A 207285-nucleotide genomic window follows, 5' to 3' on the forward strand; every position below is an offset into this window, starting at 1 on the left:
AGCTTACCTTTACCAACTACCGAAGCAGCTTCGATGGTTAGCAGATCACCGCCCACTTCGGTCCACGCCAGACCTGTTACCTGACCAACCCGGTTACTGTCCTCAGCTTTACCATAATCGTGCCGCTGCACACCAAGGTAATCCTCCAGATTGTCGGCGTTGATTACTACTTTCTTAATATCAGCGTTTAATAAGATTTCTTTAACCGCTTTACGGCAAAGTTTAGAAATTTCCCGCTCTAAGCTTCGCACCCCGGCTTCCCGGGTGTAGTAACGGATAATCCCAATAATTGCGCTGTCTTCAATACTTAACTCATGAGGCTTTAGCCCATTTCGACTGATTTGCTTGGCAATTAGATGTTGCTTGGCGATATTCAGTTTTTCGTCTTCGGTATAACCTGACAGGCGAATAACCTCCATCCGATCCAGCAAAGCTGCGGGAATGTTCAGGCTGTTCGATGTGGCAAAAAACATCACATCCGACAAATCGTAATCAACTTCCAGATAATGATCACTAAAAGCAGCATTTTGCTCAGGATCCAGTACTTCCAACAAGGCCGCTGCGGGATCACCGCGGAAGTCCGACGCCATTTTGTCTATTTCATCCAGTAAAAATAACGGATTACGTACGCCAACCTTGGCCATTTTCTGGATGATCTTACCAGGCATAGACCCAATGTAAGTGCGGCGATGGCCGCGGATTTCCGCTTCATCACGCACGCCGCCCAGTGCCATTCGCACATACTTGCGGCCGGTAGCCTTGGCAACCGACTGGCCAAGTGACGTTTTACCAACACCCGGCGGACCTACCAGACACAAGATAGGCCCTTTTAACTTATTAACCCGTTGCTGCACCGCCAAATATTCAATAATCCGCTCTTTGACTTTCTCCAGACCATAGTGATCGGCGTTCAGGACTTGCTCGGCAGCCGCCAGGTTCTTCTTCACCTTGCTGCGGGCTTTCCATGGCACTGTCGACAACCAATCAATATAGCTGCGCACCACTGTGGCTTCCGCTGACATTGGCGACATCATCTTCAGCTTCTGCAACTCAGCTTTGGCTTTGTTTGCCACTTCCACCGGCATTTTGGCATTTTCAATTTTAGCGGCCAGCGCTTCAAATTCATCGGGGGCATCTTCCAGATCGCCAAGCTCACGCTGAATAGCTTTCATTTGCTCATTCAGGTAATACTCGCGCTGGCTTTTCTCCATTTGCTTCTTAACCCGGCTGCGAATTCGACGTTCAACCTGCAATATGTCGATCTCACTTTCCATCATCGCCATCAGGTATTCCAGGCGCTCGGTTACATCAACCAGCTCCAGCACTTTTTGCTTATCTTCCACTTTAAGTGGCATATGCGCTGCCATGGTATCGGCCAAACGGGCCGCATCATCAATACCACTTAGTGCTGTAAGTACTTCTGGCGGGATCTTTTTATTAAGCTTGATGTAGCCTTCAAACTGGTTGATAGCTGAGCGTAAGAATACCTCCTGTTCACTGCTCTCGATCTCAATAGAAGGGATCAGCTCAACATGAGCAGCAAAGGCATCTTCAGTTTCAGTAAACTCGGCCAACCTGGCGCGTTTCGAGCCTTCAACCAGCACTTTTACCGTACCGTCGGGTAGTTTCAGTAATTGTAAAATGGTGGCAACAGTACCAATCTGGTACAAATCGTCAGCACTGGGATCGTCCAGTGTGGCATCCTTCTGCGCTACCAGAAAAATCTGTTTGTCGTTGTCCATCGCCGCATCTAAACATTTAATAGATTTAGCCCGACCGACAAATAGTGGGATCACCATGTGGGGGTAAACGACAACGTCACGCAACGCCAATACCGGCATATGCAAACGTTCAGTTTGTTCTACTGTCATTGATTATCTCTCGAATTAATACTGCGGGCGATACCTGATAACCAGTATATGGGGTTAATTTGGCAAACTTCAATTGTGAAAACAAAAAAGGAGCTGAACCAGCTCCTTTTTGTTAGTGGGATTGCGCCACTTCCGGCTCACTGTTCTCATATATCAATATGGGCTGAGTCTCACCGCGGATCACTGTTTCATCAATTACAACTTTACTGACATCATCCATAGAAGGTAATTCATACATGGTGTCGAGCAAAACCCCCTCAACAATTGACCGTAAGCCCCGGGCACCGGTTTTACGCTCCATTGCTTTCTGACCGATTGCTTTTAAAGCATCGTCCCGGAATTCCAGCTCAACATTTTCCATTTTAAACAAAGCTGCAAATTGTTTTACCAGCGCATTTTTTGGCTGACTCAGAATTTGCACTAAAGCATCCAAATCCAGCTCAGTCAGGGTAGCGACTACCGGCAGCCGGCCAATAAACTCCGGAATCAAACCGTATTTAACCAGGTCTTCCGGCTCAACATCTCGAAATGACTCGCTCAGGCTACGGCTGCTTTCTTTACTCTTAACTGTCGCACCGAAACCAATGCCCGCACCTTTAGCGCTGCGCTGTTCAATCACTTTATCCAGTCCGGCAAAGGCGCCGCCACAAATAAACAGAATTTTAGAGGTGTCTACCTGTAAAAATTCTTGTTGCGGATGCTTACGACCCCCTTGCGGTGGTACTGAGGCAATAGTACCTTCAATCAGTTTCAGCAATGCCTGTTGCACCCCTTCGCCCGATACATCACGGGTAATAGAAGGGTTATCAGATTTACGGGAAATTTTGTCAATTTCGTCGATATAAACAATACCGCGCTGAGCTTTTTCAACATCGTAATCGCATTTTTGCAGTAGTTTCTGAATGATGTTTTCGACATCTTCTCCGACATAACCAGCTTCAGTTAAGGTTGTGGCATCGGCCATCGTGAAGGGTACATCTAACAACCTGGCCAATGTTTCTGCCAGCAGAGTTTTACCGCTACCAGTAGGACCAATTAACAAAATATTACTTTTGCTAAGCTCTACTTCCTGCTTATTCTGAGCACTACGCAACCGTTTATAGTGGTTGTACACCGCTACTGCTAATACTTTTTTAGCATGGTCCTGGCCAATAACGTAGTCGTCCAGGTGAGCACGAATTTCCCGTGGTGTAGGTAAAGTATCAGACTCGCGTTTAGGCGAGATATCTTTAATCTCTTCCCGGATAATGTCGTTGCATAAATCAACGCATTCATCACAAATATAGACTTGTGGGCCTGCGATCAACTTACGCACTTCATGCTGTGATTTTCCACAAAACGAGCAATACAATAACTTGCCGCTTTTATCGCCGTCAGTGCGGTGATCAGACATGTAACTACCTCTTATAAACTCGCTGGTGACCGCAATAATTGTCACCCTGCTTTAATTACTTCGTTTCTCTTTTACTTAATATGGTATCAATCAGCCCATAATCCAAGGCTTGTTGTGCACTTAAGAAACGATCACGCTCCGTATCATTAGCGATTTCTTCGTACGTTTTACCAGTATGCTCAGCCATTAGCCGGTTTAATTTCTCTTTGATGCCCAGGATTTCACGGGCATGTATTTCAAAATCAGTTGCCTGGCCCTGAAACCCTCCTAATGGCTGGTGAATCATTACCCGGGCGTTTGGCAAACAATAGCGCTTACCTTTGGTGCCGCCTGATAACAAAAATGCCCCCATACTGGCAGCCTGGCCAACACAAACCGTGGCAATATCAGGTTTAATATAGCGCATAGTGTCGTAAATTGATAAGCCAGCAGTAACTGAGCCGCCCGGCGAGTTGATATATATGTAGATATCTTTTTCCGGATTTTCCGATTCAAGAAACAAAAGCTGAGCCACAATTAAGTTAGCCATATGATCCTCAACCTGACCGGTTAAGAATATTACCCGCTCTTTTAACAGCCGGGAGAATATGTCATAAGAGCGTTCACCTTTAGCGGTTTGTTCAACAACCATAGGTACTAAAGCGTTAATGATGTCAGTCATATCGCGTGACATTGGCATAAATGGGATCCCTTAAAATAAACTCGGTATAGTTTTGCCGGAAAATAAAAGCGGCCGGAAAATAAAATGGCCCGAACTACTGTTCGAGCCATTAAAACCGTCATACCACGATAAGTCAATCTTAGTTAGTGGCTTGTGGATTCATTATCTCGTCAAAGGCAGCAGCCTGTTCAGTAACCTTGGCTTTTGCCAGGATTAATTCGATGGCCTGCTCTTCCAGCGCTACATTGCGCATGCTTTGCATTAATTCTTTGTTGCTATGGTAGTACTGCACGACTTCAGCTGGATCTTCGTAAGCTGAGGCTACGTTGGCAATTAACTCTTCCACTTTAGCATTATCAACTTTCAGCTCGTTGGTTTTAATTACTTCACCCAGTAACAAACCTACTTTAACCCGGTCTTTTGCCTGTTCTTCAAACAGTGAAGCCGGTAATTCAGGTAATTGCTTAGGATCAACATTGTTACCAAAACGCTGCAACGCTTGCTTACGCAGTACTTCAACTTCACCACCAATTAATGCTTGTGGAACTTCCACTTCATTGTTGGTCAGTAAGCCTTTGATTACCTGCTCTTTCACCTTACCTTTGATGGTCTGCTTCAGCTCACGTTCCATGTTTTTACGCACTTCTGTTTTCAGGGCGTCAACGCTGGCTTCGGCCAGGCCAAACAAGGTTGCAAACTCATCATTTAATTCTGGCAGAACCTGCTCTTCAACAGTCTTTACTGTTACAGCAAAGCTGGCAGCTTTACCTTTCAGATTCTCAGCGTGGTATTCTTCCGGGAATGTGACATCTACCGTTGCTTTCTGACCAGCTTTTTTACCAATTACGCCATCTTCAAAACCTGGGATCATCCGACCTGCGCCTAATTCCAGTTGGAAATCGCTGGCTTTGCCGCCTTCAAACTCTTCACCATCAATTGAGCCAACAAAATCCATCGTTACCCGATCGCCAGCAGCTGCAGCACCTTTCTTCGCCTGCCATTTAGCGTGTTGCTTACGCAAAGTTTCCAGCATTTTGGCCAGATCATCTTCGCTGATTTCAACTGTTGGCTTGTTTACTTCGATTTTATCCAGATTCGCTACCGTTACTTCCGGATAAATCTCGAAGGTTGCTGCGAACTCTAAATCTTTACCTGCCGCTAACGCGCCTGGGGCAAAAGTTGGTGCACCAGCAGGTGTTAATTTGTTTTCAATTACCGCTTCATAAAATGAGCGTTGCATTTGCTCTGATGCCACTTCCTGCAACACAGCCTGGCCGAAACGTTTCTGAATGATTGATACCGGCGCTTTACCCGGACGGAAACCATCGATACGCTGACGCTTAGCCAGATCACGTAAACGGTTTTTAACTTCTGAATCAATTTTGTCAGCCGGTACAGTAATAGTTAAACGGCGCTCTAAACCCTGGGTGGTTTCCACAGAAACTTGCATCTTGCTACCTCGAAATCAAAATCAGGCGTCTGAAATACGCCGTGCTTGTATGGTCGGGACTCGAAAAACTTAAGCTGAACCTGACCTGTTATAAAATTGGACGCGGCATTATAGCGGGCTAAATCCCCATAGTCGAGCCTTTAGCCGTGCTTGTTTACACTGTTTATCTTGACAAAAAATAAAAAACAGACTCAACCCGGTAAAGCTAAGTCTGTTCAATAAGTTAGCCAGCTATTCGCCTTCTGTTAACAGCAGGATTCAGCCGCTGTTGACAAAAAAACATCAGTTGCGGATCTGACCGCTACCGGTAACTACATATTTCTCGGTAGTCAGAGCTTCCAACCCCATTGGGCCATATGCATGCAGCTTACTGGTTGATATACCAATTTCTGCGCCCAACCCCAGTTCGCCACCGTCTGAAAAACGCGATGAGGTGTTATGCATTACAACGGCCGTATCTACGGTGCGGATAAAGCGCTCAGCATTGGCCTGATCGGCAGTACATATAACTTCAGTATGCTGGCTGCCAAACCGATCAATATGTTCAATGGCTCCATCCATATCCGCCACTAGCTTGATAGCAATTTCTGGCGCCAGATACTCCTGGCCAAATTCATCATCAGCAATTAGCGACGCGCCACTGAAGTAGCCAATGCTTTGACTACAGGCATGCACTTTTACCTGATGCTCAGCCAGGGCTTTAGCTACCATCGGCAGAAAATCTGCAGCCTGGTGCTTATTGACCAACAAACCTTCCAGCGCATTACAGACTCCGGGTCGCTGCACCTTACCGTTTATCAGTAAATTAAGTGCCATGGTTAAATCGGCTGTCTGGTCAACATACAGATGGCAAACCCCTTTAAAATGCTGAATAACCGGAATACGGCTATGTTCTGTAACAAAACGGATAAGCCCCTCACCACCACGCGGAATAACCAAATCAATAAACTGATCTTGCTTTAAAAGGGCAAGTAATAAATCCCGATCCGGGTCCGGTACTATAGTAATGACCTCTTCTGGCAAATTATGGTCACGCAAAGCCTGACGCATGGCAGCCGCTATTGCCAGACTGGTGTTAATAGCTTCCCGGCCACAGCGCAAAATTACTGCATTACCAGACTTAAAGCACAGCGCACCCGCGTCAGCAGTCACATTAGGCCGTGCTTCATAAATCATGCAGATAACCCCTAGTGGGATCCGGGTTTTCGCAATATTAATGCCATTTGGGCGTTGTTCAATCTGTCGGGTTAAACCAACCGGATCCGGCAACTGAATAATTTGTTCAATGGCCTGTGCCATCGCTTCAATCCGCTCAGAATTCAGGGTAAGCCTGTCTATCATCGCCGGGCTGGTACCATTGCTACCGGCCTGGGCAACTTCATCTTTATTTGCCGCAATAATAGCCCCAGTGGCTTCACGAATGCGGTTAGCAAAACTTTGCAGTACAAAGTTTTTTTGCTCTGTTGATAATACGGCAACAGCTTTGGCAGCTTTTGCTGCCTGGGCAGCCAGGGTGGCTGCAACATCAGAAATCATAATTTCTCCAATAACATCATTTCACTACGGTGAATAACGGCGTCGCTGCCAGCAGGGCAATAACCCAGGCATTTGGGAATGTCCCGGCTTTGCTGCCCTTTAATCGAAAATAGCTCCGTAGCACTAAAACGGCTTACGCCTTTAGCAATGCGCCGCGTGCCTTTGGCACAGCGGATAATTACCGCATCGCCTGAATCAAACTCGCCTTTTATCTGCACAATGCCACTGCTTAGCAATGAAGCACCATGTTGGCTTAGTGCCTCGATACAGCCGTCATCAACCCAAATTTCACCTTTAGCACGCAAAGTATGACGTACCCAATGTTTTTTAGCCGGTAACGGTTTGTGCTGGCCAAAAAATACTGTGCCAGGATTCTCACCCGCTAAAAGACACTCAAAAGTTTCAAGTTGATGGCCATCGACAATAAGGGTATCAATACCCTGTGCTGTCGCCTTTTCAGCGGCTTCAACTTTAGTCCGCATACCACCGGTACCTACCGCTGACGCAGCGCCGCCGGCCAAGCTATAAATAGCCGCGTCAATCTTATTAACTTCCGGGATCAAAGTTGCCATCGGGTCTTTGCTTGGATCTGCGGTATACAGGCCTTTGACATCTGAACAAATAATCAGCGCATCTGCATTGACCACAGTAGCGACCATAGCCGCCAGATTATCGTTGTCGCCAACTTTAAGCTCATCCGTCGCAATAGTATCGTTTTCGTTAACGATTGGCAGCACCTGATGGTCCAGCAGCCGTCTTAACGTGTTTTGAATATTGACGTGACGTACTCTGTCACTCAAATCGCCGTGTGTCAGTAATACCTGAGCACAGGGAAAGTCGAAACAATTAGTCCAGAAATTCATCATCTGGTTTTGCCCCACCGCTGCCATCGCTCGTTTTAAGGCAATTGGCACCCGCTGGTGCGAAAAATTAAAGTGATGACGGCCTGCCGCTACACTACCAGAAGACACTAAGATAACTTCACGACCTTGTTGTCTGCATTGGTGGATAAATTCAGCGATTGGACGTAAGTACTGTTCGCTACATCCTTCGTTATCTGGCGCAATCAGGGCACTGCCCACCTTCAATACGACCCGACGCCAGCTTGGGTTTATCATAACTCCTCCGTTATTTTGACCGCCGGCAGTATAGCAAAAAGGCTACCCTGGCACCACCGCCGATCTGGACTCAGAGGCAGGCAAGCAAAGAAAATAAGCATTAATATTCATTAATTTAGCATGAAACATATTAAGAGTAGCGGCAGAAACGGTTACTTTTCAACCAGTAAAACTGTAATTAAATTACAGTTTTAGCCTATATAGTTAAGGTTAAAACTCTGAAGGTTATGGATGCATAAAGCGCACTATTATAGATTTGATGAATACCTGGTATAACAGAGATAATATTATGAAATGAATAAATTCAGGCAGAACAATACCCAAATAAGGTGCGTTTATTAAAGCTTTGGGGAGAATGGTCGGTGATGCAGGATTTGAACCTGCGACCCGTGGGATTAAGAATACCCAAACCAAGTGCGCTAATTTTAACTTCAGGGAGAATGGTCGGTGATGCAGGATTTGAACCTGCGACCCGTGGCATTAAGAATACCCAAACCAAGTGCGCTAATTTTAACTTCAGGGAGAATGGTCGGTGATGCAGGATTTGAACCTGCGACCCCTTGGACCCAAACCAAGTGCGCTACCAAGCTGCGCCAATCACCGACTATAAGAACTCAGGGAAAGATGGGGTGGATGATGGGGTTCGAACCCACGACAACCGGAATCACAATCCGGGGCTCTACCAACTGAGCTACAACCACCACTGAAACTGTCTTGCGCTTGTTATGGCGCGCCCGATAGGATTCGAACCTATGACCCACGCCTTAGAAGGGCGTTGCTCTATCCAGCTGAGCTACGGGCGCACAATCGAACCCTTACCAAGCTATAAAACTAATTGGTCGGTGATGCAGGATTTGAACCTGCGACCCATGGATTAAGAGTACCCAAACCACGTGTTTACCTGACCTTTTTAAAATTGGTCGGTGATGCAGGATTTGAACCTGCGACCCCTTGGACCCAAACCAAGTGCGCTACCAAGCTGCGCCAATCACCGACTTCGCTGCACTGCTGCAACGGGGCGGAATATTAACGCTCGCCACCTAAGGCGTCAAACCTTTTTTTGCAAAATTCAACCGATTGCTGCTTATTTGAACCTTTATTTGCTTTAGCAGCTCAGGATGGAGTTCTGGCGGCTGCTGTGCGAAAATAGCATCATCAAAACGTGACAGAGAATTTCCGGTATGACAGCACAAATTATTGACGGCAAAGCAGTAGCCCAGGCAACCAAAGATAAAGTCGCTGCCCAGGTAAGAGCCCGGGTCGCAGCAGGCAAAAGAGCGCCAGGTTTAGCCGTAGTGCTGGTAGGTGTTGATCCTGCCTCACAAGTGTATGTTGGCAGCAAACGTAAGGCTTGCGAAGAAGTAGGCTTTCACTCGGTATCCTATGACCTGCCCTCAGATACCACAGAGCAACAACTGGCTGATTTAATCGACAAGCTAAACAATGATAATACTGTAGACGGCATTCTGGTGCAGCTACCGTTGCCCGCCGGCTTAGATTCATCAGCCATTTTAGAGCGGATAGCGCCGCATAAAGACGTCGATGGTTTTCACCCATACAATATCGGTCGTTTAGCTCAGCGCATGCCAGCACTGCGTTCCTGCACCCCAAAAGGCATTATGACCCTACTGCAAAGCACCGGCGTGAATGTCAAAGGTATGGATGCTGTGGTAGTCGGTGCCTCTAACATTGTTGGCCGGCCCATGGCGCTTGAGCTGTTACTGGCCGGTTGCACCACCACCGTCTGTCATAAATTTACTAAAAACCTGGAAGCCCAGGTTCGCCGCGCTGATTTACTGGTAGTCGCCGTTGGCCGGCCGGAATTTATTCCCGGGGACTGGATAAAACCCGGCGCCCTTGTTATTGATGTTGGTATTAACCGGCTCGACAGTGGCAAGCTGGTGGGCGATGTCGAATACGGTACAGCAGTTAAGCATGCCCGCTATATTACACCGGTACCAGGCGGCGTTGGCCCGATGACCGTTGCAAGCTTAATCGAAAACACCCTGGAAGCCTGCGAGCTTTATCACGACAAGCACTAAGCATTAAAAGGCAGCGACTACTTTCGCTGCCTTTTTGAGCAAACCACATGATTTAATTATATTGACTACATCGCGCGATTAGCCATATTCGTCGTTTACAACCTATCCTGATCGTCGCCGTATTAGGGCAAACACAACTGCCAAAAGATCACCTGAAATAGTATTTCCAACAGTGCTGCTATACTAACTTTCTAACAACCAATAATAATGCCATACTAAAATCGTTTATGGCAGAAAGGCATTGCTTTATGTTGGCATCCGCCAAATTGACCGTATGGCTATTCTTTTGTATTACCCTGAACTCATGGGCTACCGCTCCAGAGCCACCTGTTACCTTATTGGTGGCATTAGGTGCAGATAAACCGCCTTTTGTTATTTCAGACGCTCAGCATATATCCGGGCTTGAAGTTGATATTATTCAAGAAGCGATGTCCGCTTCAGGCTACCAACTTGAGTTTGTTGTCTTGCCGTTTCATCAATTGAACCGTGCTTTAATTAACTTTCCCGATTTGGATGTAGCGGCAGGCATTGGCAGTGAATTTTTAGCTGATCTGCATTATGTAGATGAGTTCAGCTACTATGAGAATATCGCTGTCAGCAAGGCATCCAGAAAAGTGCAACTGGGATCTGTCAGTGATTTACGCCAGTATTCAGTTGTTTCATGGCAAGGAGCCAGTCAGCCAGAAACACCGCTCGGCCCGGTTTATCATCACTTATACGGCAAAGGGCAATATCCAAATCAAGGTTATCAGGAACTGAGTCAATACAACCAGAATGCCATGTTCTGGCTTAATCGTACCGATGTTATCGTGATAGACCGGGCTATTTTCAGCTGGTACCGTCGCTTGCTGTCCAATACGTTTGATACCACCGCAGAGGTGCAGATCCATCCTTTATTCCCACAGCGTCAATACACCAAAGTTGCTTTTCGTGACCCTGAGTTAGCCAAAATCTTTGCGCAAGGTCTGCAGCAGCTCAAGTCCGGTGATCGCTACCAGCAACTATACCAGCAGTATTTAGACTAGTGCGCAATCAGCAGGGTAGCAAGGTGTAGCTTCGGCATCGATCAACTGGCGGCTGGCGCTGGTCATGGGGCGCGCCGAGTCATCAACAAACCGCCCTCCAAGGCTTAATAAAGGATTGGCTAAACTTCAAAAAGATTTGGCTGTCCCAGGGTTTTGCTATCGAACGCGCGGTAATGCACTAATAAAAAAACCGCCAACAGGCGGTTTTTTTCTCACGGTCATATATTCAGCTTTTCCGCCAGCTGGTTACGCCGTTTTTATCTTCTACGATAATACCTTTGGCCGTTAACGCATCGCGGGCGGCGTCTGCTGCTGCCCAGTCTTTGTTAGCGCGGGCGGTGTTGCGCTGGGCAATTAATGTTTCTATTTCAGCCACATCATCCATTGACGCGCCTGATTGTAAGAACTGCTCAGCATCCCCCTGCAATAAGCCCAGCACACCTGCTAATAAGCTTAATATCCCGGCAAGCTCGGCAGCCTTAGCAGGTTCGGTTTCTTTAAAGCGGTTAACTTCGCGGGCCAGTTCAAACAATACCGGTAAGGCTTCCGGAGTATTGAAATCATCGTCCATCGCCGCTTTAAACCGGGCGATATAGGGGCTTTTTAAGTCAATGCTGTGGCTTGGGGTCACATTACGCAGCGCAGTATACAAACGCCCCAGGGCCGCATGGGCCTGAGTTAAGTTCTCAGCCGAATAATTTAACTGGCTGCGATAATGGCTGGATAATAAAAAGTAGCGCACCGCTTCGGCGTTATATTCAGCCAGCACATCTTTAACGGTAAAAAAATTGCCTAAGGATTTAGACATTTTTTCTTTATCTACCTGTACCATACCGGTGTGGATCCAGGTATTAACGTACTTATGGCCATGGGCACAAGTCGACTGGGCAATTTCGTTTTCATGATGCGGAAACTGTAAGTCAGAGCCGCCACCGTGAATATCAAAATGCTGGCCTAAGTGTTTTTCGCTCATGGCCGAACATTCAATATGCCAGCCCGGCCGGCCGTTACCCCAGGGCGATTGCCAGTATGGCTCACCCGGCTTAGCGCCTTTCCATAATACGAAATCCAGCGGATCGTCTTTATTGTCGGCCACTTCTACCCGCGAGCCGGATTGCAGCATCTCAAGGTTTTGCTGGCTTAGCTCACCGTACGCATCGTATTTGCTGACGTCAAACAACACATCGCCGTCTGCCGCCACATAGGCATAGCCTTTGGCAATCAGAGTTTCAATTAACGCAATAATTTCGGCCATATGGGTGGTAACCCGCGGCTCTATATCAGCGGGTAGTAGACCAAGGGCATTAAAGTCGGCATGCATCGCCTCGGTAAAGCGGGCCGTTAAGGCATCGCAACTTTCGTTATTTTCGGCAGCACGCTTAATAATTTTATCGTCAACATCAGTAATATTGCGCACATAGGTTACATCCAGACCGCAAAACCGCAGATAACGGTTAATCACATCAAAAGCGACATAAGTACGGGCATGGCCGACGTGGCAATAATCGTAAATGGTGATACCACAAACATACAAACCCACTTTGCCAGGCTCAATCGGAGTAAACACTTCTTTTTTACGGCTTAAGGTATTGTAGATTTGTAACATGAGTATCCTCAGAGACGACGTTATAACGGCATAATATTCAGCCCGATAGTGTACCACCGGCAAACAGTAGCCGCTATCCTTGCTTTATGAAATGCCGTAGCTGAGTTACAATGACGCCATTCAAACAGAGGACACTATTCAATGATTAATTTACATACCAATTATGGCGTTATTACCCTTAACCTGTTTGCCGATAAAGCCCCGGTTACCGTGGAAAACTTTATCAGCTATGTCAAAGACGGTTTTTTTGATGGCACCATCTTTCACCGGGTAATTGATGGCTTTATGATCCAGGGCGGTGGTTTTACCCCGGATATGGATCAGAAAGAAACCAAAGCCGCCATTAAAAATGAAGCCAATAATGAAGTAGCCAACAGCAAAGGCACTATCGCGATGGCCCGTACCAATGACCCGCACTCTGCTACTTGCCAATTCTTTATTAATATTGCTGACAACAGCTTTTTAAACCACAGCGCTGAGTCAAGCCAGGGTTGGGGTTACTGTGTATTTGGTGAAGTGACGGGCGGTATGGACGTGGTAGATAAGATTCGCCAGGTGAAAACCGGTCGTTTTGCCGGCCACAGCGATGTGCCAGTTGAGCCGGTAGTGATTGAAAAAGCCGAGCTGCTTGCTTAAGCGTTGTTGATGCAACACCAGCACACGCTGTTTATTGCCGATCTGCATTTAGCTGCAGATCGGCCAGACATCACCACTGCTTTCCTGCGTTTTTTACAACAGCAAGCCGTTAAAGCAGATGCACTATATATTCTGGGTGATTTGTTTGAAGTATGGATTGGCGATGACAACCCGGAGCCACTGCTTGATACTGTTGCAACAGCATTAACAACTCTGAGCCAGCAGGTACCAATATACTTTATTCACGGCAATCGTGATTTTATCTTACGCCAGGGCTATGCCAGCCGCGCTGGTATGCAGTTGTTACCGCAACAGCAGGTTATTGATTTATACGGTACCCCAACCCTGATTATGCATGGCGACAGCCTCTGCACTCTGGATATTGCTTATCAGAAGTTTCGAAAATGGTGGAACCAACCCTGGTGGCAATGGTTACTGCTAAAAACACCTTTAGCCTTTCGTCAACGATTGGCAGCTAAAGCCCGACGCAAAAGTGCTGAGCATAAAGAACATTACGCCCAACAACAACAACCGCAAATTATGGATGTTACACCAAGCGAAGTGCCCAGAGTGATGGCAGAATACGGTGTAACCCGACTTATTCATGGCCATACCCACCGCCCGGCAGTGCATCAGGTAGATATTAATGGCTTGCCTGGCGAGCGTTATGTTGTTGGCGATTGGTACAGCCAAAGTAGTTATTTAATGGTATCGGCGGAAAAGTGGGATCTGGTATTTACGCCGCTGTCTGATCACTAATCACGGTTAGCGGGCAGCCGCTATGGAATTTGAAGTCCGGGTCGGGTGTTGTTATCAGCCCGGCTTCTACCTTACCAAAAAAAGCTACCCTGTCGCTGATATCACTATCAGCAATTTGCTGCGCCAGGGTTAAATAATCCTGATAATGGCGTGCTTCAGAGCGTAATAGCGAGATATAAAAATCAGCGATTTTCAGCGGTAATAACGGTGCCAGTTTAGCAAACCGCTCACACGAACGTGCTTCTATGTATGCACCACAGATCAGTTTATCCACCATGGCTGCCGGTTCATAGGTACGTACATGGCGTAGCAAGCCTTTGGCATAGCGACTGGATGTGGTTTTCTCGTAAGCGATACCATTGTCAGCCATCACTTCCAGCACCTGGTAAAAATGATGCAACTCTTCTTTAATCAGCAATACCATTTTATCGATTAAATCCTGGGCATAGCGGCTGCTGGCCTGTGGGATCATCGACTTTTTTAAGCTAAGGCCAGCCAGGCTCCGCCAATCGCCCTGCTGGCGATAGGTAAAATCTTCAAAGGGCTTTAGCCATTGCAACAAGGCATCGGCGCTGCTGGCATCTACCGCATAGCGACGGATCAGGTACATCGCACTTTGCGCAGCTTTTAATTCGCAAATCAGATGATCCCGCAGTAAGGTTGGCAGACTCTCTGGTCGTGCTGCCTGCTCAAGCCAGCCAGTTGGCGTGGCGCAGTCTAAAAAGGCGCTGATGGGTTGTAACAGTTGTTGCAATTCACTGCGTTGCATAGTAGTTGCTATACCAGAAAAAGTTGGCACATTATACCTAAAGGGCTGCGCACGACCAAGTTTGATCTGAATGCCTGCTTTAGTTGAAAAATAGTGCAAGTAGCTTGACGAATGACTAAGTTTTAGTCATAACTGAGTTAAGGGTGGCTATATAAATGGTTGCCCGATATGAGGGGCGTAGTAAAAAGGATAATAATTATGATACTAAACCATTTATGGGGCATATATGCCCACCCGAAAGAAGAATGGCATACCATTGATGCCAGACACGAAAGTTTTCGTTATAGCATGGCCCACATTATGATTGTGGCGCTGATCCCGGCAATTTGTGCCTATTATTCTGCGGTTCACCTGGGCTGGAGCATCGGTGTTGGCGACCCGATAAAACTGACTTCGCAAAGCGCACTGATTATGTCTGTAGCAATGTACTGTGGTCTGATAATCGGCGTATTCACCCTGGCCTGGCTGGCTCACTGGATGGCGCATACTTTTGGTGCTGAGCCAACCTATACTCAAACTGTCGAATTGTGCTCTTATACTTCTACCCCGTTATTCATGGCAGGGTTTGCAGCACTTTACCCAGAGCTATGGTTCGTGGTCAGTGTCGGCCTGGTTGGCCTGGCATACTCGGTATATTTACTGTACGTAGGTGTGCCAATTTTAATGCATATTCCGGAAGAGCGTGGTTTTATTTATGCCAGCTCAGTTGTTACCGGCGGCTTAACGTTATTGGCGGTGCTGATGGCAACTACCGTAATATTATGGATGTCGGGCTTTGGACCAACCTATACTCACTGACATTCAGAAAATGTTAGTGATGTTCAAATAAAACAGGCGCTGAAAGGCGCCTGTTTTCATTTCGATAAACTTATTGATTGAGCTAAGCTCAGCCTTCGTTATAAGTTTCTAAGTTGGTCGCCATTGACATCGCAGTATGTGCTTTAGCGTCATCACTTCTTGTCTGATCCAGCCGGTTTAAGTAATCCTGATCGATATCATTAGTCACATAATGGCCGTCAAACACCGATGTTTCAAAGCGTTTAATCTCCGGGTTTTCAGAACGAACTGCAGCAATTAAATCTGGCAACGACTGGAAGATAAGACCATCTGCACCGATGGTTTCACAAATACTTTCAACATCATGGCCATGGGCAATTAATTCATTTGCTGATGGCATATCTATACCGTAAACATTCGGAAAGCGAATTTCAGGAGCAGCTGAGGCAAAGTAAACCTTTTTAGCACCGGCTTCCCGCGCCATTTCGATAATCTGGCCAGACGTAGTACCGCGTACTATCGAATCATCAACCAGCAAGACATTTTTACCTTTAAACTCCTGCCAGATAGCATTCAGTTTACGCTTAACAGATTTCTTGCGCTGAACCTGGCCAGGCATAATAAAAGTACGGCCGATATAACGATTTTTAACAAATCCCTGACGGAAAGGTAGTTGCAATTCATTAGCAATTTCCAACGCCGCATCGTTACTTGTTTCAGGAATTGGGATAACCACGTCAATATCCAAATGGGCCCATTCACGCTTAATTTTCTGGCCCAGAACCTTACCCATCGCCACTCTTGAAGCATACACCGAAATATTATCGATAGTGGAATCAGGACGGGCAAAATAAACGTATTCGAAGATACAGGGTGTATAATTAGGGTTTTCTGCACACTGCTGACTGTATAACTCACCCTGCTCAGTAATGTATACAGCTTCGCCGGGTGACACATCCCGTAACACGGTAAAGCCATCCGCATCCAGCGCCACACTTTCTGATGCCACCATATATTCGGTACCGGCAGCCGTTTCGCGCTTGCCCATCACCAGTGGCCTGATCCCGTTGGGATCACGAAACGCCACCAGACCATGACCAATAATTAAGGCTACAGCAGCATAACCACCACGAATTTTCCGGTGCACACTGGCAACTGCATTAAAAATCTGTTCTGGCTCTAACTGCATCGTCGACTTCGCCTGCAGCTCATGCGCCAGAATGTTTAACAGAATTTCAGAATCTGACGTGGTGTTAATATGGCGGCGAGCCAGCCGAAACATATCTTCTTTTAATTCGTGCGAATTAGTTAAGTTACCGTTATGCGCCAGAGCAATTCCGAAAGGACTGTTCACGTAGAACGGCTGAGCTTCGGCAGTACTCGATGAACCTGCAGTGGGGTAGCGAACATGGCCAATCCCAATATTGCCTGACAACCGTTGCATATGCCGGGTTTCGAACACATCTTTGACCAAGCCATTGGCCTTACGTAATCTGAGGGTATTGTTATCAACGGTAACAATGCCTGCGGCGTCCTGGCCCCGATGTTGTAACACTGTCAGACCATCATACAGCGCCTGATTGACCGGATACTTACCTACGATTCCAACGATACCACACATTGATTATTTCCTCGCCAGCCCTAAGGCTTTTGCATAAAACTTGAATGGTTTTCCAAATACTCAAAAAACCATTCGATAATAAAACCAAATTCGGGGATCAATACCGATTTCTGCCACCAGAGGGCTTGCGCCGCCGGGGTAAAAGCATCCATAAAAAATAAAACTGCGCTTACCACCAGCACGCCCCGCAGGGCGCCAAATACCAGACCTAGTACCCGATCAGTACCCGACAATCCCGTGCTTTGTACTAACTTAGCGATTACAAAATTAATCAGAGCGCCAAGGATCAGCGTGCAGACAAACAAAATAGCAATGGCAGAAGCATTGCGAATTGTGGGGTCAGTAATATTGGTAAAAAGTGATGCTAGTTTTGGATAATATTGGCTGGCAATAAAAAAGGCCAGAAACCATACTACCAGCGAGATAGCTTCTTTGACGAAACCGCGGATCAGACTGATGACAGCCGATAAGGCAATAATTGCCAGTATAACAAAATCAACCCAAACCATTTGCTACCAAAGGATGCCTGATGACGGCGCGCATTCTACCAAACAGGCTGCTGCTTGGCTAATTATTTTCAGTCACCTGATAACGACTAACGACCAAACGAGCTATCCCCGTCAATTCCTGTAGCTGCTCAACCTGTTGTTCCAGCTGGGCTTTCCGAAGTTCAGGCCCCACCAACACACTGGTTAACTTTTGGCCATTACTGTTAGTAATGTCACGGGTAAATGTAACATAACCCTGCTGCCGGAGTTTCGCCACCAAAGCATTAGCATTTTGCGGATTGCTGAAGCTGCCTACCCGCACAACCCAGGCGTTTTCGGCAACAGCTGTGGCGTTTGCAGGTTCGTTGCCAACTGCAGGCTCCTTGCTGGTAACTGCAACGTTTTCACCGTTGAGGGTAACCTGGGCATAGGTTTGCGACGGCAAACTGTCAGCGCTCTGCTCACTGGCTGCTGAGCTATTACCAGACTCCTCATCCAACGCGTTTTCATTCACTTGCGAGGCTGCCGCGATGCTGCTGGCGCTGTCAAATGCGGCCTGATCGAAAGGTTCTGGTTGTTGCACTCCCTGAAATTCAGGTCGGTCGGGGATAACTTTAAAATCGTCTTTCACCACTTGTTTTTCGCCATCCAGTAAATCAGGCAAAAAGATGATACCAGCTAATATCAAAATAGTGGCTCCGAGTAATCTGTGCTTAAATCCCGCGGTCATGTTGCCTCCTGATAATAGCTTGCCAGCACTGCTGAAACTGTGACAAACGATCCAAAAATAACTAATAAATCATCCTGTTGCAACTTAGAACATAACTGGCTAAATGCAGATTTCACGTCTGGATACTGTTGACAATCAGCCTGAGCAAGCGCCGCTGCAAGCTGAGCAGCTGGAGCCCCGCGCGCACCTGGCAAGCTGCTAAGATGCCACTGATCAATTACAGAGGTCAAGGGCGCCAACGCCTCGGCGATGTCTTTGTCTTTTAACATGCCCACTAACCCATGCACTTTGCGATAGTCTGGCTTTAGCGCTGCCAGTTTAGTCGCCAGATAGCGCGCCGACTGCGGATTATGCGCCACATCAATAATTATCGCCGGCCGGTGTTGCAAGTATTGCATCCGGCCAGGCAAGCTTAACTCCAACAGTACTTTTTTTAACAACATATGCTCAGGCAATAATGACAACTGACTAAGTACCGCCAGGCTGGTTGCAACATTTTGCACTGGCAAGCCGGGAATCGGTAAATTCTGGTATCTGACTGCGCCGCAGTGCCAGCTCCAGCTATCTGCGCTCTGCTGATAAAAGTAGTCCTGATTAACTGTCAGTTTCGGACAATTAAGTTCAACCGCTCTGGCTATTACACTCACCGGTGGTATAAGGTCGCCGATAACCACAGGTTTAGCGTGACGAAACACCCCCGCCTTTTCAAAGCCGATAGTCTCCCGATCATTACCAAGCCAGTCCTGATGATCTAAATCTATGGTGGTAATCACACTGATATCGGGGTTAACAATATTAGTCGCATCCAACCGGCCACCCAGTCCCACTTCAATCAGACAAAAGTCGACTGGCTGACGTTTCAGAATTGCGAATGCAGCCAGAGTGGTAAATTCAAAGTAGGTTAACGCAGTGTCGCCGCGTAACTCCTCAACCCGGGCCATGGCGTCCACCCACAGTGCATCGTCCACATCATGGTTGTTAAGCCGCAGCCGTTCGTTAAAGCGCAACAAATGCGGAGAACTGTAGACACCCACCCTGAATCCCTGTGCCAGCAATAATTGCTCAAGGGTACGGGCGACAGACCCTTTACCGTTTGTGCCGGCAATCAGCACCACTTTACCAGGTAACTGTGCTAATGCCGCACGATCGGCAACCCTGCTTACCCTTTCCAGGCCAAGTTCAATTTTATCTATGGGGTGGCTTTGCTCAATATAATAAAGCCAATCGGCCAGAGTGTGGCGCGATTGGCTTGACGTTAGCATGTCTGACATATATTCCTAAGCAGCGTCGTGCTCGGAAACCGGCGCCGGCAGCTGCATAAACTTGGCAACAAGGCGGGCAATTGTATCGCGCATTTTCCGGCGGTCAACAATCATATCAATCGCGCCATGTTCCAGTAAAAACTCACTGCGCTGGAACCCTTCCGGCAGTTTTTCCCGTACTGTTTGCTCAATAACCCTGGGGCCGGCAAAACCAATCAGCGCTTTGGGTTCACCAATATTAATATCCCCTAACATTGCTAAACTGGCCGAAACGCCACCCATGGTTGGGTCGGTTAGTACAGAAATATAAGGCAGGCCCTGCTCACTCAGTTTGGCCAGAGCCGCCGAGGTTTTTGCCATCTGCATTAATGAAAACAGCGCCTCTTGCATCCGCGCGCCACCACTGGCAGAAAAGCAGACAAAAGGTACCTTATGAGTAAGCGCATACTCTACCCCGGCCACAAACTTGGCACCAACTACAGATGCCATAGAGCCGCCCATAAATTCGAACTCAAATGACGCTGCAACCATCGGCATACCATGCAAGGTGCCATGCATTACAATCATGGCATCTTTCTCATTAGTTTGCTTCTGAGCGGCGGTAATCCGGTCTTTATAGCGCTTGCTGTCTTTAAACTTCAGTAAATCCTGGGGTTCAAGTTCAGCCGCCAGTTCGGTGGTGGAATGGCTGTCAAAGAAGTGATTCAGGCGGGTTCTGGCGTTTACCCGCATATGATGATCACACTTAGGGCAAACGCCTAAATTACGATCCAGATCAGCTTTGTATAATACAGCGTCACAGGCGCTGCATTTGGTCCAGACGCCCTCGGGAATATTACGACGCGCCGAGGTGGAGGTTCTGGGCAGGATTTTTTCTAGCCAACTCATAATGCATTCCTATCAACTGGGATCAGACGTTAGACCTAACATAAGACAAAATACGTCAAAAAACGCCGAAATAAAACTAAACGGGCGCTATTAAAGCATAAACACCCGCTAACAGAATATAAAAAACTGGTCTTAGCAGCCGTTATAAAAATAACGGTCCTGGCGCTACTTTGGGTATCGCATAGTGCTCAGGGTAATCAACTTCGACCAAATACAGGCCGCCCGGCTTCGCTGTGGCCGCCGCCAGATTGCGATTTCGGCTTTGCAGCAGCTCATTTAACCAGTCGACAGGTTTACGTCCCATACCAATTTCCAGCAAACTGCCGGTAATGTTACGCACCATGTGATGTAAAAAAGCATTGGCTTTAATATCCAATACCAGATAGTCACCCACCCGGCTTAACTCTATATGATGAATATTACGAAAAGGTGTTTTTGACTGACATTGCATAGCCCTGAATGCACTAAAATCATGCTCGCCAATCAGCACTGGCGCCGCTTGCTGCATCAAACTGATATCCAACTGCTGATGATAATGACTGAGCCCGGAACGCAAAATAGCTGGTCTGAATTTTTGGTTATAAATTACGTAGCGGTAGCGACGGGCAGTGGCACTAAAACGGGCATGGAAGTCGTCAGCTACCGGCTTGGCCCAGCGCACTGCTATTTGATCAGGTAACTGGCTGTTAGTACCCATTATCCATGCTTTATCATCGCGTAGGGCATCAGTCTCAAAGTGGACTACCTGGCCGGTAGCATGCACTCCGGCATCTGTGCGGCCGGCACAAAACACTTCAACCGGACCATTGGCAACTTTAGTAAGTGCTGTTTCCAGTTCTTGTTGCACACTGTTCACTTCACGCTGGCGTTGCCAGCCAAAAAAACCAGTGCCGTCATACTCAATACCTAAAGCTATTCGCATGGGGTTCCCTCTGATAAACCGCACCGATTATACCGCAGAGTATCGCGGATAACAGCCCGACAATCGGTCAGGACAGAACACCAGTCTATTTAGCTTTTTTTTGCAGCGCTTTTGCTTCAGCTTTTACATGCTCCGGCGCGTCAGACTCCAGCACCTCTGAAATAATCTGGCCGGCACTTTCCAGGTCATCTATTTCAAAATAAGCCCGCACCAGATCAAGTTTTGCTGCAAAACCATTGTCTTCTGTATCAACATCCTGCGGGTTATCATTACCAATAACATCCGCGAATTCATCCAGACCAACATCAACATTTAATTGCTCGAAACGGCCATCATCCTCCTGCACTTGCTCACTGCTGGCCAGTAAATTATCTATTTCAACAAAGTCATTGTCAGACAACGCTGTTATTTCATCTTCGTCCAGTGACGGGCTGAACACATCGTCCACATCCAGATTCAACTCCTCACTGTCACTGGCGGTGGTTTGTGCCATCGCTTCGAGCTCAGTCAACAAGTTATCAAACTGACTGTCATCCAGTTTTGCCAGGTTTTGATCAGCTTCCTCATCTGCCGGGGAAATCTCAACACTAACAGCGTCGTCGTCCAGTACCTGTTCATCGTTAAAATCTTCGTCGCTCAGCTCAAGCTCAGGATAACTGTCCAGCATTTTGCTGGGGTTCTCAACGGATAATGCGGCCTCCGAAGGTTTGGTAACCGAGTCATCTTCATTATTCTGTAAATCAGGACCATCGCTATCAACGCTAATATCGGTATCGTCAGCTAACTCATCAGCACTGTCGTCTGTAGTCGTCGTAGCAGGCTCTGTTTGCGCACCAGCATCAGTTTCAATGTCAGCTTTCTCAGCTGCATCGGTTTCGACTTCCGTTTTAGCTTCCTCATCAGATCCGGTCTCAGCCAGCTCTGGATCTACCGCCTCAACCTGCTGCAACAACTCATCCAGCTCAGCACTCAGTAACTCAGATGCCTGCTCATCTTGGGCTGATTCAGTTTCGTTAGCTTGCTCACCCGTCTCCAGTGCCAGAGCCTCTGCAAATGCATCAAGTTCGGTCCGATCAAAACTTTCATCTTCAACCAGACTGGCTATCTGACTATCTGTTAACTCATCATTACTTACGTCACTGCCAAAATGCTCACTAACTAAGGGCTCGCTGGTGTTGTCGGTTTCCACCAGAATCTGTTCATCCTCGCTTAATAGCAGTTCTTCATCGTCTGTCTGTCCGGCTCCAGGCTGTTCAAACTGCTCTGGCTCAGGCAACGCCGCTGTGTCTTCAGCTTCATCCGGGACATCCAGCTCAATTTCTTCCAGTAAATCATCGTCAACATCTGGCTCGTCGGCAATTTCAGGTGCAGTTGACGGAGTTTGCTCCTCTGATGACAGCTCCCCATCATCCAAATCAATTATCTCTTCGTCGGCTTCAGAGACAGTGAAATCCTGCTCTGCCTCATCAACCAGGTCCTCTTCTGACAGTCCAGTTGTTAACTGTTCGGTATCAGCTAAATCGGTATCAAGCTCATCATCAAGCTCTATAATGGCGTCGTCGTCATCCTCAGCAGACAGTAATGCATTTAAGTCACTGTCAGACAGAATATTATTGGCATCAAATTCAGCTTTGCCCGAGTCACTCTCTAAGTCTGGTGTATCGAGTAAATCGTCCAGCAGCTCATCTTCTGCCGATGCTGAACTCTGGCTTTCATTGGCCAACAAGCTATCATCATCCAGCAAAATATCGTCGTCCAGCAGAGCATCATCGTCCAGTAGCGCGTCATCGTTAAAATCAGGTAAGCTATCGTCCAGCACTTCAGTGCCAGCGAAATCACCATTGTCAGCAAAGGCATCGTCCAGCAGATTTTCATCAATATCAAATAAGCCACTGTCGTCTAAATCATTATTTTCATCGAGTGGTGGCAAAGGAGATTTATAATCAGCTGGCGGAACTGCAGCACTGTTGGCGGCAACCACCGCCGCCTCAGTTTGCTGACCCCTGCGTTTCAACCAAAACACCACGCCAAATAAAATCATTAATGCCGGAATTGACGCGGCCAGTACCCATACTATCGGGTTATTAAAGAAATCTGTGCCCTGCTCTTTTTCCGCGGCTAATGCTTTTGCTGCCTCGGCTGCCTGCTGCTCCTGCGCTTGCTGAGTAGCTAAAATGTCGGCTTGTTGCTGGAGCAAGGTATTTAACTGTTGCTGTAAACTGCTGTCTTCACCTAATTGCTGCTGCAGTGCCAGCAGCTCTGTTTGTACCTGCGATAACGTAGCTTTAAGCTGATTATTCTCTCTGGCTATCGCTTCTATCATCAGCACTGAATTGCCAAACTGATCTTTTAATTCGGTAAGCTGTTGTAGTTGCTCACTGGATACAGAAGAGCTTGCACTCGGCTGGCTACTGGCTTGACCGGTTGCTCTGGCCCGTGCAGCCCAGGCTTTATCGTCTGAATCTGACTTGGCACGAGCTACATTAATATCAATTGCCCGTATTTCGCGCAAATTAGGTAATTGCAACGTGGCCCCCGGACGCAGATGGTTCAGGTTACCGTCAATAAATGCATTGGGGTTTTTCAGATATATGGCGTACATCACCTGATAGGTACTTACATCGGCTGCGTCGGGTTTCACCCGTTCTGCAATTCGCCACAAAGTATCCGTTGCGCTAAGCGGCCCCAGCTGGCGTTGCATCAGGGCGGTATCGGTATTTTTTGGACCGCGCAACTGAGTTGACGCAGGCTCATCAGCAAAGGCGACGCCCGCTAGCAGCGTCGAGAAATTGACAACCAACAATAAAAACAAAAGACGAAGTGCCATTAACTTTCCTTACCCGGGCAACCTAAGCTGATTGATGCTTTCTTTACAGCAGATTTGTACATCAAATCTGTTTTATTACAAAATTCAATGCAAACACTGTTCCAAGATTAATAGAATATCATCCGCTAAACAGTAGCCCGCAAAATATAAAACAGCAACGGCATTGTTACCAGCATAAACCTAATCCAGAAAAAAGGCTCCCTCAGGAGCCTTTTAATACAGTTGGTTACAGATAGTCGCGAATGAGGTGTTCAGCAATCTGAATACTGTTTGTGGCAGCCCCTTTCCGGATATTGTCTGCCACCACCCACAGGTTCAAACCATTTTCATGAGAAATATCCTGGCGGACCCGGCCGACAAATACCTCATCTTTGCCGGTAGCACTGCAAACCTGAGTTGGGAAATCGGCGTTATCTTCCAGTAATACCACACCTGGCGCTTCTGCCAATAGTGCTTTAGCCTGTTCAACCGTAATCGGCATCCGGGTTTCAATATGTACAGCTTCAGCATGACCGTAAAATACCGGTACCCGCACCGCAGTAGCATTTACCGCGATGCTGCTGTCAGCAAAAATTTTCTGGGTTTCCCAGTGCATTTTCATTTCTTCTTTGGTGTAGCCATTATCCAGAAACACATCTATCTGCGGGATAACATTAAATGCGATTTGGCGGGCAAACTGCCCTTCCCCTTCCAGCGGCCGGCCATTCATCAACTGTACTGTTTCCTGCGCCAGTGCATCTACTGCAGATTGCCCGGCCCCACTAACAGATTGATAGGTAGCAACATTAATCCGGCTGATCCCAACTGCATCATAAATCGGCTTTAGTGCTACCAGCATCTGAATAGTAGAGCAGTTCGGGTTAGCTATAATATTGCGGTTTCGAAAATCAGCAATGGCTGACGCGTTTACTTCGGGAACTACTAACGGGATATCAGCGTCGTAACGATAGTGTGAGGTATTATCAATAACCACGCAGCCAGCATCAGCCGCTTTTGGTGCATAGATAGCGGAAACACTGCCACCGGCGGAGAACAAACCGATTTGCGCCTGACTCCAGTCGAAGTTATCCGCATCAAGCACCGTTATTTTTTTACCCTTAAAGGTAATGGTGCCCCCGGCCGAGCGGCTACTCGCCAGTGGAAATAATTGCGCCACCGGAAAATCACGCTGTTCCAGTATTTCTATCAAATGTTGCCCAACCAAACCGGTTGCGCCTAAAATCGCCACATTGTATTGCGATGCCATGCTTAAACCCCTTTATGCTGACTTGTAAAGCCTAACTGCGCCATCCAGCAGGGTAACTTACTGCCAGTAAGTTGCACCGAACTGAACTCACGTCGCGGCGGATAAGACTTTCGCAGCCAGTCGAACCCCTCACGTTGGATATGAAAACGGAATAATGCATCATCCCGCCGCACATCATATAACATTCGCGCAAGATTTTGGACATCCGGAAGCCCAAAATTATCAGATATCTGCACTTTTTCCACTGCTGGCACTGCCAGTAAGGTTGCAAGCTGCCGCAGGGGTGCCTGCTCAAGGTGCTGACAAAGCCGCTGGTACAGCATTGCCGTGCCCCGGGCTTTGCCTTCAATGCTATGGCCGGCGATATGCGCCGTGGCAATATCCAGATAAGGCAGCAATGTTTGCAGGATATCTGGTTCCTGCTCCCAGACATCGAGCACGACAGGTCGGGGTTGCTGCTTAAGTGCCTGCAACAGGGCCTGGTTATCAATTACCGCACCACGAGAGGCATTAATCAGCGCACAATCTGGTTTTAACAGTGCCAGCGTTTGCGCATTTAATAAATGCCAGCTTGGCGCCGGCCCGGTTTTAACCATAGGCGTATGAAAACTGATGATGTCAGCCTGCCGGCATACCTCAGCAAAAGGGGTATGCCGAAAATCAAGCTCTGCAGCAGCCCGCGGTGGATCGCAAAGCAACAGCTTTATATTCAAAGCCGCCGCAGCTTCTGCCAGGCGCTGACCGATGTGACCAACCCCAACAATACCCAGGGTTTTGCTGTTAAGCTGCCATTGATATTTTTCTGCCAGATACCAGATTGCACTTAGTACATATTCGACAACAGACTGGGCGTTGCAGCCCGGAGCGGAGCTGAAACTGATATTACGATCTGCTAAGTAAGCCTGGTCAATGTGCTCCATGCCGATGGTGGCAGTACCGACAAAACGCAGCACCTTATTTTCAGCCAGCAACGCCTGATTAACCGGTGTCACCGAACGTACCAGCAGCACTTCAGCGTCAGCAAGCTCACTGGCAGTAACCGCACGACCATTAAATAAGCTTACCGGCCCCAAATGACTAAAAAACTCTGCAACCAGTGGCATATTTTCGTCAGCGTATATTTTCATCAGCATATATCTTCATCAATAGTGGGAGACATCTGGAAATTCCGAGTAATGACGGCTATCACAACCCTGACGCAGTCTAGCAAAAAAAACAAAAAGCCAGACGGTTTTTCGTCTGGCTTGTTCGACAAAGGTCGCTACAAAACTTATGGCTGATAGCGCTGCATAACTAAGGTGGCATTGGTACCACCAAAGCCAAAACTATTCGACATAATGGTATTTAAGGTTGCATCCTGCGCCTGGCGGACGATATTCAAGCCAGCCGCCGCCTCGTCAAGCTCACTGATGTTGATCGACGACGCAATAAAGTTATGTTTCATCATCAGCAACGAGTAAATAGCCTCATGCACCCCAGCTGCGCCAAGCGCATGGCCTGTCATGGCCTTAGTGGCACTGATAGCAGGAGACTTTCCGGCAAATACCTGCTGAATAGCCGCCAGCTCTTTGACATCGCCAACCGGGGTACTGGTACCATGGGTATTCACATAGTCAACCGGTGCTGACACGCCCTGCATGGCCATTTCCATACAGCGCACTGCGCCCTCTCCACTTGGTGCCACCATATCGAAACCATCTGAAGTGGCACCATAGCCCACTATTTCAGCATAAATAGTGGCGCCGCGGGCTAAAGCATGTTCCAGCTCTTCTACCACCACGATGCCGCCACCACCGCTAATCACAAAACCATCACGCCCGGCATCATAGGTGCGCGAGGCCAGTTCCGGTGTCTCGTTATACCGGCTGGATAAAGCCCCCATCGCATCAAATTCCATTGCCAGGGTCCAGTGCACTTCTTCACCGCCACCGGCGAATACCACATCCTGCTTACCCAGCTGAATAAGTTCAACAGCATGACCAATACAATGCGCACTGGTCGCACAAGCTGAGCTGATAGAGTAGTTAACGCCTTTAATTTTAAAAGGGGTGGCAAGACACGCCGAACAGGTACTGGACATGGTTTTTGGCACAGCGTACGGGCCAACCCGCTTTACCCCTTTCTCCCGCAGCGTATCAGCTGCTTCAATCTGGGTTTTTGAAGATGCACCACCTGAGCCCACAACCAGCCCAATCCGCGGATCTGAAATTTGTTCAGCCGTTAAACCGGCATCAGTCATCGCTTCCTGCATTGCAATATAGGCATAGGCGGCAGCGTCACCCATAAAGCGCATTGCTTTACGGTCAATGTGCTCAGCCGGGTTCATTTTAATATTGCCCCAAACCTGAGAGCGTAAACCATATTCAACAAACTCCGGTGAAGCAGTAATGCCAGACCGGCCTGCTTTTAACGAATCCAGCACTTCTGCCTGATTATTGCCAATACTTGAAACAATACCCATGCCAGTGATAACGGCTCTTTTCATGCTTTCTCCCATGTCTGCCTGGCGGCAGATAAAAATAATGATGTTGCTAACTGATATTGCAAAGTATTGTACGGACTTTGCAACAAAAACTGGTCAGCTTTCAGCGTACAGCTGTACTCTTTTTAATTTTGCGTCAGCTTCAGGTAAACTACAAGCCGATTTTCCTGCCGGATACCAAGATGCAAGCGCTGAAAAACGCCAATATTCACTTTAACCAACAGGGTACCCCAGTTGCCACTGATTTTGATGACATTTATTTTTCAAATGAAGGCGGCCTGGCAGAAACAGAATATGTTTTTTTACAGCAAAATGGTTTACCTGAGCGCTGGCAACAAAGCCCCGCCGGATTTTTCCACATTATAGAAACTGGCTTTGGTACTGGCGCTAATTTTTTATTATGCTGGCAACGGTTTAAACAATTCCGCCAACAACAGCCAGAGGCTGCCTGCCGTCAGTTATATTTTTCCAGTTTTGAAAAATATCCACTAAGCCACAGCGATCTGACCGCAGCGCTGCAGGCACATACCGGGCTAAACGAGCAGTGTCACCAGTTACTGGCTCAATATCCGCCTGCTATACCAGGATGCCACCGGCTGACTTTTGAGAACGGTAATGTTGTGCTGGATTTATGGTTGGGTGATGTCAACGAGCTACTACCGCAATTACCCGGCAACAACCTGGCAGATGCCTTTTTTCTGGACGGCTTTGCCCCGGGCAAGAACCCCGACATGTGGCAGCAATCCTTATTTGATCAGATGGCCAGGCTTAGTCGTCCACAAGCAACAGTCGCAACCTTTACCAGTGCCGGCCTGGTAAAACGTGGCCTGCAACAAAGCGGCTTTACTATAAAAAAAATAAAAGGCTTTGGCCGCAAGCGGGAAATGTTAACCGCTACTTTTGATCCGAGCCAAACTGCTGCACCGTCTGACCGGGTAACACCAAATAGTAGCGACGCAACAACGGTATGCATTATTGGAGGCGGTATAGCGTCAGTTTGTCTGGCGCTGCAATTGGTCGAAAAAGGATTGGCGGTTGAGCTAATATGCGCTGACAACGAGATAGCGCAAGGTGCGTCTCACAATCTGCAAGGTGCAGTCTACCCAAACCTGCACCCGACCCCGACCCTTGCCAGCCTGTTACATTGCCAGGCGTTTTATTTTGCCCGCCATTTTTATCAGCAGATAGCAGCTCAGGGTTTGCCTTTCGCCATGCAATGGTGTGGCGTGCTGCATCTGGCAACCAATCCGGCATTAGCACAACGTCAGCAAAAAATTGTTGCCGGGGAAAATTGGCCGCCAGAGCTGGTATATCCGGTAACAGCAGAGCAGGCAACCCAAGTTGCCGGCGTTGCGTTAACGCATAGCGGCATTTTTTTGCCGCAAGCCGGCTGGCTCAGCCCGCAACAATTTTGCCAGGCAGCTTTGGCTTTGTTATTGCAGTCCAAGCGCTTTCAGGTAAGGTTTAACAGCAAGGTAAGCGCGATAATTCCTGGCAAAGTCGATACTTCAGGCCAGGCAAAACAGCCTGCAGCACTGTGGCAAATCCAGTATGACGACCATACCCCGGCAGCAAGTTACTCTTGCGTAGTGCTGGCTAATGGCGCTGATATAACAGGTTTTACTGTTAGCGAGCACTTACCAGCCAACCGGGTTCGCGGTCAGGTTAGTCATGTTAGCAGCAAGGATATGGCCCCTCTTAACACTGTGCTTTGCCACAAAGGCTATATCACGCCGGCATTGGATGGATGTCATGCGGTTGGCGCCACCTTTGATCGTAAGGCTAACACTGCTTATTGTTCAGAAGCTGACGACCAGGAAAACCTTGAGTTGGTAAACAACCAGCTGCAACAGCCAGACTGGTTTGCTGCTACCGTGGTCACAGGATCGCGAGCGGCATTTCGGGCGACCGTGCCCGATCATCTGCCATTACTGGGAAGCATCCCTAACTGTCAGGGCATCTATACTTTCGGGGGGCTTGGTGCCCGTGGAATTTTACTGGCACCGTTACTGGCCGAAACGCTGGCCTGTCAAATTGCAGGCCGGCCGCTGGCATTCAGCTCAGACTATTTGGCAGCTTTAGCGCCAAAGCGTTTTGCTCAGGCAGCAGCAAAGGTCTGAAAACTATCTTATATTAGCGTCTGAGCTAAGCAGAGTTTGTTGGCGTTTAGCGCTGGTTTTTGCTGGTCAAAGTCTGCTGAAATTTGCTATGGTTGTACTGTACTTACTCACGGCACAACCGCGCTGAACAAAAGGAAATAAAATGCGATCTTTAGCTTTGTTAATAGCTTGCACCCTGTTTACTTCAGTATCACTTGATGTAAAAGCAGACAGTTTCTATCAGGTTCCCCTCACTGCCGACGCCCGTGAGTTTGCCCGGCTTGAAAATAAGTTACCCGCAGTGCTGAGTTATTTCAGTCGTCAGACCATTGGCGAGTTACAAGACTTCTACCGCCAGCAATTGGGCGAGCCCGACAACAGCGCTATTATTCATGGCCGCTTAAACCTGTATTACCGGGTAAACCAGCAACGGGTCAGAATACTTATTTCTGAACAAAATGACTGGCGTCAGGTAGATATTATGGTGCAGTAACCTCTGAATGCCTGCCGGGATGTCGTGGTGTTATTAAGGCCTGGCCATTTGCAATACCACCCGGCGGTTAGTCGCCCGCCCCAGACTGGTTTGATTTGAGGCCACGTGACGTCGCTCACCAAAACCATCTACCCGCACTTTATCGTTTGCAACTCCCGCCTCTGCTAAAAACTGCTTAATTTTTTCTGCCCGCTTCACTGATAACTGCTCGTTCATCCAGCGCCCACCATAACTATCGGTATAACCCTGTAATTCAATAGTTTCAATCTGCGGGTCATGCTGCAAATACTCAGCAATCTGTCGCAACCGCCGTTGTGACTCACGTGTCAGCTTGTCACTACCAGATTCATAACTTAATACTGTAAAAGCAATATCTTCAAAGCTGTAAGACAGTAAACCGGCAACGCATTCATTGAAGGCATAATAGCCGGGCGGAAACTGCACCGGGTTAAGCCTGGCAGCAACCTGATCATAGGGGCTGTGCCAATCTTCGTAATAAAATGTAGGGCTAAACCCCTGCTCCAGCTCCGTCAGCAACGTCCAGGCGGTCTTTTTCGGCAATTCACCATTAAATTGTTTTAATAATGTCATGCTAGCCAGGTTCTTACCGGGTTCACCCGGGCGCCAGGCCGGGGGCAAAGATAAGACTTCCGCCAAACTGTAGGCATCAGGTAGCCTGAGCATTTTCAGTTCAAAATTTAAATTAAGCGCCTTGCTGGCCTTGCTTTGAAATACCGCATTGCCAAAATTTGGAATAGTGTGTTCCAGCTGACAGAGCAGTGGCGTTTTTGCCGTTAACTGCCACTCTGACTGTTCAATACTGGCAGAATATTGACGCAACTGCTTAGTAACAGCATAACTGTTGCCACTCACTAGTGCATGCGCTAATGATATGAATATCAAAGCATATTTATTCATTTACTCTACCCTGTCACAAAATCACAAATTATTTAGTCCGCTTAGCCTACAGTGAACCAGCTTAAGTAACCAAACCACTAATGATTAATAAGCAAACACTGTGCCGAATACAAGACGCTGGCTTTTTTTTTTGGCATAATGCGCTCTGCTTTTTTTAATGGTTGGCTTATGACAGAAAAAACCTCTCTGCTCGCTCAACGGTTTCGTGGCTACTATCCGGTAGTTATCGACGTTGAAACCGCTGGCTTTAATGCTCAGACTGATGCGTTGCTGGAAATTGCGGTAAACCTGTTGCAAATGGATGACGACGGTAAGCTAATCCCGGGGGAAACTCTGCATTTCCATGTAGAGCCATTTGCCGGCGCAAACCTGGATGCCAGTTCGCTGGCCTTTAATGGTATTGACCCCTTTAACCCGCTACGTGGCGCAGTGCCAGAGCGGGAAGCATTAACTGAAATTTGTAAAGCGGTTCGCAAAGCGCAAAAAGCTGCCGGCTGTCAGCGTACAGTCATTGTTGCCCACAATTCAGCGTTCGACCAGGGCTTTGTCAATGCGGCTATTGCCCGCACCAATTATAAACGCTCACCTTTCCACGCTTTCGTTTCTTTTGATACTACCAGTCTGGCGGCATTAGCGTTAGGCCAGACAGTGCTTGCTAAAGCCTGTCAGCAGGCCGGCATTGCCTTTGACAATAAAGAAGCGCACAGCGCGCTGTATGATACTGAACGCACGGCAGAGTTGTTTTGCTATATCGTTAACAAGTGGCAGCAATTAGGCGGTTGGCCGCTGCCCGAAGCTGACGACGCTGACAACGTCGAATAAGCCGCAATAAAAACAGGGAGCTTAGCTCCCTGTTTTTATATTAACTGTCTGCAATCTGCAGATTACTCAGCGTCAGTCGTTGCGTCAGTACTTGTGGTTTTTGCCGCAGCTTCTTTAATTAATGGTTGTAACTCGCCGCGCTGGAACATTTCCAGAATAATATCGCAGCCACCAATTAATTCGCCATCAACCCATAATTGCGGAAAGGTAGGCCAATTAGCATACTTAGGTAACTCAGCGCGAATATCAGGATTCTGTAAAATATCAACGAAAGCAAATTGCTCTCCACAGGCAATCAGAGCTTGTGAGGCCTGAGCAGAAAAACCACAACTGGGGAATTTAGGCGAGCCTTTCATAAATAACAGAATAGGATTTTCAGCAATTTGCTGCTTAATTTTATCTAACGTCTCCATTTTCACCTCGACAGAAACTTAATGATTAACGCCATTTTACCTTTATCTTTGTCCGCTGACACTTGAGTTCAGAAAAAAAAACCCAATATCCGATAGAACAATCGAATAATCGCTGGTTGTGTTAACAAACCAGTACAGCTTACAAAACGTAAAAAAATGACACCGCTTAAAACTTGAGTAATTTAGTCAGGTTTTGTAGTCTACGCGATGCAGACATCTTTAACAACGATAACGGAGCACAACAATGGCCTTTGAATTACCAGCATTACCCTATCCAAAAGACGCTTTAGCCCCGCATATTTCAGCAGAAACATTGGAATACCATTATGGCAAGCATCACAATACCTACGTGGTAAAACTTAACGGTTTAATTGAAGGTACGCCGTTTGCCAGCAAGTCACTGGAAGATATTATCCGTAGTTCTGAGGGTGGCGTATTCAATAACGCAGCTCAGGTATGGAACCACACTTTTTACTGGCATTGTTTATCACCTAATGGTGGCGGTGAACCAACTGGCGCACTGGCCGATGCCATTAATGCCAAGTGGGGTTCGTTTGCTGAGTTCAAGAAAGCGTTTAACGATAAAGCAGTCAACAACTTTGGTTCAAGCTGGACCTGGTTAGTTAAAACAGCTGATGGCAGCCTGGATATTGTTAACACCAGCAACGCAGCAACACCGGTGCAGGATGCAGCAGTAACCCCAGTTCTGACCGTAGATTTATGGGAACATGCTTACTACATCGATTATCGCAATGCTCGCCCAACCTACCTGGATGCATTCTGGGCACTGGTTAACTGGCAGTTTGCTGCTGATAATTTCGCTAAGTAATATCGTTAGCTGACACTCTGATACCCGGCACTTGCCGGGTATTTTTTTGGGTTTGTTGCGGCTAATTTCGTTTTTAGATTCTTTCTCTTTTCTGCACTAAACCCGGCACGTCTGCGTTACGTATTAAAGAAACTGTAAATAAAAAATATGATTATTTTCGGTGAATTAGACAGGCAAAGATGATTTTTACTGTCTAACCTTAACAGTAACAGCAGCAAGATCAGGTTTCCCACGAGCAATGGCTGGAGGTGCGTATGAGCATTTTTGAGCACTACAAATCACGATATGAGGCCACCCGAGAAGAAGAATTTAGCATTCAGGAGTATCTGGCACTTTGTAAACAAGACAAGAGTTGTTATGCCACCGCGGCTGAGCGATTATTATTGGCTATTGGTGAACCGGAACTGATTGATACCGCCCAGGATCCGCAGTTAAGCAGGTTGTTTTCCAACAGGGTTATCGCCCGTTATCCCGCTTTTTCCGAGTTCTACGGTATGGAAGACGCCATTGAACAAATAGTTTCCTATTTAAAACATTCGGCGCAGGGGTTGGAAGAGCGCAAGCAAATTTTATACTTATTAGGTCCGGTTGGGGGTGGCAAGTCATCACTGGCCGAAAAACTTAAGCATCTGATGCAGCAAGTACCTATCTATTATTTAAAGGGTTCTCCGGTATATGATCATCCCCTGTCGTTGTTTGATGCCAGTGAAGACGGCCGCTTAATTCAGCAGGAATATGGCATTCCACCACGTTATTTACGTAATATTCTGTCGCCCTGGGCGACCAAGCGACTACATGAATATAACGGTGACATCAGCCAGTTCCGGGTTGTTAAAAAATATCCGTCAATTCTCGATCAGATTGCCATTGCTAAAACCGAGCCGGGTGATGAAAATAATCAGGATATTGCCGCATTAGTTGGCAAAGTTGATATTCGCAAGTTAGAGCATTTTGCCCAGAACGACCCCGATGCTTACAGTTATTCCGGCGCACTATGCCGGGCTAATCAGGGGCTGATGGAATTTGTCGAAATGTTCAAGGCTCCAATCAAGGTGCTGCACCCGCTACTGACTGCCACACAGGAAGGCAACTACAATGGTACCGAAGGCCTGGCCGCTCTGCCATTTGATGGCATTATTTTAGCGCACAGCAACGAGTCAGAATGGCAGACTTTTCGGAACAACAAAAACAACGAAGCCTTTCTCGACCGGGTGTATATTGTTAAAGTGCCTTATTGCCTGCGGGTCAGCGAAGAGAAAAAAATCTATCAGAAATTACTGGAACACAGTGAGTTAAACGCTGCGCCCTGTGCACCGGGCACCTTAAGTTCACTGGCCCAATTTGCCGTATTATCACGATTGAAACAGCCTGAAAACTCCAGCATCTATTCAAAAATGCGGGTGTACGATGGTGAAAGCTTAAAAGATACCGACCCTAAGGCAAAATCCTACCAGGAATATCGCGATTATGCCGGAGTGGACGAAGGCATGACCGGTTTGTCTACCCGCTTTGCCTTTAAAATACTGTCGCGGGTATTTAATTTCGACAGCACTGAGGTGGCAGCTAATCCGGTCCATTTGTTTTATGTGCTGGAGCAACAAATAGAGCGCGAGCAATTTGCTGCTGATGTTGCTGAGCGCTATCTGGAACACCTGAAAGGTTACCTGACCCCCAAATATATCGAGTTTATTGGTAAGGAAATTCAAACCGCCTACCTGGAGTCGTACTCTGAGTATGGCCAGAATATCTTCGACCGCTATGTCATTTATGCCGACTTCTGGATCCAGGATCAGGAATACCGGGACCCGGAAACCGGTCAGTTGTTTGACCGGGCAGCGCTGAATGCCGAACTTGAGAAAATTGAGAAGCCGGCCGGGATCAGCAACCCGAAGGATTTTCGCAACGAAATCGTTAATTTTGTACTGCGGGCTAAAGCGAAAAACAATGGTAAAAACCCGTTATGGACCAGTTATGAAAAGCTGCGTACCGTAATTGAAAAGAAAATGTTCTCCAGCACAGAAGAGCTGCTACCGGTTATTTCTTTTAATGCTAAGACTTCGACCGAGGATCAGAAAAAACACGATGATTTCGTCAACCGGATGATGGAAAAAGGCTACACCCGTAAGCAAGTCAGGCTGCTGTCGGAATGGTATTTGCGGGTTCGCAAGTCACAATAACGCCGGAGGTAGTATGGCGCACTTTATTGACCGTCGACTCAATGGCAAAAACAAAAGCGCTGTTAACCGGCAGCGCTTTATCCGGCGTTACAAACAGCAAATTAAAAAGGCAGTGGCCGACGCTATCAGTGAACGCAGTGTTACTGATATTAGCAGCGGCGAAAATGTGACTATTCCTAATAAAGATATTTCCGAACCTTTTTTTCATCAGGGTAAGGGGGGGCGGCGGCAAATTATTCATCCTGGCAACGACCAGTTCAGTGAAGGAGACCGTATTCCAAGGCCACAAGGGGGAGCTGGTGGCAGTGGTCAGGGCGATGCCAGCGCAGATGGCGAAGGTAGCGATGATTTTGTGTTCTCTATTTCTAAAGATGAATATCTCGACTTACTGTTTGAAGATTTGGCCCTGCCAAACTTACAAAAAAACCAACTGGATAAATTAGTACAATATAAGAATGTCAGGGCCGGTTACCGTGCCGAAGGCGTACCCAGTAATATTGACATAGTGCGTTCGCTGCGCGGCTCGCTGGCCAGACGCGTCGCCATGACAGCAGGTAAAAAACGAACTCTGGCTGAGCTTGAACAGCAGTTGCAAACACTGGAGCTTGAGCCGGTGCCCGATCAGCAACAACGGCTGCAGCTGCTTGAACAAATCGCAGCCCTTAAAGCCAGCATTGCCGCGGTACCTTTTATTGACAGTTTTGATTTGCGCTTTCGCAACTATCAGAAAAAACCCGAGCCTACCAGCAAAGCCGTGATGTTTTGTCTGATGGATGTCTCAGGCTCAATGGATCAACCCACCAAAGATATGGCAAAACGCTTTTATATCTTGCTGTATTTATTTTTAAGCCGCAGCTATAAGAACGTCGAAGTCGTCTACATCCGCCATCATACGCAGGCCAAAGAGGTTGACGAGCAGGAATTTTTTTACTCCCAGGAAACAGGTGGCACTATTGTCTCATCAGCGTTAAAACTGATGCATGAGATTATCCTTGACCGCTACGACCCGGCCCAGTGGAATATCTATGCCGCCCAGGCGTCTGATGGTGATAACTGGACTGACGACAGTGCCCCCTGCGCCGCCTTGCTGGCGAATAAACTGCTACCGCTGGTTCGCTACTACGCCTATATAGAGATTACTCCGAGGGCACATCAAAGCCTGTGGCACGAGTATGAAAAACTGTTGGCACAGCACGACAATATGGCAATTGAACATATTAGAGAGCTGGCTGACATATATCCGGTATTCCGCCAGCTTTTTAAAAAGCAGGCAGCCTGAGGAGATCATATGGTAAAAGCAAAAGCACAGCCGCAATGCCTGGCCGATGGTCCCGACTGGACTTTCGATTTGCTGGAGGAGTATCACCAGGAAATTGCCCGGGTAGCGGCTTTTTATCAGCTGGACACCTACCCGAATCAAATTGAAGTGATTACCGCAGAGCAAATGATGGATGCCTACTCGAGCGTCGGCATGCCGCTGGGTTATCATCATTGGTCGTATGGTAAAAAATTCATTCAGACTGAACAAAATTATAAACGCGGCTACATGGGGCTGGCTTATGAAATTGTTATCAACTCCAACCCTTGCATTGCTTACCTGATGGAAGAAAATACCATTACTATGCAGGCACTGGTTATGGCCCATGCCAGTTATGGTCATAATTCATTTTTTAAAAACAATTATTTATTCAAAACGTGGACTGATGCCGGCTCAATAATTGATTATCTGGTTTTCGCCAAAAACTATATTAACCAGTGCGAGGAAAAATACGGCATCACAGAAGTTGAAGATATGCTCGACTCTTGCCATGCCCTGATGAACTATGGAGTGGACCGTTATAAACGACCACAAAAAATATCGCTGGAAATCGAGCAGAAACGCCAGGAAGAACGGGAGGCCTACCTGCAAAGCCAGGTAAATGATTTGTGGCGGACTATTCCTTTAAAAGCAACCACTGAAGAGCAAGGCTTAGTTCGTTTCCCAGCCGAACCTCAGGAAAACCTGCTGTATTTTATCGAAAAAAACGCTCCCTTGCTTAAGTCATGGCAACGTGAAATAGTCCGGATTGTCAGGAAGATCTCCCAGTATTTTTACCCACAGAAACAAACTCAGGTAATGAATGAGGGCTGGGCAACGTTCTGGCATTACACTATTTTGCAACACCTGTACGATGAGGGTAAAGTCAGCGACCGCTTTATGCTGGAAGTACTGCATAGTCACACCAACGTCGTAGCACAGCCGGAATACAACAGTAAGTACTATTCAGGCATTAACCCCTATGCGCTGGGCTTTGCCATGTTTACTGATCTGCGGCGCATTTGCGAACAGCCCACCGCCGAGGATAAAGAGTGGTTTCCTGATATTGCCGGCAGCGACTGGCTGCAAACTCTGCACTTTGCCATGCAAAACTTTAAAGATGAAAGTTTTATCAGCCAGTATTTGTCACCAAAGGTCATCCGCGATTTTCATCTGTTTGCCATTGTTGATGACGATGAAGCAAACAGTCTGGAAGTCAGTGCCATTCACAATGCTGAAGGCTATCAGCGCATCCGGCAAATGTTGTCGGCTCAGTATAATTTAAGTCAGATTGAGCCAAATATTCAGGTGTACAGTGTCAATATCAATACCGACCGGGCGCTGACATTACGCTATATCCCGCAACAACGGGTGCCGTTAGCTAAAAATGCACCTGAAGTACTGAAACATTTACATCGCTTATGGGGGTTTGAAGTGATTTTAGAGCAACTCAATCAGGATGGTAGCAGTGAATTACTGGCTCGCTGTCCACTGCCTGCGAAACAGGATTAACCATAAGCCAGAGTTATTCTAACTCAGGTTTATGGCAGGTTACTTTGTTTCTGCCATCCACTTTCGACTGATATAAGGCTTTATCTGCGGCTTCAATCCAGTGCCGGTGTTCCTGCATACTGACATCACGCTCGGCCAGGCCCAGGCTGATCGTGACATTAAGAATGGTTTTATTATAATTTACTGTTAATGCCGCCACTTGTTGCCGAATACGTTCCGCCAGACACAGCGCCTGCTCCAGTGACGTATCAACCATCAATATAGCAAACTCTTCACCACCGTAACGACCAGCGAGATCGGTCGTTCGGATATTGGCTTTTATGACATCCGCAACTTTACGAATAACCACATCGCCGGCGGTATGGCCGTGAGTATCATTAACCCGCTTAAAGTGGTCAATATCACACATAAGTAAGGTGCTATGATGCCGATTATAACGTTGTAGCCGGTTAAACTCCTGAATAAGCGCATCTTCCCAATGACCCCGGGTGCTTAACTGAGTCAGGAAGTCGGTTTTCGATAACTGCTGCAAACGGCCATTCATCGACTCAAGCTCTGTGCGGCTTACCGCCGCATCTGTTACATCGTAAATAATGATGCACAGGTGGGTAACCTGACCACGGGTATCTGTTAGTGGAAAAATAGTACTGTTCTGGTACATGTATTCAGCACTTCCGGTAATGGGCCGGTAGTTTTTAAACTTAAAAATATAAGGTCGTTGCTCCCAGATAGTAAAAGCACGGTTTTTAAGTAAAATTACCGGGTCGCATTTGCGCCGCAACCATTCCTCATCAATTTCCGGAAATAAATCGAAGAGATAGCGTTCCCTGACATGTCTTGGTGTTAAGCCGCTATGGCTTTCCATAAAACCATTCCAGACCTGGATCCGGTAATCGCTGTTTAATACCACCAGTCCGACATCCACCGTCTGAAACATGTCCATCAACCAATGAACTTCAGAAACATCGAACTCGGCATTGGTTAAACTCATGGCTATTCTTCCAGTAAAAAAGCAACTTTGTGCTTCATGGTTTTAACACTGTCTTCGGTAAACAACAGCAGTAAATCACAATTAATATTATAGTTTTCGATACCGTAACTAAGCTCTATCGCCAGAGTTTTGCGCCAGCGCCTGGCATTGGTTTTAATTAATTCGCTTACCGGTGCATGCTGGCCAAGCACAACAGGATGGCCCTGACTAAAGCTCATATCCAATTGCTCTGCGATACCTTTCAATACCGCGCCAATAAGGATGTTCGCTACATCCATCAGCAATTCAAGCTCAGTTGACGGGGTTAATTCGCCCTGAAAATTAAGCAGGCTGGCAATGTCTTTAAAACTTGAATCAGTCAGGATCAACAGCGCTTCGCCGGCAACCCCGCCACCAATAAAACCCTGACAAACTGCTGAGGTCGACGAATGCTGCTCTACTGACGCTAGCGCCATATGCAACTCACTGACTTCAATAACGTTAACGTTGGGGATCGGCAGCTTTACGAACACATTCAGTAATCTTGCCAGTAAATCACCGGCCTGCCCCATCGCGACATTAGTGATTTCCTGAAACACATCCCGCATTTCGGCATTAAGCTCAGTGTCAGAACTGCGTCTACTCTGTGGCTGAGGCGCTACCGGCTGCCGTAAGCTAACATTTTGCAAAATAACCTGCAGCTTAGCGGCATCTACAGGCTTACGAATAAAGTCAAGCGCACCCAGCTCCATAACCCTCTGATATGCTTCAGGTTGCACATCACCTGACACCACCACAACGTTGACATTAAGCTGACGTTTCTTCAGCTCAGCCAGCACCTGATAGCCATCCATAATAGGCATATTTAAATCGAGAAACAGCCAGTCAATCGACTCTTTTTCCAGAGTTGCCAGTGCATCAGCACCATGGCCGGCAAAATGAACGCTGCCCTGCCAGTCTTGTGGTAAGATTCGGGCAAGTTGCTTGCGTGCCAGATTAGAGTCATCACATATCAGTACTGCGGTGGTCATTGGGCACTCACTTTAATACGTCGTTTGTTTATAATAGACGCAAAATTGCTTTTGATAACAGCAGTAGCAACAAATAAATTGCGTTATCGGTTTAAATACCATTAAATTCCAGATAATTAGGACATTCACTATGTTAAATCAGTTGCGAAAACCATTATCTATAAGCGCGCTGTTGTGCGCCACAATCTTCAGTCTATCAGCAACAGCTATTGATCTCACTGCTGAATTACCGAGCAGGGTAAGTAACGTCAAGGCTGGCAATCAGCAAGTTGTGTTATTAGGGCAGGAGTTGCAAGCAGGCCAGCAGGCGCCGGACTTTAAAGTGGTTGATAATAACTTCAAAACAGTTCAGCTGGCAGACTTTAAGGGTAAAACTGTCCTCATCAGCGTAGTACCTAGCATTGATACGGGCGTTTGTTCGTTACAAACCAAACGCTTTAACAATGAAGTGGCAAATTTACCGCAAGACGTGGTGTTGCTGACTATCAGTACTGATCTGCCGTTTGCCCAGAAACGCTACTGCCAGCAAGAACAGGTTAGCGATATGGCGGTGTTATCAGACGCAGTATGGCGTGATTTCGGCAGCAATTATGGCTTACTGATCAGAGATATGGGCTTGCTGACCCGGGCAATCCTGCTAATTGATAACACTGGTAAGGTGCACTATCAGCAATTAGTACCAGAACTGGCCCAGGAGCCGGACTATGATGCTGCGTTGACTGCCTTAGCGGATTTACTGAAGAAATCTTAATAGTCGTGGTGCAAAAAATTTTAATTTCCTCTCTTGAAAAATAGTTAAGTAACCTTATTTCTATAGCAGGTGGCCTGATAAGGCACCTGCTACAGTAAGCCGGCAGAGTAATTGCCGACGAGCTGATTACCCGTTCATCTGAAGGGTATTACCTAACCATTTTGCTATCTACAGAGGATTTGGCTATGAATAATTTAGATTTTACTCCGTTTTACCGTTCTTTTATTGGTTTTGACCATTTGGCAAACCTGATGAATGCCGCTGCCCGCAACGAAAAGCAACCCGCATACCCACCATATAACATTGAAGTTACCGGTGAAGACCAGTATTGCATAACTATGGCTGTTGCAGGCTTCAACGAGCAGGAATTGTCGATAGAAACTGAAAACAATACCTTAGTGGTGCAAGGTCAGAAAGACAGCAAAGATGAGGGGCGCCATTTTGTCCATCAGGGTATTGCTGAACGCAACTTTGAGCGAAAATTTCAGCTGTCTGATTACGTAAAAGTCACTGGCGCTTCGCTCGAAAATGGCTTACTGCATATTGCGCTGGTGCGGGAAGTGCCTGAGGCGTTAAAACCGAGAAAAATTGCAATTGGCAATATTAAACAACCGCAACTGGTTAGCGATGACAGTGCAGCTAAAAATGAAGGTAACAAAGTAAAAACCGCAGTAAACGGCTAAGCTGGTAACGGCTGATAAGCTGTTGGTTTACCGATTAAAAAAGCCCTCATTCGAGGGCTTTTTTAATTATATGGCTTAAAGACTTAGCCCAGTAACTTAACCAGGCTGGCACTGATTTCATCCACCGGCTTAGTACCATCTACATAATGATACTGCGTTTCACCTGCCTCGGCAGCTTTCCGGTAATAGCCAACCAGCAGCTCAGTTTGCTCATGATAGATTGCCAGGCGCTTGCGTACAGTTGCCTCAATATCATCGGCACGAATCACCAGTTCTTCACCGGTTTCGTCATCCTTACCCGTCACCTTAGGAGGGTTATATTTTATATGATAAACCCGACCTGAAGCCGGGTGTACCCGACGCCCACTCATCCGCTCAACAATAACGTCATCTGGTACGTCGAACTCTATAACATGATCAACCACAACACCGTTGTCTTTCATGGCATTGGCTTGCGGAATGGTCCGGGGAAAACCGTCCAGTAAAAAGCCTTTACTGCAATCGTCTTTAGCAATCCGCTCTTTTACCAGACCGATAATAATATCATCTGATACCAGCTGACCAGCATCCATCACCTGCTTTGCTGCCAACCCCAGTTCAGAGCCTTCTTTAATTGCTGAGCGCAACATATCGCCGGTTGAAATTTGGGGGATCCCATATTTATTCATTAAAAACTGAGCCTGAGTTCCTTTTCCGGCACCCGGAGCCCCCAACAAAATGATACGCATAGCAACACCCTCGTGATCTGGGATTATTCAAATATTAATAAAACCGAATCTTTACACAATGCGCTTGCTGAGACAAGAATTTTGTCTACTGGTGCTACCTGAAGTGGCGTATTTACTAGCCTTTAGTCGATAGCCTTGCTAACAGCAGGCTCTGAGCTTGTTTACTGGCTAAAGCAGCAGAAAGTAGCGCTTTTCTGCCGGAAATATTTACTGATACCGACTAAAGTCTGAAACGACGCACCAGTTCCTGCAGTTGTTCTGCCAGTTCAGACAGCGCATCACTTGCCCGCGCGGACTGCACTACATTTTCACTATTTTGCACAGCAACATCGCTTATCCGGTGAATATTCTGGTTAATGTCGCGCGACACAGTTGTTTGCTGCTCGGTTGCACTAGCTATCTGATGGGCGGTGCTACTAATCAGTTCAACCGCTTCACTTATTGCGAACAAGGCCTGGCCAGCACTCCCGGCACTCTCTGCAGTGGCTTTGGCTGAGTGCTCACTCCGCTGGTTAGCCTGCACAGCTCTCTCGGTCCCCGTCTGTAACTTCTCTATCATCTGTTTAATTTCAGTGGTTGAATCTTTGGTCCGGCTGGCCAGAGTCCGCACTTCATCAGCAACCACTGCAAACCCGCGGCCGCTCTCACCTGCCCGAGCTGCTTCAATTGCCGCATTTAGTGCTAACAAATTAGTTTGCTCTGCAATGCTTTCAATAACTTGCAAAATACTACCAATGTGATCGCTGTCCTGTTTTAGTAAACTAATGATTTCTGAGGCTTTGCTTACTTCTGCTGATAATTTAGTCAAATCAGTTAACGTAGTACTGACTATCTGCTGGCCATGAGCAGTTTCGTGTTCAGCTGCTGTCGCTGCCTGCGCTGCCTGCTGAGTATTGCGTGATACCTCCTCCAGCGAACTGGTCATCTGATTCATCGCGACTGCAGAGTTATTTATCTCGCTGTTTTGCTGCTCAATCCCGCCGCGGGTATGCTCATTAATTTTAGTCAGCTCTGTTGCCGCGGACGCAACCTGATCAGAGTAATCGCCAACCTGACCTATCATCTTGCGCAGATTTTGCTGCATGCTGGAAATCGATGCCAACAAACTACTGTTATCACCTGGTCTGAGCGTAATCACGGCAGTAAGGTCGCCCTCTGCTACCTGGTGCACTGCTGCCGCAGCATATTCCGGTTCACCACCAAGTAACTTGGTGACACTGCGCACTAGCATAATGCATATCAACCCCGCGATAATAAGTACTGCCAGCGAAATAACGAACAATGTCCAAAACATGGTTTTTACATCGGTCAGGGCGTCTGCTTGCCGGCTTTCCAGTACCAGTGACCAGCCGAGCATCGGAATAAAGTTATAACTACCGAATACCTCAGTGTCGGCGGCGTTCTGGTATTGTCCCACCCCGCTTTGCTTCGCCCTGACTGCATCCGCGGCAACGGTATTCAGCTGGCCACTTGCCCCTTTTAACGACGCGGCTTCGGTAATGGCTGCGCCTTCACTGTCTAGCAGGTAAATTTCTGTATAGCTGTCATGACTAAGCTCATTGACCATATCAAAGATTGTACTTAGCTGAACCGCGCCCCGCATTACCCCGACGACCTGGCCATTCTGGCGAATAGGAATAGCCACCGTACTGACTCTGGCTCCGGTTGCGCGGGACACTATGGGCTGCGAAAACGTGTCTTGCCCGGCAATTGCCTGCTTAAACCAGGCCCTGTCAGCAACATTGAAATCCTGTGCTTCAGCTGAAGACAGCACCCGGGCCTGACTATTGGCATAGCTTACTCCTGCCCGCCCTTTGCCATCAGGACCTACTACAAAAATAGTGTCATAATAGCCCTGACTTTGCGCCATAGCCTGCATTAAGCTGCTACTCAACGTCAGATCTCCTTGTTGTACCTGAGCCAGCGCAGCCAGATAGCGCATTTCTTCCTGGCGAACCAACAACCAGTTGGTAAAGGCCTCCGCATTGGCGCTACCGTTATTTTGTAAGTTGCTAAGCACAGCTTCTGTACGGGCGTTTTTATATTCAATAAAAACCAGGCTGGTCAGCACCACAATCGACAATAAAATCAGCCCTACCATACTGACAGTCAGCCTGACCCCCAGGCTAAGGCTTTTCCAACTCGACCCCATTATGCTCTCCTGATCCAAAACCGGATATTGGACTGAGTATAGTTTGCAATCAGTAAGATGCGAGGTGGGTTTTACAAATAGAAAAGCCCGCCGATGCAACTGCACCGGCGGGCTTTCAGTTAATAGCGATAAACTACTTTGCCAAAGACAACAACAAGTTATTCAAACGTGTTACATAACTGGCAGGGTTTTTCAAACTGCCCCGCTCAGCCAGCAGCGCTTGCTCGAACAACACCTGAGCCCATTCCTTGAAGCGGGCATCATCGGTTTCGTCGGCTATGTGTTTTACCAGCTTATGCTCCGGGTTCAGCTCAAAAATAGGCTTCACATCCGGTACTTTCTGGCCAACAGATTCCATCAGCTTCATCATCTGAGTGCTCATATCATGCTCATCAGTCACCACACAGGCCGGACTGTCAGTTAAACGATGGCTAATCTTCACTTCTTTTACTTCATCACCCAGCGCGGTTTTAAAACGCTCCAGCACACTGGCAAAGGCTTCTGCGGTTTCCTGCTGGGCCTTTTTAGTTTCCTCATCATCCAATTTTGATAAGTCTAAGCCACCTTTGGCTACCGAACGCAGTTTCTTCTCGCTGAACTCTGGTAAATGCTGGATCAGCCACTCGTCAATTCTGTCTGATAATAGCAGCACTTCCAGGCCTTTTTTACGGAACACTTCCAGATGCGGGCTGTGTTTCGCGGCCTGATAGCTGTCGGCTACCACGTAGTAAATTTCGTCCTGGCCTTCTTTCATCCGGCTAATATAATCTGCCAGTGCCACATTCTGGGTAGCATCATCATTATGGGTTGAAGCAAACCGCAGTAAACCGGCGATCTGCTCTTTGTTCGCCATATCTTCTGCCGGGCCTTCTTTTAACACCTGGCCAAACTCGTCCCAGAACAGCTGGTACTGCTCAGGATCTTTCGCCAGTTTATCCAGCATTTTCAAGGTGCGGCTGGTACAGCCCTTGCGCAGGCTCTGGGTAACTTTGGTGTCCTGCAGAATTTCACGCGATACATTTAGTGGTAAATCGCTCGAATCCAGCACGCCTTTAATAAAGCGCAGGTAGCTCGGCATAAACTGCTCAGCATCATCCATAATAAATACACGTTGCACATACAGTTTTAAGCCGTGCTTCGCTTCGCGGTTCCACATATCAAATGGGGCTTTTTTCGGCACATATAATAAGCTGGTGTAGTTACTGCTACCTTCAACTTTATTATGGCTCCAGCTCAGCGGCTCACTCCAGTCGTGTGAAATGTGCTTATAAAATTCCTGATACTCCGGCTCAGTTATTTCAGACTTATCGCGGGTCCAAAGTGCCGTTGCCTTATTCACCGCCTGCCAGCTGCCGTCGGTAGCCGGAATTTTCTCACCGTCTTCTTCCCTCTCCGGGGTGCCTTCCTGCCACATTTCTACCGGAATACTGATATGGTCTGAGTATTTGGTGATAATACTCTCAACTTTCCAACGGCTTAAGAACTCTTCTTCACCTTCACGTAAGTGCAGAATAATGTCGGTACCACGGCTTTCTTTATCAATCGGCGCCAGAGTATATTCGCCTTCGCCTGACGACTCCCACTCTACCGCTTCAGCCGCACCTGCTTTGCGGGTACGAACCGTTACCTTGTCGGCAACGATAAAGGCCGAATAGAAACCGACACCAAACTGGCCGATTAATTTTGAATCTTTACTCTGATCACCGGATAACTGCGAGAAAAACTCTTTGGTACCTGATTTAGCGATAGTACCTAAATGCGATATAACTTCCTGCTCGGTCATACCGATACCGTTGTCACTGACCGTCAGCGTCCGGTTCGTTTCATCCAGGCTGATCCGGACCTTTAACTCTCCGTCATCGCCATACAGGCTGGAATCAGACAGGGCCAGAAAACGCAGTTTATCGGCCGCATCAGAGGCATTGGATACCAATTCACGCAGGAATATTTCTTTATTGGAATACAGTGAATGGATCATCAGGTTAAGCAGTTGTTTTACTTCTGCCTGAAAGCCATGAGTCTGCTTCTGTCCAGGGTTAGTGGCAGTATTATCACTCATTATCGGGTCCTCGAACGTAGTTTTTACAGGAATAATAAGACGCGGCTGCGCCCATCAGTTGCCTGTTATATGGGGGAGTGGCTCGCGGAATTCAAGTTAAAAAATAGCGAAGGAATAACGATTCAGAAGGTTTTACGGCCACTAAAGGCATGAGATAAGGTAGTACCGTCAATATATTCCAGCTCGCCACCAACCGGCACTCCCTGCGCTAAACGGGTAACGGCGATCTGATACTTATGGCACAGCTCTGCCAGGTAAAAAGCCGTAGCATCACCTTCTACCGTTGGATTAGTGGCTAAAATCACTTCGCTGATATGGCCTTGCGCCAGTTGCTTATCCAGCTGGTCGAGACCGAGCTCAGCGGGGCCGATACCATCCAGTGGTGAAATATAGCCCATCAGGACAAAGTACAAACCACTGAACTGACCGGTATGCTCTATCGCCAGCTGATCGGATGCCGAACCTACCACACATAAAGTGCCGGCCTGCTGACGCAGCGGGTCGGCACAAAGCGCACAGATATCAGTTTCACAAAACGTACGGCAGCACTGGCAATGCCCCACCTGTTCCATCGCTTTGGTTAAAGCAGCTCCCAGCCGTGCACCACCTTCACGATTGCGCTCCAGCAACTGAAATGCCATGCGCTGAGCCGACTTAGGGCCAACGCCGGGTAACACCCGCAACGCCTCTATCAATTGCTGCACCAAAGGGGCAAGTTTGCTCATACTGCTATTACTACCTGTTTTAAAACGGTAACTTCATGCCGGGTGGCAGTTGCATACCGCCGGTGACTTTCGCCATTTGCTCTTTGTTATTGTCTTCAACCCGGCGTACCGCGTCATTCAGCGCAGCGGCCACTAAGTCTTCCAGCATTTCTTTGTCATCAGCCAGTAAGCTGTCATCAATTTCTACCCGGCGCACATTATGGCTGCCAGTCATGGTTATTTTTACCAGGCCTGCACCCGACTCACCAGTGACTTCCATATTAGCAATTTCAGCTTGCACCTTTTGCATTTTTTCCTGCATGGCTTGCGCCTGCTTCATGATATTGCCCATACCGCCTTTAAACATAATTTCATCTCTCTTTTAGAATTGCTGGCGTCAACATAATCAGTTGCGCCTTAAATTACAAGTTAACCAGCACAGTGAACCCCAAGCTAGTTTACCTGCAGGGTGTCTAATAACAAACTGGCGTCAAATTGCTGCTGTAACTGCTGTACGTTCGGGTCTTCCTGCATCAGCCGGCTGACATAACTTTTGCGTTCCTGCTCAATTCGCTGCTGAATAGCCAATGGGCATTGCGCTACCTCGCTACTGTAGTTTATCTCCAGCTGCAACGACTGGCCAATTGCTTCAGATAACAGGTTAACTAACTGATCACGGAACTCTCTGTTATCCAGATGCTGCTGGCTTTGATGAACGCACAGCGTCAACCGTTGCAGCTGCAGCTGCATAGCACTGTTAAGCAGGAATAACCTCATCAGGCCACCAACCGGCATTTTCTCAATCAACGCCGCCCAACTGTCTACTTCAGCAGCAAACCGGATAGAAAAGTTCTGTTCATTAATTTCGCCAGCAAACACTTTGCCAGGCTCAGTCTGTTGATGGCTTTGCTGCCATAAAGAATCCAGCATTGCCTGATTCGCCGGGTCTTCCGGGTACAGCTGTTCAGCTTCCGGCTCAGTCTCATCCGGGTAAGCTGAGATTGACTGATTATTGATTTGCGGCCGGCTGTCAGGTTGGGCAGCAGAGAGCACCGGCTCTGGCCGGTGCTCAGGCTTTTTTGGCGGAACGGCCCCGGCTTCTGCTGCCAGACCGCGGCGTTTAATGATACTGGCAGTCAGCGGATCAATACTTTCTGCCGGCGCTGATGCTGCCACTGACGTAGTGGCTGGTGCGGCAACTGGGTGCTGCGAGGCACGGTCAACTTGAACTGGCTGTGGCTCAGGTGCAGCAGCCCCCGCTTGCCCGTCAGTTATCTCAGCTGCAGGTGCTGCTACTGGCGTTGCTACGGCGGCTGACTCTGGCGCTGCCACCGGTGCTTTTACAGCTGCAGGCCGGCCCGACGCTGCCTGAGACACCGCAGGTTGTGCTCCTGCCACAGCAGGGACAAAAGCCAGCGCCCGTAATAACGCCATTTCCAGGCCGGTTCGCTCATCCGGCGCATAACTTAATTCACGCTTACCACTAATCAGTAACTGATAATATAATTGCAGTGCTTCCGGGCTCTGACTGGCAGCTATTTTTTCAACAAACTCTGGCCGCTCTGATAACTGCGCAGCAGCGGGTTCTAACTGGGTTAACGCCCCCTGATGCAACAGAGTTAACATATCATCCAGCACTCTGCTGTAATCACTATGCTGGCTGATTAACGCTTGCAGCTCGGCCTGCATTGCCTGGAAATCCTGGTTCAGAATAGCGTCGAGGATGGCACTGGCGAACTGCTGATCTAAAAATCCCAGCATATCGCGCACCGCATCCAGCGTAAGCTGGCTATTGCTCTGCGCTATGGCCTGGTCGGTTAAACTTAGTGAATCACGCAGACTGCCATTGGCGGCCCTTGCTAGTAATGCCAGTGCAGCCGGCTCAAAATGAATTTGCTCTGCGGCCAGGACATGCGCCAGATGCCCTGCGATCTGATCCCGGCTCAGCGCTTTCAGACTAAACTGCAGACAACGTGACAGCACCGTAACCGGTAATTTTTGCGGGTCGGTGGTGGCCAGCAAAAACTTGACGTGTGGCGGCGGCTCTTCCAGGGTTTTCAGCAAAGCGTTAAAACTGTGACGGGACAGCATATGCACTTCATCTATCAGGTACACTTTAAAGCGACCACGACTGGGAGCATATTGCACGTTATCGAGCAAATCGCGGGTATCTTCTACTTTGGTGCGCGAGGCCGCATCAATTTCCAGCAGATCAACAAAATTGCCGGCATCAATTTCCTGGCAGGCACTGCAAACGCCGCAAGGCGAAGCAGTAATGCCGGTTTCACAGTTTAAACTTTTAGCGAAAATGCGGGCAATGGTAGTTTTACCGACACCACGGGTACCGGTAAACAAATAAGCATGATGTAGACGGCTGCTGGTCAGGGCATTACTAAGCGCTGTTTTCACATGGCCCTGGCCAACCAGTTCAGTAAACTGTTTTGGCCGCCATTTTCTTGCTAAAACCTGATAACTCATGCCACAGCCTGATGCTTAAAGAGATGTTCTGGTATCAGCCTAAACTTATTCGCCGCTATACTCAACCAGACTTAAGATATTTAAACCCAACCCCTGTAGACGGGTTACCCCACCAAGCTCAGGTAGCGCAATGACAAAGGCCGCATGGTCTACCGTACCACCCAAGCGCCGCACCAGTTGCACGGTAGCATCAATAGTGCCGCCGGTTGCCAGCAAGTCATCAACCAGTAATACTTTGTCGCCTGCCTCTATGGCATCGGCATGCAGCTCAAGCGCATCTTCACCATACTCCAGGGTATATTTCTGCGAGATACGCTCACGCGGTAATTTGCCCGGTTTACGAACTGGTACAAACGGAATACCCAGCGCATACGACAACGGTGCGCCAAAGATAAAGCCCCGCGATTCGGTACCGATAATTTTTTCTATCCCTTTGTCGGCATAATAAGCCGCGAAGGCATCAATAACTTTTTTAAAAGCCGGCCCATCCTGCATCAGGCTGGTCACATCGCGAAAAGTAATACCCGGCTTTGGATAGTCTGGTACTGTTTTGATCACTAGTTTTAATTCAGATGAAAGTTGCTGCAAATTCATAGTTGTACCTTGTAATAGCTCAAGTATTGACTCAGGCTTAAATCAGAAAAGTATTTGTACCCAGCGCACTATTGGTACCAGACAAAGCAAAGCAACAAAAATGGCTACAAACGCCATAAACTGCCAAAAATTAAATGACTCTTTAAAGTTTTCGTCGGCCATGCTACCCACTCTTCGCTATTAGTGAACATTTTTAAGGGCGCTAATGGTAATGAATTTTGCCCTGCTTGAAAAGGCACCAACACACCTTTTGCCGCAAAGTCATGCAATATTGCCGTAACCCATGCTGCACCGGGTTGATAAACGCCGCCCAATGAGTATCAACCAGTAAATTGTCGGCTTCCTGATAATCGCCAGCGATATCATAATAAGCAATACGCTCTGCTGGCATCAGACCAAATTTGTACTGTCGCCAAGACATTCTGCCAGGCAACTCTTTTAAAGCATCCGCTTCTGCGATAAATTGTTTACTATGTCTAGCAATACAAAATGAATAAAACACGATGTCAGACGCAAAATACAGCACAGAAATAGATGGCAAACATATTTGGGTGTTCGATAACCTCTGTCAGAGCAATGAAACAAATGAGCTCTTTCTCAGCCTAACTAACAGCCCATTTAAGCGGGATGAAATAGCCCGGCCAGATACTCAAGATTACCGACACTGGGCAGTAAACCTAAATAGCATGTTATATAAATCATTACCGGTTTATCAACGTTGCCTGGACGCCATTGAAAAACTTACCGGCAAACAGTATCAAGCCTACCGCGGCTATGTAAATCACGCTAGCTTTGGTGACATGTTATTCAGCCATACCGACTGCCTACCCGAAAGCGATGAACTTACGATACTTGTTTTTATTTGTGATGAATGGGATTTGGAATGGGGTGGCGAAACACTGTTTTATAACAGTGAAAACGACTGTGTATTTGCCTGCACACCAAAGCCAGGCCGGGTAGTGATTTTTAACGGTGCCATTAAACATGTAGGCCGTCCGCCAAACCGTATCTGCTACAAACCTCGCTATACGCTGGCGTTTAAAATGGAGCGAGACAACACCTAACCGAAAGCGGTGCAATCACCGCTTACCGTCACCATAGCCCAACGCCTTACACCACTTAATCAACCTGGGATGTTGGAAATCAAACATCTTCTGGTAATGCTGGTACGAGTTAACAGCCTTAGTGTACAGTGGCTGGCTAACCTGATGATAACTCGGTGTATTAAACATTGTTGGCGTATCACTTTGCTGCTGTTTAGCCGTAGATACACCACAATGTTGTAATACCGAATTAAACACGGTGAAGTAGTCGGTAACTAATTGCTCGTACTTAATAACCAAAGTGTTTTCGTTGAATTTATGCAAAAAAATATCGAGCAGGCTGAAATAGGTGTCATAACTTTGCGCAAACGCATCTACCGTAAACAGGTTGAGCATGCGCTGCTTTAAACTACTGATACAGACATCCATAGGATGGCGCTGCATTAACACCACTTTTGCTTGCGGAAATAACAACAGCATAGGGGTGAGGTATAACGCATTAAGCGGCATCTTATCAACGATAATGTGCTCATCACGCAGCTCGGTATACTTCGATAAACTGGTTAAATAGTCATTTGCCAGCGCTATGCGTTGCGGCTCAGTTAACCCGGATAAATATTCTACAAGTTCCCGCCCCTTACTCAACTGCAGCAGATGCAGGTAGAACTGCTTAACAGCATTGGTTTCTTCCAGTATTTTAACATTATCCAGCTGCGCCAACTTCGACTCCAGCAAAGTTGTACCCGAACGTGGAAAGCCAATAATAAACACCAGCTGCTTAGGATGAGCGTTTAATTTAACAGCAACACTGTTAATATCCTTCTCTGCTCTTGAAGCATCCTGTTGTAAGTTTTCAACTATTCGCTGCGTCGCCACTAACTTTGCCGCAGCCTTAATCTGATCGGCCGCTAAAGTATACTCGCCCATGTTTTCAAACAGCTGTACTTTTTGATAACAGATTTCCAGCAGGGTTTCGTTGTCCTGTGACTGGCTAATGCCCGACAAAACATTGAGTGCTTCAGTGGGCTGCTTTAACTGAATGAACAATCTCGATTGTAAAAGCCGTAAGGCCGTATCATTAGGGTATTGTGGCAATGCTTGCTGCAATAAACTCTTCGCCTGCTCTAACTGCCCCAACGTTGCTAATACGTTCACCACAAAGTAAAACGCTGTTGTACTTCCATCACTAACGCTACATTCAATAAGTTGCTGCAACAGCATTTTTTCCGGGCGCAGCAAGTACTTGCAGTACAGTAAGTTGGCGTCAACCTCGAAACATGGCTCGTTAAGTTGCTGTTGGGCTTGTTGCAACAGGTGCAGAGCGCTCACAAAACACTTTTCGTCAAGTTCCAATAAACCAGCGTACTTTAGTGCATCAGGAACGGTGATGATCTCTTTAGCGTAACGCTCAGCCAATTGACGCATCGCTACCGTACTTTTTAATTTATACAATACTGCACTGAACAAACTGAATGCTGCCGCGTGATAGCGTCTTTGTAATAAGCTTTGCAAAAGTTGGCTTGCCATCGCGAAATCATCCTGCTTAAACGCACATTGTGCCAAGCTGTAGACATAATCCATATTCTCTGGTTGCACACTTAAAGCATGCTGATAGCAGGCCCGCGCCCGGATTAAATCATGGTTCAATTCGGCCAAAGCGCCTAATGCATGATGCGCTGGGTGATACTTTACATTTAGCCTTAAACACGATTTTAGGTGCTGCTCTGCCTCCGTAAAACGTTGTTGCAGTTTAAGTACCAGGGCAAAGTTAAATAACACATCTAAGTTAATTGGATATTGTCGTAATAAATTTTCAAACAAAACTTCTGCTTCATTAAATCGAGCCAACTTGCCATAAATAGTTGCCAACAGCAGTTTAAACATCGGTTGTTCAAGATAAGGCTGGCAAGCTGCTGCAGCAGCATTTAACTCGTTATTGTTAAACAAGTTGAGGGCACGCTGAAATTCTGACTTTAACATCGACTATCCGTTTAAATGAGTTACTGCTTGCGGAATCAAATCAAACGCCACTGTGACACGGTGCGCTTTGTCTGAAAAAGGATTAGTCCCGTGCCACATAAAAGAAGGAAATAAGACCAACATACCCGGTTTTGGCTTAACGGCGTAATCGCCAGCATAGCTTACACTGGGAATATCAGGGCGACCAAACACCAACCAGCCCTGCCCTTCACGCTCAACAGCAGGCGGTACGTCAACATAATACACACCACTTAACCAACCCATTGGATGAAAGTGCGACTTGTGAAAACCTTCGTTACTTAACTTAACAGACCATGAGCCTTGAAAACTCAACTGCTGCGATAATCTGGATAAAAACGGATGTTTATCATCACTCTTTAACGATGCAATAAATGAACTGGCCTGAGCCAATATCGCGTCACGTAATTGCTGAAGTAAGACATGTTGGCTATCAAAAAGATTTTCAAATGTTTGGGAGCCTTTTTGCAGGGACAGCCCTAATGGAGGGCGAATATTGCGATGTAAACTATCTAATAGTGGCAACAGTTGCTGATTGAAATTTGCCGGCAATAAACTGTTTGGCCCGGCATGACAAATTATTGCCGGATCAACTAAGTCGTAGTTACACAACCAGCTGTAGCTTCGCTCATCCCCGACTTGCTTCAACGCACTACTAAGCGTTGTCCACCAGCCTTGGTTTAATGGGTCATCTTTAATCAACTGCCTATAATGCGCTGCAGCCTGTTCGCCCTGATGTTGTGCCAGCAAAGTATACGCCAACTCGCTTCTGGCAGGAATGTCAGAGCCACCACTCACTGCCTGCAACGCGTTACGGGCAAAAGCTACTGCTTGTGGGTATTCGCCATTGTCACGATACACCATAGCTGCCAGAGTGAGCACATTACTATCAGTTGGAAACTGCGTCAGCGTTGGTAACAAATACTGCCGGGCTTTGTCAGGCAAATTCAATTGCAGTAAAATTTTTACATAAGCAATTCGTAAAGCATGATCCGCAGGCGCAGTAACTAAGCGCTGTTCAATAATATCAAACGGCTGCTCAGCGCCCTGCTGCCATAAGAAGGCAGTGAACTCGGTATAGGCAACAACGATGTCAGGTGCCAGAGCGATAGCGCGTTTATAATATTCTGTAGCAAGCTCAAACTGGTTATTAAGTACAAAGCAAGCAGCTAAGTTGCGTATAACTGTCGGATTATTACTCGTTGCAGCACGAGACAATAAGCCAATAGCCTCTTTTAATCTACCTAAACGCCGCTGTAAATTTCCAAGATTATTTAGCACTTTTATGTTTTCAGGATGCTGCTGCAACAAGCTGCTGTACAACTGTTCTGCTTCTGCAAGTTGTTCGTTAAGTGTTAAGTCTTCCGCCAGTGCTATCGCATTATTGATGTCCTTACTACATTGATATGCCTGGCGCGACATCTGAAGTGCGCGTTGAGCTTCACCAAGCTGCCTTAACGCTCTGGCGCTGTTAAAATAACCTTCGGCCTGTCGTGGCTGTAACGTAATCACCTGCCTAAACTGTTCTAACGCCTGCTTTGTGTCGCCCATTTCTAATAGCAGATTGCCAAAAGCTGTGCGCAGCGGCACGTAATTTTTATGTAATGCAACTGCAGCAACAAATACTGCCTGGCTTTTAGCAAAGTCGCCCAGGCGTCGCAATGACACAGCATACATTAGTGAGATCTCAACCGGCATGTCTTTAACAGCTAACCGATTGGCGCACAAGGAAGCGACCTGAGAAAAGGCCTGCTGATTAAAACAATAGGAGATCTGTTGAAAACGCTTTATAAGGTCAAGGCTAATCATTTTTACAGCTACAAACGGCCATCCAATGCGGCCAATTTAGCATATTTTTCAGACCAAAGTTGATGTTGCGCCATAAAATGCCTGATGGCATGTTTTTCATCGTCGGCAAGATCAGGATGCCAAACATCAAAAATTAATACATCGCGCCGAGACGCACCGGGATTTGCAGCGCTGTGCAAGAAGCTGTCATCGAATATCATTACCTCTGAATCGACAGACCAACTAAATTGTTCACTGCCAGCACGTAACCACGATAATGTATTAACCTGAAGTGGAATGTGCACCGTAAGCTTTATATTTGAAATACCGTAATGCGGTGGAATTTCTGCACTAGGTAACAAAGAAGATACAAAAGCCTCTGCGGCATGAGGTGGGCAGTGCGCAACAACTGCATGCTCAAGTATTTTCTGGCATTGTTGCAACCGGGGTTCAGTTAAAACCCTCTTTTCATCACCGCGGATCAGATGTGTAGACAACCAGTTTTTCTTTACCTTTTGCCAGTCTTCGGTACTGGGAACCGGGCCTGATGTGTCTACATAGTGTTGAAAACTGTGCTGCGCCAAAGCGAGCAGATCTGTGTGAAAAGAACGTAATTGCTGCACCAGATCAGCAAGACCAGGTATTTCGTCAACTGCATAGAAAGGTTTTGCATTAAGGTCTGGCACATAAAAAAAAGCAGGTTGTTGTAGCGCGTGTTGAAACTTTTTTGTTTCAAGACCAAAATAATAATTTAAAGCTTTGTCAATTCTGGCGCTACAATTTACTATTCCATGAACTTTATCATACAACTTCTTGCGGGCCAGGCTGGCTGCGTTACGTGTATGGGTAACCACCGCCGCGCCTGACTTTTTTGCGTTTAGAAACAACGCCGGCTCTGCATCAAACCAACTGGCATATATATCAAGCGCTGCATCAAACCGCCGCGCCTTAACCGCGTCAATTGCTAACTGGGAATAGTTTAATACCACTGCAGAATTAGCCTTATTAATATTAATTAACCACCGCCTGTTTCTGAACCTTGTTGCTGCCGTAACCAGGCTTCCTGTGACACATCACGCATTTTATCACGGTCAGCTTTAGTCATACAACGCAATGACTTGCGGTTAGAGCCAATCTTTTTCTCGTGATGGCAAATTAGTTTGCTTTCCTCAGCTGCAGCAGTATCTGTAACTTCAGAGGTTTGCTCAGCAATCTGAGCAACAGGAGCCGCCGACGATTCCCTCGCTACGTTATTGCTGCACCCCGCTGCTGCTAGCAACAAAACTGCGACAGCGGCCATTTTCATTTTTTGATAATCCATTTCTGCTCCTTTAACATAAAATAAGGGGTATTAACATACACCATCGTGACAACATTAAATGTAATTAATTGTAGGCTAACGTACCATAATCAGTAACACCCTGTCTAACCCATTTTGACAACAACCATTTGTCGCCGGCCAGCACAGGCTCACCAGCATGATAAGAAGCCTGTAACAGTTGGCCAGCTTCATCGATATTGCGAAACATCAGCAGGTCGCCAGCCCGGGCCTGCACCTTAAGGCCTAACTTCGGAAAGGAAGTTTCGCCACCCGCTGGAACCGTATTTAAATAGGCCAGAACGGTCAGCTGTCGTTGTCCGCCATTACGCAACTGTGCTGACATGCTGGCACTGTCACCAATAATTGCATCAAAATGCGGCAGGTAGCGCTGCTGCTTATCATAATGGATCAGATTCATTACCTCACCCTGCTGACGCGCAAAACCAGCAAAGGAGGACATTTTGTATTCAATAGCTAACGTAACCCAGTCGAGATATTCCGGCCCTATTGCCACCATAGAGCCGGTGCGGTATGGGTTCTGCTTAGCAGCGCCAGTAGTGGGGTCAACAATTAACGAAGGCTGCAACAAAGCGCCGAATCGCAACATCATATAATTGCACTCAAGTGCCGTTAAAGCAGCGTTAGCACAAACCAGCCCGATTTCAGTATTAAGATTGGCACAGTTAAATACTTGCCACTTTTGCAAACCGCTGGCAAAGCTTTGCCTCAAGGTATCAAAGTCTGGCTGCGGCGGCTGCGGTATCAATTGCCCGCCAGCATTTTGTCCTGCTAACAATTGCGCAGATAACTGCGGTGCCAGTTGCTGCAGCAATATACGGTAGTACTCACTATTGCTGCTGTCACCTATCACGCTAAGCAATGCAATAACAGATTGCAGGTCGCCGTTGATGGCTTCCTGATGCAAATCGTCAAACAGCTCTGCCGGGCTATGGTTACCGTCAACATCAAAAAAGCAGCGGAGTATGGCGCGACGATGCAAAGTGCCAGTAACTCCATCTTGCCATTGTTCTGCAAGATAACGATATGCTGCCGCTTTATCCTCTTTAAACAGCAGGTCGGCATAATATAGTACTGCAGCTGCTGATCCTGCTTGCGCAGCGCGCAGCATTAATGCCTTACCCTGAGCTTGTTTATTCTGATTAAAACAGGCTAATGCCTGATGAATTAAGTCCTGTGTATTCATTAATTTACCTAAAAAAAAAGCCTCTAAACGAGGCTTTTTTTGGTTAAGGTTAACCCGAAATGATTATCAGAATTCCAGACTGATACGGCCGTAAACAAAGCGACCTGGGATTTCATACATTGATGGGTCAAAGCTGTTAGCAAAGGTGCTGTAAGATACACGTGGATCAGTATCAAACAGGTTATTTACACCTAAAGTAACACGCATATTTTCAGTTACCTGGTAAGAACCAGACACGTCATGGTATGCCATTGAACCTAAGCGGTTGAAGCTTGCGCCACCAACTTCAGCACTTGGAATGCTACACAGTAACTGTTCCTGCGCATTCTGTAATCCAGAGTTACCAAAGTTACATACTTCTTGTGTGCCCTTGATGAAGCGCACTAAGTAGCTTGCAGTCCAGTCATCTTTTGTCCAGTCTAACGAGATGTTTGAACGTACGCGAGGAATTACATCACGGTCAAATGCCTGACCAGCTTGTTTAAACTCAGTGCTTGCACCTGTTACAGGATCTACCGCAACAATAGTACGTTCATCGATGTAAGTCACATCAAAGCGTGTTAAGAAAGTACCAAAGCCAGTTTCGAAACGGTATGCCAAGTTTGCATCGAAGCCGCTGGTCTTTTCACCACCTAAGTTAACCGCACCGTTAAACAGCTCAACTACGCCACCATTAGCATTACGCTGAAGTAATGAACACAGAGTTGTACCGGTTTCAGCGCAGGCATCCAGAATATTCTGCGCACCTACTGCAGATACTGCACCATCAACTTCTACGTCAAACATGTCAAATGTCATTGACAAACCATCAGCCCAAGAAGGGTTGTATACAAAACCAACCGTTTTACTTTCGCCTTCTTCCGCTTCCAGGTTAGCGTTACCGCCTACTGTAATACGAATTTGCGGGTTAGGCTGCTGGTAAGTTGCAGGGATACCAGCACAACCTGGTTTACCAGGGTTAGCTGCTGCGCCGCCATTACATGGGTCAACTAACGATGGGAAGCTATCTGCTGCGCCACGGAACAATTCAACGATAGATGGTGCACGGAACGACTCAGAAAAGGTAGCCCGGAACATCAAATCACTGTTTACCCGCCATTTCAAACCAAATTTACTGTTAGTCGTGTCGCCGAAGTTACTGTAATCTGAATAACGGGTAGCCAGCTCTAAATCTAAATTCTGAGCAAAAGCCATATCCGCCAGTAAAGGAACTGCTAATTCCAGGTACATCTCTTCTACGTCGTAACTACCTGAAGTAGGTTGACGGGCGTTACCTGAAGATAAACCTGCAGAGATAAACGCATCTGGTTGGTCGAAACCTTTCTGCCAGCGTTTTTCATAACCGGCAGCGAAGCCCACCATACCGGCAGGTAGCTCGAAAACATCACCAGAGATGTTAGCCGTATAGTTTTTCATGTTGGTGTTAGATGCATCTTGCGCAGTAAACAGGATGAAATCCAGCATTTCCTGGGTCATTGACCCTTCGCCGATACCGGTTGCACCACCAAATAAATCCAGTGGTGTACAGCCCGTAGTCGCGGCACAGGTGTTAACATCACCCATAGCGATTTTAACATTACCCATGTTAAGCAGACCTTCGGTCATTTCATTGTTGGTAATGTCTGAATAAGTGTAACCCGCATCCCAGTAGAACGTACGGTCGCCCAGATCGAAGTTACCTTCGAAGCCACCGTTAAACTGGAACTGGTCAACGTTCTGGTTAAACTGACGGTAACCCGCTTCCATCATACGACGGCCGATAAGGTACAGGTTGTTATTATCGGTATCTGTGCTTATATCAACACCCACTGGGTTAAACGGGTTATTGGCAGCCAATACGAAACCAGTATCACCGAAGGCGCTACCGATAAACAGTGGCGTTGGCGCCAGTGCCTGAGCTGATTTCCGGTTGTTATAAAAACCGTTTACCATTACGCGCACATTATCGCTCAGCTCGTAATCCGCTTTAATGAACATGTTAGTCCGTTCTTGCGGTGTAGACAGGAAGTTAAACGGCGCAAAGTTAAACGCAGAAGCACCAGTCCAGGGGATTAACCCACCGTTACCATCGCCCTGAACATTTCGGAAAGCACCATTCTCATCAAAATAGATAAAACGGGTATTTGGCGTACCTGAAGAACCACCAAAACCTGTTGGCGTACCAAATACCGGCACTGCAGAGATGTCACGGTCGCCCGCTAAAGTTTCTTTCTCGTTTACATAGCTAACGTTAACATACACATTACCTTTGCCTGACGAAGCACCAAAACCGATGTCGTAAGACTGCTTACGTCCATCGTTGTACTTGGCGTACTGACCTAAGTAAGCATTGGCATGAACGCCTTCGTAATCTTTACGGGTAATAATGTTTACTACACCAGCAACAGCGTCAGAGCCGTATACTGCTGAAGCGCCATCTTTAAGCACTTCAATACGCTCGATAATGGCTGATGGAATGTTGTTTAAGTCAACAGAGCCGCCCAAGCCTGGTGCCCAGCGCTTACCGTCTACCAGCACCAGAGTACGGTTTGAACCTAAACCACGGATGTTCAGAGTAGTAGTACCGTCACCACCGTTGTTGCTGTTGGTGTTGATAGCAGAACCTGCAGCTGGCAAGTTTTGTAAAACATCACCAATAGAGGTTAGACCGAAACGTTCAATATCTACCCGGTCTAAAACTGTTACCGGGTTTGCGCCTTCCATATCAGCACGTTTAATCCGCGAACCGGTAACTTCAATACGTTCTACTTTAGCGGTTTCATCTTCTTCCGCTGCAGTTACAGATGCAGTGAAAGCAGTTGCAGAAGCCGCGCCGAAGGCGATAGCTAAGCGCACAGCTTTATTTAATTTATTATTTGTATACATGTATTTCTCCCTGGACCACTATCTCGCTAGTGATTCTATTTTTAAACAGTTACCAATCTTTAAAGGCAATTGGCACTCCATTCATCTCGGATCTACTCCGATTTGTCGCGTCCTGATAATAAACGGTATTTTTCGGTAGGGTCAACAGCTTTTATTGAACAATTTCACCAGGGGGTTGTCTTTGGCGAATTTTGCCTAAAATTCAGGCACTCCCTAAAACAGGGCACTTTAGCCCTAAAATGGTTCCAAACCACCATAAATACTCAGTTTGACCAGTTAATCACCCTCTGAAACGCCATTTGCAGTCATTTTGGGGTCTAATAGCGGGTAATAGCTTCGCTAAATGCGTAATTTATTATTTACACTCTTGCGTTTTTTTTGAAACAGTCATTTTAAGCCTGACCGAACTAAATCGGCCTAAAATACGTCGTGCTGATAGTTTGCGGCTAAAAAGGCGCTTTTTCTGGCTAATAATGCGCTTTGCTTAATAGTATTTAGCTGGTTAGAATTAGTAAACTGTACGTCTATACAGGCTAACTAACCAACTCATGTCAACCGAACCGATGCTTTCTGAAAAGCTAAAACAGCAAATTCGTGACGCCCAGCAACAACTAAAAATGGCGTTACCAAATTATCATAACCGGCCGGGCCAGAATAAACTGATTGCCGAAATGGCTAATATTGTTGCCGGCCATTATCACCGGCACGACCGGATAGGTCTGGTTGAGGCTGGGACCGGGACCGGTAAATCATTAGCTTACTTGCTGGCGACCTTGCCCGTTGCTCTGGCCCGGCAAAAAAAGCTGGTTATCGCTACCGCGACGGTTGCACTGCAAGAGCAACTTATTAATAAAGATCTGCCCTTTTTCCGGGAGCACAGCGCTATTGAGTTTGAGTACAATCTGGTTAAAGGCCGTTCGCGCTATGCCTGTATCGAACGGTTAAAGCAACAACTGGTGCAACCGGATTTACTGACCAGTAGTGAGCGCAATCAGTTCGCGCTGCTGGAAACACTTTATCAGGCCTGGCAGCAACGTAGTTGGCTTGGTGACAAAGATACCCTGCCAGTCGCCGTTGACGACACACTGTGGCAGAGCATCAGTGCCGACCCTTATCATTGCACTAAACATGACAAGCGCCATCACAATTGTCCGTTTCATCTGGCCCGGGCAGAAATTGCTGATGCCCAATTACTGGTGGTTAACCACAGCCTGCTGCTGGCCGACTTAGCCTCAGGCAATGCAGTTTTGCCTGCACCAGAAGACTGTATTTATGTGATTGATGAGGCGCATCATCTGCCGGCTTGTGGCCGTGATTATTTTGCGGCGTTTGCCCAGCTAAGCCAGCCACAGCTTTGGCTGGATAAATTAGGTCAGCTTGCCAGCCAGTTAATCCAGACCCTGCCTGAAACCAGCTTAAAAGATTTACTGAAACTGGACGACAGTCGCAATGAACTGCTCGGCCTGCTTCAGCCAGTGGAGCGAAGCCTCAGTGAATGGCAAAACCGCTGGTTTACTGAAACTGCGCAGACAGATTATCGCTTTGAACATGCCGCTCTGCCCAAGCTTTGGCAGCAACAAGCTGAGCCTATTGCCAGTTGCGCCCAAAAAACCCTGACCTTACTGGACAAAATCAGTACCGCAGTCGGTGAGGTTGCGTTAACAGCCAGCAAACGAAAAAGCCAGACAAAGCTGTTGCAGGAGCTAAGCCAACTGGCGCAAAAGCTGGAACAGCAGCACGCGTTGTGGCAGCTGTATGCACAACCTCAGGCTGAACCTGCATACCAGGCGCGCTGGGTAGTGCGAGACCACCAACAGCACGTTACAGCCCATGCCTGCCCACTTAGTGTGGCAAACACGCTGGAGCAACTGCTATTTTCTCAGGCTTATGCCTGCATTTTATGCTCGGCCACGCTTACCGTATTGAATTCGTTTGACCATATAAAATTTGAGCTGGGTTTAACAGCCCACACCGGCTTACAAACCGTCAGGGTCGACTCGCCTTTTGCCTATCAGCAAAACGGGGTAATTGTCCTGCCTAAAATGCAAAATGAACCGACCGCAAGCGGTTATACCGACGAGCTGATTAGCTTGCTGCCAAAGTATTTGCCCAGCCAGCAAGCAAGTCTGGTACTGTTTGCTTCATACTGGCAGATGCAGCAGGTGGCAGAAGCATTACGAAAAACAGGCTTGTCATTGCTGGTGCAGGGTGAAGCTTCGCGTCAGGCTTTGCTCAGCCTGCATCGGGAAAACTGTCAGCACAATAAAACCAGCATTTTATTTGGCACCCAAAGTTTTTCAGAGGGCTTGGATTTGCCCGGCAAGCTGCTAACTAATCTGGTGATAACTAAACTGCCTTTCGCGGTACCAACATCACCGCTGGAAGCCGCGATGAGTGAAGCCGTTACCCGCAAGGGTGGCAATCCCTTTGTGCAACTGGCCATCCCCGCAACCGCCAGGAAACTGGTGCAAGCTTGTGGTAGACTGCTGCGCCAGGAGCAGGATCAGGGCCGGATTGTTATTCTGGACCGGCGCCTGGTAAGTAAATCATATGGTAAGGCTATGCTGGACACCCTGCCGCCATTTCAACGCCAGATTGATTACTAATCTATTTACATATTGACAGGATAAAGCCCGTTGTTAACTGAACTGCTGCCCCCAACTGATTTGTTGCTAATTCTCTGTGCGGTAGCCTTTATCGCTGGTTATATCGACGCTATCGCCGGCGGCGGCGGTTTACTGACGGTGCCGGCATTACTGACGGCGGGCTTACCGCCCCACCTGGTGTTAGGTACCAATAAACTGGCCGCAACCTTTGGCTCACTTACCGCATCATTGACGTACTACCGCAAACGGCTATTTAACCCGCGATACTGGAGACGCAGCCTGGGATATACAGCGGTTGGTGCCTTGCTTGGTACCCTGGTTGTTGACCAGCTTAGTACCGCCCTGCTGGAAAAGTTATTACCCATTCTGATATTGTTGGCGGCGATTTACACTTTGTTCAACCGGATCCAGCCGGATGACCGGTTACAACTGCCCCCTGAAAACAGCAAACTGTACTGGCAGCAACGGTTGCAGGGTTTAACCCTTGGGTTTTATGACGGCGTGGCGGGGCCCGGTGCCGGCGCATTCTGGATGGTGTCCAGCATGGCGCTGTATAAAATAAACCTGTTACTGACCAGTGGCGTGGCCCGCACCATGAATTTCATCAGTAATGGCTTTTCACTCATCGCGTTTATGGCATTGGGCCATGTTAATTATGTGCTGGGCATTGCGATGGGGTTGTGCCTGATGCTGGGCGCCTTGCTTGGTGCTCACAGTGCTATCCGCTTTGGCAGCAAGTTTATCCGGCCGGTGTTTATCAGTGTGGTAATAGCGATTGCCCTGCGTTTGGCCTGGCAGGCCTGGAGTAACGCATGACTGCCCTGCAACTACTGGCCAGTCAGCTGACCGAGTTGTATCAGCGGGCCGGTGAGATTGATAGCAAACGCCAGCCCGGCAAACCACAAGACTGGTTTGAAAGTGGCCTGTTTAGTTGCCATTCCCCCAATTTGGCTGACTACGTTGCTGATGCCAGGCGCAACCTTAAGCGGCTTAGCGATAATCAGCCCCCCCTGTCAGCAGCCAGCCAACAGCGTTTAGCCGAGCATTTAGCCGCTCAGGTCGATGCGCTTACCCGCGCCTTCAGTAACCAGCAAACCCGCAGCAAGTTTCAGCGCGGGGTAAAAATAAACCGGCAGCAGGCAGAAAAACCAATCGCCAGCAAGCCCGGCACCGTCGATTTATACCAGCAATTAAGCGAATTTCAGCAATTTGAGCGCCGGTTACTGGACATGATAGAGCAAGCCGAACGTTACCGCGGTGACGGTAATGCCGACCGGATACTGGCGCTGCATGCCAGACTGGGACGTTGCCGCAAAGCCATCAGTGAAGTGGAGCAGGCTATTTTGCAGCACGAGCGTCAGGTTCCCTGATGGCTAAAGTAATACCAGGCCTGGTCTACCACCCATGTTATAGCGCGCTTAGCCTGCCTGAGCGCCATCGCTACCCTATTACCAAGTATCAGGCGTTATATCAGGCATTGTTGTCTTCAGGATTATACCCTGAGGCTTTCAGTGTGCCTGAACCCGTCGCCGCCGCTGAACTGACAAACATCCATGACAACGGCTATATCGACAGCATTTGCAATGGCACTATAACGGCGCAAGCAATGCGGCGGATTGGCTTTCCGTGGTCACAGGCGCTGGTTGATCGTTCTCTGGTATCCGTGGCCGGCACCCGGTTAGCTGCCGAGCTGGCGTTGAGCCATGGCATAGGGTTACATTTAAGTGGCGGCTATCATCATGCCAGACGCAGTGAAGGTGCTGGTTTTTGTGTATTCAACGATTTGGCGTTTACTGCTCAAAGCATGCTGGCCCGCGGGCTGACTAAAATTCTGATTTTTGATCTGGATGTACATCAGGGCGACGGCACTGCCGGTATTTTTGCCGCTGAGCCGGCCATTATTACTGCTTCCGTGCACTGCGAAAAGAACTTTCCTGCCCGCAAAATCAGCTCTGACTGGGACATTGGTCTGGCAAAACAATGCAGCGACGCAGAATATTTAGAAGCAGTAAGCCAGAGTCTGGAGAGTTTACTGAACTGGCATCAGCCAGAACTGGTGCTGTACGATGCCGGGGTGGATATTCACCAGCAGGATGAGCTGGGGTTGCTGGATATTTCAACCGATGCGCTTTATCAGCGGGATCTGCTGGTACTTAGCGCCTGCCGCAGCCGGGATATACCGGTAGCTGCGGTAATTGGCGGTGGCTATCAGCGTGATGTAGCAGCCTTAACCCAGCTGCATTTGCAATTGTTTAAGGCTGCGTTTGCGGTTGCTGGTTTAGCGCTCAGGCCCGAAATAGAAACCTAATTTACGTTTAATTTGCTCCGGCAACACTGGCAAGTCAGATTTTGGCAATAAAAAAGTCGCCATATTAAACAAATCAGTAAAAATCCGGTTTTTTTCTGTAGTGCGCTTTAAATAGTCATGGCCGGAGGAACCGCCAGTACCAATTTTGGTTCCAAGCATCCGTTGCACCATCATTGCGTGCTTGTAACGCCAAATCGTCAGGTTTTCATCAATTTCTGTTAAACAGGTCAGCAACTGAAAGGGTAAATTAAATACCGGCTCTTCCTGGTACAGACTGATAAATAATGCCGATAGCATGGCACGTTGACTTAACCGGAAACTGCCCTGGGTTTGCAGTTCCTGGTACTTTTCTTTATCAAGCAACGCCGCAAACTTAGCCCGGGTGCGCTCAATTTCTGCCAGTTGCAGTTCACGCTCCTGCTCAGCTATCTGTGCTATGCCAGAGACAGTGTTGGCGTCTTCATCCAGCATTTGCGCAGTGGCATTATGATACATCTGCCAGAAGCTAAAGTCGTCCAGTTGCAGAAATGGCATCCGTTCCAGCCATTTTTCTATCCGCTCAAATAAACTGGGTTCAGTTTCCAGTGCCTGCAAAAAATCACGATCTTTTTGGTTTAAGCGGCTATAAAATGAGTTTTTATCAAAGTCGATGCGATATTCACTTTTCAGGCCAAGGCCGATTTCCAGCATCTTAAACTGCACACTCTGAAAGCCGGATGCCGGCACCAGATAATCCCGGAACGACATAAAATCCTGCGGCGTCATGGTTTCCATAACGGCAATTTGCTGGTTCAGCAATTGCTGGATACTGATCACCCGTTTTAACTTGTGCACAATGCCGGTTAATTGCTGATCTTTAACTTCCGCTTCGGCAAATACAGCCATCACAGCTTTTAATTCATGCAGTATTTGCTTAAACCATAATTCATACACCTGATGCACCACAATAAACAGCGTTTCATCATGGGCTTCAGCAGCATACTTCGCACTTTCCGGCGCCTGGGCAGTGAGAATTTTATCCAGTTGCAGATAATCGCCGTAATAACAGGGGGTGGTGTTTTTTTGCATGAAAGATTTCCGCTTATTCTGACCACGGCATTGTAACAGCACACATAGTTAACTCAATCTTTCTATGGCCTTTTGCTGCTAAGCTGATTATGCTAAATATCAACACTCCCCAACTGACGAGGCAACAATGAAACTGGACGATGACATTCATAATTATTATGAAAAACTGTTACTGGACCATATCGTTGAATTAGAGCTCGACAACAGCAAAGACAGCGAATATCTGGCTGATTTATGCTGTATCTCCCTGAACTTACTGCCACCGCGTTATATTCGCTATGAAGTGGATATGTCTTTTTACCTGCCACAAAGCGAGCGCTTTGAAATGCAGATGAAAGTGAAAGAAGCCGTCAACCGGGCCAGACAATTTCTGGATGAAAATAAGTGACGTCAGAGACAGAACCTGAACAAAATAGCAGCGCCGGTTTGGCCAATGCGCCATTGCATGTCAAACTGGCTGTTGATTTAATTATGTTACTTGAACAACAGCAGCTTGCTGATAGCGACGTGTTAGCAGCATTGGATATTGTGATAGCGGATTATCAGAAAAAACTTAAAGTGGGTGGCAACTCCACCAGCCACATCCCGGCACCTGCATCATAAGCTGTGGCTGCTTCCTTCCGGACCTGACCAGGTTAACCTACTAGCATTGCGAGAGGACCAATGGAGTTACCATTGACTGCCAAAGGGTTGCACCTGAACGGCAGGCCCGCATTATGCGCAATGGCCTGCCAGGTTTCAAGTGATTTAGTCATATCCAGGCTTTACTGCTTAATCTTTGAGCAACGCTTTGTTCAGTTGGTACTTTCCAGTAAAGACAGATATTGTTGTGCCACCACCCTCAACCGCTGATGATTGTCTGGTCCGAGGCGAATAACTTGTTTTTCAAGGTCGCTACGTTCCTCTATAGCAGGATCAGCATAGGTATAAGCAACAGACTTGCGCACCAGAGTAGTGTCTGCTGTGTTTGGCTCGATAGCTAAAAATTGCTGCAGTGCCTGCTTTAAACGTTGGCGAAAGCTCAGTTCCGGATAGCCCAGCTCACCAAAAGCTTGATCAAACAGTGGCTGGTAACGCTGAAGTAACTGCAGTATTTGTTCGGGCTCTGCATTTTCCAGCAAGCGAACATAAGGCTCATACCGCTGATAACCGGCAGGGTCAATCTGATAGGTCTGATTATTCTGACCAGGAGTAGCAACAAAGGGTTGATCCAGTGGTACAACAACAGGGTGATTAGCAACCAGCTGTCGCTGAGCCAGATTGTCCACGGTTACCACCAGATTACGAACCATTTGTTCAGTATTGATTAAACCTGCCAGACCGGGCTGCCAGTCAAACTTCAGCACTTCCTGCTTCAATACCGGATCGGATTTTTCTAACGCAGGCAAAGGCTCCTGGATGGATGTCTCTGGTGTTAACTCTGGCTTACTTGCCATATCAGCATAGGCTGACAGCTCTGGTTCTGGTACTGGCTTTGGTTCCGGTTCTGTTACCGGAGGAGGTAAAGGCTGCTCAGTGATAATTTCTGCACGCGCTGGTAATGGGGTTGAGGAGAGCGTGTCTTGCGCTTTTTCATTGTCAGGTTTAAACAACATCCAAAGTGCCAACAAAATAACAATAACGACGGCTGCAATACCTGCATAATAAAGCTGTTGCCCGCTGCCCGATGGTTGCGCAGTCATAAGTGTCTCCTTGTTAGTGGCTAAGATATATTGCAATATAGCAACAGAGAGCGCTAAATTGCAGAAAAGTTCAATATTACTATGGCACGACAACGACCCCTAAACGGTAAAAAAAACGCCCTGTTATTAACCGGTGGTGGCGCCCGTGCCGCTTATCAGGTGGGTGTGCTGAAAGCAATTGCTCAGCATTACCCCAGAACCAGTCCGATCCCCTTTGATATTATCAGTGGTACCTCTGCCGGCGCCATTAATGCCGCAGGTATTGCCTGTTATGCTTCCTGTTTTCATTTAGGCGTTAAAAAAATTGAGTCGGTATGGCGTCATTTCCATACTAATCAGGTGTATTACTCTGACTACCCGCGGGTGTTCTGGCATTTAATCCAAAATTTATTTGGCGCCTTTCAGGCAGATTATGCCAATAAAAAACCCGTTAGTGTGTTTGATAATAAACCTTTAAAACAATTACTAAACCGGATAATTGACCTGCAAAGAATTGACCGGAATATTATGGGAGGCTATTTATCCAGCTTCTCAGTCACCTCCTCTTGTTACAATAACGGCGACTCGATCACTTTTTTCCAGTCGGATCATGCCGAAGAGTGGCGCCGGGCAAAACGCTGTGGCCAGCGAACCTTGCTTGGCGTTCATCACTTAATGGCATCTGCCGCTATTCCAATTATTTTTCCGTCAGTCAGGATCCATCAGCAATACTTTGGTGATGGTTCAGTTAACCAACTTGCACCGTTAAGCGCGCCAATTCATCTGGGTGCTGATAAAATCCTGATTATCGGGGTGGAGGACCCCCGCAAAGAAAAAGCTAATCAGCGCAACCTGCATCATCCCGACTTAGCTACCGTGGCAGGCCACCTGCTGGATACTATTTTTACTGATACCCTGAATTCTGATTTAGAACGGATGCAGCGAATTAATAAAACCGTTGAAACCCTGCGGGCCAATAATATTGCTACCGAACTTAAACCAGTACAAAGCATGCTGATTAATCCCAGTCAGAACTTTAACCTGCTGGCCAGCGAGTATTATTTATGTATGCCACTGGCGGTGCGCACACTGCTGCGCAGCCTCGGGATCCGGCAGCACTCCGACTCCAGCCTGGCCAGCTATTTGCTGTTTGAACAGAAGTATACCCGCCGTTTAATTGAATTGGGTTTTGACGACGGCTGCAAGCAAATGGACCAAATAGTGCAGTTTCTTGCCGCAGATAATGAGTAAAACCTTGTCAATAGCTTGACTACGCCAGCCAGCAGCAAAATAACCATTTGAAATTAAACATATTTAACATTTGGCCTGAATTTTGCTTTGAACAGTCATCACCATCTAAGAAGGACTGGTAATGGACTGTATAATGACCCGGGAGTTAGCACTTGATGTGGCTCCGAGCTATGCGGCGTTAAATCGTTGTCAGCAAACTGACAGCCTGCCCGATTGCAGTGAACAAACGCTGACCAGCCAACTGCAAACCAGCCTGGATATTCAGCAACAGCTGGATATCTTTTCAATGTATGTCGGACGTTTACTAAGCATTACCGGCATCCGGCTTAACACCGCTTTTGGCGAGCATAGCGCTGCCGGTTCAAGTAACAGTTGCCATGCCTACAAAAGCCTGCTGGTGCTGAATCAACAATGCCTGGCAGAAGTGCATTATCACAGCGATCAACCGTTCAGTCCCAGCCAACAACGAGATCTTGTATTACTGGAAAGTGAATGGCTATTTGCGCTGCGCAATGCATTAGTGGTTGCCCGCCTGCAGCAAATGGCCCTGAAAGATCCACTTACTGCGCTTGGCAATCGTCGATTTTTTGACGATAGCTTTGCCAAAGCCATTCAGCTTTCCCGGCGCCGCCAGCAAACCTGCGCCTTGTTGCTATTAGATCTGGATAATTTTAAACAACTGAACGACAACTTTGGCCATGCTATGGGTGACGAACTGCTGATAGTGGTCGCTGACTGTATGCGTGAAGCATTAAGGCAAACCGATAGCCTGTTTCGATTCGGTGGTGATGAGTTTGCAGTAATTCTGGCTGACGAAGATGCCGACAGCGCAGATTTAGTCGCCCGACGCTTGCTAAAAGCCATTAACCAGCACCACAAATGTGTGCAATATGGCATTACTGCCAGTGCAGGACTGGCGTACCTGCAACCACTGCAGGCAGCTCAACAATTTTTTGCTGCCGCTGATCGCGCCCTGTACGAGGCCAAAGCATCCGGTAAAGCCAATTTACGCCAAACAGGCCGGGAAGTACTTAACAGCGCGGCAGCAGTCAGTTTTTCGACCAGCCAAACCAGCAATCCGCCTGTAACGTGCTAACTGCGCTGGCATAACCGGCAACAGCAAGCAGTTTATTGTTATGTAACAACAAGGGTACCTGACCACGTTGCCATGGTGGTACCTGCCACAACTTAAACCACTGCTTTACGGGCTTGTGCTGCGCCTGGCTATCTGGCTTGAATGGCAAACTAAGCTGACCAAATACGACGGTAACCTCTGAACGAATAACAGCCAGACGATCTGGCCCCGGTTCATTATAGGCCGCCAGCTCGCCCAAACCGGCAGGTAACGTCAAATTGTGTTGCATATCCCATAATAAACGGCAAGAACTTGCCGGCAGTGCGGTTTCCTGCTCAATAAACAGTCTTTGCTGATAACGCCTTAACTGATAGTCGCCAAGTACCAGCAGTGGCTGAGCGTCGACACTGGCGGCAATCACTTGCTGCTTCAGGGTTTGCAACCATTGCCGGGATGGGTTTAACTGAAACCGGGCCAGCCAGCGGCGGATTACTAAATCCTGCTGCAATGGCATTTGCTGCTGCAATGCGGTTAAATTAAGCTGCTTACCTTCAACACAAAGCGCCAGCGCCTGCTCAGTATAATGGTCTGACAGTTGCTGGTGCTCAGCCAGATGCTGCATGCTACGAAGGGCCGTATCGGTAAAAGACGGCCAGCGCCCGGTTAATAACGGCGCGACTACATTGCGAATATAATTACGGTCAAAGCGGTTGTCAGCATTACTGCTATCTTCCACCCACTGCAACTGATGTTGGCGGGCAAATGCCAGAATATGCTGCCGGCTGCAATCTAATAAGGGCCGCAGTAAGCTGCCACCAGCAAAAGGCCGTTGCTGTGCCATACCACTAAGCCCAGCCAGCCCGGCGCCACGTTTTAACGCCAGCACCAAGGTTTCCAGCTGATCATCCGCATGGTGCCCGGTCAGCAATGCGGTACTCGCTGAATCAATAAAAGATGCAAGCGCCTGATATCGGCCCTCCCGGGCAGCCGCTTCAATATTGGCAGCGCTATCAATAGTGATATTCCGGCTGGCAAACACGATATTGCGACTGGCACATTCTTTAGCGCAATGCTCAGCCCAGCGCGTGGCCTCCGGGCTCAGGCCATGGTTAACATAAACGGCCTGCAGTTGAAATGTGCTGAGTTGCCGGGCCTGCTGTAATAGTTCTAACAGCACCATTGAATCAAGGCCGCCACTGAGCGCCAGCACCACTTTAGTGGCACCGCAGGCGTGCAGCGTTGCAGCAAGCTCAGTTGCGCTTATAATTGCCATTGTAGATTGCCATGGTTAATGATGTTTTTATTAATCAACATTGCTGATTGCCCGAACAGTTATTATCCGGATAAAAAAACCAGCGACAAGCGCTGGTTTCTGATATTGCGGTATCAACTAGCAATAACCAAATGACATTAGCCGTTTGTAACGGTTATCCAGCAGCGTTTTGGTATCAAGCTGCTGCAATTTTTCCAAATCTTTCAGCAAGGCCTTTTTCAGAGTTTGGGCCATTTGCTCCGGCGCCCGATGGGCACCGCCTAGTGGTTCAGGAATAACAGCATCAATTAAATCCAGTTCTTTTAAGCGCTCAGCGGTAATACCCATCGCATCAGCGGCCAGCGGTGCTTTTTCAGCACTTTTCCACAAAATAGAGGCACAGCCTTCCGGAGAAATAACCGAATAAGTACTGAATTGCAGCATGTTAACCCGATCGCCAACACCAATTGCCAGGGCACCGCCTGAACCGCCCTCGCCTATAACAGTACAGATCACCGGCACTTTTAAACCTGCCATTACTTTCAGATTACGGGCTATGGCTTCTGACTGACCACGTTCTTCCGCGCCTATCCCCGGATAGGCACCAGGCGTATCAATAAAGGTAATGATCGGCATGTTAAAGCGCTCTGCCATTTCCATCAAACGCAGGGCTTTGCGGTAACCTTCCGGTCGTGGCATGCCAAAGTTGCGGCGGATTTTTTCACGGGTATCACGGCCTTTCTGATGGCCAATAACCATAACGGCGTGTTCACCTATCCGGGCAGTACCCGCTACAATAGCATTGTCATTGGCATAGGTACGATCACCTGCCAGTTCATCAAAATCGGTAAAGATGTGCTTCAGGTAGTCCAGAGTATAAGGCCGGCGTGGATGGCGGGCCATTTGTGCAACCTGCCAGGCGCCCAGCTCAGAAAATATCTTCTTGGTTAAACCCAGACTTTTTTCTTTTAGTTTGTTGATCTCTTCTTCTAAACCAAGATCGTAGTCGCCATTGCGACTGACGTTACGCAATTCGTCTATTTTTGCTTCAAGTTCAGCAATCGGCTGCTCAAACTCTAAATAATTCAGCATCATCGACTATCACTACCTAATTAATTAAATTCCAGTTCTATTGTTGCTAATTGTTTTAACTGATGCAACAAAGCGTCGGCGGGCGTCACCCACCAGGCTGTCCCTAACTGCAGTGTTACCTGCCCTTCCTGTCGTTGGTACCTGATAGTAACGGGTACCGTACCGGCTTTGAATTCATCCAGTACCTGCTGCAATCTTTGCAGGTAATTGTGGTCTATCTGCGGCGATTGTACAGTGATATTCAAAGATTTCAGCGATTTTTCACGTACTGCCGTTATTTCGCTGACATCGCGGCCCGACATTGTAAGGCCACCATTAAAATCATCAAAGCTGACCTGTCCGGTTATTACCAGAATGCGGTCTTTTTGCAGCAATTCCTCAAAGGTTTCCAGCTGTTCCGGGAAAAAGCGGACATCTAAGCGGGCTGATTTATCATCCAGCGTGACAATGGCCCAGCGCCGGCCTTTTTTGTTAATCATGACCCGTACCGACACGACTAAACCTGCAACCTGCACACTTTGATCTTTTTTAGTGGGTTGCAACTCTACTAAGCGACAAGACACATAATGCCGAATTTCATCAGCGTAACGGTTAATAGGGTGGCCGGTTAAATACAGCCCCAGCGTCTCGCGTTCACCATCCAGCCAGACTTCATCCGGCCAATGTGGTACTTGTTTAAAAGCCGCTGCCGATTGCTCTGGCTCGGGGCTTAACAAACCGAATAAGTCGTCCTGGCCGACCGCCTGCGCTTTGGCATGCTGCTCGGCCTTTTTCATTGCTTCTTCGAGGCTGGCCATCAGTGCAGCACGATGTGGCCCAAGCTTATCCATAGCGCCGGATAAAATCAGTTTTTCCATTACCCGACGGTTTAAGCGTTTTAAATCGACTTTGGCACAAAAGTCAAACAAGTCACTAAAGCTGCCATATTGGCTGCGCGCCTCAATAATAGCGTCTATCGGGCTCTCACCGACCCCTTTGATCGCACCGATACCGTATACGATCTGCCCCTGCTCGTTAACGGTAAATTTGTACTGGCCACTGTTAACATCTGGCGGGTTCAGCTTTAGCTTCATCCGCTCGCACTCATCTACCAGGGTAACGATCTTATCGGTGTTATCCATATCTGCCGACATTACCGCAGCCATAAATTCGGCCGGGAAGTGCGCTTTCATCCACAGGGTTTGATACGACACCAGCGCATAGGCTGCAGAGTGCGACTTGTTAAAACCGTAGCCGGCAAACTTCTCTACCAGGTCGAATATTTTAATCGCCAGCTCAGGGTCAATGCCATTTTTTGCCGCACCTTCCTGAAAGGCATCGCGCTGCTTGGCCATTTCTTCCGGCTTTTTCTTACCCATGGCCCGGCGTAATAAGTCGGCGCCGCCGAGCGAATAACCCGACAGCACCTGAGCAATTTGCATTACCTGTTCCTGGTACAGGATAATGCCGTAGGTGGGTTCTAAAATAGGCTTTAATGAATCATGCTGCCAGGTGGCGTCCGGGTAGGAGATTTCTTCGCGGCCGCGTTTGCGGTCAATAAAGTTATCAACCATGCCCGATTGCAGCGGCCCCGGCCGGAACAGTGCCACCAGCGCTATCATATCTTCGAAACAGTCAGGTTGCAGGCGGCGGATCAAATCTTTCATACCGCGTGATTCCAGCTGGAACACTGCCGTGGTGTCAGCCCGTTGCAGCAAATCAAAACTGCGTTTATCAACCAATGGAATACTATTGATATCAACCGGCTTACGGCCTTCTTTCTGCAGCCGGCTGTTAGCCATATTAACTGCCCACTGCAAAATGGTCAGGGTGCGTAAACCGAGGAAGTCGAATTTAACTAAGCCGGCATATTCAACATCGTTCTTATCAAACTGAGTAACCGGGTTATTACCCTCGTCATCGCAATATAACGGTGAGAAGTCAGTAATTTTAGTTGGTGCGATAACAACACCACCGGCATGCTTACCGGCATTACGGGTAACGCCTTCCAGCTGCCGCGCCATATCAATCAGATCTTTTACTTCCTGATCCTGAGCATATAACTCAGGCAAACGCGGTTCTTCTTTAAAGGCTTGTTCCAGGGTCATGCCCGGGGTGGGTGGGATTAACTTGGAAATCCGGTCAACAAAACCGTACGGATGGCCTAGTACCCGACCTACATCGCGGATCACTGCTTTGGCTGCCATAGTACCGAAAGTAATAATTTGCGAAACGGCTTCGCGGCCGTACATCTCAGCGACGTGGTCTATTACTTCGTCGCGCCGGTCCATACAGAAATCGACGTCAAAATCGGGCATCGATACCCGCTCCGGGTTTAGAAACCGCTCAAACAGTAAATCAAATTCCAGTGGATCCAGGTCGGTAATTTTTAAGGCATAGGCTACCAGCGAGCCGGCGCCTGACCCGCGCCCGGGGCCTACCGGAATGTCGTTATCTTTACTCCACTGAATAAACTCCATTACTACCAGAAAGTAGCCCGGGAAACCCATCTGGTTAATAACATCCAGTTCTATTTGTAAGCGCTCATCATAGGGTGGCCGCTTCAAAGCACGCTCAGCTTCGTCAGGAAATAACTGTAACAACCGCTGCTCCAGGCCTTCCTGTGATTTAAGCACCAGAAAGTCACCGTCAGTCATACCGCCGGTCGGAAACGCCGGTAAAAAGTATTCACCGAGCCGGATAGTCACATTGCAGCGCCGGGCAATTTCCACGCTGTTCTCCAGCGCCTCCGGAATATCAGCAAATAATTCCAGCATCTCCTGCTCAGTGCGCAGGTACTGCTGTTCAGAGTAATTTTTTGGCCGGCGTTTATCATCGAGGGTAAAACCATCATGAATGGCCACCCGGATTTCGTGAGCCGGATAATCACTGGCCTGTAAAAACACTACTTCATTGGTCGCGACCACCGGCAATTGATGCTGCTCGGCTAACAGCACGGCTTTTTGAATATAGCGCTCTTCGTCCGGCCGGTTGGTGCGGATTAACTCCAGATAAAACCGATCGGGAAAATACTGTTGGTAGAAGCTGACTAACTCTGTAACCGACTGCGGATTTTCTTTTACCAGCGCTTTACCAAGCGGGCCATCCTTACCACCTGAGAGCACAATCAAGCCGCTATTGTGCTCGGCCAGCCACTGGTGATCGAGCTGCGGCTTGCCGGCAACATGGCCCCGCAGATAGGCTTTGGAAATTAACATGGTCAGGTTCTGATAACCGACATTGTCCATTGCCAACAACAGCAGGCGGGCACTTTCATTAGCCAGCAGCGGATGCTGCACCCAACAGTCAACACCAATCAGCGGTTTAATCCCGGCATCGTGGGCGGCACTGTAAAAACGCACCAAACCGCAAAAATTCATCTGATCAGTCAGCGCCAGCGCCGGCATCTGCGCAGCTGCAGCCGCTTTAACAATGGGCTTAACTTTTGCCACACCGTCAATCATCGAGAAATCGCTATGCACCCGCAGGTGAATAAAAGCAGGATTACTCATCAGCGCATTTGCTCGGCTATCAACCGTACCGGTTTAAAGCTGCGCCGATGCTCAGCTAAAATGCCGTGCTCGCTAATCGCTGCCAGATGTTGCGCTGTTGGGTAACCTTTGTGGGCGGCAAAGCCAAATTGCGGGTAACGCCCGGCTAATTCTGCCATTTCTGCATCCCTTGCCACTTTAGCCAGAATCGAAGCCGCACTGATCTCGGCCACCAGGCTATCGCCTTTTACCACCGCCGTTGCCGGCATCGGCAGCTCGGGGCAGCGGTTGCCATCAATCATTACCCATTCGGGTTGAAGTGTTAACGCTGCCACAGCCCGCTGCATCGCCAGCATAGTAGCATGCAAGATATTCAGCTGGTCTATTTCTGCCGGTTCAGCACGGCCCAATGCCCAGCACAGCGCCCGTTCTTTAATCTGCTCTGCCAGTGCTTCGCGTTTGGTTGCACTGAGCTTTTTTGAATCGGTCAGGCCGGCAATGGGCCGTGCAGGGTCAAGAATAACCGCGGCGGTTACCACAGCACCTACCAGCGGGCCACGGCCGACTTCATCAACACCACACAATAATTGTACATCAGGTCTATGCCATTGCATCAGAACGTACTACCTCCAGAATCGCATCAGCGGCGCGGGCGCTGGCATCACACTTAATTTGTTGATGAATGGCCTGATATTCGGCCAGTAAACGACTATTATCTGCTTGCAGCATCGGGGCCATCGCCGCAACCAGCGCAGCAGGTGTCACCTGATGCTGCAGCAGTTCGGGCACCATTGCCCGCCCGGCCAATAAATTGGGCAAACTAAAATGCTCAAGCTTAACCAGCCGCCGGCCAATCTGGTAGGTTAACCAGTTAGCACGGTAAGCCACCACCATCAAACACTTGGCCAGCATCGCTTCCAGAGTCGCAGTGCCCGAGGTAATAAAAGTAGCGTCCGCGGCCAGCAGCGCTTGCCGGGCCTGGCCGGTAAATACAGTTATGCTCAGATCTGCGGCAGATTGCTGAGTTATTGCCGCAAACTGCGCTGCTTTTTGTGTTGTCACCATATTGGCAATAAGTTGCAGTTCTGGCTGTTGCTGTTGCAATAACCTGGCTGCCGCCAGAAAATCTGGTGCCAGTAGTTTAATTTCATTGCTGCGACTACCTGGCATAATGGCCAGCACCGGCCGCTCAGGGTCAAGTTGAAGTGCTGCTTTATGCTGTGCTTTATCAACCACTATCGGCATGGTATCGGCCATGGTGTGGCCTACAAAGGTACATGGCACCTGATATTTATCGTAAAAAGCTTTCTCAAACGGTAACAATGACAGCACCATATCGGTGGCTTTGGCAATTTTAAATATCCGCTTGTGGCGCCAGGCCCAGACTGAAGGACTGACATAATGCACGGTTTTTACTCCGGCCTGTTTTAACTCAAGCTCTACCGGCAGATTAAAATCAGGCGCGTCGATACCAACAAAAACATCGGGTTTATCTTTTAGTAAAGCAGCAACAATTTCACGTTTTACTTTAAGCAAGCGCGGTAAGCGGCCAAGTACCTCAACAAGCCCCATCACTGCCAGCTCTTCCATATCAAACAAGGCATTAAAACCCAGTGCCTGCATCCGCGGGCCGCCAATACCATAAAAATTTGCGTCCGGATGACGCCGGCGCAGGGCTTCGATTAAATCGGCACCCAGTATATCGCCGGAATGTTCACCGGCAATAATTGCTATGTTGAGATGGGGTTGAGCTGTATTCATTGACCGGCTTAAGATAATTTCAATTGGCCAATTCTAACACACGGCGCGTAGCTAAATTCAAGCCTTTCACCCGCTCAGCATAGTGATGGTTGAACAATTGCTCAAAGCGGCCCGATTGCTGCAGGTTAGTCAGACCTTGCGCCAGCATTGCAGCAAGCTCCGGTCGCTCCGGGCTAACGTAAAAATAAAACTGATTGGGGTAACGTAGTAATAGCTTTTGTTCTATCGCTAAACCAACTGGCTGTTTTTTGTATTCAGCCTGTATTGTCATAACGGAGCGTGGGAAGTAGTCTGCCAGACCATCACGCAGCGCTTTAAACATCGCCGGGTAACTCAAACTACCGTTTATTTGCAGACCATTTTTAGTCAGTACCTGATAATCAGACCAGTTTCTGGCTTGCAAGCCGGTAAGGCCGGCAAGCTGACTTAGATCAGTAATACCGTCAAACTCGCTTTGCTGCCCATCGCGGATCAGCAGCAGCCTGTTACCATGTATATTGTTGTATACCGCTACTTCAATGGCCAATAAGCTGGGATCTTTTGCATGCTCAGCACTCAGCCAGGCAATATCAATGTGTTCGTTATCACGCAGTGACTGCGCCATGCGCGCTGAATTCATTGCAACATCATGGAATTGGAACTGTATGCCAATATCAAGGCTGGCAAAGGCTTCAGTAAGCAAGCTCTGCACATAAATATTGCCCTGTTCACCACTGGTAACTGCAGTCGGTAACTTTAAAGTCAGTTCTGAATTGGCATGGCTCTGCCCGGACAAAACCAAAACCGCTATCAGTATTATCTTATTTAATATGTTCATCATACTGTGCTGCTAATTCTGGCTGAGGGATTATCCCCGATAGTAGCGTAAAGGTGCTGACCAGCACCAGCAAATTTACCTTAAACAGCTCCAAAAAAGATAATAAAAAAGAGCCCCAAGGCTCTTTTTTATTATCACGGATGTTGAAAATCAAACCACTGAGGGAACTGCCTAGCGAACTATGCCACGACCGGCGTTGGCAATAAAGTCAGTGAAAGCTTTCAGTTCCGGGTACTCTGCTGCTTTTACTTCAAGTGCTGCCAGTGCTTCAGCAACAGTCTGGCCCTTGCGGTACACCTCTTTATAAGCCCGGCGTATTTCTAACAGCGCGTCACTGCTGAAGCCACGACGCTTTAAACCTTCAACATTAATTCCTGCAGGTACGCATGGCGCACCATGCACCATTACGTAGGGAGGTACATCTTTTAATACAATAGAGCCACCACCACAAAAACTGTGGGCACCGATATGGACAAACTGGTGCACACCTGTCATACCGCCCAGAATAGCCCAGTCACCAATATGAACGTGTCCGGCGGCCTGTGCCCCACTGGCAAAAATGGTGTGGCTGCCAATCACGCAGTCATGCGCAATATGGGTGGTATTCATAAACAGGTTATGGTTACCAATAATGGTTTTACCCTGATCCTGCACAGTGCCGCGATGCACTGAACAACCTTCGCGAAAAACGTTATGGTCGCCAATAATAAGCTCTGTCGCTTCACCTTTGTACTTTTTATCCTGACAAGCTTCGCCAATGCTCGAAAACTGGAAGAAATGATTGCCTTTGCCAATGGTTGCCGGGCCTTTAATGACCACATGAGGCTCAACCACGCAGTCATCGCCAAGTACCACGTCATGGCCAATATAGCTAAAAGGCCCTACTTTCACATTCTGACCGAGCCTGGCGCTACTCTCTATTACTGCTGATGGATGGATCACGTTATAACTCTCTTCTGGCACACATTAATTCAGCTGAGCATACTATAGCGCCTTCCACTTTGGCTTCTCCATAAAATTTCCACATGTTACTGCGTTCTTTTAAAAATTTTACTTCCAGAATCATGGTATCACCGGGTACTACTGGTTTTTTAAAACGTGCGCCATCAATCGCTGCAAATAAATACAGCTCATTCTCTGAGCGTTCGGTGACTGTTTTAAACCCAAGAATACCCGTTGCCTGGGCCAATGCTTCTAAAATAAGCACCCCCGGAAAAATCGGCATACCCGGGAAATGCCCGGTAAAAATAGGTTCGTTAATGGTTACGTTTTTCAGCGCAGTTAATGACTCGCCAGGAGTATAGTCCAGCACTCTATCAATTAATAAAAACGGATAACGGTGCGGTAATAACGCCATAATTTCCTGCACTTGCAGGCTATTAAGTTGATTGGCCAAAATTAATCCTCTGTCGATGGCTGTTGTCCATCGTTACTTAAATGCTGTAATTGTTGCTCCAGCTGCTTAACCCGTGCAAAGAGTTGTTCGATCTGACGTAGTTTTGCTGTATTTTTTCGCCATTCAAGATTACTCACTGCCGGTATACCAGACGAGTATACGCCTTTTTCGGTAATCGGTTTCATTACCATAGCCATACCAGTTACCTGGACACCGTCGCATATCTCGATATGGCCATTCACTACTGCCCCGCCACCAAAGATACAATAGCGACCTATTTTTGTACTGCCTGCCACTATAGTGGCACCGGCCAATGCACAGTGGTCACCAATCTGGACGTTATGTGCTATCTGACACTGGTTATCAATAATAACATTGTTACCAATTACCGTATCATCAATAGCCCCACGGTCTATGGTAGTATTGGCCCCAATTTCGCAGTTATTGCCAATTTTCACTGTGCCTGTTTGTGGAATTTTCAGCCAGTTACCCGCTTTATTAGCAAAGCCAAAACCATCGGAACCAATAACGGCACCACTATGAATTAAGCACCCTTCACCAATAATCACATTGTGATAAACCGTAACGTTTGCCCATAACCGGCTACCTGAACCAATTTGTGCTCCGAGGCCTATCACAGTGCCGGCTCCCAACTGCACACCGTCGCCAAGTACCACGCCGGCACTGATGACAGCATTAGGCCCGATAGCACAGTTATCACCTATTACTGCAGTGGTATCAATTATAGCAGACGGATGAATGCCACTGGCAATATCTGGCGTACTGTCTAATAGCTGGGCAATCTGAGCGAATGCAACATAAGGGTCAGCTACCACTAAGGCGTTAACACCGGGTGCCACAAACGACAGATCTTCAGCTTTCACTAAGACCGCGCTGGCCTGAGTCTGACTGAGAAACTTGCGGTATTTGCTATTTGCCAGAAAACTGATCGCACCAGCGCCAGCATGTTCAAGTGTTGCAACGACAGAAACGCCGCAAGCGGCGTCTCCGATAAGCTGAGCATCAAGCTGCTCAGCCAGTTCTGCTAATAATTTCACCAGCTTATTTCGCTTTGCTAACCTGTGCCGCTACAGCATCAGAAATATCATATTCTGGTTTCGCATAAACCGCAGCACCAGCATTTAACACTACATCAAACTTTTCACGCTCGGCCACTACATCGATAGCAGTTTTAATCATAGCTAAAATTTTGTTGCGTTCTTCGTTCTGACGGGCACGAATTTGTTCATCCAGCGGCCGGGCAGTTGCTTCATACTGCTGACGTTGCTGTTGTACTTTCTCTGCCAATTCCTGCTGCTGTTTCTCACTCATAGTAGGACCATCACGACGTAACTTTTCAATGTTAAAGTTGATATCTTTTTCTAACTGGCCCATCTCATCAATTTTTGCGGCGAACTCGGTACGGATATTTTCCTGAATCGTTGCAGACTGTGGAATTTGCGCCGCAACAGCCTGGATATCAACAAATGCAATTTTCATTTCTTTCGCCGCTGCAGTGCCAGCCATTAACAATGCGGCTACTAATACGATTGCAGTTTTAGTTACTGTATTTTTAAACATCATTTTCCCTATACCTTTGTTAGAAAGTTGTACCAATATTAAAGCTAAAGTTTTCTTGCAGATCACCTTCCTGCTTTTTGATGATCTTGGCAAGGCTGAACGTTAATGGGCCCATCGGTGAAATCCACTGTAAAGATACACCAGCTGAAGCGCGAATCAAACTGGGGTCTGCATAATCAATCAGGAAAGGCTGCACACCCCGGCCGGTTGACGCTGTTCTATCCTGCGTTAAATCAGCATAACGGTTAATATCAAATTCCGTATCCCAGACATTACCCGCATCAATAAACAGGCTGGTCCGGACAGAATTACGGTATTCATCACTTAAAAACGGCGTTGGGGTAATTAACTCTAAGGTCAGCACCCCCATGGCATTACCACCGATAGACCGGCCTGACACAATATAACTATCGCCAGTCGGATCTTCAGGAAAAGTAATACCACCGTTTACCGGATCAGGAATGCCGGGCACCTGTCCTGGATAGCGGAAGATTGCATGTGGCCCGATAATCCGGTTTTCAAAACCGCGCAGGTTTGAACCGCCGGCATAGAAGTTTTCGGTAAATGGCAGGGTGTAATCGTAGCCATCTTTATCACCATAACCATTGCCATATCCCAGCTCCAGCTTACTACGGAATGACCAGCGATGGTCATTGCTCAGCGGGATATAATTCTGGGCCTCGAACTGCACTTTGTAATACTGCAAATCGGAATTTGGAGTGGTTGCCCTTAGCACTAAATTAAACATCCGGCCTGCTGTCGGAAACAAACCCCGGTTCAACGTACTGTGAGACCAGCCGGTGCTGAATTCGTAATTAGTGAAGTTATAACCACCATCCGGGTTCTGAGCGTCAAGTAAAACCGCCCGGAAATGCCGCAACTGGTCATATTCCTGAATGGAGTTAATTTTGTTTACAACATAATTCGCACCAAAATTCAGACGGTTAAACTCATTAACCGGGTAACCCACATTGGCGCCAAAGCCATAACGCCGCTGGTTATAGGCTTCCAGGTTTGATGAGGCACTACTGTAGTCGATGTCTGAATAAAACAATTGGCCGCCCAAACTTACCCCGTCCAGAGTATAATACGGGTCGGTGTAACTCAGGTTGACACTCTTCTGATATTTATTAGTGCTTAAGCTGATACCAGCGCTATTGCCGGTGCCAAAGAAGTTAGATTGCTGCACGCCAACTTCAAAAGATAAGCCCTGGTAGCTGCCATACGAAATACCAGCGTTAAAGCTGCCTGATGGCTGTTCTTTCATCTTAAAAAGTACATCAACCTGATCATCACTACCGGTCACCGGCATGGTTTCAAAACTGATGTCTTCAATGTATGGCAGACGCTGGATCCGGTTTTTAGATAGTTCAAGATAATCATTTGATAACCAGGCACCTTCCATCTGGCGCAGTTCGCGACGGATAACCTCGTCCCGGGTATTGCTGTTGCCTTTGATATCAATCCGGCGCACGTAAACCCGCTTGCCCGGGTCGACACTTATTGTAAGGTCAACTTCTTTGCTCTCTTCATCAATTTTCGGAATGGTCCGAATTTTTGAGTTAGCGTAACCAAAACGCGCTAATAATTTAGCAATACTTTCTTCGGTATAAGTAACCAGCGCACCATTGTACAGCTGGCCCTCTTTTAGCGGCAGTATCGCTTCAATTATCGCATCCTGCCCTGCCAAATCGCCGACAAAGCTAACATCACGAATATTATATTGCTCACCTTCATTCACGTTCAGGGTAACGTAAACCGCCGTTTTATCGGGGCTTACAGACACCTGTGACGACTCGATATCAAACCGTAAATAACCGCGATCGAGATAGTAGCTGTTGATCGTTTCGAAGTCGCCCTGCAGGGTCTGTTTCTGGTAGCGGTCTGATGCTAAGAAACGCCACCAGGGCAAATCCTGCTTCGATTCAATTTGGTTTAACAACTCCTCGTTAGAGAAAATGTTATTACCAACGATATTAATCTGACGAACCGAAGCGGCATCGCCTTCATCGAACTCCAGCTTCAGGTTAACCCGGTTGCGTGGCAGATAAGTGACTTTAGCTTCAACTTTCGCCTGGTATTTACCGACACCATGGTAAAATTCGGTTAAGCCGTTTTCGATGCTTTTCAGAATCGTTTTATCTAAAGGCTCACCAACCTGGACCCGGTTACCGGCCAGACTTTCGTTCAGCTGCTCTTCTTTAATATCTTTATTGCCATCAAATTCAATATTATTGATGGTTGGCCGTTCTTTTAAGCGATATATAACAGTATTGCCATCCCGGAATACCCTGATATCGTCAAAATGACCAGCACCATATAAAGTTTTGATACTACGGGACAAGCTGTACTCAGTAACAGTGTCACCAATAGTAAACGGCAGGTTGTTCAGGGCGGCACCGAGCGCAACGCGCTGCAAGCCTTCAACCTGAATATCCTGAACGGTAAATGATTCTTCAGCTAGCACCGAGTTACTGCCAGTGGCAAGTAACATCGCAGCTACTAATCGTTTAATTGTCATTATTTGAACTACTTATGATTAGTTTATTACAAACGAGAAATATCGTTGAGCAGCGCAATTCCCATTAACATCAGCAGGACTAAAGCTCCAAAGCGAAAACCTATTTCCTGCGCCTTTTCAGAGACAGGTTTACCGCGTATTAGTTCCACCACAAGATACATTAAATGGCCACCATCCAAAATGGGCAGTGGCAATAAGTTAATAACCGCCAGATTAACGCTAATCAGCGCCAGAAACGCTAAAAACGCAATCAGCCCCATACTGGCCGTATCGCCCGCTCCCTGAGCAATAGAGATAGGCCCGCTTAAATGCTTAACTGACACATCTCCGGTAAGTAATTTGGCTACCATCGCAAAACTTAACCGGGTTAACTGCCAGGTTTGGCTGACGCCCTCACCAATAGCGCCGATTACCCCATAGCGCTGGGTATAGATAATGCCTTCCGGCCATGGCGTAACCAGGGGTTGAATACCCAACATGCCCTGACTAAAGCCATCGTCACGGGTTAGCAATTCCGGGATCGCAGTAAGCTGCAGGCTTTGCCCTGCTCTGCTTATTTCCAGCTGCAGCGGTTGCTCAGCATTTTGCTGAATAAGCCGCTCTAAGGTGGCCCAGTCGTTAATTGGCTGGTCATCAATCCGGGTGATAACATCGCCTGCCAGCAATCCGGCCCTGGCAGCTGCAGACTCAGGCACCACCACTGCCAGCTCAGTTGTCGCCTTAGGTTGCATCAGCTCAATACCTAAACTGGCAAATACCGTTTGCCGCTCAGGGTCAAATTGCCAGTCAGTCAGGTTAAGCTGAACTTGCCGCTGCCGGCCTGAATCAACCGCCTGCAGGCCCAATGTCAGCTGCGAGCGACCTAACTGTTCAACCAGTAATAAATTGGTACTGCGCAAGTCTCTGGCAGTGTGACCGTTAATACTGATAATTTGTTCATTACCCTGCACACCGGCGTCAGCAACAATTGACTGAGGTTGCACCGCAGCGATAACCGGCTTAGCTTCCTGCACACCAAGCAAATACATCAGCCATAAAATAAAAATGGCAAAGATAAAATTAGCAGCAGGCCCTGCGGCAATAATGGCCATTCGTTGCCATACTGTTTTATGGTTAAAAGCCAGGTCGGCAAATTGGGGCAATACCGGATCAATACGCTCGTCTAACATCCGCACATAACCACCCAGCGGAATGGCAGCAATAACAAATTCAGTACCCTGGCGATCCCGCCAACTGAACAGCGCTTTACCAAAACCAATAGAGAAACGCTTTACCAGCACGCCGTTTTTGCGGGCGACCCAGAAGTGGCCAAACTCATGTACGGTAACCAGTAGACCCAGTGCAACCACAAAGGTAAAGGCATTCCATAAAAATACCGCCATTAATTTAAGGTCCTTACCTGCTGCTGCGCATAAGCGCGGGCTTCAAAATCGAGCGCTACTATATCATCCAGTGAGCGGGCAGCATAGTTAAGGAAATGTGCCAGACATTTTTCATTTAAGCGAACAATGTCTGTAAAGCGGATTTGTTCAGCAATAAACGCTGCCACAGCCACTTCATTCGCTGCATTTAGCGCCGTAGTAGCCCCCTGTCCGGCCGCACAGGCAGCAATTGCCAGATATAAATTGGGGTAGCGTTCTGGTTCAGGCTTACTGAAGCTGAAATTAGCTAACTGACTGAAATCCAGCGGTTGTACCGGGCTACTTATCCGATTAGGGAAAGCAAGGGCATGGGCAATCGGTGTTCGCATATCCGGCTGGCCAAGTTGCGCCAATACTGAACCGTCAGTGTATTGCACCATCGAGTGGATAATACTTTGCGGATGAATAACCACTTCGATATCAGCCGGGGCGCAATTAAATAACCAGCGCGCTTCAATAAACTCGAGCCCTTTATTCATCATAGTAGCGCTGTCGACCGATATTTTCTGGCCCATGCTCCAGTTCGGATGAGCAACTGCTTCGGCCACGGTTACTGTGTTCAGCGTACTGATTTGCCGGGTCAGGAAGGGGCCGCCACTGCCCGTCAGCAGTAGTTTGGCAATGCCCATTGCAGTGAGCGCCGGCCGTTGTGCTGCCTGTTGAAAAGCTGCAGGCAAGCATTGAAAAATAGCATTATGCTCACTGTCTATTGGTAATAAAGTCGCGCCGTGGCGTTGCACTTTATCCATAAACAATTCACCTGACATCACCAGCGCTTCTTTATTAGCCAGCAATACCGTTTTGCCTTGTTCAACTGCCGCCAGAGTCGGCAGCAAGCCGGCTGCGCCAACTATCGCTGCCATTACGATATCCGCGTCAGGGTGGGCAGCTAGCTCTGCCAGCGCTGCCGGCCCTGCCAGCACTTCCGTAGCACTGCCTTGGCTTGCCAATGCTGCTTTGAGCTCTGCAGCTGCTTTTGGACACAACATCGCCGCAAATCGCGGCTGAAACTGCAGGCACTGGGCTAACAACTTATCAACCTGGGTGGCAGCAGTAAGTGCCAATACCTTAAATTGCTGTGGATGCATAGCCAGCACCGACAAGGTACTGCAACCTATAGAGCCGGTCGCACCAAGAATAACCACCTGTCGCATCAAGTAATACCACCAAATAACGCCAGTATTAACGCATATAACGGCGCAGTTGCGGTCAAACTGTCAATCCGGTCCAGAATACCGCCATGGCCTGGCAAAAAGACACCACTGTCTTTCTTACCTGCAGCACGTTTAAACATACTTTCAGTTAAATCACCAAACACGGACAGCACGGTTAACACTATGGCAGCCAGATACCAGTATGGCATTTGGGCAGGCCAGTTTTTCCAGTAACCTATTGCACTAACCAGCAGCAGCACCAGCAGCATGCCACCGAGCATTCCCTCCAGGGTTTTACCCGGGCTGACTTTAGGCAACAATTTATTCTTACCAAAAGGCTTACCAATTATATAACCGCCTATATCGGCAGCCCACACCAGCCCCAGCAAGCCAAATAACAGCCAGGCTCCGGTGAACTCAGACTGCGGATAATCAATACCGCGAACAAATACGATGGCGCTCCATGCGGGTAACAAGGTCAACCAGCCCATCAATGCCTTTAGCCAGTCACGGCCGGCCCAGAAAGCCTGGCTGCGGGGATAAGTTAACACCAGCACTACCGCCAAAAGCCACCAGATCACTCCGGCCAGCACCAGGGTAAGGGTAAAGGTATCGGCAAACAAATATTGCAGCGCTATAGGTTGCAAATAATACAGCCCGCATAGTATTGCAGCCGTTAACGCCGTATACACCGCCCGCATTTTGCGATTGGCCAGGCCACAAAAACCACTCCACTCCCAGGCGCCAAGCGTAAATGCCACCGACACAAACAACGCAAAGCTGCCAAGCGGTAAATAAAACACTGCCAGCAACGCCAGAGGTGCCAGCAGTAACGCTGTAAGTACTCGTTGTTTAAACAATATCGTTATCCTTTATTTTGCAGCAGCGCCTGAATTTGCTCGCCGGTACAACCGAAGCGCCGCTCCCGGTTCACAAAAGCGGCGATGGCATCAGCAAACACGCTTTTATCAAAGTCAGGCCACAGGGTTTCGGTAAACCACAGCTCTGCATAAGCAGCCTGCCACAATAGAAAGTTGCTAATCCGCAAATCGCCGCCAGTCCGGATAAGTAAGTCCAGTTCCGGCTGGTCATGCAATTGCATATGTCCGGCCAGCATCTGCTCAGTAATGGCTTCAGGTAACAGCTCATTCGCCTGCACTTTAACAGCCAGTTGACGTGCGGCGTTCAGCATATCCCAGCGTCCACCATAATTTGCTGCAATATTTAATGTCATAGCGGTGTTGTCAGCTGTCAATTCTTCGGCAGTTTTAATACTGGCCCTCAGTTTTTGATCAAAAGCAGACAAATCGCCAACTATTTGCAACTTAACGTTATGCTTGTGCAGGCTTTTAACTTCTTTTTTTAGCACCAGCATAAACAGCTGCATCAGGGTATCAACTTCAGTTTGCGGACGACGCCAGTTTTCGCTGCTAAACGCGAACAATGTTAGCGATGGAATACCTAATTGCCGGCAAAAACTGACTGCCCGGCGCACAGCCTCCGCACCCTTTTTATGTCCCCACACTCTTGGCTTCCCTTGACGTTGTGCCCAACGCCCATTGCCATCCATTATTATGGCGACATGGCGTGGTAACGTCTGCTGCCCGATCTGCGACTCTAAAGTCATAGAATAAGACCTGTCCTTTAGTATTGCTTTAACACTGCTTTATGGCTGGATGTCATTCTCAAGCCATAATAAAAAGCGCCGCACAGCTTAGCCGATACGGCGCTACTACCTGATAGTGGTTAACTAGCTTAAACCTCCATCAATTCTTTTTCTTTATCAGCCAGCACTTCGTCGATTTTCTTAACAAAAGTATCGGTAACTTTCTGTACTTCATCAGCCGCGCGGCGTTCATCATCTTCGCTGATATTCTTATCTTTTAACAAGGCTTTTAATTCAGCATTGGCATCACGACGAATGTTACGCACTGCAACCCGGCCACCTTCCGCTTCTGCCCGAACCACTTTAACCAAATCGCGACGCCGCTCTTCAGTCAGTGATGGCAATGGTACCCGGATACTGGTACCGGCAGACATCGGGTTCAAACCCAAATCCGATGCCATAATCGCTTTCTCAACAGCCTGCACCAAACTCTTGTCAAATACACTGATACTTAAGGTGCGGGAATCTTCTATCGAGACATTAGCAACCTGCCGCAGTGGTGTGTCGGCACCGTAATAAGAAACCTGAATGCCATCCAGTAAGCTGGGATGAGCGCGACCGGTGCGCACTTTATTCAATTGCGATTTCAGCGCTTCAACGCTTTTTTCCATTCTTACTTTACTATCTTTAATAATGTCGTTTATCACGATCGTTATCCTTATATATCATGTCGCCACAGCCAGAATAGCTGCTAGTTTACTGTAAATTTTCTGCATGGTCGATAACGGTGCCTTCCTGCTCGCCCATGATCACCCGTTTTAAAGCCCCTGGCTTATTCATATTAAATACCCGGATTTGCAAATTATGATCCCGGGCCAGGGTAAAGGCGGCTAAATCCATCACTTTTAATTCTTTATCCAGCACTTCGTTGTAGGTTAACTGGCTGTAAAGCGTGGCAGCCGGATCTTTTACCGGATCTGCTGAATAAACACCTTCTACTTTGGTGGCTTTTAATACGGCATCAGCTTCAATTTCAATACCACGCAGACACGCAGCAGAGTCGGTGGTAAAAAACGGGTTGCCGGTACCGGCTGAAAAAATCACCACCCGGCCTGATTTCAGATAGCTGATTGCTTCTGCCCAGCTGTAATTGTCACAGACGCCATTTAACGGAATAGCGCTCATCATCCTGGCGTTAACATAAGCCCGGTGCAGCGCATCACGCATTGCCAGGCCATTCATTACCGTAGCCAGCATGCCCATATGATCCCCGACTACCCGGTTCATCCCGGCCTTTGCCAGGCCTTCGCCCCGGAAAATATTGCCACCACCAATCACGATACCAACCTGCACCCCTAATTCAACCAGCTCTTTGATTTCCTGGGCCATCCGGTCCAGTACTTTCGGATCGATACCAAAGCCTTCATCGCCCATCAGGGCCTCACCGCTTAATTTTAACAGGATGCGTCGGTAGGTTGGTTTTGGATTGATACTCATGGGTGCCCCTAGTGCTGAAAAACGTGCTGGATAAAAGACATAAAAAAACCGCGACCTTAGGTCGCGGTTATTCTAGCGGGTTTTCGCAATTTGCTAAAGCGCAAATTACTTTTTCGCCGCGGCGATCTGTGCAGCTACTTCAGCAGCAAAATCTTCTTCTTTCTTTTCAATACCTTCACCCACTTCTAAGCGGATAAAAGAGATTGCTTTGGCGCTGTTTTGCTTCAAGAATTCACCAGTGCTCATTGACGGGTCTTTCACAAAAGGCTGACCAGTCAAGCTTACTTCACCAGTGAACTTGCTCATCCGGCCGGCTACCATTTTCTCAGCGATTTCTTTCGGCTTGCCGCTGTTAATCGCGATATCGATCTGGATCTGACGCTCACGTTCTACCACTTCAGCAGATACGTCTTCCGGGTTTACATAGCTTGGGTTGTTAGCTGCAACGTGCATGGCAACATCTTTTGCCACGTCTTCGTTACCGCCTTCCAGCACAGCCAATACACCAATGCGGCCAGAGTGCACATACTGACCAATAACGTCACCTTCAACTACTGCTGCGCGGCGTACATTGATATTTTCACCAATTTTAGCAACCAGAGTAGCGCGGGTATCTTCAACTGAAGTACCGTTTAAATCAGCAGCTAAAATAGCTTCAGCAGTGAAAAGTTTGTTGGCATGAGCTAAGTCAGCAACGCTGTTAGCAAAGGCCAGGAAGTTTGCATCGCGGGCAACGAAATCGGTTTCACAGTTAAATTCAATTGCTAAACCATAACCGTTGGCAACGCGGGTAATAATTACACCTTCAGCAGCAATACGGCCGGCTTTTTTGGCAGCTTTCGCTAAACCACTTTTACGCATCGCATCGATGGCCGCTTCGATATCGCCGCCAGTCTCTTCTAATGCTTTTTTACAATCCATCATGCCAGCGCCAGTGCGCTCGCGAAGTTCTTTTACTAAAGCCGCAGTTACAGCCATGGGAGCTTCCTCGTATTAATTCCGGTTGGACAAACAGGGGCAAAGTTGCCCCTGTTGCAAAGGTCTTCTGCATTAAGCCTGACAGGCTTAAATGACAGAAAAATTATTCTGCTTCAACGAAGCTTTCAGCTTCCGCCTGAACTTCGATGTTTTTGTCACGACCTTCCTGGATAGCCTGACCTACCGCTGCCAGATATAACTGGATGGCGCGGATAGCGTCGTCGTTACCTGGGATCACATAGTCAACACCTTTAGGATCAGAGTTAGTATCAACAACTGATACTACCGGGATACCCAGGTTGTTGGCTTCTTTGATCGCGATGTGTTCATGGTCAGCGTCGATCACGAACAGTACGTCTGGTAAACCGCCCATGTCCTTGATACCGCCCAAGCTTTTTTCCAGCTTGTCCATTTCACGGGTACGGTCTAAAGCTTCTTTTTTGGTCAGCTTGTCGAAAGTACCATCCTGGCTTTGCGATTCCAGGTCTTTTAAACGCTTGATTGACTGACGAACCGTTTTCCAGTTAGTCAGCATGCCACCTAACCAGCGGTGGTTAACATAGAATTGGTCAACTTTCGCTGCCGCTTCTTTGATGGCTTCAGACGCGGCACGCTTGGTACCAACGAATAAAATTTTACCTTTCTTGGCAGATACCTGTTGAATAAACGCTAAAGCGTCATTCATCATTGGTACGGTTTGCTCAAGGTTAATGATATGAACTTTATTACGGGCACCAAAAATGAACGGCTTCATCTTTGGGTTCCAGTAACGGGTTTGGTGACCGAAGTGCACGCCCGCCTGGAGCATGTCGCGCATAGAAACTTTTGCCATGATTATTTTTCCTGTTTAGGGGTTAGGCCTCCATGCATCCCATATCCCGACCATTGCTTTCGCGTTGGCACCCCGGACTATGTGTCGATGCATGTGTGTTATTTAAAATTTAAGTTTGGTTATCGCAAACCGGCGCATCGGCTTTTTATAACTAAGAACCAGAAGTTATCAAAAATAAGCTTCGGCGCCCGGAAAAGAAAAGTACAATGCAATTTGCTAATTTGCGGCGCGCTTTATACCATAGTAAGCTGCCAAACACAACGAAATGTGTATTTTTCCAGCAGTCATAATGTCCGTAACTGCAGTAACAAAGAGAGTGTCGATGACAGCAAATATTAAAACCGCCGCCGAAATTGAAAAAATGCGCATTGCTGGCCGCCTGGCCGCAGAAGTGCTGGAAATGATAGGTCCGCATGTTAAAGCCGGTGTGACCACTGATGAGCTTAATACCCTATGCCACGACTACATTGTCAACGAGCAACAGGCCGTTCCGGCGCCGCTGAATTATCATGGTTTTCCCAAGTCTATCTGCACTTCGGTAAATCAGGTGATCTGCCATGGCATTCCGAACGACAAAGCATTGAAAGAAGGCGATATTGTTAATATCGATATTACCGTGATCAAAGATGGTTACCACGGCGACACCTCTAAGATGTTTGTAGTGGGTAAGCCCAGTATCATGGCTGAGCGGCTGATCAGGGTAACTCAGGAATGTCTGTACCTGGCGTTAAAGCTGGTTAAAAACGGCGTACGGCTGGGCGATATTGGCCATGCAATTCAGCAACATGCTGAGAAACACAGTTACTCAGTAGTACGCGAATATTGTGGCCACGGTATTGGCGCGGTGTTCCATGAAGATCCGCAAGTGCTGCATTATGGTAAGCCAGGTACCGGCGAAGTATTAAAAACCGGTATGTGCTTAACCATAGAACCAATGATTAATGCCGGTGGCCGTCACAGCAAAATGTTGAAAGATGGCTGGACAGTGGTAACCAAAGACCGCAGTTTGTCTGCTCAGTTTGAACACACCTTGCTGGTAACCGACGACGGTTGTGAAATTCTGACGTTACGCAGTGATGAAACACTGGAACGACACTTGATAGCCGGGTAGCCGCATAATAACCGCTCAGCAGGGAGCCGCATGACGCAAACATTGCAATTTAACCGGTCACTGCCAGCCAGTTTTTCGCTGGAAAACTATAAAAAACATTTCAGCGAATTTCATGACTGGCTGGTGCGCAGTTTTGAGCATCAGCCCATTAATGGCCTGGTTAAAGCCCGCGCCCGTTTTATTGACTCAGTGTTAAGCCAGCTCTGGCAACATTTTGAACTGAGCAAAGAGCCCAACCTTAGTTTAATTGCGGTAGGTGGCTATGGCCGCGGTGAACTACACCCCTACTCCGATATAGACTTGCTGATTTTATCCGATCGACGTTTAACGACTGAACAGCAACAAGCTATCGCCGATTTTATTACCTGTTTATGGGATTTACGGTTAGAAGTCGGCCATAGCGTCCGCACCTTAAAAGAAACCATTAAACTGGGTAAAGATGACATCACTATCGCCACTAATTTATTGGAGATGCGGCTGCTAACCGGCAATAAGCCTTTGTTTGAACAACTGCAACAAGAAATCAGCGGTGACAACTTCTGGAGCAGTCAGGCCTTTTTTCAGGCCAAACGACATGAGCAGCAACAGCGTCATGCCCAGTATCATGGTACAGCTTATAATTTAGAACCTAACCTGAAAGCGAATCCCGGCGGCTTGCGCGATATTCAAACCATCGGTTGGGTAGCAAAGAAGCACTTTAACACCCGCACCATGCGTGAGTTAGTGGCATACCAGTACCTGACCGAAGATGAATATCAGGAGTTGATGGAGTGTGAAGCTTACCTGTGGCAAATGCGCTTTGCCTTGCATATTGAAGCGGGGCGCAATGAAAACCGGATTCTATTTGATTATCAGCCTGCCGCCGCGCAGCGTTTAGGCTTTGGTGCTGATGGTAAAGCTTCAGTAGAGCGGATGATGAAGCGGTTTTTCCGCACCGTACAGCGGGTCAGTGAACTTAACGAAATGCTGCTGCAACATTTTGAAGGCAGCATTTTAAACCAGGGTACTAAGGTTAAAGTACAACAACTGGATGACTACTTCGAATTAAACGGCCATTTAATTAAAGCACGCGACAACGCCATTTTTGCCCGGCGTGACAACCTGTTGCGGCTATTTTGGCACATTGCCAATAATTCCAATATTACCGGTATTCACTCCACTACCCTGCGTTTATTACGCCAGGTACGGCGCCGCTTAATGGGCGACTTACAAGACTACGAAGCCTGCCGCCAGCTATTTCTGGCGTTGCTACGCCACCCACGCGGCATGGACAAAGCCATTACCCTGATGCACCGTTACGGCGTACTGGCGGCCTATCTGCCGCAATGGCGCAATATTGTCGGCCAGATGCAGTTTGATTTATTTCATGCTTATACGGTAGACGAGCACACCCACCGCTTGCTGAAAAACCTGTACAAATACACCCAGCCTGAGCATGAAAGTGAATTTCCGCTGTGCACCGACATTGTTAAGCGGATGGAAAAGCCTGAGCTGTTGTATCTGGCTGGCATTTTTCATGATATTGCCAAAGGCCGCGGCGGCGATCACTCCGAGCTTGGCGCCATGGATGTGCGGGAATTTGCCAAACTACACAAGCTAAGTGAGTTCGACAGTAAACTGGTAGCCTGGCTGGTGGAAAGCCACCTGCTGATGTCAGTAACCGCCCAGCGCCGTGATATTCATGACCCTGCAGTCGTTACTGAATTTGCTGAGAAAGTGCGGGACGAAACGAGACTGAATTACCTGTATTGCCTGACGCTGGCCGATATTCGCGCTACTAACGATAACTTGTGGAATGACTGGAAAGGATCATTGCTGCGCGAATTATTTCTTGCTACCCAAAAAGCCTTCCGCCGTGGTCTGGAAAAGCCGATGGATTTACGCGATTTGATCCGCGAAAACCAGAGCGAAGCCATGCCAATGTTGCTAAAACACTCGTTTACTGAAAATGAAGTACTGCAGTTATGGAGCAGGATTAAAGCCGACTATTTTGCCCGCTACAGCCCAAAACAGATTGTCTGGCATAGCGAGCATATACTGCGCCACAAAGAGCAACTTGAACCACTGGTGCTAATTAGCAAAACACCAATCCGGGGTGGTACGCAGGTGTTTGTCTACACCCCGGATCAGGCCGGTTTATTCGCCCGCCTGGTAGCTGCGCTGGACAGTAAAAAGGTTAACATTTTCGACGCCCAGATCATGACTAACAAAGATGGCTATGCCATGGATACCTTTGTCATTCTGGAACAAAATGGCGAACCGGTCAGCTCTCCTTCGCGCATCAGCAGTATTAAGCGGGCGCTGGAGCTGTATATTGCCGGCAAGCCGGATTTATCACGGCAAAAACCGCGGCTATCGCGGCAGATGCGCCAGTTTAATGTGCCACCCAAAGTGGTGTTTTTACCGGGCAATACCAAACAGCGCACCATGGTAGAAATTGCGGCGCTCGATACCCCGGGGCTCTTGGCTGATATCGGTGAGGTATTTCAACGCTGTGGCGTTAATATTCATGCTGCCAAAATTACTACCATTGGCGAGCGGGCAGAAGACTTTTTTATGTTATCTAATGCGCAGGACCAGGCGTTAAGCAGTGACGAGCAAAGTCAGCTTAGACGGGTCCTGATTTCACAACTTTCACAGGAAACAGAAGGCTAACTTATTACCATGTCTGAATTAAAAAGCATTATCGAAAATGCATTCGAGCTTCGTGCCGATATTACCCCAAGCACTGTTGCACCAGACGTTAAACAAGCGGTGCAGCAGGTAATAGCGCTGCTTGACAGCGGCCAGGCGCGGGTTGCTGAAAAAATTGCCGGCGAATGGGTGGTGCATCAATGGTTAAAAAAAGCCGTGTTGCTGTCTTTCCGGATCAACGATAATGTCGTGATGGACGGCGCTGAAAACCGTTTTTTTGATAAAGTACCAATGAAGTATGCCAATTACACTGATGCACAATTCCGCGCTGATGGCGTGCGGGTGGTACCGCCAGCAGCGGCCCGCCAGGGCAGTTTCATCGGTAAAAACGTGGTACTGATGCCCAGCTACGTAAATATTGGTGCCTATGTTGGCGAGGGCACTATGGTGGATACCTGGGCCACTGTCGGCAGCTGTGCCCAGATTGGTAAAAACGTTCACCTATCAGGCGGCGTTGGCATTGGTGGCGTACTGGAGCCATTACAAGCCAACCCGACTATTATTGAAGATAACTGCTTTATCGGTGCCCGCTCTGAAGTAGTTGAAGGCGTAATTGTCGAAGAAGGCGCGGTGCTGTCGATGGGTGTGTATATCAGCCAGAGCACCAGGATTTATGACCGGGAAACCGGCGAAATAAGCTATGGCCGGGTACCTGCAGGTGCCGTGGTGGTGCCGGGCACCTTACCGTCTAAAGATGGCAGCCATAACCTGTATGCCGCTATCATCGTTAAGAAAGTGGACGCCCAAACCCGCGCCAAAGTGGGTATTAATGCCCTGCTACGTAGCGTGGAATAGCGTCAGCACATTAAAACATAAAGGCAGCCCGAGCTGCCTTTTGTGTTCTAAGCGTATTAACTATTACATTTAGCCAAATACGCTTAACCAAAGATCATAAGTATCGCAAAGCCGACCAATCCGGCGACAGCAAATATGCTGTATTCAAGCCGTTTTTCAAAACATTTTTCTGTCCCGGCATCAGTCGGCACCAGTAGCGCCGAAATCAAACAAGTTAACCCTGTCAGTAAAAACAGTGTGGTTAAACCAAATATTAGCGCAGAGCCAAACATTGCCATTTTTTCACCCTTAGTTTATTACTCAGCCAATTGTGCCGCAACGCGACAAAAAACAGCGCGCATTCTAGCATAAAACAACAACGGTTAGGCCTATGGTCTTTGGTAGCAGTTTTGGCGACAGTCTTTGGCAACAACAATAGTCTGTGTCAGCCGTTATATTCTGTTACTAAATAAATGGATCATTCAGCGCCCATCCGCTGGCAACCCTTTATACTGCCAGCAGTAATAATAGTTAGCAGCAGCTGGAGGACAAATGCATTATTTCTTTCGGGGAGTAACATTAATGGCAACCAAAGGATTAAAGCGTTTTGTGCTGATCCCGCTGCTTATTAATTTACTGCTGTTCTCTGTCGCTTTTTATCTGCTGCTACAGCAAGTCAAAGCAATGATAGTTGCGGTACAACAGTACCTGCCGGCCTGGTTACACTGGCTGGAATACCTGCTTATTCCCCTTGGTGTGATGTCATTAGTTATTGGTCTGGCCTACACTTTTACCATGGCGGCGAATTTTATCGCCGCACCTTTTAACGGTTTACTCAGTGAAAAAGTAGAAGCCCATCTAACCGGCAAACCGGCAGCCGAAGTGGCTGTTTCAGCTTTTATCAGAGACATGCCCCGCATGCTGGGCCGGGAATGGCAAAAATTACGTTATGCGCTGCCACGGGCCATTATCTTATTTGTGCTGTTTTTGTTTCTACCTGTTATAGGCCCGGTACTTTGGTTTCTGTTTACCAGCTGGCTGCTGGCTATTCAATATCTTGACTATCCCTTTGATAACCACAGAATTGACTTTGACAGTATGCGTAGTCAACTGCGCCGTCAGCCTGTCAGTAGCTATAGTTTTGGCATTATGGTAAATATCGCCTGCATGATCCCGCTGTTTAACTTATTCGTTATGCCAATTGCTGTTTGCGGGGCAACTGCTATGTGGGTTGATAAACTGGCCCTGGAAAACGACCCGCAGCAGCAACTGCCGGGGCAGGCTCAGTATCGTAAACTCGACAAATACTGTTAAGAGCAACTACCTACATGAATGCATTTGATTTTGAACTGGTCCAAAAATTTCTGATTGCTTTGCTGCTCGGAGCGCTGGTAGGCATGGAGCGCGAAAAAAGCCGGCGCAATGATCAACAAGGCAGTTTTGGTGGCTTACGTACTTTTATTCTGGTCGCTCAGGCCGGCGCCATTTCCGCCTGGCTTTCAATACATCTGCAGTCGCCTTGGCTGTTTATTATTATAGTGCTTCTTGTTGGCGTGGTGGCAAGCGTGGCATTTATTATGGAAAACCGCCGTCTCACCGGCTTCCGGGGTTTAACCAGTGAAATAACTGCCATTACTGTCTGCCTGCTGGGTGGCGCGGTAATGTATGGCTATACTGAGCTGGCGGTAATGCTGGGTATTTTAACGTCAGCTATTCTGACGTTTAAACAGCCACTGCATGGTCTGGTTGATAAAATTGGCAATGATGACTTATACGCCATTATGAAGTTGTTAATAGCCAGCTTTATCGTGCTGCCTTTGCTGCCAAATGAGCCTGTTGATCCCTGGCAGGCGCTAAATCTGTACCGACTCTGGTTATTGGTAGTATTAATATCTGCAATGTCGCTGCTGGGCTATGTTGCGGTGCGCTGGTTGGGTGCGGCGCATGGTGCAGTTGTTACCGGCATAACGGGTGGCCTGGCATCTTCTACCGCAACCACCCTCAGTTTTGCCAGAAACAGTAAAACTGAGGCAGGCAACCTGGCAGCAAACACCCAGGCGACCGGAATTTTACTCGCCTGGCTGGTTATGTTTATCAGGGTGTTAGTGACCATAACCATAGTGTTCAAGCCACTGCTACCCTTGCTGTTAATACCGTTTAGCGCAATGGCAGCAACAAGCGCGGCATTGGCTGGTATTTATTACTGGCGGGGCAGTAAATACTCTGATGATCCGAAGCAAAGTGAAGTTACCGTTAAAAATCCTTTTAGCCTGCTTGCCGCCATTAAATTTGGCCTGTTATTCGCCACAGTATTACTGCTGGTAAAATTTGTTCAGTTATACACTCCCAGTGAAACCCTTTATTTACTGGCAGCTGTTGCCGGTTTAACAGATGTAGATGCCATTACCCTGTCTATTGCAGATTATGCCCGGTCAGCCAATACTGGCCTTACTCTGGCAGCAGGTGCAATAACCGTGGCAGCATTAAGCAATACCCTGGTGAAATGTGGCATGGTGCTGCTGTTAGGTAGCAAGCTATTGGCAAAAAAACTTATCCCGGCCACAGTTCTTATTGTTGCCAGTGGCGGCATTAGTATAGGCTTGCTCAGCTATTTTTAAACTGCTGTTCTAACCAGGGTAGCGCCAGCGTTTCCGGCTCTAGTGTTTCGCAGGCGTCAATCCGCAACATCGGCGCCAGCTCAGTGCCCTGAATTTCTGCCAATAGCTCCTGCAGCTGTTCTCCGGCACCACAATACGTCTCGTAGCTGCTATCCCCCAGCGCGATCACTGCAAACTGTTTACCATTAAGCAACGGGAAACGGTTCTTAACCTCAAGATAAAATGGCAGTAAGTTATCAGGAATATCCCCCTGACCGGTAGTGGACGTGATAACCAACCAGACCTTTGCATCGAATGCCAGTACTTCATCCAGCACCGGCTCCTCGTATAACATCACCTCATACCCCAGGCCGGCTAACAGCGACTGCGCCTGCTCGGCAACATATTGTGCGCCACCGTATACAGAACCCACAATCAGAGCGATTTTTGCCATTTTTCCTCCAGAAAGAGTGCAGCGAATTGCTGCTGATAATAACGTTCATCCACCGGCCAACCAAACTGGCCAAACAACGGTTCAAGTTCGTTCAGACCGGCAGAAAATACTAAAGTTTCCTCAGTTACCGGATGTGGCAACTGCAGCTGTTTTGCTACTAACAGTAAACGCCGGCAATTAAAATGCTGTTTAAACAAGGCATTATGTTTGCCATCGCCATGGCTGGTATCGCCAACAATAGGATAACGTAAATGCGCCAGGTGCCGGCGCAACTGATGCTTACGACCGGTCAGAGGCTGTAATGCCACTAATGAATAACGGGCAGCCGGATATTTACTGACAGGTATCGGCAGTTCCACCTGCTGTAACGGCTGATACCGGGTGCTTGCTTGCTGCGGCTCTTTATCGGTACGGCTGAACTTGTCGGCAATTTTATCCAGCTGTTCTTTTAACGGATAGTCTAACTGGCCACCTGCCGGCAAGAAGCCCCTTACAACTGCCAGATAAAATTTACGCCACTGTTGCTGCTCCTGTTGCTGTCCGAGCAATCTGGCAACATCGCTCGATAGAGCAAATACCAATACGCCTGAGGTCGGACGATCCAGCCGGTGTACCGGAAAAACATGCTTCCCCAGCATATCACGCAAGGTTTGCATCACAAAAACGGTTTCATGTTTATCCAGAAACGAGCGGTGTACCAGCATGCCACTGGGCTTATCCACAGCAACCAGATATTGATCCTGATAAAGGATCTTCAGCGGCTCTGCCAGTACAAAAGGCTGAGCTGAACTCATACCTCCCCCGACAGGGTAATATCAATTCGCTTAATAAGTTGCAGTAAAGGCTGCAGACGCGCCCCGTGCGCTTTAAACGCTTCTTCAGCATAGGGCAGCACACTGATTTTCGCGGGTAATGGTTGTCTGGCCCGGAGCAATGCTGTAAGCCTTGGCAAAAGCACGAATTGTAACCACTGCTCCAGGCGCAATGTATCGCAGCAAAAGGGCATTTTGCTGGCCATAGCTAATGTATCCGGTGGCTGATAGCTCCACAACTGCTGCTGCTTTAACTCGGTTTCAAGCTGAACAAGTAAAGATATTACCGCATCTGACATAAGGACCTCGTTGCAAGAGGTCTAGTTTACCACAAGCATTAACGCCGGCCAGCCCTTGTAAAACTGCAATTTCACCAGCATTATCAACTAATAGTTTTGGGAGAAGTATATGGGTCCGGTTTTACTATTGCTGTTGATCAGCACGATTTGTTATTTGTTCTGGATGCAACGCAAGCAGGATGAGCGCGCACGGATGCTGGCGAAGCAGCTTTGCCAACAGCAACAACTACAAATGCTGGACTGTGGCCGCGACGGCCATAGCTTTCGCCGAATTAATGGCCGGCTCCGATTTATAACGGAGTATCAGGTCGATTTCAGTGCTGATGGTGAGAGCCGATACCCGGCCGAACTGCTGTTAAATGGCATGCGGCTGGCTGCATTTAATCTGCCGGCGCACCGGATCTAAGCAGGCGGCATTTTATGCTTCAGCTGACCGGTTAAAAAGTCTTTCAGCATAACCCAGTCTGCTGCCAGGCTATAAAACGGATACTTAAAAGTGGCGGGTTTGTTGTGCTCAAACATAAAATGTCCTAACCAGGCAAAACCATAGCCAATAAAAGGTAACAGCCATAACCAGCGCCATTGCTGACTGAATATTGCAAAAATAAGTACGGCAATAACCAGGCTACTGCCGATGTAATGCAATGATCGGCAAAGCGGGTTGCGATGTTCGCTCAGATAGTAAGGATAGAACTCCTGAAAGCTGTTAAAGCGTGACATACTGCGGTCCCCTCTGTACTTATACCTGTGCGGCCTGACTTTGCCGTGGCCGGAACATCAGGCTGCCACTAACAGTACCAAAAGCCAGCTCAGTCACCTTCTGATACTGATCGTCGGCAAAAAATGGCTGATACTTAGCAAGGGTAACAAAAACCCCCACCCCACTCGAACTGCTATCCTGATCAACGATGCTGTCAACGGCGTGAATTAAATAATGGCCAAGGCCTAGATGTTGATACTTTGGTGATACAGCAATAAAAGCCAGCATATGATAGCGCTCACAAGGCATTGCAGCGTGAATGCGTTGCTCTTTTTCCAGCATTTGCCGGGTAGAGACAAACCCCGCGGTTAATAACATTTTTAACCGCCAGTGCCATAGCCGGTTGCAGCCAATGCCAGAATCCGGACCAATAACGCAGGCAACCCCTAACAATTGTTCGCCATGAAACAAGCCTACCAGCGGCTGCTGAGCCTGCCAGAAAGTATTAAGCTCTTCGCGGATGGCTGAGCGTAATCGTTGTTCGTAATCAGGCGTATCTCCGCGAAAAATGGCTAAAAAAAGTGGGTCATCGTAGTATGACTGATAAAGAAGTGATGCTGCCAGTTTAAGCTCTTCGCCGTTTAATAAAGCGGCTTTAAGTTGCTCAGGATTAAAGTTATTCATTATTGCCGTCATCACTTATTCTCTTATTGTTGTTTTTTCAATCACAATAACAGCGACCACAGCAGTTGCCAAGCGCCTTTTCAACATCGGCATGGCCGATATATTAGGCTTATTCGCCAGCACTGACTATGCTTGTAGTTATCGAGCAATTACTGACGGTAAATCGTTGAGCCTGTAACGGATAAGGAGTGATGAATGGGCACGTCGACCCACAATATGAGTAATTTGTTTATGCAACTGGGGCTGGCAAGTAAGCCGGAAGATATTAGAAATTTCATCAGTCAACACAAGCTGGCTGGTCATGTCTCCCTTGCTGATGCGCCATTCTGGAATCAGGCACAAGCCAGTTTTATCCGGGAATCACTTAAACAAGATGCTGACTGGGCAGAAATCATTGATGAGCTCAACACCCAATTGCGCTGACTATCGCTAGCGCAACCGGGTTTACAACCGAAATGAATTATAATTGCTGGTAGGCTTTATCACCCCAGCTGTGCAGCTGACCATTAATAAAAACCAGAGGTGTACATTCATCTTTGGTAGTTTTACCATCACTGCGTTTATGCTGAGTGCGATAAAACAGCACCTGCACTTGTTGCTGATCTTTTACCAGAAATTCGGTAAAGTCCGGGGTACCCAGCAACGATATCACGTCATTGAAGGCAATGCCGGGTTGAAACTGATTAATCTGAGCCAGATTTTGTTGCTGTGTTGCTCGCCACTGATTGTCAGCACCATCTAACTTTTCGTAGTCTTTATCACCAATTGCCACCACACAACCAGTTAACAGACCAGTTACTGCCAGCAAGCCCAGGGTTCTGATTATCATCATATTACTCCGTTAATGTTTATTTTATATTAGCGCTGTATTTTGTTTATGTAGCACAGGCTGAGCGGCCTGATACTTCATCAGCTTTCTGTTTGTCTAGCACAGGCTGAGCCGCCTGATACTTCACTAACTTTAGCAAATTCAATACCAACTTTATTTAATATATAAATCAATTAATTAGCGTCAAAGCACTATCTATCAGTTTAGTCTGATGCTAAATTTAACCAAATAATAGTCAAAACTAAGCAAAAATTAATGAGCTCGACACTCGATTTGTTACATCAAACTGCGGCCCGATTACGTCAGGAAGGTAAAACACCCAGCCTGGCTTTATTTAAAGCTCGCTTAGGTGGCCAGCTAACCGCCCCGGCGCTATTTTCGGCCTATCAGCAGTGGCGCAACCAGTTGCCCGCAGAAGCTGGCCAGCAGATGCAGGAAAATGAAGCGGAAATTCCGGTACCAGCCACTGCTAATGAGCAATTGCAGCGGATTGAAACTAAACTGGATAAAATTCTTGCTCTGCTGGAACAGCGAAATGTATCTGGCTGAATTGAAGTTTAAAGTTATCGCTGATACCAGTTTCAGCCGCGCCGAGGCAGCTATTCGGGCCTTTAGTGAGGCGCTTATTTTTAATGGCAATATCCTCGGCCGGGAATTGCCAACAGCCTGGCAACAGGATCGTTTTAGCAGCCGGCTGGTTATCCCGGCACCTGACGCCCTGCAGCGTGCTCACTTAAGCTCACGGGCGCAGCAAGCGGAACAACAACTGATGGCTGCAGGGCTGGGCTACCCTCAGTTACAGGTGCTGGGAATGGATATTATGTCGCAGCACAGCAGTAACAGCGCGGCAGAAGCATTAGTACTGTTTACCACTTTTAATGACAACTGCTCGCCACTGCGCAACCTGGCAGATCTGGCACCGGTGCCTCTTTACCAGTTAAAACCGGCCAAAGGTGGTGATCATGAGAGCCTGATCCGCTGGCAAATACAATTTCAGGCGCTGGATGAAGTACAACAACAACAAAGCCGGGTATTAAAGAAAACGGCTGAAAACAGCCTGCAACAATATCATAGCGCACTGAACCAGCAAGGCAGGCAACTGGCTGGCAATTTAAGCCGCGGCAATGGGCTTCCTGTATATTATGCATTATACAGTGGCAGCAGCAAAAACTGTGCTGCCGAAGCAACTAAGCCCTGTCCCGGCTGCGGTGATAACTGGCGCCGGGCTCAACCATTATTGGCAATATTTGATTTTAAATGTGATAACTGCCGTTTGCTCAGTAATATTGCCTGGGAATGTCAGACGCCCTGATACGCAGCCGGGGTTAACTGGCTAAAAAAATCAGCCAGCGAGCCGGCGAGTTTTTCAGTGACATCTTTCCCGACCGTTTCCAGATAAACTTCGCCACTGCGGTTTAACACCGACAATACAATGTTGTCATCATCGGTTAGCGCAAAAAAGACTGTTTCTGGCTGCTTTAATCTTCGTTTCATTAAAATATGACCGATAATATTTTCCTGCAATCTGGCGAGATCAGTCTGATCCCAAACCATTAATAACTGCAAAGGCCCGCGGCTATGGCTGGCACCAAGGCCAGCACCATAATACAAGCTATAAAATTGCTTAATATCCGGGTGCAATTCAAGTTCCAGTGCTTGCTCAACATTACTGAAATCCGCCCCGGGCTGCTGTCTTACTGGTTGCCAGCTAACCGTATCATCAGCTAATACTGCCAATTGAGCCGGAGCAGGTGTGGTGGGATCTGCCGCCCAGGCCTGCAATATCAGATTATGCTGCTGATGCCAGCTTAAAGTCTGGGTAATAAAATTCTGGTAACTTTCTGCTAATGACAACACGGACATCCTCTCTACTCTGGCATGAAGTTATGCTAAAATCTGACGCATTCTAACCGGATCAGTAGCCAGATGACAAAAAGCCACTCAGAAATTATGGCCGGGTTAAGCCTTGGCAAAACCACAGCCTATGCCGAACAGTATGATCCCAGCCTGCTGCAACCCGTCCCGCGCACTTTGGGCCGGAATAATTTGGGCCTTGATCTCACAGCTTCTCTGCCTTTTATTGGCGAGGATATCTGGCATGGATATGAATTGTCATGGCTTAATGCCAAAGGCAAACCAATGGTGGCATTAGCCACATTTGTGGTGCCTGTTACCTCAGCAAACCTGATTGAATCCAAATCTTTTAAACTGTATTTAAATAGCTTTAATCAAAGCCGCTTTGATGACTTACGTCAGGTATACCAGGCACTACAACGTGATTTATCGGGCTGTGCCGGCAGTCCGGTTCGGGTAACGTTGCATAATGTTAATGAAATTATGGTTTTTCAACCAACCTGGATACCAGGTTACTGTATTGATGAACTGGATATCAGTATCGACAACTACCAGTATGATCCCAGCTTACTGCAACTGGCAGACAATCCTGAGGTAGTCGATGAAAAAGTTCATTCGCACTTACTTAAATCAAACTGCCTGATTACCTCGCAACCAGATTGGGCCAGCGTATACATCCATTATCGGGGGCAGGCTATAGATCACGCCGCGTTACTGCGTTATTTAATCAGTTTTCGAAGCCATAATGAATTTCATGAGCAGTGCATTGAACGGGTTTTCCTCGATATCTGGCAACGCTGTAAGCCTGAATATTTACTGGTCTATGCCCGTTATACAAGGCGGGGTGGCCTGGATATCAACCCGGTGCGGGCCAGTGCCAGCTATCAGCTACCAAACTTACGGCTTAGCCGCCAGTAAACTGTAAGCTTTCAGGCCGACTTTCAGAATTTAAGTACCAAAAGCGCTATTATCGTCTCATAACAGCAGAAAACCTCAATATAACTGAAAGGCGCTCTGTATCATTACAACCTGACTTTCAATTCTGGGGTAAATCTGCTTTAATAGCGCGGCGGGTTAGATGGACTAACCCGCAGTGGTAGCAAGAAGGACCGCCAATTATGTATTATCTTACCTCTGAAGAAGAAACATCCTGGTTACCTTATTACCTGTACAAATAAGCTAACCCGGTATAAAAGTAGTCCCCTACCCTGCAGCGAGCTTCGGCTCGCTGTTTTTTTTCCATATTCTTGCCGCCCTGATAAATTCTTTAAAACAGTGATCGCATTTCCGTTGTTTGCGGATATACTTAAATCTAAACAGCTTTTTTAACATTTAAATGTTTAAGGTGCCGCCTTTGCAAGATGATCTAAAGCAGCAACTGGCCAATGCGATTAAAGCACGCAAAACGTTGGAAGATGCCTACGAAAGTCAGTTCAAGATTTTGGCTCAGTTCGTGCTTCGGTTATCACTGGTATGTAAGGGTGTAGACCTGGAACTGGATAACCGGCTGGCAAAGCTGCGCAACGAATTAGCTAAGGGTACGGATCTCGAAAAGCTGATCCCGTTTATTGCTGATACCAACCAAAGCCTGCAACTGCTGGATGCCAAACAGCAGAACGATATCAAAGAAGTACAGCAACAGCTTAACCAGGCAGGTAAGTTATTACAGCAGCAAAAAGGCTTGCCTGATCAGCTGCGTCGGGATTTACGGCAATTACTGAGTAAGGTTGCGGAGCCACCATCAACTGTACAAGCTTTTTTACCTCATTTAACCAACCTGACGAGCCTTTATCAAAGCGCCTTACAATCCAAGCAGCAGATAGAAAGCAGCAATGAAAATGATGATGTCCGTTATGACCATATTTGTCGCCAAATTAGCGTAGAGCTGACAAACTTGTTAAGTGAGTTGGCCTTTGCTGAGAAAAGCGCACCCCAGATTGCGATAATCCGGCAGAGATTGCTGGATAAGCTGTCGATAGAAGCCCTGCTTGAAGCTTGTCTGCAAACGATCACTCTAATCGTTGCCAATATTAATGAAGAACGCCAGTCAGCTGAGCACTTCCTGCTTAAACTTAATGATGCGTTGTCGTCAGTGCAGCAAGCCGTTAGCCTGTCTTTAAGAAATGCTGACCAGCTTCACTTAAAACTGAATATTCTTAACCAACAGATTGAACAGCAAATTAACCAACTGGGTCACAGCACCAAAAGTGCTACTTCACTGGAACAATTAAAAGAGTTGGTAACCCAGCGGCTGGGTAGTATCAGCGATGCATTAAAATCAAAAGAGCAACTGGAAGTAGAAGAACGCCGGGTTATGTTACTTGCGTTAAATGGGATGGAGCAGCGTTTAAAAGAACTGGAAGCTGAAGCTCAGATGTTCACAACCAAACTTGCTGAGCAGAATTTCCGCAGTTTGCAGGACTCACTAACAGAAATTCCGAACCGGGCGGCCTTTGACGAACGACTGGCATTAGAAATAAAACGTTGGCAACGCTACAAAAAACCGCTGTGTATTGCTCTGGCGGATGTTGATAACTTTAAGAGCATTAATGATAATTACGGCCATAGCGCAGGTGATAAGACACTGAAAGTAATAGCAAAAGCATTACAGCAGGGCCTGCGTGAAACTGATTTTATTGCCCGCTACGGTGGTGAGGAATTTGTAATCCTGTTTCCGGAAACCGCGCTGGAAGAACTTACCGCACCATTAAACAAGCTAAGAGAAAAAATTAAGAGTATCGTCTTTACCTTTAAAGGTAAGAAAGTCCCTATCACCATTTCCTTTGGGGCTAGTCAATTAACTGCTGAAGATACCAGCCGTCAGGTTTTTGATCGGGCAGATGAAGCACTTTATGAAGCTAAAAAAGCCGGCCGCGATCGCGTCATTTTAAAAATCTGACTCTGGCACAGCACACAATCAGTATTGGAGTTACAGATGCAGGTGCATTTAAACCCGTTAGGCGCCATGGATTTACTGTCTCAGCTTGAAGTTGAACGTTTAAAAAATAACACCGAATCAGAAGCTTTCGCCTTATTTCGTAATTGCTGCCTGGCAGTGCTTAATGTTGGTAGCCACACTGATAGCTCTGCAGAAATTTACGATCAGTACAAAGACTTTAGCGTTAACTTACTGGCGCGGGAACGCGGCATTAAAATTGAGCTGACCAATCCGCCAGCCAGCGCATTTGTCGATGGAGTAATCATCAAGGGGATCCATGAGCACCTTTTTGCCGTGCTCAGAGATATCCTGTTTTACCATACCCGCCGCTCGGCCGAAGTAAAAGCGCTGGAGCTAAATGAGCCACGACAACTAACCCATACGGTGTTTGATATTTTACGCAACGCCCGTGCTATCGATGCTACCTGCGTGCCTAGTATGATTGTCTGCTGGGGTGGCCACTCTATTAACGAAATTGAATATGACTATACCAAAGAAGTAGGTTATCAGCTGGGTCTGCGCGGCCTGGATATATGTACCGGTTGTGGCCCGGGCGCAATGAAAGGCCCGATGAAAGGTGCTACCATCGGCCACAACAAACAACGGATCCGTAGTGGTCGTTACCTCGGTTTAACCGAACCCAGCATTATTGCCGCCGAACCACCTAACCCGATTGTCAATGAGCTGGTGATCCTGCCTGACATTGAAAAGCGGCTGGAGGCTTTTGTTCGGGTGGCGCACGGTATTATTGTATTCCCCGGTGGCGCAGGTACAGCTGAAGAGCTGCTTTATTTGCTTGGCATTATGCTGAAAAAGAGCAATGTTGAACAACAACTGCCTATTATTCTGACTGGTCCCCGGCAATCAGCAGCCTACTTCAAAGAGATAGCCAGTTTTATCCAAAACACCCTGGGTGAGGAAGCATTGCAACTGGTTGAAATAATTATTGATGATCCGGCAGGCGTGGCACGAAAATTAAAACAAGGCTGTGTCGACGTACGGCAATACCGGAAGTCGGTTGGCGATGCTTATCACTTTAACTGGACCCTGGATATCGACCCCCAGTTCCAACAGCCTTTTATCCCGAATCATCAGAATATGGCCGCACTTGACTTGCACCTGGAACAAGACAAAGCGAAACTTGCTGCTAATCTACGGCGGGCATTTTCAGGTATTGTTGCCGGCAACGTAAAAGACGAGGGGATCCGGGCTATTCGCCAGCATGGTCCATTTCAGTTATCAGGAGAACCAGTGTTAATGCAAATGATGGATACCCTGTTACAAGCCTTTGTTGACCAAGGCAGAATGAAATTACCCGGTAGCGCTTATGAGCCCTGCTACAGGATAATTCGTTAGTATGATGCACCTGGTATTGATAGATGCACTAAACCTGATCAGACGGCTTTATGCCGTGCAGGAGAGGCCCTATCTGCCATTACCGGAGCAGGTAACCGATGGCACCCGGCAGCAAATCATCAATAATACCCAAAATATGCTGTTGCAGGCACTGCAACGGCTGCGCCATGAGCTCGCTCCCAGCCATGCTTTATTGGTGTTTGATGGCCGTGACAGCCAGTGGCGTCAGCAACGCTGCCCTGAATACAAAGCAAACCGTAAGCCGATGCCCACCATATTGGCAGAAGCACTACCAGTGCTGGAGCAAGCTGCTCAGCAGCATGGTTTTCGCTGCTTTGTCGACAATACCCTGGAAGCAGACGACGTGATTGCCAGCATTGCCACTAAACTCAATCAGCATCAACAACAGGTTACTATTGTTTCTACCGATAAAGGTTTTCTGCCGTTACTAAGCCAGGGGATCGGCATTTACGACCCGTTCGCCCGCCTGAAGCTAAACGCTGCTTACGTTGAAAATAAGTTTGGGGTGGCACCGGCACAACTGGTCAGGTTATGGAGTTTAACCGGCGACAGTACTAACAATATCGCCGGTGTTAACGGCGTTGGTCCGAAAACGGCGTTAGAACTTATGGCTTTGGGCGATACGCTGACCGAAGCGCTGGCCCATCCGGATTGCCCGAAAAAACTACGTGATAAAATATTCAGCCACAAAGACGCTATCGTCAATTATATGCAGGTCCTCAGCTTGCAAACAACCTTAGAATTGGGTCTGAATTTACAAGAATTGAGGCTGCCAGAACCCGGGCGGGAACACGAATGAAATTAAAACCTGTTGCCTTATTTATTGGCGGTTTTGTCGTCTATTTACTGCTTACGCTGGCGGTATTATTGTTTTACAAAGATGATCCGGAACAAATGAGCTGGCAACACCGCGAAAATTTTAATGCCAAAGTTATCAGCCGCTTTAAACTTAGCGAAAACTTCGGGCAGGATGACATTATAGGCCGGCTTGGCGGGCCGGACATTACTGAAGCCGTAGCAGTCAATGGCGAAATATATCAGTTAATGTATTACCGCACGCATCGTAAATTACCCGATGGTATTACTACCGAAGATGAATGTACTGCCCTACTGTTTATTAACCGGCAACTGGTGGCGATAGGCGATACGGCAGTAACTCAATATCAACAACATGCTGAAAATGGCAACAGCTGATAGCCAATGGCCACTGTTTTATCAGGGCTTACAGCATTTTAAACCGCAGGCTGGTACCTCAGCCACAGCGTCAGATCCTGATACAGTATTATTGCAAAGCGACCAGTTAAGCTCGTTATTTATTGAACTGGCTAATCAGAATTTTGCCGGCGTTATTGCGCAACTTAACCTGACCCCACGCCAATTACCGGTTAATCTCGCCCGCATCGTTAAAATGATGGCATTGGCTCTAATCCTCAGTCGGGGTTATGGCTGGCAAAACCGGCGCAGCCAACAATTACTACAGGCAATTATCTTACCAGCGGCCCTGGCGCCAGATGCAGCCGACTATCAACGTGCCTGGGTGCTCACAGCAAAGATATTACAGCAGCTTAATAAACAACATCCGTTGTTGCCGCTGCTGGTTGCTGCATGCAACGCCCAGCGCCAACCCTCATGGCAACAGCATCCTGATGGTCCACTACTGTCATTGCTCAGTCAACTGGCAGAGCAACTACTACCGGTAACAGGCAGCCAAATTAGCCTGGAGCAACTATTGCTACAATATACCACCCGGCAAACCGCTGCCCCGGATAGCCAATGGTTTTACCTGTTACAGCAGCTGGTTGAACGGCAGGCGCTGCCGGGTCGCTTTGCCAGAGAAACCCGGCCCGGTAGCAACGCGCAGCACTACTGGTTTATCAGTGGTATGGCTTCAGCACCGACTCAACCTGCAGCGGTATATGTCCGCCAGTTTGACCCTGCCAGCAAGACCGTTGGTCACGAAGTGCAACAGCTGCCATTGGCCGGGCTGACCCTGCTAAACCCACAATATTTCCGCAACCCATCCTGGCTGGCATTACTGGAACCTGACGATGGCTTGTGGCCAGCTCCAGCTGACTTTACCCTGGATATCTGTCTTGAACAGTCGGTGTTTTATCAGCTCAGCAAGCTGAATATAACCAAACAAGTGAAATTGCTGGAGACTCAGCCGCTAATAGGCCAGTTTTTACAACTCGCTGCCACCAACCTCAGCCGCCAGCAACTAGCAGTTAACCGGCTTCGGCATGCTATAAGCACGCTGGGGCAGGATGCATTATGTGATTGGGTAGCACAGGCAGAACTGCATCAGTATTGCCTCAGACAGGCTCATCCACACCATGCCTGGCTGGAGCAGTTACAACATTGTCTGGTACAGTCGCTAGTACTGCTCAGCACAGCAATAAACCGGCCGCTGACCAGCAGTTGTGCCGGTGTCGTCGCCCGCTGTGCAACCTTAAGCTTGTGGCAACATCCTACTTTACCGCAAACTGCGCTGGCCCGACATGTGCAGGGACAGCTGTTACTGGGCCTGCATATTCAACAACATCTGTGGCAGGCAAAAAGCTACCCTGAACAAGTACAGCAGCTGCTGCAACACTATCAGCAATCTGATTGGTCAGCGGCGATGGACGACTGGCACAGCCGGCAAGCCGCACCATTAACGTTATTACTCAAACTTAGCTGGCAGCTTACGCTGGCGGTATTTTGTGCTGGCACAGCAAATACAGAACGGCTTGCTGCCCTGCTGCCAACGGCAACAGCGCGACTAAAGTTACCTCAGCATCCGGCGCTTTATTGGCAACAACAGTTGATAGCTGCCAGCCAATGCTATTACCCGCTGCCAAAAATGTAGTTTAATTACGTCATTCAGGGCGCTTATAGTGACTATAAGGCCAGCTTCTACCGTAAGTTTCCACCAAACTGGCGAAATCGCCCCGAAAATGCTATATTCCCGCGGTTCCAGACGGTTAGCGTCTGCCCGTATTCCCCCTTTAACACCCTGAGGTTCCAGATGAGTAAGCAAACCATTACTGTCATTAAAGGTGATGGCATAGGCCCGAGTATTGTCGAGGCTGCCATTGAAGTATTAACCAAAGCCGGTTGTGATTTTGACTACGAGTATGTTGATGCAGGCCTGACGGCACTGGAACAGACCGGAGAGCTGCTGCCACAGGCAACCCTGGATGCGATTGCCCGGAATAAAATTACCCTCAAAGGCCCGCTTACCACGCCGGTGGGTGATGGCTTTACTTCAATAAATGTAACCTTACGCAAAAAATTCAGCCTGTATGCCAATGTACGGCCGGTTATTTCGTTTAAAGGCACCAAAGCCCGTTACGAAAATATCGATATTATTACTATCCGTGAAAACACTGAAGGTATGTATTCCGGCCATCGCCAGCAAGTATCGGAAGACGGCCTGATTGCCGAAGCCAGCAGCATTATCACCCGCGAAGGTGCTGAGCGAATTGCCGTATTTGCCTTTGAAACTGCCCGACGCGAAAACCGTAAAAAAGTGACAATTGTCCATAAAGCCAATATTCTGAAATCAACCTCTGGTTTATTCCTGAAAACAGCCCGCGAAGTCGCCGCCCGTTACCCGGAAATTGAAACTCAGGAAATGATTGTCGACAACGCCTGTATGCAGCTGGTGATGAACCCGCAGCAGTTTGACGTTATTGTTACCACTAACTTGTTTGGTGACATTTTGTCGGATTTATGCGCGGGTTTAGTCGGTGGTTTAGGGATGGCACCAGGCGCCAACATTGGTAAAGACTGCGCCATCTTTGAAGCTGTACATGGCAGTGCGCCGGATATTGCAGGCAAAAACCTGGCTAACCCCAGTTCAGTGATCCTGGCGTCAATTCAAATGCTGGAATACCTGCAAATGCAGGACAAGGCAGAAAAAATCCGCGCCGCGCTGGCCGATGTAATTGCCAGTGGCGACAGAACCACCCGCGACTTAGGTGGCAGCTTTGGTACCACTGATTTTACCGCAGCGATGTTAGAGCGGTTATAATCGTTCTTGCAGAGGAAATAGCCGCCTGTTGGTGGCTATTTTTTTAACTGCCAAGGGCAGGAGTTAAAATGAGCGAACAACAAAACAACCCGTTACATGGCATTAAGCTGGAGCAAATTGTTAGCGCGCTGGTCGATCATTACGGCTGGCCAGAGCTCGCAAGGCGAATAGATATTAACTGCTTTAAAACCGACCCGTCAGTTAAAAGTAGCTTAAAATTTTTGCGCCGCACCCCCTGGGCCCGCGAAAAAACTGAAGCGCTGTTTATAGCCACTAATTTACATGTTGGGCTACAGCAGGAATAGTAAGCAAATACCTTGAGCAAAGCTGTCATCAACTTTTATCTGCCACTATTCGATTATATTAACAATTGGATCTGACCCCATTAGTTCCTTTTTTTGACTTAATTAGCTCCGACCTTTTCCCACTTTGGCTCCTAAAATATTCAGCGCCCTGCTCATTGTCGGTGCAATTACATTAACGCTTGGTAAATTGCCCTTCTGCCCCCAGTTTACTAATACGCCCAGTCAGTCCAGCAACGCAGTTCACCCAGGCGCTAAGGCCTTGCCCCTCTTTTAATGAGCTAACACCGGTTAGCGAAGTGCCATACCACCTAATTATTTACGGAGAAAAACATGTCGGACACTAACATCGAACTTATTTCCACCATTAGCGAAGACAACAAACTGGAACTTGCCCTGCGCGAGATTGAGATCCCTCAGCCCGGCGAAAACGACGTGGTTATCCGTATCGAAGCCGCCCCTATAAACCCGTCTGACCTGGGCGTGATGTTCAGCGCGGCGGATATGACCACTGCCAGCCAGTCCGGTAGCGCCGATCGCCCGCTCATCAATGCTGATGTCCCGGCCAGGTTGATGGCTGCCGTTAAAAAGCGGGTTGGTAAAGCTATACCCGTAGGCAATGAAGGGGCCGGTACCGTCATCGCTGTCGGCTCATCAGCTGCTGCGCAAAGCCTGATGGGCAAAACCGTTGCGGTAATTGGCGGTGGTAGCTACCGCAAATATCTCTGTGCCAATGTTCGAAGCTGTCTTGAACTGGAGCCGGATACCACTGCAGCTGAAGGTGCTTCGAGCTTTGTTAACCCGCTGACGGCCCTGACCATGGTAGAAACCATGCGCGCTGAAGGTCACAAGGCAATTGTTCACGCGGCCGCCGCCTCTAACCTCGGACAAATGCTTAACCGCATCTGTATCGCCGACGGTATCGACCTGGTTAATATCGTCCGCAAGCCGGAACAGGAAGCCTTGCTGCGCGACCAGGGTGCCAAATACGTGGTTAACTCCAGTAGTGACAGCTTTATGGCAGACCTTACTCAGGCACTAATCGACACCGGCGCGACTATCGCGTTCGACCCTATTGGTGGCGGTAAATTAGCGAGTGATATTCTCACCTGCATGGAAGCCGCCGTCACCCGCGATATCACTGAATACAGCGTGTATGGTTCTGACATCTATAAACAGGTTTATATTTATGGCGGGCTTGATCGCGGACCCATCACGCTAAACCGCAACTTTGGTTTTGCCTGGGGTGTGAACGGCTTTTTATTGTTTAATGCGTTGGGGAAACTAAGCAAGGAAACCACCATTTCTATGCGCAAACGCATAGCCGCCGAGATCAAAACGACCTTCGCCAGTCACTACACCCACGAAGTATCACTGGCCGGTGCTTTACAACTGGATGCGATAGCGGTTTATGGCAAACAGGCTACCGGAGAGAAGTTCTTAATCAAACCACAGAGCTAACATTTAATCTCTGGGCCGCAAGGCCATCCCAGGCTGCTGGCGTCAGTTTGACGCCAGCAGCCTGAAGCTGGTTAAAAATCAATGTCACTGACCCTTTTGATCAATTACAACCGTTTCACCATATAGTATTTACAACCGGTTTCAGGGTAGTTTTCCTGTACCCACTGCACGTGGTAACCATGTTTTTTATAAAATGGCATGGCTTGAAAATTTAAGGTATCGAGCAGACAATTTACACAGCCTCTCTTTTTAGCGGCCTGCTCTATGGTCTGCAATATTTTGCTGCCAATATCCTGTCCTCTCAAAGCTTCTGATACCCACAACGTATTAATCTGCAACCAATTGCCAAATGTCCTGCCTGCAGACCCGGCAATAACTTCACCATTGTCGTCTTTGACTTGCACCGCTATCGGCAGTCTTTCCTTCACCTCCCAATTCGCCCAGTTAAATTCAGCTATTTTCATATCCAGCAGGTCAATTAATGCTTGCTCGGGTTGATCTAACACTTCTATTCTCATCGCAATACTCATACAAATGAATTATTTCCGTCTCACTGCTTACATGTAGCTTGCCTGCAGCTCTTCAAAAAGTATTTCACTGCCACTATTGGATCCCATTAACAATTGGATCTGACCCCATAAGTTCATTGCTATTGCAGTCGATGTGAGTTACCACAAGCTGATCAATGCTTGTTAGATGAACATTGGGGTCTTTACTGTCTGAAAGCTTCTTGTTAATTACTTTAAATACCGAGTTTAACAACGCAATGTCGATGGCTACTCCTTCATTCGATTTGGCTATAACCTGATTGATAAAATTTAGCGTAAAGTCGCGCCCGTAGGTTCTTTCAACCTGAAGAAGTAAGAGAGGACCAAAAATATAACGTTGAGAATACTGATCTAAAGAAGTCATAGCGTGCTTCAAAGTATGAATATTTGACGTAGTGGGGTTTTCGGCAAGTGATTGTTGAAGCTCGCAAACTTTATTGTCTAGTGCTGCTTGTCCGAATTTTTCTCCGGTAGAAATAAGGGAAATATATTCAGCAATCGATTCATTAACAAGTAAGGATAGAGATCCGCCCTGAGACAAACCAGGCATACATAAGTGAGAATACTCATGAACTAAAAACGAAAAATCATCAACATAGTTGTCCAGATTATTACCTGACAAAAATGGTTTCAGGGTACTTTTGTTTCCTACTGATACAATGGCATTAGTTGACGCCCACATCCATGATCTTCTTCGATCAAGGCTTTCTAATTCAAGAAACATAAAGGGTACTTCACTACCTATGTCGCATGACAAGAGCGACTTTGTAGAGTCAATTACATCAGTCCAATTTGTTCCTATTGAAAAATGAGTATCTCTGTGCTGACTACTCTCGATGATATGAGTTCCTTGATATGCTGAGCTTTTATAGCTTCCAGCAACGAGCATTGGTGATGAAGGGTGTGTAGTCTTAAACTTTGCTTTCGGCCCGCTTCGTTCAATGTCTCCTGCGATATAAATAAGCGAACATGACGGACAATCAATAGTCAAATCATAGGTAACTAGATTGTGTACTTTATCATTTTTGTATGTAAAGAAAGTAGGAAATAAAGCGCTCTGTAATCCGTCTGTCCGCAATCCAGAATCATTAAAGGCGATATTCCCTTTCCAATCTTTTGCGGCTTGTTCGGAGCTTACGTAAACAGGAAATTTACCAGTATAAAGAAATGAAATTGATGAAGGAACGTAGTTACTTGATTGAGTGCCAGCAGTCGGTATCACATACGCAGACGACTCATAACGAGGACTTTCCTGCAGGCGTTTGTACGCTAATCTAACACCAGAGCCATCTCTTACCTCTTTAATATTAAGTCCATGATTTAACAGATATGCCGAATTCCCATCGAGTTCAAAATTTTCAAGTGTAATATCACCTGTGATAATTCCTTCTGAGATGTCTATTGTAAGCGTTCCTCGAATGGTAGGCACGCCTCTGGCCGGGAAACAAATTAAACATATCAGGACTACGATAAACGCTGTTTTAATCATTTTCATTTTTTTAAATTTTAGGGGCAGAACAAAATTATACAAAATAACTCCGGTGCGCAAGCATACCGGAGTTATGGTATTGATCAGGTTTGAAATGGGTATAGATAGGAGCAGACAGAGACACGCTGTTAGCTATGACCACTAGCCATTATAACTAGCCATTATAAATAGTGCCGCCGTCATTTAAGTAATCACCCAGTACCTTGGCGGCAGCTTCACGCTGCACTAACCGCACTACCTCGATGCCGGCATCGGCTAAGTATTGATAGCTACTGGCGTCGACCGGGCCTTCATCAAAGCCTATCGCTCTGGCATCGTCGGCGGTGGCTGCACACACCAAACGTTTTACCCCGCTCCATAGCGTGCCACCTAAGCACATGGCGCAGGGCTCACAGGAGGTAAACAACTCGCGCTTAACGCCATCAGCATTCAGGCTAAAGCTTTGTAACTGTTGCTCGGCCAGCATTATCGCGACCATTTCACCGTGGGCGGCTGAGTTATGCATTGGCATTACCCGGTTAACCCCGACACTTATCAGCTTGCCGCTGCTGCAATCAAAAATAGCGCTGCCAAAAGGGCCGCCAGTACCGCGCAGCACGTTTTGCTTGGATAGCTCTATTGCCAACGCCATTTTTTCGTCGTCATCAGCATAGGTTTTCTGCCAGTCGACGACCTCGTTAATCCACTCTGGCAACGCTATTGTTACCTGTTGTACTGCCGTCATAGAATTAATGCTCCGCCAGAGGTTTGCTGTAGGCTAATTCCATATCCCACGGCAGCTGGATCCAGGTATCCTGCTCAATATCAGTAACATAATGGTCTACTAACGGCTTACCCTGTGGCTTGGCATACACGGTAACAAAGCATGCCTGCGGAAAGTGTTCGCGCAGGGCGCGGGCGGTTTCCCCGGTATCAACTAAATCATCAACAATTAGCAGTTTGGCGTTATCCTGCAAACTGGCATCTTTTAAAATACGTAAACTGCCTTGTTTATCGTGCTCGTAGCTGGCAACACAAATACTATCAATCACCCGGATATTCAGCTCGCGGGCTAAAATAGCCGCCGGTACCAGGCCACCGCGGCTAACCGCGACTATGGCACTGAAATCCTGGCCCAGTAACTGTTGCGCCAGTTCTTTAGTGGCACGATGAAAGGCTTCCCAGGACACATAAAACATCTTATTGGTGGTAAGTGACATAATTTTTCCGGCCGCTTTTAAACTAAATGACTTATTAAATAGTTATATAAATAACTAGATTAATGACAAAGCAATTTCAACCATTTCATTGAAGCTGGTCTGGCGCAAATCGGCATCCAGCGCTTCACCGGTTCGGATATGATCGCTTACCGTTAAAATAGCCAGGGCATTAATGCCATACTCAGCTGCAACGCCATACAGACCCGCCGCTTCCATTTCAACCGCTAATACACCATATTTCTCCAGGGTATCGAACAGGGTTTCGCTTGGGTTGTAGAATAAATCAGAGGTAAAGACATTCCCTACCTTGACATTAATTTGTTTAGCACGGGCGGCATTTACCGCTTTTTCAAGCAAATCGTAGTTCGCTAATGCCGCAAAATCCATACCGGCCAGACGGTTGCGATTAACATTTGAATCCGTGCTGGCGCCCATGGCGATGACGACATCACGTACCTTCACTTCACGTGGTAAGGCACCACAGGAACCAATCCGGATAATATTTTTAACACCGTAGAATTTGGCTAATTCGGTCGCATACAGTGACATCGACGGCACACCCATGCCAGAGCCCAGTACGCTTACCTGCTTACCCTGATAAGTGCCGGTATAGCCAAACATATTGCGCACGGTATTAACGCAAACAGCATCGGTTAAAAAAGTTTCGGCAATATGTTTGGCCCGCAGCGGATCACCAGGCATTAATACCGTTTGGGCAAAAGCGTTGTCAGCAGCGTTAATATGAGGAGTAGCCATAATTTTCTCTTAATGTAATTTATCAATAAAGGAATCGCCATGCGCCATGGCGTCCAGCTTAAAATAATCGGCCAGGGTCTGGCCTATATCAGCAAAGCTCATGCGCTCGCCCAAATTAGTACTGGCAAGACCGGGCTGATATGCCAGTACCGGAATATATTCCCTGGTATGTTCGGTACCCGGCCAGGTAGGATCGCAGCCATGATCAGCAGTCATTAGCAGTAAAGTATCGGCAGCACAGGCATCAAGCAGCTCAGGCAAGCGGCTGTCGAAGTACTCCAATGCTTCGCCATAGCCAATTGCATCGCGGCGATGGCCGTAATTCTGGTCAAAATCAACCAGATTAGTAAACACCAGGCTGCGCTCTGGCTGCTTTTTCATTTGCAGTAGTGTGGTATCAATCAGTGCCGCCAGGCCTGTGGCTTTAATATTTTCGCTGATCCCCTGATGGGCATAGATATCAGCAATTTTACCAATACTGATTACCGTGCCACCTGCGCCGGTTAACTTATCCAGCACGGTAGGCGCCGGCGGTAATACCGAGTAATCCCGACGATTGCCGGTGCGGGCATAATTGTCCGGGCTATCGCCCAGAAACGGCCGGGCGATAACCCTGCCAATGTTGTACTCATCCAATAATTCGCGGGCAACCCGACAAAAACTCAGCAGCTTTTCCAGGCCAAAATGCTGTTCATGAGCGGCAACCTGAAATACGCTGTCAGCAGAGGTATAACATATGGGCTTACCGGTTTTAATATGTTCATCACCCAACTTACGCAGAATATCGGTACCTGACGCATGACAGTTACCTAAAATACCGCTCACCCCCGTACGCTGACACAATTCAGCAACCAGCTCTGGCGGAAAACTGTCGGTTTTCTGCTCAAAATAGCCCCAGTCAAATAATACCGGTACTCCGGCCATTTCCCAGTGGCCACTGGGTGTGTCTTTACCGCTGCTAAGCTCTCGGGCATAACCATAAGCCCCTACCGGCATGGCACTGTCGACGACTTGTGGTGCGGTGCCGGCAGCAGCGGTTGCCGCCTTTACCAGGCCCAAACGTGCCAGATTAGGTAACGCCAGCTGGCGGCCTTTTTGTTTCATAAACTCACGGGCAATGCTACCAAAAGTGTTAGCACCAACATCGCCAAAACGATCAGCATCAGGCGCGCTGCCAATACCAAAACTGTCCAGAACCAGGATTACCGCCTTTGCCATACTGTGGACTCCCACTGTAAAAATGCACCAGCCAAATCTGAGCGACTGCCTTACAGGCCAGCGTTGCCCAGATCCTGAATAAATAAAAAGGGCACGCACTTTAATATGCTACCCGGCGTTTTACAAGTTTAACTATTACTTTGGGGCTTCAGCGGGCTTTTAGCAAGCTTTAGCGCCAGCAAGCAGCCGACAAAAAACGGCGCAAAAGCGCCGTTTTTGATCCTACATAATTTACAGCTTTATTGCGGTAACTGCTGGTATCCCATGTTGTACAGAGTAAAACTGAAAATATCAGCAGCTTGGTCAATTACCATTGACACAGGCATGCCAGCGCCGTGGCCAGCATTAACGTCAATCCGGATTAATTGTGGATTAACCTTAGTTGCTTTTGCTTGCAACTCTGCTGCAAATTTAAAAGAATGCGCAGGTACTACCCGGTCATCGTGATCAGCCGTGGTTACCATAGTGGCCGGGTACGTTACCCCTTCCTTCACATTATGCACCGGCGAATAACCCTTTAAATACTGAAACATGTCAGCAGACTGCTCAGCAGTGCCATAGTCGTAAGCCCAGCCGGCACCTGCGGTAAAGGTATGATAGCGCAGCATGTCCAGTACACCTACTGCAGGCAACGCCACCTGAAACAGCTCTGGCCGTTGGGTCATAGCCGCGCCTACCAGTAAACCACCGTTAGAGCCGCCGCGAATAGCCAGCTTGCCTGCAGAAGTGTACTGTTGTTGCTGCAAATACTCTGCGGCAGCAATAAAGTCATCGAACACGTTTTGTTTTTGCAGTTGCACCCCGGCAGTATGCCAGGCCTTACCGTATTCGCCGCCACCGCGCAGGTTTGCTACCGCATAAACACCGCCCATTTCCATCCACACCGCATTTGCTACGCTGAAAGAGGGGGTCAGGCTGACATTAAAGCCACCATAACCATACAAAATAGTCGGGTTGGTGCCGTCTTTTTTCAGGCCTTTTTTATAACTGATAATCATCGGCACTTTTGTGCCATCTTTTGAGGTATAGAAAACCTGCTCTGAGGTATAGCTTTCCGGATTAAAGTCTATTTTCGGGCTGTTATATAAATCAGATTTGCCGCTATCAGGCTGCAAAGCATAAATGCTGGATGGCGTTGTATAGTTAGCAAACGAATAATACAACTGCTCAGCGTCTTTTTTGCCACTGAAACCACCGGCACTGCCAACACCCGGTAGTTCGATATCGCGGATATGTTTACCGCTGTAATCATATTGCTTTACCTTGGCTATGGCATCGACCATATAGTTGGCAAACAAGTAGCCCGCGCCTTTGCTGATCCGCAACACATTGTCAGTTTCCGGGATCAATTCCTGCCAGTTATCAGGGGTCGGCCTGGCAGCAGACGTTACCACAACTTTACGATTGGGGGCATTTAGATTAGTCACCAGATATAACTTATCGCCTTCGTTATCCAGTAAATTAGTATCAGAGTCGGTATGATCCAAAATAGTAACGAATTCACTATTTTCTTTGGTTAAATCTTTTAAAAATAATTTATTACCTGAGGTGGATACCGCAGCTGACACCAGCAGGTATTTATCGTCTTCCGTTACCGCTGCGCCAACATAACGATGCTTCTGCTCTGCAATCCCACCAAACACCACCTGGTCGTCGCTTTGCGCCGTTCCCAGCTTATGGAAGTAAAGTTTATGCTGGTCGGTCATTGCCGACAATTCACTGCCCTCTGGCTTGTCATAACTGGAATAAAAGAAGCCATCATTGCCTACCCAGGAAATACCACTGAACTTAACATCGATTAGGGTGGGCTCCAGCTGCTCTTTAGTTTTGGCATCAATAACGATTATTTTACGCCAGTCGCTGCCACCTTCCGAGATAGCATAAGCGGCCAGGCTGCCATCACGGGAAAACTCAATATCAGCAAGCGATGTAGTGCCATCTTCGCTGAAGGTATTAGGGTCTAAAAATACTTCCGCTGCACCGCCGTCTTTTTGCCGGTACAACACAAACTGGTTTTGTAAGCCGTCGTTTTTGTAAAAGTAATGATAGTCACCCTCTTTAAAAGGCGCGCCAATCCGTTCAAAATTCCAGGATTTCTCTAACTTGGCACGGACCTCGTCCCGAAAAGGGATCTGTTTCAGGTAAGAGAACGTCACCTCGTTCTGGGCTTTTACCCAGGCTTCAGTCTCGCTGCTGCGATCATCTTCCAGCCAGCGATAAGGATCAGCGACATTGTTTCCGAAATAGTTGTCTACGGTGTCACCCATTCGGGTATCGGGGTATTGCAGCTGCTGACGTTGCTCAGTACTCACGGTGATATCCTGGCTTGTTGTTACATCTTGTTTAGCGCCGCCACATGCGCTGAGCATAGCCGCCGCTAACACGGTAATAGCATATTTCATGGAAACTCCGATGTTGATGTTTTTGTAATTGTTATTAGATTTATTTTTTGAAAAACGGGCTTGAGCTTAGCAAACTTAAAGCCGGCTGCCTATTTCAACTAACTGAAATTTATGTGGACTCAAAGCGAAGTACCGGGTAATCGAAGATTACGCCGGGCAGAAAAAGCAAAACGCCAGCATTTCGCTGGCGTTTTAACTTTAGTGGTGCCCAGAGGCGGAATCGAACCACCGACACGCGGATTTTCAATCCGCTGCTCTACCGACTGAGCTATCTGGGCAAAAACGTTGTGCTGGTAAAATTATGCTGCGCTATGCCGCCTTATGGCTGCAACTACGCAGTGAACTGAACAAGACACCAAAATGATGGTGCCCAGAGGCGGAATCGAACCACCGACACGCGGATTTTCAATCCGCTGCTCTACCGACTGAGCTATCTGGGCAATGCGGGTCGTATTAAACGGATTTTGCCAAGCTAAGTCAACAGATTTTTTCTAAAAGCATTGCAACCGGACAGGGATTAACCAAAGGGTGCTGCTTTGTTCGCCACCTGTTAAAATTAACACTGCGCCAACTATCAAAAACTTGTTACACTGTATCCAGTTAACAGGCATGCCGTACAATGCATTTAAATGGACAGCTGATGGAAAAAACCTCTTACACTAAACCAATGTTTCGCCGCCTGGCTTTAATGGCCCTGCTGATCCTGTTATTGCAAGCTGCGTTGTTTACATTATTCACCTTGCCCGAACAGAACCGGGATGAAAATCAATTAGCCCGCCTGACAGCCGAAACGACTATTCTGGCCAGCGCCTTAAGTACGCCACTTCGTAATGATGATACCAAGGCTGCGGAGCAAATGCTGCTGCAAGCGCGCAATGCTGACAGTAGCCGCGCTATTTATTTGTATCGCCAAAGCAATCAACAACTGGAACTGATAGCCAATACCGTCAATCTGGCTAATTTCGTGCCGCAACCTGAACTTGCCAATCGCGAAATGAGACAAGGAAATTACTTAATCGTCAGCAGAATAGTCAATAACGATGTTAAAACCCTGCTGGTTAACGTTCTTTACATTCAACCAACCAGTCAATTGCCAATGTTACTGGCGTTCATCTGCAGTGTTGTAGCCGGCGTGTTGCTTAGTCTGAGCTTTGCTTATGCCATTTCAGTTTATTTTAACCGTAAACTTTCGCCGTTAGTAAGCAGCACCAAAACAGCACTGGACAAAAACTTGTTTGACGGCAGCGTTGAGAGCCATGCCCATGATGGTTTTGGCATGTTGGGTAGTTACATTAACCAACTGTTCCGGCGTATTGAACAAGGGCAACAGGCACTGAAAGGGTCAGAGACCGATATTGCCCAGTTAAAGCAGGAAGTTGATACCAGAATTAAAGAACGTACTGATGCGCTGGAGACCGCCAAATTAACTGCCGAACGCGCTAATGAAGCAAAATCGACCTTTTTAGCTACGATGAGCCATGAAATTCGCACCCCAATGAACGGTATTATCGGCACTATTGATTTGCTCAGAAAAACCCAGTTATCCACCTCCCAGTTCAGAATGACCGACACTATCCGTGAGTCATCCTTTTCGTTGTTACGCATTCTGGACGATATTCTGGATTTCTCGAAAATTGAGGCAGGCAAACTGGAACTCGAGAATATTCCGGTATCGTTGGTCGATATTATCGAGGCAGTTGGCCGTATTTTGGTTTCAGTGGCCTATCAGCGCCAAATTGATTTAAAGCTGTATATTGACCCGAAGATCCCAGACGGCTTATTTGGTGATCCGGTGCGGTTACGCCAGATATTATATAACCTGGCTGGCAACGCCATTAAGTTCACCGAAACCACACCGCAGAAAACCGGAGTGGTGGTGATCCGGGCTGATTTACTGGAAGAGAACATGGAGTTTAGTCAAATCCAGTTTAGTATTGTTGATAACGGCAGAGGTATGACCCAGCGCCAGATCAATTACGTGTTTCATCCGTTTAACCAGGCTGAAGGCTCTATCACCCGTAAGTTTGGGGGCACCGGCCTCGGACTATCAATTTGTCAGCGTCTGACCTCACTGATGTACGGCGATATTGACGTGCAAAGCGAAGTAGGTAAAGGCACTGAATTTAAAGTCAGGATCCCGATGCGACGCTCAGACGAAATTGAGTATGTCGGTACCGAATTGCTGCGTGATATTCATATTTGCCTGTTTACCCAGGATAGCGATAATCAGGAACATTTAAGCAGTTATTTACGCCATGGCCATGCGGATCTTGATGTTGTAAACAGCATCGAAGCGCTTTACCACCGGGCATCACAACAGAAGCCGTTGCCGCCAAAACAAGCTGCTGTTTGGGTGCTTGACGCCACCTATGAGCAAATTTCAGCCGAAGACATTAACAAATTGCAGGCAGTGCCTGAACTGGAACGGGTGCAATTTATTGTTATTACTAATCAGGTTGAATTATCAGAACACAGTAATGAGCGAACCTACTACCTGCATAGTTCACCAATATGCCGTAGCCACTTATACGACGCTATTTTAGTTGCAGCCAGGCGCAAAGATAAACCCAAGCCGCAACAAACCTCCAATCTTAATTTAAGTAAAGGCGCGCCGGATATTGAAACCGCAAGGCGTAACCGCCAGCTTATTTTACTGGCTGAAGACAATATGATGAACCAGCGGGTGATTGTTGATCAGCTTAATGCGCTGGGTTATGCGGTGGAAGTGGCTGACGATGGTGCCATTGCCCTGGAAATGTGGCGCCGTTATCACTATCCACTGGTGCTGACCGACTTACATATGCCAAACATGAGTGGTTACGATTTAGCTATCGCTATCCGCAAAGAAAGCCTGCACCGTCAGGATGACAGTAACTTCAGCCGGATTGTTGCCGTAACCGCGAACGCCTTAAAAGGTGAAGAGCAAAAATGTATCAGCATCGGTATGGATGGCTATATTACCAAGCCATTAGAACTGGTAACCCTGGAAACTATGCTTAACCGCTGGTTACCGGCTACTGAGCAAAAAACCACTACCAGTTCTGGCAAAGGTAATGGCAACACCGCTGAACCGGCTCAACAGCCCTCCCCCATTTGTTTTACTACTATTGCCAATTTTCTGGGGAATGAACCATCCAAGCATGAAGAATTCCTGAACTACTTTGTCAAACACGGCAAAGAGTTGCTTAGCGGGTTGAAAACCCAGGCAGAGGCTCATAATCGCAGCGGGGTCAGGGCGGTTGCACATCAATTTAAATCGGTGGCAAAAAGTGTCGGTGCGTTGAGCCTGTCGGCTGAAGCACTGAAACTTGAGCAAGCCGCAGAAAACAGTGACTGGTCAGTTATTAATGAATATGCGCGGGTAATGCAGGACAAATACCAGGATGTGGTAAATTATGTGCGCCATCGCTATTAATCCTGCGACAGGGTGTTCAGTACGTTGCTAAGCCTCATCAATAAAAAAACCGGTAATAACTACCGTTTTTTTGTATTGAGCCACCCTAATATATTAGCTGGCCGAGGTGTCAAGCGGCGCAAAGCTTTTAACTAACTGGTCAAGCTGCTGCATCTGGCTCAGGTAACCTTCAAGCTTAGCCAATGGTAAAGCGCAGGGGCCGTCACACTTTGCCTGATCGGGATCAGGATGGGCTTCGATAAACAAGCCTGCTAAACCCAGTGCCATACCAGAGCGCGCCAGTTGCGCAGCCTGGGCACGCCGGCCGTCAGCTGAGTCAGTGCGGCCACCTGGTTTTTGTAACGCATGAGTAGCATCAAAAATTACCGGCGCAAATTGTTTCATTTCGTCCATACCCAGCATATCCACTACCAGGTTGTTATAACCAAAACAACTGCCGCGCTCACACAAAATAACCTTGTCATTACCTGCTTCGGCAAACTTGGTGATGATGTGCCGCATTTCATGGGGTGCCAGAAACTGCGGCTTCTTAACATTAATGACTGCACCGGTTTTGGCCATCGCCACCACTAAATCAGTTTGCCGGGCTAAAAATGCCGGCAACTGAATAACATCAACCACTTCTGCCACCGGAGCAGCTTGCCAGGGTTCATGTACGTCGGTTATCAAGGGTACGTTGAAGGTACTTTTAATTTCAGCAAAGATCTTCAAGCCTTCGTCCAGACCAGGCCCCCGGTATGAATGAACAGATGACCGATTGGCCTTATCAAAAGAGGCCTTAAACACATAAGGTATCCCTAACTTAGCGCATACAGTGACGTAGTGTTCGGCAATCCGCATCGCCATATCCCGCGACTCAAGCACATTCATGCCGCCAAACAGTACAAATTGGTTCTGGTTATTTACTGCAAGGTTACCGACCCTGACGGTTTGTTGTTCCATAGTATTCCAGCAATCTCGTTAAATTAAAGCGGTAAAAAAACCGGTTGTTTACTCAAAGCAACCCGCACCATCAATCCCAGCCAGCCTAATGCTCCCAAAAAGCATAACCAGCGAATAGCAATGGTGCGCCCCCGCAGTGCCATCACTGTCAGTGCAATGTAAGCAAGCAAGGCAATGAACTTCTCGGTCAGCCAGCTATTTACAAAAGGGTATTGATTAATGGTCAGCATTAAGGCTACTGCTGATAAAATCAATAATGTATCAATCAGGTGAGGGCCTGTTTTCAGCAGTTTGCTCTGCAGTAACGGCGAGTCTTTGAGCATCATGCCAAAACGAATAAATAACAAAATAACACTTAATACAACCATCAGCAGGTGCAGATGTTTAAACGCCATATACATACAACAGAGTCCTTAGTCTTGCAGCCAACACGGCAGCCTAATCTTCATTATCAGGATATTTCTGTAAAATCGCTTCGAGCTTTTCCACCCGCTGCTGAAACAATTCAACCAATTTAGGTTCAAAATGCTTGCCCGATTCAGCAACAATTTTAGCCACCACTTCATCTAAACCCCAGGCCTGCTTGTAGCAGCGACGATGACGCAATGCATCATATACATCAGCCAGGGCAGCAATCCGGCCATAGATATGGATTTCCTCGCCCTTTTTACCCGCAGGGTAACCGGTACCATCCCACTTTTCATGATGGTCCTGAGCAATGATGGCACCGGCTTGAATAATAACACGTTTTGAATCTTTCAAAATGTCATAGCCAATGTTGGAATGGGTTTTCATCACCTCCCATTCACCGCCGTTGAGCTTGGTCGGTTTATTTAATATGCCATCAGGGATCCCCACTTTGCCAACATCGTGTAGTGGCGAGGCATACATTAATCGCTCAGCTTCTTCTTCACTCAAACCATAGGCTTTAGCGAGGTCATAACAAATAAAAGCCACCCGCCGCACATGATTGCCGGTTTCGATAGAACGATGTTCAACTGCTTCACTCAGCCGATAAACGATTTCCCGTTGGGTATCTTCAATTTCATGTTGTAACTGCACATTTTCGTAGGCTATTTGCACATTCTGAGCGAACAATTCAATCAGTTTTTTCTGATTATCACTGATTTGCCCCGGTAAGCCGGAAATATACAGCAAAGAGCCGTGGGTAAACTTGCTGCAACAGTAAGCCACCAGGTAATTATCACGATAGACAATACTACGACTACCCAGCGCACTCTCAAAGGCCGCCAGCAAATCGTTACTCAGTACATCTTGCACCGGTTTGCCCTCTTTTCTGGCAAACTGGCCCTGCCCGGCAAATACGACTAAGTCGTGTGGATCCGCATCGGCACGCACATTTCCTGCAACCAGCGATGAGCTGGCCAATAACGCATTTTCATGGCTGCCCAGAATAGATGTTAGTTGCTGCAACACACCGTCGATAAACTGTTCCATAGAATGTGAGGAGAATAAATCGATAGAAGCATTAATAATTTTTTCCAGACCCTGGCGGCTTTGCTCCAGCGACAAAATATCCCGATACGAGCGCAGGCTGAACATAATAACGGTAAATAACTTTTGCGCAGTAAGTTCGGTTTTTGATTTGTAATCATTGATATCGTAATTGACAATCACCTGACGTTCAGGAGCCTGCCCGGGTTGGCCGGTTCGCAAAATAATTCGCACATGGTCATTTTTCAGCTCTTCCCGCACATGCCTGGCAACCAGCAAACCCGCATCATCGGTTTCCATCACCACATCCAGCAAAATGATGGCGGTATCCGGATGAGCCGCAATTAACTCCCTGGCCTCGGCACCGGAATACGCACTGATAAACTCCAGGGTTTTATTATTAAAGCTGAAGTCACTGAGGGCCCGTTTGGTAACAGTGTGAACCTCTGGTTCATCATCAACGATTAAAACTTTCCAGTGGCCATGGTTGACTACCTCGGTCGGTTCAGACTCGTCAGCAAACAAAAACTCATCATTCATAAGACTGGCTCCGGAATCAGATTAGTATCAGCAAAGCACTACAATCAGAACAGCTCTATAAATAGTTATATGCGTTAATGGCTTGCTGGTCAAAACTTTGTTACAAAACCATTAGCCGCTAAGACAACCACCGCTGATCCGCCAGTTATTGCCGTAATCTTTACGTGACTGTACCTGCTTAAACCCGGCGGCTATTAATAATTGCTGAACAGCCTGTGCCTGATTGTAACCATGCTCCAGCCACAGCCATCCTTGCTCCGTCAAATAAGCCGGTGCCTGCTGACAAATCGCCGCTAAATCGGCCAGACCTTGCCCGGCCGCCACTAGCGCCGATACAGGCTCAAAGTGCAGTGCGACCAGATGCGGGTCGTCAGGTTCAATATATGGGGGGTTACTGACAATCAGCTCAAACTGCTGGCCTTGCAGCGCATCAAACCAGTCACTTTGTAATACCGTACAATTATTTGCTGCTAAACGTTTGGCGTTGCGCCGGGCAAGTTCAACTGCTGCAGCAACTTTATCGGCAGCTGTTACCTGCCAGGAAGGTTGGTTACATGCCAGCGCCAGAGCAATAGCACCAGTGCCTGTACCTAAGTCCAGTACTCTGGCCGTTGCCGGCAGCGCTAGTGACAACACCTGCTCCACCAATAACTCAGTGTCAGGCCTTGGGATCAAGGTGCAGGGTGCGACCTCAAGCTCAATATTCCAAAACGGCCAGTTACCAATAATATAAGCTATTGGCTCATCCTGCAGCGCCCGGCTAAGCAGCTGGTTTAGTGCCTGCAGATTGACATCGCTGAGCTTCTCGTCACCATGACTATACAAATAACTGCTGCTGACATTTAGCTGATGGCATGCTAACAACCTGGCGTCGTCAGCCGCCAGTAAAGATATGTCCTGAAGTTGCCGGGTTGCCTGTTGCAGCCATTGCGCCAGGGTCATATCAACGGTTTTCGTCAGCCAGTGCTGCCAGTAAGTCAGCCTGATGTTCCTGATTAAGCGGTTCCAGCACGAGTTCCAGATCGCCCTCCATCACTTCATTCAACCGATAAATGGTCAGGTTAATCCGATGGTCAGTTAAGCGGCCTTGCGGGAAGTTGTAAGTACGGATCCGTTCAGAGCGATCACCGCTACCGACCAGTGAGCGTCGGGTCGACTCTTCCGTCAGCCGGCGTTTTTCATCTTCAGCAGCCTGAATTCGGGACTGCAAAACACTCATGGCACGGGCCCGGTTTTTATGCTGCGAGCGCTCATCCTGACACTCCACTACAATACCTGTAGGTAAGTGGGTAATACGAATCGCCGAGTCGGTGCGGTTAACGTGCTGACCACCTGCACCAGAGGCCCGGAACGTATCGACTTTTAAGTCTGCCGGGTTTATTTCGATGGCTTCGCTTTCCGGAATTTCAGGCATAATAGCGACGGTACAGGCTGAGGTGTGTACCCGGCCCTGTGATTCAGTTGCCGGTACCCGTTGTACCCGGTGGCCACCGGATTCAAATTTCAGCACGCCGTAAGCTCCTTCCCCCTGAACACTGACAATCACTTCTTTAAAGCCTCCATGTTCGCCTTCACTGGCACTGATCACTTCCAGTTTCCAGCGCTGGCGCTCAGCAAAACGGCTATACATCCGGAATACATCACCGGCAAAAATAGCGGCTTCATCACCACCGGCGCCGGCACGGATCTCAATAAAACAACTATTGTTGTCATGAGGATCTTTAGGCAACAACAGCAGTTGCAGCTCTTTTTCAAGATGTTCAATAGCAGTCCGGGCACTTTTATATTCTTCCTGCGCCATTTCCCGCATATCAGGGTCGCTGTCTTTCTGCATTTCTTCCGCTGCGGCTAAATCCTGCTGCGCCTGACGAAAGCGGTTAAAGGCGTTACTCACGTCTTCCAGTTGACTGTATTCTTTAGACAGCTCACGAAAACGCTTCTGATCGCCAATTACCCCAGGGTCGCTTAATAACGCCTGTACTTCTTCATGCCGTTCCACCAAGCCTTCCAGCTTGCGGTATACCGATTCTTTCATGTTAGGTCTGTTACCTGTTTAAATATCTAATAAACTGTTGATCAGTGCCTGCGGCTCGCTGGCCTCTTGTTGCAGTAACTGACGAATGGTTTTAGTGGGGCTGTGCATCAGCCTGTTACTTAGTTTGTTGGCCAGTTCAGCCAGCACTTTCTCGGCATCCTGGCCGGCAGCCAGCTGGTTCAGCGCCCGGCCCAGCAATTCGGTTTTAATTTGCTCACAGCGTTGCCGGTAATCGCGCACCCAGTCAACACTGCCTTGTAACTGCAGCCACTGCAGAAAATCTTCTGCCCCCAACCTAATCATGGCTCCAGCCTGCTCTGCCGCTTGCTGACGGGAACTGACATTTTGCGCCACTATACTTTGCAAGTCGTCTACCGTATATAAGTACGCATCTTCCAACTCGCCGACCTGCTGCTCAATATCACGTGGCACGGCTAAATCAACCAGAAACATTGGTTTATGCCGGCGCTTCTTTAACGCCTGCTCTACCATGCCCTTGCCTACTATTGGTAAGGTACTGGCGGTAGAGCTGATGACAATATCGGCCTGCGGCAATTGCGCCGGCACCTGCGATAACGTAATCACTTTGGCATTAAACTGCTCTGCCAGCAGCACTGCCCGCTCATAGGTGCGGTTGGCTACGGTTAGCTCGCGGGCGCCTTGCTCTGCCAGATGGCGGGCGACTAATTCAATGGTTTCACCTGCGCCAATCAATAACACCTGGACTTTTTCCAGCTTACCAAATATCTGTTTGGCTAAACTGACCGCAGCAAAAGCGACTGATACCGCATTGGCACCAATGTCAGTATTGGTGCGAACATCTTTGGCTACTGCAAAGGTTTTCTGAAATAAGCGTTCAAACTGTGGATTAATGGTACCGGCCTGGCGTGACTGGTTATAAGCCTGCTTTACCTGGCCTAAAATCTGCGGCTCACCCAGCACCAGCGAATCAAGCCCCGCCGCCACCCGCATCAGGTGCTCGGCAGCCTGGCGATCATGATGCAGGTACAGGTGCGGCTGCAGTTCATTTACATTTAACTGATGAAACTGCGCCAACCAGGCAACGACCTGTTCCGCCTGCTGATTGGTACCGTTAAAATACAACTCAGTTCGATTACAGGTCGACAGAATAACCGCGTCGCTTACCGCCGTGGCAGTAGCCAGTTCACGCAAGGCTTCATGCACCTGCTCCGGGGCGAATGCCACTTTCTCCCGTAAGCCAACCGGTGCTGTTTTATGATTAATGCCTAGTGCAAAGATGGCCATCACCTGTATCATCAAGTTTGTCAGGGGCGAATTGTACGAAAAACCCCATATTAAGAAAAGCGTAACTAAGGACTTTCAGCGTGTCAGCACCAATTAAGTGGTTAACTCTGGTCGGATTATTACTAATAACCAGTGGTTGCAGCCTGTTTTCAAAACCCGCACCAGTAAAAGCATTGGACAATCAAACCCGGTTAGCACAGATAACCGCTATCACCCAGTATACCGTGCAGGCTTCTGTTGGTATTAAAACCCCGGATGAAACAATCAGTGGCAATCTGACCTGGCAACAGCATAACACCGAACACTATAAAGCGCGGCTGGCTAATTTTTTAGGCATAAGTTTATTTCAGTTAAGCAATGACTCACAAGGCAGCAGTATTTTACTGCGCGGTGAACACTATCAGGCTGTCGATACCAGCAGTTTATTGTGGCAACTTGCCGGCTGGTCAATGCCGCTGGCCGATATGCCGCTATGGCTAAAAGGTATACCGGGAGCGGCGGCAACGGCCATTGAGTATGATGAACTTGGCAGGGTGCAGGCATTTCAGTTAGTTGATAGCACGGGTATTGTCTGGCAACTTCGTTATCAGAGCTTTTATACTGATCAACTGGCGCTGCCACAGAAAATTAATTTAAGCAGCGAAGACACTAACATTAGTTTTCACATCCGGAGCTGGCAATTATGACTTTAAGCCTGCCTGCAGTAGCCAAGCTTAACCTGTTTTTACATATTACCGGCCGCCGGGACGACGGCTACCATAATTTACAAACGTTATTTCAGTTGCTGGACGTTGGCGATGAGCTGCATTTTAGCCCGCGTCCCGACAATCAGTTAAACCTGCAGTGTAATGACCTGAGCCTGCAGGGGCCGGATAATCTGATTATCAAAGCGGGTCGCTTATTGCAGCAACATACTGGGTGCATGCTTGGCTGCGATATTGTGCTGGATAAAAAATTACCAATGGGCGGCGGTCTTGGCGGCGGCTCATCAGATGCAGCCACCACCTTGCTGGCGTTAAACGCCTTATGGCAACTAAAACTAAGCACGGAGCAACTGGCGGCACTGGGGCTGCAACTCGGCGCCGATGTACCACTGTTTGTCCGGGGTTTCAGCGCTTTTGCCGAAGGCGTAGGCGAAAAATTAGTACCTGTGCAACTACCGGAAAAAACCTATTTAGTGGTAACACCACCCTGCCACATTAGTACCGCAGAGATTTTTCAGCATCCTGATTTAATTCGTAACAGCCCATCGCTTAGTCTGGATACGCTGTTTAACAGTCCCTGGCGCAATGATTGCCAACCGCTGGTCGAACAGCTGCAGCCGATTGTTGCAATAACCTTACAGTGGTTGGTAGAATATGCGCCGTGTCGAATGACGGGTACTGGCGCCAGTGTGTTCGCCGAATTTCCGGACGCGGCCAGTGCTCAGCATGCCCTAGCTCATCTGCCGGCAAGCTGTCGCGGATTTATTGCAAAGGGAGTCAACCAGTCGCCTGTAATGGCGGCGTTGGCAGATACGGAATTCAACGCCTGATGCCTGTAACACCGGCATTTAATGATTTAACCGGACTCACCACCGCCCTGAGGATCCTACTGTGCCCGACATGAAGGTTTTCGCTGGTAACGCCATACCAGAACTTGCTAACAAAATTGCCAGCCGTCTCTACATTAAACTGGGAGATGCCGACGTTGGCCGTTTCAGTGATGGCGAAGTTAGCGTACAAATCAATGAGAATGTTCGTGGTTCTGATGTTTTTATTATTCAGTCAACCTGCGCCCCAACCAATGACAACTTAATGGAATTAATTGTAATGGTAGATGCTCTACGGCGCGCTTCGGCCGGCCGGATCACTGCCGTTATTCCTTATTTTGGTTATGCCCGTCAGGACCGCCGGGTACGCTCGGCCCGGGTGCCTATCACAGCCAAAGTTGTCGCTGACTTCTTATCGAGTGTTGGTGTCGATCGGGTGTTAACCGTCGATTTGCACGCTGAACAGATCCAGGGTTTCTTCGACGTACCGGTAGACAACGTGTTTGCCAGCCCGGTATTGCTGGAAGATATGCGCAAAAAGTCACTGGTGTCTCCGGTGGTAGTATCGCCGGATATCGGTGGTGTTGTGCGGGCCCGGGCAGTGGCCAAACTACTGAACGATGCTGATTTAGCCATTATTGATAAACGCCGGCCAAAGGCAAATGTGTCGCAGGTCATGCATATTATCGGTGATGTCAAAGACCGTGACTGTATTATCGTTGACGATATGATTGATACCGGCGGCACCTTATGTAAAGCAGCAGAAGCCCTGAAAGAACAAGGCGCCAAACGGGTATTTGCTTACGCAACCCACGCGGTGTTCTCAGGCAATGCGCCGGAAATCATTTCCAATTCAGTTATTGATGAGCTGATTATCACTGATACCATTCCGCTGTCAGAAGCGATGAAAGCAGTTAGCAAAGTACGTCAGCTTACCTTAAGTGAACTGATGGCAGAGTGTATTCGCCGGATCAGCAACGAAGAATCTATTTCATCAATGTTTGACTAAAACCGTCATCCGTTTCTTTTAAGGCGCCTGTCGGCGCCTTTTTCATTTGCAGCCGTCGGGTGCTGGTGGTAATATGTCGCGCCTTTTGAAGGGGCAATCAGGTTGGGGCTGGTCGCAAGCCGCAACAAAAATCACTTTATTGGAGTACATCATGTCTGATGCAATTTTCACGTTAACTGCAGAAGTCCGTACTGACCTGGGGAAAGGTGCGAGCCGCCGCCTGCGTCACGAAGACAAAGTTCCAGCCATCATTTATGGCGGACATAAAGATGCCTTATCTATCACTTTAGAGCACTCTAAGCTGTTAAAAGCGCAAAGCTTTGAAGCATTTTATTCTCACATCCTGACTATCACTGTTGGTAAAGAGAAGATCCAGGCTATCGTTAAAGATATGCAACGTCACCCGTATAAGCCAAAAATCATGCACGTTGACTTCCAACGCGTTGAAGCTGGCCACGAGCTGACCACTATCGTTCCGGTTCACTTCTTAAACGAAGAAATGCCAGTCAAAAAAGGCGGCGTGGTAATTCATGCCCTGAACGAAATTGAAATCAGCGTATTACCAAAAGACTTACCAGAATTTATCGAAGTAGATCTGGCGGATGTTGAAGTAGGTACAACCTTGCACCTGACTGACATTAAAGCACCTAAAGGTGTTACTTTTGTTCAGTTAACCAAAGGTGAAGGCCATGACCTGCCAGTGGTATCTGTGAACAAGCCAGCTGGTAAAGCCGTTGATACAGAAGAAGAAACTGAAACTGCCGAGTAATGTCTGACGCATTACCTGCCAATGTTCAGTTAATCGTGGGCCTGGGTAATCCAGGCCCCGAATACCAGCATACCCGGCATAACGCCGGGGCCTGGTTTGTAGAAAAGCTGGCTCATGCCTTTAATGTCAGCCTGAAAAATGACAGTAAGTTCTTTGGTTATACCGGTAAATTCATCTGTGCCGGCCAGGAATTTAAACTGCTTATCCCCTCTACCTATATGAATCTCAGCGGTAAAGCCGTATTGGCCATGGCCCAGTTTTATAAGCTGGCACCGGAAAACATTCTGGTGGCCCATGATGAGCTGGCACTTGAGCCTGGCATTGCTAAATTTAAACTCGGTGGCGGTCATGCTGGCCATAACGGTTTACGCGATATTATGGCGCGCTTGAGTAACAACCCGAATTTTTACCGGTTACGCCTCGGCATTGGTCATCCCGGCCATAAAGATCAGGTTACCGGTTTTGTGCTGGGCAAGGCCCCGGCCAGTGAACAAAAGTTAATTGATGCCAGCATTGATGAAGCAGTAAGTTGCTTTGACATTCTGGCGCGTGATGGCTTGGTCAAAGCCCAACATCGCTTACATAGTTTTAAAGCCAGCTAGCCTTGCGGCCAGCAACACAGCCTGAAGGAAAATTATTATGGGTTTCAAATGTGGTATTGTCGGCCTGCCTAACGTCGGTAAGTCTACCTTGTTTAATGCGTTAACCAAGGCAGGCATTGAAGCAGCCAACTTCCCGTTTTGCACCATAGAGCCCAATACCGGTGTAGTACCGGTGCCTGATTTACGGCTGGATAAACTGGCTGAAATTGTTAAACCGCAACGGGTCATTCCCACCACCATGGAATTCGTCGATATTGCCGGGCTGGTAAAAGGCGCCTCCAGAGGTGAAGGCCTCGGTAATAAGTTTCTGGCTAATATTCGTGAAACCGACGCCATTGGCCATGTGGTGCGCTGCTTTGACGATGAAAACATTATTCACGTTGCCGGCAAAATAGACCCGGCTGATGACATTGATACCATTAATATGGAGTTGGTACTGTCTGATATGGATAGTGCCGAGCGCGCTATTTTCCGGGTAAGTAAAAAAGCCAAAGGCGGCGATAAAGACGCCAAAGCAGAAATGCTGGTGCTGGAGAAAGTAAAAGCCCATTTGGAGCAAGGCAATACCTTACGTCAGCTGGAGCTGGATAAGGAAGAAAAAGCGCTGATTGCCTATATGAACTTTTTAACCATTAAACCGACCATGTACATTGCCAACGTCACTGACGATGGTTTTGAAAATAACCCTTATTTAGATATAGTGCAGGCCATAGCTGATAAAGAAGGCGCCATCGTAGTACCGGTATGCGCGGCGATAGAATCAGAAATTGCTGAGCTGGAAGATGACGAAAAGGCCGAGTTTATGACCGATATGGGCCTGGAAGAGCCAGGTTTAAACCGGGTTATTCGCGGCGGCTACTCACTATTAAGCTTACATACTTATTTTACCGCCGGGGTGAAAGAAGTGCGGGCCTGGACTGTGGCCATTGGAGCCACCGCACCACAAGCCGCCGGCGTTATTCACACTGACTTCGAAAAAGGTTTTATCCGCGCCGAAGTGGTCGGCTACGATGATTTTGTTAACTTTAAAGGCGAAGCCGGTGCCAAAGAAGTCGGTAAATGGCGGCTGGAAGGCAAAGATTACATTGTTAAAGATGGCGATGTCATGCATTTTCGCTTTAACGTCTAATGCTGTTTTCGCTATAAAAAAGCCGCTGCCACTGCAGCGGCTTTTTTTATCTAACCGGGTTTTGCGTATAAAAACAGCAAACACACCCATCCAAAGCACTAATCGTAAAAAAACGGTTGACGCTAATATGTCAGATCAGCATAATACGCGCCACTTGCTTAGGACAAGTTAGCGTGGCTACATAGCTCAGCTGGTTAGAGCACAGCACTCATAATGCTGGGGTCGCAGGTTCGATTCCCGCTGTAGCCACCACTTAATTTTCCTATGTATGCGGGAATGGCGGAATTGGTAGACGCACTGGATTTAGGTTCCAGCGCCGCGAGGCGTGAGAGTTCGAGTCTCTCTTTCCGCACCATAATAAGTAAGTAAGCAGTTTCTGCAGGGGCGTAGCCAAGCGGTAAGGCAGCGGGTTTTGATCCCGCCATGCCCAGGTTCGAATCCTGGCGCCCCTGCCATTAACTCAGGCAGTTGATTTTATCTCTCCTTGTGTTTATCTGAACTGCCATCCACCTTTTAGGGGCGTAGCCAAGCGGTAAGGCAGCGGGTTTTGATCCCGCCACGCCCAGGTTCGAATCCTGGCGCCCCTGCCATATTTAGAAAACCCAGCCCCGGCTGGGTTTTTGCTTTTAGTCTTCATTAAAACCGGCCGTCACGGAGATGCGAGGTTGGAACCCTGTAGCGCACAGCCACAGAGTGTCTGAGTGGACGCGCAGCGTTCGCGAGTTGCTGTGGCGAGCACAACAGGCGTTGCAACCGGAGTATACTAAGCCAAAAGAGCTCTAACCTGTTTATTCAGAACCTACGGCATAACGAGCAACCAACGTTTTCAGCACGCTACTGCGCGATGCAACCGTCAGGGCCAGCTGGCGCAGGTTGCGCAGTGGGGTGATGTCATTGCCAAACAGCTGATAAAAGCCATCCATCGTGCTCATCATCAGTAAATTAGCCGGCTTACGTTTGCGCTGATAAGCGTTCAGTAAATCAACACTGCCCGGATCCTGCTGTTGCTGGTGGGCGCTGATAATCAGTTCAGTCAGCAGCTTTGCATCGGCAAAGCCAAGGTTTACTCCCTGCCCCGCTAATGGGTTAATGGTATGCGCCGCATCACCTGCCAACACTACCCTGCCAGCGTAATAGCTGTTAGCGTCCATCCGGGCTAATGGAAACCAGCTGCTACTCACGACCTCTACCTCGCCAAGCGCTGCAGGAAAAGCCTTTAACAACGCCTGGGTAAGTTGCTTTGGACTTAATGCGGCCAACTGTTTTACCCGTGGCGCATCTTCATACCAGACTACCGAGCCCTGCTGGCCTGGCAGTGGCAAAAACGCTTTGGGGCCAGTGGGGGTAAACTGCTGCCAGGTAACATCCTGTTGTGGATATGGCGTGTTAACCAGTGCCACTAAACAGGCCTGTTGATACTGCCAGCCATTGGTACCAATACCGGCTAGCTTACGCAACTGTGAGTTGCCGCCATCAGCAGCGATAACTAATTTGCTTTCAAGCTGCTCACCGCTATCTAAAGTGAGTAAGGTACTGTCTGATGTTTGACTAAGCGCCACAACCGACGCCGGACAAAACAGCGTCAGATTAGCCGGGAAATGCTGCCACAATGCCAGCTGCAATAAATTGTTTTCAACAATATGCCCCAGGTGGCTGCGCTTAATGTCTGTGGCATCGAAGGTAACGATACTTTGCGGCTGCTCAAACGCCTGCAGCCGCTGATAAGGACAAAGCCGCATCTGCTGTAATAACGGCCAGGCGCCAAGTGCAGTTAGCCAGGTCTCACTGGCCAGATTAATGGATGACACCCGTAAATCCGGCGCACTATCCGGTTCAAACTCAGCTGGCGCCACTTTCTCAATCAGCGCAACCTGCAAACCCGCCTGGCTAAGGGCCAGTGCAATAGCCGCACCCACCATACCGCCGCCAACCACCGTCACATCGACAAGCTGTTGCTCTGATGTATTTTTTGCTGCAGTTCCAATGGTCATATCTGCCCCTAATATTGCCGGTTGCGGCTATTGTACGTCAGCAGCAGAAAAAAGCGAAAATCGTTGACGACAGCACAAAAATACGGCATTTTGCGCGCCCTGTTTGGCAAGTAATCTTATGAATGCTAGCCTGTTGGTTTAAACCTTCTGCTGGAGATAACTGATGCGTAATGTAACCGTTGCTGCGACTCAAATGGTGGGCGGCTGGAATGTTGAAGAAAACATCGTCCGTGGCGAAAAGCTGGTGCGCGACGCAGCGGCCAAAGGCGCCCAGATCATTCTGCTGCAGGAGCTGTTTGAACGTAACTATTTTTGCCAGAAGCAAAAGCCGGCTTACCTGGAATTTGCCACCACGGTAGAGGAAAACCCAGCGGTTAAGCATTTTGCTAAAATCGCCAAAGAGCTAAATGTGGTGCTGCCAATCAGTATTTATGAGCGCGCCGGTAATTGCCTGTATAACAGTGTGGTTATTATTGACGCCGATGGTGAGAACCTCGGCACCTACCGCAAAAGCCATATTCCGGATGGCCCGGGTTATAGCGAGAAGTACTATTTCACCCCGGGTGATACCGGTTTTAAAGTCTGGCAAACCCGCTATGCCAAAATTGGCGTGGGTATCTGTTGGGATCAGTGGTTTCCTGAGTGCGCCCGTAGTATGGCCTTAATGGGCGCCGAGCTATTATTCTACCCTACTGCAATTGGCAGTGAGCCACATGATGCCACGATTAATTCACGCGACCACTGGCAGCGCACCCAGCAGGGCCATGCTGCTGCTAATTTAATGCCATTAATTGCTTCAAACCGGATTGGCACCGAAACCGAAGGCGACTTCCACATCACCTTTTATGGCAGCTCCTTTATTGCCGACGCCACTGGCGCCAAAGTACAGGAAGCAGGCGAAACAGATGAAGCCGTGCTGGTACACACTTTTGATTTAGATAAAGTGGCCGCTGATCGCCGCGCCTGGGGTTTGTTCCGTGACCGTCGTATCGACATTTATGACACGGTACTGACCAAAGACGGCAAAGTAAACCCGGAGAACAGCAAGTGAGCCGCTTACTGCCAACCACACCTAAGCACGATGGTTTCACCATGCCAGCCGAATGGGCAGAGCATAAGCAAACCTGGATGGTATGGCCCGAGCGCACCGACAGTTGGCGGATGGGTGCAAAACCCGCTCAGCAAGCGTTCTGTGCCGTTATTGCGGCCATAGCCCGCTTTGAGCCGGTAACGGTAGGGGTATCGGCCGCGCAGTATGCTAATGCCGAAGCCCAACTGAGCAAAGCTGGCGCATTGTACCCGGTGCGGGTAGTTGAGATTTCCAATAACGACGCCTGGTGTCGGGATACCGGGCCGACCTTTGTCACCAATGGCCAGGGTGAAGTAAGAGGTATCGACTGGACTTTTAACGCCTGGGGCGGCCTGAACGGCGGTTTGTATTTCCCCTGGCAGTTTGACGATCAGGTCGCCAGTAAAATCCTGGGCATTGAGCACCTGCCCCGCTACCGCACCGAAGGCTTTGTGCTGGAAGGCGGCGCTATCCATGTTGACGGCGAAGGTACCTTATTAACCACCGAGGAGTGTTTACTGAATAGCAACCGCAACCCGCATTTAAACCGCGAGCAGATTGAACAAATACTGGCGGAATACCTGGGGATCAGTAAAGTACTGTGGTTAAAAGACGGTATTTTTAACGACGAAACTGACGGTCACGTTGATAACATGGCCTGTTTTGTTAAGCCCGGCGAAGTGGTATTAGCCTGGACTGACGATCAGAACGATCCGCAGTACGCGCGCAGCAAAGCCGCCCTGGATTATTTAGAAGCCAGCACTGACGCCAAAGGCCGCAAAATTAAAGTGCATAAACTGCCGCTACCTAAGCCCATTATTGCCAAAGCCGATGAATACGCCACGGTAGATGCAACCTTAAGTGCAATTCCGCGTGAGGCTAATGCCCGGCTGGCAGGCTCTTACATCAATTTTTATTTGTGTAATGGCGGCCTGATTATGCCAACCTTTGATGATCCCAATGATAAAGTTGCCGCTGACATACTGCAGCAGCTGTATCCGGATCATCAGGTTGTTACTGTGCCTGGCCGGGAAATTTTACTGGGCGGTGGTAATATTCACTGTATTACCCAGCAGCAACCGGCGGGTTAACTTTACTTAGTATATAGTTCCACAAGGTAACAACACACAGGGACGCCGTTAATCCTTCCCTGGAGGGTTATAAGCTCCTTCCATGGAGCTTGCCCTAACGGGCTTCGGCTGGCTCAGTTCAAATTCGTTCCTGACGAATTTGTCTCTGCGGCTTCCCTGCCGCAGACGCCCTGTTTAGTTGTGACCTTGCTCCACTGTCGACACTTAGCGAAGATTAGAACACTCGTTTTGGTCGTCACAGAGTGTCTGAGTGAGCGCGCCAGCGCGAGCGAGTTGCTGTGACGAGCCAGGGCGGGTGTTGTAACCGTAGCTCGCGACCTAAATCAGTGAATCGGGGCTCCAATCTTCGCCTGTAAACATTGAGGAAATCATCATGTCCAAAGCTTGCGCCTTACATATTCTGGTTAAAACCCGGGAAGAAGCCGATAAACTAAAGCAACAACTAGCCAAAGGTGCTGACTTTGGCAAATTAGCTAAGCAACATTCGCTCTGCCCGTCAGGTAAAAAAGGTGGCGATTTGGGCGAATTTCGCAAAGGCCAGATGGTTAAAGCCTTTGACGATGTCGTATTTAAACTGGCGGTATTAGAAGTACATGGCCCTGTGAAAACTCAATTCGGTTTTCACCTGATTAAAACCCTGTATCGCAGCTAACTAATAGCTTAACTAGCTGCAGCTGACAATCTGGTTAATTGCGCTGATTTTGCCGCTTTGCCAGATCAACTCATAGTGTGCGCTTTGCAGCATCTGCGTAACATACTTTGGGCTGAACAAGCCCCAGCAAAGTGCCCCCTTATTACGCACCGAGTGAAATTGCACACCGGCACTGCCCTGCTGCCGTAAGCTGCTGCCCAGCGCCCGGGCTGCGCGGTAGTCCTCTGAATGGTAAATAGCATGCTGTCGGGGCAATTCAGTTAAATCGGTCAGGCTGACATCAGTAAATTCGCAGCTTAGCGCCCGAAATACAAAACGTTCATACGACAGCTCAGGCACCTTGCTCCAATACCGGTTCTGATGGTAAGCAACCTCGCTAATGGCCGTTTGCACGTTTTCTGCCAGATACAGCACACCAAAACGGCCATCAGAAAAACGGCTACCCGCCGGGTTAACATGGGTAAAAGGCGCGACGGCATAAGAGCAGCCAGCAATACCAAACGGGATCTCAGTGCGGGGCAGTAAACTTAAATTACCCGCCTCTGCCATCAACCTGGGATTGGTTAACGCCTGCAGCGAAAATAAGGCGTCAAATTCATCAGCATCGGCGACATCGTCAAACACCGATACCGGCGGAAACTTGGAATTTATCAGTCGATAACCTGGCTGGCGCTGCAGCTCAATCTGGACAAAATCATCCAGTTCTGCACTTACGTGCGCTATCGACTTTGCTACCACATGCCACCGCGCAGCGCATCAATATGCTTATAGGTTTCATATAATGCCGCAAACTGTCCACTACTGATAATTTGCAGTGGGCTTTTACCATTAAAATACGGGTTATGGTTTGGCAACGCCATAAACCCATAAAGGTTTTGCGGGTTATCAAATAGTAATCGCAGGCTACTGTGAATATTCAGCAGGTAGCTTATCCGCTCTATCTGGTCCTGGGTTAAATTGGCACAATAGGGATCGTTGCGATACTTGTAGTAGGCCGCTTTAGAGATTTGCAAAATACGCTGGATTTGCTCCGGCGGGCATTGCCATTTATCCAGAATAGTAAATACCGCTTTAAGCCCTGTCCCGGCGGCTTGCCGTTGGCTTTGCCTGTCGAGCTGAACTGCCTGCATAACAACCTCGCGCCTGACCAAATCACTATCAGTATAGACCCACAATAAAAAAGTGTCCACACAAAGACATCGCGTCGCCTAAAAAAGCAGACGCTATGGTCTGCTTCAGTTCAGGCTTTACCCAGCGCTCTGGCCCGGAGTTTCGCTTTTAGCTTGCCCTGTGCCTGTCGTTTAGCCGCGCCATCGTTGCGCCCCGGACGTTGGCCTGGTTTGCGGGCGACAGCGTCGTTGGGCGCCTGATAGCTGGGGTCGTGCTCGTAACCGGGCAGCACGTCAGCGCTCAACACTTGCTGGGTGAGCTTTTCAATGTCTTGTAAAGCGCCTAAATCTTCCGGGGTGACCAGAGTAACGGCCAGGCCGCTCATGCCGGCACGGCCGGTACGGCCAATCCGGTGCACATAATCTTCTGCAATTTGCGGCAGATCGTAGTTAACCACATAAGGCAACTCGCTGATATCCAGGCCCCGGGCCGCGATATCGGTGGCCACCAACACCCTTATTGAACCCGCTTTAAAATCGGCTAACGCCTTAGTGCGGGCCCCCTGACTTTTATCACCATGAATCGCTGCGGTTTTTAAGCCGTCTTTCTGCAGTTGCTTGGCTAAGCGGTCTGCACCATGCTTGGTGCGGACAAACACCAGCACCTGTGGCCAGTTGCGGGCACCGATTAAATGCGACAGCATCTCGCGTTTACGGTGCTTATCCACCAGATACACCTGCTGAGTAACGCGCTCTGCAGTGGCGTTTGCTGCAGCCACTTCCACCAGTACCGGGTTATCTAACAATTCGTCTGCCAGTTTTTTAATGTCACTAGAATAGGTGGCGGAAAATAATAGGGTTTGCCGCTTGGCCGGCAATTTGGCCATAATACGTTTAATATCAACCACAAAGCCCATATCCAGCATCCGGTCAGCTTCATCCAGCACCAATACTTCCAACTGGCTTAAATCCACCGTTTGCTGATGCAAATGGTCAATTAAACGCCCGGGTGTCGCTACCAGAATATCCAGCCCTTGTTCGGCCTCATCGTATTGTGGCCGGATTGACACGCCACCGTAAAACACTGCGCAGCGACAACTGACATAACGGCTGTAGGTTACCACACTATCATGAACCTGCTGCGCCAGTTCGCGGGTGGGTGTAAGCACTAAAACCCTTACCTGGCCAGCAGTTAACACCTTAGGCGCATTGAGCAAGTGCTGCAGCAGTGGTAAAGTAAAGGCTGCTGTTTTACCGGTGCCCGTTTGCGCACCGGCTAACACATCTTTACCCGACTGAATAAGCGGAATACTGCGTTGTTGTACTGGCGTGGCTTCAGTATAACCCTGCTCGGTTAACACACGTAAAATAGGCTCTGCCAGCCCTAAAGATTGAAACGACATTGATGATCCTGACTGCGCCCACGCCAGCATGGCACAGGCTTAACAAAGTGCGATTATAACAGATACGCCCAAAACAAGATATTCAGCAGCATGACAGCAACATCCTGGTTTTTGTATATGGTTCGCACCGCAGCCGGCCAGCTGTATACTGGCATTAGCACTGATCCGCAGCGCCGCTTGCGACAGCATAATGGTGAGCTGAAAGGCGGGGCCAAAGCGCTGCGCGGCAAAGGGCCACTGCAACTGGTGTTTGTGCAGGCTATGGCCAGCCGGGCAGAAGCCAGCAAAGCAGAGTATCAGCTAAAACAACTTTCAAAAGCTGCAAAAGAGCAGCGCATAAGCGAGCAGTAATGGATAATTTTTACCTGGTACTGGCCTATCTGGTTATCGGCTTTGGTTTACGGCGTTTGCCGGCAATGCCAGAAAACAGCGGTATAGTACTCAACATCTATGTACTGTATGTCGCCTTACCGGCACTTATTCTGAAAAATGTACCACTGTTACAATTTTCAATAGAACTACTGATCCCGGCATTAACCCCATGGCTACTGTTGTTGGCCGTAGTCGCGACAGTATTGCTGCTGAGCAAACTGTTAAAGTGGAGCCGCGAGGTAACCGGGGCACTGCTTATCGTCCTGCCGTTGGGTAACACTTCGTTTTTGGGCTTTCCAATGACCCAGGCGCTGTTTGGCAGTAGCGCCATGCCCTATGCCGTAGTGTACGATCAGGTTGGTTCCTTTATTGCCCTGGCGACTTACGTCACTATAATCGCTGCTATTTACAGCCCACAGGTCACTAAACCCACAGCGAAAAGTATTATTGTTAAAATAATTACCTTTCCATCTTTTATTGCGCTGGTTGGCGGGCTATTGCTTAAAGACCTCAGTTTTCCGCCACTAGCAGACGCCTTAGTTAACAACCTGGCCGCCACTTTAGTGCCAGTAGTGATGATCGCAGTGGGTTTTCAGCTAAACTTCAGGTTTAGTAAAAGTGAAATATCACCACTAGTGTCAGCCTTAACCATTAAGTTACTGCTGATGCCATTATTAGCCTGGGGCATCTGGCGTAGTTTGGGACAAAGTGGTCTGGCGGTAGATATCAGTATTTTTCAGGCAGCAATGCCACCAATGATCTCAGCCGGGGCGATAGCAATTATGGCTGGCCTGGCACCCAGACTGGTAAGTGGTATTATTGGGTTTGGTATTCTGATTGGGCTGGTGAGTTTGCCAATCGTTTTCTGGCTATTGCGTTAAAGGATAATTATGGAAAAGTTTAATGAAATCACTGTTGCTGTCTGGCTTACTATGCAACAGCTTGATTTCTGGTGGCAGATACTGGCATTGGCCACTGCCTTGTTATTAGCGTCGCTGGCAAACCGCCGATTGCAAGCCATTGTCGAAAAGCAGCATACCCTTGATACTGGACTGCGCCATGTTGCAGTGCGCAGTATTCAACGCTTGTTATGGCCACTTACTGCCCTGGCAGTCTTAGTACCGGTAAAAATTATCTTTGAGATAGTTACCTTACCAATACAAATCCTGGAAGTTGCGGTACCAGTGTTGGTGGCGTTAGCCGTGATCCGGTTAGTCGTTTATATTTTACGCAAAGCGTTTAGTGTGAGTCCACTGCTAAAATCCTCCGAGAACCTGCTGGCAGGTATTATCTGGTTTGGCGTATTGCTGCACCTGGCCGGCTGGCTGCCAGGCTTGCTTGCAGTTCTGGAAAGCCTGGGTACCACGGTTGGCGAAACGCGTATCTCCGTGCTGGCGGTGATAAAACTGGTATTAATGATTGCGCTGGCTTTTACTCTGGCTATCTGGCTGGCAGAGTTTATTAATAAGCGGATGCAAAGTTCAACTTCCATCAGCCCCAGTATGCGGGTCGGTTTTGCTAAGTTCAGCAAATTTTTACTGATCACCATTGCTTTTCTGGTCGCGTTAAATGCAGTGGGTATTAATTTAAGCTCGCTGGCAGTGTTTGGTGGCGCCTTGGGTGTTGGCCTGGGATTTGGTTTACAACGTATTGCCTCCAACTTTATTAGTGGCTTTATTCTGGTGTTCGACCGTTCTATTAAACCCGGCGATATTATTACCGTTGGTCAGAACTTTGGCTGGGTAGAGCAACTTAACGCCCGCTATGTGGTAGTGCGCAACCGGGAAGGTGTCGATACTTTAATCCCCAATGAAAATTTGATTACTTCAGAGGTGATCAACTGGAGCTATGCCGATACCAATGTGCGGATGATTATTAAAGTTCAAATAAGTTACGATAATGACCCCGAGCACGCCTTAGCATTAATGCTGGCATGCGCCAAGGTGTCACCGCGCATTCTGACAGAGCCCCCACCAACGGTGCGGCTAATGGAATTTGCTGACAGTGGTATCGAGTTACAACTAAGAGTATGGATTGCCGACATGGAAAAAGGCACCGGTGAAATCCGCTCTGCTATTAACCTGGCTATTTGGCGCACCTTTAAAGAAAACAACATTACCATTCCTTACCCGCAGCGCGATTTACATATTAAATCGGGCTGGCCACCGGCAACCGGAACTGTGGCGGCAGAAGATTAATGGCCAGCATTTTGTTGGTTGGCCTGGGCGATTTGGGCAGTCGTATTGCCAGCTGCGCGCTGGATGTCGGAATAGCTGTTAGCGCTATGCGCCGCAGTCCGGGTTGCCCGCAGAACGTAACACTTTTTCAGCATGACGCAGCACTCCCCTGGCCGGCAATAGCGGGAGCCTATACTGATCTGGTACTTTGCGTTGCTCCCGATGGCCGCAACGACCCGGCCTATCATCAGGCTTATCTGAAAGTAGGCGAACAAGCACTAGTTTGGCTGCAGCAACAAGCTCAGCCTGTACATGTGTGGCTGGTTTCCTCTACCAGTGTTTATGGTCAACAACAAGGCGAGTGGGTTACTGAGGACAGTCCGCGCCAGCCCCAAGCCAGTACCGCCCGGATACTGGTCGAAGCAGAAGAGTTCTGGTTTAAAAACAGTCCGCACTGCACCATATTGCGCCCTGCTGGTTTATACGGTCCGGGCCGCAATATGATGATTGAAACCGCCAGAAAAGCAGTACATTTTATCGAGAATGAGCCTGTTTATACCAACCGTATTGAAGTGTCAGACTGTGCCCGAGCCATAGTGCATCTGGTACAGCGGCGCCAGCTGGGCCACAACATAGCCAATGCTTATAATCTGGCTGATTTACAACCGACACCTTTTACGACCGTAATTGATTTTTTGCAGCAGCAGTTACGTATCGCTCCTGAGTCGATACAGCAACGAAACCGCGGCAGTAAAAGGGTCAGCGTCACCCGTTTACAGCAAACAGGTTTTAACTGGCACTACCCCGATTATCAGGCAGGCTATCTGGCCATGTTGTAACCGCTTACTGCGAACTGTAATTAAGCGTAACCAACTGTTTGCTTTGGTAAAGCGCCATAGCTATCAATCCGATATTTCCTTAGGCTGTGCCGGTTTACTTCACCAGCATGGAACCAGAAATGAAAACAGCGCTAAAGAAATCGACCCTACTAACTTATCCAAATATCGTCCGCAGCCTGCTAGTGGGCGCCGTACTTAGTCTTACTGCCTGTGGTGGCAGTAGTGATGATCCGGAACAAAGCAAAAGCTATGTCCAGTTCTACAATGGTGCAGCCGCCAGTGCCAACCCTAACGTAAAACTAGATGATAACAATATTGGTAACGCCCGCTTTGCTGACGCCAGTAATGTCGTTACCCTTGATACTGCCTCTTATACAATGGAGTTATCTGAAAGCGGCGCCAGCAGTCCGCTGCTGTCAGCTGACGTTAATTTGAGTCAGGATCAGAAGCATCTGTTTATTTTTACCAGCGAGGCAGATCAGTTTGACTACCTGAGTCTGAGCTTTGCCCGGGAGCCGGAGCTTGAAGATGAGTTTGACTTGTATCTGAGCAACCTGGCTGTCAGCGAGCCTGAGCTGGATATTTACCTGAGTGCGGCCACTGAAACTTTTGCCGATGCCAGCTTGCTGGATACCATTGCACTGCATGAGATAAGCAACGAAGCCAGCCGGAACGAGACCGGAAAATACAATTTATACTTGGCTAAACCAGGCGCTGATGAACCTTTGTTTGTTGGCAAAAATCTCGACTTTGCCTATGAAAATACTTATGTACTGGTGGTACGTGACCAATTCGGTCCCATTGCCGATCAATTGGCGGTAGACGTTATTTTAAACTCGAACAGTATCGGCCGCTATACACACCATGATGCTCAGGCACAGTTCCGGCTTTACAACAGCCTGGCGCAATCGTTGCAAATCACTCTCGACAACAATATTGTGGCCAATCTGCCAGCCGATACTTTAGGTAACTACAGCTCACTGACTAAGGGCGATTACAGTTTATCAGTGCGTGACAGTAATAATACCGTGCTGCTTAACAGCGCATTGCTTAGCGCTGATGCAGGTGAAAGTCAGCTGGTGTTGCTTTATCAAAATGAACACAATATTTTAGAGGCCTTGGCGGTAAAGGAAAGTGATAAACCGCAGTTACAATCAAATGATGTTATCGTCAGCAATCTTATTGGCAACTTTGACAAGTTGCACTTTTATTTCATCCGTCAGGATGAAACGATTGCCACGGCAAGGCATAGTGTTAAAAACCTGGAGTTTAAAACACAACGTACCCTGAATTTGCCAAAAGATTATTTTGCCATAGCGCTGGTGCATGTTGCAGAAAACGGCAGCACAACGCTTCTGGACAAAACAGATAGTCTGATGCTACAGGCCGGCAAACGTTATTTGCTTAGCGCTGAGCAAGACGACACTGCACCATCCGGCTACCGGCTAAACCTGACTTTTTAAATAATACTGCTAAAACCCCGGCTATAACGCCGGGGTTTTACCCCCTGCCTGCTGACAACAAGCGTAATTTAGTCAATACTAGGCCGCGTTGCTATACTCATTAGGTTGTCAGGTTAACTTTTTATTTATGGTTTTTATCACAAAGCTCACTATTAGCCTCCTGTTCAGCAGTTTATTGCTGCTTAGAGCACCGGTCAGCGCCACGGAGCAGCAGCTTTATGGTGGTGTAGTGCAATCCTTCCCCGGCATAACCGTTGTTGACGGCAAAATTCAGCCAGAAGCCATTTATGGACATGCTGAAATTATCAGCTGCATGGAAACAGAACTCCAGATGCATATTGAGTGGCAAACGTTGCCCACCGATCGGCTGTTAAAATTAACCCGGGAAAACCAACTGGATTTAATTTACCCAATGGGCTTTACCGCCGAGCGTGATAGCTACCTGCATGCCAGTATTTGGTTGACAAAGGATGATGATTACTTTGTATTCAAAGCCGGAGAACTGAAATCGGATCATTTAAAAGATGGACAGGTGAAAAACCGGACTATTGGCGTAAAACGAGGATCGCCACAACTACATTATCTACAAAGTAATGATTACCAGCATGTTCATGAGGTATACGACTATCAGCAATTGCTGCCGCTACTGAAAATGGACAGAGTCGATATGCTGGCTGTGCCGCAGCCGTTGGCGGAACAACTTCAGCGAGAGATGCAGGTCAATGCACAAGAACACAATTTACAGCTGTTCAATTACTTCACCCGGGACGCAGGTTTTTATCTGGCACCGGCTTTTGCCAACTCCCACCTGCAGCAAGTTAATAACGCAGTGATTCATTGTCGCAAGCATGTTAAAACGGTAACAGCCATAAAACAAAAAGCTGACAATCAGTCAGCTTTTTGCTTAACCTGCTCCTGCAGATTATGGTTCAGGCACTGCCAATCATCCTTCTTAACACATAGTGTAAGATACCACCGTGCTGATAGTAGGCCAGCTCATTACCGGTATCTATGCGGCAAAGCATATCAATTTTCTGTTGATCACCATCCGGGTAAGTAATAAGAACTGCTACTTTCTGCTTCGGTTTTAAACTGTCCAGGCCTTTAATACTAAAGGTTTCGGCACCCGTTAGCTGCAAGTGTTTACGATCGACCCCTGCCAGAAACTGTAACGGCAGCACGCCCATACCAATCAGGTTAGAACGGTGGATACGCTCATACGACTCTGCCAGTACGGCCCTTACTCCTAGCAATAACGTACCCTTCGCGGCCCAATCCCGGGACGAGCCGGTGCCATACTCTTTACCTGCCACGACTACCAAAGGTGTTTTTTCCTGCTTGTAACGCTCTGCTGCATCGTAAATAGCCATTTGCTCTGCAGACGGCTGGTGCAATGTTACGCCACCTTCAGTACCGGGTACCATTTCATTGCGAATTCGCACGTTGGCGAAAGTACCACGCACCATAACCTCATGATTGCCGCGACGTGAACCATAAGAGTTAAAGTCGGCAGGTACAACACCGAGCTGTTCCAGATAGCGCCCCGCAGGACTGCTCGCTTTAATACTACCTGCTGGTGAGATATGGTCGGTGGTAACCGAATCGCCTAACAACGCCAGCACTCTGGCTTCGCTGATATCCTGTACCGGCTCTGGCTGACGGCCCATACCCTGAAAAAAGCTGGGCTGGCGGATATAACTCGATTCTGGCCAGGTGTAGGTTTTATCTTTAGGTACATCTATCGCTTGCCAGGTATCATCACCGCTGAATACATCAGCATATTCGCTTTTAAACATGCTGCTTTGTACTTTAGCAACTTCAGTGGCAATGTCTTGATTACTGGGCCAGATATCTTTCAGATAAACCGATTTGCCCGCGTTATCGTTGCCAATTGGCTCGGCACTTAAATCTATATTAACCGTGCCTGCCAGCGCAAACGCCACCACCAGCGGCGGTGAAGCTAACCAGTTAGATTGCACCAGCGGATGAATACGCCCTTCAAAATTGCGATTGCCTGACAGTACAGCCGACACATTTAAGTTATTGTCGCCAATAGCCTGCTCCAGTTCTTTTGCCAGAGGACCAGAGTTACCAATGCAGGTGGTACAGCCGTAGCCAACCAGGTTAAAACCTAATTGCTCCAGCGGCTGCATTAAACCCGCCTTCTCAAGGTATCGGGTAACCACTTTGGACCCCGGAGCAAGTGAACTTTTTACCCAGGGCTTACGATTTAAGCCTTTTGCCAGCGCATTTTTAGCCAGTAATCCAGCGGCCATTAATACGCTAGGGTTAGAAGTATTAGTGCAGGAGGTGATGGCAGCAATGACTACGGCATGATGGTTCAGTTTTATTTGCTGACCGTCCAGATCAACATGGTTGTTGTCACTCTGTGGCTGTGGCTGCGCCCCTCCTTCATCGAGCATTTTAGCTTCACGTTCGGCAGCGTTTTTTAACTGCAGCGCCAACACATCATCGCAGTGCTGTTTCAACGCGGGTAAACTGACTTTATCCTGCGGCCGTTTTGGCCCGGCCAGTGATGGTACCACCTTGCTTAAGTCCAGATGCAACACATCGGTGTAAATGGCTTTGTGGCCAGGCTTGCGCCATAATCCCTGCGCCTGACAATAGGCTTTGACCCGGGCAATAATTTTATCGTCACGACCAGTTAACGCCATATAATCCAGAGTAACCTGGTCAACCGGGAAGAAGCCACAGGTCGCACCATATTCCGGCGCCATATTAGCAATAGTCGCCCGATCAGCCAGGCTGAGATGATCCAGACCGTCACCAAAGAACTCTACAAATTTGCCAACCACGCCGTGTTTACGCAACAACTCGGTTACCGTTAAAACTAAATCTGTCGCGGTAATGCCAGCCGCCAGCTTACCCGTAAACTCCAGTCCAACTACCTCTGGTATCAACATTGAAACGGGTTGACCCAGCATGGCGGCTTCAGCCTCAATACCACCGACACCCCAGCCTAGAACGCCCAAAGCGTTGATCATGGTGGTATGCGAATCGGTGCCGACCAGTGTATCAGGGTAGGCTTGCTCACCCTCGTCGGTCTGCTTTGCCCACACACTCTGCCCTAAATACTCCAGATTGACCTGGTGGCAAATACCCGTGCCGGGCGGTACCACTTTAAAATTGGCAAATGCCTGCTGGCCCCAACGTAAAAAGGTATAGCGTTCAAAGTTGCGCTCCATCTCTATTGCCACGTTTTGTTTAAACGCCTGATCAGTGGCAAAGTGATCCACCATCACCGAGTGGTCTATTACCAGGTCAACCGGCGACAACGGATTAATTTTCTGAGGGTCTTCACCCAACTCAGCTACTGCAGCCCGCATGGCTGCTAAATCAACCACTGCTGGCACACCAGTGAAATCCTGCATCAATACACGGGCTGGCCGAAAAGCAATTTCCCGATCTGCATGACCATGTTTTTGCCAGTCAACCAGTGCCTGAATATCTTGCTCAGTGACGGTATCGCCATCAAGATTACGCAATAGGTTTTCTAACAACACCTTTAGCGAAAACGGTAAACGGTCAACCGTACCATGTATGGTCGCGGCTTTGGCTAAACTGAATATCTGGTATTCATGTTCGGCTGCCTTCAGCTTGTCGGCGTAGGGATTATTTTGATTCATAACATTCCTCAGCTATTGCGTGTTATCTAAGTGTAGTGCATCGGGGCGGGGATGAGAAAATACAAGGATAAATTGCAGTTAAGTCAAAGGCCGCAGTTGCGACCTTTGATGGGTTAAATACAAATATGAAATGACAGTTTAACGCAACGTCACTTTAGCAAATTTACGTTTGCCTACCTGATAAATTGCCGTGCTACCTTTTGCTACTTCAAGTTTGCTATCGTCAACTTTACTGGCACCATCCTTTTTTACCGCACCTTGCTTAATCATTCTTATTGCTTCAGACGTACTGGCAACTAATCCAGCCTCTTTTAACAAATTAGCGATGGGCATAGCCCCGGCATCACAAGTTACGGTAATTTCGGGAATATCATCCGGCAAAGCATTTTTACTGAACCGCTGGGTGAAGTCCTGATGGGCTGCTTCAGCTGCAGCTTCGTCATGAAAGCGGGCAATAATTTCTTTAGCCAGGTTAATTTTAATATCCCGCGGGTTGGCACCCTGCGCCATCTGCTGTTTTAACTCAGCGACTTCTGCCAGGGGTCTGAAACTGAGCAAATCGTAGTAACGCCACATCAGTTCATCTGATATCGACATAATCTTACCAAACATCTCTGTTGGCTCGTCGGTAATACCAACATAATTACCCAGCGACTTAGACATTTTCTGTACACCATCTAAGCCTTCCAGCAACGGCACCATCATCACGGTTTGCGGACGCTGCCCTTCATCTTTTTGCAACTCACGGCCCATCAGCAAGTTAAAGCGCTGATCGGTACCACCCATTTCAATATCGGCCTCTAATGCTACCGAGTCCCATCCCTGAACCAATGGGTATAAAAATTCATGAATGGCGATTGACTGATTATTAGCAAACCGTTTTTTAAAATCATCCCGCTCCAACATGCGGGCAACGGTCTGACGTGACGCCAGTTTAATCATACCGGCAGCGCCCAACTCACCCATCCACTCAGAGTTAAAAGCCACCCGGGTTTTTGCCGGATCAAGTATTTTAAATACCTGTTCTTTATACGTTTCAGCATTAGCCAGCACGTCTTCCCGGCTCAAGGGTTTGCGGGTCACGTTTTTACCACTGGGATCGCCTATCATGCCGGTAAAATCGCCAATCAGAAATATCACCTCATGGCCAAGCTGTTGAAAGGTGCGCAATTTATTGATAAGCACAGTATGACCCAGGTGCAAATCAGGTGCCGTAGGATCAAAGCCAGCCTTTACTTTTAAAGGCTTGCCGGTCTTCAACTTGGCAATTAGCTCATCTTCCAGCAAGATCTCCTCGCAGCCGCGTTTTAATTCAGCTAACGCCTGTGCCCATTCGGCCATTTTCCACTCCTGACTTAGTAAATTTTTGCTTAAACAACAGCCATTCTATAGCATGTTCCAGCCAGGGGAAACGCACAAAACTCTGGTATCTTCTAAAAAAAAAGTTTATGCTCGGTTTTTGTGCATTTTCAACTGAAAGCGGATCTTATGCGGCAACTGGTAGCAAAAATTCCTTCTCAACACCGTGCGCTGATCCTTGCTGTATCGGTATGTTTAGCAATTATTTTGTTACTACCGTCAGAGCAGGCTTCAGCATCCCGAAGCAGTGACAGCAACGCGCTACAAATTGGCAAACGCTACAGTCTCGATATTCCTAATCCAGAACAAACCGGTACCGGGTACGCAGATACCGACGCAGGCGATGCACTGCCGGAGTATGAAGCTGAAGACGATTTACAATGGACTACCCTGCAGGTACAACGTGGTGATGTATTGTCCAATTTATTTCGCAAAGCGAATGTGAGTCAGCAAACTATGCTGGCGGTACTGGCATTAGGCGACAGCACTAAGACCCTTACCCGGCTTTTCCCGGGGGAAACGCTGGAATTTGGTTTAAACGAACAGGGTGAACTCAGCGAACTGCGCTATGCCATCAATAAACTGAAAACACTAAAAGTCAGCCGTAATGCGGCTGGGCAGTTTGAAGCAGAAGAACTTGAAAAACTGGTTGAGCATCGGCAGCAATTTGCCAGTGCGGAGATCAAAAACAGCTTCTGGAATGCTGGTATAGAGGCCGGTTTATCTGACGCCCAAATAATGAACCTGGCCGGCATTTTTGGCTGGGACATCGATTTTGGTCTGGACTTGCGTGCCGGTGACAGCTTTAGCGTGCTGTATCAGGCAAATTATGTCGACGGTGACTTCGTTGGCTATGGCACCATTATTGCCGCCCAATTTCAGAATCAGGGCCAGGTTATTCAGGCAGTACGGCATACCGACGGTAATTATTACAAACCGGATGGTGCCAGTATGCGTCAGGCCTTTTTACGCGCACCGGTAAGTTTTCAATATGTTAGTTCAAACTTCAATCCGCGCCGGCTGCATCCAGTGCTGGGTAAAGTGAAAGCGCACAACGGCGTAGACTACGTTGCGCCGGTTGGCACACCTATTATGGCTGCCGGTGATGGCAGAGTTACCCATTCCGGCTATAACAATCTTAATGGTAATTATGTGTTTATTAAACACGCCAATAATATCGTTACCAAATATCTGCACTTATCGCGGCGCAACGTTAAAACCGGCGATAAGGTAAAACAAGGCGAAACTATTGGCCGGCTGGGTGCTACCGGGCGGGTAACCGGTGCCCATTTACACTATGAGTTTTTATTAAATGGTGTGCATCGCAACCCAAGAACAGTAAAACTGCCGCAAGCTACCCCATTACAAGGTGCAGAACGCGATTTATTTGTTGCCAGTGCCGCGCCGGTATTAGCCGAGCTGCAAACCAAAGAACGGGTGTTATTAGCCAGAACAGCGCCCTGAGGCCGCAGCACTATGTATTACATAGGGATCATGTCCGGCACCAGTCTTGATGGCATAGATTTGGTGCTTGCCAGCTTTACCCCGCAACCTAAGCTAATAAGCAGCTTGCTTCATCCTTTCCCTCCGGCGTTGAAACAACAGCTGCAGCAGCTAAGCCAGCCCGGCAACAATGAAATAGAACTACTTGGCCTGACCGAACAACAGCTGGCCAGGTGCTATGCAGCTGGGGTAAAAGTGCTGCTGGCACAAGCTGATCTCGCTGCGAGCGACATTGCTGCTATCGGTTGCCATGGTCAGACGATCCGCCACCGGCCAGATGCCATTTTCCCTTTCAGCTATCAGATTGGCGATATGCACAAGCTGGCGATGCTTTGTCAAATTCCGGTAATTGCTGATTTCAGACGTAAAGATATCGCCTATGGCGGTCAGGGTGCACCTTTAGTACCTGCGTTTCACCGGGCGATATTTCAACAGGCGGCGATTCGCCGGGCTATTGTTAATATCGGCGGCATTGCCAATATTACCCTGTTACTGGCCGACAGCCCGGTAACAGGCTTTGACACCGGGCCTGGTAACGCACTGCTGGATAACTGGATTATGCATTGCCAGGCAAAACCTTATGACGACAACGGTGAATTTTGCAGTCAGGGGCAGCTGTTACCAGAATTGCTGGCGAAGATGCTGACAGATCGCTATTTTGCCAGGCCAGCGCCGAAAAGCACTGGCCGTGAATACTTTAACCTGAAATGGCTGCAACAATTCCAGCCTGAACAATTTAACCCGGCAGATATCCAGCGCACCCTATGCCGTTTAACGGCGCAGACTATTAGCGACAGCCTGCAACACAGTCAACTGCAGCAGGTTTTCGTTTGTGGTGGTGGTGTCCATAACTCTGTATTGATGGCCGATTTAGCCCTGTTGTTACCTGGCTGCGCCGTTAGCAGTACCAATGAGCTGGGGGTAGATGCAGATTGGCTGGAAGCTATGGCTTTTGCCTGGCTGGCCTGGGCGTTTCAGCATCAGATTAACGGCAACCTGCCAGAGGTTACCGGTGCCAGTAAAGCCTGTGTATTGGGCGTCGCCTATTTACCTTAAGCGCAGCCCCTCCCCGCGCATTCATCAACGCCGTGCGTTAACGGCAAATAAGCGACAACAATGTCATTACTAGCCTACCAGCGCTAACAAAATACCTGCTGCTACTGCTGAGCCAATAACCCCGGCTACATTTGGGCCCATGGCATGCATTAGCAGGAAGTTGTGCGGGTTAGCCTGTAACCCTACTTTATTTACCACCCTTGCCGCCATAGGCACTGCAGATACCCCGGCAGCACCAATTAACGGGTTTATCGGCTGTTTCGACAACTTAGACATCAGTTTGGCCATCAACACCCCAGCAGCAGTACCAATAGCAAAAGCAACCATCCCCAGGATCAGAATCCCCAGGGTCTGGGTGGTTAAAAACTTATCAGCACTTAACCTTGAGCCCACAGCCAGACCAAGGAAAATGGTGACAATATTAATCAGTTCATTCTGAGCCGTTTTACTTAACCGCTCTACTACCCCGGATTCGCGCATCAGGTTACCCAGACAAAACATGCCAATTAACGGTGCAGCGGTTGGCAGCAACAAAATGGTAAGTAGCACCAGCATAAGCGGGAAGATCACTTTCTCCCGCTTGCCAACGGAGCGCAGCTGAGTCATCTGAATTTCGCGCTCGGCCTTAGTCGTCAGGGCCTTCATAATAGGCGGCTGAATAATTGGCACCAGCGCCATATAGGAGTATGCCGCTACCGCAATAGCACCTAATAAATCTGGTGCCAGCTTAGATGCCAGGAAAATCGCGGTCGGGCCATCTGCACCACCAATAATGGCAATTGCAGACGCTTCTTTCAGGGTAAAGCTTAAACCCGGCACCCAGTTCAGGGCAATGGCACCAAATAAGGTGGCAAAAATACCAAACTGCGCTGCAGCCCCCAGAAACAACATCCTGGGGTTGGCTATTAATGCGCTGAAATCGGTCATTGCCCCCACACCCATAAAAATAAGCAGTGGGAAAAAGCCTGTACCAATCCCAACTTCATAAATCATATAAAGCAGGCCACCCGGATCACCCATACCTGCCAACGGGATATTGGTTAGAATGGCACCAAAGCCAATCGGCAGTAGCAACAAAGGCTCAAAACCGCGGGCAATTGCCAGATACAACAGCAAAAAGCCCACCAGCATCATCACTACCTGCCCCACAGTAAAGTGCACTATGCCGGTCGAAGCAATCAGGGTATTAAGCGCGTCCATGTAAATTCCTTAAGCCGGTCGTACTACTCAAAACTAATCAGTACGTCACCGGTACTGACCGCATCACCTGCCGCAATATGAATCCTGGCAATGGTGCCATCAGCCACAGCCCGCACCTCGGTTTCCATTTTCATCGCTTCCATAATAATGACCACGTCACCCCGTTTGACTGTGTCGCCAACTTTGGTAGTGATTTTCCAGATATTGCCTGCCAGCGGCGCATTTAAGGTAGCGCCACCTGTTACCGAAGCGCTGCCGGGAATATTTTCCGAAACCACGGGCCGGACACTTTTCAGTTCACCGGTTGGTGCCACTTCCACCTCGTACACCTTGCCGTCTACCCGCACACTGTAAGCAGCTGGTCCGGAAGTTGCTGCCTTAGGTGTGCTGGCACCGCTGCCACTCTGCTCTTCTTCAGCTTCAGGTGCCGGCTCAAAGGCAGCAGGGTTATTGCGGTTTTTCAGAAACTTCAGGCCGACCTGTGGAAATAACGCATAAGTCAGCACATCGTCGATAGTGTCTTTTGCTAAATCGATTGACTCAGCCTTCGCTATATCAAGCAACTCGCTGTTTAATTTATCCAGTTCAGGTTCCAGTAAATCGGCCGGCCGGCAAGTTATCGGTTCGGCACCATTCAGCACTTTCTGTTGTAGCTCACTATTTACCGGGGCAGGTGTTGCGCCATATTCACCTTTTAATACCCCTGCTGTTTCTTTAGTAATAGTTTTATAGCGCTCACCGGTTAAAATATTCAGCACCGCCTGAGTACCCACGATTTGCGAGGTTGGGGTAACCAGTGGTAAAAAACCTAAATCTTCCCTGACCCGCGGTATTTCTTTCAACACGTCGTCCAGCTTGTCCAGCGCGCCCTGCTCTTTCAGCTGGCTTTCCATATTGGTTAGCATGCCGCCCGGCACCTGGGCCAGTAATATCCTGGCATCAACCCCTTTAAGTGAACCTTCAAAACGGGCGTACTTCTTCCGAACATCCCTGAAATATGCCGCTATTTCTGCCAGCAGCTCCAGGTTAAGCCCGGTATCACGCTCAGTGCCTTCAGTTATCGCGACTATCGTCTCGGTAGCACTGTGGCCGTAAGTCATACTCATTGATGAAATAGCGGTGTCCAGCATATCAATGCCGGCATCAATCGATTTCTGATAGGTTGCGGTACTCAGGCCAGTGGTGGCATGGCATTGCATTGCCAGCGGAATGTTAGTCGCTTCTTTAATCCGGGTCACCAGCTCTTCGGCTACATAAGGTTTGAGCAAACCCGCCATATCTTTAATAAAAATAGAATCGCAACCCATGTCTTCCAGCTGACGAGCCATGTCGACCCACATATCAATAGTGTGAACCGGGCTGACGGTATACGAAATGGTGCCCTGGGCATGAGCGCCGACACTGATAGCAGCCTGCACTGCAGTTTGCAGGTTACGGATATCATTCATTGCATCAAAAATACGGAATACATCTACACCGTTGGCATGTGCCCGCTCGACAAAGGCTTTAACCACGTCATCGGCATAGTGGCGATAACCCAACAGGTTCTGTCCACGCAACAGCATTTGCTGTTTAGTGTTTGGCATAGCCTTTTTCAGTTCGCGAATGCGATGCCAGGGATCTTCTCCGAGGTAGCGGATACAAGAATCGAAGGTTGCACCACCCCAGGATTCCATCGACCAATAGCCAACCTGATCAAGTTTACTGGCAATGGGTAACATATCTTCCAGACGCAGGCGGGTAGCCAGTAATGACTGGTGCGCATCGCGCAGAACTAACTCAGTTAATAACAAAGGCTTCGTCATGCCAGCTTCCTCTTATTTATGTTGTTGGCGATACTGGTGCACTGCAGCACTGATAGCAGCAACCACAGCCGGTGAGACACCATGAGTGGCAGCATCAATTTTGTTGGTTTTATCGGCAACTTTCACTGGCGCGTAACGCAGTAACAAACGGCTCATCACTGTCATTAACAACACCAGCAGCAATAAAAATGTAAACACAGTTGCCATGCCAATCAGCATTAATGTCGCCGACTCGAGCAATAGATCAGTAACCATCTGCGTGTTCTCCTTTACTCGCCTGTGTTTTCAGACAACCAGTGTTTCATGACAATATAACCATGCAAACAGCATAGTTTAGCATTCGTAGTGTCGCCGCCCTAAATAAAGGCATTATGGGGGGTAGCGAGCCAGCTGAATAATAAAACCGGGTGATGCCAGCCATTTCGGCTGCGAATCACTAAGGACTTTTTAACGTCCAGCCGTCCAGAAAGATAACGTGAAGCGAAGTTGATTACAAGTCCTGCTGCTCAATATCAGCAATCAACTCAGTTACTAATTGCTGCCAGCCGGTGCTAAGCGCACTGACCAGCGCCGGATAGCCATCAGCCTGTAATGGTTGTTGATAATTAAAAGCGTGGTTTGCTCGATGGTTGCCGGAGCTTAAGCTGTAATGGCCACTGATAATAGCTACGCCATTTGCCTGGGCATGAAAACGGTCAATCGTCAGTTGCAACCGCAGGTCGTCAGCGCCACTGGCCGGCGCCAGCTGAAAAGCAGGCAACCTCGCTTGCAATTGTTCGGCCAGCAGCCGGTATAATTGCTGATCGAGCGCATCGGCCCACAAGTGCCGGTTGGCGATAACCAGCTCAACATCAGAGCGCGCCATTACCAGGCCAGCACCATTTAAAAAGTTAGCAACCTTAACAGGTTGTAACTGTAAATGAGTTTTGGCCTCAGATGGCTCAGGCGGATTGGCCTGCTGTGGCATTGCCATCGTTAACTGATAATAACTGACTGGCGTCGGGCTGCTACAAGCAGATATGCCAATGAAAATGACAATCAACACTAAAAATTTCATAATCTGGCTTTCCTTGGTTCAGGTTCCGGCTGGTCACTAGCATTAAATATTAACGAATTACTTTGCTGGTTCAGGGTTTTAATTACCGGTTGTAACTCTCTTAATACCTGTTCCAAAGCCTGCAAGTTAGCGCTGACACTGCCATAGGCTTCCGCTTCCGGACTAAAGCCCTGCAAGGTGCTGCGCAGCTGCTGCAAACTCAGCTGAATGTCTGCGGGTAATTGTTGTAATTGCGGCTGATCTATTAACGTTTGCATGCTTAACATCAGTTGCTGAGCGTTTTGCATCACTTCATTGGTGGCAGCGAGGGTTTGCTCACCTTGCGCCAGCATAGATTCAACCGGCAAGTTATTAATTTTATCCAATGCCATCAGCAGCTTTTGCTCCATATTGCTAAAGCCACTGCGGGCCGACGGCAGCGCCGGATACCCCGCCGAAGTACTTAATTGTTGCTGCTCACTAAACAACTGTTGCAACGCCTTATCCTCACGCCAGCTACTGCTGATATCAAGGTCAATATATAACGCTCCGGTAATTAAATTGCCGGTTTTCAGTACCGCATGTAAACCGTCAGCAATTGCCTGCTGCAGCTCTGAATCCAGCTGCGACAAGTTTAACTTTTCATATAACCTGGCCGATTCAATCCTGATTAATACCGGAACCCCCTGCTGCAACGACACTTCAAAAGGTTTATCTATGGCAAAGAAAAATGGCACTGTAGCAACAGTACCTACCCGTACCCCACGATACTCAACAGGAGCCCCGGCCTTCAGACCACGAACTGACTCATCAAAAAAAACCAGGTATTCAATATATTGGCTGTACAGTCCTTCCTGAATACTTTGTTTATCCGGAAACAACTGAAACTCAGTGCCGTCCTCAGCCCGCTCACCAGCTGGCCAGCCATCCATTAAATCAAAGCTGACGCCACCGCTTAGCAAGGTGGTTGCTGAACCGATATCAACACTTAATCCCTCGGCAGATAAATCAAAAGCCACGCCGCTACTTAACCAAAACCGGATATTGTCCGTTACCAGTTCGTCATAGGGTTCACGAATATACAGCTGAAATTGGGTACGTCGTTCTGAAACGTTAAAATTACTTAACTCTACTGTCCCGACTTCATAACCACGATACAATACCGGATCGCCAACAGCCAGGCCGGTAGTATCTGCTGAGTTTAAATTAACCCGAACGCCGGGGGCATCCGCCGGGGCGACTGGCGGAGAATTTAACAACGGATGGCTTAGCAGGGTCTCACCATTGTCACCCGGCTGCAGTTCAATATACACCCCTGACAACAGGGTATTGAGCCCGGTTACCCCGCCACGCCCGATCTGAGGCTTTACCACCCAGAACTGCGAACCGGCATTTAGCAACGGCGTCATATTAGGCTTCATCCGGGCCTGAATCAGCACCTGGGTTAAGTCTGCGCTTAGCTCAACCGACACCACCTGGCCGACATCAACACTACGATTTTTAATCTGGGTTTTGCCTGCTACAATGCCTTCTGCATCTTCTGCAACCAACAACAACATAACACCCTGGTTTTGAAAGTGACTGAACAGCATCCACAAGCCAATTAATACCGCCGCTATCGGCACCACCCAAATAGGTGACAACTGCTTAATAACCCTGACGTTCGCCTTAACCTGTGCCGACTCTGTCACCTTGATATTCCTTCTGCTGCCTGGTATTGAAACAGTTTATCTGAAACTGGCTGTTGTTTATCCCACAATAACCGTGGGTCAAAACTGACCGCAGCCAGCATAGTAGTAATAACCACCGCTGCAAATAATACAGCACCTATACCCGGATAAACGCTGGCCAGTAAGCCAAAACGTACCAGTGCCGCCATAAAGGCGACTACCAGCACGTCTACCATAGACCAGCGGCCAACCCAGTCAACCAAACGGTAAATATTACCACTGTGCTTGCCACCAACCCGTTTGGACGTACCAGCCAGATAACATAGCCAGAACATGACTATGATTTTGACAATCGGGATAACCACGCTGGCCAGGAAGATAATTATCGCTACCGGATACTCGCCATCCTGCCACATTAAAACAAAGCCACTAATGATAGTTGAGTCGGTGACTTCACCAAACGATACGGTGCGCATAATCGGCAATAAATTGGCCGGCACATAAAGCACACAAGCAGTAACCAGCAAGGCCAGGGTTTTTTGTAAACTCGCAGGCAGCCGGGCTGCTACCCGGGTATAACAGCGGCTGCAGTGACGTTGTTGCAGCGGTAACACTGCGGTACAACAATGGCATAACTTCAAATGCTGCTCCAGGCCAGTACTGCCGGCCATGACTTCTGTTGCCGGCGGCGGGTTTGGCGCAATGCTGGCCCACAATGCATGGCGGTCAAGTACCTGAAAGGTACGTAAGTGCAATAAACAAAACAGGCAAAACGCCCAGAAACTCATGCCCAGTGAAATTTCTGCTGTTGCCACCAGTTTTACAAAGCTGATCAACAAGCCCATCAGAAAAATATCGACCATACTCCAGGGTTTCAACATATACAGCACCCTGGCCACCCATATCCGGGCGGGTAGCCTATAGCGCATACCTGCTTTTAAATAAATAACCGCCAACATACAAAATGCCGGTACTGCCTGAATAAACAACCAGACCAGAATCGCCAGCACCTGCTGATATTCAGAAAATAACACTGCCGAGGTATCAAAAAAACGGATTTCACTGCGATTTCCGGCAACGGCCATACTGACAAATGGAAACAGATTGGCCAGTAACAACATCAGCAAAGCTGAGGCCGCATACAACGCCGGCCGCATAATGGGGTTATGCTGGCGTGCATCCAGCTGATACTGACACCGCAGGCAATGGGCTTCTTCGCCCTCTGCCAATCTGGGCAAGTACTGTACTAAATCACAATGCGGACACAATACCAACTCATCGCTGGCAGCGGCAGTTAAAGATGACTGCGATTCTGTCGGGATAGCTGGTGATAATGTTGACACGTTGCGGGCATACCTGTGTTGAGACAAGAGCAGGTTTTAGCAGTGTATAACTGAACCGAGGCTGAGTAATGCGCTGCCGTTTCAGTATCGATTTATAGCACAATCACAACGAGTTAGCGATGGTAGCTGCCAATATAAGCCGTTAGTCTGATGAGGCTGACAGCAGACAATTTGCATAAAAAGTGCTGGTGGCCGGCCAGTCAGAGAACACACCTCTAACACCAACCTGCTGCGCCAATACGTGCAGCAACTGCAAAATAGCACTGTCATCCTGTGCCAGCGCCGGCAATGACTGATAGTACCAGTCCACTCCTTGTGCCAGCGGCGCCGAGCGCTCCAGGCTCCAGGCAATAATCTCCAGTCCGGCTGCTTTGGCAGCTAAAGCATAAGCTGATGGCACTATTTTGCCATTGTGTTCTGTTACCAGCACCCACAGCGGTGGAGCAATAATGTTAAGCCCGGCGGCTTTTAGCCCGGCCATTGATGGCTGCCAGCTGCCTGCTTGCATCGGATCAAAACCGGGTTGCTCGTAACGGCCATCCAGCCACACCGCCTGGCGGGCAAACTCTGGTTCATGCTCCAGCCAGTACTCTATATCCTGCCAGCTGAATGACTGCAGATACACCTGAGACGGTGCCACGCCCGCGCTCTTATATTCAGCCACCAGCTGCTGTGCATATTGCTGTTGGCTATAACGACCATTAAACGGCATTGCGACCTCAGGTGCTTTTAGCTCAGGAATCATCTTCACCCCACGTTGCATAAACAACGCCACCGACTCTTTATGGGTCATTGGCTTAGCACACTGACTGTACAAGTCGGTGCGCCAGGAAGGCGTACCTTGCAGATAATCTTCAACAGATTGTGCCTGGGTATCAACGCCATCCATTTTGGCACACAACCCGCTAAATTCCGCGGCGGTAATATCACTGGTACAACACCGGGCAGTCGCTGCCTGACCAGTCGACGCTTGTGCCGGGCTAAAGGGCGCAGTGCACTTTGCTGCCAGTTCAGGCCGCAGCAAAATATCAGTAGTCTGGTGTAAATCACATTGCGCATGACGGCATACCAGCTGCTGATCAGCGGTAAAGGTAACATCGCACTCCACTATCCCCGCACCCATATTGATAGCTGCCTGGTATGAGGGCTTGCTATGCTCTGGAAACATCAGTGGCGCACCGCGATGTGCGATAGAAAAGTCAGTACGGTAAAAAGGTCCATCCGCACAGCTTTGCAGCTGCTGCTTCAACGCTCCCTCCGGTAAAGACTGCACAAGATAAAAAGGACGGGGGCCTAGCTGCGCTGCGGCAGTCGCCAAAAAGGTAAGCATCATCATTACCAAAGTTAAAGATTGAACAAAACCTCTGCGTAACATCATCGTTAGCCCTTAAAGAATTTATCAAATAAAGCATTACAAACCATTATGACAACGGTGTGAATGTCATAAAAATGACGAATTAAAAACATAAAAAATAAACATTAATCACACACAAAATAAATATTTGTTGCTCAAAATTGGCCACCGTCGAGGATTACTACTCCGACCACCATAACTACAACAACAATATGTACTAAACATATATTGTCAGGAGAAATATTGTGCACATAATTAAATTTAATCTTATCACTGTGGCTATTATCTCCACTATCAGCGCTTTGGCGCAGGCTGAAGAGATGTTGCAAGCCTCTGAACAACAGGTAGAAGTGTTGTCAGTGGTTGGCAAACGGGTTAGCTACGCCAACAACACTACTAATAATGATATGCAACATTTGCACGCGCCAATCGCAAATGTACTGGATTTGGTCAACAACCTGCCGGGGGTTAACGTCGGTCAGGGTGATGCCTTTGGCAGCGATGACTATACCACCACTATCAGCATGCGCGGCTTTGTGATTGATCGCGCTGATCAGCAACTGGGCATTACCATCGACGGCGTGCCAAACGGCGGCTCCGCCTATGCCGGTGGCAGTAAAGCTAACCGCTACATGGATAGCGAAAATACCCGCTACGTTGAGGTGGGCCAAGGTGCATCTGACATTGCCTCTGCTTCATTAGACGCTTTGGGCGGCACACTGAATTTTGTTTCCGACAACCCCGATATGAAACGTGGCGCCAGAGTCGGCATATCTAATGGCAGCCATAATGCCCGGCGTTATTTTGCCCGCTATGACAGCGGCGAAATATTCGGCAATACCACGGCGTATTTCAGTTTATCAGACAGCTACCACAACCGCTGGATTGGCAGTGGCAGTAATGGCTACAGCAACCGTCTTCATATTGAAGCGAAAAGCATTACTGAACTGGATGCCGGCCGTGTCACAGCTCGTTTATCCTACAATGATGCGCACGAAGATAACTACGACTACCGCTCGCTTGAGCAGTTTAAACAAAACCCACGCTGGGATGGCCTAACTAACGTCTGGACCGGCAACCCGGATATCGATCAGAACTTCGCCGAAGCCTGGTCGACACTGCGCGAAAATACCTTGCTGTATGTCAAAGCAGAGTTTGATGTTAGTGACAGTATTGAGATGGATGTCACGCCTTATCTGCATCTGCAAAATGGCCGCGGTGACTGGCTACCGCCGTATCAGGTGTACGCCACTGACGCAGCAGGCAATCAGATCAGCAACGGCAATGGTGCAAACCGCACTACTTATAATTATGTCGACGCCAACGGCCAGCCAATCTTGGACAGCAATGCCGACACGTCAGGTGCCAGACGGGTAGCCTCTTATCGCCATACCCACTATGAAAAACAACGTTTTGGTGTAACTGCCAACCTGAACTGGACGCTGGATAATCAGTTAATCCGTGCCGGTGTCTGGCTGGAGCAACAGGATCGGAGCCAAATTCGTGACTGGCATAAAGTGCTGGACCCTAAGGTATATCACTATTTTGATCAAACACCCTACTGGGTGCAGTTTGACGACGACTATCAACATGATGTTGTTAAGTTCTACCTGCAAGACACCCTGACCTTTGGCGATCTACAGCTGGTTTTAGGTGTCCAACAATATCTGATTGATATCGAACGTACAGACAACTTCAACCCGGCGAACAACGGTAACCTTGATAGCGATTCAGACTTATTGCCAAGCATTGGCCTGGTATACCGCCTGAGCGAAAGAATTGAGCTGTTTGCCGGCTATGCAGAAAACTTTAAAGCCATCCCTGATACTATTCTCAATACTGCGGGGCAGGAGTTTGCTGATCTGGAGGCGGAAACCGCAGACAACTTCGACCTGGGCTTACGTTACTTTGGTGAAACACTTAATCTGTCTGCCACCTATTATAAAGTTAAGTTCAACAACCGCATTACCCTGTTGTCGTATTCCGAGATTGATGATTTGCCAGACTACCTTACCGAGCTGGATGGTACCTTTGTTAACGTTGGTGGTGTGAAATCTGATGGCCTGGAAACCAGTCTGGAGTGGCGTTTTGCGCCTCATTTCAGCCTGACATCGTCACTTACGCTAAACAATGCCGAGTACAGCGAAACCATTAATGGCTATCGTGCCGGCGATAAAGTTGCCGCTATACCAGAACAAATGCTGGTAGCGGCACTGAATTATAATGACGGTAACTACCGTGCTGGTATTAGTGGTAAATATACAGCGGATTACTATGGCGCGGCAAAACGCGCTGAGGTCAACGGCACTAACGTATGGAACCGCGACAGCATTCCTTCTTCTACTGTCTGGAATGCCTATTTCGGTTACCGTCATGAGATGGCTGACAGCGATATGTTCCGCTTTGTTGATATGGCGCTGACATTAAATAACGTTACCGACCAGACCTACATTACCGGCGGCCAGGAAGGCGCGTATTTGCTGGGCGCAGAGCGCACTGCAAGCTTTACGGTAAGCCTGGGTTTCTGACGCTGCGCCAATTTGCTCCCGGCAAATTGGTCGAACCTTGCGGAGCTTCTCACCTCCAGCGTCATTAGCTTGAAACAAATAAGCAAAAACCCGCTATGGCGTTAACCGTAGCGGGTTTTTCATATATGGTGGACGCAGGAGGATTCGAACCTCCGACCGCTCGGTTCGTAGCCGAGTACTCTATCCAGCTGAGCTATGCATCCAGGGGTGTTACTTTATATTCCGTTTTTATAGATGGTGGACGCAGGAGGATTCGAACCTCCGACCGCTCGGTTCGTAGCCGAGTACTCTATCCAGCTGAGCTATGCGTCCGCTCTATAAAAAATGGCGGAGAAAGAGGGATTCGAACCCTCGATAGAGTTTCCCCTATACACCCTTAGCAGGGGTGCGCCTTCAGCCACTCGGCCATTTCTCCGCGCTATGTTGCGGCGTGTATATTAATGTCTCAGGAAAATAAGTCAAACAATTTTTGGACAGTAAAGACCGTTTGCCGACCTTTTAAACAATTCGCTCATTATTTACCGGCTATTGCTTAAAACAGGCAATTTGGTTGCAAGCATCCCACCGGTAGTTTTTTAATCAGCCTGGTTGAAACCACCACCAGAAGTATCTTTTTCAGCCTGGATCCGCATATAAATTTCTTCACGATGAACAGACACTTCTTTTGGTGCGTTAACACCAATCCGAACCTGATTTCCTTTTACTCCTAACACGGTCACAGTGACTTCGTCACCGATCATCAGAGTCTCACCAACACGACGGGTAAGAATTAGCATTCGCTTGCTCCTTTTCCTTGCAATTACAGTGACCTTTCACCGTTGTTTTCGATAAAACGCCGTATAGTAACTCAGCTGGCCCCTGCTTGAAAAGCCAACACCTGATATTTATAAAACACCCCAGCCATTACCTGACAAATTGTAGCAAGTTTGCCGGTAGTCCGGGGGCTTTCGCGACATAAAACGGGTTTAGAACGGCCAACGCCACTTAATACTATGTTACGCCGGCACCGTTCATTGCGATCAGCCGTTTAGCTTCTCGCTGATATACTGCTGAGCACCATCCAGCACTGCGGGTAAAGCACTGGCGTCGGTACCTCCGGCCTGCGCCATATCGGGCCGGCCACCGCCTTTACCACCAAGCTGCTGCGCGGCCCAGGCGACCAGCTGCCCGGCATGTACTTTGCCGGTTAATTCAGTACTGACACCGGCAATTAAACTAACTTTAGCATCATTCACGGTAGCCAGCAGAATAACCGCAGGGTTAAGTTTGTTTTTCAACTCATCGAGCATGGTTCTTAAGCTTTTCGGATCAGCCTGTTCAACGGCACTAATTAACACATTAACGCCTGCTATTTGCTCGACCTGGCTTTCCAGCGACGAACCAGCCTGACTAGCTAACTTCGCCTTTAACTGCTCAACATCTTTCTCCAGACCACGGCTTTTATCCAATGCTTGCTGCACTTTGTCAGCCAGGCTGAACATATCGCCTTTTAATAAAGCTGCCGCCTGCGCTGCCTGCTGCTCTAACTGCTGAATATAAAGCAGGGCGCCGTTGCCGCTTACTGCTTCAATCCGGCGAATGCCGGAAGCGATACCGGCTTCGGCAACTATTTTGAAGATCCCAATATCACCGGTACGCTTAACATGGGTACCACCACAAAGTTCGATTGAAAACTCACCCATCGACAGCACCCGGACTTCTTCGTCATATTTTTCGCCAAACAGCGCCATAGCGCCAGCAGCTTTCGCTTGCTCTATCGGCATTAAACGGGTTTGTAGTGAGTTGTTCAGCTGAACTTGCTGGTTCACCAGCAGCTCGATTTGCTGCAGCTCGCTGGCTTTAACGGCCTCAAAATGACTAAAATCAAAGCGCAAGCGATCCGGCCCTACCAACGAGCCTTTTTGGGTAACATGCTCACCTAACACCTGGCGCAGCGCAGCATGCAGTAAGTGGGTGGCGGAGTGGTTTTGTTTAATCGCCGCCCGCCGCTCGCTGTCAATTCTGGCAGCAACTTTATCGCCAACCCTGAAATCAGCGGTTGCCTGACCCTGATGGGCAAAAGCTTTACCTAACTTAATGGTATCTGCCACCACAAACTCGCCACCTGCTGCTAACAGCAGTTTGCCACTATCACCCATCTGGCCGCCCGACTCGGCATAAAACGGTGTTTGATCCAGCACCACTAAACCACTGGCACCAGCCGAGAGGGTATCAACTGCTTTGCCTTCACTAAATATTTCAACAATAGTGGCATCGCCAAATTCATGCTCGTAGCCGGTAAAAGCGGTATGCTGATTTGAGCCTAATGTAGCGTTATAATCTGCGCCAAAATTAGAGGCCTGCTGTGCGCGTTTGCGCTGGGCGGCCATTGCTGCATCGAAACCCTGCTGGTCAATAGTCAGATTGCGCTCACGCGCTACATCGTTAGTTAAGTCGACCGGAAAGCCGTAGGTATCATATAGCTTAAACACTAAGTCGCCTGGTATCACACTACCCGATAAAGCCGCCAGCTCTTCATCAAGAATGGTCAGGCCGCGTTCCAGCGTTTTGCCGAACTGCTCTTCTTCCAGGCGCAGGGCTTTTTCAATAATGGCTTGTTTTTCTGCCAGCTCAGGGTAAGCCTCCCCCATTTGCGCTACTAAAGCGCTGACTAACTTATAGAAAAACGGGCCTTTTGCGCCCAGTTTATTACCGTGGCGCACCGCCCGGCGGATTATCCGGCGCAATACATAGCCGCGGCCTTCATTGGCCGGCAATACCCCATCCACAATTAAAAAAGCACAACTGCGGATATGGTCGCTGACTACCCGCAGCGATTTATCAGTTAAGTCGGTAGCGCCGGTAATCTCAGCTGCCGCTTTGATTAACGCCACAAAGGTATCTATTTCATAGTTGCTGTGCACACCCTGTAAAATGGCGGCAATCCGCTCCAGGCCCATGCCGGTATCAATACTTGGCTTGGCCAGTGGCTGCATCTCACCATTCGCCTGGCGATTAAACTGCATAAAGACGATGTTCCAGATCTCAATAAAGCGATCGCCATCTTCTTCCGCTGAGCCCGGCGGGCCACCCCAGATATGCTCACCATGATCATAAAAAATTTCGGTGCAGGGGCCACAGGGGCCGGTATCACCCATCGCCCAGAAGTTATCTGAAGCATAAGGCGCGCCTTTGTTGTCACCAATCCGGACAATCCGTTCGGCCGGTACACCAATTTCATTCAGCCATATATCGTAAGCTTCATCATCCGTGGCATACACAGTAACCAGCAATTTTTCCTTTGGCAGCTTGACCACTTCAGTTAAAAACTGCCAGGCATAGCCAATAGCTTCGCGTTTAAAATAATCGCCAAAACTGAAGTTACCCAGCATTTCAAAAAAGGTGTGATGACGGGCGGTATAGCCAACATTTTCTAAATCGTTGTGCTTACCACCAGCCCGCACACAGCGCTGGGCTGATACTGCCCGGCTATACCTGCGCTGGTCTTGCCCTAAAAACACATCTTTAAACTGCACCATACCGGCATTAGTAAATAGCAAGGTGGCGTCATTACCCGGAATGAGCGAACTGCTGGCAACTACCTGATGTTGCTTACTGGCGAAATAATCAAAAAAAGCCTGTCTGATCCTGGCCGAAGTCATCGTCATGAAACTATCCTGTCCGGTTGGTTTAAATCGTTAATTCAGTAAAGACCGCCTTAATCTGCTCGCTGCTAAAACCGCGGCGCTGCAAAAAGGCCATCCGTTTATTTTTTTCTTTATAATCAATTACCTGGCTGTCACCATATTTTTTCTGATAAGCAGCACTGGCCAGTGCCCACCAATCAATAGCTAATGCATTAATGCAATTATTTAACTGCTCTGCACTGATTTTCTGTGCCCGACACTCCTGCAGCAAATAGTTGTAGCCATATCCCTGACGGGTCCTGCTGCGCACCAGCATACTTAAAAAGCGACTTTCATCAAGATACTGCTGTGCTTTACACCAGCTAACCACCTCAGCCAACTGTTCTGGCAAGGCCCCTTTCTGGCGAAGCTTCTGGCTTAACTGAGCCTCACTGTAATCGCGACGGCTCAGCCAGTTTAGCGCGTTTTTCTTCAGCTCGGCCAGTTCAGCCATGGTTATACCTCTAACACCCCGTCATCAGTTGATTTAACCTGTAAGGCAAAAACGTCGTTAAAAGACAGAAAAAATGTAATTTGCAACAACGGCGCCACTACAACCAGGCCAATAAAAAATGTTGGAATAGTTAGCAATACCAGCGCCACACTGACTAAACCAAATATAAGTAGCGCGGCCACGTTGCGCCAGCAGGCAATAAAACTGGTTTGCAATACCACCAGAATACGCTGTTCTTTCAGAAAGTAGGCAATAGCGACAGCATAAGCAAAAAGCATAAATACCAGGGTAAACAATGCCACCATTAATATCAGTTGCAACATCACTATGGTCTCAACCCCGCTCTGTGCTTCAACTGCAACAGACATGGTCTGGAATAAATGTTGGTGAAAACTGATTAACGGGGTCAGCAACAAGAATTTCAGAGCGCCAATGGTCAACAGTATCATCCGGCAGAATGGCTCTGCTAATGGCTGAAACAACCAGTCAATAGCAATTTTTTGTTGTTGCTGGGCACCGACAATAGCCTTATAAAAGCCTGCCGTTAAAAACGGGTTCAGGAAAATCCAGACTATGGCGGTCAGTTGGTTAAACTGCAATAAAAAGCTAATGCCCGCGGTCAGTAAAAACATCGCGATAAACACCAGCGGAGTCTGTTTAAACAGCTGCCAGGCAGCGGCCAGCCATTGCAGTGATGCAGTGGCATTCAGCCGTCTGATAATCAGTTTCATTTGAAACGGTTTTTCCACACTTACCTCTTGCCCGGACCTACAGCCAATGCTGGCATTAAAGCCCGCTATCATACTGCAAAACCGCTGAAAATAAGAGAGCTTAGGTGAAACTTCAGTGGCTGACCCAAAAAAATACTGAATGGCGGGATTCAGACTTGCTTTGCTGCAACGGGACCGCATAATAGCGACATTATAAAAGTGAGGCTGTCATATGGAAAAGTTTGTTGAAAATCTTATTTATTCTGCCCGTTGGATTATGGCACCCATTTATCTGGGACTTAGCCTGGCATTAATAGCGTTGGCAATTAAATTTTTTCAGGAAATCATTCATATCGTTCCAATTATTTTCAGTATGAAAGAAGTGGAGCTGATTTTAGTGGTGTTATCGTTAATCGATATTGCACTGGTGGGTGGTTTGCTGGTGATGGTAATGTTTTCCGGCTACGAAAATTTCGTATCCAGGCTCGATCTGGAAGGAAATAACGATAAATTAAGCTGGTTGGGCAAACTGGATTCAGGCTCTCTTAAAAACAAAGTCGCTGCTTCTATTGTGGCAATTTCTTCTATCCATTTACTTAAAGTGTTTATGAATACCGAAGTTATCGCCAATGACAAAATTAAGTGGTATCTGCTTATTCATATCACCTTTGTGTTATCAGCCTTTGCCATGGGTTATCTGGACAAATTACTACGTGACGAAAAAGCTAAAGCGCTTTAGGGCGTGTTGCCGTTTGCTGGTTATCACTGCATAACATTTTATGATCCAAATTTTGGTTTTCCTCACCAAAATATTTGCGTTGTAATCGCTGATGCCAGCTATCCAGCATCACGCTTAGCAGCGCCCGGTCGAACGCACGTTGCATCGCCGCATCCCGAAATGCCGCCCGGTAAAGCGTAGAGCTGAATAAGGCGTGAATCGCCAGGCCCTCGACACTATCTTGCTGTAAGCGGTAATGATTGAAAATATTGCGATCCATTATCACCACCTGAACCCGGCGGGACAGCAGCATCTTCAGTTGTGCCTGCTGATCTACCGTTTCCCGGTAATTGGCGGATATGCTGGCCATATCGGTAAAGTCCGGTCCCAAGACTGTCCTGGCACTCTGAAACGCTAACACTGAATACCGGCCCAGATCACTGCTATGGCTAATCACTAATTCGTCACTGGCCAGGCTAACAGCGATATTCTGATAGCGAATGTAGGGGTTAGAATAAAACAGACCTGTTTCATCAGTTACCACCGGCTGTAAACTGGCGATATCGCCCTCACCCTGTTCCAGTAAAGGTTTAATCCTGGCATTAGGTACAAATAAGAACACTGGCTCATAGCCCATTCTTTTGACGACTTCAGCCAGCAACTCAATTTCGTAACCAGAAATATTTGCAGTGTTAATATAAGGGGGTTTTTGTTGTCCTACCAACACCGTTAAAGGCGCTGCCGCTAACCCAGCGCTTGATATTAGTAGCAACAAACCCGCTATCCAAGTCAGCCGCACCGGTTTGCTCCTTAATCATGGTTTTGCTAAGCATAACGTTTTTCAGGAAAACTGGCAGATTTTATTTAAAACAGGGTTAAGCACAGCTGTGACGCCAGTCAGCTTTGGCCATTGGCCTTAACATCCGGTATTTGCGGCTGCGGCCTCATTACTTGGCTAAGCCGGTTACACCAGTTAAGATAGCCTGTTGGTTCGTCCGCCGGCAGCGGCAAAAAAGAAATGGAGTTCACTGTGCCAAAGGTTATTCTGTCCCGCCACCAAAAGCATTGGTTACCCTACATTGCCATCCTTGTTATGTTGGTTGTCGCTCCGTTATTTGCTGCGCGGGCCGCCACTTTTGAACAAGGTATGCCAATGCTGCATAACCTTAAACCAAAAGATTACCACGCCGGCACTCAAAACTGGGCCTTGCTGCAAGACCACCGTGGTGTGCTGTATGTTGGCAATAATGTTGGGGTACTCGAATACGACGGCCGGAACTGGCGAACCCTGCAAACCAGCAACAAATCGGTTGCCCGCTCGCTTGCCCTGGCAGCCGACGGCCGGGTTTATGTCGGTGCCAAGGGAGATATTGGTTATATCGACCACAGCGAAGGTCAATCCCGTTTCCGCTCGTTACTGCATTTGGTTCCGACCAGCTTTCGTGATTTTCAGGATGTCAGGCAAACCTTTGTCAGCGACGATAGTGTTTACTTTACCAGTCGCGACTATGTGTTCCGGTTACGCGATGAAAAAATAGATGTCTGGCGCAGCAACAGCAGTTTTTTAAAAGCATTTTTTGTTAATCAACGGCTCTATATTCGTGAAGAAGGCACTGGCTTACTGATGATGCATCAGGACAATTTTCAGTTGGTGCCAGGTGGTGAACATTTTGCCTACGAAAGCATTTTTGTGCTTGAACCTTTTGACGATAACACCTTGCTGGCAGGCAGCCGGGAAACGGGATTGTACTTAATTGGCGGGAACATCAGCCCAAACGGTATCCAGCGTTTTCCAACTGCTTATGATCAGCAAATTAAACAGGCTGTGCTATATAGCGGCCTGACCCTCAACAACGGCGATATTGCCCTTGGCACTGTGCAAAATGGTGTGTTCATCCTGAATAAACAAGGCAAGCTGGTTGGCCACTACAACCGTAATTCGGGGTTGCTTGATCAAAATGTCAGGGCGATGTACCAGGATCATCAGGGTGGGCTGTGGCTGGGTCTGGACCATGGCCTGTCCCGGGTTGCCTTACATTCCGCTATTACCGCTCATCATGGTGCCAGTGGCCTGGCAGGCAATGTCCTTGCGTTAACCCGCTATCAACAACAGCTATATGCCGGCACCAGCCTGGGCTTATTCCGCTTGCAACCGCGCCAGGACGGCAGTGGTCAGTTTGTCCGGCTAGCGCCACTGCAAAAGCAAACCTGGGGTTTTACTGAGTTTCAACAGCGTTTACTGATTGCCAACAATGAAGGGGTTTATCAGTTGGCAGATGAGCAACTAACCCTTATCCGCCCCTCAGAGCAGGCCAGCAAGATTTTGCAGGTATCCCAATTCGAGCCCAGCCGGGTTTACGTTGGCCTGCAGGACGGCCTGGCAACCATGCGTTATGTTGATGGCCAATGGCAGGATGAAGGCCGGGTGCCCGGGGTAGAGGGCAACTTAAACAGCATTATCGAAATGGCTGACGGTCAACTTTGGCTTGGCACTCTGGCACATGGCGTTTATCAATTACAGTTGCCGGCATTCTGGCAGGGTGGCGCATCATTGCCACTGGCGATCACACGTTTTGGTAAAGAGCAGGGTTTGCCCAGCCTGAACCGGAACTCTGTCCATTTGTTTAACGGTCAGCTTTATATCGCCTCTGTCCGCGGTATCCTTAGTTATGATGCGGCATTGCAAAAATTTGCAGCGGCCGAAGCCTTTCAAGGGCTCTATAGTGGCGAGAGTAGCGAGCAACCGTGGGTCCGCCACCCTACAATAGATAAACAAGGCCGGGTCTGGATGTTATTGTGGGATAACGTCAGCGGCACACGCTCAGCGGGGGTAGCTGAACCTGATGCCAAAGGCCGCTATCACTGGCAAGGCAGTGCCTTGCAGCCGTTGTCTGATATCCCGTTGGATACCATTCTGGTTGAATTGCCGCTGATCTGGTTTGGTGGGGCTGAGGGCATTTTCCGCTTCGCTGACGATCAATATCAGCAACATCAGCCAAAGCCGCCGTTGTTGCGCAATATTCTGGTTGATCAGCAAGCTGCCATTTATAGTGGCGGTCAGTTACCTGACATGATAAAGCTGGACAGTACGCAGCGTAATCTGCGTTTTCAGTTCAGTAGCCCTAATTTTAATCCGCTGCAACCAGATCAACTTCAGGTCCGGCTGCTGGGACACGACGAAGAGTGGTCCAGCTGGCGTCATGAGCACTATCGTGATTACACCAACCTGAAAAGTGGTCGCTACCAATTTCAGCTCAGATCAAAAAATAGCACTGGCGAGATAACTGCGGCCCAAAGCCTGCACTTACAAATAGCCAGCCCCTGGTACTGGCATTGGAGTATGTTGTTAAGTTACTTGTTGCTAATAGTGACACTGTTATATTTGTTGCATCGTTGGCGGATGCACAGTGCCATTGCTGAACAGCGACGCCTTAGTCAGCAGGTGGCACTGCGGACCAAACACCTTGAGCAGGCCATGGTTCAACTGCAACAGGCCCGGGAAACGGCTGAAAACGCTACTATGGCCAAGGCACAATTTCTGGCTAACATGAGCCATGAACTGCGCACCCCGCTCAATGCAGTACTGGGTTTCACTGAGCTGGCAGAAGCCACCACCACCTTAGAACACAAGCAGCAATACCTGGTTAGAATTCGTTCAGCCGGCAAAATCCTGCTAAGCATTATCAATGACATTCTGGATTTCTCAAAAATTGAGGCCGGCAAACTCGAATTGGAACAAACCGATTTTTCCCTGCGCGAAACCCTTGCTCAGGTAGAAGATCTTTTTAGCAGCCAATTAACCAGCAAGGGACTGGATTACCAGCGGGTGCTGCCAGCCGATATCAGCGATAGACGCTGCGGTGATCCGCTGCGCCTGAGCCAGGTATTGATGAACCTGCTAAGCAACGCCATTAAGTTCACTGAAGATGGCAGTATCAAATTACAAATTGAAACGCTTGGTGCCGACCAATTACATTTTGCCCTGACTGATACCGGCATTGGCATTAGCGCAGCTGAGCAAGCCCAGCTATTCCAGCCATTTCAACAAGCGGATAATTCTGTTAGCCGCAAATATGGTGGCACTGGCCTGGGGCTGACTATTTGTCAGCGACTGGTGCAATTAATGGGTGCAGAGCTGAAATTAAGCAGCCAACCTGGCGTCGGCAGTACTTTTAGCTTTACCCTGAGCTTGCCTGTTGTCAGCGACACTAACAAAAGCAGTGGCGTTACCGGGCCGCTGCATCTTCAGACGCAGGTCAACACAGCCAGCGCCGGAGCTGTCAGCACAGAGCGGCAGATTTTAGTAGTTGACGACAATGACTTTAACCAAAGCCTGCTGAAGCTGATGCTGGAAAAACTTGGCTATCCCGCTCACGTGGTTAGCGGTGGCCAGCAGGCGCTGGACTGGCTGCAACAGCATAATCCAGCCCTTATTTTGCTGGATATTGAAATGCCTCAGATGGACGGTTTTGCCACGCTCAAAGCCATACGGCAAGACTCAAGACTCGACAGCGTGCCCATTTTGGCACTAACTGCTCATCATTCATCTGAGTTAATCAGCCAGATCCAGCACAATGGTTTTACCGATGTGCTAACCAAGCCTGTTGAGCTGAGCGTGCTGGCAGCAAAATTACAACAAGTACTGAGCCAATAGCGCTGACAGCCATATTGCAGCAGAGCCGCAGCCTGGCCTTAGCGTATATTCGGTGCCAGCCAGCTTTCGGCTTCGCTGCGGCTCCAGCCTTTTTTGCTGGCATACTCGGTAAGTTGATCCTCAGCAATTTTGCTTACCGCAAAATACTTGCTGTCGGGGTGGCCAAAATACCAGCCGCTTACTGCGGCCCCCGGCCACATGGCATAGCTTTCGGTAAGGGTAATACCGGTTTGCGCCTCAACATCCAGCAGCTGCCACAAGGTACCTTTTTCGGTGTGCTCCGGACAGGCCGGGTAACCCGGTGCCGGCCGGATCCCCTGATACAGCTCGCGAATAAGCTGCTCGTTATTGAGCGCTTCATCCGCCGCATAGCCCCAATACTCACGCCGCACTTTTAAATGCAGATATTCGGCCAGCGCTTCGGCTAAGCGATCAGCTAAGGCCTTCACCATAATACTGTTGTAATCATCATGCTCAGCGGCAAACCTGGCAGCAAACTCATCAGCGCCAAAGCCGGTGCTGACTGCAAAACCGCCGATATAATCTTTCACACCACTGCTAACCGGGGCAATAAAATCAGCCAGGCTGCAATTTGGAGCGTTGTTGCGCAGTTGCAGCTGCTGGCGCAGGTTATATAAACGGGCTTTTTCCACGCGGCGCGTCTCGTCGGTATACACCACTATATCTTCGCCGTCGCTATTAGCCGGGAATAAGCCAAATACCGCTTTACCTTTTACATGGCCGTCATTAATCATGGTATCCAGAATGGCATTGGCGTCTTTAAACACCCGTCGTGCCTCCATGCCCACTTCGGCATGGTTTAAAATGGCCGGGTATTTGCCGGATAACTGCCAGGTTAAAAAGAATGGCGTCCAATCAATATACTCACGCAAAATGTTCAGATCGACATCCGGCCATAAGTGCACGCCTGGCTGCCTGGGTGCAGCCGCAACCCTGGTTAAATCGAGCTGGAATTTATTGGCTTTGGCCTCGGCAAAACTGAGCAGTTTTTCACCGGGGCGCGAACGGGCATGTTGCTCACGCGCCACTTCGTACTCGCCTTTAATCCGGCTTAAATAATCGGCTTTGCTATCCGGGGTAATTAGCGATTGCACCACAGACACACTGCGCGAGGCATTAGGGACGTACACCACACCATTGGCATAATTAGGCTCTATTTTTACTGCAGTATGCGCCTTAGAGGTGGTAGCACCACCAATTAACAGCGGCTGGGTAAAGCCTAAGCGGGTCATCTCTTTGGCAACGTGAACCATTTCATCCAGCGACGGGGTAATCAGGCCGGATAAGCCAATAACATCCACATCACGCTCTTTCGCTACCCGTAAAAGCTCGGCGCAGGGTACCATCACGCCCAAATCTATTACTTCAAAGTTATTACACTGCAGCACCACGCCAACAATGTTTTTGCCTATATCATGCACATCGCCTTTTACCGTAGCCAGCAGCACCTTGCCCTGGGCACGGCCGCCTTCTTTTTCCTGCTCGATATATGGCTGCAAATAGGCCACGGCTTTTTTCATTACCCGGGCCGATTTCACTACTTGTGGCAGAAACATTTTGCCTTCACCGAATAAATCACCGACCACGTTCATGCCGTCCATCAACGGGCCTTCAATTACATGCAGCGGTTTTTCTGCTTGCTGGCGGGCTTCTTCGGTGTCGATATCGATAAAGTCGGTAATGCCCTTAACCAACGCATGTTCCAGCCGTTTGTTTACCGGCAGGCTGCGCCAGGCGTCATCAATTTTTTCAGCTACGCTGCCATCGCCTTTAAACTGCGCAGCAATTTCCAACAGCCGCTCGGTAGCATCATCGCGCCGGTTCAGAATAACGTCCTCTACACGCTCCTTTAATAGCGGCGGAATATCGTCATACACGGTAAGCTGGCCGGCATTAACAATACCCATATCCATACCGGCAGCGATGGCGTGGTATAAAAATACTGAGTGAATGGCTTCGCGCACGGCATCGTTGCCGCGAAACGAGAACGAAACATTAGATACACCGCCGGAGATTTTGGCATGCGGGCATAAGCGCTTTATCTCACGGGTGGCCTCAATAAAATCGACCGCGTAATTGTTATGCTCTTCAATGCCGGTGGCGACAGCAAAAATGTTCGGATCAAAAATAATGTCTTGTGGCGGAAAACCAATTTGCCCGGTCAGAATGTGATAAGCGCGCTGGCAGATCTCAACCTTGCGCGCTTTGGTGTCAGCCTGGCCCTGCTCGTCAAACGCCATTACCACTACCGCAGCGCCATAGCGGCGTAATAAACGTGCCTGCTGTAAAAATGGCGCTTCACCTTCTTTTAGCGAAATAGAGTTAACGACTGCCTTGCCCTGAATACACTTTAGCGCCGCTTCGATAACTTCCCATTTCGACGAGTCAACCATAATCGGCACTCGTGAAATATCCGGCTCAGAGGCCAGTAAACTTAAGTAGCGCACCATGGCGGCCTTGCTGTCTAGCATGGCCTCATCCATGTTGATATCGATAATTTGCGCGCCGTTTTCTACCTGCTGCCGCGCAACATCAAGCGCCGCCTCATAGTCGCCGTTTAAGATCAGTTTTTTAAATCTGGCTGAGCCGGTGACGTTAGTCCGCTCGCCTACGTTTATAAATCGGGCCTGTTGTCGCATTACCACTCCACAGAAAAGGCTTCAAGGCCGGCTAAGTTAAAACTATGGTCCGCTGCTTTGGGCTGGCGCGGCGGCGCATCTTTTACCGCATCTGCTATGGCTTTGATATGTTCGGGCGTGGTGCCACAGCAACCGCCAACAATATTGAGAAAGCCCTGCGCTGCCCAATCGGCAATTTCAGCGGCCATCTCTGCTGCGCCTAAATCATACTCACCAAATTCATTTGGCAGGCCGGCATTCGGGTGCACCGATACATAAGCTTCTGACACACCGGATAAGGTTTCGACGTATGGCCGCAATAAATCCGGGCCCAGGGCGCAGTTCAGGCCAAAACATACCGGCTCAACATGAGCCAGGCTATGGTAAAAGGCTTCAGTCGTCTGGCCAGATAAGGTGCGGCCGGACGCATCCGTAATGGTACCTGAGATCATCACCGGTAATTTAAAGCCTGCTTCATCAAATACTTTTAACACGGCAAAAGCCGCCGCTTTGGCGTTTAAGGTATCGAAGATAGTTTCCAGCATTATAATGTCGGCACCGCCTTCGATTAAGGCATGGGTTGATTCAGTGTAAGCCTCAACCAGTTCATCAAAGCTGACATTACGAAAGCCCGGGTCATTTACATCGGGCGATATCGACGCCGTACGGTTAGTGGGCCCTAATACGCCGGCGACAAAGCGTGGTTTATCCGGCTCAAGTGCTGTCACTTCATCACAGACTTTCCGCGCTATCGCTGCGGCTTCGCGGTTAATCCGGGCCGATAAGCCTTCCATCTGATAGTCAGCCATAGCAATGGTCGTGGCATTAAAACTGTTGGTTTCAACAATATCAGCGCCGGCCAGCAGGTATTGGCGGTGAATATCAGCTATCAGATCTGGCTGGCTTAGCACCAGTAAGTCATTATTACCTTTAACATCACACGGCCAGTTGGCAAACTCAGCGCCGCGATAGTCGGCTTCCTCCAGCCGATGCTGCTGGATCATGGTGCCCATAGCGCCATCCAGGACCAGAATCCGTGCCGCCAGTATTTGCCGAAATTGCGCTGGAGTAAGTCTTGCAGTCATATCATGCTCTTTAATTGTAATCTGTCTGATTTGCTTATGCCGGGTGGCCAATTTGCTGCAGCTCAAACGGCGTTGCCTGATAAACATAATAGTTCAGCCAGTTGCTGAACAATAAAAAGGCATGGCTTTGCCACAGTTTTTGCGGCCCCTGCAATGGGTCGTTATTACGATAATAGTTTTCAGGTAACCTGGGCCTGGCGCCAGCGGCAATATCGCGCTGATACTCTTCATCCAGGGTAGTTAAATCATACTCCGGATGGCCGGTAACAAACACCCGGCTGCCACTGCTGTTCTGCAGCAAATAGGCCCCGGTAACATCGGCTTCGGCCAGAATATGTAAATCATCATGTTGCTGATACTTTTGTTTCGGCACCTGAGCATAGCGCGAGTGTGGCACTAAAAACTCTTCATCAAAACCGCGCACCAGTGGGCTCAATGGCTGGCTAACCTGCTGCCAGTACACACCAGACAATTTCTCACCCCGAATTTCCCGTTGCAAACCATAGTACTGATACAGCGCGGCATGGGCCGCCCAGCATAAAAATAAAGTAGAAGTTACGTTGTTGTCGGCCCAGCGCAAAATATCACCAAACTGGTTCCAGTAAGTGACATCCTCATAATCGACCAGCCCCAGCGGGGCGCCGGTAATAATCAGGCCATCATACTTTTGCTGCTGTACCTCAGAAAAGTAACGGTAAAAGCAGTTCAGGTGGCTGGGTGGGGTGTTTTTACTGACATGGTCGTCAATCCGCAGTAAATCAATATCCACCTGCAACGGGCTGTTCGCCAATAAGCGCAGCAGCTGAACTTCAGTAGCAATTTTATTGGGCATCAGGTTTAAAATGGCAATTTTCAGCGGCCGGATATCCTGTGATTGCGCCCGGCTTTCGGTCATCACAAACACATTTTCTGCCGACAAGGCTTCAACCGCCGGCAACTGATCGATCACTTTGATAGGCATAGCCACACCCGGTTAACTGACATAGCCGCTACTTTGCGCAAAACTGGCAGCAATGTCAACTTCTATACGTTTAGATGGCTAAATAATAGATGAGATCTGTCAGTGTTGTCTTACAGTCTTACTGGCGTTTTTGGCAGCAGCCGCTAGGCTTAGCAAGCGCTCCATCACGACGATCATATTGATATGCCAGAACAAACCAGTTCCAGCCTAATGCAGAACTTCCGCTTGTATTTGCTGCTAAGTCTTGTTAGCACCCTTATCTGCGTGTTGGCATTGGCCTGGATGTGGTACCAGGCAGATAAGGCTTTTGAGCCAACAGAACATCAACTATTAACGATGGAGACGCCGCGCGTTTTCATCTGTCCCATGATGGGATCCTTTCTGGTTAATGGTTAAGGTGTATTAAATCTGTCACCACAGAGGTAATAGCGCAAGATAATAAGCCGGCGGGTTTTGCTTGATAAAAAGTGGGGCAACATTCTGCTGTACATCAGCAACGGTTCTATTGTAAGTTTATTCGTCATTTCTTATATTGTGCAAGGAGCACCAACCTCTATGCGGCTACTGGCAGTGTTATTGCTGTTATCTATTGGACGCGTTGCCAGTGCTGGTGAGACCACAAGCTGTACCCTGCGGATGGCGGTGGAAACTGATTTCCCGCCGCATATTGTCAAACAGTCAGAGCAGTGGACCGGACTCAGTATTGAGCTGATGCAACGCCTTGCCGCTGAAGTTAACTGTCAACTGGTGTTCATTAATACTCCCTGGCTGCGTTCATTACAACTTAGTGAACAAGGCCGCTTAGATGTACTTAGCCATTTATCCTTTAATCAACAACGCCGCAGTCAGTTTGCTTTTATTGGTCCTCATCATATTGAAAGCATTTATTTAGTAGGTAATCCAAAACTATCGCCTAAGCTTTATAATCTGCAACAATTGGCGGATGGTATTGATCTTGGAAGTATCGCTACCCTGCACGGGGCTTATTATGGCGAAGAGTTTGAACAGCTTACTCTTAACGCCAGTTTTGCTAATCAATTAGTCAGTATCAGTAGTATTCAAGACAAACTGGCTTTACTGCGTGCGGGCAGAGTAAAAGTAATTTTAGAAGATCTCAGTGTCGTCAGATATTGGCAACAGCATCAGTACGATGCCGCTGAACAGTTTCAACCCCTGCTTAAAGTATATGAAAGCCCGGTTTATTTTGGTTTTAGTAAAACCTCATTATCAGCTGAACGCTTAAATGAGCTGGCTAATGCCTGGCAGCACTTACATCAGCAGGGCAAACTCACTGCGATCTACCAAAAATACCAACTAAGCATCGAACCTAACTTAGCACCAGACTCCAGACTTTAAACTCTGTAATTTACCGGGCTGTTGTTGCTTTTTACAACTATGCTCTGCAACAATCGGCCTTATCCCTGCACTGCTAAGAATGACTTCTATGACTCGCTTGTTTTCTGCCAGCAAAAGCTGGTTTAGCTCCCTGCTCAGCGTAAGTTGCTTATTGCTGGCACTGCCCGCTTACGCCGAATGGCAACGGCTGCCATTTCAAACCATGGGTACTCAGGCTTATGTCGAGCTGTGGGCAGAAGATGACACGCTGGGCAAAAATCTGCTTAATGCTGTGCAAAACGAATTTGAACGGATTAACCAACTAATGAGCCCCTACCTTGCCAGCAGTGAGCTGAGTTTGCTTAACCGCGAAGCGGCCGCTGACCCGGTTACTGTCAGTGCTGAGCTGTACCAGTTACTACAACAGGCAGAGCAGTTAGCAAAGCTCAGTGATGGCGCCTTTGATATCAGCTTCGCTTCAGTCGGTTTTAGCTACGATTACCGGCAACAGATTAAACCCAGCGCCACTGAGTTAGCCCGCCAGCAACCTTTGATAAATTATCAACATATTCAATTACTGGCGGACAATCAGGTTAAATTTAGCAGGCCGGGGGTGAAAATTGATTTAGGTGGCATCGCCAAGGGCTATGCCGTCGAGCAGGCCATTGGTCTGCTGGCTGAAGCCGGTATTAAACATGCGCTGGTTACCGCCGGTGGTGATACCCGGCTGCTTGGCGATAAGCGTGGCCGGCCCTGGCTGGTAGCCATTAAGCACCCACGTAAAGACGATGATATCGTGGCGCAATTGCCATTAACCAACAGCGCCATCAGCACCTCTGGTGATTACGAGCGGTTTTTTATTGAAGACGGTGTGCGCTATCACCACATTTTAGACCCGAAAAGTGGCCAGAGCCCGTCGGGCCTAATGAGCGTAACGGTGCTGGGGCCTGACACTACCCTTACTGACGCGCTGTCGACTACGTTATTTGTGATGGGGTTGCAGCGCGGTATGGCATTTATCGAGCAACAGGCAGAATTTGAAGCGATCTTTATCAGCAGCGAACATCAGTTATATTTTTCATCCGGCCTGGCCCAATAAAGCCCCGCCTAAAATAGCAGTACCCCAATCCCGAAAAGCTCTCTATACTGAATCAGCTGCAAAGTTAAGCAGCAATGTTAAATTTACGCTAACCATTTAAGTTTCTAAATTGGAAAGCCAATGTCGAGAGTTGTGTTACAGTTTGTGATTAACAGCAGTATATTGTTGCTGTTCTGGCTACCTCAGGCGTTAGCCTGCCATTTACGTTTTGGGGTCGAAACTCACTTTCCACCCCATATTATAAAAACCGAAACAGGCTGGAGCGGTCTTAGTGTCGAGCTTGCTCAGCGCCTGGCCAAGGAAGTAGACTGCGAAATCACCCTGATTGAAGGCCCCTGGTTACGGGCTATGCGCCAGATTGATAAAGGCGAGCTGGACTTAGTTAGTCACCTGACATTTAGTGCCGCTCGGCAGCAACACTTCGCTTTTATAGGTCCACATCATCTCGAGCAAATTTTTTTAGTAGCCGATCCCGCCGCCATCCCGGTACTTAGCTCAGTAGAACAATTGGCCAACGAGATTGATCTTACGGCCATTGCTATGCTCGATGGCGCTTACTACGGCGAAGACTTTGCCAGGCTGCAGGCTCAGCCCGGGCTGAAAAGGCAACTGGTTTATATTAACAATAATCTGGATAAGATAGCATTGCTCAATGCCGGGAGGGTCAATGCAGTGCTGGAAGATTTATCGGTGCTGCGCTACTGGCAAAAGCAAGATACCAATACCTCAATCCGCTACCAACCTTTACTGGCCATTCATAAAGGCCCGGTGTATTTCGGTTTTAATAAAAAAACCCTCTCTCCGGCCCAACTTCAGCAACTTAATAGTGCCTGGCAAAAGCTCCACACCAATGGCGAACTGGCCAGCATTGTTGCCCGTTATCAGCAAGCTGACAACGAACTTAATCTGCCAGCCCCCCAACCGCATCTGTAACAGCTAAGCCTTGATGCTTTTGCCACTATCTGCTCTCGTTTAGTTAAACAATAGGCGCAAACGCCGTTAATCTGTCCTGACTTGCGGCATTACCCAGGCCGTGAAATGGTGCTACTTCAGCCAACCTGCCTTGTTCGCCGTGCAACGCCAGGTAATTCAGCAGTACCGTTTGTACCAGCAGGTTAACGTTATTGGCCGCCATAGATGAGCCGGTTTCTACCGATGCATCCGGACGCATAAAGCCAATTTGCTGATGACGGGCCTGCTCAGCCGTGCTGCCACCCAGTAATGCAGGCCGGCCATTCGGGTTATATACCAGAATGGCTGAGGCGGCAGTGGAAGAGTTGTCACCGGTCCACTCCCCTTTGCCGCGGCCATTTTCACTGTCGTCAATCCGGCCATTACTGCTCACCGAACCATCAGAATATAAATAAATCATCAGTGGCTGATTGCGCCGGGCGGCGTATTCCAGGCAGGCGCCAATACAGCGGCCAGCGCGCAAATCACGCAGCTCGCCGGTACCCCGCTCGCCGGTATGATAATCATAGCCGCCAATCGTCACTGTGCCGGCACCGGCAAAGCCATTTACTACCAGCTTCATTACAGATGCCGTTTTTCTAAACTCAGCATCACTGTTAAATTCTGCGCTGCTGAAAATGCCACCATCGCCCACAATATCCGGGTCGGCCGCCGGATCAAGTGTGGCCGGGTTACCAAAGCGATCAGCTAAATCGGCGCTTTTCACATAACCACAACGCACCAGATCTTTAATCACGGCATCGCGGCTAACAGCACTGTTTACCCTGGCCAGTTTATTGTCACTTAAGCGCTGAATAGATTCCATTACCGCCACGGCGTCATTTTGATCCAACAAACCGAATAAATCACCGACATCCACCAGACCAGTGACATCACTTGGCCGGTCAATTTTAGTTGGCCGCCACTCCGGATTATAGAATTCGGCCGGCGCCATTGAGTTGGCACCAGAATCTGAGTTGCGGGAGCCAATCAGTGGCATCAGGGAACCATTAGCGCCTGCTTTAGCAATGGCATACATCGGGTTATGTGGATTGTTGCCGGTGTCGTTTTCTGAACGCGACGGCATAACAGCACCATTGGTCATGGCCTGGGTGGCCATGCTGGTGCGCTCAAGAATACCCGCCAGCATTTGCGAGTCACTGTGAAAAGCCAGCCCCAGCTGGTCGTTGACAAAACCACCGGCCGGATTAGCGGCATTCACCGCTGTCGGTACCATATCGGCTGGCAAGCCCAGTTTGCTATAGCCCTGGGTCGACAAAAAATCGAGCTGACCAGCGGCACCGCCCACCAGAATATTGGAACCGGCAATATTAGCCCCACCGGCTAAATCAAAGCAGATAAACGGAATTTTACCGGCCCCTTCGACGTTAATGCCACACTGGGCTTTTAGCAACTCCAGATCAGGCGATAAGTCAGCAAAGGCTTTGGTAGGGTTAGCAAATAAGCTGAATACCGAGCCGGTGGTCAGGATGCCCGCCCCGACACTCAGGCCGCAGGCAATAAAGTCGCGCCGGGTCACCGGCCGGCTATGGCAGGCGTGCAGTAAGGGCGCATCCGGGTGTAAGGCTTTTTTCAGTTTCATCGTTGGCTCCTCAATACACTAGCAAGAGTACACTAGCAATAGTGCGCTGGCATTAGTCTCTGACATTAGTACACCAGCATCTGGGCACTGGCCAGCACGGCTGTGCAGGCTGCTTTGGCAATGGTTTGAGTACGCTGACTATCGCAAGCACCGTTGCATTGGCTTAAGCGGTCTAGCAGATTATTCAGCTCCGCTCTGGCGTCAGTTTCGTCCAGCGAAGTAGCAGGCTGCAACGGCGCAAACCTGGCCAACAAGGGGCTGATTAAGTCATCACGGTTAGCCGGGCTTAATGCCTCGGCCGGGCTGGCATTAAAATTAAGCGCCGGAAACCATTCGCTGCGCAGCACAGAATCATTTATCGCGGCATTGCAATAGGCAATTCCCAGTTGGGTAATCGCCATTTGCTGGGCTGAAATAAAGGTTTCAATATTGCTGGTTGCCGGCAACTGCCGGGAAATAGTCTGGTAGATGTTTGCTACAGCCGGTGTCGCCTGCGACACGCCGGTTAGCTGGCTCATGCTGGCATGAATAGCTGCAAAAGGCCGGATGCCGATGTCACTGCTGTTCGAGTTAGCCTGGCTAACCTGTTGAACCGGAAATACCGGCTGACTGCGGACATTGCTATATTGGCCAATCTGGCCGAAAGACAGAAAAAACTCATCTGTTGCCGCACCGGCTTCGGTCGCGATAACTGTTCCCAGCGCAGACAGCTGCACCGGTTCAGTCAGGTTAGTGCCACTGGCAAAGCTGAACGCCTGGCTGATCCACGCCTGGCCAGCACTGATTTCACGGCCATTAATCGCCAGCGCCATCTCGCTGATCGTTAAATCGGCGGGCAGTGCGGCCCCATCCAGATTAATTAAGTATGGCTGGCTGAACAGGTAGGAGTAATTATCAAACTGCGCCACCTCAAATACAATATAGCTTTGTGGCAGGTCAATTAAATGACCAATCGCAAACGGCAGATAAAACTTCTGGCCCACCCCGATACTAAAATTCTGCGCGACCTGTGCCGGAGTCAGCGCACGGTTATGAATAGCCAGTAAACGCACACTACCCTGCCACTGCCGGCTGCCATCGGCCTCGTTGCCCAGCATCAGCGCAAAACTGTTGTCCCAGTTGCTTATTGCTGTCCCTTGGCTTTGTACCCCACTGTCTTCGCCATTAACATAAATCCGTTGGCCATTCACCGGGTCCTGGGTCAGCACTACGTGCTGCAGACTGGCTTGTAATAACTCGTCGGCATCGGCGGTACTGAGCGCCGGCATACCGGCAAAATCGCTACTGGCGTTGCGTAACAGAAAGTCGTAATTATACTGGCTCTGGCCGAGGGTGAAATTGCGACTGATAGCGCTGCCGGCATAACTGACAATCGCAGCCGGCCCTTCCTGCACCACATTCGCCGGTATTACCCAGGCTTCTATAGTCATTTCGCCGGTGGCACCGATTAGCGTGGCCAGTTTCGCACTACTCTGGGTACTGGCCTGTGCCCGGCCACTGTTAATCTGCAAGCCCCAACCGGTTAACCAGGCGAAATCACCCTGTAAGGTTAAGTTCGCGGCAGGCTCAACCCCGGAGGTATCAAAAGCCTGATTACCCTCACCTTCTTTAAACTGGTAAAAGGCAATCTGGTTACTCTCATAACGCCCGCCACTGGAGGCAACCACGCCATCCTCCAGCCTTAGGGCTTTGGACGGAATCAGTTGCGGATCCAACTCTGTCACTGGCACCGCGTCACTTATTGCCGTTACTGCCGCCAGCATTGCCGCTGCATCGTTACTGCAATCTGACCAGCAGTTATGAAACTCACCAGCTAAGCGGGCGACCAGCCTGGATAACTCCGGCCGGTCCAGATTAATTAAATTGCGGCTGGCCTGATAGGCCACATCAAGATCACTGGCAGCAAAAAAAGGTGCCTGGGCAACCGCCGCATCAGGTGCATGACAGCTGGCACAATATTGGCGCAGCAACGGATACACTTCAGCGCCAAATAAAGCTGAACTCTCTGGCAGCGCTTTGCTGGCACCCGGGTCACGGATCACCGGTGCCACCAGCGTTACCGCTGCCTGCTCAGCACCTGTCGTATCGCCCCAGTTGCGCAACCACTGCGTAATAGTGTCAGCACAGGCAGTATTGCTGCTAAGCCAGCAGTTATGACCGCCGGCGACTTTCTGCACCATCAGCGATTGTGCCGGATCGGCTAAATTAACCAGCGGTAATACCGCAGAATACGCCAGATTAATGTCATCACGCCGCACAAAAAACGGCGCGGTATTGCCCTGCTGATGGCAACTGCCACAGCGGTTATCCGCCACCAGATTATCCCAAAGATTTAACTTAAATTGCTGCACATCGGCAGTTTGCGGCGCCGGACCAGCATAGTTATTAGAGTTATCCTGAACCGGTGGTGGCGGGTTTTGTTCTACCTCGGCACCACCACAACCTACCAGCACCAGACTCAATACAGCCAGCAGTAATATTCGCATGCTTACTCCCCCATACAATAGGTGGCGGTGTCGGCGAACACCTGCTTTAAGTTATAACCGCTCTGGCTGAACCGGTCACTTGTTTGCTGGATCAGATTAACATCAGCCAGGGTTTCCGGTGGCCGTAAACAGGTTGCTGCAAAGGCTTTTTTAACCTGGCATTGGGCAAAAGCAACCGAATGCGCCAATTCCTGACCTAAGCTTTTTGCGCCATGGCCCTCGCCCGGTAAACTGCTATCCCAGCCCAATGCCTGGTTCTGGCCCTGGCGCCAATAGTTTTGCCAGTGATCATCTGCTGTTTTAAAGCCAAACGGAAAGTTACCGGCGTTAATATGGTATTTCGGCTGCACCCGGCTGCCGGTTTGATTGTTAGAGCTGCCGGTTTGCTGATAAAACAGCCGGCCGTTGTCGCCACTCTCGTCAGTAAACTGGTAGTCGTAATAAGCAAAAGCCTGAGCCAGCGGATCCATCCCCGCATGACAACCCAGACAACGGTTATGAAAAATCCGGCTGTCACCGCCAGGGCTGCGACTAACATCCTGGCGGATCCGATCGGCAGGCGTGCTGCTGTCTTTTAACGGTTCAAGGTCAGTACAAAGCTGGCTCATTAAGGTGAAGCGGAGCATGGCCCGGTTGGTGCCCAGATAAAAAAACGCTTTAGCACCGGCCCGGCTGGTCATCACACCCGCACTGGCCTCGAACGGGATCCCGAGCAGGCTACTTTGGGAGCGGGGTTCCAGATACTGCTGTAAATCAACACCCTGCTGCTCCAGCGCCTGATAGTGAGCATTGTTATCAGCAGCATAGGCTGGCAAACCTAAACTATCGGCCCCAACATACAACACATCGGTTTGCAAAATTTGCCGGAAATCTGCGTTATCCCTGACCAAACCAATAATCGTCGCGCTGTAGTCATTCAACGGTTCAAAAATATCCAGGTCGCGGTTAGTCGCCGGCGCGGCAAATAATTTTAAGGTCGTCCGATAAAAATCCGGATGTTGCATCGCCAGATCAGCCGCTGCGCCGGCATTGCCCTGGGCGATTAAATCTGCCATCTGTTGCAGGGTAACCGCATCAGCCGGCACACCTGCCAGCCGGTCGTGCAAGCGTTTCGCCTGCTCCAGTGGCCCGGCTGCCAGGGCGCCACTAAACACCAAGGCGCCACTAAACAATAGTGCAACTGCAGCTAACAGCAGGCCTGGTGCCGGCGGTTTCAGATAGCTTTGCATATTTCTCTCCTGCCCGGCTAGCCGGGTAAAAACGCGATGGTCCACTTCGAACGGGTTGGCGATACGTCGGCCGCGCCGAAATTCACCGCCTGTAAGCGCAGCATTAACTGGCGCTCCAGCCGCTCATCATTTAATTCACTTTCAACAATATTTACCTGCTGCATGCTGCCGTCCGGGTTTATTATCAGCTCAAACACTACCTTACCTTTTAGCAACGGATTTGCCCGCAAGGCCCGGTTATACAGGGTGTACAAACTGCTTTTATTGGCTTCCAGGGTTTGGCGGATACTGGCTTCAGAGCGTCCGCCCTGTGCTGCCGCCTCGCTGTTTGCCGCACTGCCTGAACTGGAGTTTGCCGGTGCAGCCGACGCCAGCCCCCTAAGTTCAGCATCTGCCAGGCTGATACTTTCGGCCCGGTTTAAATCAGCCCGCGCTACATCAGCGCTGACCGGCGCCGCCGCTTTGGCTGCGGTTTTTGCAAGCTGGGGATTGCTAATAAGTTCAGGCTCAGCGCTGGCTGCACTTTGCTGACCGTCCCGCTGCAATTGCGGTGCCTGCTGATTTACCGTAAAAGTCTGGCGCAGTGCTGCCAATTCATCCTGCATCGCCAGTAAACCCGCTTGCTGCGCTTGCGCCCTTGCCTGCTCAGTTGTTAGCGGGCTGGCTTCAACCACCGGCTGCTCGGGTTCGGGTTCTGGCAATAGCTCAGGCTCTGGCTCTGGTACAGGCAGCTCAATTGGCTCTGGCGGGATAATCTCCCGCTGCTCCAGCATTACCCGCGCCAGTTGTGGCGGCAATTGTTCCAGTTGCTGCCGGCTGCGCTCGGGTACCTGATATAAGGGTACCGCTATCGATAACAGCAGCAGCAATACCAGGCCACCAATAACGACTTTACTGAAAAACTGATCTTCGTTTTGCCAGCCTGATCCGCCGGGCATCGTTAGCGTTGTCATGGCGTTGCCTCCAGCGCACTGCTGCGCTGTTCAACCGCCAGCGATACATCACGGTATTCGGTAGCCGCACTGATCGCCATCAACCGGCGCAGCACCGCATAAGGAGTAGCGGCATCTGCCAGGATAGTCAGCGGACGGCCGACAGCCTGTTGCTCAGCAGTTAACGGTGCAGCACGGCCCGCCAGATACTGCAGTTCCTGCTGTACGGCTGTCGCTAACGGTTCCTGCCATAGTTCAGGTGCTTGCTGCCAGTCGCCACGCCAGACAGGTTTTCCCTGGACTAAAACACCACTGGCGGTAACCGTCAGTAACACCTGCTCCCGTGGCAGTTGCTCCGATACGGATTGCGGCAGGCTCATCTCTTTATTGCTGGGCAGCACCACCACATCAGACTGGTTCACCATCAGGAAAAACACCAGAATAGTGAAGATATCCATCAGCGCCACCAGATTTAACTTAGAACTTTGCGCCAGCCGCTGATTTTGTTTCAACATCCGTTTTGCACGAAATGATTGTTTCATTCAGGCCCCTCGCTTACCTCAGCCGGCAACTGGCCAAGCGAAATTAACGGAAATAATTCAGCATCCACTACCGATGCTGCCACCACCGCTTTAAAAGCCCGTACCGTGTCCATTGCGCTTACCAGGGTTTGGTAATCCAGGGTCTCCGGGGCCAGAATACTGATATCCCGCTTTTCGATGTTTTGCTGTTGCCAGGTTAGCTTTAAATCCTGCAAAAATGCTGATAACGCTGCAAAGTCGGGCTGGCCCTGTGCGTTGTGAGCAAACTCCCGCAGCAACTGACCCGCCGGATAATTCAGCCGCAGCCGGTCATGCCGCAGTTCCAACTCCAGTACTTGTGGATTGTCTTGCTCTTGTTGCATCAACTGCTCAGTTTGCGGCGGCAATTGAATATTCAGCACCCTTATCTGGGTAAATACCAGACTGAGTAACAACACTGGTACCAATACAATCATCAGATTCATAAAGGAGGTAATGTCGAGCTCGGCCTCGTTCTGGCTGATTTTATGCTTTCTGATCATCCCGGCCACCCGTAAAACGTTGTCCGATACTATTCATTAATTTAATCCCGGCCATTTCCATGGTATCGACAATACTGGCCGTTTTGCTTTGCAACAGCGCATGGACAAATACCAGTGGGATCGCGGTCATCAAACCAAAGGCTGTGGTATTCATCGCCACTGAAATACTCGATGACAATAAACTGGCCTTTTCTGACGGGTCAGCATTGGCTACTGCCGAGAACGCCGCAATTAAACCGACGATAGTACCCAGTAAGCCCAGCAAGGTAGCGACATTAGCCAGAGTTGCTAAAAAAGGCGTTCTTTTCTGCAAACGCAGGCTGTATTCCAGCACCACTTCTTCCATGGCATATTCCATGTCTTCGCGCCGGTGCGACGACGTTAAGCGGTTGACGCCACTGGCCAGCATCAAACCCAACGGCGTCTGATTACTGTCAGCCTGTTGCAAAATGGCTTTGGTATCAGCCGCGGCTATCGCAGGCTGCAGCTGACGATAAGCGCGCTGATTGCTGGCATAGACCGAGCGTAAAAACCACCAGCGCTCGATGGTAATCGCAATACCCAAAATCAGAATAAAAGCGATTGGAAAAATAAAGTAACCACCTTCCTGCAAAAACCGCACTATGCTGTTGACGAAATCCATACTGTAAACCTCTTAATTATTTTTTGTTGATGCTGTAGCGGCAGGTTGCTGATTTAGCGCCTGTGCCTCTATAAAACGCAGGAACTGCTGGCGATCCAATGGTTGGATAGGTTCCGGCGCTACCTTAATATCCGGCGCCGGAATACGAATTTGGGCAATACTGTCCTGCCATGGTAAAACATATAAGGTCCGTGGCTGCTGCTGATTACCACTGATGGTGGTACTGATATCAACCTGCACCGTGGCAGCTTGTTGGCGCATAGCAGCCGTATTTTCTGGCATTGCCGGTCCAGCTTGCCTGGCTGGCGCATCCGGCTCAGCCTGCTGCGCCTGACAAACTCCGGCCAGCAGAAACAGGCTCAGGCTGAACCCTTTAATAGTTAACTGAACCATCTGTTACTCCTGCTGCTCAAGTAAGCTCAGCCAGGCTTCGGCCATCGGATCGGCCGTCAGCTGCTGATATTGCTGATAGTGGTAACGGGCCTGCTCAGGCTGCGCCAGGTATAGCTCGTACAGAAACCCCAGATTTTTATGGGCACTGGCAAAATCGTTGTTACGCTCAAGCGCATCCAGCCAATAGCGCCGGGCCTGATTAAAGTTACCGGCCTGGCGGGCTATTATTCCCAGCAAGTTTGTCGCTTCAATGTAATCTGGCTGGCGCTCAACCAAGGCTGTTAACTGCTGACGGGCCTGCTCAGTCAGCTGTAACTGCCAGTAACACAGTGCCAGATTGTAATGAATACCGGCTGCATCCGGCACACTTTGGGCTAAGGGTACAAGCAGCGTTAACGCTGCCTGATAGTCTTCGTTTCGGATCAGTTGCTTTGCCTGCTGAAACCGGGTCTGTAATCCAGGCGGCAGCGTTGGTTTGTCCTGCAGCGCAGCCACCGCTGATTCTGGCGCGGCGGTTGGCTCAGACAGTGGCGGCGGCTGCTCTGTTGCAGTTTCCGGCAAATCAGCTGTTACGCTGTCCTGCTGGGAGAGCTGAGCACAATGGCTTAGCGATAGCAGCATCAGCAGGGCAGCAGCCAGTCGCAGGGTTTTATTACCCGCCCTGCTATGCCCGGTGTCAATCAGCAGCTTAGTAAGCTTCATCGGCCAGCTCCAGATAAACTTCAGGTTTGCGATAACGGGCCGGGAATAACTCAGCCAGCTTGCTGAAACTTGCAGCAACCCATTGGTCATAGAGTGGCTGCGCCACCAATCCGGCATTTTGCTGATAAATTTCAATCGCCAGCTCTTCAAACGGATACGCCTGCTCTTCCAGCAGCAAGTCGTATTGCTCCAACGCCAGTGCATCTAATCCTTTTGGTCGTTCAGAATTTAGCAACGCTGCGGCCATTTGCTGATATAAACTGGCAATCTGATATTGCGCCTGACTATAAAAATCGGCTACCTGCCAGCTCATACTGGTTTGCAGCAGCTTAATGGCGGCTGTCATATGGGTTTGTTTTATCTTTAAATTATCCCGCAGCGGCTGTTTAAGGCTTACCGCACTAAATAACATGCTGTTATGCAGGCCTAGCTGCAATGCGGCATCGGCCGCCAGATAGCGGGTACGCTCACTGCCGGCGGCTTGCTGGTCTGCATTTTGTTGATCAGTAAGTTGCTGCTCAGCAGTAACCATTTTTTGATACCAGAAGTTACGCCGGCTGACATCGTTTTGCGCCTTATACAGCTGTACCAGCCTGGCCCGGGCTTCCTGTGCCGGCAAGTGGGGCTGCGGATACTGATTGGCGTAACTGCGGTAAGCCAGGCGGGCCGCCTCACTGTTGCCGGCCTGCCAGTAGTAACCTGCCACTTTATACAATAATGCTTGCTGCTCAGCCCCCCCAGGTAACCGCGCAACTTGCTGGCTGATTAAGTCTGCAGCACTCTGCCAGTCCTCTAATTGCTCATAGCTATTTAACATAGCTTTGGTAATTGCCGGCTGTTCGGCGCTATCCGGGTAGCGCTGCTGATAGGCCTGCATCAGGCTGATTGCTTCAGGCAGGTTCTGCTGTTCAAGCTGCAGACTGATTTGCTGATAAGCCGCACTTTGATGGTATTCCGATTCCGGCAAACCCAGTAAGCGTTGTAAATGAGCCAGCTGCGCACTAACAGTTAAGCCCGTTTGCTGCGCCTGCTGATAAACTGCAGAGGCCAGCTGCTGGCTGAGCAACTGCCGCCTTTCAGTGGCAAGAGTGCTGTCAGCAGCCTGATAAATACTCAGCAAATGCTGGATGCTTTGTTCTGCCTGCGCATAATCGCCTACAGCCAGTTCAGTCTGGCTGACAATAAATAGAGCTTCGCGCACCAGCTGTGGTTTACTTTGCTGTGGATGCGGCCAGTCTGTTACCCGGCTGGCATAGCTTACAATCTTTGAATAAGCCTGTTGCTGATAAAGCTCGGTCAGCTGATTTAACGCCACCTGCTGGGCGGCCGGGTGCCGGCTGTGCCAGCGCACAAACTGCTGTTGCTGCTGCCACCAGATATCCGCTGCTGTCGCACCGGCACCGGTTGTATTGGCTAACTCTTCACTTAGCAGCAGCGCCCGGTATGCTGCTTGCTCTGCAGTAAAGCTACGGGCGTTAAGTTCAGTCGTGGGATAACCCAGTTGCTGATATGCCTCCAGTGCGGCCTCTTGCTGGCCACTGCCTGCCAGTGCCTCTGCCAGCAAATAACGCACATCATCTGTCAACAGCAAACTATCATCATTCTGCTCTGGCGCTAATAACGGCTGCACCAGCAGCAGTTGCTGCCAGTATTGCACCAGTCTGGCAAACTGCTCTGGCTTGTCTTCGTCGCTGGCTTGCTGCGCCTGCTGATAACCCTTGCGGCCAAAATAATCGAGATACTGGGCTAATTGCGGCGCCAGTTCGGCCTGTTCATCTGATCTGGCTTGTTGCCAGAAGGTCGTTGTCGGGCCAAACAGCCGGATAAAATCCTGCTGCGCCAGCTCTGCGTTGTCAGCTTCTGCATAATCCAGGTGGTATTGCACCAATTGCAGTTGCATGCGGGCGGCTGCAATAGCCAACGGCTGATCAGCAATAAACAAGCGGTAACTTTCAAGTGCCGCCTGATTTAACTCTTTTTCAAAAAGAAAGTCTGCCAGCGCCTGAAACAATGCGGCCTGATACGGCACCGGCCGCTGCTCTGGCGGCCCGTCGCGATAGTTTGCCCGCTGCAGCAGCGCCAATAAACTTGCTGCCTGCTGCTGATAACTCAGGGAAATGCTTAAGATCCGCTGCAACTCCTGGCGCAGGCTTTGCTGCTCATCCTCGCTAAGACGCTGGTGATAGGTTAAATCCAGTGCCTGCAAAAAGGCATCATCAGCAAAGGGATACTGCTGCAACTGAAAATGGCTCCAGCCGGTCATATATAACGCATGCTGCTGCAGCTCAGGCCCTGCCAGGCCGAGCACCTGCTCAAAAGCATTTAGCGCCTCGGGATAACTGGCCTGACTATAATAAATATCGCCAATCCGGAACCACAGCTCAGCAGCAAACTCACTTTGCGGGTAATGTTGCAGCAATAATTGCATCTGCTGCTGTGCCGCCTGGCTATCCCCTGTCAGATCAAGCGCCCGCGCCAGCTGATAATGAATAAGCTCATTGTTTGGATCGCCGGGAAACTGTTGCAGCAAGGCCCGGTATTCAGTAATCAACGAAGCTAACGCCTGCTGCTCCGCGTCCGGACTCAGCTCGCTTAACTCCAGTTGCCGGGTGTTCAGTTGCGATAAGCGGTAAAGCACTTTTTGCCGCACTTCCATTGCCGGGGCCAGAGCTAATAATGCCTGATACACCTGTTGCAATTTTGCTGCAGTAACCCGTTCCGGTTCAGGCAGCACTGCCTGATTAAATGGCGTTAATTCTGCCAGGGTAGGCCGGCGCACTTTTTTATCCGGTGCACTGCTACAGCCAGCTAACAGCGTTAACGCCAGCAACGAAGTGACAGCACAGGCCGCAGTGGTTCGCATTATTGCCCCTCCTGTGAGGTCAGCAATACTTGCTCCATTATCCGGGCAATAGCCTGGGTATTTAAGCGTTGCAATTCCAGCAGTTGTTCACGTTCCGCCAGCTGCAGTTGCTGTAAACCACTGTTCAGCCGGGCGAGCAGCTGTTGCTGCTGGGCGGCTAAAGCCATTTCAAACTGACTTTCCCGGGCTGTAAGCCTCGCCAGTTGTTGCTGTTGAGCCAGCAAACGCCCGGTTTTACCATCCAGCCGGGTTAAGCGCTTAAGCGCATCGTTACTGGCTGCCAGCTCTGCTGTCAGCTGCCGCTGCTGCTTAGCCAGTTGCCAGTGCCGCTCTGCCCTGTTGTATTGATAATGCCATTGTAAAATACCCTGTAACCGGCCTAACCGGCTGGCTGCCTGGTTAACATCGCGACCGGCGGCGCTAAGTGCCTCAACCCTGCCCTGCGCTCTACCCAGCATTTGCTGCAACCGGGCAAAATTTTGCTCAGTGTCATCCCGCCACAATTGCTGTGCCATTGGCTGTTGTCCGGCAGTTGCTATTTCAGCAGCCAGCTGCTCTGCCTGCAATTGCAATGCCTGCTGCTGAGCCGTAAGCCTGGGCAAAGCTGCCGTTAATAATTGTTGCTGCTGTGCCAGTTTAAACTGAACAACCTCAGTAAGGTTTTCCAGCCTTTGTAGCCGCTGCTGTTGCAACTGTTGCAAATATTGCACCGCACTAAGCTGATTATTTAACTGAAATAACGATGCCTGCTGGCGCAGCTGATAACGCTGCCAGTCACTGAGAGTCGCGGGCGTTGTCAGCTGTGCAAGCTGCACCGGGCTGGCGTGCCCGCTGTTGGCGGCCAGTTGCTGCTGATAATAGTTATCGGCCCAGCGGTATGCGGCCAGCGCATCTTGCTGAGCCAGGGCGCGTTCAAACTGATTACCCAACTGATGGGCAGCCAGCCAACTGGCCGCAGTGTAGGGATAACGGGCGATAAGTTGCTGTAATACCGCCAGCAAGGTTGGAATTTGCCGGTTTTCGGTTAAGACATCACGGTACAGCGTCATCGCCGGTAAGGTCAGGACACTGTTACTGGCAAATTCAGCCAGCACCTGCTGCGCCTCAGCCCATTGCAGCTGATCAACCAGCAGGCCGGCTTGCAGCAACTGCAGGTAATCAGCCAGTGCCTGCCGCTCATTGCTGTCGCTAAGCAGCGGTTCAGACCAGCGCCAGCGAAATAATTGCAACCAGAAGTCAGGTTGGGTATCTGGCAGCAACTGTTGCCTGAGCTTTACCAACAGCGCTAATGCCTGAGCAGGTTGCTGTTGCTGGCGCAGCGCCAGGATCTGATTGATGACGACGTACGGCAGCTCACTTTGTCCGGCCAGGCGGCTGAATACCTCAGGATCGGACACCGACACTGTTGGCCAGTTCAGTAATTGCTGCAACAGCTCTGCCTGGCCGGCCAGCTCAGCCAGTGGCTGGCTGAGCTGACTAAGATAGTGTCCGGCCTGCCCGCCATGCTGCTGCTCGAACAATAACCGGCTGTATTGCAGTAGCGCAATATTACGCAACTGGCGGGGCAAGGTGCCGCTAACGGTTTGATCATCCAGTAAGCGTTGCAGCAAACTGGCACTCGCAGCTGGCATGTCCAGCTGCAACAATAATCCGGCCTGTAACAGCCTGGCTTTAGCCGGCTCATCGGCTGCCAGTGATAACTGCAACAACGCCTGATAGTAGTCATCCAGGTAAAAATGCCAGGCTGCCAGCCGATAGTGCTTTTCTGTGGGTGATGCTGTGGAAAATTCTTTGCCTGCCTCGTGGCGTGACTCGTTGCCTGCCTCTCTACCTGCCTCTCTACCTGCCTCTCTACCTGATAAGGGCTCTGCTATTGCAGGTAGCAACAAGCATGACGCCAGCAGCGCCAATATAAGGGTTGTTACTACACTGTTATTCAGTTGCCGGACCATACTTCTACACTGAAATCAGGTTGGTAATTGGCACTGCTGTCGGTAATTTTCAGCTCCAGCAACATGGCATCATCTGCTTTGGTAAAACTGTGGCTGACTGCACGGCGATAATCACGGCCTTCTGGCCCTTTACCAACAAACACCGCAGTTAAGCTATGCTCACCAGCCCGGATATTACCTTTATATAAAGGCTGAATGGCGCCACGCTGCAAACCGGCAAGCTCACTGGCGGTATACAGATGGGCACTAACCGCCTGATCATTTATTGTTAGCTGAATACTATCCAGCTGAAAAAAGCTGCCCGCATCTACTGACACAAAAACTGCCAGCTGGGTTTGCGGTGGAAACAATAACTCCTCTTCAAGAATGAATAATTCACGATTCAGGGCAATCGCCTGTTGCTTTAACTGCTCCAGTTGCTGTTGCGCCGACTCTTCCGGGTTAGCCAGCGCCGGCGGCGTAGCTAATACTAGCAACAGACTAAACAACCAAGATAAAGCGAGCAGATATCTCATGGTGCAACCCCACTAAAAATAAATACTGAAAAAGGCCCGATACACATTGGCAGTTAACCGGTACAAAGGTTCGGTACCGGCCTCGGCATTGGTGACAGTGACGTTACGAAAATTGTTGTAGTTAAACCGGATATGGTCCCACTCCAGGTTTAACTCCGGCTTGGCGGCTGGCCACCATGTCCAGCTGGCAAAACGGTAACTGGCGCCAATACCAACACTCAGATTATTAAAATCACTCAGCTCTTTGTCTCTGGCCATAAAGTTCTGTTGATCAGCGAATTCAAATAGATCAGCATAAAACGATGCCTGCCCCTGCTGATACCAGCGCACGTGGCCATCTAACACCCAACGCTCAGCAACCGGATGCACATATTCCAATTCGGCATCAAAAGCCCGGATATCCCAGCTATCCTGGTAATGGCGCAGCGAGGCTGTTAACGCTGCCCGGTACGGCAGATAAAATTTATTAACCAGCCCCAGTGCAAAACTGTTGCGGGTATTGGGATAAATCTCAAACTGATAGCCGTAGCCCAGCTCTGACAGCGGATCACGGTAACGCACACTGCGATAAGGATTGTTCAGAAAGCCCTGTTCCATATCGACATCGGCATTTAAGGCACTGATCCAGCGGGTACTCAGCACCTGAGTAATGCCCAGACTGTAGCTGTAACGACGTAATTGCTCACTGAAACTTTCATCGCCATTGCGGCCAATTTCATCGTCACCTATCGCCGCATTCAGACTCAGGGTGGTCATGCCGCCAAATGTATCATGGGCAACGCCAAAGGATACCGACTTAGCGTTGTAGTCATCTTCGTCACTCTGAGCATAATTCAGCGACAAAATACTGTTACCGGTAAGATAATCGACCCCAAGCCGGCTTTCTATCCGGGTTTCGCTGTAGGCCGATGCCGTAGCAACAACATCTATAGAGGCGCCTGATACCGTATCAACATAATAAAAACCTGACACCGAGACCTGCTCGCCAATTTTACTGCGCAGCATCAGTGCCGGTCCGTCAATCGACACCCCGCCCCCCTGATAACTGTGCTGCATCAGATCAATCCGGTTATCGGGCAGTACCGCGGCAGCCAGCGAGCTACTTAGCAGCAAAGCCGGCCAAAGCAGGCACGGCCATTTAGTTACAACCACAACCGCCCCCACCACTGCCGTCGGCGCCTTTCGCGGCTTCCCGCGAGTCGCGTACATGAGCACTGTGCTGCAGGGCGACCGGGTGGCGGCCAAAGGCCATAATCGGATCAGCCAGTTCTGCCCGCTGATAAGGCTTAACCCAGGGCTCAATACTGGCACAGCCAGCCAGGCTGAGTAACGCCACTACAGTGGCCAGCAGCTTAGTTGCGGAGCAGGGTTTTGATATCATTTTCATACTTTTGCTCATAGCCAGGTTTATAACCGCGATGGACACTGTGCACTTCGCCATCCTGATTGATAATGACGGTGGTAGGCATAGCCTGTACCTGATAGCTCGCTGATACGCTGTTTTCAGTATCAAACAAAATAGGAAACTCAACCCTGGTTTTACTCAGATACTTCTGAGCAGCGCTGCTGTCAGCCTCGACATTGACGCCCCAGATCTGCACGCCCAACGGTTGATACTTAGTGGCCAGTTTATCCAGCGCCGGCATTTCCTGAATACAGGGGCCGCACCAACTGGCCCAGAAATTCAGCACAATGATGTCTCCCCGTTGCTCAGCCAGCCGCAGATTAACGCCACTTAATGACTTCAGGGTAAAATCAGGGGCAATAGCTCCCGTATCAGCGCGGGCAGGCAGGGCGCTTAATGGCAGCACAGTTAACAACAAACTCAATAACAGTGTTTTCATACAACTTTCCCATTAACTAAAAATAAACAGCAAGCCCCAGCGCCACACTCAGGTTGTGGCTGGTCTTACTCTCAGCCAGAATAGTGGTTTCAAACACGTAGTCTGCCACCACCAGATCCAGCGCTAACCAATCAGTCAGATATAACCTGAACTGGCTGCCAAATTTAACCGCAAACACCTTGTCGCCGGCAAAGTCGACATTGCCGGCACCAGCAAACAACGACCAACCGTTATTAACTGCGTAATCACTGCCGAGGTATACCTGACCAGGCAGCAATACATAACCCAGCTCTGCGCCGTAATAGTGCCATTGCCGCTCATCGTCTGTTAACAGTGGCGCTGCACCGCTTAAACGCTCATACGATGTCAGGCCGGCTTTAGCAAGGGCGTATTCAGCACTGACATAAAAATCTTCATTAATGTGGTAACTAAGCTGCAATACCGCCAGGCCACTATTGCCAAAATCCTCTATGGCCAATGCCCCACCACGCAGGGCTATGGCAAAGTTCTCGGTATCCAGCCGGGCAGGTATCACCTGCGACTGCTTGACTTGGGGCTCAATCCGGGCACTGCTTTGCTGCGCCATAGCCAGTGGGCTTAACAACAATAAAGCGCTGGCTAGAATGCCAGGCGTAATCCAATTAACCATGTATTCGTCTCTTCATTAACATCGCGGTCGGTACTGACCAGCGCTCTGCGGTAGCGCAGGTTTGCCTGAACCCGCCGGGTCAGCGGATAATTCACACCAAGTTCCATTGTTGCCAGCGGGCTGCTGCGCTCGGCTGTCTGCACCAGCACGGTTCTCGGTCGGGTTAATAATACGCCGCCACCCAGAGCTATATAGGGCGACACCTGCCAGTGTGGCCATGGGCTGATACTTAACTGCAATAAATACTGTTGGCTGCTGGCTTGCTGGCCACTGCCCTGGCCGGCACTCAGCTCTAATGCTACTACATCAGAAAACAGGTAACTGCCGCTAAGCTGATAATAACTGGTACCGGCAAAATCACCGCCGGCTAAGCCCAGTTGCCAGCGGCGCTGGCCCTGCTCTGCCTGCCACAGTGTCGCAACGCTCTGCTCAGTACCAGCCGGATATAAATACTCGAGCTCTGAGGCTGCCAGCCACAACTGCTGCTGCCGGTATTGCACTTTAATCCAGGCCGTGCGTTGCTTCAGCAACTGCAAACTATCTTGTTTAAGTGCCACTTGCACTACCGGGTAGCCACGACCTGGCCCGGTTCGCAAATCGATAAAATCTTTCTGGACTACAACCTGCTGAGCAAAAACAGGTGCGGCTAACATTAGCAATAGCGTCCACAACCGAGCCATCTATTCAGGCTCCACAGCAAAGGGTGAGTTGTAATATTGGCCGCCCATATCCAGCCAGTGACTGAGCAGCCGCAATTCTGGTGCCGATAAATAGCCCTGATGGCTGCCGCCTGCACTAAATTTCTGGAAGAAACGCTGACTGGCCAGCGCACCACCAGCGCGCATGCTGGCCGGCACGGTAACAGCTACCATTACCGGTATCGGGTTGCCGTTCTCATCTAAAATTAACTCACCGTTGGCATCACGCAGAAATACCGGGTTACCATTGGCGTCTACCGCTGGCACCAGTCGGTCGACCAGCACACCACCAACTAACTCTTGTTCATTGTCGTTGCTTAGTAATTCCCGATAGCTGGCCATCTGCCCGGCCTGCAGATCTGAAGCCTGATCAGTAAGCTCTAACTGGCCTGCCGGCACTATGGCATTGCCGGCTGCATCGGTACGGCTATGGCAGCTAACACAACTGTTATCCCGGATTAACTCATTAGTTAAGGGTTCGAACTGGCGGCGGTCTAATTGCCACAATGGCTGGATATGGCTCGGGTAGTCTATCCGTAAACGACATGCAGCCTGCCAGCTGGTAAAACAATCCAGGCCAACCGGTGCCGGCGTGGCAAGATCGGTAAACTGATTCAGCTCTGCCGGATCAGGCTCCCTTAGTGCCGGATCTGTCCACATATCTGTAAAATCTAGCGCTGCGCTCAGCGTCTGCTCTCCCAGTAAGCGCGCCATAGTTTGGGCCATGGTTTCACCGGCATTAGGGGGTAATAAAGGATTAGCGTTGGGAAAGGATGCTGCCGCATTAGCAGGGCCCGGATTAATAGTCGGCCACTCGCCACTTTGCCGGCCGTGTGGCCGGGTATTATTGGCAGTGTGGCAGCCGTTACAATTGAGGGTTTCGCCAGCGGCCAGCGTTATCCATTGCTGATGCTGGGGCGATACAGCCTGGCCATCAGCATTAAGCAAACTAAGCGCCAACGGCACATTCGCCGGTACTTTAACCCGCACCGAGCCATCCGGCTGGACCGGGGTAATGCCAACTAACTCCCGCATTAACTGCCGCCGGTTAACCCCAAAAGCAAAATTCGGCACGTCGCGCACTTCCTCCGGCGGAATTGGCACGCCGCGGCTCAAACTTAAATAACGTAGCGGCCGCTGTGCTGCGCTGTTTTGCATCGGGTCGGCTAACTGGTCTATTGGCAATTCAGCCTCACCACCAATATCGTAAACACTGCGAATATCCAGAATTGCTTCCCCTGTGGCAGCCAATACCGGGTCAGCATCAGGGTTGGCAGGCAAAAATGCCGGCCGTGGATAGTCTTGCAACACTACCGCTTCGCTTAACAATTGCTGAGCAGAGCCTAACCTGACCGGTACCTGAGTTTGCTTTGCTAAGTCAAACAACCACAAACCAAAGCGGGGGCTCGCCGCCGGGTACTCGCTCGGATCATCGACCAGCGCGCAGCTGGTGACCTGCTGGTCTACCAGAACCTGACAGGGCGACCAGCTCACCAGAAACCGTTCAGAACCATCCTGTAAGACAAATACATTCTGCACCAGACCTGCAGGTTCCGGCCGGTTTGAATTATCAAAATTCCAGGGGAGTAATGGTGTTTGCGCCGGTAAATTAAGCACCTGCTGATACAGAGGCTGCTCGTTATCGCTGGCCAGCGCCAAAGCAATTTGCACTGGCGTGGCGCTCAGGTTGTCCTGCTGACGGCTGCTTAATAAGGCGGCAACCTCGCCATTCGCCAAGAGCAGAGGCTTGGCAAAGTCGACCTGACTGTTGTCCGGCCCGGTTTGATGAGAGTGCCAGCCATATACCAGCTGATTAGCGGAGCCGTCTGGCCGCATCTGGTACCAGTTAAACATATTACGATCGCTCTGGTTGTCCCAGCGACTGTATAAAATATGACCATCACTCAGCAACACCGGATAAAGATCATGGCTCAGATTAAAGCTGATTTGTTCAATATCCGAACCATCGGCATTCATTACATGCAGGTTAAAGGCGGGGCCCTGTAAGTCTTCATGCAGTCCGCTGTATTGCGGTTTGAATTCATCGAGCAGGATCTGGCGGGCTTTTTGCTGCCTGCTCGAGCTGAATACAATCCGACCGTCGGCCAGAAAACCGGGGCTAATGTCATGGCCCTGCTCTGCCTGCAACGGGTCAGCAATAACCGGCTCAACGCTACCGGTACTATGGTTATAACGCCAGATGCTCCAACTGGGCTGCAATTCATCCGGCACATCTGGTAGTTCTGGTGGGCGCAGCGCAAACAACAAGGTATTGCCATCGGGTGACACCACCAAATCTTTTACATCGTATGCGGCATCAGCAGTAAACAAGCCGGCCAGTAACTCACGCTCCTGCGACTGGGCGAACGCATTCTGTTTAATAATAAGTTGGGCGCCCGGATTAAACTGCTCGGGAGCAGCCAGATTATACTGGTAGAGATTACCGTCTTCATCCATTAGCGGCCGGACAACAAAAGCCAATGGATATTCCTGCGCAACCGGATCGTTAGGTTCGTCCTGCACGCTGATATCGGCATCGCAACCAACCAGCCAATATATACCGGCCAGCAACAGTAAGGTGTGTTTAATCATTATTAGTAGTACCGGCCACCTACAGCGATGACAACATTGTTAATAACTAAGATGTTAACAAAATAAGTTGTTAAGTAAAAAACAGGCGTACCAGATTAACGCTGGCTATAAGGTAGGGCAAGACAAAATTTTATGCACTGTTAAGGCTGGGTTTGCCGCTTGCCTGTATGTGAAACAACAGTAAAAAGCCAGCTAACAACATAACCCGCTTTCTCAACGGTTTAAGCTTGGTTCTCAAACCGTACCAGGCGTTTTCAGCCCGTTACACGGCCAGTTCCAACAAGAAAAAAGCCAGCAAAAATGCTTAATGCCGGTCAGTTAAGCTGACCGGCATTTTTCTTTCTGACAGGATACTTCAATTTGCTTGATTTTACGCAGCGGGGATAACATCGCTCTCGTCTTCCGGGCAGCAGGAAGTATGAAGCCATTGCCGTAATATCCATTACCACTCGTGGAATACGGCCCGGTGACACATAAGGTAATGTGGCGAGCTGGAACACGATGTGACTGGCAGCCTCCTTGAAGCTTAGCTGGCTTGGCGAGATATCTTTACCTAATGATGCGGCCATAAGAACCATTTGATAGCGAATGA

The 207285-nt window shown here is 48.7% G+C and carries 180 protein-coding genes, 13 tRNA genes, 1 other RNA gene and 2 pseudogenes (1 of these 196 cut by a window edge); 68 read left to right on the plus strand and 128 right to left on the minus strand.

All coding sequences use genetic code 11. The annotated features are described in order from the left end of the window. The 10 genes from lon to H141_RS0103230 form a co-directional block, all read right to left on the minus strand. Positions 1 to 1871 carry the 5' portion of an endopeptidase La gene (gene lon, locus H141_RS0103185; protein WP_019674803.1) on the minus strand. 526 nt of this gene lie to the left of the window's left edge, so 1871 of the gene's 2397 nt are visible here — the first part of the coding sequence; it begins with the start codon at positions 1869 to 1871; its stop codon lies beyond the left edge, outside the window. Positions 1872 to 1983: 112 nt separating this feature from the next. Continuing rightward, positions 1984 to 3264, minus strand: a complete 1281-nt coding sequence (gene clpX, locus H141_RS0103190) for an ATP-dependent protease ATP-binding subunit ClpX (RefSeq protein ID WP_019674804.1) — start codon at positions 3262 to 3264, stop codon at positions 1984 to 1986. A gap of 55 nt (positions 3265 to 3319) precedes the next feature. Continuing rightward, positions 3320 to 3925: an ATP-dependent Clp endopeptidase proteolytic subunit ClpP gene (clpP, locus tag H141_RS0103195; protein WP_033425368.1), complete on the minus strand. Its 606-nt coding sequence runs from the start codon at positions 3923 to 3925 to the stop codon at positions 3320 to 3322. Between the two features lie 139 nt (positions 3926 to 4064). Further along, positions 4065 to 5375 carry a trigger factor gene (gene tig / locus H141_RS0103200; protein WP_019674806.1) on the minus strand — a complete coding sequence of 437 codons (1311 nt, stop codon included), beginning with the start codon at positions 5373 to 5375 and terminating at the stop codon, positions 4065 to 4067. A 282-nt stretch (positions 5376 to 5657) separates the two neighbouring features. Continuing rightward, on the minus strand, positions 5658 to 6911 hold the full coding sequence (locus tag H141_RS0103205) for a glutamate-5-semialdehyde dehydrogenase (protein ID WP_019674807.1): 1254 nt from the start codon (positions 6909 to 6911) through the stop codon (positions 5658 to 5660). After that, entirely contained in the window at positions 6908 to 8029 is a 1122-nt protein-coding gene (gene proB, locus H141_RS0103210) for a glutamate 5-kinase (protein WP_019674808.1), read from the minus strand. The genes H141_RS0103205 and proB overlap by 4 nt, the downstream gene beginning before the upstream one ends. A 526-nt stretch (positions 8030 to 8555) precedes the next feature. After that, a tRNA-Pro gene (locus H141_RS0103215) sits at positions 8556 to 8632 on the minus strand. 22 nt (positions 8633 to 8654) lie between these two features. Next, positions 8655 to 8730: transfer RNA gene (locus H141_RS0103220), tRNA-His, on the minus strand. A 25-nt stretch (positions 8731 to 8755) separates the two neighbouring features. After that, a tRNA-Arg gene (locus H141_RS0103225) sits at positions 8756 to 8832 on the minus strand. Between the two features lie 114 nt (positions 8833 to 8946). After that, positions 8947 to 9023, minus strand: a tRNA-Pro gene (locus tag H141_RS0103230). Positions 9024 to 9210: 187 nt separating this feature from the next. Here H141_RS0103230 and folD point away from each other — a divergent pair. Both folD and H141_RS0103240 read left to right on the plus strand, forming a co-directional pair. Further along, positions 9211 to 10071 (plus strand): bifunctional methylenetetrahydrofolate dehydrogenase/methenyltetrahydrofolate cyclohydrolase FolD, encoded by an 861-nt coding sequence (gene folD / locus H141_RS0103235; RefSeq protein ID WP_019674809.1) that lies wholly within the window; start codon positions 9211 to 9213, stop codon positions 10069 to 10071. Positions 10072 to 10319: 248 nt separating this feature from the next. Beyond that, positions 10320 to 11096: a substrate-binding periplasmic protein gene (locus tag H141_RS0103240; protein WP_019674810.1), complete on the plus strand. Its 777-nt coding sequence runs from the start codon at positions 10320 to 10322 to the stop codon at positions 11094 to 11096. A 226-nt stretch (positions 11097 to 11322) separates the two neighbouring features. Here the strand turns inward: H141_RS0103240 and cysS are convergent, their stop codons facing one another. Continuing rightward, entirely contained in the window at positions 11323 to 12702 is a 1380-nt protein-coding gene (cysS, locus tag H141_RS0103245; RefSeq protein ID WP_019674811.1) for a cysteine--tRNA ligase, read from the minus strand. 141 nt (positions 12703 to 12843) lie between these two features. On the opposite strand from cysS, the gene H141_RS0103250 reads away from it, so the two are divergent. Continuing rightward, entirely contained in the window at positions 12844 to 13338 is a 495-nt protein-coding gene (locus tag H141_RS0103250; protein WP_019674812.1) for a peptidylprolyl isomerase, read from the plus strand. Between the two features lie 9 nt (positions 13339 to 13347). After that, positions 13348 to 14097: a UDP-2,3-diacylglucosamine diphosphatase gene (locus tag H141_RS0103255; protein WP_019674813.1), complete on the plus strand. Its 750-nt coding sequence runs from the start codon at positions 13348 to 13350 to the stop codon at positions 14095 to 14097. Here the strand turns inward: H141_RS0103255 and miaE are convergent. Continuing rightward, positions 14075 to 14866, minus strand: a complete 792-nt coding sequence (miaE, locus tag H141_RS0103260; protein WP_019674814.1) for a tRNA isopentenyl-2-thiomethyl-A-37 hydroxylase MiaE — start codon at positions 14864 to 14866, stop codon at positions 14075 to 14077. The two genes, H141_RS0103255 and miaE, sit on opposite strands and share 23 nt — an antisense overlap. Before the next feature lie 198 nt (positions 14867 to 15064). Here miaE and H141_RS0103265 point away from each other — a divergent pair, with 198 nt between their 5' ends. Next, positions 15065 to 15664, plus strand: coding sequence for a Yip1 family protein (locus H141_RS0103265; protein WP_019674815.1), 600 nt, complete (start codon positions 15065 to 15067; stop codon positions 15662 to 15664). An 88-nt stretch (positions 15665 to 15752) separates the two neighbouring features. On the opposite strand, the gene purF is transcribed toward H141_RS0103265, so the two are convergent. The 10 genes from purF to fabB form a co-directional block, all read right to left on the minus strand. Continuing rightward, positions 15753 to 17264 carry an amidophosphoribosyltransferase gene (purF, locus tag H141_RS0103270; protein ID WP_019674816.1) on the minus strand — a complete coding sequence of 504 codons (1512 nt, stop codon included), beginning with the start codon at positions 17262 to 17264 and terminating at the stop codon, positions 15753 to 15755. Between the two features lie 20 nt (positions 17265 to 17284). Next, complete coding sequence (locus H141_RS0103275; RefSeq protein ID WP_019674817.1) at positions 17285 to 17773, minus strand: CvpA family protein; 489 nt, start codon at positions 17771 to 17773, stop codon at positions 17285 to 17287. 58 nt (positions 17774 to 17831) lie between these two features. Further along, positions 17832 to 18482, minus strand: a complete 651-nt coding sequence (locus H141_RS0103280) for an SPOR domain-containing protein (protein WP_019674818.1) — start codon at positions 18480 to 18482, stop codon at positions 17832 to 17834. Next, the gene (folC, locus tag H141_RS0103285; protein ID WP_240473087.1) at positions 18479 to 19744 is read right to left on the minus strand and encodes a bifunctional tetrahydrofolate synthase/dihydrofolate synthase; all 1266 of its coding nucleotides are present in this window, start codon (positions 19742 to 19744) and stop codon (positions 18479 to 18481) included. The genes H141_RS0103280 and folC overlap by 4 nt, the downstream gene beginning before the upstream one ends. A 15-nt stretch (positions 19745 to 19759) precedes the next feature. Further along, on the minus strand, positions 19760 to 20632 hold the full coding sequence (accD, locus tag H141_RS0103290) for an acetyl-CoA carboxylase, carboxyltransferase subunit beta (protein ID WP_019674820.1): 873 nt from the start codon (positions 20630 to 20632) through the stop codon (positions 19760 to 19762). Between the two features lie 142 nt (positions 20633 to 20774). Continuing rightward, positions 20775 to 21554 carry a tRNA pseudouridine(38-40) synthase TruA gene (gene truA, locus H141_RS0103295; protein WP_019674821.1) on the minus strand — a complete coding sequence of 260 codons (780 nt, stop codon included), beginning with the start codon at positions 21552 to 21554 and terminating at the stop codon, positions 20775 to 20777. An 85-nt stretch (positions 21555 to 21639) separates the two neighbouring features. Next, on the minus strand, positions 21640 to 24381 hold the full coding sequence (locus H141_RS0103300) for a FimV/HubP family polar landmark protein (RefSeq protein ID WP_019674822.1): 2742 nt from the start codon (positions 24379 to 24381) through the stop codon (positions 21640 to 21642). Between the two features lie 226 nt (positions 24382 to 24607). Further along, on the minus strand, positions 24608 to 25627 hold the full coding sequence (locus tag H141_RS0103305; protein ID WP_019674823.1) for an aspartate-semialdehyde dehydrogenase: 1020 nt from the start codon (positions 25625 to 25627) through the stop codon (positions 24608 to 24610). Positions 25628 to 25629: 2 nt separating this feature from the next. Beyond that, positions 25630 to 26754, minus strand: coding sequence for a 4-phosphoerythronate dehydrogenase (locus H141_RS0103310; protein ID WP_026349198.1), 1125 nt, complete (start codon positions 26752 to 26754; stop codon positions 25630 to 25632). Between the two features lie 143 nt (positions 26755 to 26897). Beyond that, positions 26898 to 28112, minus strand: a complete 1215-nt coding sequence (fabB, locus tag H141_RS0103320) for a beta-ketoacyl-ACP synthase I (protein WP_019674825.1) — start codon at positions 28110 to 28112, stop codon at positions 26898 to 26900. Positions 28113 to 28291: 179 nt separating this feature from the next. Here fabB and mnmC point away from each other — a divergent pair, with 179 nt between their 5' ends. Both mnmC and H141_RS0103330 read left to right on the plus strand, forming a co-directional pair. Continuing rightward, on the plus strand, positions 28292 to 30229 hold the full coding sequence (gene mnmC, locus H141_RS0103325) for a bifunctional tRNA (5-methylaminomethyl-2-thiouridine)(34)-methyltransferase MnmC2/FAD-dependent 5-carboxymethylaminomethyl-2-thiouridine(34) oxidoreductase MnmC1 (RefSeq protein ID WP_033425369.1): 1938 nt from the start codon (positions 28292 to 28294) through the stop codon (positions 30227 to 30229). 142 nt (positions 30230 to 30371) lie between these two features. Then, entirely contained in the window at positions 30372 to 30701 is a 330-nt protein-coding gene (locus H141_RS0103330) for a hypothetical protein (RefSeq protein ID WP_019674827.1), read from the plus strand. A gap of 33 nt (positions 30702 to 30734) precedes the next feature. Here H141_RS0103330 and H141_RS0103335 read toward each other — a convergent pair whose 3' ends face one another. Then, a complete protein-coding gene (locus tag H141_RS0103335) occupies positions 30735 to 31619 on the minus strand; it encodes a flagellar protein MotY (protein ID WP_019674828.1) in 885 nt (294 codons plus the stop codon). A gap of 168 nt (positions 31620 to 31787) precedes the next feature. Between H141_RS0103335 and rnt the strand changes: the two genes are divergently transcribed. After that, a complete protein-coding gene (rnt, locus tag H141_RS0103340) occupies positions 31788 to 32441 on the plus strand; it encodes a ribonuclease T (protein ID WP_033425370.1) in 654 nt (217 codons plus the stop codon). A 62-nt stretch (positions 32442 to 32503) separates the two neighbouring features. Here rnt and H141_RS0103345 read toward each other — a convergent pair whose 3' ends face one another. Continuing rightward, positions 32504 to 32854 (minus strand): Grx4 family monothiol glutaredoxin, encoded by a 351-nt coding sequence (locus H141_RS0103345; RefSeq protein ID WP_019674830.1) that lies wholly within the window; start codon positions 32852 to 32854, stop codon positions 32504 to 32506. 244 nt (positions 32855 to 33098) lie between these two features. On the opposite strand from H141_RS0103345, the gene sodB reads away from it, so the two are divergent. From sodB to H141_RS0103365, 4 genes are all read left to right on the plus strand, one after another. Next, positions 33099 to 33683 (plus strand): superoxide dismutase [Fe], encoded by a 585-nt coding sequence (gene sodB, locus H141_RS0103350; protein ID WP_019674831.1) that lies wholly within the window; start codon positions 33099 to 33101, stop codon positions 33681 to 33683. Between the two features lie 254 nt (positions 33684 to 33937). Further along, positions 33938 to 35860: a PrkA family serine protein kinase gene (locus H141_RS0103355; protein WP_019674832.1), complete on the plus strand. Its 1923-nt coding sequence runs from the start codon at positions 33938 to 33940 to the stop codon at positions 35858 to 35860. Between the two features lie 13 nt (positions 35861 to 35873). Beyond that, on the plus strand, positions 35874 to 37139 hold the full coding sequence (locus H141_RS0103360) for a YeaH/YhbH family protein (protein WP_019674833.1): 1266 nt from the start codon (positions 35874 to 35876) through the stop codon (positions 37137 to 37139). 9 nt (positions 37140 to 37148) lie between these two features. Further along, positions 37149 to 38669, plus strand: a complete 1521-nt coding sequence (locus H141_RS0103365) for a SpoVR family protein (protein ID WP_019674834.1) — start codon at positions 37149 to 37151, stop codon at positions 38667 to 38669. Positions 38670 to 38682: 13 nt separating this feature from the next. Here H141_RS0103365 and H141_RS0103370 read toward each other — a convergent pair whose 3' ends face one another. Continuing rightward, on the minus strand, positions 38683 to 39660 hold the full coding sequence (locus tag H141_RS0103370) for a sensor domain-containing diguanylate cyclase (RefSeq protein WP_019674835.1): 978 nt from the start codon (positions 39658 to 39660) through the stop codon (positions 38683 to 38685). A 2-nt stretch (positions 39661 to 39662) separates the two neighbouring features. Further along, the gene (locus H141_RS0103375; protein WP_019674836.1) at positions 39663 to 40670 is read right to left on the minus strand and encodes a response regulator; all 1008 of its coding nucleotides are present in this window, start codon (positions 40668 to 40670) and stop codon (positions 39663 to 39665) included. Positions 40671 to 40800: 130 nt separating this feature from the next. Here H141_RS0103375 and tpx point away from each other — a divergent pair, with 130 nt between their 5' ends. After that, on the plus strand, positions 40801 to 41421 hold the full coding sequence (tpx, locus tag H141_RS0103380; RefSeq protein WP_019674837.1) for a thiol peroxidase: 621 nt from the start codon (positions 40801 to 40803) through the stop codon (positions 41419 to 41421). A 185-nt stretch (positions 41422 to 41606) separates the two neighbouring features. Further along, positions 41607 to 42104 carry an Hsp20 family protein gene (locus H141_RS19810; RefSeq protein WP_019674838.1) on the plus strand — a complete coding sequence of 166 codons (498 nt, stop codon included), beginning with the start codon at positions 41607 to 41609 and terminating at the stop codon, positions 42102 to 42104. Between the two features lie 83 nt (positions 42105 to 42187). Here the strand turns inward: H141_RS19810 and adk are convergent, their stop codons facing one another. From adk to H141_RS0103430, 8 genes are all read right to left on the minus strand, one after another. Continuing rightward, positions 42188 to 42832: an adenylate kinase gene (adk, locus tag H141_RS0103390; RefSeq protein WP_019674839.1), complete on the minus strand. Its 645-nt coding sequence runs from the start codon at positions 42830 to 42832 to the stop codon at positions 42188 to 42190. 220 nt (positions 42833 to 43052) lie between these two features. Further along, on the minus strand, positions 43053 to 44984 hold the full coding sequence (locus H141_RS0103395) for a methyl-accepting chemotaxis protein (protein WP_019674840.1): 1932 nt from the start codon (positions 44982 to 44984) through the stop codon (positions 43053 to 43055). Positions 44985 to 45117: 133 nt separating this feature from the next. Beyond that, positions 45118 to 47043 carry a molecular chaperone HtpG gene (htpG, locus tag H141_RS0103400; protein WP_019674841.1) on the minus strand — a complete coding sequence of 642 codons (1926 nt, stop codon included), beginning with the start codon at positions 47041 to 47043 and terminating at the stop codon, positions 45118 to 45120. 122 nt (positions 47044 to 47165) lie between these two features. After that, positions 47166 to 47768 carry a recombination mediator RecR gene (recR, locus tag H141_RS0103405; RefSeq protein WP_019674842.1) on the minus strand — a complete coding sequence of 201 codons (603 nt, stop codon included), beginning with the start codon at positions 47766 to 47768 and terminating at the stop codon, positions 47166 to 47168. A gap of 19 nt (positions 47769 to 47787) precedes the next feature. Next, on the minus strand, positions 47788 to 48114 hold the full coding sequence (locus tag H141_RS0103410) for a YbaB/EbfC family nucleoid-associated protein (protein ID WP_019674843.1): 327 nt from the start codon (positions 48112 to 48114) through the stop codon (positions 47788 to 47790). A gap of 86 nt (positions 48115 to 48200) precedes the next feature. Then, complete coding sequence (gene dnaX, locus H141_RS0103415) at positions 48201 to 50225, minus strand: DNA polymerase III subunit gamma/tau (protein WP_019674844.1); 2025 nt, start codon at positions 50223 to 50225, stop codon at positions 48201 to 48203. Between the two features lie 45 nt (positions 50226 to 50270). Next, positions 50271 to 50819: an adenine phosphoribosyltransferase gene (gene apt, locus H141_RS0103420; RefSeq protein WP_019674845.1), complete on the minus strand. Its 549-nt coding sequence runs from the start codon at positions 50817 to 50819 to the stop codon at positions 50271 to 50273. 202 nt (positions 50820 to 51021) lie between these two features. Beyond that, the gene (locus tag H141_RS0103430) at positions 51022 to 51240 is read right to left on the minus strand and encodes a hypothetical protein (protein WP_157610701.1); all 219 of its coding nucleotides are present in this window, start codon (positions 51238 to 51240) and stop codon (positions 51022 to 51024) included. Positions 51241 to 51322: 82 nt separating this feature from the next. Here H141_RS0103430 and H141_RS0103435 point away from each other — a divergent pair, with 82 nt between their 5' ends. Then, positions 51323 to 51883, plus strand: a complete 561-nt coding sequence (locus H141_RS0103435; protein ID WP_019674848.1) for a 2OG-Fe(II) oxygenase — start codon at positions 51323 to 51325, stop codon at positions 51881 to 51883. Between the two features lie 15 nt (positions 51884 to 51898). Here H141_RS0103435 and H141_RS0103440 read toward each other — a convergent pair whose 3' ends face one another. From H141_RS0103440 to H141_RS0103465, 6 genes are all read right to left on the minus strand, one after another. After that, positions 51899 to 53842, minus strand: coding sequence for a tetratricopeptide repeat-containing sulfotransferase family protein (locus tag H141_RS0103440; RefSeq protein WP_019674849.1), 1944 nt, complete (start codon positions 53840 to 53842; stop codon positions 51899 to 51901). A 3-nt stretch (positions 53843 to 53845) separates the two neighbouring features. Continuing rightward, entirely contained in the window at positions 53846 to 55669 is a 1824-nt protein-coding gene (locus tag H141_RS0103445; RefSeq protein WP_019674850.1) for a tetratricopeptide repeat protein, read from the minus strand. Between the two features lie 8 nt (positions 55670 to 55677). Next, positions 55678 to 56637, minus strand: coding sequence for an aspartyl/asparaginyl beta-hydroxylase domain-containing protein (locus H141_RS0103450; RefSeq protein WP_019674851.1), 960 nt, complete (start codon positions 56635 to 56637; stop codon positions 55678 to 55680). A 26-nt stretch (positions 56638 to 56663) separates the two neighbouring features. Continuing rightward, positions 56664 to 56969, minus strand: a complete 306-nt coding sequence (locus tag H141_RS0103455; protein ID WP_019674852.1) for a hypothetical protein — start codon at positions 56967 to 56969, stop codon at positions 56664 to 56666. 64 nt (positions 56970 to 57033) lie between these two features. Next, on the minus strand, positions 57034 to 58173 hold the full coding sequence (locus tag H141_RS20870; protein ID WP_019674853.1) for a prolyl hydroxylase family protein: 1140 nt from the start codon (positions 58171 to 58173) through the stop codon (positions 57034 to 57036). Between the two features lie 66 nt (positions 58174 to 58239). Further along, positions 58240 to 61038, minus strand: coding sequence for a TonB-dependent receptor (locus H141_RS0103465; protein WP_019674854.1), 2799 nt, complete (start codon positions 61036 to 61038; stop codon positions 58240 to 58242). Positions 61039 to 61586: 548 nt separating this feature from the next. Between H141_RS0103465 and dinG the strand changes: the two genes are divergently transcribed. From dinG to H141_RS0103485, 4 genes are read left to right on the plus strand one after another with little or no spacing between them, the layout of a single operon-like run. Further along, on the plus strand, positions 61587 to 63644 hold the full coding sequence (gene dinG, locus H141_RS0103470) for an ATP-dependent DNA helicase DinG (RefSeq protein ID WP_019674855.1): 2058 nt from the start codon (positions 61587 to 61589) through the stop codon (positions 63642 to 63644). A 30-nt stretch (positions 63645 to 63674) separates the two neighbouring features. Then, positions 63675 to 64460: a sulfite exporter TauE/SafE family protein gene (locus H141_RS0103475; RefSeq protein ID WP_019674856.1), complete on the plus strand. Its 786-nt coding sequence runs from the start codon at positions 63675 to 63677 to the stop codon at positions 64458 to 64460. After that, a complete protein-coding gene (gene priC / locus H141_RS0103480) occupies positions 64457 to 65014 on the plus strand; it encodes a primosomal replication protein PriC (protein WP_019674857.1) in 558 nt (185 codons plus the stop codon). Before H141_RS0103475 ends, priC begins: the two co-directional genes overlap by 4 nt. Beyond that, entirely contained in the window at positions 65014 to 65952 is a 939-nt protein-coding gene (locus H141_RS0103485; RefSeq protein ID WP_019674858.1) for a histone deacetylase family protein, read from the plus strand. The genes priC and H141_RS0103485 overlap by 1 nt, the downstream gene beginning before the upstream one ends. Here the strand turns inward: H141_RS0103485 and H141_RS0103490 are convergent. Further along, positions 65923 to 67020, minus strand: a complete 1098-nt coding sequence (locus H141_RS0103490; RefSeq protein ID WP_019674859.1) for a tryptophan 2,3-dioxygenase family protein — start codon at positions 67018 to 67020, stop codon at positions 65923 to 65925. The genes H141_RS0103485 and H141_RS0103490 overlap by 30 nt on opposite strands. A gap of 127 nt (positions 67021 to 67147) precedes the next feature. Between H141_RS0103490 and H141_RS0103495 the strand changes: the two genes are divergently transcribed. Next, positions 67148 to 67408, plus strand: a complete 261-nt coding sequence (locus H141_RS0103495) for a late competence development ComFB family protein (RefSeq protein WP_019674860.1) — start codon at positions 67148 to 67150, stop codon at positions 67406 to 67408. Next, positions 67405 to 67560, plus strand: a pseudogene (locus H141_RS21050) (DUF2496 domain-containing protein); the annotation flags it as partial. The gene H141_RS0103495 and the pseudogene H141_RS21050, both read left to right, overlap by 4 nt. A 29-nt stretch (positions 67561 to 67589) precedes the next feature. On the opposite strand, the gene ffs reads toward H141_RS21050, so the two are convergent. Beyond that, positions 67590 to 67686, minus strand: an RNA gene (gene ffs, locus H141_RS21055) — signal recognition particle sRNA small type. Between the two features lie 128 nt (positions 67687 to 67814). Next, on the minus strand, positions 67815 to 68702 hold the full coding sequence (locus tag H141_RS0103505; protein WP_019674862.1) for a DUF3014 domain-containing protein: 888 nt from the start codon (positions 68700 to 68702) through the stop codon (positions 67815 to 67817). 81 nt (positions 68703 to 68783) lie between these two features. Between H141_RS0103505 and H141_RS0103510 the strand changes: the two genes are divergently transcribed. Both H141_RS0103510 and H141_RS0103515 read left to right on the plus strand, forming a co-directional pair. Further along, entirely contained in the window at positions 68784 to 69932 is a 1149-nt protein-coding gene (locus tag H141_RS0103510) for a patatin-like phospholipase family protein (protein ID WP_019674863.1), read from the plus strand. Between the two features lie 121 nt (positions 69933 to 70053). Further along, positions 70054 to 71028 (plus strand): GGDEF domain-containing protein, encoded by a 975-nt coding sequence (locus H141_RS0103515; protein ID WP_019674864.1) that lies wholly within the window; start codon positions 70054 to 70056, stop codon positions 71026 to 71028. On the opposite strand, the gene tilS is transcribed toward H141_RS0103515, so the two are convergent. The 19 genes from tilS to rpsB all read right to left on the minus strand — a co-directional run bounded on the left by tilS (position 70982) and on the right by rpsB (position 92385). Further along, positions 70982 to 72280 carry a tRNA lysidine(34) synthetase TilS gene (gene tilS, locus H141_RS0103520; RefSeq protein WP_019674865.1) on the minus strand — a complete coding sequence of 433 codons (1299 nt, stop codon included), beginning with the start codon at positions 72278 to 72280 and terminating at the stop codon, positions 70982 to 70984. The genes H141_RS0103515 and tilS overlap by 47 nt on opposite strands. Before the next feature lie 117 nt (positions 72281 to 72397). Further along, a complete protein-coding gene (gene accA / locus H141_RS0103530) occupies positions 72398 to 73354 on the minus strand; it encodes an acetyl-CoA carboxylase carboxyl transferase subunit alpha (protein ID WP_019674867.1) in 957 nt (318 codons plus the stop codon). Between the two features lie 17 nt (positions 73355 to 73371). Beyond that, the gene (gene dnaE, locus H141_RS0103535; protein ID WP_019674868.1) at positions 73372 to 76842 is read right to left on the minus strand and encodes a DNA polymerase III subunit alpha; all 3471 of its coding nucleotides are present in this window, start codon (positions 76840 to 76842) and stop codon (positions 73372 to 73374) included. Beyond that, entirely contained in the window at positions 76842 to 77435 is a 594-nt protein-coding gene (gene rnhB, locus H141_RS0103540; RefSeq protein ID WP_019674869.1) for a ribonuclease HII, read from the minus strand. Before rnhB ends, dnaE begins: the two co-directional genes overlap by 1 nt. After that, complete coding sequence (gene lpxB / locus H141_RS0103545) at positions 77422 to 78582, minus strand: lipid-A-disaccharide synthase (RefSeq protein ID WP_019674870.1); 1161 nt, start codon at positions 78580 to 78582, stop codon at positions 77422 to 77424. Before lpxB ends, rnhB begins: the two co-directional genes overlap by 14 nt. Positions 78583 to 78601: 19 nt before the next feature. After that, positions 78602 to 79402, minus strand: coding sequence for a type 2 periplasmic-binding domain-containing protein (locus H141_RS20875; protein ID WP_083923023.1), 801 nt, complete (start codon positions 79400 to 79402; stop codon positions 78602 to 78604). A gap of 168 nt (positions 79403 to 79570) precedes the next feature. Continuing rightward, positions 79571 to 80341, minus strand: coding sequence for an acyl-ACP--UDP-N-acetylglucosamine O-acyltransferase (gene lpxA, locus H141_RS0103560; protein ID WP_026349202.1), 771 nt, complete (start codon positions 80339 to 80341; stop codon positions 79571 to 79573). 1 nt (position 80342) lies between these two features. Next, a complete protein-coding gene (gene fabZ, locus H141_RS0103565; RefSeq protein ID WP_019674874.1) occupies positions 80343 to 80795 on the minus strand; it encodes a 3-hydroxyacyl-ACP dehydratase FabZ in 453 nt (150 codons plus the stop codon). Positions 80796 to 80797: 2 nt separating this feature from the next. Further along, complete coding sequence (lpxD, locus tag H141_RS0103570) at positions 80798 to 81853, minus strand: UDP-3-O-(3-hydroxymyristoyl)glucosamine N-acyltransferase (protein WP_019674875.1); 1056 nt, start codon at positions 81851 to 81853, stop codon at positions 80798 to 80800. Between the two features lie 4 nt (positions 81854 to 81857). After that, a complete protein-coding gene (locus H141_RS0103575) occupies positions 81858 to 82379 on the minus strand; it encodes an OmpH/Skp family outer membrane protein (protein WP_019674876.1) in 522 nt (173 codons plus the stop codon). Between the two features lie 16 nt (positions 82380 to 82395). Continuing rightward, positions 82396 to 84897, minus strand: a complete 2502-nt coding sequence (gene bamA / locus H141_RS0103580) for an outer membrane protein assembly factor BamA (protein ID WP_026349204.1) — start codon at positions 84895 to 84897, stop codon at positions 82396 to 82398. Positions 84898 to 84923: 26 nt separating this feature from the next. After that, the gene (rseP, locus tag H141_RS0103585) at positions 84924 to 86279 is read right to left on the minus strand and encodes a sigma E protease regulator RseP (RefSeq protein WP_019674878.1); all 1356 of its coding nucleotides are present in this window, start codon (positions 86277 to 86279) and stop codon (positions 84924 to 84926) included. After that, positions 86279 to 87472 (minus strand): 1-deoxy-D-xylulose-5-phosphate reductoisomerase, encoded by a 1194-nt coding sequence (gene ispC / locus H141_RS0103590; protein WP_019674879.1) that lies wholly within the window; start codon positions 87470 to 87472, stop codon positions 86279 to 86281. Before ispC ends, rseP begins: the two co-directional genes overlap by 1 nt. Next, a complete protein-coding gene (locus tag H141_RS0103595; protein ID WP_019674880.1) occupies positions 87472 to 88332 on the minus strand; it encodes a phosphatidate cytidylyltransferase in 861 nt (286 codons plus the stop codon). Before H141_RS0103595 ends, ispC begins: the two co-directional genes overlap by 1 nt. A gap of 5 nt (positions 88333 to 88337) precedes the next feature. Then, positions 88338 to 89099 carry a polyprenyl diphosphate synthase gene (gene uppS / locus H141_RS0103600; protein WP_026349205.1) on the minus strand — a complete coding sequence of 254 codons (762 nt, stop codon included), beginning with the start codon at positions 89097 to 89099 and terminating at the stop codon, positions 88338 to 88340. A 128-nt stretch (positions 89100 to 89227) separates the two neighbouring features. Continuing rightward, complete coding sequence (gene frr / locus H141_RS0103605) at positions 89228 to 89785, minus strand: ribosome recycling factor (protein WP_019674882.1); 558 nt, start codon at positions 89783 to 89785, stop codon at positions 89228 to 89230. Positions 89786 to 89834: 49 nt separating this feature from the next. Beyond that, the gene (gene pyrH, locus H141_RS0103610) at positions 89835 to 90575 is read right to left on the minus strand and encodes a UMP kinase (RefSeq protein ID WP_019674883.1); all 741 of its coding nucleotides are present in this window, start codon (positions 90573 to 90575) and stop codon (positions 89835 to 89837) included. A 105-nt stretch (positions 90576 to 90680) separates the two neighbouring features. After that, positions 90681 to 91553 (minus strand): translation elongation factor Ts, encoded by an 873-nt coding sequence (gene tsf / locus H141_RS0103615; protein WP_019674884.1) that lies wholly within the window; start codon positions 91551 to 91553, stop codon positions 90681 to 90683. Positions 91554 to 91656: 103 nt separating this feature from the next. Further along, on the minus strand, positions 91657 to 92385 hold the full coding sequence (gene rpsB, locus H141_RS0103620) for a 30S ribosomal protein S2 (protein ID WP_019674885.1): 729 nt from the start codon (positions 92383 to 92385) through the stop codon (positions 91657 to 91659). Between the two features lie 322 nt (positions 92386 to 92707). On the opposite strand from rpsB, the gene map reads away from it, so the two are divergent. From map to dapD, 3 genes are read left to right on the plus strand one after another with little or no spacing between them, the layout of a single operon-like run. Further along, complete coding sequence (gene map / locus H141_RS0103625) at positions 92708 to 93496, plus strand: type I methionyl aminopeptidase (RefSeq protein ID WP_019674886.1); 789 nt, start codon at positions 92708 to 92710, stop codon at positions 93494 to 93496. 30 nt (positions 93497 to 93526) lie between these two features. Continuing rightward, positions 93527 to 96151: a bifunctional uridylyltransferase/uridylyl-removing protein GlnD gene (gene glnD, locus H141_RS0103630; RefSeq protein ID WP_019674887.1), complete on the plus strand. Its 2625-nt coding sequence runs from the start codon at positions 93527 to 93529 to the stop codon at positions 96149 to 96151. A 9-nt stretch (positions 96152 to 96160) separates the two neighbouring features. Then, a complete protein-coding gene (gene dapD, locus H141_RS0103635; RefSeq protein ID WP_019674888.1) occupies positions 96161 to 96985 on the plus strand; it encodes a 2,3,4,5-tetrahydropyridine-2,6-dicarboxylate N-succinyltransferase in 825 nt (274 codons plus the stop codon). Positions 96986 to 97068: 83 nt separating this feature from the next. Here dapD and H141_RS0103640 read toward each other — a convergent pair whose 3' ends face one another. Continuing rightward, positions 97069 to 97263: a hypothetical protein gene (locus H141_RS0103640; protein ID WP_019674889.1), complete on the minus strand. Its 195-nt coding sequence runs from the start codon at positions 97261 to 97263 to the stop codon at positions 97069 to 97071. A 253-nt stretch (positions 97264 to 97516) separates the two neighbouring features. On the opposite strand from H141_RS0103640, the gene cysZ reads away from it, so the two are divergent. Both cysZ and H141_RS0103650 read left to right on the plus strand, forming a co-directional pair. After that, positions 97517 to 98278, plus strand: coding sequence for a sulfate transporter CysZ (gene cysZ, locus H141_RS0103645; RefSeq protein ID WP_019674890.1), 762 nt, complete (start codon positions 97517 to 97519; stop codon positions 98276 to 98278). A gap of 14 nt (positions 98279 to 98292) precedes the next feature. After that, positions 98293 to 99582, plus strand: coding sequence for an MgtC/SapB family protein (locus H141_RS0103650; RefSeq protein ID WP_019674891.1), 1290 nt, complete (start codon positions 98293 to 98295; stop codon positions 99580 to 99582). Here H141_RS0103650 and H141_RS0103655 read toward each other — a convergent pair. Genes H141_RS0103655 through H141_RS0103665 form a run of 3 tightly spaced genes read right to left on the minus strand, consistent with a single transcriptional unit; the run spans position 99569 to position 101126 of the window. Beyond that, on the minus strand, positions 99569 to 100015 hold the full coding sequence (locus H141_RS0103655; protein ID WP_019674892.1) for a flavodoxin: 447 nt from the start codon (positions 100013 to 100015) through the stop codon (positions 99569 to 99571). The genes H141_RS0103650 and H141_RS0103655 overlap by 14 nt on opposite strands. Next, positions 99997 to 100809, minus strand: coding sequence for a tRNA pseudouridine(65) synthase TruC (gene truC, locus H141_RS0103660; RefSeq protein WP_019674893.1), 813 nt, complete (start codon positions 100807 to 100809; stop codon positions 99997 to 99999). Before truC ends, H141_RS0103655 begins: the two co-directional genes overlap by 19 nt. Continuing rightward, the gene (locus tag H141_RS0103665; protein ID WP_019674894.1) at positions 100806 to 101126 is read right to left on the minus strand and encodes a YqcC family protein; all 321 of its coding nucleotides are present in this window, start codon (positions 101124 to 101126) and stop codon (positions 100806 to 100808) included. The genes truC and H141_RS0103665 overlap by 4 nt, the downstream gene beginning before the upstream one ends. A gap of 109 nt (positions 101127 to 101235) precedes the next feature. Between H141_RS0103665 and H141_RS0103670 the strand changes: the two genes are divergently transcribed. Beyond that, the gene (locus H141_RS0103670; protein ID WP_019674895.1) at positions 101236 to 101532 is read left to right on the plus strand and encodes a DUF3301 domain-containing protein; all 297 of its coding nucleotides are present in this window, start codon (positions 101236 to 101238) and stop codon (positions 101530 to 101532) included. On the opposite strand, the gene H141_RS0103675 is transcribed toward H141_RS0103670, so the two are convergent. Both H141_RS0103675 and H141_RS0103680 read right to left on the minus strand, forming a co-directional pair. Then, positions 101529 to 101846: an Mpo1-like protein gene (locus H141_RS0103675; RefSeq protein ID WP_019674896.1), complete on the minus strand. Its 318-nt coding sequence runs from the start codon at positions 101844 to 101846 to the stop codon at positions 101529 to 101531. The genes H141_RS0103670 and H141_RS0103675 overlap by 4 nt on opposite strands. A 19-nt stretch (positions 101847 to 101865) precedes the next feature. After that, positions 101866 to 102522, minus strand: a complete 657-nt coding sequence (locus H141_RS0103680; RefSeq protein WP_026349207.1) for a GNAT family N-acetyltransferase — start codon at positions 102520 to 102522, stop codon at positions 101866 to 101868. A gap of 183 nt (positions 102523 to 102705) precedes the next feature. On the opposite strand from H141_RS0103680, the gene H141_RS0103685 reads away from it, so the two are divergent. Beyond that, on the plus strand, positions 102706 to 102933 hold the full coding sequence (locus H141_RS0103685; RefSeq protein WP_026349208.1) for a DUF2789 domain-containing protein: 228 nt from the start codon (positions 102706 to 102708) through the stop codon (positions 102931 to 102933). A 37-nt stretch (positions 102934 to 102970) separates the two neighbouring features. On the opposite strand, the gene H141_RS0103690 is transcribed toward H141_RS0103685, so the two are convergent. Beyond that, a complete protein-coding gene (locus tag H141_RS0103690) occupies positions 102971 to 103342 on the minus strand; it encodes a DUF3192 domain-containing protein (protein WP_157610703.1) in 372 nt (123 codons plus the stop codon). A 252-nt stretch (positions 103343 to 103594) separates the two neighbouring features. On the opposite strand from H141_RS0103690, the gene H141_RS0103695 reads away from it, so the two are divergent. Together H141_RS0103695 and H141_RS0103700 are read left to right on the plus strand one after the other, a co-directional pair. Beyond that, positions 103595 to 103888, plus strand: coding sequence for a hypothetical protein (locus H141_RS0103695; protein WP_019674900.1), 294 nt, complete (start codon positions 103595 to 103597; stop codon positions 103886 to 103888). Continuing rightward, positions 103875 to 104651: a DUF2310 family Zn-ribbon-containing protein gene (locus H141_RS0103700; protein ID WP_019674901.1), complete on the plus strand. Its 777-nt coding sequence runs from the start codon at positions 103875 to 103877 to the stop codon at positions 104649 to 104651. The genes H141_RS0103695 and H141_RS0103700 overlap by 14 nt, the downstream gene beginning before the upstream one ends. On the opposite strand, the gene syd is transcribed toward H141_RS0103700, so the two are convergent. Beyond that, positions 104639 to 105202 carry a SecY-interacting protein gene (syd, locus tag H141_RS0103705; protein WP_205620330.1) on the minus strand — a complete coding sequence of 188 codons (564 nt, stop codon included), beginning with the start codon at positions 105200 to 105202 and terminating at the stop codon, positions 104639 to 104641. The genes H141_RS0103700 and syd overlap by 13 nt on opposite strands. A gap of 63 nt (positions 105203 to 105265) precedes the next feature. On the opposite strand from syd, the gene queF reads away from it, so the two are divergent. The 9 genes from queF (at position 105266) to H141_RS0103755 (ending at position 115286) form a co-directional block, all read left to right on the plus strand. Continuing rightward, positions 105266 to 106111, plus strand: coding sequence for an NADPH-dependent 7-cyano-7-deazaguanine reductase QueF (gene queF, locus H141_RS0103710; protein WP_019674903.1), 846 nt, complete (start codon positions 105266 to 105268; stop codon positions 106109 to 106111). 427 nt (positions 106112 to 106538) lie between these two features. Beyond that, positions 106539 to 108092, plus strand: coding sequence for a GGDEF domain-containing protein (locus H141_RS0103720; protein ID WP_420834572.1), 1554 nt, complete (start codon positions 106539 to 106541; stop codon positions 108090 to 108092). A 36-nt stretch (positions 108093 to 108128) separates the two neighbouring features. Continuing rightward, positions 108129 to 109487, plus strand: a complete 1359-nt coding sequence (gene ppnN, locus H141_RS0103725; protein ID WP_019674905.1) for a nucleotide 5'-monophosphate nucleosidase PpnN — start codon at positions 108129 to 108131, stop codon at positions 109485 to 109487. Position 109488: 1 nt separating this feature from the next. Next, positions 109489 to 110307 carry a flap endonuclease Xni gene (gene xni, locus H141_RS0103730; RefSeq protein WP_019674906.1) on the plus strand — a complete coding sequence of 273 codons (819 nt, stop codon included), beginning with the start codon at positions 109489 to 109491 and terminating at the stop codon, positions 110305 to 110307. After that, the gene (locus H141_RS0103735) at positions 110304 to 110702 is read left to right on the plus strand and encodes a DUF3192 domain-containing protein (protein WP_019674907.1); all 399 of its coding nucleotides are present in this window, start codon (positions 110304 to 110306) and stop codon (positions 110700 to 110702) included. Before xni ends, H141_RS0103735 begins: the two co-directional genes overlap by 4 nt. Continuing rightward, entirely contained in the window at positions 110689 to 112356 is a 1668-nt protein-coding gene (locus H141_RS0103740) for a hypothetical protein (RefSeq protein WP_157610705.1), read from the plus strand. The genes H141_RS0103735 and H141_RS0103740 overlap by 14 nt, the downstream gene beginning before the upstream one ends. Positions 112357 to 112515: 159 nt before the next feature. Further along, positions 112516 to 113523 carry an isocitrate dehydrogenase gene (locus H141_RS0103745; protein WP_019674909.1) on the plus strand — a complete coding sequence of 336 codons (1008 nt, stop codon included), beginning with the start codon at positions 112516 to 112518 and terminating at the stop codon, positions 113521 to 113523. Between the two features lie 68 nt (positions 113524 to 113591). After that, the gene (locus H141_RS0103750) at positions 113592 to 113828 is read left to right on the plus strand and encodes a VF530 family protein (RefSeq protein WP_019674910.1); all 237 of its coding nucleotides are present in this window, start codon (positions 113592 to 113594) and stop codon (positions 113826 to 113828) included. Between the two features lie 330 nt (positions 113829 to 114158). Then, the gene (locus H141_RS0103755; protein ID WP_019674911.1) at positions 114159 to 115286 is read left to right on the plus strand and encodes a zinc-binding dehydrogenase; all 1128 of its coding nucleotides are present in this window, start codon (positions 114159 to 114161) and stop codon (positions 115284 to 115286) included. A 104-nt stretch (positions 115287 to 115390) separates the two neighbouring features. Here H141_RS0103755 and H141_RS0103760 read toward each other — a convergent pair whose 3' ends face one another. From H141_RS0103760 to H141_RS0103800, 9 genes are all read right to left on the minus strand, one after another. Then, a complete protein-coding gene (locus tag H141_RS0103760; protein ID WP_019674912.1) occupies positions 115391 to 115816 on the minus strand; it encodes a GNAT family N-acetyltransferase in 426 nt (141 codons plus the stop codon). A 73-nt stretch (positions 115817 to 115889) separates the two neighbouring features. Further along, on the minus strand, positions 115890 to 117365 hold the full coding sequence (locus tag H141_RS0103765; protein WP_019674913.1) for a hypothetical protein: 1476 nt from the start codon (positions 117363 to 117365) through the stop codon (positions 115890 to 115892). A gap of 112 nt (positions 117366 to 117477) precedes the next feature. Continuing rightward, entirely contained in the window at positions 117478 to 118047 is a 570-nt protein-coding gene (locus tag H141_RS0103770) for a nucleoside deaminase (protein WP_019674914.1), read from the minus strand. Between the two features lie 4 nt (positions 118048 to 118051). Beyond that, positions 118052 to 118522, minus strand: a complete 471-nt coding sequence (gpt, locus tag H141_RS0103775) for a xanthine phosphoribosyltransferase (protein ID WP_019674915.1) — start codon at positions 118520 to 118522, stop codon at positions 118052 to 118054. A 54-nt stretch (positions 118523 to 118576) separates the two neighbouring features. Beyond that, on the minus strand, positions 118577 to 119278 hold the full coding sequence (deoD, locus tag H141_RS0103780) for a purine-nucleoside phosphorylase (RefSeq protein WP_019674916.1): 702 nt from the start codon (positions 119276 to 119278) through the stop codon (positions 118577 to 118579). Positions 119279 to 119287: 9 nt separating this feature from the next. Continuing rightward, the gene (locus H141_RS0103785) at positions 119288 to 120496 is read right to left on the minus strand and encodes a phosphopentomutase (RefSeq protein WP_019674917.1); all 1209 of its coding nucleotides are present in this window, start codon (positions 120494 to 120496) and stop codon (positions 119288 to 119290) included. A gap of 239 nt (positions 120497 to 120735) precedes the next feature. Next, on the minus strand, positions 120736 to 122898 hold the full coding sequence (locus H141_RS0103790) for a prolyl oligopeptidase family serine peptidase (protein ID WP_019674918.1): 2163 nt from the start codon (positions 122896 to 122898) through the stop codon (positions 120736 to 120738). A gap of 202 nt (positions 122899 to 123100) precedes the next feature. After that, positions 123101 to 123176: transfer RNA gene (locus H141_RS0103795), tRNA-Phe, on the minus strand. An 86-nt stretch (positions 123177 to 123262) separates the two neighbouring features. Next, positions 123263 to 123338: transfer RNA gene (locus H141_RS0103800), tRNA-Phe, on the minus strand. Positions 123339 to 123538: 200 nt separating this feature from the next. On the opposite strand from H141_RS0103800, the gene H141_RS0103805 reads away from it, so the two are divergent. Continuing rightward, positions 123539 to 126313 (plus strand): hybrid sensor histidine kinase/response regulator, encoded by a 2775-nt coding sequence (locus H141_RS0103805; RefSeq protein WP_026349211.1) that lies wholly within the window; start codon positions 123539 to 123541, stop codon positions 126311 to 126313. A gap of 93 nt (positions 126314 to 126406) precedes the next feature. Here H141_RS0103805 and kdsA read toward each other — a convergent pair whose 3' ends face one another. The 6 genes from kdsA to hemA all read right to left on the minus strand — a co-directional run bounded on the left by kdsA (position 126407) and on the right by hemA (position 132551). Continuing rightward, positions 126407 to 127255 (minus strand): 3-deoxy-8-phosphooctulonate synthase, encoded by an 849-nt coding sequence (gene kdsA / locus H141_RS0103810; protein WP_019674920.1) that lies wholly within the window; start codon positions 127253 to 127255, stop codon positions 126407 to 126409. A 23-nt stretch (positions 127256 to 127278) separates the two neighbouring features. Further along, positions 127279 to 127656 carry a SirB2 family protein gene (locus tag H141_RS0103815; RefSeq protein WP_019674921.1) on the minus strand — a complete coding sequence of 126 codons (378 nt, stop codon included), beginning with the start codon at positions 127654 to 127656 and terminating at the stop codon, positions 127279 to 127281. A 37-nt stretch (positions 127657 to 127693) separates the two neighbouring features. After that, positions 127694 to 129250 carry a DUF3369 domain-containing protein gene (locus H141_RS0103820; RefSeq protein ID WP_019674922.1) on the minus strand — a complete coding sequence of 519 codons (1557 nt, stop codon included), beginning with the start codon at positions 129248 to 129250 and terminating at the stop codon, positions 127694 to 127696. Between the two features lie 111 nt (positions 129251 to 129361). Continuing rightward, the gene (gene prmC / locus H141_RS0103825; protein WP_019674923.1) at positions 129362 to 130192 is read right to left on the minus strand and encodes a peptide chain release factor N(5)-glutamine methyltransferase; all 831 of its coding nucleotides are present in this window, start codon (positions 130190 to 130192) and stop codon (positions 129362 to 129364) included. Position 130193: 1 nt separating this feature from the next. Continuing rightward, entirely contained in the window at positions 130194 to 131285 is a 1092-nt protein-coding gene (gene prfA, locus H141_RS0103830; RefSeq protein ID WP_019674924.1) for a peptide chain release factor 1, read from the minus strand. Positions 131286 to 131303: 18 nt separating this feature from the next. Continuing rightward, the gene (hemA, locus tag H141_RS0103835; protein WP_019674925.1) at positions 131304 to 132551 is read right to left on the minus strand and encodes a glutamyl-tRNA reductase; all 1248 of its coding nucleotides are present in this window, start codon (positions 132549 to 132551) and stop codon (positions 131304 to 131306) included. A gap of 80 nt (positions 132552 to 132631) precedes the next feature. Here hemA and lolB point away from each other — a divergent pair, with 80 nt between their 5' ends. The 10 genes from lolB to H141_RS0103885 all read left to right on the plus strand — a co-directional run bounded on the left by lolB (position 132632) and on the right by H141_RS0103885 (position 138181). Further along, complete coding sequence (lolB, locus tag H141_RS0103840) at positions 132632 to 133237, plus strand: lipoprotein insertase outer membrane protein LolB (RefSeq protein WP_019674926.1); 606 nt, start codon at positions 132632 to 132634, stop codon at positions 133235 to 133237. Next, the gene (ispE, locus tag H141_RS0103845) at positions 133234 to 134085 is read left to right on the plus strand and encodes a 4-(cytidine 5'-diphospho)-2-C-methyl-D-erythritol kinase (protein ID WP_019674927.1); all 852 of its coding nucleotides are present in this window, start codon (positions 133234 to 133236) and stop codon (positions 134083 to 134085) included. Before lolB ends, ispE begins: the two co-directional genes overlap by 4 nt. Before the next feature lie 70 nt (positions 134086 to 134155). Then, on the plus strand, positions 134156 to 135091 hold the full coding sequence (locus tag H141_RS0103850; RefSeq protein WP_019674928.1) for a ribose-phosphate pyrophosphokinase: 936 nt from the start codon (positions 134156 to 134158) through the stop codon (positions 135089 to 135091). Between the two features lie 151 nt (positions 135092 to 135242). Then, positions 135243 to 135860, plus strand: coding sequence for a 50S ribosomal protein L25/general stress protein Ctc (locus H141_RS0103855; RefSeq protein ID WP_026349214.1), 618 nt, complete (start codon positions 135243 to 135245; stop codon positions 135858 to 135860). After that, complete coding sequence (gene pth, locus H141_RS0103860; protein WP_019674930.1) at positions 135860 to 136462, plus strand: aminoacyl-tRNA hydrolase; 603 nt, start codon at positions 135860 to 135862, stop codon at positions 136460 to 136462. Before H141_RS0103855 ends, pth begins: the two co-directional genes overlap by 1 nt. 37 nt (positions 136463 to 136499) lie before the next feature. Then, complete coding sequence (gene ychF, locus H141_RS0103865) at positions 136500 to 137591, plus strand: redox-regulated ATPase YchF (protein WP_019674931.1); 1092 nt, start codon at positions 136500 to 136502, stop codon at positions 137589 to 137591. A gap of 175 nt (positions 137592 to 137766) precedes the next feature. Next, positions 137767 to 137843 (plus strand) — tRNA-Met (locus H141_RS0103870). 18 nt (positions 137844 to 137861) lie between these two features. Beyond that, positions 137862 to 137946 (plus strand) — tRNA-Leu (locus tag H141_RS0103875). A 25-nt stretch (positions 137947 to 137971) separates the two neighbouring features. Beyond that, a tRNA-Gln gene (locus H141_RS0103880) sits at positions 137972 to 138046 on the plus strand. A 60-nt stretch (positions 138047 to 138106) separates the two neighbouring features. Then, positions 138107 to 138181 (plus strand) — tRNA-Gln (locus H141_RS0103885). 198 nt (positions 138182 to 138379) lie between these two features. On the opposite strand, the gene H141_RS0103890 is transcribed toward H141_RS0103885, so the two are convergent. After that, positions 138380 to 139582, minus strand: a complete 1203-nt coding sequence (locus tag H141_RS0103890) for an FAD-dependent oxidoreductase (RefSeq protein WP_051090365.1) — start codon at positions 139580 to 139582, stop codon at positions 138380 to 138382. A gap of 163 nt (positions 139583 to 139745) precedes the next feature. Between H141_RS0103890 and aguB the strand changes: the two genes are divergently transcribed. From aguB to ppiC, 3 genes are all read left to right on the plus strand, one after another. Further along, positions 139746 to 140633: an N-carbamoylputrescine amidase gene (gene aguB / locus H141_RS0103895; protein WP_019674934.1), complete on the plus strand. Its 888-nt coding sequence runs from the start codon at positions 139746 to 139748 to the stop codon at positions 140631 to 140633. Next, entirely contained in the window at positions 140630 to 141742 is a 1113-nt protein-coding gene (gene aguA / locus H141_RS0103900) for an agmatine deiminase (protein WP_019674935.1), read from the plus strand. Before aguB ends, aguA begins: the two co-directional genes overlap by 4 nt. 373 nt (positions 141743 to 142115) lie before the next feature. Further along, positions 142116 to 142394, plus strand: coding sequence for a peptidylprolyl isomerase PpiC (gene ppiC, locus H141_RS0103905; protein ID WP_019674936.1), 279 nt, complete (start codon positions 142116 to 142118; stop codon positions 142392 to 142394). A gap of 12 nt (positions 142395 to 142406) precedes the next feature. On the opposite strand, the gene H141_RS0103910 is transcribed toward ppiC, so the two are convergent. The 3 genes from H141_RS0103910 to H141_RS0103920 all read right to left on the minus strand — a co-directional run bounded on the left by H141_RS0103910 (position 142407) and on the right by H141_RS0103920 (position 144906). Beyond that, positions 142407 to 143132, minus strand: coding sequence for an RES family NAD+ phosphorylase (locus H141_RS0103910; RefSeq protein WP_019674937.1), 726 nt, complete (start codon positions 143130 to 143132; stop codon positions 142407 to 142409). Continuing rightward, positions 143126 to 143524, minus strand: a complete 399-nt coding sequence (locus tag H141_RS0103915; protein ID WP_019674938.1) for an MbcA/ParS/Xre antitoxin family protein — start codon at positions 143522 to 143524, stop codon at positions 143126 to 143128. The genes H141_RS0103910 and H141_RS0103915 overlap by 7 nt, the downstream gene beginning before the upstream one ends. 110 nt (positions 143525 to 143634) lie before the next feature. Next, positions 143635 to 144906, minus strand: coding sequence for a DEAD/DEAH box helicase (locus H141_RS0103920; protein WP_019674939.1), 1272 nt, complete (start codon positions 144904 to 144906; stop codon positions 143635 to 143637). 90 nt (positions 144907 to 144996) lie between these two features. On the opposite strand from H141_RS0103920, the gene H141_RS19830 reads away from it, so the two are divergent. The 5 genes from H141_RS19830 (at position 144997) to H141_RS0103945 (ending at position 149757) form a co-directional block, all read left to right on the plus strand. After that, positions 144997 to 145257 (plus strand): GIY-YIG nuclease family protein, encoded by a 261-nt coding sequence (locus H141_RS19830; RefSeq protein ID WP_051090366.1) that lies wholly within the window; start codon positions 144997 to 144999, stop codon positions 145255 to 145257. After that, positions 145257 to 146159 carry an AEC family transporter gene (locus tag H141_RS0103930; protein WP_019674941.1) on the plus strand — a complete coding sequence of 301 codons (903 nt, stop codon included), beginning with the start codon at positions 145257 to 145259 and terminating at the stop codon, positions 146157 to 146159. Before H141_RS19830 ends, H141_RS0103930 begins: the two co-directional genes overlap by 1 nt. A gap of 9 nt (positions 146160 to 146168) precedes the next feature. After that, a complete protein-coding gene (locus tag H141_RS0103935) occupies positions 146169 to 147476 on the plus strand; it encodes a mechanosensitive ion channel family protein (RefSeq protein ID WP_019674942.1) in 1308 nt (435 codons plus the stop codon). Continuing rightward, positions 147476 to 148294 (plus strand): Rossmann-fold NAD(P)-binding domain-containing protein, encoded by an 819-nt coding sequence (locus tag H141_RS0103940; RefSeq protein WP_019674943.1) that lies wholly within the window; start codon positions 147476 to 147478, stop codon positions 148292 to 148294. Before H141_RS0103935 ends, H141_RS0103940 begins: the two co-directional genes overlap by 1 nt. Positions 148295 to 148413: 119 nt before the next feature. Further along, positions 148414 to 149757 carry a DUF4397 domain-containing protein gene (locus H141_RS0103945; protein WP_019674944.1) on the plus strand — a complete coding sequence of 448 codons (1344 nt, stop codon included), beginning with the start codon at positions 148414 to 148416 and terminating at the stop codon, positions 149755 to 149757. A gap of 929 nt (positions 149758 to 150686) precedes the next feature. Here H141_RS0103945 and acnA read toward each other — a convergent pair. Further along, positions 150687 to 153404, minus strand: a complete 2718-nt coding sequence (gene acnA / locus H141_RS0103955; RefSeq protein WP_019674947.1) for an aconitate hydratase AcnA — start codon at positions 153402 to 153404, stop codon at positions 150687 to 150689. A gap of 138 nt (positions 153405 to 153542) precedes the next feature. Then, positions 153543 to 154745: a tyrosine--tRNA ligase gene (gene tyrS, locus H141_RS0103960; protein ID WP_019674948.1), complete on the minus strand. Its 1203-nt coding sequence runs from the start codon at positions 154743 to 154745 to the stop codon at positions 153543 to 153545. A gap of 147 nt (positions 154746 to 154892) precedes the next feature. On the opposite strand from tyrS, the gene H141_RS0103965 reads away from it, so the two are divergent. Both H141_RS0103965 and H141_RS0103970 read left to right on the plus strand, forming a co-directional pair. Next, a complete protein-coding gene (locus H141_RS0103965; RefSeq protein ID WP_019674949.1) occupies positions 154893 to 156227 on the plus strand; it encodes a peptidoglycan DD-metalloendopeptidase family protein in 1335 nt (444 codons plus the stop codon). Positions 156228 to 156239: 12 nt separating this feature from the next. After that, positions 156240 to 157322 carry an anhydro-N-acetylmuramic acid kinase gene (locus tag H141_RS0103970; protein ID WP_033425360.1) on the plus strand — a complete coding sequence of 361 codons (1083 nt, stop codon included), beginning with the start codon at positions 156240 to 156242 and terminating at the stop codon, positions 157320 to 157322. Positions 157323 to 157391: 69 nt separating this feature from the next. Here H141_RS0103970 and H141_RS0103975 read toward each other — a convergent pair whose 3' ends face one another. From H141_RS0103975 to H141_RS0104005, 7 genes are all read right to left on the minus strand, one after another. Beyond that, positions 157392 to 158522 carry a sodium ion-translocating decarboxylase subunit beta gene (locus H141_RS0103975; protein WP_019674951.1) on the minus strand — a complete coding sequence of 377 codons (1131 nt, stop codon included), beginning with the start codon at positions 158520 to 158522 and terminating at the stop codon, positions 157392 to 157394. A gap of 23 nt (positions 158523 to 158545) precedes the next feature. After that, entirely contained in the window at positions 158546 to 160327 is a 1782-nt protein-coding gene (gene oadA, locus H141_RS0103980) for a sodium-extruding oxaloacetate decarboxylase subunit alpha (protein ID WP_019674952.1), read from the minus strand. A 12-nt stretch (positions 160328 to 160339) separates the two neighbouring features. Further along, the gene (locus H141_RS0103985) at positions 160340 to 160582 is read right to left on the minus strand and encodes an oxaloacetate decarboxylase subunit gamma (protein WP_019674953.1); all 243 of its coding nucleotides are present in this window, start codon (positions 160580 to 160582) and stop codon (positions 160340 to 160342) included. Positions 160583 to 160817: 235 nt separating this feature from the next. Continuing rightward, a complete protein-coding gene (locus H141_RS0103990; RefSeq protein WP_019674954.1) occupies positions 160818 to 161384 on the minus strand; it encodes a PqiC family protein in 567 nt (188 codons plus the stop codon). Beyond that, positions 161381 to 163054 (minus strand): intermembrane transport protein PqiB, encoded by a 1674-nt coding sequence (pqiB, locus tag H141_RS0103995; protein WP_019674955.1) that lies wholly within the window; start codon positions 163052 to 163054, stop codon positions 161381 to 161383. Before pqiB ends, H141_RS0103990 begins: the two co-directional genes overlap by 4 nt. Next, positions 163051 to 164376 carry a PqiA/YebS family transporter subunit gene (locus H141_RS0104000; RefSeq protein WP_019674956.1) on the minus strand — a complete coding sequence of 442 codons (1326 nt, stop codon included), beginning with the start codon at positions 164374 to 164376 and terminating at the stop codon, positions 163051 to 163053. Before H141_RS0104000 ends, pqiB begins: the two co-directional genes overlap by 4 nt. Before the next feature lie 142 nt (positions 164377 to 164518). Continuing rightward, positions 164519 to 165625: a glycerophosphodiester phosphodiesterase family protein gene (locus tag H141_RS0104005; protein ID WP_205620332.1), complete on the minus strand. Its 1107-nt coding sequence runs from the start codon at positions 165623 to 165625 to the stop codon at positions 164519 to 164521. Between the two features lie 350 nt (positions 165626 to 165975). On the opposite strand from H141_RS0104005, the gene H141_RS0104010 reads away from it, so the two are divergent. Further along, the gene (locus H141_RS0104010; RefSeq protein WP_019674958.1) at positions 165976 to 168258 is read left to right on the plus strand and encodes a TonB-dependent receptor domain-containing protein; all 2283 of its coding nucleotides are present in this window, start codon (positions 165976 to 165978) and stop codon (positions 168256 to 168258) included. Between the two features lie 126 nt (positions 168259 to 168384). On the opposite strand, the gene H141_RS0104015 is transcribed toward H141_RS0104010, so the two are convergent. The 7 genes from H141_RS0104015 to H141_RS0104045 all read right to left on the minus strand — a co-directional run bounded on the left by H141_RS0104015 (position 168385) and on the right by H141_RS0104045 (position 173126). Continuing rightward, positions 168385 to 168461, minus strand: a tRNA-Arg gene (locus tag H141_RS0104015). Between the two features lie 32 nt (positions 168462 to 168493). Continuing rightward, positions 168494 to 168570, minus strand: a tRNA-Arg gene (locus H141_RS0104020). A 13-nt stretch (positions 168571 to 168583) separates the two neighbouring features. After that, positions 168584 to 168673 (minus strand) — tRNA-Ser (locus tag H141_RS0104025). A gap of 160 nt (positions 168674 to 168833) precedes the next feature. Beyond that, a complete protein-coding gene (gene csrA, locus H141_RS0104030; RefSeq protein WP_019674959.1) occupies positions 168834 to 169034 on the minus strand; it encodes a carbon storage regulator CsrA in 201 nt (66 codons plus the stop codon). A gap of 243 nt (positions 169035 to 169277) precedes the next feature. Next, entirely contained in the window at positions 169278 to 171899 is a 2622-nt protein-coding gene (alaS, locus tag H141_RS0104035; protein ID WP_420834573.1) for an alanine--tRNA ligase, read from the minus strand. A 28-nt stretch (positions 171900 to 171927) separates the two neighbouring features. After that, on the minus strand, positions 171928 to 172377 hold the full coding sequence (locus H141_RS0104040) for a regulatory protein RecX (RefSeq protein ID WP_019674961.1): 450 nt from the start codon (positions 172375 to 172377) through the stop codon (positions 171928 to 171930). Between the two features lie 2 nt (positions 172378 to 172379). Further along, on the minus strand, positions 172380 to 173126 hold the full coding sequence (locus H141_RS0104045; protein WP_157610707.1) for a DUF2189 domain-containing protein: 747 nt from the start codon (positions 173124 to 173126) through the stop codon (positions 172380 to 172382). 193 nt (positions 173127 to 173319) lie between these two features. Here H141_RS0104045 and H141_RS0104050 point away from each other — a divergent pair, with 193 nt between their 5' ends. Further along, a complete protein-coding gene (locus tag H141_RS0104050) occupies positions 173320 to 173826 on the plus strand; it encodes a TIGR00645 family protein (RefSeq protein ID WP_019674963.1) in 507 nt (168 codons plus the stop codon). On the opposite strand, the gene H141_RS0104055 is transcribed toward H141_RS0104050, so the two are convergent. Next, the gene (locus tag H141_RS0104055) at positions 173813 to 174604 is read right to left on the minus strand and encodes a substrate-binding periplasmic protein (protein ID WP_019674964.1); all 792 of its coding nucleotides are present in this window, start codon (positions 174602 to 174604) and stop codon (positions 173813 to 173815) included. The two genes, H141_RS0104050 and H141_RS0104055, sit on opposite strands and share 14 nt — an antisense overlap. Positions 174605 to 174835: 231 nt before the next feature. Here H141_RS0104055 and H141_RS0104065 point away from each other — a divergent pair, with 231 nt between their 5' ends. Continuing rightward, positions 174836 to 178459 carry a hybrid sensor histidine kinase/response regulator gene (locus H141_RS0104065; RefSeq protein WP_240473090.1) on the plus strand — a complete coding sequence of 1208 codons (3624 nt, stop codon included), beginning with the start codon at positions 174836 to 174838 and terminating at the stop codon, positions 178457 to 178459. A 38-nt stretch (positions 178460 to 178497) separates the two neighbouring features. Here the strand turns inward: H141_RS0104065 and metH are convergent, their stop codons facing one another. The 3 genes from metH to H141_RS0104080 are packed head-to-tail and all read right to left on the minus strand — an operon-like array spanning position 178498 to position 183144. Then, complete coding sequence (metH, locus tag H141_RS0104070) at positions 178498 to 181119, minus strand: methionine synthase (RefSeq protein WP_019674967.1); 2622 nt, start codon at positions 181117 to 181119, stop codon at positions 178498 to 178500. Beyond that, positions 181119 to 182183 carry a homocysteine S-methyltransferase family protein gene (locus H141_RS22045; RefSeq protein ID WP_026349220.1) on the minus strand — a complete coding sequence of 355 codons (1065 nt, stop codon included), beginning with the start codon at positions 182181 to 182183 and terminating at the stop codon, positions 181119 to 181121. Before H141_RS22045 ends, metH begins: the two co-directional genes overlap by 1 nt. Positions 182184 to 182217: 34 nt before the next feature. Next, complete coding sequence (locus H141_RS0104080) at positions 182218 to 183144, minus strand: homoserine O-succinyltransferase (RefSeq protein ID WP_019674969.1); 927 nt, start codon at positions 183142 to 183144, stop codon at positions 182218 to 182220. Between the two features lie 555 nt (positions 183145 to 183699). On the opposite strand from H141_RS0104080, the gene H141_RS0104090 reads away from it, so the two are divergent. The 3 genes from H141_RS0104090 to H141_RS0104100 all read left to right on the plus strand — a co-directional run bounded on the left by H141_RS0104090 (position 183700) and on the right by H141_RS0104100 (position 186511). Then, positions 183700 to 184500: a substrate-binding periplasmic protein gene (locus H141_RS0104090; RefSeq protein ID WP_033425380.1), complete on the plus strand. Its 801-nt coding sequence runs from the start codon at positions 183700 to 183702 to the stop codon at positions 184498 to 184500. Positions 184501 to 184588: 88 nt separating this feature from the next. After that, complete coding sequence (locus tag H141_RS0104095) at positions 184589 to 185578, plus strand: FAD:protein FMN transferase (protein WP_019674972.1); 990 nt, start codon at positions 184589 to 184591, stop codon at positions 185576 to 185578. Between the two features lie 120 nt (positions 185579 to 185698). Beyond that, positions 185699 to 186511 (plus strand): substrate-binding periplasmic protein, encoded by an 813-nt coding sequence (locus H141_RS0104100; protein WP_157610709.1) that lies wholly within the window; start codon positions 185699 to 185701, stop codon positions 186509 to 186511. Positions 186512 to 186554: 43 nt separating this feature from the next. On the opposite strand, the gene H141_RS0104105 is transcribed toward H141_RS0104100, so the two are convergent. The 19 genes and pseudogenes from H141_RS0104105 to H141_RS21065 form a co-directional block, all read right to left on the minus strand. After that, entirely contained in the window at positions 186555 to 188132 is a 1578-nt protein-coding gene (locus tag H141_RS0104105; protein WP_019674974.1) for a hypothetical protein, read from the minus strand. A gap of 65 nt (positions 188133 to 188197) precedes the next feature. Next, on the minus strand, positions 188198 to 190618 hold the full coding sequence (locus tag H141_RS0104110; protein WP_019674975.1) for a LamG domain-containing protein: 2421 nt from the start codon (positions 190616 to 190618) through the stop codon (positions 188198 to 188200). Positions 190619 to 190620: 2 nt separating this feature from the next. Continuing rightward, on the minus strand, positions 190621 to 191847 hold the full coding sequence (locus H141_RS0104115; protein WP_019674976.1) for a hypothetical protein: 1227 nt from the start codon (positions 191845 to 191847) through the stop codon (positions 190621 to 190623). 17 nt (positions 191848 to 191864) lie between these two features. Then, on the minus strand, positions 191865 to 192800 hold the full coding sequence (locus H141_RS0104120) for an AgmX/PglI C-terminal domain-containing protein (protein ID WP_240473091.1): 936 nt from the start codon (positions 192798 to 192800) through the stop codon (positions 191865 to 191867). Further along, positions 192797 to 193321 carry an ExbD/TolR family protein gene (locus tag H141_RS0104125; RefSeq protein WP_019674978.1) on the minus strand — a complete coding sequence of 175 codons (525 nt, stop codon included), beginning with the start codon at positions 193319 to 193321 and terminating at the stop codon, positions 192797 to 192799. The genes H141_RS0104120 and H141_RS0104125 overlap by 4 nt, the downstream gene beginning before the upstream one ends. After that, complete coding sequence (locus H141_RS0104130; RefSeq protein ID WP_019674979.1) at positions 193318 to 193842, minus strand: biopolymer transporter ExbD; 525 nt, start codon at positions 193840 to 193842, stop codon at positions 193318 to 193320. The genes H141_RS0104125 and H141_RS0104130 overlap by 4 nt, the downstream gene beginning before the upstream one ends. Next, on the minus strand, positions 193826 to 194485 hold the full coding sequence (locus H141_RS0104135; RefSeq protein ID WP_019674980.1) for a MotA/TolQ/ExbB proton channel family protein: 660 nt from the start codon (positions 194483 to 194485) through the stop codon (positions 193826 to 193828). The genes H141_RS0104130 and H141_RS0104135 overlap by 17 nt, the downstream gene beginning before the upstream one ends. A gap of 12 nt (positions 194486 to 194497) precedes the next feature. Next, the gene (locus H141_RS0104140; RefSeq protein ID WP_019674981.1) at positions 194498 to 194878 is read right to left on the minus strand and encodes a hypothetical protein; all 381 of its coding nucleotides are present in this window, start codon (positions 194876 to 194878) and stop codon (positions 194498 to 194500) included. 3 nt (positions 194879 to 194881) lie between these two features. Further along, on the minus strand, positions 194882 to 195580 hold the full coding sequence (locus H141_RS20880; RefSeq protein ID WP_019674982.1) for a tetratricopeptide repeat protein: 699 nt from the start codon (positions 195578 to 195580) through the stop codon (positions 194882 to 194884). Further along, the gene (locus H141_RS21380) at positions 195567 to 198443 is read right to left on the minus strand and encodes a tetratricopeptide repeat protein (RefSeq protein WP_019674983.1); all 2877 of its coding nucleotides are present in this window, start codon (positions 198441 to 198443) and stop codon (positions 195567 to 195569) included. The genes H141_RS20880 and H141_RS21380 overlap by 14 nt, the downstream gene beginning before the upstream one ends. Continuing rightward, positions 198443 to 200395, minus strand: a complete 1953-nt coding sequence (locus H141_RS0104155; RefSeq protein ID WP_019674984.1) for a hypothetical protein — start codon at positions 200393 to 200395, stop codon at positions 198443 to 198445. The genes H141_RS21380 and H141_RS0104155 overlap by 1 nt, the downstream gene beginning before the upstream one ends. Then, complete coding sequence (locus H141_RS0104160; RefSeq protein ID WP_019674985.1) at positions 200380 to 200910, minus strand: hypothetical protein; 531 nt, start codon at positions 200908 to 200910, stop codon at positions 200380 to 200382. Before H141_RS0104160 ends, H141_RS0104155 begins: the two co-directional genes overlap by 16 nt. A 12-nt stretch (positions 200911 to 200922) precedes the next feature. Further along, the gene (locus H141_RS0104165; RefSeq protein ID WP_019674986.1) at positions 200923 to 202062 is read right to left on the minus strand and encodes a DUF3570 domain-containing protein; all 1140 of its coding nucleotides are present in this window, start codon (positions 202060 to 202062) and stop codon (positions 200923 to 200925) included. After that, positions 202049 to 202297, minus strand: a complete 249-nt coding sequence (locus H141_RS0104170) for a DUF4266 domain-containing protein (RefSeq protein WP_019674987.1) — start codon at positions 202295 to 202297, stop codon at positions 202049 to 202051. Before H141_RS0104170 ends, H141_RS0104165 begins: the two co-directional genes overlap by 14 nt. Then, positions 202263 to 202754, minus strand: coding sequence for a TlpA family protein disulfide reductase (locus tag H141_RS0104175; RefSeq protein ID WP_019674988.1), 492 nt, complete (start codon positions 202752 to 202754; stop codon positions 202263 to 202265). Before H141_RS0104175 ends, H141_RS0104170 begins: the two co-directional genes overlap by 35 nt. Positions 202755 to 202770: 16 nt before the next feature. Beyond that, on the minus strand, positions 202771 to 203403 hold the full coding sequence (locus tag H141_RS0104180) for an outer membrane beta-barrel domain-containing protein (RefSeq protein WP_019674989.1): 633 nt from the start codon (positions 203401 to 203403) through the stop codon (positions 202771 to 202773). Next, positions 203373 to 204083: an SH3 domain-containing protein gene (locus H141_RS0104185; protein ID WP_157610711.1), complete on the minus strand. Its 711-nt coding sequence runs from the start codon at positions 204081 to 204083 to the stop codon at positions 203373 to 203375. Before H141_RS0104185 ends, H141_RS0104180 begins: the two co-directional genes overlap by 31 nt. Continuing rightward, positions 204084 to 206693 carry an HzsA-related protein gene (locus H141_RS0104190; RefSeq protein ID WP_019674991.1) on the minus strand — a complete coding sequence of 870 codons (2610 nt, stop codon included), beginning with the start codon at positions 206691 to 206693 and terminating at the stop codon, positions 204084 to 204086. Between the two features lie 314 nt (positions 206694 to 207007). Next, a pseudogene (locus tag H141_RS21065) lies at positions 207008 to 207285 on the minus strand (IS4 family transposase); the annotation flags it as partial.

This window comes from Arsukibacterium perlucidum DSM 18276, assembly GCF_000382165.1.
Classification (GTDB): Bacteria; Pseudomonadota; Gammaproteobacteria; order Enterobacterales; family Alteromonadaceae; genus Alishewanella; species Alishewanella perlucidum.

Bases quoted from the DNA above. Each gene is read 5' to 3' on its own strand.
- H141_RS0103665 (WP_019674894.1), bottom strand. From the start codon at position 101,126: ATGTCAGATGCGGTAATATCTTTACTTGTTCAGCTTGAAACCGAGTTA.
- rseP (WP_019674878.1), bottom strand. From the start codon at position 86,279: ATGGCGGTATTTTTATGGAATGCCTTTACCTTTGTGGTTGCACTGGGT.
- H141_RS0103700 (WP_019674901.1), top strand. From the start codon at position 103,875: ATGTATCTGGCTGAATTGAAGTTTAAAGTTATCGCTGATACCAGTTTC.
- H141_RS0103685 (WP_026349208.1), top strand. From the start codon at position 102,706: ATGGGCACGTCGACCCACAATATGAGTAATTTGTTTATGCAACTGGGG.
- bamA (WP_026349204.1), bottom strand. From the start codon at position 84,897: ATGACAATTAAACGATTAGTAGCTGCGATGTTACTTGCCACTGGCAGT.
- prmC (WP_019674923.1), bottom strand. From the start codon at position 130,192: ATGACCCTGGCGCAATGGCTGCAACAGGCAACCCGGCAACTTCAGGAC.
- H141_RS0103750 (WP_019674910.1), top strand. From the start codon at position 113,592: ATGAGCGAACAACAAAACAACCCGTTACATGGCATTAAGCTGGAGCAA.
- recR (WP_019674842.1), bottom strand. From the start codon at position 47,768: ATGAGCAAACTTGCCCCTTTGGTGCAGCAATTGATAGAGGCGTTGCGG.
- H141_RS20880 (WP_019674982.1), bottom strand. From the start codon at position 195,580: ATGAAGCTTACTAAGCTGCTGATTGACACCGGGCATAGCAGGGCGGGT.
- H141_RS19810 (WP_019674838.1), top strand. From the start codon at position 41,607: ATGAATAATTTAGATTTTACTCCGTTTTACCGTTCTTTTATTGGTTTT.
- rnhB (WP_019674869.1), bottom strand. From the start codon at position 77,435: ATGCAATGGCATAGACCTGATGTACAATTATTGTGTGGTGTTGATGAA.
- H141_RS0103735 (WP_019674907.1), top strand. From the start codon at position 110,304: ATGAAATTAAAACCTGTTGCCTTATTTATTGGCGGTTTTGTCGTCTAT.
- H141_RS0103855 (WP_026349214.1), top strand. From the start codon at position 135,243: ATGTCTGATGCAATTTTCACGTTAACTGCAGAAGTCCGTACTGACCTG.
- H141_RS0104105 (WP_019674974.1), bottom strand. From the start codon at position 188,132: ATGAAACTGAAAAAAGCCTTACACCCGGATGCGCCCTTACTGCACGCC.
- fabB (WP_019674825.1), bottom strand. From the start codon at position 28,112: ATGAAAAGAGCCGTTATCACTGGCATGGGTATTGTTTCAAGTATTGGC.
- aguB (WP_019674934.1), top strand. From the start codon at position 139,746: ATGCGTAATGTAACCGTTGCTGCGACTCAAATGGTGGGCGGCTGGAAT.
- csrA (WP_019674959.1), bottom strand. From the start codon at position 169,034: ATGCTAATTCTTACCCGTCGTGTTGGTGAGACTCTGATGATCGGTGAC.
- H141_RS0103575 (WP_019674876.1), bottom strand. From the start codon at position 82,379: ATGATGTTTAAAAATACAGTAACTAAAACTGCAATCGTATTAGTAGCC.
- tilS (WP_019674865.1), bottom strand. From the start codon at position 72,280: ATGGCAATTATAAGCGCAACTGAGCTTGCTGCAACGCTGCACGCCTGC.
- H141_RS0103370 (WP_019674835.1), bottom strand. From the start codon at position 39,660: ATGAGTTTAACCAATGCCGAGTTCGATGTTTCTGAAGTTCATTGGTTG.
- hemA (WP_019674925.1), bottom strand. From the start codon at position 132,551: ATGGCCATCTTTGCACTAGGCATTAATCATAAAACAGCACCGGTTGGC.
- H141_RS0103965 (WP_019674949.1), top strand. From the start codon at position 154,893: ATGCGGCAACTGGTAGCAAAAATTCCTTCTCAACACCGTGCGCTGATC.
- H141_RS0104190 (WP_019674991.1), bottom strand. From the start codon at position 206,693: ATGATTAAACACACCTTACTGTTGCTGGCCGGTATATATTGGCTGGTT.
- H141_RS0103365 (WP_019674834.1), top strand. From the start codon at position 37,149: ATGGTAAAAGCAAAAGCACAGCCGCAATGCCTGGCCGATGGTCCCGAC.
- clpP (WP_033425368.1), bottom strand. From the start codon at position 3,925: ATGACTGACATCATTAACGCTTTAGTACCTATGGTTGTTGAACAAACC.
- accD (WP_019674820.1), bottom strand. From the start codon at position 20,632: ATGAGTTGGCTAGAAAAAATCCTGCCCAGAACCTCCACCTCGGCGCGT.
- H141_RS0103745 (WP_019674909.1), top strand. From the start codon at position 112,516: ATGAGTAAGCAAACCATTACTGTCATTAAAGGTGATGGCATAGGCCCG.
- sodB (WP_019674831.1), top strand. From the start codon at position 33,099: ATGGCCTTTGAATTACCAGCATTACCCTATCCAAAAGACGCTTTAGCC.
- folC (WP_240473087.1), bottom strand. From the start codon at position 19,744: ATGCTAACGTCAAGCCAATCGCGCCACACTCTGGCCGATTGGCTTTAT.
- H141_RS0103205 (WP_019674807.1), bottom strand. From the start codon at position 6,911: ATGATTTCTGATGTTGCAGCCACCCTGGCTGCCCAGGCAGCAAAAGCT.
- ispE (WP_019674927.1), top strand. From the start codon at position 133,234: ATGACTTTAAGCCTGCCTGCAGTAGCCAAGCTTAACCTGTTTTTACAT.
- syd (WP_205620330.1), bottom strand. From the start codon at position 105,202: ATGTCCGTGTTGTCATTAGCAGAAAGTTACCAGAATTTTATTACCCAG.
- prfA (WP_019674924.1), bottom strand. From the start codon at position 131,285: ATGAAAGAATCGGTATACCGCAAGCTGGAAGGCTTGGTGGAACGGCAT.
- gpt (WP_019674915.1), bottom strand. From the start codon at position 118,522: ATGTCACTTACCACCAATAAGATGTTTTATGTGTCCTGGGAAGCCTTT.
- H141_RS0103670 (WP_019674895.1), top strand. From the start codon at position 101,236: ATGGGTCCGGTTTTACTATTGCTGTTGATCAGCACGATTTGTTATTTG.
- H141_RS0103375 (WP_019674836.1), bottom strand. From the start codon at position 40,670: ATGACCACCGCAGTACTGATATGTGATGACTCTAATCTGGCACGCAAG.
- H141_RS0103435 (WP_019674848.1), top strand. From the start codon at position 51,323: ATGTCAGACGCAAAATACAGCACAGAAATAGATGGCAAACATATTTGG.
- H141_RS20875 (WP_083923023.1), bottom strand. From the start codon at position 79,402: ATGATGAACATATTAAATAAGATAATACTGATAGCGGTTTTGGTTTTG.
- H141_RS0103760 (WP_019674912.1), bottom strand. From the start codon at position 115,816: ATGAGTATTGCGATGAGAATAGAAGTGTTAGATCAACCCGAGCAAGCA.
- H141_RS0104135 (WP_019674980.1), bottom strand. From the start codon at position 194,485: ATGGATTTCGTCAACAGCATAGTGCGGTTTTTGCAGGAAGGTGGTTAC.
- apt (WP_019674845.1), bottom strand. From the start codon at position 50,819: ATGAATTTGCAGCAACTTTCATCTGAATTAAAACTAGTGATCAAAACA.
- H141_RS0104090 (WP_033425380.1), top strand. From the start codon at position 183,700: ATGCGGCTACTGGCAGTGTTATTGCTGTTATCTATTGGACGCGTTGCC.
- H141_RS0104110 (WP_019674975.1), bottom strand. From the start codon at position 190,618: ATGCGAATATTACTGCTGGCTGTATTGAGTCTGGTGCTGGTAGGTTGT.
- H141_RS0103410 (WP_019674843.1), bottom strand. From the start codon at position 48,114: ATGTTTAAAGGCGGTATGGGCAATATCATGAAGCAGGCGCAAGCCATG.
- H141_RS0103440 (WP_019674849.1), bottom strand. From the start codon at position 53,842: ATGTTAAAGTCAGAATTTCAGCGTGCCCTCAACTTGTTTAACAATAAC.
- H141_RS0104095 (WP_019674972.1), top strand. From the start codon at position 184,589: ATGACTCGCTTGTTTTCTGCCAGCAAAAGCTGGTTTAGCTCCCTGCTC.
- H141_RS0103740 (WP_157610705.1), top strand. From the start codon at position 110,689: ATGGCAACAGCTGATAGCCAATGGCCACTGTTTTATCAGGGCTTACAG.
- acnA (WP_019674947.1), bottom strand. From the start codon at position 153,404: ATGAATCAAAATAATCCCTACGCCGACAAGCTGAAGGCAGCCGAACAT.
- ychF (WP_019674931.1), top strand. From the start codon at position 136,500: ATGGGTTTCAAATGTGGTATTGTCGGCCTGCCTAACGTCGGTAAGTCT.
- H141_RS0103360 (WP_019674833.1), top strand. From the start codon at position 35,874: ATGGCGCACTTTATTGACCGTCGACTCAATGGCAAAAACAAAAGCGCT.
- H141_RS0104155 (WP_019674984.1), bottom strand. From the start codon at position 200,395: ATGGTCCGGCAACTGAATAACAGTGTAGTAACAACCCTTATATTGGCG.
- miaE (WP_019674814.1), bottom strand. From the start codon at position 14,866: ATGCAACGCAGTGAATTGCAACAACTGTTACAACCCATCAGCGCCTTT.
- tsf (WP_019674884.1), bottom strand. From the start codon at position 91,553: ATGGCTGTAACTGCGGCTTTAGTAAAAGAACTTCGCGAGCGCACTGGC.
- lpxB (WP_019674870.1), bottom strand. From the start codon at position 78,582: ATGAATACAGCTCAACCCCATCTCAACATAGCAATTATTGCCGGTGAA.
- deoD (WP_019674916.1), bottom strand. From the start codon at position 119,278: ATGGCTACTCCTCATATTAACGCTGCTGACAACGCTTTTGCCCAAACG.
- folD (WP_019674809.1), top strand. From the start codon at position 9,211: ATGACAGCACAAATTATTGACGGCAAAGCAGTAGCCCAGGCAACCAAA.
- queF (WP_019674903.1), top strand. From the start codon at position 105,266: ATGACAAAAAGCCACTCAGAAATTATGGCCGGGTTAAGCCTTGGCAAA.
- H141_RS0103250 (WP_019674812.1), top strand. From the start codon at position 12,844: ATGATTAATTTACATACCAATTATGGCGTTATTACCCTTAACCTGTTT.
- mnmC (WP_033425369.1), top strand. From the start codon at position 28,292: ATGCAAGCGCTGAAAAACGCCAATATTCACTTTAACCAACAGGGTACC.
- H141_RS0103970 (WP_033425360.1), top strand. From the start codon at position 156,240: ATGTATTACATAGGGATCATGTCCGGCACCAGTCTTGATGGCATAGAT.
- H141_RS0103505 (WP_019674862.1), bottom strand. From the start codon at position 68,702: ATGACTGCGCAACCATCGGGCAGCGGGCAACAGCTTTATTATGCAGGT.
- H141_RS0104080 (WP_019674969.1), bottom strand. From the start codon at position 183,144: ATGCCTATCAAAGTGATCGATCAGTTGCCGGCGGTTGAAGCCTTGTCG.
- tpx (WP_019674837.1), top strand. From the start codon at position 40,801: ATGTTAAATCAGTTGCGAAAACCATTATCTATAAGCGCGCTGTTGTGC.
- H141_RS0103495 (WP_019674860.1), top strand. From the start codon at position 67,148: ATGAAACTGGACGATGACATTCATAATTATTATGAAAAACTGTTACTG.
- priC (WP_019674857.1), top strand. From the start codon at position 64,457: ATGACTGCCCTGCAACTACTGGCCAGTCAGCTGACCGAGTTGTATCAG.
- H141_RS0103445 (WP_019674850.1), bottom strand. From the start codon at position 55,669: ATGATTAGCCTTGACCTTATAAAGCGTTTTCAACAGATCTCCTATTGT.
- H141_RS0103485 (WP_019674858.1), top strand. From the start codon at position 65,014: ATGGCTAAAGTAATACCAGGCCTGGTCTACCACCCATGTTATAGCGCG.
- cysZ (WP_019674890.1), top strand. From the start codon at position 97,517: ATGCATTATTTCTTTCGGGGAGTAACATTAATGGCAACCAAAGGATTA.
- H141_RS0103695 (WP_019674900.1), top strand. From the start codon at position 103,595: ATGAGCTCGACACTCGATTTGTTACATCAAACTGCGGCCCGATTACGT.
- uppS (WP_026349205.1), bottom strand. From the start codon at position 89,099: ATGACTTTAGAGTCGCAGATCGGGCAGCAGACGTTACCACGCCATGTC.
- H141_RS0103680 (WP_026349207.1), bottom strand. From the start codon at position 102,522: ATGACGGCAATAATGAATAACTTTAATCCTGAGCAACTTAAAGCCGCT.
- H141_RS0103355 (WP_019674832.1), top strand. From the start codon at position 33,938: ATGAGCATTTTTGAGCACTACAAATCACGATATGAGGCCACCCGAGAA.
- H141_RS0104185 (WP_157610711.1), bottom strand. From the start codon at position 204,083: ATGGCTCGGTTGTGGACGCTATTGCTAATGTTAGCCGCACCTGTTTTT.
- accA (WP_019674867.1), bottom strand. From the start codon at position 73,354: ATGATGCTGAATTATTTAGAGTTTGAGCAGCCGATTGCTGAACTTGAA.
- H141_RS0103490 (WP_019674859.1), bottom strand. From the start codon at position 67,020: ATGCAAAAAAACACCACCCCCTGTTATTACGGCGATTATCTGCAACTG.
- pth (WP_019674930.1), top strand. From the start codon at position 135,860: ATGTCTGACGCATTACCTGCCAATGTTCAGTTAATCGTGGGCCTGGGT.
- ppnN (WP_019674905.1), top strand. From the start codon at position 108,129: ATGCAGGTGCATTTAAACCCGTTAGGCGCCATGGATTTACTGTCTCAG.
- dnaX (WP_019674844.1), bottom strand. From the start codon at position 50,225: ATGAGTTATCAGGTTTTAGCAAGAAAATGGCGGCCAAAACAGTTTACT.
- H141_RS0104050 (WP_019674963.1), top strand. From the start codon at position 173,320: ATGGAAAAGTTTGTTGAAAATCTTATTTATTCTGCCCGTTGGATTATG.
- H141_RS21380 (WP_019674983.1), bottom strand. From the start codon at position 198,443: ATGCGAACCACTGCGGCCTGTGCTGTCACTTCGTTGCTGGCGTTAACG.
- H141_RS22045 (WP_026349220.1), bottom strand. From the start codon at position 182,183: ATGACTGCAAGACTTACTCCAGCGCAATTTCGGCAAATACTGGCGGCA.
- htpG (WP_019674841.1), bottom strand. From the start codon at position 47,043: ATGAGTGATAATACTGCCACTAACCCTGGACAGAAGCAGACTCATGGC.
- H141_RS0103280 (WP_019674818.1), bottom strand. From the start codon at position 18,482: ATGACCGCGGGATTTAAGCACAGATTACTCGGAGCCACTATTTTGATA.
- H141_RS0103655 (WP_019674892.1), bottom strand. From the start codon at position 100,015: ATGGCAAAAATCGCTCTGATTGTGGGTTCTGTATACGGTGGCGCACAA.
- tig (WP_019674806.1), bottom strand. From the start codon at position 5,375: ATGCAAGTTTCTGTGGAAACCACCCAGGGTTTAGAGCGCCGTTTAACT.
- H141_RS0103240 (WP_019674810.1), top strand. From the start codon at position 10,320: ATGTTGGCATCCGCCAAATTGACCGTATGGCTATTCTTTTGTATTACC.
- H141_RS0103515 (WP_019674864.1), top strand. From the start codon at position 70,054: ATGGACTGTATAATGACCCGGGAGTTAGCACTTGATGTGGCTCCGAGC.
- H141_RS0103890 (WP_051090365.1), bottom strand. From the start codon at position 139,582: ATGACCATTGGAACTGCAGCAAAAAATACATCAGAGCAACAGCTTGTC.
- H141_RS0103300 (WP_019674822.1), bottom strand. From the start codon at position 24,381: ATGGCACTTCGTCTTTTGTTTTTATTGTTGGTTGTCAATTTCTCGACG.
- H141_RS0104175 (WP_019674988.1), bottom strand. From the start codon at position 202,754: ATGAAAACACTGTTATTGAGTTTGTTGTTAACTGTGCTGCCATTAAGC.
- H141_RS0103335 (WP_019674828.1), bottom strand. From the start codon at position 31,619: ATGAATAAATATGCTTTGATATTCATATCATTAGCGCATGCACTAGTG.
- truC (WP_019674893.1), bottom strand. From the start codon at position 100,809: ATGAGTTCAGCTCAGCCTTTTGTACTGGCAGAGCCGCTGAAGATCCTT.
- dnaE (WP_019674868.1), bottom strand. From the start codon at position 76,842: ATGAGTAATCCTGCTTTTATTCACCTGCGGGTGCATAGCGATTTCTCG.
- H141_RS0104040 (WP_019674961.1), bottom strand. From the start codon at position 172,377: ATGGCTGAACTGGCCGAGCTGAAGAAAAACGCGCTAAACTGGCTGAGC.
- H141_RS0103785 (WP_019674917.1), bottom strand. From the start codon at position 120,496: ATGGCAAAGGCGGTAATCCTGGTTCTGGACAGTTTTGGTATTGGCAGC.
- H141_RS0103940 (WP_019674943.1), top strand. From the start codon at position 147,476: ATGGCCAGCATTTTGTTGGTTGGCCTGGGCGATTTGGGCAGTCGTATT.
- H141_RS0104125 (WP_019674978.1), bottom strand. From the start codon at position 193,321: ATGAAACAATCATTTCGTGCAAAACGGATGTTGAAACAAAATCAGCGG.
- glnD (WP_019674887.1), top strand. From the start codon at position 93,527: ATGACGCAAACATTGCAATTTAACCGGTCACTGCCAGCCAGTTTTTCG.
- H141_RS20870 (WP_019674853.1), bottom strand. From the start codon at position 58,173: ATGAATACACAGGACTTAATTCATCAGGCATTAGCCTGTTTTAATCAG.
- H141_RS0104140 (WP_019674981.1), bottom strand. From the start codon at position 194,878: ATGGTTCAGTTAACTATTAAAGGGTTCAGCCTGAGCCTGTTTCTGCTG.
- H141_RS0103640 (WP_019674889.1), bottom strand. From the start codon at position 97,263: ATGGCAATGTTTGGCTCTGCGCTAATATTTGGTTTAACCACACTGTTT.
- tyrS (WP_019674948.1), bottom strand. From the start codon at position 154,745: ATGGCCGAATGGGCACAGGCGTTAGCTGAATTAAAACGCGGCTGCGAG.
- H141_RS0103430 (WP_157610701.1), bottom strand. From the start codon at position 51,240: ATGTCTTGGCGACAGTACAAATTTGGTCTGATGCCAGCAGAGCGTATT.
- H141_RS0103310 (WP_026349198.1), bottom strand. From the start codon at position 26,754: ATGAAAATATACGCTGACGAAAATATGCCACTGGTTGCAGAGTTTTTT.
- H141_RS0103815 (WP_019674921.1), bottom strand. From the start codon at position 127,656: ATGTATATGGCGTTTAAACATCTGCACCTGCTGATGGTTGTATTAAGT.
- rpsB (WP_019674885.1), bottom strand. From the start codon at position 92,385: ATGGCAAAAGTTTCTATGCGCGACATGCTCCAGGCGGGCGTGCACTTC.
- adk (WP_019674839.1), bottom strand. From the start codon at position 42,832: ATGCGTATCATTTTGTTGGGGGCTCCGGGTGCCGGAAAAGGAACTCAG.
- H141_RS0103345 (WP_019674830.1), bottom strand. From the start codon at position 32,854: ATGGAGACGTTAGATAAAATTAAGCAGCAAATTGCTGAAAATCCTATT.
- oadA (WP_019674952.1), bottom strand. From the start codon at position 160,327: ATGACGAAGCCTTTGTTATTAACTGAGTTAGTTCTGCGCGATGCGCAC.
- cysS (WP_019674811.1), bottom strand. From the start codon at position 12,702: ATGTTACAAATCTACAATACCTTAAGCCGTAAAAAAGAAGTGTTTACT.
- H141_RS0103275 (WP_019674817.1), bottom strand. From the start codon at position 17,773: ATGGTTTGGGTTGATTTTGTTATACTGGCAATTATTGCCTTATCGGCT.
- H141_RS0103675 (WP_019674896.1), bottom strand. From the start codon at position 101,846: ATGTCACGCTTTAACAGCTTTCAGGAGTTCTATCCTTACTATCTGAGC.
- H141_RS0103915 (WP_019674938.1), bottom strand. From the start codon at position 143,524: ATGCAGGCAGTTCAGCTCGACAGGCAAAGCCAACGGCAAGCCGCCGGG.
- rnt (WP_033425370.1), top strand. From the start codon at position 31,788: ATGACAGAAAAAACCTCTCTGCTCGCTCAACGGTTTCGTGGCTACTAT.
- H141_RS0104115 (WP_019674976.1), bottom strand. From the start codon at position 191,847: ATGCAAAGCTATCTGAAACCGCCGGCACCAGGCCTGCTGTTAGCTGCA.
- H141_RS0103305 (WP_019674823.1), bottom strand. From the start codon at position 25,627: ATGGCATCGCAATACAATGTGGCGATTTTAGGCGCAACCGGTTTGGTT.
- alaS (WP_420834573.1), bottom strand. From the start codon at position 171,899: ATGACTTCGGCCAGGATCAGACAGGCTTTTTTTGATTATTTCGCCAGT.
- H141_RS0103330 (WP_019674827.1), top strand. From the start codon at position 30,372: ATGCGATCTTTAGCTTTGTTAATAGCTTGCACCCTGTTTACTTCAGTA.
- H141_RS0103945 (WP_019674944.1), top strand. From the start codon at position 148,414: ATGAAAACAGCGCTAAAGAAATCGACCCTACTAACTTATCCAAATATC.
- H141_RS0103255 (WP_019674813.1), top strand. From the start codon at position 13,348: ATGCAACACCAGCACACGCTGTTTATTGCCGATCTGCATTTAGCTGCA.
- dinG (WP_019674855.1), top strand. From the start codon at position 61,587: ATGTCAACCGAACCGATGCTTTCTGAAAAGCTAAAACAGCAAATTCGT.
- H141_RS0104160 (WP_019674985.1), bottom strand. From the start codon at position 200,910: ATGAGATATCTGCTCGCTTTATCTTGGTTGTTTAGTCTGTTGCTAGTA.
- H141_RS0103975 (WP_019674951.1), bottom strand. From the start codon at position 158,522: ATGGACGCGCTTAATACCCTGATTGCTTCGACCGGCATAGTGCACTTT.
- H141_RS0103790 (WP_019674918.1), bottom strand. From the start codon at position 122,898: ATGAAATATGCTATTACCGTGTTAGCGGCGGCTATGCTCAGCGCATGT.
- proB (WP_019674808.1), bottom strand. From the start codon at position 8,029: ATGATAAACCCAAGCTGGCGTCGGGTCGTATTGAAGGTGGGCAGTGCC.
- metH (WP_019674967.1), bottom strand. From the start codon at position 181,119: ATGCGACAACAGGCCCGATTTATAAACGTAGGCGAGCGGACTAACGTC.
- H141_RS0103510 (WP_019674863.1), top strand. From the start codon at position 68,784: ATGGCACGACAACGACCCCTAAACGGTAAAAAAAACGCCCTGTTATTA.
- H141_RS0103465 (WP_019674854.1), bottom strand. From the start codon at position 61,038: ATGTATACAAATAATAAATTAAATAAAGCTGTGCGCTTAGCTATCGCC.
- H141_RS0104170 (WP_019674987.1), bottom strand. From the start codon at position 202,297: ATGAAAATGATATCAAAACCCTGCTCCGCAACTAAGCTGCTGGCCACT.
- H141_RS0103650 (WP_019674891.1), top strand. From the start codon at position 98,293: ATGAATGCATTTGATTTTGAACTGGTCCAAAAATTTCTGATTGCTTTG.
- truA (WP_019674821.1), bottom strand. From the start codon at position 21,554: ATGCGAATAGCTTTAGGTATTGAGTATGACGGCACTGGTTTTTTTGGC.
- H141_RS0103690 (WP_157610703.1), bottom strand. From the start codon at position 103,342: ATGATGATAATCAGAACCCTGGGCTTGCTGGCAGTAACTGGTCTGTTA.
- H141_RS0103820 (WP_019674922.1), bottom strand. From the start codon at position 129,250: ATGAATGATGAGTTTTTGTTTGCTGACGAGTCTGAACCGACCGAGGTA.
- H141_RS0103985 (WP_019674953.1), bottom strand. From the start codon at position 160,582: ATGGTTACTGATCTATTGCTCGAGTCGGCGACATTAATGCTGATTGGC.
- H141_RS0103805 (WP_026349211.1), top strand. From the start codon at position 123,539: ATGGAAAAAACCTCTTACACTAAACCAATGTTTCGCCGCCTGGCTTTA.
- H141_RS0103755 (WP_019674911.1), top strand. From the start codon at position 114,159: ATGTCGGACACTAACATCGAACTTATTTCCACCATTAGCGAAGACAAC.
- H141_RS0103850 (WP_019674928.1), top strand. From the start codon at position 134,156: ATGAAGGTTTTCGCTGGTAACGCCATACCAGAACTTGCTAACAAAATT.
- H141_RS0103935 (WP_019674942.1), top strand. From the start codon at position 146,169: ATGGAAAAGTTTAATGAAATCACTGTTGCTGTCTGGCTTACTATGCAA.
- H141_RS0103265 (WP_019674815.1), top strand. From the start codon at position 15,065: ATGATACTAAACCATTTATGGGGCATATATGCCCACCCGAAAGAAGAA.
- ispC (WP_019674879.1), bottom strand. From the start codon at position 87,472: ATGCGACAGGTGGTTATTCTTGGTGCGACCGGCTCTATAGGTTGCAGT.
- H141_RS0104100 (WP_157610709.1), top strand. From the start codon at position 185,699: ATGTCGAGAGTTGTGTTACAGTTTGTGATTAACAGCAGTATATTGTTG.
- kdsA (WP_019674920.1), bottom strand. From the start codon at position 127,255: ATGGAACAACAAACCGTCAGGGTCGGTAACCTTGCAGTAAATAACCAG.
- H141_RS0104130 (WP_019674979.1), bottom strand. From the start codon at position 193,842: ATGATCAGAAAGCATAAAATCAGCCAGAACGAGGCCGAGCTCGACATT.
- H141_RS19830 (WP_051090366.1), top strand. From the start codon at position 144,997: ATGACAGCAACATCCTGGTTTTTGTATATGGTTCGCACCGCAGCCGGC.
- map (WP_019674886.1), top strand. From the start codon at position 92,708: ATGACAGCAAATATTAAAACCGCCGCCGAAATTGAAAAAATGCGCATT.
- pyrH (WP_019674883.1), bottom strand. From the start codon at position 90,575: ATGAGTATCAATCCAAAACCAACCTACCGACGCATCCTGTTAAAATTA.
- H141_RS0104120 (WP_240473091.1), bottom strand. From the start codon at position 192,800: ATGACAACGCTAACGATGCCCGGCGGATCAGGCTGGCAAAACGAAGAT.
- H141_RS0103930 (WP_019674941.1), top strand. From the start codon at position 145,257: ATGGATAATTTTTACCTGGTACTGGCCTATCTGGTTATCGGCTTTGGT.
- H141_RS0103395 (WP_019674840.1), bottom strand. From the start codon at position 44,984: ATGGGGTCGAGTTGGAAAAGCCTTAGCCTGGGGGTCAGGCTGACTGTC.
- H141_RS0104180 (WP_019674989.1), bottom strand. From the start codon at position 203,403: ATGGTTAATTGGATTACGCCTGGCATTCTAGCCAGCGCTTTATTGTTG.
- ppiC (WP_019674936.1), top strand. From the start codon at position 142,116: ATGTCCAAAGCTTGCGCCTTACATATTCTGGTTAAAACCCGGGAAGAA.
- purF (WP_019674816.1), bottom strand. From the start codon at position 17,264: ATGTGTGGTATCGTTGGAATCGTAGGTAAGTATCCGGTCAATCAGGCG.
- dapD (WP_019674888.1), top strand. From the start codon at position 96,161: ATGTCTGAATTAAAAAGCATTATCGAAAATGCATTCGAGCTTCGTGCC.
- H141_RS0103770 (WP_019674914.1), bottom strand. From the start codon at position 118,047: ATGACGGCAGTACAACAGGTAACAATAGCGTTGCCAGAGTGGATTAAC.
- H141_RS0103990 (WP_019674954.1), bottom strand. From the start codon at position 161,384: ATGAAATTTTTAGTGTTGATTGTCATTTTCATTGGCATATCTGCTTGT.
- H141_RS0103455 (WP_019674852.1), bottom strand. From the start codon at position 56,969: ATGGATTATCAAAAAATGAAAATGGCCGCTGTCGCAGTTTTGTTGCTA.
- H141_RS0103920 (WP_019674939.1), bottom strand. From the start codon at position 144,906: ATGTCGTTTCAATCTTTAGGGCTGGCAGAGCCTATTTTACGTGTGTTA.
- xni (WP_019674906.1), top strand. From the start codon at position 109,489: ATGATGCACCTGGTATTGATAGATGCACTAAACCTGATCAGACGGCTT.
- clpX (WP_019674804.1), bottom strand. From the start codon at position 3,264: ATGTCTGATCACCGCACTGACGGCGATAAAAGCGGCAAGTTATTGTAT.